Raw genomic sequence first — 229292 nt, 5'->3', positions numbered from 1 at the left:
TGATCGCTTTGGACAGCATGGCGATGCCGGTATAGGAAGCGACCACGTAAAAGTCATCGTTGTACTTCTTCTTGAAGCCTTCGATGACGTCCGAGCCCTTGAAGCCCTTGTTGTTGGCGTTGTAGTAGCCAACGTACTTGACGTGCTCGGCGCCGGCCGCGCCCATCGCCGTGGGTACGCCGGTGGTGCCGGCATAGTACGTGTAATAGTTGGTGGTCAGGCCGGCGTCCTTGCCCGCCTTGATCAGCAGCGCCAGGTCGCTGCCCCAGTTGCCGGTGATTACGGTATCGGCGCCCGAGGCCTTGATCTTGGCCGCGTACGGCGCGAAGTCCTTCACCTGTGCCAGCGGGTGCAGGTCTTCACCCACGATCTGGATATCCGGGCGCTTGCGCTTCAGATAGTCCTTGGCGGCCTTGGCCACCTGGTGCCCGAACGAATAGTTCTGGTTGATCAGGTAGACCTTCTTGACGTTGGGATCCTTGGCCAGGAAGCTCGTCAGCGCCTCCATCTTCATGTCGGAGTTGGCGTCGAGCCGGAAATGCCAGTAGTTGCACTTGGCATTGGTCATGTCCGGGTCCACCGCGGCGTAGTTCAGGTAGACGATTTCCTTGCCCGGGTTGCGCTCGTTATGCTTGGCCACCGCATCCTGCAGTGCCAGGCCGACCGACGAGCCGTTGCCCTGCACCACGTAGCGGATGCCCTGGTCGACCGCCTGCTTCAGGATGGTCAGGCTTTCCTGCGGCGAGAGCTTGTTGTCGAAGCCCACCACCTCGAACTTGTGCGCGCCGGCCCAGCCCTTCTGGTTGGCGATGTCGGCGACATACTGCCAGCTCTTGAGCTGGTTCTGCCCAACGGGAGCCATCAGCCCCGATAGCGGATCGATGAAGGCGATCTTCACCGTATCCGCGAGTGCGGACCCCGAAACCAGCGCAGAACCCAGTGCGGCGAACACGGCCACACCGGCCACCAGCGGACGCATTTTGGTCATACCTGTCTCCTTCACTCTTGTCGTTGGCTTGTCGTTGAATGCGGCAGTCAGGGCGCGCGCCTCCAGTCACGCGCCCGGCCCGCCCCGAACACGCCGTGCCGCAAGCAGGCACGGCGCACCGGTTGGCCTGGCCTGCCGGCCTCAGGCGGTCGGCAGCTTGTAGTCCTTGAACTGTTCGCGCAGCTTGAGCTTCTGCATCTTGCCGGTGGCGGTCAGCGGGATCTCGGTGACAAAGGCCACGTCGTCCGGGATCCACCACTTGGCGACCTTGCCCTCGAAGAACTTCAGCAGTTCCTCGCGGCTGACCTCGGCGCCGGGCTTCTTCACCACCACCAGCAGCGGGCGCTCGTCCCACTTGGGGTGGTAGGCCGAGATGCAGGCCGCCATATGCACCGCGGGATGCGCGGCGGCGACGTTCTCGATATCGATCGACGAAATCCACTCGCCGCCGGACTTGATAACGTCCTTGCTGCGGTCGGTGATCTGCATGAAGCCATCGGGGTCGATGGTGGCGACGTCGCCGGTCGGGAACCAGCCGTCGACCAGCGGATTGGCGTCGTTGCGGAAGTAGCGCTCGATGATCCACGGCCCGCGCACCATCAGATCGCCGAAGGCCTTGCCGTCCCACGGCAGTTCCTTGCCCTCGCCGTCGACGATCTTCATGTCGACGCCGAAGATCACGCGGCCCTGCTTCTCCTGGATCTTGTGGCGGTCGGCGTCGGACAGCTCGGCATGCCTGGCCAGCAGCTTGCACGACGTGCCCAGCGGCGACATCTCGGTCATGCCCCAGGCGTGGATCACCTCGACGTCCAGCGCCTCGAGCGCGCGGATCATCGCCAGCGGCGCGGCCGAGCCGCCGATCACGGTGCGGCGGAAGGTGGAGAACTTCAGGTTGTTCGACTGCACATATTGCAGCAGGCCGAGCCAGACGGTCGGCACGCCGGCGGAGAAGGTCACCTTCTCCTGCTCGAACAGTTCATAGAGCGAGGCACCGTCCAGCTTGGCGCCTGGCAGCACCAGCTTGGCGCCAACCAGCGGCACCGAGTATGGCAGGCCCCAGGCATTGACGTGGAACATCGGCACCACGGGCAGGATCACGTCGCTGGCGGAGCAGCCCAGCGCGTCGGGCATGGCCGACGCATACGAGTGCAGCACCGTCGAGCGGTGCGAGTACAGCGCGCCCTTGGGGTTGCCGGTGGTGCCCGAGGTGTAGCACAGGCTCGATGCCATGTTCTCTTCGAACTGTGGCCATTCGTAGTTGCCGTCCTGCGCCTCGATCAGTTCCTCGTAGCAAAGTAGCGGCACCTTGGACTCGGCCGGCATATGCGCGCGGTCGGTCATCGCCACCCAGCCCTTGACGTTGGGGCAATGCGGCGCCACGCCTTCCACCAGCGGCAGGAAGGTCAGGTCGAAGAAGATATAGCCGTCTTCCGCGTGGTTGACGATATAGGCGATCTGTTCAGGGAACAGGCGCGGGTTGACGGTATGGCAGACGGCGCCCATGCCGGACACGCCGTAATAGATCTCGAGGTGGCGGTAGCCATTCCAGGCCAGCGTGCCGACGCGCTCGCCCTGCTTCACGCCCAGCGCACCGAGCGCCTGCGCCAGCTTGCGCGCGCGCAGTTCGCAGTCACGGTACGTGTAGCGATGCAGGTCGCCCTCCGTGCGCCGCGAAACGATCTCGGTGCTCCCGTAATAACGGGCGGCGTGTTTGATCATGGAGGAAATGAGCAGCGGAGCGCTCATCATTTGACCCATCAATGCCATGTACCTGTCTCCTGAAAGTCTGGTTTCCGCCGGAAAACGAACAACCGTACTATTTTTTGGCGATTGTTCCCATGCATCGAATCAGCGTCAACGTGATTCTGTTGTGCACTGCCGTACTGTCGTGGTCATCGGGGCCGCAATTCTGCGAATGTCCATGCACCGGATTTATGTGCGCACTAAAGGAGGGGAAATAACCGTGCGGTGCGTGGCGGTCTCGTCAGTCGAGAACCATTGAGGACGTACAATACTGCGTGGCATGTTGCACCTCAACATGTCGTTTTCCCTAGCCACAATCGCATTTCCGTGCCCTCAGGCATGCGGCGCTGCACTGCCCTGCAAGCGGCCTGCAGCACCGCTTCCGGGTCAGGAGATGCACACCGCCCCCTTGCGCCCAAGCGCCCTACGCGATGCCAGACACGCCCCAGTCCTTCGCTTCACAATCCTCGCGCGCCACGGCGTCCGTTCCGCTGTCCATCCCCTTCAGTACCTCGCCTGGCTTTGCTGCCATCGGCGAGAAATTCTTCACGCGGCTGCCCCCCACGCCTCTGCCCGCGCCCTACCTGGTCAGCGTGGCACCGGCGGCGGCTGCATTGCTCGGCTGGGATGCGGGCATCGGCAATGAGCAGGGATTTGTCGAGACCTTTGTCGGCAACCAGGTGCCGGAGTGGGCCGACCCCATCGCCACGGTCTATTCCGGCCACCAGTTCGGCGTCTGGGCCGGCCAGCTCGGCGACGGCCGCGCGATCCGGCTGGCGCAGGCCGAGACCGGTACCGGCCCGTGGGAGATCCAGGTCAAGGGCGCCGGGCTGACGCCGTACTCGCGCATGGCCGATGGCCGCGCGGTGCTGCGCTCTTCGATCCGTGAGTACCTGTGCTCGGAGGCGATGGCCGCGTTGGGCGTGCCGACCACGCGTGCGTTATCCATCGTCGGCTCGGACGCGCCGGTGCGCCGCGAAACCATCGAGACCTCCGCGGTGGTGACACGGCTGTCGCCGACCTTTATCCGCTTCGGGCACTTCGAGCATTTCGCCGCGCACGATGACGTGGCCGCGCTGCGCCAGCTCGCGGACTTTGTCATCGACAACTTCATGCCGGCCTGTCGCGAGGATGCCCAGCCCTACCAGGCGTTGCTGCGCGAGGTCTCGCTGCGCACCGCCGACCTGATCGCGCACTGGCAAGCGGTGGGCTTCTGCCATGGCGTGATGAACACCGACAATATGTCGATCCTGGGCCTGACCATCGACTACGGCCCGTTCGGCTTCCTCGACGCGTTCGACGCCAACCATATCTGCAACCACTCCGACACGCAGGGCCGCTACGCCTACAGCCAGCAGCCGCAGGTAGCGTTCTGGAACCTGCATTGCCTGGCGCAGGCGCTGCTGCCGCTGTGGCTTCCGCCCGAAGAATCCGACAAGGAAGGCGCGCGCGAAGCCGCGGTGGAAGCCGCGCGCGCCGCCCTCGACCCGTTCCGCGACCGCTACGCCGCCGCCTTCTTCCGCCACTACCGCGCCAAGCTGGGGCTGCGCCCGCCCGCCGGCGGCGATGACAAAGCTGATGAGCCGCTGCTGACTGCCCTGTTCCAGCTGCTGCATGCGCAACGCGTGGACTACACGCTGTTCTGGCGCAAGCTGTGCGGCATCTCGTCGACCGATGCCTCGCGCGACGCGCCGGTGCGCGACCTGTTCCTGGATCGCGCCGCCTTCGACACGTGGGTGGCCGACTACCGCGCACGCCTGCGCGCCGAGCAATCGCACGACGCCGCCCGCGAACTGGAAATGCTGGCAGTCAACCCCAAATACGTGCTGCGCAACCACTTGGCCGAGACCGCGATCCGGCGCGCCCGCGAGAAGGACTTCAGCGAAGTCGACCGCCTGCTGGCCGTGCTGTCGCGCCCGTTCGACGAACAGCCTGAAGCGGAACATTACGCAGCGCTGCCGCCGGACTGGGCGTCGGGGCTGGAAGTCAGCTGCTCATCGTGATCCCCGCGCCTGCACGCAAGCGCCAGCCGGTGTAAGGTTCGCGCAAAGCACGTAAAAATCCGAGGAAGACCCGACCATGACCACCACCAAGACCGACGCCGAGTGGCGTGAACAACTCTCCGACATCGAGTACCGCGTCACTCGCGAGGCGGCCACCGAGCGCCCCTTCACCGGCCGCTACTGGGACCACTGGGACCGCGGCATCTACAAGTGCGTCGGCTGCGGCACGGCGCTGTTCGAGTCCGCCACCAAGTTCGATGCCGGCTGCGGCTGGCCCAGCTATTTCCGTCCGATCAACGGCGAGGTCATTGCCGAGCATACCGACCACAGCCACGGCATGGTCCGGATCGAAGTACGGTGCAAGGAATGCGGCAGCCACCTGGGCCACGTGTTCGAGGATGGCCCCGCGCCGACCGGCCTGCGCTATTGCATCAACTCGGCTGCGCTAAAATTCGACGATCGCGACCCGGCGCAGCGTGAGGCGGATGATGCCCATGGCGCCGGCAGCGGCAACGATCCCCAGCGCGATCCGCAGCGCTGAATAACCTGGTACCGCATGAAATTCCTGTTCGACCTGTTCCCGGTCATCCTGTTTTTTGTTGCCTTCAAGCTGGCAGACATCTACACCGCCACCGCCGTGGCCATCGCTGCGACGGTGGTGCAGATCGGCTGGGTCTGGTTCCGCCACCGCAAGGTGGAGCCGATGCAGTGGGTCAGCCTGCTGATCATCGCCGTCTTCGGCGGCGCCACGCTGGTGCTGCACAACGAGACCTTCATCAAGTGGAAGCCGACTGTGCTGTACTGGATGTTCGCCGCGGCCCTGATGGGTTCGGTGATCGGCTGGCGCAAGAACCTGATCCGCGCCATGATGGAAAAGCAGGTGACCCTGCCCGATTCGGTCTGGGCGCGGCTGAATGCCGCCTGGGCGGGCTTCTTTGCCGCCATGGGCGTGCTCAACCTGTATGTGGCGTACGAGTTCTCGACCGACGTCTGGGTCAATTTCAAGCTGTTCGGCAGCATGGGGCTGATGCTGGTGTTTATCGTCGCGCAAAGCGTCTGGCTGTCGCGTCACATGCCCGAAAACAGCAAGGACTGAGGTCCTGTCCCCCAATACCGAAATCGAAGGAACTATTGATGGCAGCCGATCCCGCCACCATCGAGGCGATGCTGCGTGATGCGCTCGCCCCCAGCCACCTCACCGTGCGCGATGACAGTGCCCTGCACGCCGGACACGCCGGCGCCGCATCCGGCGGCGGACATTACGACGTGACAATCGTCAGCGAGCGCTTTGCAGGTCACAACCGGGTTGCGCGACACCGCATGGTGTATGATGCGCTGCGCGGTCTGTTCCCCGCGCAGATCCACGCACTGGCCGTGACTGCGTTCACCGACCAAGAGTACCAATCGCGCGCTCAATCACGCGCATCTTCCAGCAACTCTCAGACCTGATTCCATGAAGACCACCGTCCTCTCGTTCAGCCTGGCGGCTGTGCTTGCTGCCGGCAGCCTGCCGGCCATCGCCCAGAATGCCGCCGTCGTGAATGGCAAGGCCATTTCGTCGGCTAAGCTGGACAAGTTGATCGCCGGCACCGGCCAGCCCGACAATCCGGAGCTGCGCTCGCGGGCCCGCAACATGCTGATCGACCGCGAACTGCTTGTGCAAGAAGCCAACAAGCGCGGCCTGACCCAGCGCGACGACGTGCAGGAGCAACTGGAACAGGCCCGCCTGAACGTGCTGGCCGGCGCGGTGTTCGAAGACTACGTGAAGACCCACGGCGCCAGCGACGCCGAGCTGCGCAAGCAGTACGACAAGATCAAGTCGCAGTTCGGCAACGGCAAGGAATACCACGCCCGCCATATCCTGGTGGAGAAGGAAGCCGACGCCAAGGCCATCATCGCCAAGATCAAGGGCGGCGCCAAGTTCGATGACCAGGCCAAGGCCGCGTCCAAGGACCCGGGCTCGGCGGCCAACGGCGGCGACCTGGACTGGGCCAACAGCAGCAGCTACGTGCCGGAGTTCTCGGCGGCCATGACCGGCCTGAAGAAGGGCCAGATGACCGAGACGCCGGTCAAGACCCAGTTCGGCTGGCACATCATCGAGCTGGTGGACGTGCGCGAAGCCAAGATCCCGTCGTTCGAAGAGGTCAAGCCGCAACTGACCCAGATGCTGATGGGCGACCAGAACTGGCAGCGCGAGCAATTCCAGACCATGATGAAGTCGCTGAAGGATAAGGCCAAGATTCAGTAAGCACGGACCGGTCGCCCCCCGCCGGTCTGCAATATTGAAGGATGCAGCGCGTGGAGACGATCGCCGGATACTGGCAACTGTGGCATCTTTCGTCCCGGGGCATGTGCTATTGCGCACTGGCCTGGGCGTCCCTGGACGGCGCCGCCCCTGGCTGGCGCCGGCTCCATCCCCACCTCCCCCTGCGTGACCGCTACGCACCCGAGAAGATCCTGCACGCCGTCGTGGCGTACAAGGAAGCTCGCGGCGAGATCAGGCCGTCCCCCGGTTTTGAAGCAGGGCGGATGCTGACTTATGCGTATGCATCGTGGAGTTCGCGCTTGCTGCCGCCGATTCCGGGCTGAATCGATTCACTGGCGGCGATCGTAACGCCACCCCGCCTCGTCGAGCTGACTGACGCTGTCGACGACCAGCCTGACCAGGGCGTCCAGCATCTTCTCGAATACCGTGATGGCACTGTCGATGGCACCGGCGGTGAACATCGCCTAGTGCAACAGCAAGTACAGCAGCACGGTGGCCAACAGCGCCACCAGGCCGTTGGGCCAGGCGACCAGCCACTGGTTCAGCTCAAGGGCAAGTCCCAGCATCATGCCGAGCAGCGCCGAGGCAACGCCCGCCCAGTTGAATGCGGGCTGGGCGTTCAGTTCGCGAACTTCATAGCAGCCCTTCTGCTTGATGTAGAAGTCCGCCAGCAGCGGGCCGGCCAGCGGTGGCGCCATGATGCCGAGGTAGTTGATGAACTGCGAAAAGAACATCTGGTAGAAGCCCAGCGACCCGAGCACGGTGCCAACAAGGCCGGCAACAAGGACGAGCTTCTTCTTGCTGACCGCGAATCCGCGGGACTGCAGCACCGGACCCGTGTAGAGCGCATTGCAATAGAGCTCGGCATCGTTGGTGGTCCATAGCGACAAGGTCCAGGTCACCGCGCCCGCCAGTGCCAGCAGGAAGCTCTTCTCCAGCATCCACGACACATAGTTGTATTCGCCGACGGTGACGGTGCCGATATAGCCGACGATGTTGAGCAAGGGGTTGGTCAACAGGAAGCAGGCGGCCGAGCCCAGCCAGACCGCACGTGCGCTCCGGTTGAAGCGGAACAGGTCGACACCCATGATGGCGCCCGCGATCCAGTTCCCCACCAGCATGGTGACGGCCGAGGATAACGGCAGGCCGCTCTTTTGCGCGGAGGCCGCGATAAAGCTGCCCAGCCCGCCGCCCTCGTCGAGCATGCCGATGCCGACCAGCACCGCGATCAGCATGATGACGGGCGCCACCGGCACCGCCAGGCGCTCCAGCCCTTTCATGCCTGACGGGTGCCGGGGACGACTGCGCCTTCTGATTCATGACTGGACCTCCGAATCGACCGTTCCTTGTTCGAGCGAGCGGGATGCAAGGGGATTCAGCCGATGCGCGGCGCGTTCCTGGAGCGCGAATATGCCGGCACAGCCCTGCATCCGATCGTGAGTCAGCGCGAGAATATCAGCGCGCAAACGGCCGAAACTGGGGAAGATTCCAAGATCCGAAGCGAAATGGCCGCCGCCATCAGGGCATTGGCGGCATGCATCGTCGAAAAACTAAAAAGCCACCGGCGCTGCCGGTGGCTCAGGGTGCTGACAAAGCTCTGCTGCGGTATGAAGGACCAACTGGGTACTCCCTCTTCCGTTGCGGGAGAGGGTTGGGGAGAGGGCCGGTGTATCGACGAAGTGCCGTGTGTCGGTATGCCACCGCCTGCCCTCTCCCCCGCCCCTCTCCCGCAAGCGGCAGAGGGGAGCAAACCGGCGGAATTTGACAAGCTGCGGGCTTAGCAGCTGTTGCTTACCCCACCCACTTCCGCGCATTGCGGAACATCCGCATCCACGGGCTGCCACCATCCGCAACCTGCTTCCACGCATCCGGTGCCCAGCTCATGGTCGCGGCACGGAACACGCGTTCCGGGTGCGGCATCAGCACGGTGAAGCGGCCGTCGAAGGTCGTCACCGAGGTGATACCTTCCGGCGAACCATTCGGGTTGAGCGGATAGGCCTGCGTAACCGCGCCGTAGTTGTCGACGAAACGCAGCGCGACCTTGGCCTCGCCGATATTGCCCTGCTGCGAGAAGTCGGCAAACCCTTCGCCGTGCGCGACCACGATGGGGATGCGGCTGCCTTCCATGCCGGCGAAGAAGATCGACGGCGACGACTGCACTTCCACGGTGACGTAGCGCGCCTCGTACTGCTCCGACTGGTTGCGGGTGAACTGCGGCCACGCACCCGCGCCCGGGATGATCGGGGCCAGGTTGCTCATCATCTGGCAGCCATTGCACACGCCCAGCGCAAAGGTGTCCTGGCGGTTGAAGAACGCCGCGAACTGCTCGGCCATCTGCGCGTTGAACAGGATGGTCTTGGCCCAGCCCTCGCCCGCACCCAGCACGTCGCCGTAGCTGAAGCCGCCGCAGGCAACAAAGCCGCTGAAGTCAGCCAGGTTGGCGCGGCCGGCGATCAGGTCGCTCATATGCACGTCGTGCGTATCGAAGCCCGCGCGATCCATGCTGTACGCCATCTCGATCTGCGAGTTGACGCCCTGCTCGCGCAGGATCGCCACCCGCGGACGGGCGCCGGTGGCGACGCTGGGGCCAACATAGGGCGCGGCGATATCCTCGGCCGGATCGAACGTCAGCACCGGGCTGATGCCGGGGTCGGCGGCGTCGAGCAGGCGGTCGTATTCGCTGTCGGCGCAGGCCGGGTTGTCGCGCAGGCGCGCGATGCGCCAGCTGACTTCGCTCCAGTTGCGCTGCAGGTCGGTGCGCGAAGCGCCGAATACCTTCTTGGCGTCGCGGTAGATCTCGACCTGGTCGGTCGCATTGGGCTTGCCGACCACGTGGCTGCACGCCGACAGGCCGGCCTCACGCAGCACCGCGAAGACCGCGTCGCGGTCCTGCATGCGCACTTGCACCACCGCGCCCAGTTCTTCCGCGAACAGCGCGCGCAGGGTCTGGTCGTTGCGGCGCTCGGCGATCTGCTGCGCCCAGTTCTTGGCGTCGCCGTAGTCCTGCTCCTGCTGCGGGTCCAGCGCCAGCATGTCGACGTTGAGCGAAACGCCGCAGTGGCCGGCAAAGGCCATCTCGGCCAGCGTGGCCAGGAAGCCGCCGTCGGAACGGTCGTGGTAGGCCAGCACCTTGCCTTCGCGGTTCAGGCGCTGGATCACGTTGAAGAAGTTCTTCAGGTCTTCGGCGTTGTCGACATCCGGGGCGCTGTCGCCCACCTGCTGCATGACCTGCGCCAGGATGCTGCCGGCCATGCGGTTCTTGCCACGGCCCAAATCGACGGCGATCAGCACCGTGTCACCGGCGTCGGTGCGCAGTTGCGGCGTCAGCGTGCGGTTGACGTCGTCCACCGCGGCAAAGGCCGAGATGATCAGCGACACCGGCGCGACCACTTCCTTGTTGACGCCGTCGTCCTGCCACTTGGTGCGCATCGACAGCGAATCCTTGCCGACCGGGATGCTGATGCCCAGCGCCGGGCACAACTCCATGCCGACGGCGTGCACGGTGTCATACAGTTTGGCGTCCTCACCTTCCACGCCGCAGGCGGCCATCCAGTTGGCCGACAGCTTGACCTTGCCCAGGTCCTTGACCGGTGCCGCCGCCAGGTTGGTCAGCGCCTCGCCGATCGCCATGCGGCCGGAGGCCGGGGCATCGATCACGGCCAGCGGCGTGCGTTCGCCCATGGTCATCGCCTCACCGGCGTTGCCCTTGTAGTCGAGCGTGGTCACGGCAACGTCGGCCACCGGCACCTGCCACGGGCCGACCATCTGGTCGCGCGCGTTCATGCCGCCGACGGTACGGTCGCCAATCGAAATCAGGAACGACTTGTTCGCCACGGTCGGGTGGCGCAGCACGTCGCGCACCGCCTGCTCCAGGCTGATGCCGGTCACGTCCACGGCCGGCAGTGCCTGCTCCACGCGCTTGACGTCACGGTGCATGCGCGGCGGCTTGCCCAGCAGCACGTCCATCGGCATGTTGACGGCGTAGTGCTCCTTGAGCGCCGCGTCGACGCTGGCGTCGACCAGCTGCAGCTGCTTTTCTTCGGTGGCGATGCCGACCACCGCGAACGGCGAGCGCTCGCGCTGGCACATGGCCTGGAACTGCGGGAAGCTGTCCGCCGCGATCGCCAGAACGTACCGCTCCTGCGACTCGTTGCACCAGATCTCGGCCGGCGACAGGCCGGACTCTTCCAGGTGCACCTGACGCAGGTCGAAGCGCGCGCCGCGGTCGGCGCCGTCCACCAGTTCCGGGAAGGCGTTGGAGATGCCGCCGGCGCCGACGTCGTGGATCGATAGGATCGGGTTGGCGTCGCCGAGCTGCCAGCACGCGTTGATCACTTCCTGCGCGCGGCGTTCCATCTCGGGGTTGCCGCGCTGGACCGAATCGAAGTCCAGGTCGGCGGTGTTGGTGCCGGTCGCCATCGAGCTGGCGGCGCCGCCGCCCATGCCGATGCGCATGCCCGGGCCGCCGAGCTGGATCAGCAGCGTGCCGGCCGGCAGCGGGTTCTTGTGCGTGTGCGAGGCGTCGATATTGCCGATGCCGCCCGCGATCATGATCGGCTTGTGGTAGCCGCGCACGGTGCCGCCCACGTTCTGCTCGTAGACGCGGAAGTAGCCACCCAGGCTGGCGCGGCCGAACTCGTTGTTGAAGGCGGCACCGCCGAGCGGGCCGTCGATCATGATCTGCAGCGGCGAGGCGATGCGGTCCGGCTTGCCGGTCACGCCGGGCTTGTCGTCGGGGTTGCGGTGTGCCACCGGCTGGGCGGCGTCGCGGTCGTTTTCCCAGGACTCGACGGCCTCGGGCAGCATCAGGTTGGACACCGTGAAGCCGGTCAGGCCGGCCTTGGGCTTGGCGCCGCGGCCGGTCGCGCCCTCGTCGCGGATTTCACCGCCGGCGCCGGTCGAGGCACCCGGGAACGGCGAGATCGCGGTCGGGTGGTTGTGCGTCTCCACCTTCATCAGCGTGTGGGTCAGCGCCTCGTGGCGGCCGTACTTGTGGTCGCCGCCGCGCGGGAACCAACGCTCGGCCACATCGCCTTCCATCACCGCCGAGTTGTCCGAGTAGGCCACGATCGAGCCCTGCGGATTGAGCTGGTGCGTATTGCGGATCATCGCGAACAGCGACTTGTCCTGCTGCACGCCGTCGATGGTCCAGGTGGCGTTGAAGATCTTGTGGCGGCAGTGCTCGCTGTTGGCCTGCGCGAACATCATTAGCTCGACATCAGTCGGGTTGCGCTCCAGCCTGGCGTAGGCGTCGACCAGGTAGTCGATCTCGTCCTCCGATAGCGCCAGGCCCATCTCGACGTTGGCCGCGGCCAGCGCGCTGCGGCCGCCGGAGATATCGATAAAGCGCAGCGGCTTGGCCGGCAGTTCCTGGAACAGGCCGGCGGCATCCTCGCGGGTGGCGACCACGGTCTCGGTCATGCGGTCGAACAGGTGCGCGGCGACGGCGGCGCGGGTGTCCGCGTCCAGCGTCTTGCGCCCGCGCAGCAGGCCCTTCTTGCAGATGACCGTGATCTCGATGCCGCGCTCGATGCGGTGGATATGCGTGAGACCGCAGTTATGGGCGATGTCGGTGGCCTTGCTGGCCCACGGCGAGATCGTGCCGAAGCGCGGGATCACCACGAAACGGTCGCCCTCGGCCTGCTCGGCGAACGGTGCGCCGTAGGTCAGCAGCGCCGCCACGCGCGACTGGTCGTCGGCCGACAGCGGCGTCTGCGCGTCAACAAAGTGCAGGAACTGGCCGTGCACCGACTCGATATCGGCGTCGATTTGCCGGAGAGCGGTGAGCAGGCGTTGCTGACGGAAGGCGGAAAGCGCCAAAGCGCCGGAGAAGCACGAGAAATGCGCCATGATCGTAGCGGTCAGGGAGGCGTGGAGGTAAAGCCTGGTAGGGGCTGCAGCTTGACCGGCACCGCTGCATGGGGTGCCGGCTGGCGGGAAACCGCTATTGTACCTTGCCGGGCCCCGGATTTTGCACTGCGACAACATCGCAGCGCCGTGTTACGGCAATTCGTGATAATGCCTATGCGTCACATCCGGCCAATTATGGCTCAGAGTGACGTGGCCGAGCGGGCGGCCTGCTCATACAGCCCGGTCAGCACCCGCAGCAGGCGGGCCAGTTCGCCGATCTCGACGTTCTCGTCGCTGCCCTCGGTGAAATTGCTGGTCAGGCATTGCTCGCGGATCTCGCGGTAGCGCGAGCACGCCTCGGTGCCGGCCGGCGTGGTCGAGTAAGTCGCTTCCTTGCCAACCCGCTCCCCGGCCACCAGCCCCAGCCCCTGCAGCTTCTTCAGCGCATAGGTCACCAGGTGGGTGTCCTCCACATTCAGCACGAAACAGATATCGGCCAGCCGCTTGGGCCGGCCGCGGTGGTTGACGTGGTGCAGCACCAGCACGTCCAGGAAGGTCAGGTCGCGAACCCCGGCGGCGCCCATGCAGCGCACCACCCAGCGGCTATAGGCGTTGTAGGCGGTATTCAGTCCGAACTCGAACTCGGACAGTTCGGGGCTGCGCACCGACACCAGGTGGGACGACGACACGATATTGGTGCCGGCCGCGCGCGACAGCGCGGGCGCCGGTTTTGCCGCCGGCTGGTCGGGCACTGAATCGGTCACAGCATCCGCCACGGCGGCGGCGTGGCCGGTCTCGACTGGCTTGCGTGCCATGCGGAAGACTCCTTTCGATGGGATGGCGCGGGCGCTAGCGGGTGCTAGGTATAAGCCCCGAGCACGACCCGGCAATTTTAGCTTGACAGTTTATTGGCGAATTATGAGCATGAACACCTAATAAATACAGGTAAAGCATGAGGAGGAACGCCGGGCACGGCTTGCCCGGCGCATGCGCATCCCCGCCCTCCCCGTGCACCCCGTGCCGGCAGGCACCGTCCGCAACGGCGCTGCCGCCCCGCCCTCTCACCAGTTCTTGCGCCCATGCCAGAGATGCTCCCCGACCTCGACACCCTGAACACCCGCCTGCGCGAGGGCGCCACCAGCCGTGCGCAGATCATCGAGCAGGCGGCTGCGGCGGCGGCCGGCCCGGCCGCGGAAGCCGTGTTCCTGCACAGCACCTTCGAGGCCGCGGCGCAGGTCGCGCGCGCCGCCGATGCCGCCAGCCGCGCCGGCAAGCCGCTGCACCCGCTGGCGGGCCTGCCGGTCTCGGTGAAGGATTTGTACGACATCGCCGGCGAGGTCACCCGCGCGGCATCGGTGGCGCGCCAGGACGCCCAACCCGCCGCGGCGGACGCCACCGTGGTCGCGCGGCTGCGCCAGGCGGGCGCGGCCATCGTCGGGCGCACCAATATGACCGAGTTCGCGTTCTCGGGCGTCGGCATCAATCCCCACTTCGGCACGCCGGTCAACCCGGCCGGCGCCGACGGGGTGGCGCGCATTCCCGGCGGCTCGTCGTCCGGCGCCGCGGTATCGGTGGCGCTGGGCCTGGCCGTCGCCGCGCTCGGCAGCGACACCGGCGGCTCGATCCGCATCCCCGCCGCGCTGTGCGGTATCACCGGCTTCAAGCCGACCGCGCGGCGCGTGCCGCTGACCGGCGCCTTCCCGCTGTCCTATACGCTCGACACCGCCTGCGCGATGGCGCGCACGGTCGGCGACTGCGTCGCCGTCGACAGCGTGATCGCGGACAGCGCCGTGATACCGCGTGTCACCAGCCCCACCGCCATGCGGCTGGCGATCCCGCGCCAGTACTTGCTGGACGACCTCGACCCGGTGGTCGCGCGCGCCTTCGACCGTGCGCTGGGCCGCCTGTCGGCAGCCGGCGTGCAACTCGAGCACGTCGACCTGCCGGAACTCGGCGAACTGGCCGGCCTGAACGCGCAAGGCGGCTTCAGCTCGGCCGAGGCCTACGCCATCCACCGCCGTATGCTGGCCACCCGGCGCGAGCTGTACGACCCGCGCGTGGCCTCGCGCATCGACCGCGGGGCCAATATCAGCGCCGCCGACTATATCGACCTGGGCCGCGCCCGACTCGACTGGATCGCCCGCATGGAGGCACGCCTGGCCCGCTTCGATGCCGTGGTCTGCCCGACCGTGCCGATGGTGGCGCCAGAGATCGCGCCGCTGCGCACCGATGATGCGCAGTTCTTCCGCGTCAATGCCCTGCTGTTGCGCAACACCTCGGCATTCAATTTCTTCGACGGCTGCTCGATCTCGCTGCCCTGCCACGCGCCGGACGAGCTGCCGGTGGGGCTGATGCTGTCGCACGGCCCGATGCGCGATGCCGACCTGCTGGGCACGGCCCTTGCGTTGGAGCGCATCGTGCAACCGTCACAGCGCGACGACTGAGCCGAGCCTGTCGCTCAGCAATCCGCGCCGTTGATCTTGCGCTGCCTGCAGTCGGACCTGCAGGCGGCACCAGGTAGTACGCAACAAGCTGTACAACCGCGCCCCCGCGCGCACACCAGGAGAGATCGAGATGCGAGTCAAGGCAATCGTTGCGGCCGGCCTGGCGTTGGCCGCCATGACGGTACAGGCGGATACCAAGTGGGACCTGCCGACCGGTTACCCGGTCAGCAACCTGCACACCGAGAACCTGCATCAGATGGCCAGCGACGTGGACAAGGCCACCGGCGGCAAGCTCAAGATCGTGCTGCATCCCAACGGGTCGCTGCTCAAGGCCAACGAGATCAAGCGCGGCGTGCAGACCGGCCAGGTGCAGATGGGCGAGATCCTGATGTCCCTGCTGGCCAACGAGAACCCGGTGTTCGGCGTCGATGCGGTGCCGTTCCTGGCCACCAGCTATACCGATGCCTACAAGCTGTGGCAGGCGTCGCGCCCGGTCACCGAGAAGGTGCTCGACAAGCAGGGCCTGAAGCTGCTGTACGCGGTGGCCTGGCCGCCGCAGGGCATCTACGCCAGCAAGCCGATCAATTCGGCCGCGGACATGAAGGGCCTGAAATGGCGCGCCTACAACCCGGCCACCTCGCGCATCGCCGAACTGGTGAGCGCGCAGCCGGTGACCATCCAGGCCGCCGACCTGGCGCAGGCGCTGGCCACGGGCACGGTCAACTCCTTCATGTCGTCGGGCGCGACCGGGGTCGACACCAAGGTCTGGGAAAGCGTGAAGTACTTCTACACCGTCGACGCATGGCTGCCCAAGAACATGCTGGTGGTCAGCAAGAAGGCCTTTGCGGCGCTGGACAAGCCGACCCAGGATGCGCTGCTCAAGGCCGTGGCCGACGCCGAAAAGCGCGGCTGGCAGGTGTCGGAGCAGAAGACCAAGGAGTACCTGGCCACCCTGTCGCGCAACGGCATGACGGTGCAGCCGCCTTCGCCGCAGCTCAAGGCGGACATGCAGAAGGTAGGCAAGGTCATGGTGGATGACTGGGCCAAGGGCGCGGGCGAGGATGGCAAGGCCATTCTGGACGCGTACCGGAAGTAAGGCCGCTGCCGCGAGCGTTGCTCATGTACAAGGCAATCGTCATTTCCGCGCAGGCGGGAATGACGTTGTTTCACGCATCCTGCCTCTCCTACCGCCCCCCATCATGCCAACTCCCCCCCTCCCCAAGCGCTGGCTTGACCGCCTGCTCGACCTCTTCGCCACGCTCGCCGCGCTGTGCATCCTCACCGTCTGCGTGATCATGGTGCTGATGTCGCTGTCGCGCGAAACCGCGGTGACGTTCAAGGGCGGCGACGATTTCGTGGCCTGGCTGTGCGCCGCCTCGGCCTTCCTGATCCTTGGCCAGACCTTCCAGCACGGCGGCATCGTGCGTGTGGAGATGCTGCTGGAAGCGGTCGGCCCGCGCCGGCGCTGGGCACTGGAGGTGCTGTCGCTCTCCGTGTGCCTGATGTTCGCCGCCTATGCGGCCTGGGCGCTGGGCAACTTCGCCTGGCAGAGCTGGGAGATCGGCGACGTCTCGCAGGGCCAGATCGTGATTCCACTGTGGATTCCGCAGAGTTTCGCGGTGCTGGGCTGCATCGGCTTCCTGCTGGCGGTTGCCGACGAATGGCTGCGCGTGGTGCGCCGGCATAAGCCGCGCTACCAGCTGGCGCAGGAAGCCAAGCTCGCCGCCGGCGATTTCGGGGAGACGATCTGATGAGCACGGTATTGGTTGCGCTGGTCCTGCTGGTGGTGCTGATCGTCTTCCTCGCCATCGGCACATGGATCCCGGTGGCCATCGCGGTCACCTCCTGGGTCGGCCTGGTGGTGTTCTCCGACCGCGAGGCGCTGGTGAGCCTGGCCAATGCGTGGTGGTCGTCGAGCGCCTCGTACACGCTGGCATCGCTGCCGCTCTTTGTCTGGATGGGCGAGATCCTGTTCCGCACCAAGCTGAGCGAGCAGATGTTCAGCGGCCTCTCGCCGTGGCTGAACTGGCTGCCCGGGCGGCTGATGCACGTCAACATCCTGGGCTGCGGCATCTTCGGCTCGGTGTCGGGGTCGTCGGCGGCCACCTGCGCGACGATTGCGAAGTCGGCGCTGCCGGAACTCACGCGCCGGGGCTACGACGAGCGCGTCACGCTGGGCTCGCTGTCCTGCGCGGGCACGCTGGGCATCCTGATCCCGCCGTCGATCACGATGGTGGTGTACGCGGTCTCGGCGGATGTGTCGATCATCCGCGTATTCCTGGCAGGCTTTATTCCGGGGCTGCTGCTGATGGCGCTGTTCTCGGGCTATATCGTGGTCTGGGCGCTGGCCAACCCGGACAAGACCCCGGCATCCGACCACTTCGGCTGGCGCGCGCGGCTGGCGTCGGTGCGGCAGCTGCTGCCGTGCATCGTGCTGATCGCCTTTATCGCCTGGGTCATGGTCACCGGCTACGCCACTGCCACCGAGGCCGCCGCCTACGGCGTGGTGGCGTCGCTGGGGCTGGCCTGGGCGGGCGGCTCGCTCACGCGCGCGGCGTTCTGGGAAAGCCTGATGTCGGCCACGCGGCTGACCGCGATGATCATGTTCGTGCTGGGCGCGACCTCGTTCCTGTCGGTGACCATGAGCTTTACCGGCATTCCGCGCGCGCTGGCGGAATGGGTGGCGGCGCTGCATCTGTCGCCGTGGGCGCTGATCGCGGTGCTGACGGTGATCTACATCGTGCTCGGCACCGCGCTGGACGGCATCTCGATGATCGCGCTGACCACGGCGACGGTGCTGCCGATGGTGCAGGCGGCCGGCTTCGACCTGGTCTGGTTCGGCATCTTTATCGTGCTGCTGGTGGAGATCGCCGAGGTGACGCCACCGGTGGGCTTCAACCTGTTCGTGTTGCAGAGCATGACCGGCAAGGACAGCAACTACATTGCCCGGGTATCGCTGCCCTTTTTCATGATGATGGTGGTGGCCATCGCCATCATCACGATCTGGCCGACGGTGGTCACGTGGCTGCCGGACATTGTCATGCAGCAGGAAGTCAAATAGCATAGGGCGGGCCGCCCGGCCCGCAGTCCGTCCGACTGTGGCCGCGGCGGCAACGTGGAGGCAACCCGCCAGATGCATGTGATCGTCATCGGTGCCGGCGCGATCGGCATGTGTTCCGCCTGGTACCTGCGGCAGGCCGGCTTCGACGTGACCGTGCTCGAACGGCGCGCTGCGCCCGCGCAGGAGTCCAGCTTCGGCAATGCCGGCATGATCGCGCCCGGGTATGTCACGCCATGGGCCGCGCCGGGCATGCCCGGCAAGGTCCTGCGCACGCTCTTCGCCCGCGAGGCGCCGGTAGTGTTCCGCCCTTCCGCCGACCCAGCCATGTGGCGCTGGATCGCGCGCTGGCTGCGCGAATGCAAGCTGGAGCGCTACCGCGCCAACAAGCTGCGCATGCAGCGCCTGGCCTTCTACAGCCGCGACTGCCTGCACCGGCTGCGCAGCGAACTGGAGATCGACTACGAGCAGTTGCAGGGCTACCTGCAGCTGTTCCGCACCGCGCGCGACCTGGACCTGGCCGCGCCCGCCGTGGCGCTGCTGCGCGAGAACAATGTCCCGCACCAGCTGGTGAGCGCGCAGGCATGCCGCCGGATCGAACCGGGCCTGGCCGCCGATACGCCGCTGGCCGGCGGGCTGCACCTGCCGGAGGACGAGTCGGGCAATTGCCCGATGTTCGTGCGCGCGCTGCACCGGCATGCCGAGACTGCCGGCGTTTCCTTCCGCTTCGACACGCAGGTGACGCGCATCCGCCCCGACAGGGACGGCAAGCTGCAGGTCGAGCTGTCGCAAGAGAGCAAGAACGGTGCTGCACCGGTGCTGAGCGCCGAGCGCGTACTGGTCGCCGCCGGCGCCGACAGCACCGCGCTGCTGGGTCCGCTGGGCCTGCGCGTGCCGTTGTATCCGGTCAAGGGCTACTCCGTCACGTTCATGATCCGCGACGAACTGCAGGCGCCGCTGGGCGCGCTGATGGACGAGTCGTACAAGATCGCGATCACGCGCATGGGCAACCGCATGCGCGTGGCGGGCACGGCCGAGCTGGGCTCGCGCAAGCTGGACTTGCGGCCCGCCGCACTGCGCACGCTGATCAAGGTGGCGCGCGACTGGTTCCCGGTGGCCGGCAACTACCAGGAAGCCACGCAATGGGCCGGCGCGCGGCCGATGCTGCCGGATGGTCCGCCGCTGATCGGGCCCACCTCCGTGCCCGGACTTTTCCTTAACCTGGGCCATGGCTCGACGGGCTGGGCGATGAGCTGCGGATCGGGCAAGATTGCGGCTGACCAGATCGCCGCCAGCGCCACTGCCTGCGACGGCCCAGACATCGACATGGAAGGCCTGCTGCCGGATCGCTACGGGCTCGGGCCTGCCAGATAGCCACCCATGAGCCTCCCTGACTCCTCCAATGCCTCGCCGCTAGCCAATGGCGACGGCTGGTTTGCGCTTGACGCCGCGTCACCCTCGCCCGTTCCCCTCTACGACGTCGCCGCCATCCGCCGCATCGAGCAAGCCGCACTGGCGCAGCTGCCCGCCTTCACGCTGATGTCGCGCGCCGGCGCCACGGCCGCCCGCTGGCTGGCACACCACGCGTCGGCCGGCTCGCTGCTGTTCGTGGCCGGCCCCGGCAACAACGGCGGCGATGCGCTGGTGGCTGCCACGCAGTTGCACGGCGCAGGCCGCGCGGTGCAGGTGTGGCTGGCCGCCGAGCCGGACCGCCTGCCCGCCGATGCCGCGATCGCCTGGCAACAAGTCCGCGCCGCCGGCGTACCGGTGCGCGTGGTGGCGACCATGGACACCTCGCAGGACGTTGACTGGCCCGCGGACACGGCCGCGATTGTTGACGGCCTACTCGGCATCGGCCTGAACCGGCCGGCCGGCGGCGCCATGGCGTGGTGGATCGGGCAGATCAACCGCAGCGCGCTGCCGGTGTTCGCGCTCGATATCCCGAGCGGCCTGTTCGCCGACACCGGCGCCGGCGTGCCCGCCATCCGCGCGCAACGCACGTTGAGCTTTATCGCCGCCAAGCCCGGCCTGCTGACACTGGAAGGACGCGACTGCGCCGGCGCGGTGGATATTGCACCGATCGGGCTCGACTACCCGCCGGCCGAGGCGCCGGACGCCATGGTCAACGGCCCGGCCCTGTTCGATGCCGCGCTGCCGCGGCGCCACCATGCCAGCAACAAGGGCACACATGGCTCGCTGGCCATCATCGGCGGCAACCTTGGCATGACCGGTGCGCCGCTGCTGGGCGCCAGGGCCGCGCAGTACCTGGGTGCGGGCAAGGTGCATATCGGCTTCCTGGCGCAGCCCGCGCCGCTCGTCGACTCGCAGCACCCGGAGCTGATGCTGCATCCGGTGGACGGATTGCCGCTGTCCTCGATATCTGCGCTGGTGATCGGCCCGGGCATGGGCACGGACGCCCACGCGCACCGGCAATTCGCGCGCCTGCTGCAAGGCGCGCCAGTGCCGCTGGTGCTCGATGCCGATGCGCTGAACCTGCTGGCCGCCGATCCGGCGCTGGCGGGCGCGCTCGCCGCCGCCGGCGCACCGTGCGTGATGACGCCGCACCCGCTGGAGGCCGCACGCCTGATGGGCGCCCCCGTTGCCGAGGTCCAGCGCGACCGGCCCGCTGCTGCCGCCGCGCTGGCTACGCAGTGGCAGGCCGTGGTCGTACTGAAGGGATCGGGCACGGTGATCGCGGCGCCGAACGGCGGCGTCTGCACGCTGAACCCGACCGGCAATGCGGCGCTTGCCAGCGCCGGCACCGGCGACGTGCTGGCCGGCATGCTGGGCGCGCTGCTGGCACAGGGCATGCCGCCGCTGGCCGCCGCGCAGGCGGCGGTATGGATCCACGGCCGTGCCGCCGACGAGCTGGTTGCGCAAGGCATTGGCCCAGCAGGCGTCACGGCAAGCGAGCTGTATGCGCCGGCGCGATCGGTCTTTAACCGCTTGCTGGCCGGGACCGGCGCATGACGCGCGGCGCGCTGCTGCTGCGTGATCCCGCCGACCGCCGCAACCTGCTTACCGGCATCGCGCTGCTGGTAATCGGCCAATGGGTCCTTAGCCTGCTCGATGCCACCAGCAAGACGCTGACGCAGCAGGGGCTGCCGCTGGTGGGGGTGGCGTGGGTGCGCTATGTCGGCCATGTGGTCGCGATCTTCCTGCTGCTCGGCCCGGCCGGCTGGCGCCGCCAGTGGCGTCCGGCGAAACCGGGCCTGCAATGGCTGCGCGGCGGGCTGATGCTGGTATCGACGCTGGTGTTCTTCAGCGTACTGATGCTGATGCCGCTGGCGCAGGCCACCGCGCTGAACTTCTGCGCGCCGCTGTTCGTGGTGGCGCTGTCGCCGTGGCTGCTCGGTGAGCGCCCAGGTCGCCATGCGCGCTGGATGCGCTGGACCGGCGTGGTGGTTGGCTTTGCCGGCATGCTGGTGGTGGTGCGTCCCGGTGGCCAGCTGAGCCCGCTCGGCGTCGGCCTTGGGCTGGTATCGGCGCTGGTGTTCGCGCTGTTGCAGATGCTGACGCGGCGCATCGCAGCCTATGACGCGCCCATGACCACGCTGATCCAGAGCGGCGTAACCGGCGCCTGCCTGACCACGCTGATCGTGCCGTTCTTCTGGTTCAGCGCCTGGCCTACGCCGCTGCAATGTGCGCTGCTGGTGTCGGCGGGGATCACGGGGTCACTCGGGCACTATTTCGTCATCCGTGCCTTTCAGTACGCGGATGCGTCGTTTCTGAGCCCTTTCCTGTATCTGCAGATCGTGTCGGCCATGGTGATCGGCTACCTGGCCTTCGGCCAGTTGCCGGACTGGACCACCGCAGGTGGCATCGGCATCATCTGCCTGGGTGGCTTGTGCGTGGCGGGCGGCGAACCGGTGCTGCGCGCTGTTGCGAGCCGGCTCGCTGGCCGGCGACGTCAGACAATGTCCGATACTTAGCGGGCACGCATGCTGCTATGTTGCAAGTGATAACGAGTTGCCTACGCCGAGGGGTAAAAGTGCCCCGGCGCAGGCGATATACTTGCGAGTCTGCGCCGCCGCGTGCACTCGCGCCCCTGCAACTTCCTAGTCCCGCATGCCTACCGACCTTCACGCCTGGAACGCCCTGCTGCGGCACCATGACACCCTTCGCGACGCTCAGATGCGCGAGTGGTTCGACGGCGAGGGCGCGCAACGCGTCGCGCAATTCTCGCTGGAAGCCGCCGGGCTTTATCTCGACTATTCGAAGAACCGCATTACGCCCGAGACCATGCGGCTGCTGACGCAGCTCGCAGCGGAAGCGGGCGTGCCGGGTCGCCGTGACGCGATGTTCGCCGGCGAACACATCAACACCACCGAGGACCGCGCAGCGCTGCACGTAGCCCTGCGCGCCACCGCCGGCGCCGGCTACAAGGTCGACGGCGTGCCGGTCATGCCGGCGATCCAGGAGGTGCTGGTGCGCATGCGCGATTTTTCCGAGCGTGTGCGCAGCGGCGCCTGGAAAGGCGCCACCGGCCAGCGCATCACCGATGTCATCAATATCGGCATCGGCGGCTCCGACCTGGGCCCACGCATGGTGTGCCGCGCGCTGTCGCACCTGTCCGATGCGGACGGCCAGGCCGGCCCGCGCATGCACTTCGTCTCCAATGTGGACGGCACCGACCTCGCCGAGACGCTGGTGCGGCTCGATCCGCAGCAGACGCTGGTAATCGTCTGCTCCAAGACCTTCACCACGCTGGAGACCATGGCCAATGCGCGCAGTGCGCGCGCCTGGTTCGTCGCCAACGGCGTGGCCGAAGGCGACCTGGCCAAGCACTTCGTCGCGGTCTCGACCAATGTCGACGCAGTGCGCGAGTTCGGCATCGACCCGGCCAATATGTTCGAGTTCTGGGACTGGATCGGCGGGCGCTTCTCGCTGTGGTCCTCGGTCGGCCTGTCGATCACGCTGGCGGTGGGCTTCGATGCCTTTGCCGACCTGCTGGCGGGCGGGCGCGCGATGGACGAGCACTTCCGCACCGCGCCGCTGGAGCGCAACATGCCGGTGATCCTCGGCATGCTGGGCATCTGGTACCGCAATTTCTGGCATCTGCCGACCAGTTGCATGGCGCCCTACTCCACCTCGCTGGAACTGTTTCCCGCGTTCCTGCAGCAGCTGGAGATGGAGAGCAACGGCAAGTCGGTGCAGCTCGGCGGGCAGCGCGTGCGCACCCATACCTCGCCGGTGGTCTGGGGCACGGCCGGCACCAACGGCCAGCATGCCTACTTCCAGCAGATCCACCAGGGCTCGCAGGTGGTGCCGGTGGATTTCGTCGCGCCGCTGGTGCCGCCGCGCCGGCTGCCGGGCCATCATGCCAAGCTGCTGGCCAACTGCTTCGCGCAGGCCGAGGCGCTGATGCGCGGGCGCAGCGCCGATGAGCTGCGCGCCGCCGGCCTGACCGACGAAGTGCGCATCGCGCATATGGTGTTCGACGGCAACCGGCCCAGCAATATGCTGCTGATGGAAGACCTGACGCCACACGTGCTGGGCGCGCTGATCGCGCTGTACGAGCACCGCACCTTCGTGCAGGGCGTGGTCTGGAACATCAATTCGTTCGACCAGTGGGGCGTGGAACTGGGCAAGATCCTGGCGCGCCCAATCGAGGCCGAGCTGACCGGCGACAGCACCGGCCAGCACGATGCGTCGACCTCGGCGCTGATCGACCGCGCCCGCGCCGTGCTGAAGGCCGGCGCGGCGTGCTGAGGTTTCAGACTTCCGCGCCCATCCATTCGTCGCTGGCCACGCGGCCGGCGTCGATGGTCAGGATACGGGCGCAGCGCGCCGCCACCGAGCGGTCGTGCGTGACCAGCACCAGCGTGGAGCCGGCATCGCGGTTGAGCTCGAACATCAGCGCGATCACCGCTTCGCCGGTGGCGGTATCGAGGCTGCCGGTCGGCTCGTCGGCAAATAGGATATCCGGGCGCGCCACGAACGCCCGCGCCAGCGCCACGCGCTGCTGCTCGCCGCCCGACAGCGTGCGCGGGTAGTGCTCGAGCCGCGCGCCCAGGCCCACGCGCTGCAGCATGTCCACCGCGCGCTCGCGTACCTGCGACGTTTCGCCGCGCAGCTCCAGCGGCAGCATCACGTTTTCCAGCGCGGTCAGATGGGCTACCAGCTGGAACGACTGGAACACGAAGCCGACATGGCGACCGCGCAGCGCCGCGCGCTGATCTTCATCGAGCGCATACAGGTCCTGGCCCTGCAAGTGCACGGTGCCGGTGCTGGGCAGGTCCAGCCCTGCGAGCAGCCCGAGCAGCGTCGACTTGCCCGATCCGGAGGCCCCCACGATGGCGAGCGTTTCGCCCGGCGTGACGGAAAAGGACACGTCGTGCAAAATCGTCAGCGAACCCGTCGTGTCGGCAACGGTCTTTCCGAGAGACTCGACGGCGAGAATGGAAGAGGACATGGATAAAGGGATCCGAGGCAATTGGCGCAGGCTGCTGCTGGCAGGCTGCATGGCACTGACGATGTCGGGGGCGGCCCAGGCCGCTGCGCCGGCATTGCTGGTGCTGGGCGACAGCCTGTCCGCCGAGTACGGCATCACGCGCGGCACCGGCTGGGTCACGCTCCTGCAGGACCGGCTGCGGCAGGAGCGCTTCGATTATAGCGTCGTCAATGCCAGCATCAGCGGCGAGACCACCGTCGGCGGCAAGACGCGGCTGCCCGAGCTGCTGTCGCGGCATCGCCCGGCGATCGTGGTGGTGGAGCTCGGCGCCAACGACGCATTGCGCGGGTTGCCGCTGCCAACCACTGAAGCCAACCTGCGCAATATCGTTACCACCGCACAGAAGGCCGGCGCCGGCGTGCTGCTGATCGGCATGCGCATCCCGCCCAACTATGGCCAGGATTACACGGAGAAGTTCGTCTCGCTGTACCCGAAGCTGGCCAGCGAGTACAAGGTGCGGCTGGTGCCGTTCTTCCTCGACAAGGTCATCACCCGGCAGGACTGGTTCCAGCAGGACCGCATCCACCCGACCGCGGCCGCACAGCCGGCGCTGCTTGAGACGGTGTGGCCGCAGCTCAAGCCGATGCTCAAGCGCAGCAAATAGCTTCCAGACAGCCGAAGCGAAGCCAACGGTTTTGGGTGCCCCAAAGCCGCCCGAACTAGCCTAAGCAAGGTGCTCTCCCTCGCCCCTCAGGGGGAGAGGGTTGGGGAGAGGGGTGGGCTAGCAAGGAGCCACATCAAGCCGGGCCAACGGTGTTAACCCACCGCCCTCAGCCTTTGACATTCCTGCCCTCTCCCCCGGCCCCTCTCCCGCAAGCGGGAGAGGGGAGCAAACCGCCGCAAGCAGTTTGCCTGTACGCAGCGTATAGGCTTACTCCGCGCCCTGCGCCTGCGAGCTACCAACCGGCGTCAGCAGCTTCACCTTCGAGCGCGCCTTCAGGCTTTCATAGAACGCCTGCAGGTCGGTCTGGCCGGCCAGCTGCGACAACTGCTGCGCTTCGGCCTGGCGTTGCGCCGGGTTGGCCTGAGTCGGCTGGCTGACCTTGCTGATGCGGTAGATCGCATAGCCCTCGCCACCCAGGTCGACACCCACCACCGCCGGCAGCTTGGTCGTATCGGCACGCATCACCGCTTCCACGGCCTTGGGCGGAACGCCTTCGGCCTTGGCGCGCGAGACGGTCTGCACCGCACCGAAACCGGCGGCGCTGTCGGCTTTCTTCAGCGCCTCGAGCCGCGCTTCGCCTTCCTTGTGTGCCTGCTCGGCAGCCTGCTGGGCGATATAGCCTTCGCGCACCTTGGCCTCGACTTCTTCGAACTTGCGCACGGTCGCCGGACGGTATTCGACGATGCGCGCGGCCACCAGCGTATTGGGCGCGACCTGGACCGCCTCGGTGTTGCGTTTGTTCTTGATCGCGTCGTCGCTGAACAGCGCCTTGAGCACCTTTTCGTTGTTGAGCGGGTTCTGCGCGCCCAGCGCCGGGTTGGGCTGGCGCGTCACGTTGTCAGCAGTCTGGACGGTCAGCTTGAACTTGTCGGCGGCCGTCTTCAGGCTGTCGGCCTGTTCGTAGACGGTGTTGCCGAACGCGTCGGCTTGCTCGGCAAACTTCTTGTCGGCGAACTGCTTGCGCAGCTCCGCTTCCAGTTCCGGGCGCACCGCATCGAGCGGCTTGGTTTCCGACGGCTTGATGCCGGTCAGCTTGATGATGTGGAAGCCGTAGTCGGTTTCCACCACGTCGCTGATCTGGCCGTCCTTGAGCGCGTACATGGCGTCCTCGAACGGCTTGACCAGCGCGCCGTGGCCCATGAAGCCCAGGTCGCCGCCCTTATCGGCCGAGCCCGGATCCTGCGACTGCTTCTTGGCCACGTCGGCAAAGGTCTCGGGATGCTTGCGCAGCTCTTCCAGCAGCTTGGTGACCTTGTCCTTCGCGGCCTGGCGCTCGGCAGCGGGCGCGTCCTTCGGTGCCACGATCAGGATATGGCTGGCGCGGCGCTGCTCATCGGTGCGGAAGCGCGCGATATTGCTTTCGTAGTACGACTTGAGCTCTTCCGGCGTGACCGTCTGCGCTGCGGCCAGCGCCTCGCCCGACAGCACCAGGTATTCCACCTTGGCCTGCTCCGGCACCGAGAATTCAGCCTTGTGGCTGTCGTAGTAAGCCTTCAGCGCGGCCGCGTCGGGCTGCACCTTGGCGGTGTAGCTGGCCGGCTTGAACAGCAGCATCTGCACGTCGCGCTGCTGGTCGCGCACGGCGATCAGGCGGTCCAGCAGCGACTTGGGCACGAAGGCAGTGGCGGCGATCGACGCGCCCAGTTGCTGCGTGGCCAGCTCGAAGCGCATGCGGGCATCGAACTGCTCAGGCGTCATGCCCTGCGACTGCAGCAGCTGCAGGTAGGCCTTGTCGTCGACCTTGCCGTCCGCCTTGCGCGGCAGCTGCGCGATCGCCGGCAGGCTGTTGATTTCCTCGTACAGCTTGGCGTCGGACACGGTCAGGTGTTCGCGCGACACTTGATTGGCCATCACGCGCTGCAGGATCAGCTGGTCCAGCACGGCCTTGCGCGCTTCCGGGCCCTCGAACTGGCGCGGGTCATAGCTGGCGCCCAGGATCTGGCGTGCGCGCTCGCTCTGGTCGCGTACCACGTTGTCGACTTCCTGCACGCTGATGGCGCGGCCCTCGACCTTGGCGGCGTCATGCGAGCTGTCCATGAAGCGCGAGTAGCTCTCCACGCCGAAGAACACGAACGACGGGAAAACAAGCACCAGCAGCAGCAAAAGCATCAGGCGCCGGTTGTTGCGTACGAAATCAAGCATGCGGATTCGGGTAGTGGATTGGCACGAAAGACAAACTCCGCGATTCTAGCAGGAGCCGGTGGGCGCGCGCCCTTTGTGCAGGGCGGCAAACATGGCGGGCAAATGAAAACGCCCGCTGACGCGGGCGCTTTCTAAAACTGGCGGAGTGGACGGGACTCGAACCCGCGACCCCCGGCGTGACAGGCCGGTATTCTAACCGACTGAACTACCACTCCTTTGTCGGCGCTTCCTGCCAGCGTGCTGCCGCGCCTTGCGATGGGGAGCGGTGGTGGGTGCTGAGGGGCTCGAACCCCCGACCTACGCCTTGTAAGGGCGCCGCTCTACCAGCTGAGCTAAGCACCCGCTCGACCATCGCAGGCTGGCTGCCTGCAGGTTGCTTGTCGCTTCGCACCTCGCGGCAGATGCCGTGGTTTGCGTTGCGAGGGCGCAAGTGTAATACAGGTGATTTCGGTTTGCCAAGACCTGCGCATGCAAAAAAAACGCCGCGGGGCATCGCTGCCCTGCGGCGTTTCCTTCATGCGGCTAAGCCGAGGTCAGTGATGCAGACGCTCGACCTTGGCCGTAGCCTTGTCCGCCACCTCGGCGGGCTTGGCATCTTCATCCGGCAACGCCTCGGGCTTGCGCTCGAGCGCCAGTTCCAGCACCTTGTCGATCCAGCGGACCGGCACGATCTCGATGGCGTTCTTCACGTTGTCGGGGATCTCGGCCAGGTCCTTGACGTTTTCCTCCGGGATCAGCACCAGCTTGATGCCGCCCCGGTGGGCCGCCAGCAGCTTTTCCTTCAGGCCGCCGATCGGCAGCACCTCGCCGCGCAGCGTGATCTCGCCGGTCATGGCGACATCCGCGCGCACCGGGATGCCGGTCAGCACCGACACCAGCGCCGTGGTCATGGCACCGCCTGCCGACGGACCGTCCTTGGGCGTGGCGCCCTCGGGCACGTGGATGTGGATGTCGCGCTTCTCGAACATCTCATCCGTGATGCCCAGGCGGCGTGCCCGCGAACGCACCACCGAACGTGCGGCCTCGACCGACTCCTTCATCACATCGCCCAGCGAACCGGTGCGCGTGATGTTGCCCTTGCCCGGCATGATCGCGGCTTCGATGGTCAGCAGGTCGCCGCCCACCTCGGTCCACGCCAGACCGGTCACCTGGCCCACCTGGTTTTCCTTGCCGGCCAGGCCGAAGTCGTACTTGCGCACGCCCAGGAATTTGTCCAGGTTCTCGGAATCGACCTTGATCGTGCCCGACTCCTTCTTCAGCAGCAGCAGCTTGACCACCTTGCGGGCGATCTTGGACACCTCGCGTTCCAGCGAACGTACACCCGCTTCACGCGTGTAGTAGCGGATGATGTCGCGGATCGCGCTTTCGGCAACCTCGATCTCGCCTGCCTTCAGACCGTTGTTCTTGATCTGCTTGGGCAGCAGGTAGCGCTGCGCGATATTGACCTTCTCGTCCTCGGTGTAACCCGACAGGCGGATCACTTCCATACGGTCGAGCAGCGGCGGCGGGATGTTGAGCGAATTCGACGTCGCCACGAACATCACGTCGGACAGGTCGAAGTCCACTTCGATGTAGTGGTCCTGGAACGTGTGGTTCTGTTCCGGGTCCAGCACCTCGAGCAGCGCCGACGACGGATCGCCGCGGAAATCCATGCCCATCTTGTCGATCTCGTCGAGCAGGAAGAGCGGATTGCGCACGCCGACCTTGGACAGGCTCTGCAGGATCTTGCCCGGCATCGAGCCGATGTAGGTCCTGCGGTGGCCGCGGATCTCGGCCTCGTCACGCACGCCACCCAGCGCCATGCGCACGAACTTGCGGTTCGTCGCGCGCGCCACCGACTGGCCGAGCGAGGTCTTGCCCACGCCGGGAGGCCCGACCAGGCACAGGATCGGCGCCTTCACCTTGTCCACGCGCTGTTGCACCGCGAGGTACTCGAGAATGCGTTCCTTGACCTTCTCCAGGCCGTAGTGGTCTTCATCCAGCACGCGCTCGGCATTGGCCAGGTCGTTGTTGACCTTGCTCTTCTTGCGCCACGGCAGGTTCACCAGCGTGTCGATGTAGTTGCGCACGACGGTGGCCTCGGCCGACATCGGCGACATCAGCTTGAGCTTCTTGAATTCGGCGTCGGCCTTCTTCTTGGCTTCCTTCGGCATGCGCGCAGCCTTGATGCGCTTGTCGAGCTCTTCCAGGTCCGCGCCTTCTTCGCCCTCGCCCAGTTCCTTCTGGATGGCCTTGACCTGCTCGTTCAGGTAGTACTCGCGCTGGCTCTTCTCCATCTGGCGCTTGACGCGGCCACGGATGCGCTTTTCGACCTGAAGGATGTCGATCTCGCCCTCGAGCTGCGACAGCAGGCTTTCCAGGCGCTCGGTCACATTGACCATTTCCAGGATCTTCTGCTTCTGCTCGAGCTTGATCGGCAGGTGCGCGGCGATGGTATCCGCCAGGCGGCCTGCCTCGTCGATGCCCGACAGCGAGGTCAGGATCTCCGGCGGGATCTTCTTGTTGAGCTTCACGTACTGGTCGAACTGCGACACGATCGCGCGGCGCAGGGCCTCGGTCTCGGCGCTTTCGCCAGGTGCGGGCGGCACGGGCACGGCTTCGCACATGAAGTGCGATTCGTCCTCGCTCACCTCGCGGATGTTTGCGCGCTGCGTACCCTCGACCAGCACCTTCACGGTACCGTCGGGCAGCTTCAGCATTTGCAGGATATTGGCGATGCAGCCGACCTCGTACAGGTCGTCGGCGGTCGGCTCGTCCTTGGCCGCCGTCTTCTGGGCCACGAGCATGATGCTCTTGCCCGCCTCCATCGCAGTCTCAAGCGCCTTGATGGACTTCGGGCGTCCCACGAACAGCGGGATCACCATGTGCGGAAACACCACCACGTCGCGCAGCGGCAACAGTGGCAGGCGAATCGGCTCGGCCGGGAGGAGTTGTGTTCCGGACATCATTTTCCCCAAGTCAGTCTATTAAGGCGTAAATTGGGCCGCCCGAATCGATTACAAGATACGTGCCAATCGATTCGCCAAGGCAGGCAGATGCCGCTCCCTGCACTTGCAGACCCCTCTGAAACAGCATACCCGCGTTTCCTCCTTCTCGTCGGTCGAATAAAGAAAAAAAAGCCGCTCGCTTCTACGCGAACGGCCTTTCCGCCTTGCTGCCGGTGTGGTCCTGACCACTTCACCACGCTGGCAGCCTCGCGTCAGTTGGACCCTGCCACTTTGGGCTGCTGCTCCTCGTACATCAGCAGCGGCGGTGCATCTCCGTTGATCGTATTTTCATCGATCACCACCTTCTGCACGCCCTTGTAATTAGGCAGGTCGTACATGACGTCCATCAGCGATTGTTCGAGAATCGAACGCAGGCCGCGGGCACCGGTCTTGCGGCGGATCGCCTTGCGGGCGATAGCCGACAGCGCGCCGGGACGGATTTCCAGCTCGACCCCTTCCATCGCCAGCAGCTTCTGGTACTGCTTGACCAGCGCGTTCTTGGGCTCGACCAGGATCTGCACCAGCGCGGTCTCGTCCAGCTTGGACAGCGTGGCGACCACCGGCAGGCGGCCGATCAGCTCAGGGATCAGGCCGAACTTGATCAGGTCTTCCGGCTCGGTCTGGGGCAGGACTTCGCTGACATCGCGCTCTTCCTTGCTCTTGACCTGCGCGGCAAAGCCGATGCCGGTCTTGTCCGAGCGCTGCATGATGACCTTTTCCAGGCCGTCGAAGGCGCCGCCGCAGATGAACAGGATGTTGGTCGTGTCGACCTGCAGGAAGTCCTGGTTCGGGTGCTTGCGGCCACCTTGCGGCGGGACCGAAGCCATGGTGCCTTCGATCAGCTTCAGCAGCGCCTGCTGCACGCCCTCGCCCGATACGTCACGGGTGATCGACGGGTTGTCGGACTTGCGCGAGATCTTGTCGATCTCGTCGATGTACACAATGCCGCGCTGCGCCTTCTCAACCTCGTAGTTGCAGTTCTGCAGCAGCTTCTGGATGATGTTCTCGACGTCCTCGCCCACGTAGCCGGCTTCAGTCAGCGTGGTCGCGTCAGCGATCACGAACGGCACGTTGAGCAGGCGCGCCAGCGTCTGCGCGAGCAGCGTCTTGCCCGAGCCGGTCGGCCCGATCAGCAGAATGTTGCTCTTGGACAGCTCGACATCGTCTTTCTTGCCGAGGTGCTTGAGGCGCTTGTAGTGGTTGTAGACCGCAACGGCCAGAATCTTCTTGGCCTGCTCCTGGCCGATCACATACTGGTCCAGGCTTTCGCGAATCTCGTGGGGTGTGGGGAGGTCGGAGCGCGCGGCCGCGGCGGCGTCTTTCTCGGATGCCGTGGCCTCGTCGCGAATGATCTCGTTGCACAGGTCGATGCATTCGTCGCAAATGAACACCGACGGGCCCGCGATCAGCTTCTTCACCTCATGCTGACTCTTGCCGCAGAAGGAGCAGTAGAGGAGCTTTTCGCTGGATGAACCTTTTTTGTCCGCCATAGGAATCAGTCACTTTTGCAGTGCGCACACCGCGGGGCGACAGGCTCCTCCGGCGATACGCTTCAAACGGATCATACGCCAAAACAATTGGCACCACCGGCGGTTCCCCCCGGCTGTGGGGCAAAAGCAAAAAACGAGGCACGAGGCCTCGTTCCGGTGTAGCCTTCGCCATTTGGGGCAATGCCGCAACGCCCGGCCGGCCGTACGAAACGGCTTGCCCGGCACGCCAGCGCGGCCGCCGCTGCGGGTTGCGCCCCGGCGGCCCGCTGCATCAATCAGCCGCGACGGGCGATGACCTTGTCGACCAGGCCGTAATCCACCGCCTGGTCGCCGCTCATGAAGTTGTCGCGATCGGTATCGCGGGCAATCTTCTCGACCGGCTGGCCCGTCACTTCCGACAGGATGGTGTTGAGCCGCTCGCGCAGGTACAGGATCTCGCGGGCCTGGATCTCGATATCCGAGGCCTGGCCGCGCGCACCGCCCAACGGCTGGTGGATCATGATGCGCGAATTGGGCAGCGCGAAACGCTTGCCTTTCGCGCCAGCCGCCAGCAGGAAGGCGCCCATGCTCGCCGCCATGCCCATGCACAGCGTGGACACGTCGGGCTTGATGAACTGCATGGTGTCGTAGATCGCCAGCCCCGCCGATACGGAACCGCCCGGCGAGTTGATGTAAAGCGACACGTCCTTGTCGGGGTTCTCGCTCTCGAGGAACAGCAGCTGGGCCACCACCAGGTTGGCGGTCTGGTCGTTGACCTCGCCCACCATGAACACCACGCGCTCCTTCAGCAGGCGCGAATAGATGTCATAGGCGCGCTCGCCCCGGCCGGACTGCTCGACGACCATCGGCACCAGCCCCAGGCCCTGGGTATCCAGTGCCGAAGCCTGCGTGGTGGCGAGACGGTCAAGCAAATCATTGCGGGTCATGCAGGTTCTCCATGGATTCGTCGAATGACAGGCCCGATTGTAAAACTCGGTGGAACCGGCCCACCCCCGCGCCGCAGCGCGGGATGGCGGGTCATCTCCGGCCTCAGGCTTGTTGCTGGTTGCCTTCGGCGGTGAGTTCCTCGAAGGACACCTTCTTGTCGGTGACCTTGGCCTTGTCGCACACGAAATTTACCACGTTGTTTTCGAGCACGTAGGCTTCCATTTCGGCCAGGCGCTGCTGGTCGCCGTAGTACCAGCGCATGACTTCCTTCGGGTCTTCGTAGCTCTTGGCGAAGTCCTCGATCTCAGCCTTGATCTGGTCAGCCTTGGCTTCCAGGCCGTTGGCCTTGACGATCTCGGCCAGGATCAGGCCCAGCTTGACGCGGCGCTCGGCCTGCTGCGCGAACATTTCAGCGGGGATCGGCATGTCCTTGGCGTTCGGCATGCCACGCTGTTCCAGGTCGCGGCGGGCCATCTCGACCAGGCGCTCCTGGTCCTGCTCGATCAGGGCCTTGGGCACGTCCAGCTCGCTGGCCTTCAGCAGCGCTTCCATGACCTGGTCCTTCAGCATGGAATGCGTACGGCGCTTCACTTCGCGCTCGAGGTTTTCGCGGATGTCGGCGCGCATCTTCTCGACGCTGCCGTCGGCGATGCCCAGCGACTTGGCAAAGGCTTCGTTGACTTCCGGCAGGTGGGCCCACTCGATCTTCTTCAGGGTCACCGTGAACTCGGCGGTCTTGCCCGCCACTTCCTTGCCGTGATAGTCGGCCGGGAAGGCCAGCGGGAAGGTCTTGCTTTCGCCGACCTTCAGGCCCAGCGCGGCCTGCTCGAACTCGGGCAGCATGCGGCCTTCGCCCAGCACGAACGGGAAGTCCTCGGCCTTGCCGCCGGCGAACTCTTCACCTTCGATCTTGCCGACGAAGTCCAGCGTCACGCGGTCGCCGTTCTGGGCGGCGACGTCGGCACCGCCGTCGCCATGCTCGCCGGCTTCGCCGCGGGTGTGGTAGTGCACGCGCTGCTTGCGCAGGATGTCGATAGTCTTGTCGACTTCGGCATCGGTGATTTCAGTGGTGGTGCGGGTCACCTCGGCAGCAGCCAGGTCGCCGATGGTCACTTCCGGGTACACCTCGAACATGGCGTCGAACGCGACTTCGTCCTCGCCCACGCCTTCGGTCTTGACCTCGAACTTGGGCTGGCCGGCAACCTTGACGTCCTGCTCCTTGGTGATGTCGAAGAACTTGCGCGCGGCCTTGTCGAAGCGCACCTCGAACTCGACCTGCTGGCCGTACTGCTTCTCGACCATCTTCATCGGCACCTTGCCCGGACGGAAGCCCGACATCTTCACGGTCTTCGACAGGCGAACCAGGCGCTCCTGCTTTTCCTTTTCCACTTCGGCCTTGGGGATGGCCAGGGTCACCTTGCGGTCCAGCTTGCCGAGGTTCTCAATCACGTTCGACATGGTCGTAGATCCAATCCAGAAATGTAGTTGTGTTCGTAGGTGCTACTGCTTGCGCGCATACCGGCCGGCGTTGCGGCACTGGCGATTCGCCCAGGCCATGCCACCGGCGTACGGAAAGCTCCGCGCAAACGGAAAACAAACATTATCGCACGGTTTTCGTTCGCTTCCGGCAGTTTTTACCCGAAACGGGCATGGAACTGCACTGCCGGACGGCTTGCCACTATCCCGCCTGCCCGTGCCGCAGGGCACGCAGGAGCAGGCGTGCCGGATCCACGGCATCGGCCAGGTCGGACTCCAGCGGCAGCGGCTCGCCCTCGATCTGGCTGGCCAGCAGTTCGCCACCCAGCGCGGACCAGGTGAGGCCGCGCGACCCATAGGCAAGGGCCGCGTACAGCCCCGGCATGCGCGGCAGGTCGCGCAGGTGCGCGCCGCGCAGCGACGCGGCGTGTGCCAGCGCGGCAGCCTCGTCGGGCACCGGGCCGATCAGCGGCAGCCGGTTGTGCGATACCGTACGCACGCCCACATAGCCGGTGAGCGTTGCGGGATCGATGCCGGCCACCACGTCCGCCTGCCGCGGCAGCAGCCCGGCCAGCCGCGCCAGGTTGGCGGCGTGGACTTCCGGGCGCTCCACCAGCGGGCCTTCGTCGGCATCGTAGCTGGAGCCGACGCGGCCGGTACCGTCGGCCGCACGCGGCAGCAGGTAGCCAGCGCCGGTTACCACGCAGTCCGGCCAGGCGCCGATTGCATCGACCTGCGCCGGCGGCAGTGTGGTGAGCTGGCCGCGCACGCGGCGTATGGTCCAATGCTGCCTGGGCAGCAGTTGCTGCGCTTCGTATGCACTGGCCAGCACAAGCACGGGTGCCGACGCCAGCACGGTGCCGTCAGCGTCCATCGCCTGCCATTGCTCGCCGACGCGTGCAATCGACGCCACCCTGCAGCCATACTTGGCCGTGACCGCATCACCTGCTCGCGCCAGCTGCGCGGCGCAGATGTCCGGGGGCGCCACCCAGCCGCCGCCCGGGAACCACAGGCCGCCGCGCGGCACGCCCGCCCGGTGCGACGCGGCGGCCTCTTTGGCGCCCATCCAGCGCACGAACGACTCCGGCAGGCCCATCGCCGCCAGCGCGGCGCGCTGTGCCTCGCCCTCGGCTTCATCCTCGCCGATCTGCAGCACGCCGCAGCCATGCCAGCCGACCGGGTGCCCGGCCTCGGCCAGCGCCGCCCAGGCGCGCAGCGCGTATTGGTTGCCGGCGCGGGAGAGCCGCGACAGCAGGCCGTCGTCCGCGGACAGGTGCGCATGCATGGCCGCGGCGCGATGCGCCGAGGTCTGGCGCGCCGGCCCGCCGTGGGCATCGAACAAGGTCACGTGCCAGCCGCGTGCGGCCAGCCGCTCGGTCACGGCACAGCCGGCAAGCCCCGCGCCAATCACGATGGCATGCCGCTGCGGCCATTGGCCCGCCAGCGGCGGCGCGTGGCGGCGCGACTTCCATCGCGGACGGAACTGCGCCACCGTCATGTCGCGCTTGCCGCCGAAGCCCGGTGCCTTGCTGACCTCGAAACCCACTTCCCTGAGCCCGCGCCGCACGAATCCGGCCGCCGTGTACGTGGCCAGCGATGCGCCGGGCCGCGCCAGCCGTGCCAGGCCGCGAAACACTGCCGGTGACCACATGTCGGCATTGCGCGCGGGCGAGAAGCCGTCCGGGTAGAAGGCATCGGCCCCTGCCACCAGCCGCGGCAGCATCTGCTCCGCGTCGCCCAGCGCCAGCGTCAGCACCATCCGCCCGTCGTCGAAGGCCAGCCGGTGCAGGCCCGGCAGCGCCAACGGCCACTGCGCCTGCAACGCCTGCGCCAGCGGCTGCAGCCCGTCGAGGCCGGCATGCAGCTGCGCCAGCCCCTCGCGGGTAAACGGGTGTTTTTCGATCGACACGAAATGCAGCGTGCCGCAGCGCTGCGGATCGTCGCGCCAGGCCTGCCAGGTCGCCAGGAAATTCAGCCCCTGGCCGAAGCCGCTCTCGACGATGACGAACTGGCGCTTGCCTGCCCACGCCTGCGGCAGCGCATTGCCGCCGAGGAAGACATGGGCGGCCTGCGCCAGCCCGCCTTCGGTGCTGTGGTAGACGTCGTCGTAGCGGGGGGAATACGGGGTGCCTTCGGCGGAGAGGATGGGCTCGGCGGGCTCGAGTGCGCGCGGCATGGAATACAGAAGCAAAATGTCCGGGCGGATTCGCCGGGACGTGGAGGGGGCAACTCGCGGCGGATGGTAGCATAGCGGCCTTCCCGCAGACCGCACCGCCCTGCGCCCTGATTTTGCGCTGTAATGGCGCCCCGCTCCACCATGCTCAGCTACCGTCACGCCTTCCATGCCGGCAACCATGCCGATGTCCTCAAACACGCCGTCGTAGTGCAGCTGCTGGAGCACCTGGCGCAGAAGGACAAGGCGTTCTGGTACATCGACACCCACGCCGGCGCCGGACTCTACACGCTGGACCATGCCTATGCGCAAAAGAAAGCCGAGTTCGAAACCGGCATTTCACGCCTGTGGCAGGCCGAGGCCAGCGGCACCGCGCTGCCGCCGATGCTGGGCGAATACCTCGACCAGGTCCGCGCGCTGAACCCCGACGGCAACCTGCGCCACTACCCTGGCTCACCCTGGCTGGCCTGGCAGATGCTGCGCGACCAGGACCGCCTGCGGCTGTTCGAGCTGCACAGCACCGAAATCCAGGTGCTGCGCGACAACTTCCGCGGCGCCGGCCGCCGCGTGATGCTGTATGACGGCGATGGCTTCGGCGGCATCAAGGCGATCCTGCCGCCGCCGCCGCGGCGCGCGCTGGTGCTGGTCGATCCTTCCTACGAAGACAAGCAGGACTACGCCCGCACGGTCCAGACCGTGCGCGACGGGCTAGAGCGCTTTGCCACCGGCGTCTACGCGGTCTGGTACCCGCAGGTGCAGCGGCGCGAATCGCTGCAGCTGCCGGTGCAGCTGAAGAGCCTGCCGCTCAAGAGCTGGCTGCATGTAGCGCTGACCGTCAGGCATCCGGTCGAGGGCGGCCTCGGCCTGCACGGCAGCGGCATGTTTATCGTCAACCCGCCGTGGCGCCTGAAGGAATCGCTGCAGCAGGCCATGCCGGTGCTGGTCGACCTGCTCGGCCAGGACGGCGGCGCGACGTTCACGCTGGAAGCCGGGGAGAGCTGAGGCGACCCTTGCCTACCGCGCCAGCGGTCCGCGCCGCGCCCGGCTGCGCGCGAGCCAGTCCAGCGCGCACCCGGCAGCCACGCCGACGCTGTCGGCCAGCAGGTCCACCCAGTCCGCCTCGCGGTAGGCGGTCAGCCCCTGCAGCAACTCGATCAGCCCGCCGTAGGCCACCAGTGCCAGCAGCACGGCCGGGCCATGGCCGGCATAGGCGCGCCGTCCCAGCACCGCCAGCACCACGAACGCCAGCAGATGGTTGGTCTTGTCCCAGCCCGTGGTTGGCAGGTGCTGCGTTGGCGGCATCAGCGAGAGCACCAGCACGGCCGTCGCGCACGCCCAGAAGAGCAGGCGCCAGCGGAAAGCGGTCAGGTTCGGGACAGGGAGCGAAGGCATGGGCATGGGATGGGCACGGCGGCGCCATTGGTGAGCCCTCAATATAATCGCCGGCGTGCCTTCCCGGCAGGGCTGGATTCCCGGGGCGCCTTGCGCTACAATCCGCAGCCTCGTTGCGCTGCAGGCATGGGTCGACACGACACCGGGCGCCGGCAGCGGCGGACAGAAGAAAGGCGGGCAGTTCCAGCCGCCTTTTTTGCTTTCCTGTCCGGCGCGCGCCAACGAGCATCGCGGCCGCCCGCCCGGGCTGCGCCGCAAGGACCGCGAGGGTGGCGAAATTGGTAGACGCACCAGGTTTAGGTCCTGACGCCAGCAATGGTGTAGGGGTTCGAGTCCCCTCCCTCGCACCACCCTCCCTTCCTGTGGCGGGCTGACCACATCCCCCGTATCGCCATCGACCTCCCCTTCAGGGCGGCGCTTGTGCCGGCCCTTCCCAAGCCAAAGCGGCCCAATCCTTTCGCGCCGTTTGCGCCCGCGCTATCATTGCAACCGCATATATCGCTATTCGATATCTTCGTATATTGGTGCAATATCCAGTCATCGTGGTGCAGCCATCCCGGCGTTGGTGCCGCATCTGGCCATGACCTCACCCCTGACTGCCGTCGATTTCCGCCGAAACCATGCCGTCCAAGCCCGGCCAACTGCCCTCGCCCGCCCCCGACCGCGATAACCCGCTGTTCAACCAGTCGCTGGAAAAAGGCCTCGAAGTCCTGCGCGCCTTCAGCGGCGTCCATCGCACGCTGACGCTGGCGGAACTGGCCGCGCTCACCGGCATGAACAAGAGTTCGGCGCAGCGTACGGTCCATACGCTGGAGGCGCTGGGCTATGTCGACAAGCATCCGCAGACGCGCCGCTTCCGGCTGACGCCGCAGGTGATGGAGATCGGCTACAACTACCTGGCGGCCGACGCGCTGATCCCGGTGGCGAGTCCCTACCTGTCCCAGCTCGCCGCGGCCGGCGGCGAGACCGCCAACCTGACCGAGCCGGTCGGGCTGGACATGGTCTACGTGGCGCAGCTGATGACCGCCAAGCACATGCCGGTGCTGACGCCGGTGGGCATGCGCATCCCGATGTATTGCACCAGCTCCGGCCGCGCCTACCTGAGTACGCTGCCAGACGAGCAGGTGATGACGATGCTGGCGCAGTCGGCGCGCGCGGCGCGCACCCCCGCCACGCTGACCGACGTGGACGCCATCTTCGAGCGGGTCGCGGCCTGCCGCCGGCTGGGCTATGCCTGCAACGAAGAGGAACTTTTTATCGGCGACATGGGCCTGGCCGCGCCGGTCGTCAACAGCCAGGGCGTGGCCGTCGGCGCCGTCCACGTGTCGCCGCCGGCGAGCCGCTGGACCATGGCCGAGGCCCAGAAAAAGCTGGCGCCGCTGGTGGTGGAATGCGCGTGGGCAATCTCGCGCTCCATTGCCCACTGAGGCCAGCCGAAGCGCAGGCGGCCCGCGCCGGGAGGAGTGGTAGAACACCCTAGTGTCAGCGGCTTTCGCGGACCGCTCCTGCGATCTATTCTGAAGATGGTGCGGCACTACGTGCTTGCGCATGCTGCGCCAGTCCTCACCTCAGCCCCGCGGAGGGCATATGAAATTTCCTGCTTTGCTGTTGGCAGCCACGATGACCGCTGGCTGGTCGTCGTTCGCACAAGCTGCCGGATGCCAGTACGACATGCAGTGCAAAGGGGAGCGGATCTGCCAGCAAGGGCAGTGCGTTTTTCCCGACGCCGAAGAAACAGGGGAAGCCGGCGGGCCATCCCCGATGCCGACGACCAAGCGAATGACGCCGGCGCCTCCGCCGCCGCGCGGATGCTGCACGGTGGCAGGAAAGCTGAAGCTCTCGCCGGCGGCGGCGTCCGACACCAGCCTGGTGATCGGCGACAACTGCCAGGGCATGACGACTTCCGGCAAGCCGGTGCCAGGCACGATCTGCAACTAGGCGCAGTGGGCTGGCCGCGCCGGCCGCCGCCGCGTACGGCCGGCGTGCTAGCGCGCGTGCGCGAGCATGGCCTGCAGCAGCACGTTGGCGCCGGCCTCGACGTGCTCGGGCAGCGCATCCTCCAGTTCGTTGTGGCTGATGCCGTCCTTGCACGGCACGAAGATCATGCCGGTCGGCGCGCGCCGGGCGACGTAGACCGCGTCGTGGCCGGCGCCACTGACCACGTCCATATGCGGCAGGCCGAGCGCCGCCGCCGCCCGCCGCACGCTGCCCACGCATTCCGGCGCGAATGCGCACGGCTCGAACTTGACCACCTGGCGGATCCCGACCTCCACGCCGCCGGCCGCGGCGATGCCTTCGAACGCGGCATGCATGGCCGCGTGCATGCGGTCCAACCCGTCCTGCGACAGGTTGCGGAAATCGACCGAAAACTCTACCCGGCCCGGAATCACGTTGCGCGAATTTGGCGAGACCTGAAGGTAGCCCACGGTGCCGCGCCCGTGCGGCGCCTCGTCGTGCGCGATCCGGTTGACCGCGTCGACCATGCGCGCCGCGGCCAGCATCGCGTCGTGGCGCAGCGCCAGCGGCGTCGGGCCGGCGTGCGCATCCATGCCAGTCACGGTCACGTCGTACCACTGCTGCCCCAGCGCGCCTGAAACCACGCCGATCGGCAGGCCGGCGGCTTCCAGCACCGGCCCCTGCTCGATATGCGCCTCGAAGTAGGCCGCGAACATGCCGCCAGGCACCTCGCCCGCCGGCTGCGTGCCACGGTAGCCGATCGCTTCCAGCGCGCTGCCCACGCTCACGCCATCGAGATCCGTCTGCGCACGCGCGAAGGCTGCATCGAACTCGCCCGCGAACACGCCCGAGCCCATCATCACCGGCGTGAAGCGCGTGCCCTCCTCGTTGGTCCAGAACGCGACCTCCAGCGGCGCGCGGGTGGCGATGCCCAGGTCGTTGAGCGTGCGCATGACCTCGAGCCCGGCCAGCACGCCGAAGTTGCCGTCGAACTTGCCACCCGAAGGCTGCGTGTCGATATGGCTGCCGGTGGCGACGGCGCTTGCGTTCGGGTCGGTACCGGCGCGGCGCGCGAACACATTGCCGATCTCGTCGACGCGCACCTCGAGTCCTGCCTCGCGGCACCACTGCACGACCAGATCGCGCCCCTTTCGATCGGCTTCGGTCAGCGCGATGCGGCACACGCCGCCCCTGGGCGTGGCGCCGATGGCGGCGAGATCCATCAGCGATTGCCACAGGCGGGCGCCATTGATGCGGGGAAGGTGTAGCAGGTCCATGTCGGCTCGCTTGGGTCGGTTGGGTAGGTTGGGTCGGCTGGAGATGGGCACCTCGTTCAGCAAGAAGCAGACCACCGGTCCCCGCTTCGATCCACACATCCGCTGCCATCGCAGTGGCACATGACTTGCTTTGCAGACATCCGTCCCTTCAAGCCAACCCAGGAGCAAGCCTGTGCACCACGATCAGTCCCCTCTCGCGAATGCTCTCAAGTCCGGTCTCAAGTCCGCCGCCGTCATCAGTACGGCTGCGCTGTCGCTGCTGGCCCTGCCCGGCGCCGCGCACGCCGACAAGGTGCTGCGCATCGGCATGACCGCGGCCGACATCCCGCGCACGCTCGGCCAGCCTGACCAGGGCTTCGAGGGCAACCGCTTCTCCGGCATCCCGATGTACGACAGCCTCACGCAGTGGGACCTGTCCAAGGGCAACGGGCCCAGCCTGCTGATCCCCGGCCTGGCCACCGAGTGGAAGGTCGACGCCGCCGACAAGACCAGGTGGGTGTTCAAGCTGCGCCCCGGCGTCAAGTTCCACGACGGCACGCCGTTCAACGCCGATGCCGTGGTGTGGAACGTCGGCAAGGTGCTGGACAAGAGCGCGAAGCAGTTCGATCCCAGCCAGGTCGGCGTGACCGCCTCGCGCATGCCGACGCTGCGCACCACGAAGAAGATCGACGACCTCACGGTCGAGCTGGTCACCTCCGAGCCGGATTCCTTCCTGCCCTACAACCTGACCAACCTGTTCATGGCCTCGCCCACGCAGTGGGAGAAGAAATTCGCCGCGGTGCCGGCCTCGGTCACCGATCCGGTCGAGCGCGCCAAGCAGGCGTGGGTGGCGTTTGCCGCCGATGCGGCCGGCACGGGTCCGTTCAGGATGAGCCGCTTCGTGCCGCGCGAGCGCCTGGAAGTGGTGCGCAATGCGCAATACTGGGATGCCAAGCGCGTGCCGAAGATCGACAAGGTCGTGATGGTGCCGATGCCCGAGGCCAACGCCCGCACCGCCGCGCTGCTGTCGGGCCAGGTCGACTGGATCGAGGCGCCGGCGCCCGACGCCATCGCCCAGATCAAGAGCCGCGGCTTCCAGGTCTACGCCAATGCGCAGCCGCATATGTGGCCGTGGCAGCTGTCGTTCACGCCCGGCTCGCCCTGGCTGGACAAGCGCGTGCGTCAGGCCGCCAACCTCTGCGTCAACCGCAGCGGCCTGAAGACGCTGCTGGGCGGGTACATGGCCGAGGCCAAGGGCATCGTCGAGGCCGGCAACCCGTGGTGGGGCAATCCAAAGTTCGATATCAAGTACGACCCGGCCGCCGCGAAGAAGCTGATGCAGGAGGCCGGCTACTCCGCCGCCAGGCCGGTCAAGGTCAAGGTGCAGGTGTCGGCGTCGGGCTCCGGGCAGATGCAGCCGCTGCCGATGAACGAGTACGTGCAGCAGAATCTGAAGGAGTGCTTTATCGACGTCGACTTCGACGTGGTCGAGTGGAACACGCTCTTCACCAACTGGCGCGTCGGCGCCAAGGACGCCAGCGCGCACGGCGCCAACGCCATCAATGTCAGCTTCGCGGCGATGGACCCGTTCTTTGCGATGGTGCGCTTCGTCAGCACCAAGACCCAGCCGCCGGTTTCCAACAACTGGGGCTACTTCGGCAATGCCGAGTTCGACAAGCTGATCGAGAGCGCACGCATGTCCTTTGACGAGAAATCGCGCGACGCCGCGCTGGCCAGGCTGCACGCCCGCATCGTCGAGGAGTCGCCGTTCGTGCTGATCGCGCATGACGTCGGCCCGCGCGCGATCTCGAAGAAGGTCAAGGGCGTGGTCCAGCCGCAAAGCTGGTTTATCGATATCGCGACGATGTCGATGGACTGAGCGCGCAACACCCTACGGACGCCGCGCGGCTGCCCTGTGCCGCCGCGCGGGCCGGCAATCCCGCCATGTCTGACCCGGCGTGCCACGCGTTGCGCGCGCACGCCGCAACTTGCCGGACCTTCCCATGCAATACTTGTTCCGCCGCATCCTGTATGCCATCCCGATCCTGCTCGGGGTGGCGCTGCTGTGCTTCTCGCTGGTCCATATCGCCCCGGGCGATCCGCTGGTGTCGGTGCTGCCGCCCGATGCCTCGGAGGAACTGCGGCGCCAGCTCACCGCGCTCTACGGCTTCGACAAGCCTTTCCTGGAGCAATTCGTACACTGGCTCGGCCGCGCGCTGCAGGGCGACCTGGGCACCTCCATCGCCACCAGCCGGCCGGTCATGGCAGAGGTTGGCGCCGCCGTGGTCAATTCGCTGCGGCTCGCGACCGTCGCCACGCTGATCGGCTTCAGCTTCGGCTGCCTGTTCGGCTTTGTCGCCGGTTACCTGCGCGATTCGGTGGCCGACCGCACCGCGTCGCTGCTGTCGGTGCTGGGCGTCAGCATCCCGCACTACTGGCTCGGCATGGTGCTGGTGATCGCCTTCTCGGTGGTGCTGGGCTGGCTGCCGGCGACCGGCGCCGGTCCGGGCGGCTCGGGCGACTGGGCGTGGGACTGGGAGCATATGCAATACATGCTGCTGCCGGCGGTAACCATGTCGGTGATCCCGATGGGCATCGTCGCGCGCACGGTGCGCGCGCTGGTGGCGGAAATCCTCGCCAACGAGTTCATCGTCGGCCTGCGTGCGCGCGGCCTGTCTGACCTGGCCGTATTCCGCCACGTGGTGAAGAACGTGGCGCCAACCGCGCTGTCGGTGATGGGCCTGCAGCTCGGCTACCTGCTGGGCGGTTCGATCCTGATCGAGACCGTGTTCTCCTGGCCCGGCACCGGCTTCCTGCTCAACGCCGCCATTTTCCAGCGCGACTTCCCGCTGCTGCAAGGCACCATCCTCGTGCTGGCGGTGTTCTTCGTGCTGCTCAACCTGCTGGTCGACGCGCTGCAGACGCTGTTCGACCCGCGTATCCAGCGCAGCTAGCGCAAAGGAGCCGCCATGGAAATGACGCTCGACGACTCGCCCGCCGCGGCCGCGGTGCAGCGCTCGCCCGGCTACTGGGCCACGGTGGGCCGGCGCCTGCTGCGCAACAGGCTCGCCATGCTGGCCGCGCTGGTGCTGCTGGCGCTGGTGCTGATGGCGCTGTTCGCGCCGGTACTGATGCCGGCCGACCCCTATGCCTCGTCCATCCTCAAGCGACTGAAGCCAATCGGCACCGAGCACTTTCCGCTGGGCACCGACGAGCTGGGCCGCGACATGCTGTCGCGACTGATGCTGGGCGCGCGGCTGTCGCTGTTCATGGGCATTACGCCGGTGCTGCTGGCCTTTGTCATCGGCAGCGCGCTGGGTATCGTTGCCGGCTATGCCGGCGGCTGGACCAATACCGTGATCATGCGGCTTACCGACATCCTGTACGCGTTCCCGTCGGTGCTGCTGGCGATCGCGCTGTCGGGCACGCTGGGCGCCGGCGTGGGCAACGCGCTGCTGTCGCTGACCATCGTCTTTATCCCGCAGATCGTGCGCGTGGCGGAAAGCGTCACGACCCAGGTGCGCAACCGCGAGTTCGTCGATGCGGCGCGGGCCTCGGGCGCGTCGTCGCTGACCATCGTACGCGCGCATGTGCTGAACAATGTGCTGGGCCCGATCTTTGTCTATGCCACCGGCCTGATCTCGGTGTCGATGATCCTGGCCTCTGGCCTGTCCTTCCTCGGCCTGGGCGTCAAGCCGCCGGAGCCGGAATGGGGCCTGATGCTTAACACGCTGCGCACGGCGATCTACACCCAGCCATGGGTTGCCGCCCTGCCCGGCGCGATGATCTTCCTGACTTCGGTCTCGTTCAACCTGCTGGCCGACGGCATCCGCTCGGCCATGGAAATCAAGGACTGAACCATGACAGCACTGATGCAGGCCCCTCCTCCCCTGGCTGGCCGCGACGTCGGCGGCCCGGCCCAGCCGCTGGTGATCGCCAGCAATCTGGTCAAGCACTTTCCCATCAGGTCCGGCGTGCCGGGGCTGCGCAAGCGCGCCGCGTCGGTACGTGCCGTCGACGGTGTCAGCTTTGACGTGCTCAAGGGCGAGACCCTTGGCGTGGTCGGCGAGTCCGGCTGCGGCAAGTCCACCACCGCGCGGTTGCTGATGCAGCTGACCGGGCAGGACAGCGGCGAGCTGATCTTCGACGCGCTCGGCGTCGGCTCCGCCCAGCTGCCGCTGAAGCAGTTCCGCAGCCAGGTGCAGATGGTGTTCCAGGACAGCTATTCGTCGCTGAACCCGCGCCTGACCATCGAGGAATCGATTGCCTTCACCCCGCGCGTGCATGGCGTTCCGGCGCGCGAGGCCACCGAGCGCGCGCGCTACCTGCTGCAGCGCGTCGGGCTGGAGCCGGCGCGCTTTGCCGGGCGCTATCCGCACGAACTCTCGGGCGGACAGCGCCAGCGCGTCAATATCGCCCGCGCGCTGGCGCTGCGCCCGCGGCTGGTGATCCTGGATGAGGCGGTGTCGGCGCTCGACAAGTCGGTGGAAGCGCAGGTGCTGAACCTGCTGCTCGACCTGAAGGCGGAGTTCGACCTGACTTATGTCTTTATCAGCCACGACCTCAATGTGATCCGCTACCTGTGCGACCGGGTGATGGTGATGTACCTGGGCAAGGTGGTGGAGATCGGCGCTACCGAGACCATCTACCGCCACCCGGCGCATCCATACACGCGCGCGTTGCTGGCTTCCATGCCGTCGATGGACCCGGATCGCCGCACCGAGGTGGCGCCGCTGGCGGGCGACCCGCCCAACCCGATCAACCCGCCGTCCGGCTGCAGCTTCCATCCGCGCTGCGCCATGGCGCAGGACGTCTGCGCACGGCGCGAGCCGCAGCTGACCGACGTGGTCGCCGGACATCCGGTGTCCTGCCTGCTGGCCACCGCGCCCTGAGGAGCCCTCATGTCCGCAACCCCGCAAAACACCCCGCCCGGCGCGCCGATGATCTCGGTCCGGGACCTGCGTGTCGCCTTCTCCGGCGGCGACAAGACCATCCGTGCCGTCAACGGCGTCTCGCTCGACGTCGGCGCCGGCGAGGCGGTGGCCCTGATCGGCGAATCCGGCTCGGGCAAGAGCGTCACGCTGCGCGCGCTGATGCGCCTGCACCCACCGCGCCGCACCCGCATGGAAGGCCAGGTCCGTGTCGACGGCGCCGATGTCATGTCGCTCGACAAGCAAGCACTGGCGCGCCTGCGCGGCGGTACGGTGGCGATGGTGTTCCAGGAACCGCTGCTGGCGCTGGACCCCGTCTACACCGTCGGGCAGCAGATCGTCGAGTGCATCCGCACCCACGACAAGGTCTCAGCCGCCGAGGCGCGCCAACGCGCGCTGAAGGCGCTCGAGTCCGTGCGCATTCCCAGCGCGGAACGGCGCCTGGCCGCCTATCCGCACGAGATGTCGGGCGGCATGCGCCAGCGCGCGATGATCGCGCTGGCGCTGTCTGCGCGCCCGAAAATCCTGCTGGCCGACGAGCCCACCACCGCGCTTGACGCCACCGTGCAGATCCAGGTGCTGATCCTGCTGCGCGAGCTGCAGCGCGAGCTGGGCCTGTCCATCGTCTTCGTCACCCACGACATCGGCGCGGCGGTGGAGATCGCCGACCGTGTCGCGGTGATGTACGGCGGGCGCATCGTCGAGGAAGGCCCGATCCGCACGATCATGCGCGAGGCACGCCACCCGTACACCATCGCGCTGCTGCAAAGCCGCCAGCATGGCATGGCGCGCGGCCAGCGGCTGCAGACCATCGGCGGCGCCCCGCCCGACCTTGCCGCGCTGCCGCCGGGCTGCACCTTCGCGCCGCGCTGCCCGCATGCGCGCCCGGCATGCCTGGCCGAGGTGCCGCAGCCGTCGGCCGTCGGCGCCGGCCACCGCGTGACTTGCGTGCTGGCCGCCGAACCGGCAGTCGCCACGGCGGCATAAGCGTACTGAACACCAACGCTCCCAGGATTCATCCATGACGCTCGCCACCCATCCCGCCCGTGCCTTCATGCCCTACCCGGACGCCGCCGTCCCACACGCCGCCGGCGGCCCGCTGCAGGGTCTGACCTTCGCCGTCAAGGACCTGTTCGACGTCGCCGGCTACCCGACCGGCGGCGGCAACCCGCACGTGCTGGCGCGCTCAGGCATCAAGACCGCCACCGCGCCCGCAGTGCAGCGGCTGCTGGACGCCGGCGCCACCTTCGTCGGCAAGACCCACACCGACGAGCTCGCCTTCTCGATGAACGGCCAGAACGCCCACTACGGCCGCCCGGTCAACGGCGCGGCACCGGATCGCATCACCGGCGGCTCGTCGTCGGGCTCGGCCGCGGCCGTGTCCAACGGGCTGTGCGACTTTGCGCTGGGCTCCGACACCGGTGGCTCGGTGCGCGCGCCGGCCAGCCACTGCGGCCTGTTCGGCATCCGGCCCACGCACGGGCGCATTTCGCTGGAGCGCTGCCTGCCGCTGTCGGAGAGCCTGGATACCTGCGGCTTCTTCGCGCGCGACATCGGCACCTTTGCGCGCGTGGCCGACGTGATGTTCGGCGCCGACCCGGCACCGCTGCCAACCGCGCCGCGCTTGCTGATTGCGACCGACCTCTTCACCCAGCCGACGCCCGAGGCGCGCGAGGCACTGGTGCCGGCCATCGCCAGGATCGAGGCCGCGCTCGGCAAGGCGTCGCCGGTGACGGTAGCCGACCGGCCGCTGTCCGAGCTGTGGTGGGCGTTCCGCTACGTGCAAGGATGGGAGGCGTGGCAGAGCGACGGCGCGCTGATCGAGCAATATGGACTGGAGCTTGGCGCCGACGTCGCGGCGCGCTTCGCCTACTCCAAAGCCGTCACGCGCACGCAATTGGAAGAAGCCAGCGCCGTGCGGCGCGACTTCACCGCGCACCTGGGCCGGCTGCTGGGCCAGGACGGCGTGCTGGTACTGCCGACCATGCCTGATATCGCCCCGCTGCGCGCCGAGCCGATCAAGTCGCTGGAGACCTACCGCAACCTCGCCGCCCACACGCTGTGCCTGACGCCGCTGACCGGCTTCCCGCAACTGAGCCTGCCGCTTGCGGGCCGCGACGGCGCCCCGCTGGGCATCTCGCTGCTCGGGCCCGCCGGCAGCGACCGCAGCCTGGTCGCGCTGGCCGAGGCTATCATGGCGAAACAGGCGTGAGTCAAACAAGGACGGAATATGGCCCGCATCCGCATCACCGCTGGCGGCTACAACTTTGTCGCCGAGACCAACCCCGACGCCCCGAAGACCGTCGAAGCCTTCCTCAAACTGCTGCCCTACCGCGAAAAACTGATCCACGTGCGCTGGAGCGGCGAAGGCTGCTGGATCCCTTTGGGCGAATTCCGCCTCGGCGTGGATTTCGAGAACCACACCAGCCACCCGTCCGTGGGCGATATCCTGTTCTACCCGGGCGGCTACAGCGAGACCGAGATCATCCTGGCCTACGGCAGCTGCTGCTTCGCCAGCAAGATGGGGCAACTGGCCGGCAACCATTTCCTGACCCTCGTCGAGGGCAAGGAAAACCTGCGGGCGCTGGGGACCAAGGTGTTGTGGGAAGGCGCGCAGGATATCGAATTCGCGCTCGCGTGACGCTGACGTCTCGCCGCGGCGGATAAGCCGCAAAGCCACGCCCACCCGCTTCAGGGGGGCTGCCGCTGGCCCGTGCCGCCAGCCGGTGGGGCGCTCCTACAATGCCCTCAACGCATCGGCGCGCCCCCGCCGCGCCGGCTGCCCCTGAGGAACCCAGCATGCCCCACGCCGGCGCGCCCCGCGGCGACGTCCCCCGAAGGCGCGCCAGACCGAAGCCCGCCGCCAGCGCTGCGTGGTGATCCAGGGTCCCGCCGGCTGCGCCAAGACAAGCACGCTGGTGGCGTGGCGCGGGCAGTCGTTGCTGTCGCAGCCACAGGCCGCCGTCACCGACTTCGTGCGAGAGACGCTCGCCGCCTGACACCGCCACGCCACCACTCGCCGGTAACTGTGTTCAAGGCCTGAAGGCAAGCCCGCATGCACGCCGACGATCTCTATGCGCCGTGGCGCGGACTGAGGTTCAGCCCGCCAGCGCGCTCGGCCCGTTCTCCGGCCGCTTGATTCGGAACCACGCCGCATACAGCGCCGGCAGGAACAGCAGCGTCAGCACCGTGGCAATGATCAGGCCGCCCATGATCGCCACCGCCATCGGCCCCCAGAACATCGAGCGCGACAGCGGGATCATCGCCAGCACCGCCGCCGCGGCAGTCAGAATGATCGGGCGGAAGCGGCGCACCGCGGCTTCGACGATGGCGGTCCAGGGCGGCACGCCGGCGCTGATGTCCTGCTCGATCTGGTCGACCAGGATCACCGAGTTGCGGATGATCATGCCCAGCAGCGCGGTGATGCCCAGCTGCGCCACAAACCCCATCGGCGCGCGCAGCAGCAACAGCGTGGCGGCTGCGCCGATCAGCCCCAGCGGGCCGGTCAGGAACACCATGGTCGCGCGCGAGAAGCTGTGCAACTGCAGCATCAGCAGCGTGAAGATGATGAAGATGCACAGCGGTAGCTGCGCCGCGATCGAGGCGCCGGCCTTGCCGCTTTCTTCTTCCGCACCGGCCACGGTGATGCGGTAGCCCGCCGGCAGCTGGGCGCGCAGCTTGTCGAGCTGCGGGTTGATCTGCGCGGTCACGGTCGGGCCCTGGATGCCGTCGACCACGTCGGCCTGCACGGTGACGCCGAAGTCGCGGTTCTCGCGCCAGACCACGCCCGGCTCGGAGCGCAGCGCCACGCGCGCCACCTGCATCAGCGGCACCATGCGGCCGTTATTGGTCGGCACCAGCATGTTGTTCAGGTCCGAGATCGCATCGCGCTCGTTGCGCGGGGTGCGCATCATGATGTCGATCAGCTTGTCGCCGTCGCGGTACTGGCCCACCGGCACACCGGTCAGCACGGTCTGCGTGACGCGCGCGATCGCGTTGGTGGTGACGCCGAGCGCGCGCGCCTTGTCCTGGTCAATCTCCAGGCGCAGCATCTTGACGCTCTCGTTCCAGTTGTCGTTGACGCCGACGGTATTGGGATTGGCGCGCATCACCGCCTTGACCTGGTCGGCCAGATGGCGTACTGCAGCGGCCTCCGGCCCGATCACGCGGAACTGCACCGGATAGGCCACCGGCGGCCCGTTGGGCAGCAGCTTGACGCGACCGCGCAGGTACGGGAACTCGGTGTCGAACAGCTTGATGATGCGGCGGCGCAAGGCGTCGCGCACTTCGGTGCTGACCGGCATCACGATCACCTGCGCCACGTTGCTCTGCGGGAAGATCTGGTCCAGCGGCAGGTAGAAGCGCGGCGCGCCGGTGCCGACGAAGGTGGTCAGGCTCTCGACCTCGCGGTCCTTGCGCATCAGCGTTTCAAAACGCTTGGCCTCGGCCTCCATCTGGGCAAAGCTGGTGCCTTCGGGCATCCACATCTCCACCATCAGCTCGGGCCGGCTGGAATCCGGGAAGAACTGCTTCTCGACGAACTTGAAGGCATAGATGCCGAGCGCGAAGGCCACCAGCGTGATCGCGATCACCAGCTTGCGCCAGGTCACGCACCAGTCCACCAGCCGGCGGAAGCGTGCGTAGAACGGTGTGTCGAACACCTCATGGTGCTCGCCCGCGCCCGGGCCGCGGGTCTTGAGCAGCAGGTAGCCGAGGTAAGGCGTGAAATACACCGCCGCCAGCCACGACAGCACCAGCGCCAGCGCTGTCACCGCAAAGATCGCGAAGGTGTACTCGCCCACGGTCGAGCGCGCCAGCCCCACCGGCAGGAAGCCGGCCGCGGTGATCAGCGTGCCGGTCAGCATCGGCATCGCGGTCGAGGTGTAGGCGAAGGTGGCCGCCTCCATCTTGGAGAAGCCCTCTTCCAGCTTGCGCACCATCATCTCGACCGCGATGATGGCGTCGTCCACCAGCAGCCCCAGCGCCACGATCAGCGCCCCGAGCGATATCTTGTGCAGCCCGATGCCGAAGATATTCATGAACAGGAAGGTCACCGCCAGCACCAGCGGGATGGTCAGCGCCACCACCAGGCCCGGGCGCACGTCCAGCCGCAGCGGCTTGGTGTGCAGGCCCAGCGAGACGAAGCTGACCGCCAGCACGATCACCACCGCCTCGATCAGCACGTGCACGAACTCGCCCACCGAACGCTTGACGGCTTCAGGCTGATCCTGCACCTGGTCCATCTCGATGCCCACCGGCAGCTGGCCGCGCATCCGGTCGAAGGCGGCGCGAAGGTCCTTGCCGAGCTGGATGATGTCGCCGCCCTTCTGCATCGAGATGCCGAGACCGATCACGGCCTTGCCGTTGAAGCGCATGCGCGTCTGGGTTGGATCGACATAGCCGCGATAGACGTGCGCGATGTCGCCCAGGCGGATATTGGCGATGCCATTGGGCCCGCGCAGCACCAGGTTCTCCAGGTCCTGCACGCTGGCGAACTGGCCGGACACGCGCACCTGCAGGTTGTCGGTCGGCGCGACCAGCACGCCGCTGCCGGTCAGGTTGTTCTGCTGCGAGATCTGCTCGGCGATGGCGTTGATATCGAGCCCCAGTTGGGCGAAGCGCGCCTGGTTGAACTCGATATAGACCTTCTCGTCCTGCAGGCCGATCAGCGATACCTTGGCCACCGCCGGCACGCGCAGCAACTCCTGGCGCACCAGGTCGGCGTACTCGCGCAGTTCCTTGTAGTTGAAGCCGTCGGCCGAGAGCGCGTAGATGGTGCCGTACACATCGCCGAACTCATCGTTGAAGAACGGCCCGCGCACGCCGGCGGGGAGCGTCTGCTGGATATCGCCGATCTTCTTGCGCACGGTGTACCAGACCTGCGCGGTCTCCCTGGCCGGCGAGGTGTCCTTGAGCTGGAAGATCACCGTGGTCTCGCCCGGCTTGGAGAAGCTGCGGATCTTGTCCGCGTAAGGCACTTCCTGCAGCTGGCGCTCGATCTTGTCGGTGACCTGCACGGCGATCTGCTCGGCGGTGGCGCCGGGCCAGAAGGCCTGCACCACCATCACGCGGAAGGTAAAGGGCGGGTCCTCGTCCTGCCCGAGCTGGAAGAACGCCAGCATGCCGCCCAGCAGTAGCACCACCAGCAGGTAACGGGTCAGCGGCTGGTGCTCGAGCGCCCAGCGCGACAAATTGAAGCGCAAATGATCCATGCGGCCTCAACCCTGGTTCGGGCTGGCGGCCAGCGCGGAAGCCGGCGCGGATGCCGGCGCCACGGTCTGAAGCGGGCGCACCTTCTGGCCCGGGCGCAGCAGGTGGACCCCGGCGGTGACGATGGTCTGGCCGGGCGCCAGCCCCTGGCGCACCTCGACCTCGTTGCCGATGGCCTCGCCCAGCGTCACCGGCACCGGCTTGACCGTGCCGGCGGCGGCGTCAAAGACCCACACCTGGTTGCGGCCCTGCTCCTGCAGCAGTGCGGTCAGCGGCACGCGGATAGCCGGGGTGGCCCCGTTGCGCACGAAGGTCACCACGGCCGTCATGCCGAGCTTCAGGTCGGCGGGCGGGTTGGGAATGGTCACGCGGGTGGCGTAGGTGCGGGTAACGGGGTCCGCAGCGGCGGCGATCTCGCGCACGCGGCCCGGCAGCGAGCGCTGCGGCTCGGCCCAGGTATGGATGGTCACGTCGGTGATGCCGCGCAGCTGGTCGACCTGGTCTTCGGGCAGGCCGATGGCGACTTCCTTCTCCGCGGTCTGCGCCACACGCACCACCGGCTGGCCGGGGGTGACCACCTGGCCGACCTCGGCATCGATCGCCGTGACCACGCCGTCCGCGTCGGCATTCAGCACCGCATAGGCGGTCTGGTTGGACTGGCTGCGCAGTCCGGCTTCGGCCTGCCGAAGCCGCGATTCGGCGGCCTCATAGGTGGCTTTGCGCCGGTTCTGCTCGGCGGCGCTGATAAAGCCCTTGGCAAACAGGTCGTTGTAGCGTTTCAGGTCGGCGGCGGCCAGGTCGCGGTCGGTCCGGGCGGCTTCATACTGGGCGCGCGAACCGGCCTCGGCCAGCGACAGGTCGGTCGGGTCCAGGCGCGCCAGCGGCTGACCCTTGCGCACCGCCGCCCCCACGTCGACCAGCCGCGCCGCGATCTTGCCGCCGACGCGGAAGCCCAGGCGCGACTCCACGCGCGGGCGCACGTCCCCGGAGAACTCGAAGGCGGTCTTGCCGCCGTGCTGGCTGAGCTGCATCAGGCGCACCGGGCGCACTTCCGGCGCGGGTTCGGGCTTCTTGCCGCAGCCGGCCAGCGCCAGCACGGACGCGACCGCAAACAGGGCGAACATCCGGCCGGCCGGGCCCGGGATTCTTGGAACGGCAGGAGTATCTGCGGCCGCAACTTCCGGCACTCGGCAAAGCACTGGCATCGATAGGCAACAAGTCGGATGGAACAGCTGGCGAGGCGAGACAGGCCAGTATCAACGAATCCGCGCGCCGGAACATGCCAGGGAGGCGGGAGGGCCACGGGGCCGGCGCGGACAATAAATAACTGGCCGGTCAGTAATATAGCGATCCCCGCGGGGGTGCGTCAAACGGCAGGCGACGAAATGGCTGGAATGAAGCCTCAGTTGTCGTTGCCCGCTGAGGAGCTGTGGTTAAATGCAGCGATGCTACAATCCGGCGCGCCGCTGGCGCTGGCCTGCCGCCTGGCATCGACCGACGCATGGCCGGGAACTGCGGCTCCGCCGCCGGCCCCCCGCCTGGCGCATCGGAGTGGCCGCTGCTGCCCTGGCGCGCGGCCCCGCATGCGCCGCCCGGCGCCGTAGCCATCCCCTGCTTCCCCACATCTTCGGACCGAGAACGGCGTGACGCCCGATCAGTATTGCCAAGAGAAAGTCGCCCAGAGCGGCTCGAGTTTCTATTACAGCTTCCTGTTCCTGCCGGCCGAACGCCGCCGCGCCATCACCGCGCTGTACGCCTGGTGCCGCGAGGTCGACGACGTGGTCGACGACAGCCACGACCCGGGCCTGGCCCACCAGCAGCTGGACTGGTGGCGCGGCGAGGTGCGCCGCCTGTTCGAGGGCGAGCCCACCCACCCGGCGACCCAGGCGCTGCAACCGCACGTGCACAGCGCCGGCCTGCCCCATGCCGAGATGTCCGAGGTGCTGGACGGCATGGAAATGGACCTGACCCAGACCCGCTACCTGGATGAAGCCGGCCTGAACCACTACTGCCATTGCGTGGCAGGGGTGGTCGGCACGCTCAGCGCGCGGCTTTTCGGCTATACCGATCCGAAGACGCTGGTCTTTGCCGAGAAGCTCGGGCAGTCGCTGCAACTGGTCAATATCCTGCGCGACGTGGGCGAAGACGCCCGCCGCGGCCGTATCTACCTGCCGGTCAATACGCTGCAGCAGTTCCAGGTGCCGGCCTCCGAGATCCTCAAGGGCCAGCATTCCGAGCGCTTCGTCGCGCTGATGCAGTACCACGCCGGCCGCGCCCGCGCGCTGTACCGCGAGGCCCTGGCGCTGCTGCCGAAGCAGGATCGCCGCGCCCAGCGCGCCGGCCTGCTGATGGGCGCGATCTACCACGCGCTGCTCGACGAACTCGAGGCCAGCCAGTTCCAGGTGCTGAACCAGCGCATCGCGCTGACGCCAATGCGCAAGTTGTGGATCGCGTGGAAGACGTGGATCCGCAACAGCTGACGCGGTTGCCCCCGGGCGCGACAGGAGGCGCTGGAGCAAGCGCCTTCGTTGTTCCCTCTTGCCTATCCAACCGATTCAACCGATTCACCCGGCCGTTCCGAGCCTTACCGCCATGACCCAGACCCCCGCTTCCCTCGGCCAGACCATCCTCTCCCAGGCCGACCAGCTCGCCCGCTTCTCCGACATGGAAGGCGGACTGACCTGCGCCTACCTGACCCCGGCCCACCGCGCCGCGCAGTCCCGGCTGGCGCAGTGGATGGAAGCGGCCGGCATGCAGGTACGCATCGACGCTATCGGCAATGTGATCGGCCGCTATGCCGCTGACCCCGCCGTGGGCGATGCGCGCGTGCTGATGACCGGCTCGCATTTCGATACCGTGCGCAATGGCGGGCGCTATGACGGGCGCCTGGGCATACTGTTGCCGATCGCGGTAGCCGGCGCGCTCAATCAAGCCGGCATCCGCCTGCCCTACCACTTCGAGGTGGTTGGCTTCGCCGAGGAGGAAGGGCTGCGCTTCAAGACCAGCTTCCTGGCCAGCAGTGTGCTGGCGGGCCGCTTCGATCCGGCGCTGCTGGAGCGCCAGGACGCGGACGGCATCACGCTGCGCGAGGCGCTGGCGGCGTCCGGACTGCCCGGCGCGGGCGAGTTGGAGGCGCTGCGTGCAGCGGCGGTCGATCCCGCCACGCTGCTGGGTTTTGTGGAAGTGCATATCGAACAAGGCCCGGTGCTGCTGCACCACGGCCTGCCGCTGGGCGTGGTCACGCAGATCGCCGGCAGCAGCCGCTTCCAGGTCAAGGTGGAAGGACTGGCCAGCCACGCCGGCACCACGCCGATGGGCATGCGCAAGGATGCTGCCGCGGGTGCGGCGGAGATGATCCTGCTGGTCGAGCGGCGCTGCTCGGCGGCCCCCTCGCTGGTGGGCACGGTCGGCCAGCTCCAGGTGCCCGACGGCTCGAGCAACGTGATCCCGGCCGCCTGCACCTTCTCGATGGATATCCGCGCGGGCGAGGACGGCATCCGCGAAGCCGCGATTGCCGATATCGTGGCCGGCATCAACCAGATCGCGCAGCGGCGCGGCCTGACCGCGCAGGTGGAACGCGTGCCGCCGGTCAACAACGCCCCGTGCGCACGCTGGCTGATGGACCAGTTCGGCGCCGTGCTGAAGAAGCGCGGGCTGCAGGCCTTCGAGCTGCCCTCCGGCGCGGGCCATGACGCGATGATGATGCAGCGCATCACGGACATCGCCATGCTGTTCGTGCGCTGCGGCAACGGCGGCATCAGCCACAACCCGCTGGAGACGATCACGGCCGAGGATGCGCAGCTGGCGGCGGAGGTGTTCGTGGACTTCCTGCGGCACTTCCAGCCGCGCGGCTGAAAGCCCGGGCGGCGTTCAGCCACCCTGGTAAATATCGCGCCCGAAGTCGTAGAGGTTCTTGCGCAGCTTGCGCCGTTCGTCCGGCGACAGCCGCGAGCCGGTCCGTTCCTCCCGGCGGCGCTCGGCGTCGCGCTGCTCGGCGCGATAGCGTTCGGCGCGGGAACGCGCTTCGCGCTGGCTGTTGCCCGGGTCGCTGGCCTGGGCCGACGGATGGGACGGATGGCGCTTTAGCAGGTTGGCCATCCCGGCCGATTGGGCATGCACCGCCCCAGCGGCGACAAGCGCCAGCGCGGCCGCCGCCAGCGCAAGGCATGCGCCGGCGATACCATGCTGCGGATGCCCGTGCCGGGTTCGGTTCACTTTCATTGATAATGGCGGTCTTGGCTTCCGGAAAAGCAGTCGTCGGGACTGCCCTGAAGCCGGGGATTCAGTACCCCGCTCCTTACCCCGTCCGGCGCGCGACCCTCTGCAAGGGTCGCGCCAGCGCAGGCCTGGCAGCCTTGTCATTGCAGTGGATCATGCGGTGCAAATGCGCGGCAATCTACCGCGCATGGTGCGCAAAAAGACGGATTGCGCAGTGTAATCGCACGATTGATGCACACTGGCATACTGCGGGGTAAAGTATGTAACGTTTTGTTAAGCCATTTTGAGCGAAAGCGATAGTCGCTAAGATACCGCCATGGAAAATACCAGCCACAAGATTCTTGTCGTCGACGATGACCCGCGTCTGCGCGATTTGCTGCGCCGCTATCTGGGCGAACAGGGTTTTACCGTGCTGGTGGCGGAAAACGCCACCGCGATGAACAAGCTCTGGCTGCGCGAGCGTTTCGACCTGCTGGTGCTGGACCTGATGATGCCGGGCGAAGACGGCCTGTCGATCTGCCGCCGGCTGCGCGGGGCCAATGACCAGACCCCGATCATCATGCTCACCGCCAAGGGCGAGGACGTGGACCGTATCGTCGGCCTGGAGATGGGCGCCGACGACTACCTGCCCAAGCCCTTCAACCCGCGCGAGCTGATTGCGCGCATCCACGCGGTACTGCGCCGCAAGGGCCCGGCCGAAGTGCCCGGCGCCCCGTCGGAAACGCCGGAGACTTTCGCCTTCGGCGACTTCGTGCTGAACCTGGCCACGCGCACGCTGACCAAGAACGACGAGGAAATCACGCTGACCACCGGCGAATTCTCGGTGCTGAAGGTATTCGCCCGCCATCCGCGCCAGCCGCTGTCGCGCGAGAAGCTGATGGAAATGGCGCGCGGCCGTGAATATGAAGTGTTCGACCGCAGCCTGGACGTGCAGATCTCGCGCCTGCGCAAGCTGATCGAGCCGGACCCGAGCAACCCGCGTTTTATCCAGACGGTCTGGGGCCTTGGCTACGTCTTCATCCCCGATGGCGTGAAATAACCGATTACGGCCGCTGTTCCTATCGTGGCGACCGTTATCGGTAGAACCGCAACGCGGTTCTTTGGTTCGCTGTTCTGGCGAACCTTCATGCTTATCGCCCTGTTGCTGGCGATTTCGCTGGGCATCTGGTTCCAGAGCTACCGGCTGTTCGAACGCGCCCCGCGCGCCCAGCAGATCGCCATGCAGGTGGTCAGCGTGGTCAAGCTGACGCGGGCCGCTCTGCTCTACTCGGACCCCGCGCGGCGCCGCTTCCTGCTGCTCGACCTGGTGCAGAACGAAGGCATCAAGGTCTATCCGCGCGAGAAGGACGACGACTTCGCCGCCCCCACCGCCAACCCCTTCCTGACCACGCTGGTGCAGCAGGAGATCCGCGGCCGGCTGGGCGAGGACACGGTGCTGGCCACCACCGTCAACGACATCCCCGGCGTGTGGGTCAGCTTCGAGATCGAGGGCGACGACTACTGGGTCGCGATCAGCCCCGAGCGCTTCGAGCGCGTGCCCGGCATCCAGTGGCTGTGGTGGAGTATCGCCGCGCTGCTGCTGTCGATCATCGGCGCGGCCTTTATTACCGCGCGCGTCAACTACCCGCTCAAGCGCCTGGCCAACGCCGCGCGCGCCATCGGCGCCGGCGGCGACCCGCCCCCCTGCCCGAGCGCGGCGCCAGCGAAGTGGCGCTGGCCAATCACAGCTTCAACCAGATGGTGCGCGACCTGCGCCAGCTCGACGACGACCGCGTGGTGATGCTGGCCGGCATCTCGCACGACCTGCGCACGCCGCTGACGCGGCTGCGCCTGGAAACCGAGATGTCGCCAATGGACACCGTCACGCGCGATGCCATGATTGCCGACATCGAGCAGATGGACGCGATCATCGGCCAGTTCCTCAACTACGCGCGGCCGCCGCTGGAGACCGTCGAGCCGGTGGACCTGTCGGCGCTGGTCCACGATGCCGTGGGCGTCTACGCCGCGCACGACGATGTGCGCGTGCATGTGCGCGCCAACGAGCCGGTGATGGCCGTGGCCAACCGCATGGAAGTGCAGCGCATTCTCGACAACCTGGTCGAGAACGCGCGCCGCTATGCCAAGGACGAACAGAGCGGCATGGCCGTGGTGGAGATCTCCACGCGCGTGGACGACAAGGAGGCGGTGCTGACCGTGGCCGACCACGGCAACGGCGTGCCCGACGGCCAGCTGTCGCTGCTGACGCGGCCGTTCTACCGGCTCGACAGCTCGCGCAGCGAGGCCAAGGGCGCGGGGCTGGGCATGTCCATTGTCAACCGCATCATGCAGCGCAATGGCGGGCGGCTGGTGCTGGCCAACCGTGCTTTGCCGGCGACGGGCCTGGTGGTCAGCGCCTGCTTCCGGCGCGCGTGACCTGCGGCGCCGCCGCGGTGGATGCGGCGGCGCATTGACAGGTTTTCTACAGGCGTTGATAGGCTTCTGAAAGGCATTTGACAGGGTGATGACAGGCTGGCGGCGCACACTGGCGCCCGTCAGCCTGCCCGCGGCATGCTCCCTTTGCATGGCGTCTTCACACAGCGTGGCTGGCTGACTTCTCCGAACAATCATGCCGCCGGGCCCCACCGGCGGCGCACGCGAGACAGCCATGTCAGATACCTCCGGTTCGCAGCACGGGTTCCGCACCGTGTTCCGCGTCGTCAGCGGCAATTTCCTCGAAATGTATGACTTCATGGTGTACGGCTTCTACGCCGCCGCCATCGCCAGGACGTTCTTCCCGAGCGGCAGCGAGTTTGCCTCGCTGATGCTGTCGCTCGCCACCTTTGGCGCGGGCTTCCTGATGCGGCCGCTGGGCGCGATCGTGTTGGGCGCGTATATCGACCGCCACGGCCGCCGCAAGGGCCTGATTATGACGCTGGTGCTGATGGCGCTGGGCACGCTGCTGATTGCCTGCGTGCCGGGCTATGCCACCATCGGCGTGGCCGCGCCGCTGCTGGTGCTGGCCGGGCGCCTGCTGCAGGGCTTCTCGGCGGGCGTGGAACTGGGCGGCGTGTCGGTCTACCTGTCCGAGATCGCCAAGCCCGGCCGCAAGGGATTCTACGTGGCGTGGCAGTCCGGCAGCCAGCAGGTCGCGGTGATCTTCGCCGGGCTGCTCGGCGTGATCCTGCATGCGACGCTGGCGCCGGCGCAGATGGATGAATGGGGCTGGCGCATCCCGTTCCTGGTCGGCTGCCTGATCGTGCCGTTCCTGTTCCTGATTCGCCGTTCGCTGGAAGAGACCGAGGCCTTCAAGACGCGCAAGCATCGTCCCGAGATCGGCGAGATCTACCGCTCGATGCTGGAGAACTGGCGCATCATCGTGGCAGGCTGCATGATGGTGGTGATGACCACGGTGTCGTTCTACATGATCACCGCGTACACGCCGACCTTCGGCAAGACCGTGCTGAAGCTGGACGATGTCGACAACCTCATCGTCACCATGTGCGTGGGCCTGTCCAACTTCATCTGGCTGCCGCTGATGGGCGCGCTGTCGGACCGCATCGGGCGCAAGCCGCTGCTGGTGCTCTTCACGGTGGCGACGCTGCTGACCGCGTATCCGGCGGTGTCGTGGCTGGTGGCCGCGCCGTCGTTCTCGCGCCTGCTGATGGTGGAGCTGTGGCTGTCGTTCCTGTACGGCAGCTACAACGGCGCGATGGTGGTGGCGCTGACCGAGATCATGCCGCCCGCGGTGCGCACCGCCGGCTTTTCGCTGGCGTACAGCCTGGCCACCGCGCTGTTCGGCGGCTTCACGCCGGCGATTTCCACCTACCTGATCCATGCCACCGGCAACAAGGCCGCGCCGGGGCTGTGGCTGATGTTCGCCGCGATGTGCGGGCTGGTCGCCACGCTGGTGATCTTCCGCGCGCGCCGTGCCGGGCCTGTGATGCATCCGGCGTGAATGCGCTGGGTTGAAGTCTCGGCAATCGTCACCAAGTTGCCATGTGCGGGCCCATCGCGCATGGCATACTTGCCCTTCCGCATCGACGCCAGCCGTCCGATGCCGCGCGGCTGCTCATGCCGGGCTTTGCTCCCATGCGTCACATGCTTTGCCTATCGGGCTGTTTGAGAATATCAATTAGCCCGGTGCCGGATGATGACGCATAATCACGTTTTGTCGCGGTGCACTGCAGCAAAAATGTAGTACCGGTCCCACGCCGGCAGTGCAGCAGCATCGCTCTCATTGCAACCGTATCAGGAGAAGTCTATGAAGACCGTTGGTGACAAGCTCGAAGCCTTCCACGTCGTCGGTGTCAAGCCGGGTTTCAACAATCACGAAGAGAACGGCCAGTCGGCTTTTGAAGACATCACCGAAAAGTCGTTCGAAGGCAAGTGGAAGGTCATCTACTTCTACCCGAAGGACTTCACCTTCGTGTGCCCGACCGAAATCGTGGCCTTCGCCAAGCTGAACGGCGACTTCGCCGACCGCGACGCGATCGTGCTGGGCGGCTCGACCGACAACGAATTCGTGAAGCTGGCATGGCGTCGCGAACACAAGGACCTGAACAAGCTGGACCAGTGGCAATTCGCCGACGTGACCGGCTCGCTGATCGACCAGCTGGGCGTGCGTGACCAGGCTGCCGGCGTTGCCCTGCGAGCGACCTTCATCGTCGACCCGGACAACGTGATCCAGCACGTCTCGGTGAACAACCTGAACGTGGGCCGCAACCCGGACGAAGTCCTGCGTATCCTGGACGGCCTGCAAACGGACGAGCTGTGCCCGTGCAACCGTGCCGTTGGTGGCGCCACGCTGTAATTTTTGCAGTTCTTCGCCAGACACCGTGGCGATCCGCGGAGGGCCCCGCCCTCCGCTTCAAAACCCGCCTGTTGCGGGTTTTTTGAGCCCCGATCGATAGGAGAATTAAATGGAATTCCTCAGCACGATTAAGAATTGCATCCCCGATTTCGCCAAGGACATCCGCCTGAACGTGGACGGCACCATCGCGCGCTCTTCGCTGGAAGGCAACGATGCGGTGGGCGTGGCGCTGGCGGCAGCATTCGCGGCGCAGAGCAAGGTGCTGGTGGATGCCATCCGCAATGCCGGCGTGCTCTCGCCCGAGGAAACCAACGCTGCGCTGACCGCGGCCGCGCTGATGGGCATGAACAACACCTGGTACCCGTACGTCGAAATGGCCGACGATCCGGACCTGGCGACCCAGCCGGCCGGCCTGCGCATGAACGCCTACGCCACCCACGGCGGCGTCGACAAGCGACGTTTCGAGATGTACGCGCTGGCCGCCTCGATCGTGGGCAAGTGCCATTTCTGCGTGAAATCGCACTACCAGCTGCTGAAGAACGAACAGGGCATGACCGCACAGCAGCTGCGCGACGTGGGCCGCATCGCCGCGGTGATCGTGGCGGCTGCCAACGTGATCGCTGCGCAGTGAGCTTAAGCTGGCATTAAGCAGTTCCACGCAGTCTCCAGCGCGCCCCCGCGCCCCCTGGGCCGCCCTTCCCGCGGCCCCGTAGCACAGCAGCCGGCAGCTTCCCAGTGGAAATTGCCGGCTGTTCCCATCCCGCAACCCATCCCGCAACCAGCAGCGCCACAACGCTGCACTTGCGCGGCGATCAGCCTACAATCCAAGGCAGGATACGCACTCCAAGCCTGCCATGACCCTGCCTTCCCCGACTTCCCCGCGCTTCCATTACCGCCTGGCTGCGGTGCACGACTGGGGCGATATCGCCGCGGTCACCCAACAGGCCTATGGCCAGTACGAGCTGGACATCATGGAAGACTGCCGCGCATCGTTCCAGCGCGGCATGCAGGCGGTGCTGGCGACCAGCAACCCGGATATGGAGTGGTGGGTGGCGGAGACCGATCACGGCATCATGGGCGCCGTGCTGTTCTGCCATCCTGGGGCCACGCTGCCGGCGCTGGACGGCAGCACCATCACGCTGACCCAGCCCGAAGCGCGGCTGCTGTCGGTCAGCCCGCAGGCGCGCGGCATGGGGCTGGGGCGCACGCTGATGCAGATCTGCATCCAGCGCGCGCGCGATATCGGCTCGCCCACGCTGCTGGTGCGCACCATGCCGGAAATGGCCTCGGCCAACCGGCTGTGCCTGCAGATGGGCTTTACCAAGCGAACCGAGGCCGGCGCGCGCACCGGCGCCATGGCCCGCCTAATCGACTACACCTACGCCATCACGCCGGAAAGCGCGCCGGCGCCAGACAGCGCACCGCGGCCCTAAGCAAGCCGCAAGCCGCGAGCGGCAGCGCCGCTCAGTCCTGCACGCCGGTCACCGACGCACGCCAGATCAGTACCGTGGCCTGCGCCACGATGCCTTCCTGGCGGCCCTCGAAGCCGAGTTTCTCGTTGGTCTTGGCCTTGACGTTGCAGCGCACCGGCGCCAGGCCCAGATCTTCAGCCAGGTTGGCCACCATCGCGCCGATATGCGGCGCCAGCTTGGGCGCCTGCGCGATGACCGTGGCATCGACATTGCCGATTTCATAGCCCGCCGCGCGCACGCGGCGCGCCGCCTCGCGCAGCAACACGCGGCTGTCGGCGCCGGCGAACTGCGCGTCGGTGTCGGGAAAATGGCGGCCGATATCGCCCAGCGCGGCCGCGCCGAAGAGCGCGTCAGTGACCGCGTGCAGCAGCGCATCGGCATCGGAATGGCCTAGCAGCCCGCGGTCGTGCGGGATCTCCACGCCGCCCAGGATCAGCTTGCGGCCGGGCACCAGCGCGTGGACGTCATAGCCCTGTCCCACCCGGATATCGAAAGGCATCATGCGATTACGCTCCCTTACGCATTGTGTGCGGCCAGGGCGCGGCGCCCTTGCCATCATCGCCCAGCAGCACTTCGGCCAGTGCGAAGTCCTCCGGGTAAGTCACCTTGAAATTGCGCAGCGAGCCGTTGACCAGCCGCGGATGCAGCCCCAGGCGCTCGATCGCGCTGGCTTCGTCGGTCACCACCGCGCCGGCCGCCAGCGCGTCCTGCAGCGCCTGGCGCAGCACGCCCAGGCGGAACATCTGCGGGGTCTGCGCCTGCCACAGCCCTTCGCGCGACACGGTGGTACCGATGCGGGCATCGCCCTGCGCGCGCTTGAGCGTATCGGGCACCGGCACCGCCAGGATGCCGCCGATGGCCGCATCCGGATCGTCATCGCCGTCGCTTTCCACCGCGCGCACCAGCGCGTGGATCATCGCCGGGGTCAGGCCCGGGCGCGCCGCGTCGTGGACCAGCACCCAGTCGGAGTCGGTCGCGCCGAGCTGGGCCAGGTGATGCAGGCCCGCCAGCACCGAGGCATGGCGCGTATCGCCGCCGACAAAGGCGGTATCGAAGCGCAGCCCGGCAAAGGCGGCAGCGCCGAAGCGCGATTCCAGCGGCATGTCGTCGGGCGCCAGCACCAGCGCGGTGGCATTGATGGCGTCGCACGCCGAGAATGCCGCCAGCGCGTACCAGATCATCGGCCGGCCGGCCACGGTCTGGTATTGCTTGGGGACGGCGCCGCCGGCGCGGCTGCCGGTACCGGCACAGGGAATCAGGGCAAAGCGGCGAGCGGACACGGCATCGGCATGGAGTGAAAGAGGCGCGGGCGCCTGCTGGCCAATGCGGCCAGCGGGGCAACCGGTGCGCATTCTATAATACGGCCCTTGCCCGTCGCCATGCCGCGCCAACTTGCCGCGGCGCGTGCAACGGGTGGCGCCCCCGCGCATGCTGTACCCTTGCCATACCCTGTCACGACCCCCGCCCGCAATGCCGGCGGGGTTTCGTCGTTTTGAATGCACGCTGCCGACATGCCTGACGCCACGCCCACCTTACCCTTCGTCAACCTGCCGCTGGTCAAGCCCGGCCTGCGCCACAGCGTCGCCGGCCTGCGCGGCTCGGCCGATGCGCTGGCGCTGGCCGCCTACGCGCGGCAGCACCGCGAGCGCGTGCCGATGCTGGCGGTGGTGTGCTCCCACGCCGTCGACGCCCAGCGCCTGGCCGAGGAAATCCCCTGGTTTGCGCCGGAACTGCGCGTGCGCCTGCTACCCGACTGGGAAACCCTGCCGTACGACAGCTTCTCGCCGCACCAGGACCTGGTGTCCGAGCGCCTGGCCACGCTGCACGACATCCAGACCGGGCAATGCGACGTGATGCTGGTGCCGGCCACCACCGCGCTGTACCGGCTCGCCCCGCCCGCGTTCCTGGCGGCCTACACCTTCTTCTTCAAGCAGGGCGAGCGACTCGACGAAGCGGCGCTCAAGGCCCAGTTCACGCTGGCCGGCTACGAGCACGTCAGCGCGGTGATGCGTCCCGGCGAATACAGCGTGCGCGGCGGCCTGATCGACCTGTACCCGATGGGCTCGGCGCTGCCGTACCGGATCGACCTGTTCGGCGACGAGGTCGAGACCATCCGCGCCTTCGATCCCGACACGCAGCGCAGCCTCTACCCGGTCAAGGAAGTGCGCCTGCTGCCGGGCCGGGAATTCCCGCTCGACGAAGCCGCGCGCACCGCCTTCCGCGGCCGCTGGCGCGAGGTGTTCGAGGGCGACCCGACCAAGTCGCCGATCTACAAGGACATCGGCAATGGCGTGCCGTCGGCCGGCATCGAGTACTACCTGCCGCTGTTCTTCGAGCAGAGTGCGACGGTGTTCGACTACCTGCCCACTGACACGCAACTCGCCTTTGCCGGCAATGTCGACGAGGCCGTGCGCCGTTTCTGGGCCGACACCACGCAGCGCTACAACTTCATGCGGCACGACCGCGAGCGCCCGCTGCTGCCGCCGGCGGACCTGTTCCTGTCCGAGGAACAGTTCTTCGTCGCCGCCAAGCCGATGGCGCGGGTGGTGCTGCAGCCAGAGCCCGCGGCGGACCAGCCGGCTTTCTCCGCCCTGCTGCCCGATGTCTCGGTCAACCGGCGCGCCGACGACCCGCTGGTCAACCTCGAAGCCCTGCTGCTCGACAAGCAGACGCGCGTGCTGATGTGCGCGGATTCCGCCGGCCGGCGCGAAACCCTGCTGCAGCTCTTTGCCGAAAGCGGCCTGCGCCCGCTGCCGGTGGACGACTTTGCTGCGTTCCTCGCAGGCGAAGCGCATTTCTCGATCGCGGTGGCGCCGCTGCAAAGCGGCTTCGCGCTGCCGCAGGGACAGCTCGCCTTTGTCACCGAGGCCGAGCTGTACGCCGGCACCGCGCGCCGCGCCGGCCGCCGCAAGCAGGAACAAGCCACCGCCGTCGACTCGATGGTGCGCGACCTGGCCGAGCTGAAGATCGGCGACCCGGTGGTGCACAGCGAGCATGGCATCGGCCGCTACCAGGGCCTGGTCACGCTGGACATGGGCCAGGGCGACGAGGAATTCCTGCATCTGGATTACGACAAGGGCAGCAAGCTGTACGTGCCGGTGCACCAGCTGCACGTGATCTCGCGCTACTCCGGCGCCGACCCGGATACCGCGCCGCTGCACCACCTGGGCTCGGGCCAGTGGGACAAGGCCAAGCGCAAGGCCGCGCAGCAGATCCGCGACACCGCCGCCGAGCTGCTGAACCTGTACGCGCGCCGCGCCGCGCGCGAAGGCTTTGCCTTCCCGCTCTCGCCCAAGGACTACGAGACCTTTGCCGAGAGCTTCGGCTTCGAGGAAACGCCGGACCAGGCCGCCGCCATCGCCGCGGTGATCGCCGACATGACCTCGGGCAAGCCGATGGACCGGCTCGTGTGCGGCGACGTCGGCTTCGGCAAGACCGAGGTGGCGCTGCGCGCCGCCTTTGTCGCGGTGCTGGGCGGCAAGCAGGTGGCGATGCTGGCGCCGACGACGCTGCTGGCCGAGCAGCATTTCCAGACGCTGTCGGACCGCTTTGCCGAATGGCCGGTGCGCATCGTCGAGTTGTCGCGCTTCAAGACCAAGAAGGAAATCGACGCCGCCATCAAGCAGATCAACGAAGGCACCGTCGACATCGTCATCGGCACACACAAGATATTGTCCGACCAGGTCAAGTTCCAGCGCCTGGGGCTGGTCATCATCGACGAAGAACACCGCTTCGGCGTGCGCCAGAAGGAAGCGCTGAAGTCGCTGCGCGCCGAGGTCGACGTGCTGACGCTGACCGCCACGCCGATTCCGCGCACGCTGGGCATGGCGCTGGAAGGCCTGCGCGACTTCTCGGTGATCGCCACCGCGCCGCAGAAGCGCCTGGCGATCAAGACCTTCGTGCGGCGCGAGGAAGACGGCGTGATCCGCGAGGCCATCCTGCGCGAGCTCAAGCGCGGCGGCCAGGTCTACTTCCTGCACAACGAGGTCGAGACCATCGAGAACAAGCGCGCCAAGCTGACCGAACTGGTGCCGGAGGCGCGCATTGCAGTCGCGCACGGCCAGATGCACGAGCGCGAGCTGGAACGCGTGATGCGCGACTTCGTCTCGCGCCGCGACAACATCCTGCTGTGCACCACCATCATCGAGACCGGCATCGACGTGCCGACCGCCAACACCATCCTAATCCACCGCTCCGACAAGTTCGGGCTGGCCCAACTGCACCAGCTGCGCGGCCGGGTCGGGCGCTCGCACCACCAGGCCTATGCCTACCTGCTGGTGCATGACGTCGACGGCCTGACCAAGCAGGCGCAGCGCCGGCTTGAAGCGATCCAGCAGATGGAAGAGCTGGGCTCGGGCTTCTACCTGGCCATGCACGACCTGGAGATCCGTGGCGCCGGCGAAGTGCTGGGCGACAAGCAGTCGGGCGAGATCCATGAGATCGGCTTCCAGCTCTACACCGACATGCTCAACACCGCGGTCAAGGCGCTGAAGGCCGGCAAGGAGCCCGACCTGATGGCACCGCTGGCGGCCACCACCGAGATCAACCTCGGCACGCCGGCGCTGCTGCCCAACGACTACTGCGCCGACGTGCACGAGCGGCTGTCGCTGTACAAGCGACTGGCCAACTGCGAGACCGCCGAGCGCGTGGACGATATCCAGGAAGAGCTGATCGACCGCTTCGGCCGCCTGCCGGCACAGGCGCAGGCGCTGGTGGAAACGCACCGCTTGCGCATCGCCGCGGCGCCGCTGGGCGTGCGCAAGATCGATGCGAGCGAGGCCACCATCAGCGTGCAGTTCGTGCCGAATCCGCCGGTGGATGCGATGCGCATCATCGACCTGGTGCAGAAGAACCGCCATATCAAGCTGGCCGGGCAGGACAAGCTGCGCATCGAGGCCAAGATGCCGGACGTGGCGGTGCGCGCGCAGACGATCAAGCATACGTTGCGGCAACTCGCGTAAGGATGGCGGCGGGCGCATGGACTCTGCGCCCGCCCGGGTGTAGCATCAAATCCTTAACAGGTTAGTGATAGCGCCCCCATGCACGCTCAAGCCGCCCCCGCCCGCCAGACCGCCTCCGAACCCAAGCGCGGCAGCGCGCTCGAATGGACCCAGCGGCTGGTCGCGTATGACACCACCAGCCGCCATTCCAACCTGGGCCTGATCGAGTCCGTGCGCGATCATTTCCTGGCTAAAGGGCTGAAGCCGCATCTGAGCTACAACCCGCAGCAGGACAAGGCCAACCTGTTCGTCACCGTGCCCGCCGCCAACGGCGATACCAACGGCGGCATCGTGCTGTCGGGCCACACCGACGTGGTGCCGGTCGACGGGCAGGACTGGACCACCGACCCGTTCAAGGCGGTGATCCGCGACGGCAAGCTGTATGGCCGCGGCACCTGCGACATGAAGGGTTTTATCGGTACCAGCCTGTCGCTGCTGCCCGCCATCCTCGACGCGAACCTGCGCGAGCCGGTGCACTACGCGCTTTCCTTCGACGAAGAGATCGGCTGCATGGGCGCGCCCTATTTGCTGGCCGAGCTGCGCGACCGCGGCGTGACGCCCGGTGGCTGCATCGTCGGCGAGCCGACCAGCATGCGCGTGATCGTCGCGCACAAGGGCATCAACGCCTATCGCTGCTGTGTCAAAGGCCAGGCCGCGCACTCGTCGCTGACGCCGCGTGGCGTCAATGCAATCGAATATGCCGCGCGCCTGATCTGCTTCATCCGCGATATCGCCGATGAATTCAAGGCCAACGGTCCGTACGACCAGGCCTTCGACGTGCCCTACACCACCGCGCAGACCGGCACCATCCAGGGCGGCATCGCGCTGAACACCATCCCGGCGCTGTGCGAGTTCGTGTTCGAGTTCCGCAACCTGCCTGGAGTGGATCCGGAAGCGATCTACGCGCGCGTCCATGCGTATGCCAATGACGTGCTGCTGCCGAAGATGCGCGCCGAGCATGCCGATGCCGACCTGACGCTGAGCAAGATCGCCGCCGCGCCGTCGCTGGACGTGGCCGAGCAGGCTGCGATCACGCAGCTGGTGCGGGCGCTGACGGCTGATCGTGATACCAACAAGGTGGCCTATGGCACCGAAGCCGGGCTGTTCCAGCGCGCCGGCATTCCGGCCGTGGTATGCGGCCCCGGCGATATCCAGCAGGCGCACAAGCCTGACGAGTTCGTCGCGCTCGAGCAGCTCGCGGAGTGCGAGGCCTTCCTGCACAAGGTGGTCGACAGCCTGCGCGTGAGCTGACGGAATTCATTGACCCCGCGTTGCTCCCCTCTCCCGCTTGCGGGAGAGGGGCCGGGGGAGAGGGCAGGCGCCGGCAGAACTGCATACGCTAAGCATGACCTGCTGCCCGTCATCCTCCATGGCATCGCCAACGCGCCGTGGCATCTTCAGACGCCTGCCCTCCCCATAAATGGGAGAGGGGCGCAAGCAGACAGCTTTTTACGGCACGCTGCATCTGCGTGCCACCACCCCCGCCAGCATCAGACCAACAACAACGAAGGAGATCCTGCATGGCTGTCCGTTCCACCACCCGCTTTGCCCTCGCCGGCCTGGCGCTCGCCACCGGCCTGCTCTGCAACACCGCGCAGGCCCAGGCGCAAGCCGCCCCCGCCGGCGCCGACGCCCTGCACGCCCAGATCGAAACCCGCGCCAAGGCCGTCGAAGCCCAGCTGATCGCCTGGCGCCGCGATATCCACCAGCACCCGGAACTCGGCAACTACGAGACCCGCACCGCCAAACTGGTGGCCGACCACCTGCGCAAGCTCGGCATGGAAGTGAAGACGGGCGTGGCCAAGACCGGCGTGGTGGGCGTGCTCAAGGGCGGCAAGCCGGGCCCGGTGGTGGCGCTGCGCGCCGACATGGATGCGCTGCCGGTCAAGGAACGCGTGGACGTACCGTTCGCGTCCAAGGCCAAGGGCCAGTACCTGGGCAAGGAAGTGGACGTGATGCACGCGTGCGGCCATGACACGCACGTGGCGATTCTCATGGCGACCGCCGAAGTGCTGGCCGGCATGAAGGACCAGTTGCCGGGCACGGTGAAATTTATCTTCCAGCCCGCCGAGGAAAGCCCGGCCGACTTCGAGCCCAACGGGTCCAACACGTGGGGCGCCAAGCAGATGGTGTCCGAAGGCGTGCTGGACAACCCGAAGGTCGACGCCATCTTCGGGCTGCACGTCACCAGCGGCATCGAATCCGGCAAGCTCGGCTGGCGCAGCGGCGCCTCGATGGCCGCGGCCGACCAGTTCTGGATCGACGTCAAGGGCCGCCAGACGCATGGCGCGCGGCCGTGGGGCGGGATCGACCCGATCGTGGTCGCGTCGCAGATCGTGATGGGCCTGCAGACCATCCAGAGCCGCCAGGTCAATGCCATGCTGGAGCCGTCGGTGATCACCGTGGGCACCATCCACGGTGGCAACCGCATGAACATCGTGCCGGAGAAGGTCGAGATGATGGGCACGGTGCGCACCTATGACGAAGGCATGAAGAAGGACATCCATGCCCGCATGAAGCGCACCACCGAGGCCATCGCCAGCAGCGCCGGCGCCGAGGCCAACTTCCGCGTGGTCGAGCTCTACAACGCCACCATTAACCAGCCGGCGCTGACCGACAAGATGGCGCCAACGCTGCAGCGCGTGGCCGGCGACGGCAACTGGATGATCACACCCAAGGCCACCGCCTCCGAGGACTTCTCGTTCTACCAGGAAAAGGTGCCGGGGCTGTTCTTCAACCTCGGCGTGACGCCCAAGGGGCAGGATGTGAACAAGGCGCCGTCCAACCACTCGCCAGAGTTCTATGTGGACGAGCCGGCGCTGATCAACGGCGTGCGCGCGCTGTCCAACCTGACGGTGGACTACATGGTGATGGCGCAGCGCTGAGCGGCTCGCCCGGCGCGGGCCGGCGGGGCTACAATAGCAATTTTGCCGCGTTGCAGCCCCCGCCTTGCCGCCATGCGGCGAGCGCCCGATCCTCTTCCGTCATGCCCCTGATCCTCCAGAGCACCGCCCCGCTATCCGCCGCCGACCTCGACACCGCCCGCACGCTGGCCCGCGCCTCCGAACTGGTGCCGCGCAGCGACACCGTGGCCGCCGCCGAGGACTGCGGGCCGCTGACGCCGGCGCTGCGCGATGCGCTGGATGACTTCTTCGGCCCGCGCGCGATCGACTGGGCAGTGGTGCCGGCCGGGCGCCGCCTGTCGGACTTCCGCCTGGTGGCGATGGACATGGACTCGACGCTGATCACGATCGAGTGCATCGACGAGATCGCCGACTTCTGCGGGCTCAAGGCCGAGGTCTCGGCCATCACCGAAGCCGCCATGCGCGGCGAGATCACCGACTTCAACGAAAGCCTGCGCCGGCGCGTGGCGCTGCTCAAGGGCCTCGACGCCAGCGTGCTGGACCGGGTCTATGAAGAACGCCTGCGCCTGTCCCCGGGCGCCGAACGCATGCTGCAGACCGTGCAGGCGCTGGGCCTGCGCACGCTGCTGGTGTCCGGCGGCTTCGTGCATTTCACCGAGCAGCTCAAGGCGCGGCTGAAGCTGGACGTCACCCGCGCCAATACGCTGGAAATCGTCGACGGCAAGCTGACCGGCAACGTGGTCGGCGAGATCGTCAATGCGGACGTCAAGGCCCGCACCGTGCAGGAAGTCTGCGCGCAGATCGGCGCCACGCCGGACCAGGCCATCGTCATGGGCGACGGCTCCAACGACCTAAAGATGATGGCGGTTGCCGGGCTGTCGGTGGCCTTCCGCGCCAAGCCGGTGGTGCGAGCACAGGCCAGCGTTGCCTTCAACCACGTTGGACTGGACGGTCTGCTGGCACTGTTCCCGCACTGATCCGTCGGGCAAGGTTCGCCCTGCGGGGCGAGCCGCCACGCCGCCGCCGGAGCGCAACCGGCACGGTCAGCCATTCGCAACATCGGGTGCCCCCTCCGATGTGACGAATACCTTTGTTTCCGCCAGCCCGCCGCCACATTCCGCTTGCGCATACAAATGCGAATCATTACCATTACTGTTTTGATTCGCGCACATCCCCCTCATGCAAGTTCTGGCCGTCCTCCTCGGACAGGCAGCGGCGGCGTGCCTCTACCTGGCCGCGCCCAACCAGGTCCTGATGCCGTCCGGCACAGTCGCGCAGCCGCGCGTATTGGGCTGGCTCGGCCTGGTACTGGTGATCCTGAGCACCTGGCTGTGGAGCATCACTGACGGCTGGCCCGTCGCCATTGCCGCCACGCTGGCGACGGTGCCGTGCGCCCTGTCGGCATGGCCCTTCGTCGGCATCTATGTCGAGCGCAGGCGCCAGGCGGCGCGGAGGCAACGGGCATGAGCGCGGACCCGACCACGATGGGCACCAAATGGCTGGCCGGCACGCTGCTGGGCCTGCCGCTGGCGGTGGCGCTGTGCACGCTGGCGATCCTGTGGCTGCCGGGCGGCTGGGAAACCGGCCTGGTGGCGGCCGTGGTGGCCTGCCTGCCGGTGTGGGTCGCCATCATCAGCTGCAGCCTGCTGTTACGCTCCAGCACCTCCGCGTGGCTGTGGCTGGGCGGCGCCAACCTGCTCTGCTTCGGCGCGCTGTGGGCGCTGCGCCTGGCCGGCATGGCGCCGGCGGCGCTGAAGGTCGCGCAGGGCCTGCCCACCACCTGAGGTCGCCGTCATGAAAACTGCAACCCTGCGCCTGTACCAGACGCTCCATACCTGGGTCGGCCTGATGGCCGGCTGGGCCCTGTTTATCGCCTTCTTTGTCGGGGCGGTCACCGTGTTCCACCATGAGCTGCACGTGTGGCAGTCGCCGTCGCGGCTCAAGGGCAATACGCCAGTCGAGGCGAAGGCCGACCCGGCCGCCGTCGACCGCTTCATGCAGAAGCTGGTGACGATCCATCCGGAGGCCGCCGCCAGCGCCTACGTGATCATGCCGTCCGAGGGCGAGCCCAATACCTCGGCCTACTGGCAGGACAAGGCCGGCGAGTGGCGGATGACCACCGACGCGCGCCTAGCCGGCGACACCGCGATGCAGCGCGACACCTCGCGCGACCAGGTGATCGGCGAGCTGTCGGCCTTCCTGAACAGCCTGCACTACTCGCTCGGCATCCCGGTGGGCGGCATCTACTTCATGGGCGGGATCTCGGTGCTGTACGGGCTGGCGCTGGTGTCGGGCGTGCTGCTGCACCTGCCGCGCCTGAAGAAGGACCTGTTCGCGGTGCGCCCGGGGCGCAACCTGAAGCGCTTCTGGATGGACACGCACAATGTGCTGGGCCTGTTCAGCCTGCCCTTCCACCTTATCTTTGCCATCACAGGCGCGCTGTTCTGCCTGTCGCTGGTGCTGATGATGGTGTTCAACACGCTGACCTTCGGCGGCCGCCTGTTCGAGGTGGTGCCGCGCGCCACCACCGCGGTGCCGGAAGTCACGGCGGCCGGTCGCGCGGTGCCGACCATGCCGACCGAGGCGCTGGTGAAGATCGCCCGCGAGCACGGCGGCGAGCGCTTCACCCCCGAGTCGTTCCGCTTCCAGCGCTACGGCGACGCCAACGCCGTGGTCGAGGTGCGCGGCACCAGCACGCAGGCGCTGGGCAATCTGGGCTCGATCGGTATCCATGCTGCCAGCGGCGAACCCAATGCCGGCCAGCTGACCGCCAACCAGACCGCGGGCGCACGCGATGGCAACCACGGGCTGTACAGCGCGCTCTATGCACTGCATTTCGGCACCTTCGGCGAACTGCCGGTGCGGTTGGTCTACCTGCTGGCCGGGTTGGCCGGCGCGTTTCTGTTCTATTCGGGCAACCTGCTGTGGATCGAGTCGCGACGCAAGCTGCGCCAGGCCGAGCAGCCGCGCGTGCACCGCCTGCTGGCGCAGGCCACGGTAGGCGTCTGCATCGGCTGCTGCATCGGCGTGGCGCTGTGCTTCCCGGCGGCGCTGCTGTGGCCCGGGCGCGCGGTCAGCTACACGTACTTCACGGTGTTCGCCCTTGCCTGCGCGTGGGCGCTGCTGCGCCCGCCGGTGCGCGCCGCGGTCGAGCTGCTCTACGTAGCCGCGCTGGCCTCGCTGACGGTGCCGCTGTCGAATGCGATCCTGACCGGCGACCATCTGCTGCATTCGATCCCGAGCGGGCACTGGATCATCGCCGGCTTCGATCTCGGCGGGAGCGCGCTGGCGGCGGGATTTGTCGCGCTGGCACGGGCCACGCAGCGCCGGGCGCGCAGCGGCCCCGCGGAGTCGGTGTGGGCGCTGCCGCGCGCGGCACAGGCCACTCAGGCCGCCAAGGCGATGCCGAGGGCTGACACGCCCTGAGCGCACCAGCACCGCAATGCAAAACGGACGCCGCGGCGTCCGTTTTGTCTTTGGGGCGGCGGCAAGCCGGTCGCTGCCCTACACTACCTGAGCCCCACCACAGAGAGCCCGACTGCCATGGAACCGACCTTCCACCAGTTTTCCGAACTATTCGCCCAACTCGGCCTGCCGTCCGATGAGGCCAGCATCCGCAGCTTCATCGGCACGCACGCGCCGCTGCCCGACGATGTCGAGCTGGCCGAAGCGCCCTTCTGGACGCCCGCGCAGGCCGCGCTGCTGGAAGATGAGCTGCTCGACGACGCTGACTGGGCCGAAGTGGTCGACCAGCTTAACCTGGCGCTGCGGCAACCGACCTAGCTGGCAAGCTGCGTTTCCATCGCCTGGCGCAGGTCGGCGATCAGGTCGCGCGTGTCTTCCAGGCCGATATAGAGCCGCACCAGTTCGCCGGTGTCCTGCCAGCCGGCCGGCGGCCACGTGCCCGCGGGGCGCATGGTCGGCACGTGGTATGGCACCGCCAGGCTGTGGGCGCCGCCCCAGGACCAGCCGATCGCGAACAGCTGCAGCGCCTCGACAAAGGCATCCACCTGCTTGCGCGAGTAGCGTGCGCGCAGGATGATCGCGAATAGGCCGCTGGCGCCGGTGAAATCGCGCCGCCAGTGTGCATGGCCGGGGCACTCTGGCAGCGCGGGATGCAGTACGCGCGCCACCTCCGGCCGCTGGCACAGCCACTCGGCCACCTCGCGCGCGGCGCGATCATGGGCGGCGAGGCGCACCGGCATGCTCGGCAGCCCGCGCAGCACCAGGTGGCAGTCGTCGGCGGACACGCCCCACCCCATCAGCATGCGGGTGCGCCTGAGGCGATCATGCAGCGCGTCGTCGCACGTCAACACCGCGCCCATCAGCACGTCGCTGCCGCCGGACTGGTATTTAGTCAGCGCCTGCACCGAGATATCGATGCCCTTGTCGAACGGACGGAAATAGACGCCGCCAGACCAGGTATTGTCGATTGCGGTCAGCACGCCGCGCGCCCTGGCTGCAGCCACGATGGCAACGGTATCGGGCACTTCCATCGTCACCGAACCCGGCGACTCCAGCCAGATCAGGCGCGTGTTAGGGCGGATCAGCGCGGCGACGGCGGCAGCGTCCATCGGGTCGTAGTAGCGCACGCTCACGCCGAACTCGCGCGCCAGCCACTCGCCATGGTCGCGGTTGGGACCATAGACGTTATGTGGCACCAGCACATCGTCGCCGCTCTTGAGCAGCGCAAAGTACACCAGCGAGATCGCCGCCAGCCCGGATGGCTGCAGCAGCGTGTGGCGCGCGCCTTCGAGCAGCGCCAGGTGCTGGCACAGCGCCTCGCTGGTCGGGGTGGCGTGCAGGCCGTAGCGCCAGTACGTGGTGGCGCCGTCGCCCTGCGCGCGCAGCTCGGCCAGGTTGCGGAACACCACGGTCGAGCCGCGATGCGTGGCGGGAGAGAATGAGGCAAAGCCGGACGCGATCTCCAGCTCGGGCTGGACTGCGACGGTCTGCAGGTAATGGGGGCGGGACGCGGGCTTGTCGGATGGCGAATCGGACACGGCGGATTCCTTGCTGGTGCTTTCCGGCCGCGGCGCAATACCGCCAGGGCTTCGCGCGGGCCGGTCAGCAATGAGACGGGATGAGCCTTCGAGCTTACCAGCAAATGCCGGCCGCGCCACCGGCAATCGTGGCGACCCGCACCGCAAGCAGGGTTACCAGCCGGAAATCGAGGACTTCGGCGGCGGCGGCGCGTAGGTGACGCCGCTGTTGGGCGTCATGTCGAACGGGGGAATCACCAGCACGCCCAGCGGCCGGATAAAGAACGGCAGCACGATGGCCGGGTTGAAGGCATCGGTCCAGGTGCCGCGCACGACGCCGCTGGCGTCGATATTGCCCTCCCAGTTGCCCGACACGCGCGTGCCGTTGTCGGATTCTTCCATCAGGAAGGCACCGTTTTCCCACTCGCCGGCCAGCAGGCGGACACCAGCGCCGCGGCCGGTGTATTCACCGCGCACGCTGTCACGCTCGTCGGGCTTGGGGCCCAGGCGCAGCCGTACCGGCTGGTCGCCGACCTTGCCGACGTAGACCGGCAGCGATGAATATTCCGGACGGGGCGCCAACGGTTTGGGCGCCCCGGTGGACAATGAAGCGCCGCGCCGGGCTTCGCCATCGCGGATGGCCTGGTTGATGCCCAGGCCTTCCCCGCCGGCGGATGCAGTCCCAACGGGACCGGTCGACAACTCGTTGGCAGGCGCGGCCTGCGCCGCACCCGCCAGGGCGAGCACGGCAGCCAGGCCGAGCGTGCGCAAGTTCTTTGTCAGCAAAGCCAGGCGCAAGGCAAACCTCAGATCCGTTCGAAGATGGCGGCAATGCCCTGCCCGCCGCCGATGCACATCGTCACCAGCGCGTAGCGGCCCTGCACGCGTTGCAGCTCATGCAGCGCCTTCACCGTGATCAGCGCACCGGTGGCGCCGATCGGGTGCCCCAGCGAGATGCCCGAGCCGTTCGGGTTGACCTTGGCCGGATCCAGGCCAAGCGCCTTGGTCACCGCGCAGGCCTGCGCGGCAAAGGCCTCATTGGCTTCGATCACGTCCAGGTCCGACACCTGCAGGCCGGCACGCTCCAGCGCGATCTTCGTCGCCGGCACCGGGCCGATGCCCATGGTCTTGGGGTCGACGCCGGCATGGCCGTACGACACCAGGCGCGCCAGCGGCTTCAGGCCGCGGCGCTCGGCTTCGGCGCGCTCCATCATCACCACCGCGGCGGCGGCGTCGTTCAGGCCCGAGGCATTGCCGGCCGTGACCGTGCCGTTCTCCTTGACGAATACCGGACGGAGCTTGGTCATGTCGTCCATGGTGACGTCATGGCGTACGTGCTCGTCGGTGTCGAAGGTGACATCGCCCTTGCGGCCCTTGGTCACCACCGGGACGATCTGGTCCTTGAAGTAGCCGGCCTTGATCGCGGCCGAGGCGCGGCGGTGCGATTCCAGCGCGGCCTCGTCCTGCTGCGCGCGCGAGATGTCGTATTCCTTGGCGACGTTCTCGGCGGTCACGCCCATGTGGATGCGGTGGAAGGGATCGTGCAGCGCGCCCAGCATCATGTCGACCAGGCCGGCATCGCCCATGCGGGCGCCCCAGCGGGCTGCTGGCGCCAGGTACGGCGCGCGGCTCATGCTCTCGGCGCCGCCGCCGATGGCCACGTCGGTATCGCCCAGCAGGATCGACTGCGCGGCGCTGATGATGGCCTGCAGGCCCGAGCCGCACAGGCGGTTCACGGTCAGCGCCGGCGCGTTGGTCGACACCCCGCCGTTGACGGCCGCAACGCGGCCCAGGTACATGTCGCGGGGTTCGGTCTGGATCACGTTGCCGAACACCACGTGGCCGACGTCATCGCCCGACACCTGCGCGCGGGCCAGCGCCTCGCGCACGACCAGCGCGCCCATCTCCGCCGGCGCCACGTCCTTCAGGCTGCCGCCAAAGGTCCCGATCGCGGTACGGACACCGCTCACCACTACGACTTCACGCGTCATGACTGTCTCCAGGGGGTTATGTTGCGCCGCACAGTATAGCGGGACAGCGGAGGAATCGAACGACCGTACTTTTACCTAATCGGCTGCCTGTTTCAGACTTCGCCCCACAGGTCATGGCCGTCGGCCCCGGTGATCTTCACGTCGACAAATTCGCCGGCGCGGTATCGCCGCGAGGTGCGCTCCGGCGGCGCGATATAGACCAGGCCGTCGATCTCAGGTGCGTCAGCCGACGAGCGGCCGATGCCGCCGTCCTGGTTGACCTCGTCCACCAGCACGCGCAGGGTCTGGCCGACCTTGCGCTGCAGGCGGCGTGTCGACACTTCCTCGGCCACTTCCATGAAGCGCGCCCGGCGTTCCTCGCGCACCTCGTCGGGCAGCGCGCCCGGCAGGTCGTTGGCGGTGGCGCCCTCAACCGGAGAGTAGGCAAAGCAGCCGACGCGATCCAGCTCGGCCTCGGCAATAAAGTCGAGCAGCGTTTGGAACTCGGCCTCGGTCTCGCCCGGGAAGCCGGCGATAAAGGTGCTGCGGATGGTCAGCTCCGGGCAGATCTCGCGCCAGGCGCGGATCCGGTCCATGGTCTTCTCGGCATTGGCCGGGCGCTTCATGCGCTTGAGCACGTCCGGGTGTGCATGTTGCAGCGGCACGTCCAGGTAGGGCAGCACGTGGCCCTGCGACATCAGCGGGATGATCTCGTCGACGTGCGGGTACGGGTACACGTAGTGCAGGCGCACCCAGGCGCCGTACTGCGCCGCCAGTTCGCCCAGGGCCGCCACCAGTTCGGTCATGCGGGTCTTGAGCGGGCGGCCGTTCCAGAAGCCGGTGCGGTACTTGACGTCTACGCCGTAAGCGCTGGTGTCCTGCGAGATCACCAGTAGCTCCTTGACGCCGGCCTTGAACAGGTTCTCGGCCTCAAGCATGACCTCCGCCACCGGGCGCGACACCAGGTCGCCGCGCATCGACGGGATGATGCAGAACGAGCAGCGGTGGTTGCAGCCCTCGGAGATCTTCAGGTAGGCATAGTGCTTGGGCGTGAGCTTGATGCCGGCCGCGGGGACCAGGTCGGTAAACGGGTCGTGCGGCTTGGGCAGGTGCGTGTGCACCGCCTGCATCACCTCGCCCAGCGCGTGAGGGCCGGTCACGGCCAGCACCTTCGGGTGCACCGAAGACACGATGTCGTGACCCGCGGCATCCTTCTTGGCGCCCAGGCAACCGGTCACAATGACCTTGCCGTTCTCGGTCAGCGCCTCGCCGATGGCGTCCAGGCTCTCCTGCACAGCCTCGTCGATAAAGCCGCAGGTGTTGACCACGACCAGGTCGGCGCCGTCATAGGTGCCGCTGATGGCGTAACCCTCGGCGCGCAGCTGGGTGATGATCTGCTCGGAGTCAACCAGGGCCTTGGGGCAGCCAAGCGAAACGAATCCCACACGCGGACTATGGTCTTTCTGGGTCGTTGATTCTGAAGGGTTTTTCACAGTGCAATCCGAATGTGGGGCAAGCGGGCGGGACATGGCCGCCAGGATTTAAGCCAATCGGACATTTTAACCGCTCGCCATGATTTCTCGGCGCCTGACTCCACACATGGGGAGGCAGACGGCGACAACGCCGCATCATCCCCGCGCGGAAGCGGCGCCTGGCAGGCTTTCGAGTACACCCTGGATCTCGCGCGAGTCATGCATGCGCCGGATGGCCGCATGCAGCTCGGCGGCCTGCGGCCATGTCCGTTTGAGGTAGCTGAGCCACAATTTGACGCGCCCGTGCTCGTGGCAGGAGGCGATACGGGCATGGAGCTTCTTCAGGTAAGCGGCGATCTGGTGCAGCACGAGCCGCCACTCGTCCGCGGACGGCGTGCTGTCCATCAGTCCGCGGATGCGCAGTGCCAGGAAGGGATCCGACACAGCGCCCCGCCCGATCATCACGTCGGCACAGCCGCTGACGGCCAGACAGCGCTCCCAGTCGGCGACGGTCCAGACTTCCCCGTTGGCAATGACCGGTACCTCGACGGCAGCCGCAATGCGCGCGATCCACTCCCAGTGGGCCGGCGGCCGGTAGCCATGATCGCGCGTCCGGGCATGCACCACGATCGAGGCCGCGCCGCCCTCCGCCAGCGCGGAGGCACAGTCGAGCGCCAGCGACGTATCGGAGACGCCCAGCCGCATTTTTGCCGTCACGGCGATGTGTGCCGGCACCGCCGCGCGCACGGCCGCAACGATCCGGTTCAGCACTTCAGGGTTCGCCAGCAGCATGGCGCCGCCGCCGTGTCGGTTGACGACCTTTGCGGGACAGCCGAAGTTCAGGTCGATGCCGTGCGGCGACAGGGTCGCGGCATAGGCCGCATTGCGCGCCAGCCATTCCGGATCGCTGCCGAGCAACTGGATCACCATCGGCGTACCACTACGCGTATAGCCGCCGTCAAGAATTTCAGGGGTATCCCGCTCGTAGACACGCGCGGGAAGCAGCGAGCCCGTCACGCGGACGAATTCGGACACGCATCCGTCGTATCCGCCGGTGTCGGTCAGTACGTCGCGCAGGACATAGTCGGCAAGCCCCTCCATGGGGGCGAGGAATAGCCGGCTCATACTCAGGACTGCGCCAGGCAGCGTGCGTCGGCTTCGCGGGCGGGCAACGGGAAGTGACGGTGGATTCTGGAGGGCATCGGGATTCGCGCTTTGCAGGCGAGTCCGCTAGATGAGCCGCCAGTTCAGGAGGGCAGCATTTTACCTGCTTTGGGGCGTTGCGCCCCTGGTCGTACCGAGAAGTACAGCAAAGCACGCAGCAAAACCGGCGGGCCGGCCGGCCCGCCACTAACAACTCTTACTTCTTGTCCGGCTGGTTGAACGGGAAGGTCCCGAACATATTCTTTGCCTGGCTCTGCATCTGCTCCTGCATCTGCACGAACAGGTTCTTGCTCTGCTCGATGTAGTTGCTCATCATGCCCTGCATCATCGGGCCCTGCATGTTCATGAACTGCGACCACATGTCGGGGCTGAAGGCTTCGCCGGAGTACAGGCCCTTGGAGTTCTCGGCCAGCTTGTTCTGGATGTCGATGAAGGCCTGGATATTCTTTTCCAGGTAGGTGCCCATCATGCCCTGCATGGCATGGCCGTAGAAACGGATGATCTGCGACAGCATGGCGCTGGAGAACATCGGCACGCCGCCGGTCTCTTCTTCCAGGATGATCTGCAGCAATATGCTGCGGGTCAGTTCGTCCCCAGACTTGGCGTCGACGACCTTGAACTCCTCGGAGTCCATAACCAGCTGCTTGACGTCGGCCAGGGTGATATAGGTGCTGGTCTGGGTATCGTAGAGCCTGCGGTTGGGATACTTCTTGATCAGTCGCTCTGCGCCTTTTTTGGTCGTGGCCATCGGTGCTTTGTCCTTGTGTCGTCTGTTTGCGCGCTGCTGCACCGCATGGGGTGCAGTGCGCAAATCGGTACCGCCTGCGCCATCTGCTTATTGTCGTGCCGGCCTTTTTGCGGACTTTTTGTGGCCTGTTCGCGCATGGCTGCGCGTTGCGGCTCAAAACCTCGCCCCCGCGAGTGCTGCGCTGCACGACTATGGTGCTGGCTACGCCGCTGCCCTGATTCTATGCCCAACAAAGCACTAAGAAAAGCGACCGGGGTTAAGGAAAACCCGGTGAATCCGCGCAAGAACGGGCGAAAACCGCCCATGCGGAAACAATTCGCGGGCCATGGCGGCCCGCGATTCCGGCGGCGGAACGAAGCGTCCGCCGCCTTGTGCGCCGCGCTGGCTGCACCGCAAAACGGGGGCGCCGGTGCGCGGTGCCGGACTTGCCGGCAGGTCAGCCCATGTGCAGGCCGCCGTTGAGCGAGAAGTCGGCGCCGGTCGAGAAACCGGACTCGTCCGACGACAGCCAGGCGCAGATCGAAGCGATCTCTTCCGGCTCACCCAGGCGCTTGACCGGGATCGTGCCGACGATCTTGTCGAGCACGTCCTGGCGGATCGCCTTGACCATGTCGGTGGCGATATAGCCGGGCGACACGGTGTTGACGGTCACGCCCTTGGTTGCCACTTCCTGCGCCAGCGCCATGGTGAAGCCGTGCAGGCCGGCCTTGGCGGTGGAGTAGTTGGTCTGGCCGAACTGGCCCTTCTGCCCGTTCACCGACGAGATGTTGACAATGCGGCCCCAGCCGCGGTCAGCCATGCCGTCGATCACCTGCTTGGTGACGTTGAACAGCGAGGTCAGGTTGGTGTCGATCACCGCGTCCCAGTCGGCGCGGGTCATCTTGCGGAACACCACGTCGCGGGTGATGCCGGCATTATTGATCAGCACGTCGACCTCGCCGACCTCGGCCTTGACCTTGTCGAATGCCGTCTTGGTCGAGTCCCAGTCAGCCACGTTGCCTTCCGAGGCAACGAAGTCGAAGCCGAGCGCCTTTTGCTGCTCCAGCCACTTTTCACGGCGCGGCGAGTTGGGGCCGCAGCCGGCCACCACACGAAAGCCATCCTTGGCCAGCCGCTGGCAGATGGCGGTTCCGATACCACCCATGCCGCCGGTCACATACGCAATGCGCTGAGTCATGTCCACTCCTTGATTGGCTCTTCGTTATCGTCGCCGGGTCCGCGCCAACCGCGCGCGGGCCCGGAAAACCCCTTCCTTAGTTGCGCTCGACCGCCAGCGCCACGCCCATGCCGCCGCCGATGCACAGCGAGGCCAGGCCCTTCTTCGCGTCACGACGCTTCATCTCGTGCAGCAGCGTCACCAGGATACGGCAGCCCGACGCGCCGATCGGGTGGCCAATGGCAATGGCGCCGCCGTTCACGTTGACCTTGGAGGTATCCCAGCCCATCTGCTGGTGCACCGCCAGCGCCTGCGCGGCGAAGGCCTCGTTGATTTCCATCAGGTCCAGCTCCTGCGGCGTCCAGCCGGCGCGCGACAGGGCGCGCTTGGAAGCCGGCACCGGGCCCATGCCCATCACCTTGGGATCGACACCGGCGTTGGCGTAGCTCTTGATCGTCGCCAGCGGGGTCAGGCCCAGTTCCTTGGCCTTGGCAGCCGACATCACCACTACCGCGGCGGCGCCGTCGTTCAGGCCCGAGGCGTTGGCGGCGGTCACGGTGCCGGCCTTGTCGAAGGCGGGCCTGAGGCCGGACATGCTGTCCAGCGTGGCGCCCTGGCGCACGAACTCGTCGGTCTTGAAGGCCACCGGGTCGCCCTTGCGCTGCGGGATCAGCACCGGGACGATCTCTTCGTCGAACTTGCCGGCCTTCTGCGCGGCTTCGGCCTTGTTTTGCGAGCCGACCGCAAATTCATCCTGCGCCTCGCGCGTGATGCCGTATTCCTTGGCCACGTTCTCGGCGGTGATGCCCATGTGGTACTGGTTGTACACGTCCCACAGGCCGTCGACGATCATGGTGTCGACCAGCTTGGTGTCGCCCATGCGGAAGCCGTCGCGCGAGCCCGGCAGCACGTGCGGTGCCGCGCTCATGTTCTCCTGGCCACCGGCCACCACGATTTCGGCTTCGCCGGACATGATCGCGTTGGCGGCCAGCATCACGGCCTTCAGGCCCGAGCCACACACCTTGTTGATGGTCATGGCCGGTACCATCGCCGGCAGGCCGGCCTTGATCGAGGCCTGGCGCGCGGGGTTCTGGCCCGAGCCGGCGGTCAGCACCTGGCCCATGATGACTTCGCTGACCTGGTCGGGCTTGATGCCGGCGCGCTCCAGCGCGGCCTTGATGACGATGGCACCCAGTTCGGGCGCCGGGATCTTGGCCAGCGAGCCGCCAAATTTACCAACCGCGGTACGAGCCGCGGAAACGATGACTACGTCAGTCATGTCAAGTCCTCTCGATGGAAAATGGGGGAACCTGCAATCGTGCCGGCCGCGCCAGGGCGCACGCCGGCGATCGCGCAAGCCTCATGCCTTGGCTTTGACGTAACGCCCAGGCGCGGGTTCGATGGCGGGATAGCGCGCATTGCCAAACTCGGCAGGCGCCGCGCGCTTCGCGCCGGCATGGCCACCAAGCCATGCCATCCAGTCCGGCCACCAGCTGCCGTGATGCTCGGTGGCGCCGGCCAGCCACTGTTGCGGCGACTCCGGCAGCGCATCGTTGGTCCAGTGGCTGCGCTTGTTCTTGGCCGGCGGGTTGATCACGCCGGCGATATGCCCGGACGCGCCCAGCACGAAGCGCAGCTTGTTGTTCAGCAGCGCGGTCGAGGCATAAGCGGCGGTCCACGGCACGATATGGTCCTCGCGCGAACCGTAGACATAGGTCGGTACGTCGATGCTGCCCAGGTCGACGGGGGCGTCGCACACGGTCAGCTTGCCCGGCACCTTGAGCTCGTTCTGCAGGTAGGTGTGGCGCAGGTACCAGCAGTACCACGGCCCCGGCAGGTTGGTGGCGTCGCCGTTCCAGAACAGCAGGTCGAACGGCACCGGCGTGTTGCCCTTCAGGTAGTTGTCGACCACGTAGTTCCACACCAGGTCGTTGGGGCGCAGGAACGAGAACGTGTTGGCCAGCTCGATGCCGCGCAGCATCGAGCACGGCGCACCGGCGCCGCCGCCGATCGTGGCTTCGCGCAGCTGCACGTGGGCCTCGTCGACAAAGACGTCGAGGATGCCGGTATCGGCAAAGTCCAGCAGCGTGGTCAGCAGCGTCAGGCTGGCCGCCGGCTTCTGGCCGCGCGCGGCCATCACCGCCAGCGCGGTGGAGATGATGGTGCCGCCCACGCAGAAGCCGAGCACATTGACCTTGTCCTGGCCGCTGATGTCCTGCGCGACTTCAATGCCGCGGATCGCCGCGTGCTCGATGTAGTCGTCCCAGGTAGTCCCGGCCATGCTGGCGTCGGGGTTGCGCCACGACACCAGGAACACGGTATGCCCCTGCTCCACCGCATGCCGCACCAGCGAGCTTTCCGGCTGCAGGTCGAGGATGTAGTACTTGTTGATGCACGGCGGAACCAACAGCAGCGGCCGCGCATGGACCTTGTCGGTCAGCGGCTTGTACTGCAGCAGCTGGAAGTACTCGTTCTCATACACCACCGCGCCTTCGGTCACCGCGACATTGCGGCCGACCTCGAACGCGGTCTCGTCGGTCTGCGAGATCTTGCCGCGCGTCAGGTCTTCCAGCATGTTGCGCACGCCGGCGCGCAGCGATTCGCCGCCGGATTCGATCAGCAGGCGCTGCGCCTCGGGATTGGTGACCAGGAAGTTCGCCGGCGACATCGCATCGACCCACTGCGAGATCGCGAAGCGGATGCGCTGGCGCGTCTTGGCGTCGGCCTCGACGGCGTCGGCCAGCTCGGTCATGGCGCGCGCGTTGAGCAGGTAGAACGCCGCCGCGAAGCGGTATGGCACGCTGTTGCGCCACGCATCACCGGCAAAGCGCCGGTCGTGCAGCGGCCCCGCGGCTTCGGGCTTGCCCTCGGCCATGGCCTGCCACAGGACCGTGAAGTCCTTCATGTAGCGCTTCTGGATATCGGCCAGCTGCGCTGGCTCGATCTTGACGCCCGCCAGCGCGTCCAGGCCAGGAATGCCCGGAGCGGCCGCGTAGCCGTTGCCTTCAGTGCCCTGCCACTGGCGGGACCATTCCAGCCACGTGGCTGGATCGAATGGCCCCGGCGTGAACTTGAACGGTTGGGACTTGCCTTCCTGAGTGGAAGCTGCCGCACCTTTGCCGGTCGCCATGATGTAATTGTCTCTCTGCCGTCACTGTATGAACCGGCTCCGGGCTTCGCCCTGGCCGGCACTTTTGCATAGGGTGATGCTATCCGGATGGACCCGGCTTCGCCTTCCCCCGAACGGGGCTGGCTGCCGGCACATCGGCCCTGGAACCTGCGGAAGACGCCTGCCGCACACAATGACATCAAATGCGGTCGCGCTTTCCGCCCATCCCGATAGCGGCTCCCTTTTTGCCGACTGCCGCGGGCGCTCTAGCTGGGAGCACCATGCGGTATGCTTGCCGGCAAAAACCTGGGAATCATCAGCGATTCCGAAACATTTGAAGCCATTGTTGCCTTGCAACGTACGCAATGTCAATGCGGGAATCCGCCCCGCACCGAATGCGCTCGCCGACCTACCGGACGGTATGCCGCGCGCACATCTGCCAGGGCCGTCGAGCATAAGCGAGAAGGATGAAATTCTGATGTACATCGTGGCCATTGGCTGGCTCTACGTGGCGCTGATGATGGCGATCACCGAGCACAACGTGGTGGCGGGAATTGCCACCTTCCTGATGTATGGCATGGCGCCGGTGGCGCTGGTGCTCTACATCATGGGCACGCCGGGCCGGCGGCGGCGCAAGGCCGCTGCCGAGCGCGCGCAGGCCGCGGCAGGTGCAGCGGCCGAGGCCAGCGACTCCACGCCGCCACAAGCGGACGGCGCGGCCAAGGGCAAGGACGACTGAGAAAGGGCCCGGATCAGTCCGCGAGCCAGACCAGGCTCGCCATGCGGCCGGTCACGCCGTCGCGGCGGTACGAGTAGAAGCGTTCCGCATCGGCCACGGTGCAGGCGTCGCCGCCGTAGACGTCGGCACAGCCGGCACGCGCCAGCCGCGTGCGTGCGAGCGCATAGATGTCGGCCAGATATTTGCCGGGCGCTCCGGCGCGGAAAGCAGCCGCCACTGCGGCCTGTTCATTGGGGCGCGCCTGCGCGAGGAAGGCATCGCGCACTTCAGCCCCGACCTCGAAGGCATCCGGGCCGATAGCTGGCCCGAGCCAGGCCAGCCAGCGCGTATCACCGCTTCCTGCAGCGGCCTGCATGCGCGCCAGCGTGGCCTCGATCACGCCGTGGCACAGGCCGCGCCAGCCCGCGTGCGCGGCACCCACTACGATCCCCTGCGCATCGCACAGGAGCACGGGCAGGCAGTCCGCCGTCATCACGGCGCAGACGTGCCCCGGCGCTACCGCCAGGCTGGCATCGGCCTGCGGCACAGGATCGTCCGGCCCCGCGACATGGTCGACCGTCGCCACCGCGCAGCCATGGACCTGCTCGAGCCATTGGGGCATGGTCGGCAGTTGCGCGGCCAGCCGTTCGCGATTGCGGGCCACGTCGGCCGGATCGTCGCCGACATGGGTGCCGAGGTTGAGGCCGCCCGGAGCACCGCCGGCAAGGCCGTACGGCCCCTTGCTGACGCCGCCCTGGCGCGTGGTCGACAGCGCGCGCACGCGCGCCGGCGCGGGCCAGTCAGGAACCCGCCAGGCGGGATCAGGCGCGCTCATCGTCTTCGTCGTCACTGTCGTCATCCTCGCCGGCGCCACCGCCAGCATATTCCCAGTGGGCCTCGCCGCCTTCCCATACCTCGTCCCAGGCTTCGTCCTCATCCTCCGCCTGCGCGCTTTCAAAGTCCAACGCGTCGATCAGCGCCTGCAGGTCGTCGGGCGGCTGCGCCGTCCACGACATGTGCCGGCCGGTGGCCGGATGCACCAGGCCGAGCTTGTACGCATGCAACGCCTGGCGCTCGTAGGGCACCGGCAGCGGCACGCGGATCGCCGGGCGCTGGCCGCGCTGCGTGGCGCGGAAGTAGACCGGGTCACCCACCAGCGGATGGCCGATCGATTCGAAGTGCACGCGGATCTGGTGCGTGCGCCCGGTCTCGAGCTTGCACATCACCATCGACACGAAACCGCGCCCCAGCGGCACCGTGGCCAGCGTGCGGAAATGCGTGCGCGAGGGCTTGCCGCTGGCGGTATGCACGATCGCCATCCGCGTGCGCTCGCGTGGGTCGCGCCCGATCGGCGCGTCGATGGTGCCTTCGTCATAGGTGCGGCCCCACACCAGCGCGATATACGTGCGCTTGACCGTGCGCGCCTGCAGCTGGCGCACCAGGTCGGTCTGCGCGGTCAGCGAGCGCGCCACCACCATCAGGCCGGAAGTCTCCTTGTCGAGCCGGTGCACGATGCCCGCGCGCGGCAGCGCCGTGGCGGCGGGGTCGCGGTGCAGCAGCCCGTTGAGCACGGTGCCGCTCCAGTTGCCGGCGGCGGGATGCACCACCAGCCCGGCGGGCTTGTTGATCACCAGCAGCGTGTCGTCTTCATAGACCACGTCCAGCGGCACGTCTTCGGGCGCAAAGGCCGACGATTCCGGCGCGGCCTGCGGCCGCACCTCGATGCGGTTGCCCATCTGCACCGCATCGCGCGGCCGGCGCACCTGGCCGTCGACGCGCACGGCGCCGCTTTCGATCCACTGCTGCAGGCGGCTGCGCGAAAACTCGCTGAAGTGACGCGCCAGCAATTTATCGAGCCGCTCGCCATGCGCGGCACTGTCCACCTCCAGCGACAGGGTCACGCCCGCTTCGGCGCCAGGCGCGGCACCCGCCGGCGCGCCTTCGGAGAGGTCTTCGAATTCCTCGGAATCGGCCAGGGACGCGGCGGCGCGCACCCTTTCCGGGGGGAGTCCTCCCACGCCATCTGCCGGGTCGGCTTGGGGCTGGGGGCTTGGGCTATAATGCTTGACGCTATTTTTCTTCATCCGGGATACGATTGCCCATGCAATTGCAGAGCATGAAACGCGCGCGCTGGCGCACGACAATTGGAGCGGTTCTGCTCGCAGGCGGCTGCGTCATGCTGTCAGCATGCGGCCTGCTAGCTGACCAGCCCGACGAAACCGCTGGCTGGTCGGCCAACAAATTATATTCGGAAGCCAAGGACGCACTGGATGGCGGCGACTACACGCGCGCCGTCAAGCTGTATGAAAAGCTCGAGGGCCGCTATCCGTTCGGCCGCTACGCGCAGCAGGCACAGATTGATACCGCCTACGCCAACTACAAGGACGGCGAGACCGCGGCGGCGTTGGCAGCCATCGACCGCTTTATCCAGCTGCACCCGAACCACCCCAATATCGATTACGCCTACTACCTGAAGGGCCTGATCAACTTCAACGACAACCTGGGCTGGCTGGGCCGCTTCTCCGGCCAGGACCTGAGTGAGCGCGACCCCAAGGCCGCGCGTGCCGCCTACGACGCGTTCAACACGCTGATCACGAAATACCCGGACAGCAAGTACACGCCTGACGCCACGCTGCGCATGCAGTACATCGTCAACTCGCTGGCCCAGCACGAGGTTCATGCCGCGCGTTACTACTACAAGCGCGGTGCCTACCTGGCTGCGGTCAACCGCGCCCAGCAGTCGCTCAAGGAATACGACGGTGCACCGGCCAACGAAGAAGCGCTGTACATCATGATCCGCTCGTATGACGCGATGGGCATGAAAGACCTGCGCGACGATACCGCCCGCGTGATGGAGCACAATTTCCCCAACAGCGACTTCATCAAGTATGGCGAGCGCCGCAAGGACAAGTCCTGGTGGGAAGTCTTCTGAGGCTTGCCGGCCAGTGGCCATGAAAAAACGGGACGTGTCGCAAGACCGTCCCGTTTTTGTTTGTGACTCGCCCTCAGGACGCCAAAGCCGTCATTCCTCTGGCGCGTCCTCGCCGCCGGTTTCAGTCTCGGCACCGGCCCGGGCCGTCTCCGCCCCGCGCAACGATTCCAGGAAACGCACCACCGTCGCCGCTTCGCGCGTGCGCGTGAACGGCGGCAGGCTCTGCCAGATCTGGCGGCCATAAGGCTTTTCCACCAGCCGCGTATCGAAGATAGCCAGTACGCCGCGATCGGACTCGGAGCGGATCAGCCGCCCCGCGCCCTGCTTGAGCGTGATCACCGCGTGCGGCAGCTGGTGCACGGCGAACGGGCTCAGGCCCTTCTTCTGCAGCACTTCCATGCGCGCGGCCAGCACCGGGTCGTCAGGCGGCGCGAACGGCAGCTTGTCGATGATCACCAGCGACAATGCCTCGCCGCGCACGTCCACGCCCTCCCAGAAGCTCTGGCTGCCGACCAGCACGGCATTGCCCAGCTCGCGGAAGCGATCCAGCAGTTCAGTGCGGCTGGCCTGGCCCTGCACCAGCAGCGGCAGGTTCAGGCCGCGCTCGGCAAAGGCGTCGTAGAGCAAGTCCGACGCGCGCTGCACCGCGCGCAGCGTCGTGCACAGCAGGAAGGTGCGCCCGCCGGCGGCCTCGATCAGCGGCAGCGCGGCCTGCACCACTGCATCGGTGAACTGCGGCGATTGCGGCGGCGGCATGTCGCGCGGCACGTACAGCAGGCCCTGCTTCGCATAGTCGAAGGGGCTGGGCAGCGTCAGCGAGCGGTCCTTGTCGAGCCCGAGCTGCGCGGCGTAGTGGGTGAAATTGCCCTTCACCGACAGCGTGGCCGAGGTAAAGACCCATGCGCGCGGCTGGCCGTCGCGCTGGCGCGTGAAGATCGGCGCGATCGACAGCGGCGTGCGGTGCAGCTGCACGGTATGCGAGAACACCTCGACCCAGCGCACCGTCTCGGGTCCGGCGGGGACCGCAGGGACTGCCGCGGCCTCACCCTCCCCCTCGGCCGCTTGCGGTGCCGGGGCGGCCGCGGCTTCGCTGCGCCACGCAGCGAGTTTGTTGGCCAGTTCCAGCGCACGGCGGTGGCATTGCTGCAGCGACTCGGCGCGCTCGGCCTGGCTCTCCAGCATCTCGACGAAGTCTGACAGCGCCTCGTCCAGCGCATCCAGCGTTTCGTTGAAGGGCTCGGCGATGCGGCGGTCGGCCTCGATCTGGCCCAGCGCCAGGCGTGCATTGTCCTTGTTGAAGGCAAGGCGCAGGTCGCGTGCGGCGCGTTCCAGCGGCGCGCCAAGCTGTACCCAATCCACCGCATCGCGCGCATGCGACAGGCCCTCGGCCACGGTATCGCGCGCAAGCTCGAGCAGCTGGCTGGTCGACAGCGTCTCGCCGAAGAACAGCGTGGCGGTCTCGGGCAGCTGGTGGGCTTCATCGAAGATCACGGTGTTGGCCGCCGGCAGCAGTTCCGCCATGCCGGTATCGCGCAGCACCACGTCGGCAAAGAACAGGTGGTGGTTGACCACCACCACGTCGGCCTGCTGCGCTTCCTTGCGCGCGCGCATCACGAAGCAGTCCTTGTAAAACGGGCATTCCGAGCCCAGGCAGTTGTCGCGCGTGGACGTCACCATCTGCCAGACCGGCGCGTTCTCCGGCACCGACGCCAGCTCGGCCTTGTCGCCGGTCGAGGTTTCCTTGACGAAGCGGCCGATATCCCGCAGCCACGCCGCATCCTGGCGCGACGCCAGGCGTCCGTTGGCCTGCGCGCGTTCCAGGTGGTAGTGGCAGACGTAGTTGGCGCGGCCCTTGAGCAGCGCCACCGACACCGGCACATTCAGCGCATGGCGCACCGTGGGGATGTCGCGCAGGAACAGCTGGTCCTGCAGGTTCTTGGTGCCGGTGGAGAGGATCACCTTGCCGCCCCACAGCATTGCCGGCACCAGGTAGGCGTAGGTCTTGCCGGTGCCGGTGCCGGCCTCGACGATCACGGTGTCGTTCTCCGCGATCGCGCCGGCGACGGCCTCGGCCATCTTGTGCTGCGAGGCGCGCGGGCGGTAGCCGGGGATGGCCTGCGCCAGCGTGCCGGTGTCGGCAAAGATGGTGGCAAGCTCGGCGCCGCGGCTGGCAGTGGCATCGGCGGGCGCGGCGTGTGCGGGCGCCTCCGCGCCGGTCACTTCGGCGGCATCGGACAGCTCAGGGGAATCGGGAAGGTCGGACAAGGCTTGGGGGGAATTATGTAGGCCGCCGGACCAGGCCGGCGGCGGTCGGTACGGCGAGCGCGGCGCGCTCAGGCCGGCACGTCGGGTTCGAGCTGCAGCTGCAGCAGCGTGATGGCGTCCTTCAGCTTGAGCCGGCGCTTCTTCAGCCGGCGCAGCTGCAGTTCGTCATGGACTGCGTCGCTGGCCAGCCGGTCGATCAGGAAGTCTAGGTCGCGGTGCTCGATCTGCAATTCCATGATGCGCCGCTCGAGGGTGTTCAGGTTGCTGTCCATATGCGCCTCCGGTGCGCCGTCACGTACCGCCGCCTCAGAAGCCGAACGGGCGCGGTGCCGACGCCGGGCTCTGCTGCTCCTTCGCCTTGGCGCGACGCTCTTCCAGCTCCTTCTGGCGCTGTTCCAGCTCGCGCTGCTTGGCCTCGTACGCCTTGACGTTCTCCTGGCGCTGCTGGGCCTGCTCGGCGCCCTTCTGCTGCGCCTCTTTCATGCGGGCGTCGAAGTCGGACTGCTTTTGCTGGTATGCCTGCGCATTGGCGGCACGCTGCGGCGCTTCGCCCTGGCGTTGCGCATCGCGCAGTTGCTGCTCCTGCTGCTTCTTATCGAAGGCCTGGCGGCTGGACTGCTCGCTGGCGGCGCGCTTCGGCTGGCTGGCCTCGAACTCGGCACGGCGCAGCGCCTGTTCCCGGTCGCGCTCGGCGGCGCGGTGCGCGCGCTCGGCCTCGCCCACTTCCAGCTCGCGCGTGCGCAGCACGTGCAGCTCCCCACGCTGGATTTCCTTGGCCTGGTCGATGCAGCGGGTGACGAAGAACTTGCTGTAGCACTCGCGCTCGGCGGCGGCAAAGCGGTAGTTGGTCCAGGCGCGTGAATCGCCGATGGCCTTGCGTTCGGCGGCGAAGTCGCGGGCGCCGGCGGCGGCGGGCGCAGCGGCCGGGGTCGAGGCCTGCGCAAGCGCCCCGCTTGCCGGCATCAGCGCGGCGCAGGCGGCCACGACCAGCGCGGGCAAGGCGATACGGCCGGCACGGGACGGGAAGGTTCGGGCGAGTGTGGGCATGGCCAGGATGGCCGCCTCGGAGGCGGCCGGCGATGTGGCCTTGGCGGCGGCCGGACGGGGCTTGACGATCATGACGGGATTCTAACATCCGGGCCACGTGCCGGCCTGCCTCCGCGGCCACCTCGGGCCACTGCGCGGGGACATTGCGGGGCACATCGGCGTGCGGGCCGCGCGCGCTCCGGCGCGGATCGCACGTGCGGGCGACGCCGCGCGGCGTCGTCCGCCGCACCTGCATGCCGCACCCTCATGCTGCACCCGCGTCATGAGCCCCCGCGCGCTTGTGGCAAAATGCCCCGCTTTCGACTGACTGCGTTTCCCACCGCGTTCCCGATGTCCAACCTGCCCGCATCCGTCTCGCAAAAGATCGTGTCGCTCATCGCGGCCGAGCTGTCCGTCCAGCCCCGCCAGGTCGCGGCAGCCGTGGCGCTGCTCGACGAAGGCGCCACCGTCCCCTTCATCGCCCGCTACCGCAAGGAAGTGACCGGCAACCTGGATGACACGCAACTGCGCAACCTGGAAGAGCGCCTGCTCTACCTGCGCGACATGGAAGACCGCCGCGCGGCCATCCTGGCGTCGATCCAGGAGCAAGGCAAGCTCACGCCCGAACTGCAGGCCGCCATCGAGGCCGCCGAAACCAAGCAGGCGCTGGAAGACCTCTACCTGCCCTACAAGCCCAAGCGCCGCACCCGCGCCCAGATCGCGCGCGAATGCGGGCTGGAGCCGCTGGCGCAGGCCCTGCTGGCCGACCCCACGCTCGACCCGCAGGCCGAGGCCGCCAAGTACGTCAACGGTAACCCCACCGCCGACGGCGGCGTGCCCGACGTCAAGGCCGCGCTGGACGGCGCGCGCGACATCCTGTCCGAGCAGTTCGGCGAGACCGCCGAGCTGCTGGGCAAGCTGCGCGAGCACCTGTGGAACAACGGCGTGGTGTCTTCCACCGTGATGGAGGGCAAGGAAAGCGCCGAGGAAGAGAAGTTCCGCGATTACTACGCCTACAGCGAAACCATCCGCACCGTGCCCTCGCACCGCGCGCTGGCGCTGTTCCGTGGCCGCAACGCGGGCGTGCTGATGATCAAGCTGGGCCTGGGCGAAGAACAGGACGCGATGGTGCCGCACCCGTGCGAAGGCATGATCGCGCGCCACGTCGGCATCCAGAACCTGGGCCGCCCGGCCGACAAGTGGCTGGGCGACGTGTGCCGCTGGTGCTGGCGCGTCAAGGTGCAGCCGCACCTGGAAACCGAACTGCTGACGCAGCTGCGCGAAACCGCTGAAGGCGAAGCCATCAAGGTGTTCGGCCGCAACCTGCATGAACTGCTGCTGGCCGCGCCGGCTGGTCCCAAGTCGGTGATGGGCGTCGACCCCGGCATCCGCACCGGCTGCAAGATCGCGGTGGTGGACAGCACCGGCAAGCTGCTGGACACCGCCACCATCTACCCGCACGAGCCGCGCCGCGACTGGAACGGCTCGCTCGCCACGCTGGCACGGCTGGCCAAGCAGCACAACGTGGCGCTGGTGTCGATCGGCAACGGCACCGCCAGCCGCGAGACCGACAAGCTGGTGCAGGACCTGATGAAACAGATGCCCGAGCTCAAGCTGACCAAGATCGTGGTCAGCGAGGCCGGCGCCTCGGTCTACTCCGCCTCGGAGCTGGCCGCCAAGGAATTCCCGGACCTGGACGTGTCGCTGCGCGGCGCCGTGTCGATCGCGCGCCGCCTGCAGGATCCGCTGGCCGAGCTGGTCAAGATCGATCCCAAGTCGATCGGCGTGGGCCAGTACCAGCATGACGTCAACCAGCGCGAACTGGCGCGCGCGCTCGACGCCGTGGTCGAGGACTGCGTGAACGCGGTGGGCGTGGACGTCAACACCGCCTCGGCGCCGCTGCTGGCGCGCGTGTCGGGCCTGAACTCGGTGCTGGCGCGCAATATCGTCGAATTCCGCGACGCCAACGGCGCCTTCCCCAACCGCGACACGCTGAAGAAGGTGCCGCGCCTGGGCGACAAGACCTTCGAGCAGGCCGCCGGCTTCCTGCGCATCAACGACGGCGACAACCCGCTGGACCGCTCCTCGGTGCACCCGGAAGCCTATCCGGTGGTGCAGCGCATCCTGGAGCACATCAAGAAGGGCCTGCGCGACGTGATGGGCAACCGCGACGCGCTGCGCGGCCTGTCGCCGGAGAAGTTCACCGATGAGTCGTTCGGCCTGCCGACCGTGCGCGACATCCTGTCCGAACTGGAAAAGCCGGGCCGCGACCCGCGTCCCGAGTTCAAGACCGCGACCTTCCAGGAAGGCGTGGAGGACGTGAAGGACCTGCAGCCCGGCATGGTGCTGGAAGGCGTGGTCACCAACGTCGCGGCGTTCGGTGCGTTTGTCGATATCGGCGTGCACCAGGACGGGCTGGTCCATATCTCGGCGCTGTCGAACAAGTTCGTCAAGGACGCGCACGAGGTGGTCAAGGCCGGCCAGATCGTCAAGGTCAAGGTGATGGAGGTCGACGTCAAGCGCAACCGTATCGGCCTGTCGATGCGGCTGGACGACGAGCCGGGCCAGGCCACGGCACGTGCCGGCGGCGAGCGTGGCGATCGTGGTGGCCAACGCAATAGTGGCAAGGGCCTGAATGGCGGCCGCCGCGAGCCGGAGCCGGCGGGCGCGATGGCCGCGGCCTTCGCCAAGCTCAAGCGCTAAGCCTCAGGAGCATGGCAAGACGCCCCGCACGGGATGTACCGTGCGGGGCGTTCTTGTTTGTCAGCCGCTGCGCACAATCCGCACCGCCAGTCCCTTACCCGCCCCATCGGACCAGTTGGAAAACGCGATCTCCAGCCCATGCAGCCGCGCCACGCGCTGCGCGATGGAAATGCCAAGGCCGTGCCCCTGCTCGCGCTGCCCGGTGCTGCAGCGAAAAAAACGATCGCCCAGCCGAGCCAGCACGTCTGGTGCCACGCCCGGCCCCTGGTCGCGCACGGTGATGCCATCCGGCTGGAAGTCGATCGTCACCAGCGCGTCAGGCGGGCTGTAGCGGATGGCGTTGTCGAGCAGGTTGCGCAGCATCAGCGACAGCAGGTTGGTATCGCCCGCGACCGGCAGCGGCGCCTGGCCTTGCGCGGGCCACTCCAGTTCCACGTCGACCTGTTTCTGCCGCGCCAGCCCGAGGCAGTCGGACAGCGCCTGCTGCGCGACCGGCACCCAGTTCACCGGCTGGCGCGACGGCAGGCCGGAAGCATCTTCCAGCCGGCTCAGCGTCAGTAACTGCGACACCAGCCGCCCGATCCGGTCGATGCCCGTGGCCACATTGGCGCGCGCCTGGGCGCGCTCGGCCTCGTCGGGCGAACGCTCGGCGATCTCCCATTGCGCCTTGAGCGCGGCCAGCGGCGTGCGCATCTCATGGGCCGCGTCGGCGGTCAGTCGCCGTTCGTGCTCGATCGAGTCCGATACGCGCGCCAGCAGCCGGTTGGTCGCATGGACCAGCGGCACCAGTTCGCCAGGCACGGCCTCCAGGCTGAGCGGCCGGCGGTCGTCGGGCGTGCGGCCTTCGATATCCGCCGACAACGCCCGCATCGGCGCCAATGCGCGCCGCATGAACCAGATCAGCAGCCCGATCAGCACCGGCAGGCCGGCGGCCCATGGCAGCACCTGCGCGGCGATATAGGACAGGATCAGCTCATTGCGCTCGCCGAGCTGCTGGCCGACGCACACGCGCCAGCCGGTATCGGGGTCGTCGAGGTAGTACAGCCGCCACGGCTCCTTGTTGATGGTGATATCGGTGAAGCCCTTCACGCCGGGGGCGCGCGGCAGCAGGTCACCCTCGGGATCAAGATGCAGCGGCTTGCCGTCCGGCAGCCAGGCGGCGATGGCGAGATCGCCCAGGCCGGCATCGCCCTGATCGCCCTCCACCAGCTGGGGCAGCCTGGTGCGCGACGGCGCGGCGGCGACATCGACCAGCGGCACCACCGAATGCATCTGCAGCGCCATGCGCACCATGTCGGTGTCATAGAGCTCGTTGATCTCGTGCCGGGCGCGCACATAGGTCATGCCGATGGTCAGCAGCCACACCACCGGCGCGGCGATCAGGACCGCAAGGATCAGGCGGCGCTGCAGCGTCATACGCAATCCTCCGCCGCGCCCAGCGTGTAGCCGGCGCCGCGGAAGGTGCGCACGATCTTGGGGTGGATCTTGCGGCGCAGATGGTGGATATGGACTTCCAACGCATTGCTTTCCACGCCGCCCTGCCAGTCATAGAGCTTGTCGCGCAGGATGTCGCGCGTCAGCAGCCGATTCGGGTGCGCCAGCAGCAGTTCGAGCAGCATGGCTTCGCGGCTGGTGAGTTCCACCGGCTTGCCCTGCCAGTACGCCTGGCGCGCGGCTGGATGGAATTCCAGTGCGCCGTGTTTCCACACCGGCGACGACAACCCCGCTGCGCGCCGGGTCACGGCGCGCAGGCGCGCGGCCAGTTCATCGAGCTCGATCGGCTTGACCAGGTAGTCGTCGGCGCCGGCGTCGAGCCCGCCGATGCGGCTTTCGATGGCATCGCGCGCGGTCAGCACGATCACGGGGATGCGGCAGCCACGCGCGCGCCAGCGTGCCAGCAGCGCCATGCCGTCCTCGCCGGGCAGGCCGAGGTCCAGCACCACGGCGTCGTAGTGGACGACGTCGAGCGCGTGGTCGGCTTCGGTGCCGGTGGCAAACCAGTCGACCGCATAGTCCAGTAGCTGCAGGCCGCGCCGCAGCCCGTCGCCCAGCATGGAGTCGTCTTCAACGATAAGGATTCTCATTCTTCCGGGTGATTGCCGGTGGGATCGGTGTTACGTGCCGGTCACGCGATCGCGCACTGCGTGGTGCGGGCCACGTATCGCGCCACCATTGTGCGCGACCCCGCTTAATGTGCCATTAAGGTTGGCAGCTTATTCTCAGGCTCGCACTGTCAGGCTCCTGCCTTGTTCAACGCCGCGCATGCCCACGGCGTGGACAAAGTCACGCCGGAGCCCTCCCGCCGGACGCCGACGCCTGGCCCACCCCTAGCCAGCACCCGCCCTTGCCGTCACACCCGCCTCCGGCCCACGCCGTTCCCCGGCATCGTTCCGATCGTCACGCCGCCGAGCCTGCGCTTGTCACCGCCCGGCCGGCCTTGCCATGGCCCGGCACCCGGGTGGCGGGCGTCCCCACGCTGGCAGTGGCGCTGGTCGTGCTGGTGTTCGCGCTGGCCTGGTTCGGCACGCTGGGCGTGCGCCACCTGCTCGGTCCCGACGAGGGCCGCTACGCCGAGATCGCCCGCGAGATGCTGAACACCGGCGACTGGGTCACCATCCGCTATAACGGCCTGAAGTACTTCGAGAAGCCGCCATTGCACATGTGGGTGACGGCAATCTCGTACGCGCTGTTCGGCATTGGCGAGTGGCAGGCGCGGCTGTGCGTGGCGCTGGCCGGCATCGCCGGGCTGGGCGCGTCGATGCTGGCCGCGGCACGCTGGTTCGGCGCGCGCGCCGGGCTGCTGACGGGGCTGGTGCTGGCCAGCGCGCCGATGTGGAACGTCGCCGCGCACTTCAATACGCTGGACATGACGCTGTCCGGCATCATGGCCTGCGTGCTGGCGAGCATGCTGCTGGCCCAGCATCCGTCAGCGACGCCAGCCACGCGCCGCAACTGGATGCTGGCGTGCTGGGCGGCGATGGGCCTGGCCTTGCTGACCAAGGGACTGGTGGGCCTCGTGCTGCCCGGCCTGGTGCTGGTGGTGTACACCTGCGTGACGCGCGACCTGGCGCTCTGGCGGCGCCTGCATGCGCCAGCCGGCATCGCGGTAATGCTGCTGGTGGCGGTGCCGTGGTACTGGCTGGTGGCACGGCACAACCCGGAATTCCTGCGCTTTTTCTTCATCCACGAGCACTGGCAGCGCTATACCTCGACCGTGCATGCCCGCAAGGGGGCGCTGTGGTACTTCGTGCCGCTGGTGCTGGGTGGCTTCCTGCCGTGGCTGGGGCTGCTGCCCGGCATGGTGCGCGCGGTCAGGCAGCGTGCCGGTACCGCCCGCGCAGGCGGCGCGCGGCCGTTCCAGCCCGCGCTGATGGCGGCGCTGTGGGCGGTGTCGATCTTCGTGTTCTTCAGCTTGTCCGGATCGAAGCTGCCGGGCTATATCCTGCCGGTGTTCCCGGCGCTGGGAATCCTGGCGGGCGTAGCGCTGGCGCGGACCGGCGCGCGTGCCTGGATCCTCCAGCTGCGCGCGATGCTGGTCGTGGGCGCGATCGGGCTGCTGGCGAGCCCTTACGTGGCCACACTCGATTCCAACAACACGCCCAATGCGCTGTACCGCGCCTATGCCGTGTGGGCCGCGCTGGCGTTCGTTCTGGTGCTGGCCAGCGCCGCGGCGGGGCTGTGGCTGCTGCGGCGGCGCGGGCGCATGGCCAGTATCACAGCGTATGCGCTGGGCATGCTGCTGGCCTTCTCCATCGCCCTGCTCGGCCACGAAACCATCGGGCGCTCGGCGTCAGGCATCGACATGGTGGCGCCGATCGCGCGCGTGCTGCGCCCCGGCATGCCGCTCTATGGCGTCGGCATGCTGGACCATACGCTGCCGTTCTACCTGCACCATCCGCTTACCATGGTCGCGCAGGCCGACGAACTGTCGTTCGGCACCGAGCAGGAGCCGCAGAAATGGCTGCCGACCGTCGATGCTTTTGTCGATGCCTGGCAGCACGGCCCGCGCGCCATCGCGCTGCTGCCTCCGCAGACCTTTGCTGAACTGAGCACGCGCGTGCCAATGCACGTGGTCGCGCGCGACTGGCGCCGCGTGGCGGTCGCCAACTTCCCCGTCGCCGGCGAGCGCTAGTCGCGCCGGCGCATTCTGTTTCCCCCATGCCATCGTCAAACGCAATGCAAGGCAAGAAAGTACTGATCCTCGGCGTCAACGGCTTTATCGGCCACCACCTGACGCGCCGCATCCTGGAAACCACGCCGTGGGAGGTCTATGGGATGGACATGTCGACGGACCGCCTGGGCGACCTTGTCGAGCACCCGCGCATGCACTTCTTCGAGGGTGACATCACCATCAACAAGGAGTGGATCGAGTACAACATCCGCAAGTGCGACGTGGTGCTGCCGCTGGTGGCCATCGCCACGCCGGCCACCTACGTGCGCCAGCCGCTGCGCGTGTTCGAGCTGGACTTCGAGGCCAACCTGCCGATCGTGCGCGCCGCGGTCAAGTACGGCAAGCACCTGGTGTTCCCGTCGACCTCCGAGGTCTACGGCATGTGCAGCGACGACGAGTTCGATCCCGAGGCCTCGCCGCTGGTCTACGGCCCGATCAACAAGCCGCGCTGGATCTACGCCTGCTCCAAGCAGCTGATGGACCGCGTGATCCACGCCTACGGCATGGAGCAAGGGCTGAACTACACGCTGTTCCGCCCGTTCAACTGGATCGGCGCCGGGCTCGATTCGATCTTCGAATCGAAGGAAGGCTCGTCGCGCGTGGTGACGCAGTTCCTCGGCCATATCGTGCGCGGCGAGCCGATCAAGCTGGTCGACGGCGGCGCGCAGAAGCGGGCCTTTGCCGATATCTCGGACGGCATCAGCGCGCTGATGCGCATCATCGAGAACCCCAACGGCATCGCCACCGGCAAGATCTTCAACATCGGCAACCCGGCGAATATCCACTCGGTGCGCGAGCTGGCCGAGATGATGCTGAAGATGGCGGCGGACTATCCGGAGTACGCGGAGGAAGCGCGCAAGACGCAGATCGTCGAGACCTCGTCGGGCGACTTCTACGGCAAGGGCTACCAGGACGTGCAGCACCGCGTGCCGAAGATCGACAACACCATCGAGGAGCTGGGCTGGGAGCCCAGGATCAGCATGGAGGCGGCGCTGCGCCGCATTTTCGAGGCGTACCGCGGGCACGTGACCGATGCGCGTACGCTGGTGAACCAGGCTTAGCCGCGCGGCGCGGGGACAGCAAGACGGCGGCGCATTGCGCCGCCGTCTTGCCTGATGCGCGCTTAGCCGACCGAGACTTCGATCCGCCGCGGCCGCGCTTCTTCGCGGCGCGGGATCGTCAACTTCAGCACGCCATCCTGCAGGTTGGCCTCGATGCGCGACGCATCCAGGTCAGGGCTCAGTGTGAACGTGCGCGCATAGCGCGGCTGCCGCACCTCGACATGCTGCACGCGCAGGCTCGGCGGTGTCGGCACCTCGGCCTCGCCCTCGATGCGCAGGCTGCCGTCGTGGACGTTGACCTCGAGCTTGTCACGCGGCACGCCGGGCAGGTCGGCCCACAGTGTGACGCCGCTGGCGGTCTCGAAAATATCGACCGCGGGCACCAGCGTCATGGCTTGCGTGTCCTCGCGGCGTTGCGCAATGGCGTTCTGGTCGCGCTGGACAACTTGGTTCGATTCGTTCATGGCTTCCTCCTCGCGTCAGCTGACGGTGATGGCACGCGGGCGCGACGCTTCGCGCTTGCCCACGCTGATCGACAGGCAGCCGTTGACGTAGCGCGCCTGCACCTTGTCCGGGTCGGCCGCCTGCGGCAACTCGATCACGCGGCGGAAGCTGCCGGCGAAGCGCTCCTGCGCATAGGGTCGCGCCTCGGCATCGCCTTCGGGCCGGACCGGGGCACGCTCGCCGCTGATGGTCAGCAACCCTTTGTCGATCGATAGGTCGAACTGGTCCGCCTTCAGGCCGGGCGCAAACACCACGATCTCGATCGAGTCGTCAGTGGTGCCCAGGTTGAGCGGGGGATACGCGCCGAAACGCCCGGAGCGCAAGCTGGAAGGAAATCCGCCGAACAGGTTCGCCATCTGCCGTTGCATCCGGTCGAATTCACTGAACGGGTCGGCCCCGAAAAAGAAGTCACTCATGGTTTGATCCTCCTTCTATGCAGCGGGGAAGCGCAGGGCCCTCATGTGCTGCTCCGGGTCTCCTGCCATGCCCCTGCAAACCAACAGAAACACGCAGCGCGCGTTGCCGCGACGACTGGGCAACCCATAGTTAGTGCCGGGCCGCAAGGATTTCAAGAGGTCGGATAGCGGACGAACGGACGCCGGAAGGCGGCGGCCGCGTCACAGCGACCAGCCAGGAACTCACGCGCCGGCGCGGTCGAAACCGGCCTTGCGCGCCAGCACGATGGCCTGGGAGCGGTTCTCCACTTCCAGCTTGGCGAAGATGCTGGTGATGTGGTTGCGCACGGTCTTCTCGCACAGGTCGAGATGGGCGGCGATCTGGGCGTTGTCGCGGCCCTGCGCGATCAGTTCGACGATATCGCGCTCGCGCCGCGTCAGCGAGGTAAAGGCGGGATCGCGCACCGGTTCGGCAGCCGGCAGGAAGGCGCGCACCTCGTCCAGCCAGCGGCGCCACGCGGGCTCGGTCTCGAGCAGCAGGTGGTTGCCGCTTTCCAGCGGCACGAAGCGCGCACCGGGGATCGCGCTGGCGATCAGGCGCCCTTCGTCGAAGGGCACGCGCGCGTCGCGCACCGCGTGCAGCACCAGCGTCGGGCACGACACCTTCGGCAACAGTGCCACCACGTCGATCTCGTTGAACACGCGCATAAAGCGCGAGGCATTCATCGGCGAAGTCGAGACCCGTTCCAGCTCGTTGAACCACGCATGCTGCTCGGCGGTGCCGCCGGGGATGAACTGCGTGGTGAAGAACTGGCGGAAGGCGGGGTTCTCCTGGCCCCAGCCGAGTTCGGCGAGCTTGTTCATCAGCTCGGCCTCCTCGCGCAGGCTCGGGCTGAGATTGTCGCGCTTGAGTCGCCCGCGCGCATAGCCGCCGTGCAGCACCAGGTGGCTGACGCGCTCCGGATGCGCGACCGCATAGGCCACCGCGATCGATGCGCCCTGCGAGATACCCAGCAGCGGGAAATGCTCGACCCCGGTGGCGTCGACGATGGTTTCCAGGTCGCGCAGCCAGGCGTCGAAGGAGAGGTCTTCGATGTCACGGTCGGACAGCCCGCAGCCGCGTTCGTCATAGCGGATCAGCATATGCCTGGCCGACAGCGCCGTGATCATATGGCTCCACACCGGGCTGCCCACATCGAACTCGAGGTGGCTCATCCAGTTGGCCGCCTTGACCAGCGGCGCGCCACAGCCCGTGATGGCATAAGCAAGGCGAACGCCATCCCGGCTGGTGCACAGGCGGATTTGCTGCTTGAACATCGGCATGTCGGGTCGCGCGGTGCTGGGACGGCCTGCCTGCGCAGGCGCGCCGCGTGACTTCCCTAGCTTAGCAAAGGATTTGCGGTGCAACTGTGCCGTTGCGGATTGGCGCCCGCGCGGCATGGCGCCGGGCCGGTTGCCTGACGGCAGGGTTGCGTCATATCGGGGCATGCGCGAGTCATGGCGCACATTCCCCGGCGCCTGGACAACGAAGCGGCCCGGACAAACCGCCCCGTTGCCCTGCCCGGCTCAGGACAGGCATTCCCCGCTGTCGCGCGCATCGCTGCGCGCGCCGTCGGTGGAGCCATCGCGCGCGTTGATGCGGGTCCCCTCCGTAAACGGATCGAACTGGCCCATGCGGGCGCCATCGGTGTAAGGATCAGGCTTGCGCATGCCGTCCCGGTACGGATCAAAGCCACGGACCGCGCACACGGACATGCCCTGACGCGCGACCACGGGCAGCATGGTGGCCTCGGTGGCCGGACTGCGCGCGCCATCGGTAAAGGCGTCGCGCTGGCCGTTGTGTCCCGGCGCGCCAACGATCAGTGCATCAGCATAGGCACCGGCGTGGGCGGTCTGGCTGAGCCCGGCGGCGAGTGCGGCAGCGGCAAGCAGGGTCTTGGCAAAATTCTTATGCATTGCTATCTCCAACAGGGGTGTCGGCGGCATTGCCGCGACGGCACTCCTCGTGCAGGCGATCAGCTACGGAACGGCACGGGCCGCACGGGATCGCCTCTGCCGTGCAAGCCGTTGCCTGGCGCGGGCCGGCTGCCATCCCATCGTGGCAGCGGCGTCGCGCCGGACTCCTGGATCAGTTGGGTGCGGATGCGGGGAAAGGAGCGCTCTGCGTCAGTGCAGCCATCCGAGCATCGCGAACAGCGGCGCCAGCGACGGCAGCAGCCGCGCCGGACTGCGCTGGAGTGCCGCCAGGCACGCCGACACTTCGTCGGCGGCCAGCCGCACCGCGGCGTGCCAGGCAGCGGCATCCGGTACCTGGCGTCCGCGCAGGGAGCGCGCCAGCGACAACGCGCGTCCCAGCTCGCGCGCCGGCGCGCCGTGATCGTGATTCAGCTCACGCAGTGAGGCGAGGCACGATTCCCAGTTCGCATGTGAATGACAGAAGACGTAGAGCAGCAGGAGCGCCGGCAGCAGCATCGCCGCGCCGGTGCGTGCCATGCGGTGACGCAGCACCCATCGCAGCCACCGTGGAAGCGCGCGTCGCAGCGGCAGCATGCGACGGACATCGTCGGCATACCGGCTGGACTGGCGAGACCACTGCTGCAACGGGCGCATGGCACGGGCTCCTTCTGGAAGGGACCGCCGCGAAGGCGGCCAGTGACAAGGTGAGGATTGCATTGTCTGGCGCGGGACGGTACGCGCGCATGAGGCCGGTGTCCCGGGTCCGCCTGCGCGGCGGGAAACTTCCCGGGACAAGCGCCCCGATGCCGGATGCGCGGGTGGCGCATGGCATGCGCGGGGCGGTGTGGCGGTTCAGGAAAGCTCCTGCCGGGCGCCGGCCTTGCGGGCCGGGAAGCGCTGCCACGCGCGCCGCGCGCCGTTGCGCCAGTCTGGCAGGCCCCGCACCGCTGCGCCCGGGACCGCTGTCCCGGCGTGCATGCGGCTACAGCGAGCCGCAACGGCCGTTCCGGGACACCGGCCTCATGCGCGGGCGCGGGCGCACTGCAAAGATTGGCGCACCGTCTCCCGAGGGACGGACAACACTGCACAGGAGTCTCCATGCAATCCGCTGCCCAAACTGCCACCCAAGGCACCGCCCAAGCCACTGCCACCTTCCGGATCGACACGCAACGCTATGCGCGCTGCATCGCCGCGTCCCGCCGCATCCGCTGGGATATCGACCGCGACGTGATCCGCGGCCGCACCTTCAACCTCACCCAGAAGTTCCTGCCCGACGGCCTGTCGCTGGTAGACGAGCTGCGCTTCCTGACTGCCGACGAGCAGCGCTTCCTTAGCCAGGTGCAGGGCCGCACCTACGCCAATATGTTCGGGCTGGTGGAGCGCTTCGTCAGCGCCAAGGTACTGGAACTGAGCCGCGACCACTGGTTCGGCGACCAGACCGCGCTGGAGGCGCTGGTGCGCTTCACCGACGAAGAACTCAAGCACCAGGAACTGTTCCGCCGCATCGAGCAGCTGGCGGCCACGGACATGCCGGCCGGCTACCAGTTCGGCGCCGTCCCAAACGAAGTCGCGGCCTTTGTGCTGAGCAAGCGCAACTGGGCCGTGCTGGCGATGACCTGCCAGCTCGAGCTGTTCTCGCAGGCGCACTACCGCGCCAGCATCGGCACGGCACCCGGACTGTCCGAGCTGTACAAGGATGTGTTCCTGTACCACTGGCGCGAGGAATCGCAGCACGCCATCATGGACGAGCTGGAATGGCTGCGCGAGGATGCGCGCATCGACGCCGCCGAGCGCGATGCCGCGATCGACGACATGACCGCGCTGGTCACCGCCATGGACGAGATCGTGCAGGCGCAGGCCAGCGCCGATGCGGCCTACTTCGTGCAGGTGACCGGCCGCCACGAGCATGCCGCGCAGATCGCCGAGACGGTGCTGAAGGCGTACCGCTGGACCTATATCGTCACCGGCGCGCTCGAGCCGCGCTTCGGCAAGCTGCTCACCGACATGGTCACCGAGACGCAGATGGCGCGGATCCAGGCGGCGATGGCGCCGCTGATGTACGCGATGCCGGCCAGCGGCCACTCGCCTGCCATGGCGGCATAAACGCAGGAGCGTGGCGCAAAACAACCCCCCGGGGGTCGCCTGGCGGCGAACACCCGGGGGCAAGTGAGCAGCCCCTTGTAAACTGCTTATAGGTGTGCAATTATTATCACCCATGAGCATACTTGCTAAAGTTACGATGAAGGAGGCGTGCGCGATGCTGGGCATCCACCCTGGCACGCTTCGCCGATGGGAGCTCGACGGGAAGATCTCCGCCGATCGGACTCCGGGTGGTCATCGTCGCTATAATTTGACCGCTCTAATGGAGTTGGCCGGCAAGAAGGTCGAGGAAGCAGAGCGCGGGCGTACTACGCTCGCCTATGCGCGCGTTTCCAGCCACGACCAGAAGGCCGATCTGGAGCGTCAGTGCCAGGTGCTGGAGTCGTTCTGCGCTGCGAAGGGATGGCCCTTCGAACTCATCCGGGATCTCGGCTCCGGCATGAACTATGAGAAGAAGGGCCTCAAGCAACTGCTCAAACGTATCTGTGCCGGAGGCGTTGATCGGCTTGTCATCACACACAAGGACCGGCTCTTGCGATTTGGTGCAGAGCTCGTTTTTGCTCTGTGCGAGCAATTCGGAACGGAAGTCGTCATCATCAATGCCAAAGGCGATTCGACGTATGAGGAGGATCTTGCCTGCGACGTGCTTGAGATCATTACCGTCTTTTCGGCGCACCTCTATGGCAGCCGTTCCCACAAGAATCGTCACGCCATGAAAGCCCTGAAAGAGGCTGCAGATGCCATTCAAGAGGGCTGATCCCAGCACTATCCAGTTCGCGAGGAAGGTCCGTCTGGTGGTGGACGCTGATGCTGCGGGCAAGCTCGACGGGCAATCCAAAATCTGCAACTGGCTATGGAATCGACTCAAGGACGAAGTCGAGACGCGCATGGCGGAGTTGTCCATCGTCGGCGGCTATGGCTATCTTGATGAGGCGCGAACCAAGAAGCTCCTGTCGGAGGTCTATTCCGAGATCGGGCTTCGCAACCTCGTGCCGCCGCTCAAGGAGCGTCATCCGTTCTTGCGCTGCGTGTTTTCTTCACCGCTGAAGAATGTCGCGCTGCGCATGGCCAAGGCCATTGCCTCGCATCGAAAGTCGAAGAATGGACAGCGCTGCGGCCCAGACGTGGGCTGGGTCAAGTACAAGGCATGGGCCAAGCACTGGATGAGCCTGGAATACGACGAGCCAGGCAAAGGCTGGAATGTTTCCCAGTTCGGTTGGCTCATCCTATCGTTCGGCGCGAACGCGCAAGGACAGCGGCTGTCGCTGCGCCTGAAGATGGAGAAGACACCCAAGGAGATCGCGAGCGCTCGCACTTGCCGGATCGTCCGCGAGGGCCGCGACCGCTATTTCGCTGTGTTCACGTTCAAGGGGCAGAAGAAGGCCAGGCAACGCGGCACGCGCGTGGTCTACATCGATCCGAACCTGAAGAACTTTGGCTACGCTCTGGATACTGAGGGGCGCGCCTTCGAATTGTCCAATCTTGAGAAGTTGAAGGAGTCGGAGCACATTCTCGATCGGCTAACGAGTCTGCGTGACCGCTGCATAGCAAAGTCGCTGTGGGTAGATACCGTCCACGGCGATGGCACAGTGTCGACGCATTGGCGTCCCAGTCGCCGCTGGAAGCGTTTGGACGACGCTGTGGAGCGAATGCAAACCAAAGTGCGAGAACAGAAAAAGCACTTCATGTATTCGCTGGCGAACCAGCTCTGCAGGCACTACGACGTGATTGGGATCGGCAACTACGTGCCGGAGAACACCAACCACGGCAAGGGCCGCAAATACAACCGCGCGGTAAGAAACAGAACGATGCACGGTGCATTCAAGGACATTGTCTCGTGGGTCGCGACGCGCTCCAGAAAGCATGCGCTGGTGCTGGATGAAACCGGCACCACGCGAACGTGCCATGCGTGTGGTCACGTTGTCGAGGGCGGGATAGCGCCCGCAATTCGGGAGTGGGATTGCCCGGGCTGCGGCACCTGCCACCTGCGCGACGAGAATGCCTGTCAAAACGGTCTGCGGCGGCTGCTGACGCAAGTCGGCGGCGCTGTGGACTGCTCCCATCTGCCCTGCTCGGGCCCCGTTCAGATTATCGGGCGGTGTGATTGGCGATTCCATCCGCAAGGATGGACGGGAGTCCCGAGAGGGGGCGCCAATGTGAATTCAATGCGCCTGCCGGAGTACCGGCAGCGAATGCGCGCGTTACCGCGCGCTCGGGTTGGTGACCGCGCGTCCAAATCTGCAAAGACGTCGCCATCAGCGATGCGTACGCTTGCTTAGATTTGGAAGAGCGGTCTGTGTCGATGGCTGCGGGCGCCCGGCCCGCGCGCTCAGATCTCGACCTTGGTGCCCAGTTCCACGACCCGGTTGGCCGGGATCTGGAAGAAATCCGACGGCTTGGCGCCGTTCTGATGCATCCAGGCAAACAGGCTCTCGCGCCACATCGACATGCCCGGCAGCTTGGACGGGATCACCGATTCGCGCGCGATAAAGAACGACGTTTCCATCAGCTCGAAGTGCATGTTGAGCTTGCGGTCGGCCAGGTCCAGCACCTTCTGCACATCCGGCGTTTCCTTGAAACCGTACTCTGACTTCAGGATATAGACGCCGCCGCCCAGGTCCTTGCAGCTCAGGCGATGGTCGTCGTCCACGTACGGCACGTCGCGCGTGATGAAGTTCAGGAACACCACGCGCTCGTGCAGCACGCGGTTGTGCTTCAGGTTATGCAGCAGCGACACCGGCACGGAATCGGTATTGCCGGTCAGGAACACCGCGGTGCCCTCGACGCGATGCGGCGGGTGCGCCAGCAGGCCGGCGATAAAGGGCTCCAGCGGGATGCCATCTTCCAGGCTGCGCGCGCGCAGCAGCTTGCGGCCGCTGTACCAGGTCATCAGCAGGAAGAACGCGGAGGCGCCCAACAGCAGCGGGAACCAGCCGCCTTCGGCGACCTTGAGCAGGTTGGCCGAAAAGAACGCCATGTCCACCACGATGAAGGCGGTGCTGAGCACTGCCACCAGCGCCGGGTTCCACTTCCACACATTGCGCATGCACACCGCCGCCAGGAAGGTGGTGATGACCATGGTGGTCGTCACGGCAATACCGTAGGCCGCGGCCAGGTTCTCCGACTTCTTGAACGAGATCACCACGCCGAACACCAGCACCAGCAGCAGCCAGTTGACCACCGGCAGATAGATCTGGCCGATCTCGGCGGCCGAGGTGTAACGCACGCGCATGCGCGGCACAAAGCCGAGCTGGATCGCCTGGCTGGTCAGCGAGAACGCGCCGGAGATCACCGCCTGCGAGGCGATCACGGTGGCGCAGGTGGCCAGCAGCACCATCGGCAGCTGCAGCAGCTCGGGCACCATCAGGAAGAACGGGTTTTCGGCGCCGGCGGGGTTGTTCAGCAGCATCGCGCCCTGGCCGAAGTAGTTCAGCATCAGGCACGGCATCACCAGCACGAACCAGCCGATACGGATCGGGCGCGCGCCGAAATGGCCCATATCGACATACAGCGCCTCGGCCCCGGTCAGCACCAGGAACACCGAGCCCAGCACGATAAAGGCCTGCAGTGCATGCTCAAGGAGGAAGTGGATCCCGTAGTAAGGATTGACCGCCTTCAGGATCTCGGGCGCCTGGACCAGGTTGAAGATGCCCAGCGCCCCCAGCGCCAGAAACCACGCCGTCATGATCGGCCCGAACAGCTTGCCCACCGCGGCGGTGCCGTGGCGCTGAATCAGGAACAGCCCGGCCAGGATCACCAGCGTGATCGGTATCACGAATTGCGAAAGCTGCGGCGCGGCGATCTCCAGCCCCTCCACTGCGGACAGCACGGAGATAGCCGGCGTGATCACGGCATCGCCATAGAACATGCAGGCGCCGAAGATGCCGAGCATCATCAGCACCTTGGCCTTGCCCGAGCGTGGCGCCACGGTGCGCAACACCAGCGCCATCAGCGCCAGCACGCCGCCTTCGCCGTCGTTGTCGGCCCGCATCACGAACACCACGTACTTGATCGAGACCACGATGGTCATGGCCCAGAACAGCATCGAGATGACGCCCAGCACGGCGTCGGGGCTGAACGCTATGCCGTGTTCCTTGCTGAAACACTCCTTCAGGGCATACAGCGGGCTGGTGCCGATATCGCCGAAGACGACGCCGACCGCTCCGAGCACCAGGGCGCGGGTACTGGGGCTTTCGACGAAATAATGGCTGGTGGTGGTGGCTTGGCTCATGAAGTTGGGTCTGCTCGACCGGCTCGCCGGCAGTTTTGTTGGCTCTGGCGCGGCCCGTGGCCCCGTCGCGTGAAGATAGGGGCCAGGAGCGGGCCGCCGCGTCCGTTTTCCGGTTCTCTTTGGCGGTTCTATTGCATTGCACAAACGGGCGCAATTCTAGAGGAACTGGCCGCTATCGACCACTGCGGAAGAATGGGATGCCGCTTTCGTGACCCCGCAAGGATGGGAGGGAAGCGGCGGATGGTCAAGCCCTTGCAGCGCGAAACTGCGTGTGCTTACGTCCGCAAGTGGCGTTGCGGCATCGCAACAAAAGCGCCCCCTCAGGCGCTTTTGTTAGTCAGACGCCCAGATATCGGTCCAGCGCCTCGGGCTTGCCGGCAAGGTCCGCCGCCGGGCCGGCCAGCACCACGCGACCCTTCTCCAGCACTACCGCACGGTCGGCATGCGCCAGCACTGAGCGGAAGTTGCGGTCGACCACCACCGTGGCGATGCCGGTGCCGCGCACGGTGGCGATGACTTCCCAGATCTCGCGCACGATGCGCGGGGCCAGCCCTTCGGTGGCTTCGTCCAGCACCAGGCAGTCCGGGTTGGTCATCAGCGCCCGGCCGATGGAGAGCATCTGCTGCTCGCCGCCCGAGAGTTGCTGGCCGCCATGGGTCAGCCGCTCCTTCAGGCGCGGGAACAGGTCCAGCACGCGCGCCTCGTCCCAGTCGTTGCGGCCGTTGCAGCCCTTGCGTGCGGCCATCAGCAGGTTTTCGCGCACCGACAGGCTCGGGAAGATGCCGCGGCCTTCCGGCACGTAGGCCACGCCCAGGCGCGCCACCTCGTACGGCTGGGCGCGCGAGACGTCGCGGCCGGCCACGGCAATCTGGCCCTGGCGCTGGCGCACGTGGCCCAGCAGCGTGCGCAACAGCGTGCTCTTGCCCATGCCGTTGCGGCCCAGCAGCCCCACCGTCTCGCCCACGCCGACGGTGAAGTCGATGCCGCGCAGCACATGGCTGGAGCCGTACCAGGCGTGGATGCCTGTAGCTTCGATCATGGGAGTACTCATGCGGCGGCCTCGTCTTCTTCACCCAGGTAGGCAAGCTGCACTTCGCGGTTGGCCCGGATCGCCTCCGGGCTTCCGGTGGCGATCACTGCGCCGTTGACCATCACGGTGATGCGGTCGGCGACCGAGAACACCGCGTCCATATCGTGTTCGACCAGAAGGATGGCGTGCCCCTCGCGCAGGCCGCGCAGCAGCGCCAGCATCCGTGCCGACTCTTCTGCGCCCATGCCGGCCAGCGGCTCATCGAGCAGCAGCGCGACCGGCTGTGTGGCGAGGCACATCGCCACCTCCAACTGGCGCTTCTGGCCGTGCGCCAGGTCGCTGGCGATACGGTCGGCCAGCGGCGCCAGGCCGGCGCGCTCCATGGCCTCGTCGGCCAGCGCGGCGCTGGTGCGGCAGCCCTGCGCGCTTTCCCACAGCCGCCAGGCCCGCTGCGCGCGCGACTGCGCAGCCAGCCGGCAGTTCTCGCGCACGGTCAGCGGCAGGAAGATATTGTTGCGCTGGTAGCTGCGCCCCACCCCATGCCGCGCCAGCCGCGGCTGCGACCAGCCGGTCACGTCCTCGCCCTTCAGGTGCAGGCGGCCGGACGACGGCGGCAGCTCGCCGGACAGCATGTTGATTAGCGTGGACTTGCCCGCGCCATTGGTGCCGATCACGGCGTGGATTTCGTGCAGCGCCAGCGACAGGTCGACGTTCGCCACGGCGGTCAGGCCGCCGAAGCGCCGCGTCAACTGCTGCGCCTGCAGGATCGGGATGCCCGGTGTAGTCATGCGGCCTCCGTGTTGCTGCGGCGATGGCCGTCGGCACCGCCCTTGCCTGCCGCCTCATCGGGCTCGGTCCCCTGATCGCCATTGCGCCGCCCGCGGCGGCCGTGACGCAGCACCGCCGGCAGGCTGACCAGCCCGCGCGGCAGCAATGCCACCGCGACGATGATGAAGCCGCCCATCAGCAGTTGCCAGTGCTTGGTCAGCGTGCTGAACCACTCGGCCAGCAGCACGAACGAGAACGCGCCCAGCACCGCCCCGGCCAGGCTGCCCACGCCGCCCAGGATCACCATCAACATGGCGTTGCCGGACTGGTGCCACGACGCGATCTCCGGATTGACGAAGCCGAACTGGATCGCATACAGGAAGCCCGCCAGCCCGGCCAGCAGCCCGCCCGCGACAAAGGCGCCGAGCTGGTAGCGGTAGGTGGCGTAGCCGGCCGCACGCATGCGCTGCTCGTTGTGGCGGATGCCGACCAGAGCGTGCCCGAAGCGCGAGCGCAGCACCAGCGCCAGCACCGCCACCGTCGCCAGCAGCCCCAGCCACACCAGCCAGTAGAAATGGGTGGGATCGTTGACCGTCAGCAGGCGCTCGCCCGGCACCGGGAATTCCGGCCGGAAGTAGATATAGGTGCCGTCGCTGCCGCCGGCGACCTTGGTGTCATGGAAGACGAAGTACACCATCTGCGCGAAGGCCAGCGTCACCATGATGAAATACACGCCGCGGGTGCGCAGCACCAACGCGCCCACCACCAGCGCCAGCGCGGCCGATGCCGCCAGCGCGCCGGCCAGCAGCACCCAGCCGTTGCCGGGGCCGGACTCCGGCGCCAGCATCGCGGTGGCGTAGGCGGCCATGGCGAAGTACGCTGCATGTCCCAGGCTGACCAGCCCGGTATAGCCGATCAGCAACTGCAGCGACAGCGCGAAGATCGCCATGATCATCACCTTGCTGAGCAGCTCGATATAGAACTTGTGGCTGTCCGCAGTGAGCAGCAGCGGCATCACCGCGAGCACGGCGAAGGCTGCCAGCCAGCCCAGCGCGGTGGCGAGCGTGGCACGCTGTTTGGGCCGGCGCGCCGGCAATGTCGTCGGATTCATTTCACCCAGCCTTGAACAGCCCCTGTGGCTTCCACAGCAGGATCACCGCCATCAGCAGGTAGATCAGCACGCCGGCCGCCTCCTGCCAGAACACCTTGCCGAAGGTATCGACAAAACCCAGCAGCAGCGACGCCACCAGCGCGCCCTTGACCGAGCCGATACCGCCAATCACCACCACCACGAAGCACACGATCAGCACCTGCGAGCCCATGCCCGGATAGACCGACGACACCGGCGCCGCGATCATGCCCGCCAGCACCGCCAGCGCCACGCCCAGCGCGAACACGAAGCGGTACAGCACCGTGATGTTGATGCCCAGCGACTGCACCATCTCGCGGTTGGTGGCACCGGCGCGGATCATCATGCCCAGCCGGGTGCGGCGGATCACGTAGTACATCGCCACGGCTACCAGCAGGCACACGGCGGAGATAAAGAGCCGGTACACCGGGTAGGTCATGTCGTTGCCGATCGGCAGGGCGCCGTCGAGCAACGCCGGCACCTGCACGCCGTGCACATCGTCGCCGACCAGGATGCTGCGCAGCTCCTCGAACACAAGGATCAGGCCATAGGTCATCAGGACCTGCTGCAGGTGGTCGCGCTCGTACAGGTAGCTGAAGAAGGCCCACTCCAGCACGTAGCCGAACGCCACCGCCAGCACGATGCCGAGCGGGATGGCGATAAACAGGTTGCCGGTCAGCCCGGCGAGCGTGAAGGCCAGGTACGCGCCGAGCATGTAGAAGCTGCCGTGCGCGAGGTTGATCACGCCCATGATGCCGAAGATCAGCGTCAGGCCGCTGGCGACCAGGAACAGCAGCAGGCCGTACTGGACGCTGTTCAGGCATTGGATTAGGAAGGAGACGATGTCCATGCGGCGCGGAAGTTCAGCAGGTTACGGACGGAGCCGACGGTTTTGGGTGCTCCAGCAGCTTCCGAGCTAGCCTGAGCAAGGTGTTCTCCCTCTCCCCTCATGGGGAGAGGGTTGGGGTGAGGAGTGGTCTAGCTAGGAGCCACATCAAGCGAAGCCAACGGTTTTGTCCAGCACCGTGGCTCCGGAAAGCGCCCGCCCTCACCCCCACCCCTCCCGCAAGCGGGAGAGGGGCTGCAAGCGTCGTCGTACGCGTGCGGCATCGGAGGCGCCCACAACTTACAACCTGCACCCACGCGCCGGATCCGCCAGAGCCTTCACCGCCACCGAACTCACCTTGTTCTCACGCCCGTCCACCTTGCGTAGGTAGAAATCCTGCACCGGGTTATGCGCCTTGGACAGCGTAAAGGCCCCGCGCGGGCTGTCGATCCTTGCCGCGCCCATCGCCTTGTACAAGTCAGCCTTGCGCGTCATATCGCCCTTGACCGCAGTGGCACCAGCAGCCAGCAGCTGCGCCGCGTCATACCCCTGCACCGCATACACATCGGGCTGCAGCTTGTAGGCCTTGGCGTAGTCCAGGCGGAAGTTCTTGTCGCGCGGGTTGGTCAGCCCGTCGGCATAGTGAAGCGTGGTTTCCAGCCCCTGCGCGGCGGTGCCCTGCGCTTCCAGCGTGCCGTCTGTGAGGAAGCCCGAGCCATACAGCGGGATCTTGTCCTTGAGCCCGGCCGCGGCCCAGTCCTTGACGAACTTGACCGCACCGCCACCGGCAAAGAACACGAACACGGCATCGGGCTTGAGCGACGCCACCTCGGTAATCAGCGCCTGGAACTCGACGTTGGGGAACGGCAGGCTCAGTTCCTTCACCACCTTGCCGCCCTTGGCCTCGAACGCTTCCTTGAAGCCCTTCACCGACTGCTCGCCGGCAGCGTACTTCCAGGTCAGCGTGACCACCTTCTTCAGGCCGCGCTCGCCCAGCACCTGGCCCATCGCATAGCCCGGCTGCCAGTTGGAGAACGAGGTGCGGAAGATGTTCGGGCCGCACAGCGGACCGGTGGCTTCATCCACGCCGGCATTGGGAATGATCAGCAGCGTGTTGTTTTCCTTGGCCACCTTGACGATGCCCATCTGCACGCCCGAGTGCACCGTGCCGACCACCACGTCGACCTGGTCGCGCTTGACCAGCTTGGTGGCGTTTTCCGGGGCCTTGGCGGGGTCGGATTCATCGTCGACCTTGAAGTACTCGACGTCGCGCCCGCCGAGCTTGCCGCCCTGCTGCGTCACGTACATGCGGAAGCCGTTCTCGATGGCCGTGCCCAGCGCCGCGTAGGTGCCGGTGTACGGCAGCATGAAGCCGACCTTGATCTTGCCGCCTGGCGCGGCTGGGGCGGTCTGCGCTTGCGCGGCGGCCATGGCAAACACGGTGGCGACGGCAAGGCAGGCAGGCGCGAGCCTGCGCGAGGTGAAGCGACGCATGATGTCTCCTGGTGGTCAAGCCGGCGGCTCGCTGGACCGTTGCCGGTCCCCCTGCCCTTGCCGTGACCCGCGCCGGCGCATGCAAATCGGTGCCATGCAAGCCGGGGACCCTGCGCAACGGGCGGGAAGCCCAATTATTTTAAGTATGAAGTATATGCGTTTATATGCCGAACCGCGGCCTGCGTCAACGGTTCAGGCTGGTCGCGGTGTGGCGAATGGCCGCATCGCGCGAGTTTAAGCAACGTGGTTTGTGGGGCATATCGATGGATACCCTCGATTTGTTCCATGGTGCCGTACTCGTCTTCCTCGCCCTGCACGGCCAGCACCGGGCACTGCAAACCGGACAGGAGCGGGCGCAGGTCCCAGCGGCGGAAGTCGTGGTCGAGCCAGATATCGTTCCAGCCCCAGAAGGCGGATTCCACATCGTCGTGATGGCGCGCCAGGCGCTGGCGCAGGTCGGTATCGAGGTAGGTCTGGCGTGTGGCCGCGATGCTGCTGACCGACAGGTCTTCCACCACGATATGCGGTGCCAGTACGGTGATGCCGTCGACCGCCTGCGGGAAGCTCGCGGCGTAGATCAGCGCGATCGAGCCCCCGTCGCTATGGCCCAGCAGCCAGGGCATGCCATGCACGCGGCCCGGGCCGATATCGAGCGCATCGAACAGCGCGGGCAACGCCTCACGCGCCTGTCGGTGCATGAAATCGGTGCGCCACTTCTCGTCGTGCGGGCGTGGCGTGGAACGGCCGTAGCCGTAGCGTGAGAACACCAGGCCGCGGTAATCGCCGGCCTCGCAGAAATCACGCGGGAAATCGCGCCACATGCTGACCGAGCCGAGGCCTTCATGCAGGAACACCACCAGCGGGCGCTCCGTGCGTTCGGGCCGCAGCCACTGGTATTCGATCCGGATACGGCGGTTGTCAAAAGGGATTTCCACCAGACTGCTTTGCGTGGGCACTTTGTTCTGTTGCATTGGTTCAGGAGGCGGTCACTGCAGGGGCTGCCGCGCGGCGTCTTCACGCTGGCGCAGCCGGAAGCGCTGGATCTTGCCGGTCGCGGTCTTGGGCAGCTCGGGCACGCATTCGATCTGGCGCGGGTACTTGTACGGCGCCAAGCGCGACTTGATAAAGGCCTGCAGCTCGGCCGCCATGCCGTCGTGCCATCGCTGGCCGGGGCGCAGCACCACGAAGGCCTTGGGCTTGACCAGCTGGTCGGCATCGGTGACGCCGATTACCGCCGCCTCGAGCACGGCCGGGTGCTGGGCCAATGCGGCCTCGACCTCGAACGGCGATACGTAGATGCCGCCGACCTTGAGCATGTCGTCACTGCGGCCGGCGTAGGTGTAGTAGCCGTCGGCATCGCGCAGGTACTTGTCGCCGCTGCGGGTCCATTCACCGACAAAGGTGTCGCGGGTCTTGTCGCGGTTGCACCAGTACATCAGCGCCGCGCTCGGGCCCTTGATATAGAGGTCGCCGATCTCGCCCGGCGCGCACGGTTCACCATGCTCGTCGAGCAGCTTCAGTTCATAGCCCGGCACCGGCTTGCCGGTGGTGCCGTAGCGCACCTCACCGGGCCGGTTCGACAGGAAGATATGCAGCATCTCGGTCGAGCCGATGCCGTCCAGGATGTCGCAGCCGAAATGCGCCAGGAAACGTTCGCCGATATCGCGCGGCAGCGCTTCGCCGGCGGAAGTGCAGACGCGCAGCGCCACGTCCGTGCGCGGCGGCAGTTCGGGCGCGGCCAGCATGCCGGCGAACAGCGTCGGCACGCCGCAGAAAACCGTGGGCCGCTGTTCGCGCAGCCGCCTGAACACAGCCGCCGGCGTGGGCCGCTCGGCCATCAGCACGGTAGTGGCGCCGACCGACATCGGGAAGGTCAGCGCATTGCCCAGGCCGTAGGCAAAGAACAGCTTGGCGGCCGAGAACACCACGTCGTCCTCGCGGATGCCGAGCACCTGGCGCGCGTACAGGTCGGCGGTATGGAACAGGTTGCCGTGGGTATGCACGGTGCCCTTCGGCCTGCCGGTGGAGCCGGACGAATAGAGCCAGAACGCCATGTCGTCCGGGCCGGTGCGCACCGCCTGCGCGGGCGAGCGCGTGCGCGCCAGCATCGCGCCGATGCTGCACGATGGCGGCGATTCGCCATGCGGGGCGGCCTGGATCACCATCGGCGACAGGCCGCTCTTGTCGATCGCGGCCTTCATCACCGGCAGCAGCGGTTCGGACACCACGACCGCGCGCGCGCCGCTGTGGCCAAGCATGTAGGCGTAATCGTCCGCGGTCAGCAGCGTATTGACCGCCACCGGTACCACGCCGGCCAGCAGGCAGCCGAGGAACACGGTGGGGAAATCGACGGTATCGAGCGCGCACAGCAGCAGCCGCTCTTCCTGGCGGAAGCCCGCGTCGCGCAGCGCGCCGGCAAAGCGGCGGGCGCGGGCATCGAGTTCGGCGTAGGTGAGCGAAGTGGTGTCGTCAATATAGGCGGTCTTGCCGCCCCGCCCCGCCTGGAGATTGCGCGACAGCAGGTCTTCGGCGGCGTTGTAGTGCGGTGGCAGCGCCGTGACGGCGCCAGATGCAGGGGGAACGGCCAACGACACGGGCGATGCGGCCGACGGCGCGCCGGCGGCAGTATTGAGGGGCGTCATGTCTCCACTCCTTGGTGTCGCGCGCCGCGGGCCGGTCGGCTGCGGCGGCGTCAGGCCAGTCGCTGTTCTTGCGGTGTCCGCCATTTTGCGTGCCGGCATCCGCTTGTCGATGCATTTTATTTCATATCAACTATTATGCAAGCGAGGGGATGCACTATAGGACAGGCGCGGTGACAGGCGACCGCCTGACCCGCCACTTGGAGCGCCCGGCCTGCTCGTATAATGCGCCCTTGCTTTTTGCCGACCACCAACCTGGCCGGCCAACCCGACACTGCCACCATGCGCCGCGACCCCGACCCGCTGCCCCAGACCGAAGCCGACGCCGACGCCCGCCCCGCCCGGGACACGTCCGCCCCGGCCGCCAACGGCGAGCGCGACCCCTACCTGACGCTGCTGGGCGAGCGCATCCGCTCGCTGCGTGCCTCGCGCGGCATGTCGCGCAAGGACCTGGCGCGCGGCGCGGGGGTTTCCGAGCGCTACCTGGCCAACCTGGAGACCGGCACCGGCAATGCCTCGGTGTTGCTGCTGCGGCAGGTGGCGCGCGCACTGGACGTGCCGCTGCCGGTAGTGCTGGCGGAAGTGGACGGACTGAACGGCCAGCAGGCCACCGAGTTCGCGCAGATGGTGCAGTGGCTGGCGCAGTTGCCGGCGGGCGACCTCGCCCGCGTGCGCGAAGCCTGCCGCCACGCGCTGGCTCCGGAAGAATCCGGCGACGCGCGCCACCGCCGCGTCGCGCTGATCGGCCTGCGCGGCGCAGGCAAGTCGACGCTGGGCCGCGCGCTGGCGGCAGCCAAGGACGTGCCTTTCGTCGAACTGAACACCGTGATCGAGCAGGAAGCCGGCGCGAGCCTGTCCGAGATCCACTCGCTGTACGGCCAGGCCGCCTACCGCCGCTACGAGATGCGCGCGCTGGAACGCGTGCTGCGCGAGCACGACCGCATGGTGCTGGCCACCCCCGGCAGCCTGGTCTCGGAACCCGCCACCTTCAACCTGCTGCTGGCGCAGTGCTACACCATCTGGGTGCGGACCACCCCGGAAGAGCATATGGCGCGTGTGGTCGCCCAAGGCGATATGCGGCCGATGGAAGGCAACCGCGAGGCCATGAACGACCTGCGCCGCATCCTGCAGGCGCGCACGCCGCTCTATGCCCGCGCCGATATCTCGATCGACACCAGCGGCCAGGACGCCGCCACCTCGCTGCAACAGCTGCGCGCACAACTGCAGGCCGCCGGCGCCTGAACCCCTTCCTCCGCCCTACGGACCTGCGCAACGCCGACAAAGGCATTGCGCAGGGCGTCTCGCTGCACTATATTTCATCAAAAGCCGCAAGGCACTATAGTGCATCAAGGAGACAGCCATGTCCGCGCCGGCAACCGCCCCACTGCAGCCTGACGCTCAGGCAGAAGCAACCGCCCCTGTCACATTCGAGCGCCATCCCGATCAATACCGCCATTGGAAACTGAGCTTCGACGGCCCGGTCGCCACGCTGGCGATGGATGTCGATGAGGAAGGCGGACTGCGCCCCGGCTACTCGCTGAAGCTCAATTCCTACGACCTCGGCGTCGATATCGAACTGCACGATGCGCTGCAGCGCATCCGCTTCGAGCATCCCGAAGTCCGCACCGTGGTGCTCACCAGCGCACGCGATCGCATTTTCTGCTCGGGCGCCAATATCTTCATGCTGGGCCAGTCGTCGCACGCGTGGAAGGTCAACTTCTGCAAATTCACCAATGAAACGCGCAATGCCATCGAGGATGCCAGCCGGCACTCCGGCCTGAAATTCATCGCGGCCTGCAACGGCACCACCGCCGGCGGCGGCTACGAGCTGGCGCTGGCGTGCGACGAGATCGTATTGGTAGACGACCGCTCCTCCGCGGTGAGCCTGCCCGAAGTGCCGCTGCTGGGCGTGCTGCCCGGCACCGGCGGCCTGACCCGCGTGACCGACAAGCGCCATGTCCGGCGCGACCATGCCGATATCTTCTGCACCACCACCGAAGGCGTGCGCGGCCAGCGCGCGAAGGACTGGAAGCTGGTCGACGAAGTGGTCAAGCCGGCGCGCTTTACCGAGCACATCGCCGAGCGCGCCACGGCGCTGGCCGCCACCAGCGATCGGCCCCAGGGCCACCACGGCATCACGCTGACACCGCTGTCGCGCACCATCGAGCCCGACGGCTACCGCTACGAGACCGTGCGCGTGCATGTCGACCCCGCCGCGCGCAAGGCCACGATTACCGTGTTCGGCCCGGACAAGCACCAGCCCGCCGACCTTGCCGGCGTGGTCGCGGCCGGCGCGCAATGGTGGCCGCTGAAGATGGCGCGCGAGCTCGACGACGCCATCCTGACGCTGCGCACCAACCACCTTGACATCGGCATCTGGGTGCTCAAGACCGACGGCGACCCGGCCCAGGTGCTGGCCGCCGATGCGCTGCTGGAAGCGCATGCCGGCCACTGGTTCGTGCGCGAAACCATCGGCATGCTGCGCCGCACGCTGGCGCGGCTCGATGTGTCGTCGCGCAGCCTGATCGCGCTGATCGAGCAGGATTCCTGCTTTGCCGGCACGCTGCTGGATCTGGCGCTGACGGCCGACCGCAGCTACATGCTGCACTTGCCCGACGCGCCCGACGACGCGCCGCGCATCTTCGTGTCGCCGGTCAACTTCGGCCGCTACCCGATGCCCAACGGCCAAACCCGGCTGTCGGCGCGCTTCTACGGCGACGAAGCGGCGCTCACCGCGGTGCGCGACCACATCGGCGCGCCACTCGACGCGCTCAGCGCCGACTCGCTCGGGCTGATCACCGCCGCGCCGGACGATATCGACTGGGAAGACGAGATCCGCATCGCCCTGGAAGAACGCGCCAGCCTGTCGCCGGACGCACTGACCGGGATGGAAGCCAACCTGCGCTTCGGCGGCGCGGAGACCATGGAAACGCGCATCTTCGGCCGCCTGACCGCGTGGCAGAACTGGATCTTCCAGCGCCCCAATGCCGTCGGCGAGAACGGTGCGCTGAAGGTCTTCGGCACCGGCAACAAGGCGCGCTTCGACTGGGACCGCGTGTAGACACGCGCACCCACGCCAGATAACAAAGGAGACACCCCGTGAGCATCGACTACAGCCAGAAGATCCCCAACAACGTCAACCTGTCCGACGACCGCGCGCTGCAGCGTGCCCTGGAGCACTGGCAGCCGGCCTTCCTCGACTGGTGGCGCGACATGGGGCCGGAAGGCTCTCACAACTTTGACGTGTACCTGCGCACGGCGGTGTCGGTCGATCCATCGGGCTGGGCGCATTTCGAGCACGTCAAGATGCCGGACTACCGCTGGGGCATCTTCCTGCAGCCGGCCGACCCGGAGCGCAGGATCCATTTCGGCGAGCACAAGGGCGAAGCCGCCTGGCAGGACGTGCCGGGCGAGCACCGCGCCAACCTGCGCCGCATCATCGTGACGCAGGGCGACACCGAGCCAGCCTCGGTCGAGCAGCAACGCCACCTGGGCCTGACCGCGCCCAGCCTGTACGACCTGCGCAACCTGTTCCAGGTCAACGTGGAAGAAGGCCGCCACCTGTGGGCAATGGTGTACCTGCTGCACCGCTACTTCGGCCGCGACGGCCGCGAGGAAGCCGAGGCGCTGCTGGATCGGCGCTCGGGCGACCAGGACAACCCGCGCATCCTCGGCGCCTTCAACGAACGCACGCCGGACTGGCTGTCGTTCTTCATGTTCACCTACTTCACCGACCGCGACGGCAAGTACCAGCTATGCGCGCTGGCCGAGTCCGGCTTCGATCCGCTGGCGCGCACCACGCGCTTCATGCTGACCGAGGAGGCGCACCATATGTTCGTCGGTGAATCGGGCGTATCGCGCGTGATCCAGCGCACCTGCGAGGTGATGCGCGAGCGCGGCATCGAGGACCCGGCCCAGGTGCGCGCCGCCGGCGTGATCGACCTGGAAACCATCCAGCGCTACCTGAACTTCCACTACAGCGTGACCATCGACCTGTTCGGCGCCGACCAGTCATCCAACGCGGCCACCTTCTACAGCGCGGGCCTGAAGGGCCGCTTCGAGGAAGGCAAGCGCGCCGACGATCACGTGCTCAAGAGCGATGTCTACCGCGTGCTGGAAGTGCGCGACGGCCACCTCGGCGAGCGCGAGGTGCCGATGCTCAACGCGCTCAACGAAGTGCTGCGCGACGACTACATCAAGGACAGCCTGGGCGGCGTGGCGCGCTGGAACAAGGTGATCGAGAAAGCAGGCGTCGCGTTCCGCCTGACCGTGCCGCACAAGGCCTTCAACCGCAAGATCGGCACGCTCGCCAATGTGCACGTGTCGCCCGATGGCGAACTAATTTCCGAAGCCGAATGGAAGGCCAACGAGTTCAAGTGGCTCGCCACCGACGAGGACCGCGCCTTTGTCGCCAGCCTGATGGGCCGCGTGGTCGAACCCGGCAAGTACGCCAACTGGATCGCGCCGCCGGCAGTGGGCATCAACCGCCAGCCGATGGATTTCGAATACGTGCGTTTCAACTGAGCCCAAGAACAAGAAGGAGACACCGGAGACACGCCATGGGCGCCCCCGACATCATCAAGCAGCACCTGATCGACCCGGAAATCTGCATCCGCTGCAATACCTGCGAAGACACTTGCCCGCTCGACGCGATCACCCACGACGACCGCAACTATGTGGTCAAGGCGGACGTGTGCAACGGCTGCAATGCGTGCCTGTCGCCCTGCCCGACCGGCGCCATCGACAACTGGCGCACCATGCTGCGCGGCGAGGCTTATTCGATCGAGGCGCAACTGCTGTGGGACGAACTGCCGGCGGAGGTGCCGTTGCCGGACCTGGGTGACGCGACCGAGGCAACGGCCGATACCGCGCCGGCCACCGGTACGGGCACGACGACGGACGCCACAATCCAGTCCGTGGAAACCAGCAGCCATACCTCGCCACGCGCGCCCTGGTCAGCCGCCCATCCCTACATCAACCTGCATGGCGTACGCGCGCCGGTCACGGCGACCGTGGCCGGCAACTACCGACTGACGGCGGAGGACGCGTCCAGCGATGTCCACCATATCGTGCTGGACTTCGGCACCCACTTTTTCCCGATCCTTGAAGGCCAGTCCATTGGCATCGTGCCGCCTGGCACCGACGCGTCGGGCAAGCCGCACTACATCCGCCTGTACTCGGTCGCGAGCCCGCGTGACGGCGAGCGGCCGGGTTATAACAACCTCGCACTGACCGTGAAACGGGTCGACCAGGACCACGACGGCAACCCGGTGCAGGGCGTCGCCTCCAACTACCTGTGCGACCTGGCCAAGGGCGATACGGTGCAGGTGGTCGGCCCGTTCGGCGCCACCTTCCTGATGCCCAACCACGCCGAGGCCAGCGTGATGATGATCTGCACCGGCACCGGCTCGGCGCCGATGCGCGCCATGACCGAGCGCATGCGCCGCAACATGGCGCACTTCGGCGGGCGGCGGATGCTGTTCTTCGGCGCGCGCAACGCCAACGAACTGCCCTACTTCGGTCCGCTGCTGAAGCTGCCGAAGGATTTCCTCGACATCCACTTTGCCTTCTCGCGCGATCCCGCCACGCCGCGCCGCTATGTGCAGGACGCGATCCGCGAAGCCGCCGGCAGCGTGGCCACGCTGCTCGCCGATCCCAACGGCCACGTCTATATCTGCGGCCTGAAAGGGATGGAGGAAGGCGTGCTGGCGGCGTTTGAAACGGTTTGCGCCAGCGCCGGTCTTAGCTGGACAGGGCTGGAAACCGCGATGAAGGCCCAAGGCCGGCTGCATATCGAGACGTACTAGCGCCTGCCCCACATTTTGCTGATTTTTTCAGCAAACACTTCCCTTCTGAAATGCATGGCCTATAATATTTCTGAAGAAACAGGAGCAAAGGCGATGCAATCTAGGCGGATTCCGGAAACCGATCCCGCCGGTGGCCCCGACCCCGGCACCACGCTGACCAAGGCGGTAATGCGCGCCGCCGGCTTCCTCGGCATCAGCCAGGCCGTGGTGGCGAGCGTGCTGGGCATCAGCACGGCCTCAGTTTCGCGCATGGCATCGGGCGGCTATGTGCTCGATGCGCACCGCAAGGAATGGGAATTCGGCGTACTGTTCGTGCGCCTGTTCCGCTCGCTGGACGCGATCCTCGGCCACGGCGACCAGGCCCGGCTATGGCTGACCCATGAAAACCTGGCGCTGGGCGGCAAGCCCCTTGAAATGATCCGTACGACGGAAGGTCTGGTTCGTGTCGTTCACTACCTGGACGCCACCCGCGGTCGCATCTGAGCGCAGGCAGTTCGCGCTCACGCTGTGGCGGGCGGTGGAAGCCCAGCACGTAGTCTCCACCATGCCGCTGGTCGACAGCCTCGAAGAACAGGCTGTGCTGGAAGCCGTGCTCGATGCCGGCAAGCCGGCCGTGCCGATCGAGGCGCGCCACCTGCACTACCTGCTGTTCACCCCGTTCCGCTATCCGCCCTCGCCCTGGGGCTCGCGCTTTCGCGCCGGCCAGGATCCGGGCGTGTTCTATGGCGCCAACGAAATCCGCACTGCCTGCGCCGAGCTCGGCTACTGGCGCTGGCGCTTCCTCAACGACAGCCCCGCGCTGCCGGGCATCGACGCCCGCGCGCAGACGCTGTTCGAAGTCCGCGTCAATACCGACGGCGTGGCACTGGACGCGCCGCCTTTCGACCGCGATCGCGACGCCTGGACCGATCCCGACAACCACGAACCCTGCCAGGTCTTCGGCCGCGTCGCGCGCGAGGCCGGCCTCGGCATGATCCGCTACACTTCCGTGCGCGACCCGCAGCACGGCCCCTGCGGCGCGGTGCTGACGCCGCGCGCCTTCTCTCACCCGGCCCCGCTGGCCACCACGACGTGGATGCTGACGGTGCGCCGCGACCGCGTGATCTGGCAGCGCGACGACCTGCAGCAACGAGACAGCTTCGAGTTCGAAGCCACGCTGTGGCAGCGCACAAGCGAAAGCGCCAACAACGGCTGAACCTCGGCCCCGTGCCGGCGATCTAAGCGTTATGGCAGGCGGAAGTGCGCACCGCCTCAAGGTATTTTTAAACAGGTGTTGCATTGCGCAACCGGATGCCATATAATCTTTTCTTCGACGGACGCGGGGTGGAGCAGTCTGGCAGCTCGTCGGGCTCATAACCCGAAGGTCGCAGGTTCAAATCCTGCCCCCGCAACCAACCGCATGATAATGCGGTTGATCACTGCAAACGCATCCGATCCGTCATACAGACAAACCCGCCATCGGCGGGTTTTTTTGTTTTGGGTACCGGCTTGTGCGCACCCCCAACCGACGGCCCCCCCAACCGGCCGCATCACAGCCCGGCCCCCTCTGCGAGGGTGATACACTTTCGCCATTCCTCCCGGACGCCCCTCATGAAATTCTGCTCGAACTGTGGTCATGCGGTCGTGTTGCGCGTACCTGACGGCGACAACCGCCCGCGCAGCGTTTGCGACAACTGCGGCACCATCCACTATGTCAATCCCCGCAACGTTGTCGGCACGATTCCGGTGTGGGAAGACAAGGTCCTGCTGTGCAAACGCGCGATCGAGCCGCGCTACGGCTTCTGGACCCTGCCGGCGGGCTTCATGGAGATCGGCGAAACCACGGCCCAGGCCGCTTCGCGCGAGACGCTGGAAGAAGCCGGTGCGCGCGTGCAGGTAGGGGAACTGTTCTCCATCCTGAACGTGCCGCACGTGCACCAAGTGCATCTTTTCTATCTGGCCACGCTGGACGACCTGGATATCGCCCCGGGCGAGGAAAGCCTGGAGGTCAAGCTGGTGGAAGAGGCCGATGTGCCGTGGGATGAACTGGCCTTCCCCACTGTGATCCACACCCTGCGCTGCTTCTTTGCCGACCGCGCCGCCGGCCGGCTGCAGGAAGGCAGCTTCCGGCTGCACAGCCTGGATATCGACAAGCCCATGCGCCCGCTGACCAGCCGGGCCACGGTCACGCCCTGAGCGGCGGGCCGGAAAACCCTCCACCGCCCACCCTCGCCCTCCATCGGCACGGCCCGCATGATCGCCTGGCTGGACCCGCAGGACCCTTTTCCGCCGGTGGAGCGTGCGCTCGGACCGGACTCCGAAGCCCCCGGCCTGCTGGCCGCGAGCCGCGACCTGTCGCCCCAGCGGCTGCTGCTAGCGTACCGCCAGGGCATCTTCCCGTGGTATTCGAGCGGCCAGCCGGTGCTGTGGTGGAGCACCGACCCGCGCATGGTGCTGGCGCCGCCGGCGCTGCGCGTCTCGGCCACGCTGCGCAAGACGCTGCGGCGCGTGCTGCGCGACCCTGACTGGGAAATCCGCGTCGACGACGACTTCCTGGCGGTGATGCGCGCCTGTGCCACCACGCCGCGCGACGGCCAGGACGGCACCTGGATCACCGACGAGATCGTGGCGGCGTACGGCACGCTGCACCGCAACGGCATGGCGCACGCGGTCGAGAGCTGGTACCGCGGCGAGCGCGTGGGCGGCCTGTATGGCGTGGCAATGGGGCGGATGTTCTTCGGCGAATCGATGTTCGCGCACCGCACCGATGCCTCCAAGATCGCGCTGGCGGCGCTGTGCGCGTTCCTCGGCAACCACGGCGTGGCGATGATAGACTGCCAGCAGGAAACCGATCACCTGGCCTCGCTGGGTGCGCGCCCCATCCCGCGCGCCGAGTTCGTGGCACATGTGCGGGCGGCGACGGCGCTGCCGGCGATCAACCCGTGGCGGTTCGACAAATCGGTGCTGGAGCGCTGGGCCGGGACGCCAGCGGCGCCGGCCGGCTGAATCCTGGCACTGGACGCCACTGCTGACTGACCGTCCGTCCACCCGCACCGTCCCGCCCGGAGCCCCCTGAGTCATGAGCAAGCTGAAGGAACTACCGCTCTCCGCGCTGCAGTTCTACGCCACGGCGCCCTACGCTTGCAGCTATCTCGAAGGCCGCATGGCGCGCTCGCAGGTCGCCACGCCCGCGCACCTGATCAATGCCGACGTCTATTCGCGCCTGGTGCGCGCCGGCTTCCGTCGCAGCGGCATCTTCACTTACCGCCCCTACTGCGACGACTGCCACGCCTGCACGCCGTGCCGCGTGGTGGTCGACCAGTTCGCGCCCGACCGCTCGCAACGCCGCGCCTGGCGCCGGCATGAGCACTTGCAGGCGCTGGTGGCGCCGCTGACCTACGTCGAAGAGCACTATTCGCTGTACCTGCTGTACCAGTCGATGCGCCACGCCGGCGGCGGCATGGACCAGGACAGCCGCGACCAGTACGAGCAGTTCCTGCTGCAAAGCCGCGTCAACTCCCGCCTGGTCGAGTTCCGCGAGCCGCCGGGATCGCCCGAGGCCGGGCGCCTGCGCATGGTCAGCATGATCGACGTGCTCGACGACGGGCTGTCGTCGGTCTACACCTTCTACGACCCGCTCGAGCGCAACGCCAGCTACGGCACGTACAACATCCTGTGGCAGATCCGCCAGACCCGCGAACTGGGCCTGCCGCACCTGTACCTGGGCTACTGGATCGCCGACAGCCGCAAGATGGCGTACAAGGCGCGCTTCCACCCGCTGCAGGTGCTGACCGGCAACCTCTGGCATGCGTTCGAAGACGTCGCCAGCCCGGTGCCGCCGGCTACGCAGGAATAATGGGGCCTGCAAGCGGGACCAGCAGGCCGGGCCGTCCGGGCAAGCGCCCTGCCGCTACAATGCGGGCCTGGTATCGACTTCTGCGCCGCCCCGCCGGCCGCCTCCCCACGTGCTCAACGCGCTCTACCCCCTGTTTCGCCCAGCCCTGTTCTCGATGGATGCCGAGGACGCCCACCATTTCACGCTGAACAACCTGATCCGCGCCCACCGCATGGGCCTGGCCGGCTGCATCGGCAACAAGATTGCCGACGATCCGCGCACGGTGATGGGGGTGCGCTTCCCCAACCCGGTCGGGCTGGCCGCGGGGCTGGACAAGGACGGCGCCTATATCGACGGGCTGGCCGCTTTTGGCTTTGGCTTTATCGAGGTCGGCACGGTCACGCCGCGCGCGCAGCCGGGCAACCCGCGCCCGCGCATGTTCCGCCTCCCGCAGGCGGATGCGTTGATCAACCGCATGGGTTTCAACAACGGTGGCGTCGATGCCTTTGTCGCCAACGTGAAGGCCTCGCGCTGGAAGGCCGAGGGCGGCGTGCTGGGCCTGAATATCGGCAAAAACGCCGATACGCCGATCGAGCGCGCCAACGACGATTACCTGTACTGCCTGGAGCGCGTCTACCCGCACGCCAGCTACGTGACGGTCAATATCTCGTCGCCCAACACCAAGAACCTGCGCCAGCTGCAGGGCGCCAGCGAACTTGACAGCCTGCTGTCGACGCTGAAGAACGCGCAGCAGCGCCTGGCCGACCAGCACAAGCGCTATGTGCCACTGGCGCTGAAGATCGCGCCGGATCTCGATGCCGACCAGATCGGCAATATCGGCGATGCACTGGTGCGCCACAAGATCGACGGCGTGATCGCCACCAATACGACGATCTCGCGCGACGCGGTCAAGGGCTTGCCGCATGCGGAGGAAGCCGGCGGCCTGTCCGGGCGCCCGGTGTTCGAGCCGTCGACGCGGGTGGTGCGCGCGCTGCGCAGCGTGGTCGGCGATGCGGTGCCGATCATCGGCGTGGGCGGCATCTTCAGCGGCGCCGATGCACGCGCCAAGATCGACGCTGGCGCGAAGCTGGTGCAGGTCTACAGCGGTATGATCTACCGCGGCCCGGCGCTGGTGCGCGAGTGCGCCGCGGCGCTGCGCAGCTGAGTTTTTCCCCTAACCGACCACCCTACCCGCCATGGAAACCATCCGACTCGGTCGCAGCGACCTGCAGGTCTCGCGCATCTGCCTCGGCACCATGACCTTCGGCGAGCAGAACACCGAAGCCGAGGGTCACAGCCAGCTCGACTACGCCTTCTCGCGCGGCGTCAACTTTATCGACACCGCCGAGATGTACCCGGTCAGGCCGCGCGCCGAAACCTACGGCCAGACCGAGCGCATCGTCGGCACCTGGCTCAGGCGCCAGCCGCGCGACCGCGTGGTGCTGGCGACCAAGGTGGCCGGCCCGGGCCGCATGCCGTGGATCCGCAACGGCGACGACCTGACCCCGGCCGGCATCCGCGTGGCGGTGGACGAATCGCTGCGCCGCCTGCAGACCGACTATATCGACCTGTACCAGATCCACTGGCCGGCGCGGAATGCGCCGATCTTCGGGCAGCTCAGCTTCGATCCGCAGAAGGAGCGCGAGTGCACCTCGATCCAGGCGCAGCTCGAAGTGATGGGCGAACTGGTGCAAGCCGGCAAGATCCGCTACTTCGGCGTCTCGAATGAAACCCCGTGGGGCGTGGCCGAGTTCGTGCGCCTGGCCGAGCAACATGGCCTGCCGCGCATCGCCACCGTCCAGAACCCATACAACCTGGTCAACCGCAGCTTCGAACAGGGGCTGGATGAGGCCTGCTTCCGCACCGACGTCAGCCTGCTGGCCTACAGCCCGCTGGCGTTCGGGCAGCTCACCGGCAAGTACCTGTCGGGCGATGCCGCCAGCCCGGTCTTCAATGCCGAAGCCAAGGGCCGCCTGTCGCGCTTTGGCGCGGACTGGAGCCCGCGCTACATGCGCCCGGAGACCATGGCAGCCTCGGCGCGCTATGTCGAGCTGGCGAAAACTAACGGCCTGTCCCCCGTCATGCTGGCGCTGGCCTGGTGCTACTCGCGCTGGTTCGCCGCCAGCACGATCATCGGCGCCACCACCCTGGCCCAACTCGAGGAAAACCTCGACGCCAAGGACGCGCAACTGCATGAAGATGTCGTCGCCGCAATCGGGGTAATCCACAAGCAGATCACGAATCCCGCGCAATAATATGCGCCTGGATGGCCGATAGCGGGCGTCTGACAGCATCGGATGCCCCACTTTGGCATGATGACTACGCATTTCGTGCGCGAGAAGTGGTATCCTCGCAGGCTTATCGCTGTCGCATCCGATGCGCCCGCGCACGCTCCCTCCTGCCGCAGGAAGCCGTCAGCGCACGCCCCGGACCGGCACCGTCCGCCTGCGCGCGGGCGCGCGCCAGGACGGCGGACCGAACCATCCGCGGCCGCATCCTATCCAGAACCGAGCTTTCGGGGGAGAACAGAGAATGAAGTCCATCAAGGGTCTCGCAGCAACCAAGTCGATCCTGGGCGGCGCCGTGGCGCTGGCCCTGCTGTACGGCGGCGCCGTGCAGGCCCAGACCGTCAAGGTGCTGTCGATCGTCGACCATCCCGCACTGGACGCCATCCGTGACGGCGTGCGCGCGGAACTGAAGGCCGCCGGCTATGACGCCGACAAGAGCCTGAAGTGGGAATACCAGAGCGCGCAGGGCAACACCGGCACCGCCGCGCAGATCGCCCGCAAGTTCGTCGGCGACAACCCCACCGCGATCGTTGCCATCGCCACCCCGTCGGCCCAGGCCGTGGTCGCCGCCACCAAGAGCGTGCCGGTGGTGTACTCGGGCGTGACCGATCCGGTCGCCGCGCAGCTGGTCAAGAGCTGGGCCCCGTCGGGCACCAACGTGACCGGCGTGTCGGACAAGCTGCCGTTGGACAAGCAGGTCGCCCTGATCAAGCGTGTGGTGCCCAAGGCCAAGACCGTCGGCATGGTCTACAACCCGGGTGAAGCCAACTCGGTGGTGGTGGTCAAGGAACTGAAGGAACTGCTGACCAAGGAAGGCCTGACCCTGAAGGAAGCCGCCGCGCCGCGCACCGTGGACATCGGCCCGGCCGCCAAGAGCCTGATCGGCAAGGTCGACGTGATCTACACCAACACCGACAACAACGTGGTGTCGGCGTATGAGGCCCTGGTCAAGGTCGCCAACGAATCGAAGATCCCGCTGGTCGCTGCCGACACCGACAGCGTCAAGCGTGGCGCCGTGGCCGCGCTGGGCGTGAACTACGGTGACCTGGGCCACCAGACCGGCAAGGTCGTGGTGCGCATCCTGAAGGGCGAAAAGCCGGGCGCGATCGCCTCGCAGACCAGCGACAACCTGGAGCTGTTCGTGAACACGGGTGCCGCCGCCAAGCAAGGCGTCGCGCTGTCGCCCGAGCTGATCAAGGAAGCCAAGACCGTCATCAAGTAAGCACTGCCAAGCACAGCCCTCCTGCCGTCGCATGACGGCGGGTGCTCCGCCGGGCCCTACCCGGGCTGGCGGGACAGAACAGGGCGAGGCGGCCGGCGACCCTACACGGGCGTGCCGGCCCACCCGCCCCGAAGCCGGTGCCAGGGTAGCCGCCGGTCCCCCGCAACAGGATTCCCCCATGTCCCTTTTTTCCCTTCTGGGCGCCCTGGAGATCGGCCTGATCTTCAGCCTGGTGGCGCTCGGGGTGCTGATTTCCTTCCGCATCCTCAACTTCCCCGACCTGACCGTTGACGGCAGCTTCCCGCTCGGCGGCGCCGTGGCCGCGACGCTGATCGCCGCCGGCCAGGACCCGTTCCTCGCCACCGCGGTGGCGATCGCCGCCGGCGCACTGGCCGGCTTCATCACCGGCTGGCTCAACGTGCGCCTCAAGATCATGGACCTGCTTGCCAGTATCCTGATGATGATCGCGCTGTACTCGGTCAACCTGCGCATCATGGGCCGCCCCAACGTGCCGCTGATCACCGAGCCGACCCTGTTCACCATCCTGCAGCCGGAGTGGCTGCCTGACTACGTGCTGCGCCCGCTGGTGCTGTTCGTGGTAGTGGTGATCGCCAAGCTCGGCCTGGACTGGTTCTTCAGCTCGCAGCTCGGCCTGGCGATGCGCGCCACCGGCGCCAACCCGCGCATGGCCCGTGCCCAGGGCATCCCCACCGGCCGCGCCACGCTGGCCGGCATGGCGCTGTCCAACGCGCTGGTGGCACTGGCCGGCGCGCTGTTCGCGCAGACCCAGGGCGGGTCGGACATCTCGATGGGCATCGGCACCATCGTGATCGGCCTGGCCGCGGTGATCATCGGCGAAACCGTGCTGCCGGCACGCCGCCTGATCTGGACCACGCTGGCCGTGGTGCTGGGCGCCATCCTCTACCGCTTCTTTATCGCGCTGGCGCTGAACAGCGACTTCATCGGCCTGAAGGCGCAGGACCTGAACCTGGTCACCGCCGCGCTAGTGACGATCGCGCTGGTGCTGCCGGCCACGCGCAAGAAGCTGTTTGCCCGCAAGAACGGAGGTGCCTGAGATGCTGCGCGCACAAGACCTGAAGCTCACCTTCAACCCGGGCACCCCGATCGAGACCCGCGCGCTGCGCGGCCTCAGCCTGGAGATCCCGAGCGGCCAGTTCGTGGCCGTGATCGGCTCCAACGGCGCCGGCAAGTCGACCTTCCTGAATGCGATCAGCGGCGACCAGATGGTCGACTCGGGCCGCATTACCATCGATGACACCGACGTCACCCGCCAGCAGGCGTGGGACCGCGCCCACCTGGTGGCGCGCGTGTTCCAGGATCCGATGGCCGGCACCTGCGAGGCGCTGACCATCGAGGAAAACATGGCGCTGGCGATGGCGCGCGGCACCCGGCGCGGCTTCCGCGCGGCGTTGAACCGCGGCTCACGCGAGTTGTTCCGCGAGAAGCTGCGGCTGCTGAACCTGGGGCTGGAGAACCGGCTGACGGACCGCATCGGCCTGCTGTCGGGTGGCCAGCGCCAGGCGGTGAGCCTGCTGATGGCGTCGCTGCAGCCGTCGCGCATTCTGCTGCTGGACGAGCACACCGCCGCGCTGGACCCGAAGACTGCCGCCTTCGTGCTGGAGCTGACCGCGCGCATCGTCGAGGAAAGCAAGCTGACCACGATGATGGTGACGCACAGCATGCGTCAGGCGTTGGACTATGGGCAGCGCACGGTGATGCTGCACCAGGGGCAGGTGGTGCTGGACGTATCGGGCGCGAAGCGCAAGGGGCTGGATGTGCCGGATCTGCTGAAGATGTTTGAGCAGACGCGGCATGAGCAGTTGGATGATGATGCGTTGTTGCTGGGGTGACCCAGCGTAGAAATGGGGAGCTTCGGCTCCCCATATTTGTTTTCAAGCCTCGACAGCGCTTAAGTGCTCCCGCTGTTTGCTGCCCTCTCCCGCTTGCGGGAGAGGGCAGCAAACCAGCAGCGTGCGACAGCTCAGTCGATCGTGATATGCCGCTGCCGGATGACGCCCGCCCACCGCGTGCTTTCCTTCTGGATCGTAGCCGCTAGCTGCTGCGGCGTGCCGCCCGCCGCCTCCATCCCCAGCGTGGCCAGCTTTTCCTTCAGCGTCGCATCAGCCAGCACCGCATCAACATGCTGGCTGAGCTTGCGCACGATCTCCGCGGGCGTCCCCGCCGGAGCCATCAGCGCATACCACGACACCGCCTCGAACTTCGGAAAACCCTGTTCGGCGACGGTCGGCACATCAGGCAGCACCGCCGAGCGCTTCGCGCTGGCCACACCCAGCGGGCGCAGCTTGCCGGCCTTGATATAGGGCAGCGCCGCCGACATCTGTGCGAACATCATCGTCACCTGGCCGCCGACCAGATCGGTCATGGCCGGACTGACGCCCTTGTACGGCACGTGGTTCAGCTTGATACGGGCGTCGAGCTGCAGCAGTTCGCCGGCCAGGTGCGCCTGGCTGCCGGCGCCGGGCGAGGCGAAGCTCAGCTCGCCCGGCTTCTGCCCGGCCAGCTTGACCAGATCCGCCAGCGATTTGACCGGCGTGGCCGCATTGACCACCAGCACGTTCTCGGCGGTGGCCAGCATCGACACCGGCGCCAGGTCGGCCGGCTTGTACGGCAGGTTCGGCATCAGCGTGGGGTTCACCGCGATATTGCCGACCGGCACGAGCGCCAGCGTATAGCCGTCGGGCGCGGCCTTGGCCACCATGTCGACGCCGATAGTGCCGGCGGCGCCGGCCTTGTTCTCGACCAGCACGCTCTGGCCGGTGGCCTTGGCAATGCCCTCGCCGACCGCGCGGCCGAGCACGTCCGCGGGCCCGCCGGCGGCGAACGGCACCACGAGGCGGATCGGCTTGGCGGGATACGCAGGCGGCTGGGCCAGCGCAGGCGCGGCAGCGAGCCACGGCGCACAGACTGCGATGCAGGCGAGCAGGCAGCGCGTGGCCATGCGTCGAAGGACAGGCGTTACGGCGGGCTTCACGGCAGCTTCTACATCAGGTTTCACAGCGGTCTTCATGACGGTTTTCCCTAATTGGCAGTGATCAGGCTTGGCTCCCCCACCGCGCCGGCAGTCTAGTAATCGTGCGTGGCCGTGTCCGGTCCGGTATCGGTCAGCGCAAACCCAGCCTGGTCCGCTTCGCGTGCGAGCGCAGGCAGAACGGCATAGTCGGCCGGCAGCACCGGCGCAAAGCGCGCCAGCCCCAGCATGGCCAGCAGCGCGGTCCCCGTTGCGCCCTCATGCAGCGTCAGCAGCGCGGCGCGCACATACGCGCACTCGTGCGGGTCGGCCTGCGCGGAGGCCACCAGTGGCGGGATCGGCGCGGCGGGGGTCACGTCCAGCGTTTTCAGTTGGCCTGCCAGTCCGGGTTCAAAGCGGCGCAGCAGGTCCAGCACATAGCTGTCGACCACACCCACCTCGGCATCCCCGCCGATGACCGCGTCGATGACCTCGCGCGGGGTCGGCGTGGGCGCAGCGGCAGGCCGGTACAGCGCACGGGTACCGGCCGGCGCCAGCCGCATCAGGTGATGGCGCGGCGCGTTGTAGCCCGAGTTGGACTCAGGCAGCATGCATGCCAGCCGCCCGCCGAAGGTCTGCGCCAGCGTCTGCACCGGCGCATCCGCACGCACGATGAATTCGCTGAAGTAGACCGGGCGCCCGCCGTAGCGCGCCAGCGCCGGCACGGGCGCGGCCAGCAATTGCGGCGGCACCGGCGCGCTGGCATAGGGATACCCGCACATGAACACGCAGCCGCAGTCCGACCGCGCCCACAGCGCGTTGACCGGCGCCGGCGCGGCATGCTCGACATACGGCAGGGCCACGCCGGCGCGGTCGGCCACGTGCGCCAGCAGCGCGCGCCAGGCCTGCTCCACCGGCGCGTTGACCGAGTACATGCGTGCGTTGGCAATCATGCGTAGACCAGCTTCTGGCCCAGCCCGCGCTGCTCGGCCTTCTTCAGGATGGCGTGGCCAAGCGCGATATCGCTCAGCGACAGGCCGCGATGCCAGAACAGGTTGGTCTCATCGTCGCTCTGACGGCCCGGCTTGCGGCCGGCGGCGATCTCGCCGAGCTCGGCATAGAGCGTCTGTTCCGACAGCTTGCCCGCTTCCACATGCGCACGCAGCGAACCGAACATGCCGCCCTTGCACTGGCCCCAGTCGTCGACCACCATCTTGGTCATGATGTCGGTCAGCGACAACTCGACCGCGCTCATGGTGCCGTAGGGCACGACGAAGGCGCCCGGCTTGATCCATTCGGTCTTGAGCATCGGCGTCGGGCGTTCCAGGCGCGAGGCCTCGACCACGATGTCGGCGCCGCGCACGCACGATTCCCAGTCTTCGGTGATGACGATCTTCTTGCCGAGATCGCGCTCCAGCCGCGCGGCAAAGGCATTGCGGCTTTCCGGGCGGCGCGAGTGCACGCGGATCTCGTCGAAGTCGAACAGGCTGTCGAGCAGGCGCACGTTCCAGTACGAGGTGCCGCGCGCGCCGATATGGCCCAGCACCTTGCTGTTGCGGCGCGCCAGGTGCTTGGCCCCGAGCGCGGTGAGCGCGCCGGTGCGGGCATCGGTGATGAAGGTGGCGTCGACCATCGCCACCGGAATCCCGGTGCGCGGATCGAACAAGTTGAGCATGGCCATCTCCGACGGCAGGCCGAGCTTGTAGTTGTCGACGAAGTCGCCGACGATCTTCACCCCGGCCAGCCCCAGCGGCGCCACGTAGCCGCGCAGCACGTTGAAGTGGCCGTTGAAGGCCGGGTCAGGAATCAGGTGCACGCGCGGCTCGATCACGGTCTGGCCGTTGCCCTGCGCTACCAGTGCCTGCTCGACCGCGTCCAGGATTTCGGCGTCGGTCAGTTCCAGCCGGGCGATGTCCTTGCCGTTGATATAGGTGAGATGGATGTCGCTCATACGGTCTCCTGTCTTCCAGATTGAATACCTGCACGCCGGGGGTGCGTAATGCACCGCATCTCGGCCACGCTTGCCCTTTCACCGTGCCTCGCGCTGCAGGTGTATTCCACCTCGGTGCGGCGCCTGGCCCAGGTCACATAGCGTGTGTCGATGGAGTCCAGTGTAGGTATGGCGCCATTGACTGTCATATGCTTATATGTCCTCCAACCTTAACATCAGGTTAATCCCATGAAAATGAACCTGCGCCAGATCGAGGTGTTCCGCGCGGTGATGCTGACCGGCTCGATCAGCGGTGCGTCCAAGTTGCTCTATGTGTCACAGCCGGCCATCAGCCGGCTGATGTCGCACACCGAACAACGCCTCGGCCTCGAGCTGTTTCGCCGTACCAAGGGGCGGCTCTACCCCACGCCGGAAGCGCGGCGCCTGCTGGGTGAGGTGAACGTGGTCTATGAAGGGATCGAGCGCGTCAACGAGATTGCCGAGGACCTTGCCGCCAACCGCACCGGCAGCCTGCGCATCACGTGCAGCCCCAACCTCGGCCAGACCGTGCTGCCGCGCGCCATCGCCAGTTTCCGCGCCGCGCACCCGGCGGTGCGCGTGGTGGTGCGTACGCAGATTCCGGGCAATATGCTGCGCGCGCTGCTATCGGGGCAAGTGGACCTGGCGGTGTCGAACATGCCGCTGGTGCACCCCAACCTCGAGGCGCGCCTGCTGGTGAAAAACGAGATCGTGGCGCTGGTGCCGTTGGGGCATCCCCTGGCCGCGCGAAAGTGGGTGCGCCCGGCCGACCTGATCGGCGAGGACCTGATCGGCTACGGACAGGACGTACCGTTTGGCTTGCTGGTGCACGAGATGTTCGGCAACGAGGGCGACCAGCCCGACATGCGGGTGCAGGTGGAACAGGCCCACGTGGCGCGCGCGCTGGCGCAGGCCGGCGCCGGCATCGCCCTGGTCGACGCCATGACGGTGTTCGGCGGGGACTGGCCCAATATCGTGGCGGTGCCCGTGCGCACCAACGTCAATGCCTCGGTACAGATTTTCCATGTGCAGACGGAACCGCTGTCGCGGTTGTCGCTGGAATTCGTGGATACGTTGACGGGGATGATGAAGCGCTAAGGTGCAGCGCTGAAGGCCTCAGACCGTCGCTGCCTTGTCCAGCCAGCGCGACAGCTGATCCGTCACCGCCGAGCTCGAGAACGAACAGCTGTCCTGCGCAAACACGGCGGACATCTCCAGCCGCCGCAGCAATTCTTCCATCGCCTGCCCGTAGACCGGCGGCAGCGACAGCCCGATGCCGGCTTCGCGCCATGCGCGTACCAGATCGCCCGCGGGCATCGATCCACCCAAGTGCTGGTCCAGTGCGGCACGCATGCGCGCCAGTGCTTCCTGATTGGCTGCGCTCATGAACGCGCCCTCCTTTCCTTGTAGAGTTCGCGGAACGTGCGGCCTGAAGGCGCCGGCATGTCGCGGGTTGCGGTCCAGCCCTTGCCGGCCATCGGCAGGCTGGCGATCAGCTTGTTGCGGCCGCCCATGCGGCCCAGCAGCCAGGCGCCGATGCGGGTCGCAAAGGCATACAGCTCGGGGCGCCTGGCCACGTAGCCCCAGGCCTGCAGCGCGAACCGCTCCTGCCACGGGCGCAGCCCTCGCTCCATCTGCTTCTCGCGCAGCTTGCGCAGCAGGTCGGACAGCGGGATCGAAGCCGGGCATACGCGATTGCACTCGCCGCACATCGTTGCCGCCTGCGGCAGGTCCACGGCATTGGCAAGGCCCACGTAACTCGGCGTCAGCACGCTGCCCATCGGACCGGGATAAACCCAGCCATAAGCATGGCCACCGATCTTTTGATAGACCGGGCAGTGGTTCATGCACGCCCCGCAGCGGATGCAGCGCAACATTTCCTGGAAGTCGCCGCCGATCAGCCCGGTGCGGCCGCCATCGACCAGCACGAAATACATATGCTCCGGGCCGTCGCGCTCGCCTTCGGCGCGCGGGCCGGTCAGCAGCGAGAAGTAGTTGGAGATTGCCTGGCCGGTCGCCGAGCGCGGCAGCAGCCGCATCACCGTGGCCAGGTCTTCCAGCGTGGGCAACACCTTCTCGATCCCGGTCACGGCCACGTGCACGCGCGGCATCACCGTGCACATGCCCTCGTTGCCCTCGTTGGTGACAACCGCCACCGAGCCGGTCTCGGCGATGATGAAGTTGCCGCCGGTGACGCCCATGTCGGCGCTCAGGAACTCGGGGCGCAGCACTTCGCGCGCCTCGCGCGTCATCTCCGGGATCTCGGTCAGGCGCGGCTTGTGGTGGACGCGGGCAAACAGGTCGGCGATCTCATCCTTGTCCTTGTGCACCACGGGCGCAATGATGTGCGACGGCGGTTCCGAGTCGTTGATCTGCAGGATGTACTCGCCGAGATCGGTCTCGATGCTCTGCACGCCCATCTCGCCCAGCACCTCGTTCAGGCGCATCTCCTCGGTCACCATCGACTTGCTCTTGATGACCTTCTTCACGCCGTGCTTCTGCGCGATCTCGGCGACCAGGCGCGCGGCGTCCGCGGTGGTTTCGGCGAACAGCACCGTGGCGCCGCGCTTGGTTGCGTTTTCTTCGAAGGTGGCCAGCCAGACGTCGAGGTTTTCCAGCGCGCGGTTGCGCCGTTCCTTCAGCGCCTCGCGCGTGGCATCGAAGTCGATATCGCGGATCGCATCGGCGCGCGCGGTGACGAACTTGGTCGAGAGCTTCTTCAGGTTCTGCTGCAGGCGCTGGTCAGCCAGCTTCTGGCCGGCGCGTGCCTTGAATTCCATGCTGTGGACTTGCATCGTGGCGTCTTCCGGAGGTCAGGGCTGATTGTCAGGCATCACCCGCAAGGACCTGGGCGATATGCAGCACGCGCGTGCGGCTGTCGCCGGTGCGGCGCAGGCGGCCTTCGATATTGAGGATGCAACCCAGGTCGCCCAGCACCACCGCCTCGGCACCGCTGGCCTTGATATTGGCGCACTTCTCGTCGACGATCGCCGTCGAGATATCGCCGTACTTGACCGAGAAGGTGCCGCCAAAACCACAGCAGGCCTCGCAGTCCTTCATCTCGGTGAGCTGCACGCCGGGCAGGCGCGCCAGCAGTTCACGCGGCTGCTGCTTGACGCCGAGCTCGCGCAGGCCGGAGCAGGAGTCGTGGTAGGTGACGTGGCCGGCGAATGAGGACGGCAGCACTTCGATCTTCGCCACGTTGACCAGGAATTCGGTCAGCTCGAACACGCGCTCGCGCAGGCGCTCGTAGCGGCCGTTCAGCTCAGGGTCGTCGCCCAGCAGGTCGGCGTAGTGGTGGCGGATCATGCCGCCGCAGCTGCCGGACGGCACCACGATGTAGTCGAACATCTCGAACTCGCGCAGGAATTTCTCCGCCAGGTTGCGCGACACGCGGCGCTCGCCCGAGTTGTAGGCCGGCTGGCCGCAGCAGGTCTGCGCCTCGGGCACCATGACCTCGTAGCCGGCGGCTTCCAGCAGCTTGAGCACCGAAAAGCCGATTTCCGGACGCATCAGGTCCACCAGGCAGGTGGCGAACAGACCGACTCGCATTGTTTGCTTCTCCAGACCCCGAAACCCCGCAATTATGCGCGCTTGGCGCCGCGCGTGGCGCACAAACGGTTCAGCAAAAACGTGAATCCGGTGCAATGAACAGCACTTTACGCGGCGACCTCACGGCCCGTTTCTTACCGTAATGTCATTTCACCTATTGAAATTTTCACGATGCGAGATAGAATCAGGCAGACGCTCAAGATTGCCGCATCGCAACATTCCTCCCATTTCCACCTATGTCCGACGCAGACAAGTCACCCGGCAAGACGTCCATCCAGGTCATCGAGCGCATGATGACCCTGCTGGACGCCCTCGCGCAGCACGCCGATCCGGTCAGCCTGAAGGAGCTTTCACTAGCCACGGGGCTGCATCCTTCCACCGCCCACCGCATCCTGAACGACATGGTGGCCTGCCGTTTCGTGGACCGCTCCGATCCGGGCAGCTACCGGCTCGGCATGCGCCTGCTGGAACTGGGCAATCTGGTCAAGGCACGCCTGTCCGTGCGTGACGCGGCGCTGGCGCCGATGCGCGCGCTGCACCGTGTCACCGGCCAGACCGTCAACCTGTCGGTGCGCCAGGGCGACGAGATCGTCTATATCGAGCGCGCCTACAGCGAGCGCTCGGGCATGCAGGTGGTGCGCGCCATCGGCGGCCGCGCCCCGCTGCACCTGACTTCGGTCGGCAAGCTGTTCCTGGCGGCTGACGAGAGTGCACGCGTGCGCAACTACGCCACCCGCACCGGGCTGGCCGGCCACACCCGCACCTCGATCACCGACCTGACCAAGCTGGAGCGCGAACTGAACTGGGTCCGCGCCAACGGCTACGCGCGCGACAACGAAGAGCTGGAACTGGGCGTGCGCTGCATCGCCGCCGGCATCTATGACGATTCGCGCCGGCTGGTGGCCGGGCTGTCGCTGTCGGCGCCGGCCGACCGGCTGCAGGACAGCTGGCTGCAGAACCTGAAGGACACCGCGCTGCAGATCTCGCGCGGCATGGGCTACGTATCCGAAGCCGCCGCCTGAGCACGGCAAGCGGGAACGACGCGCGGGCGGCCGGCCACGGCAGTCCGCGCGTTTTGCTTTGGTGGCCGCGCTACGAATCACCCTCTGGTTTACCCTTAGTTTTCAGATAACCAGCAAACCTTATAATTGGCACCCATGCGAACCCGTGCCATTACCCTTACCGAACAGGTCACCCGCCAGCTGCGCGCCGACATCGAGAGCGGCGCCTACCCGGTCGGCACCCGCTTGCCTACCGGCCGCCAGCTCGCCGAGCAGTACGGCGTCAGCGCCGCTGTGATCCGCGAAGTCACCGAACACCTGCGCTCGCAGGGTTTTGTGGAAACGCGCCAGGGCGTCGGCTGCACGGTGCGCTCGCGCACCGGCGCCGCGGGCTTCCAATTGCCGCGCGAGCCGGATATCGATGCCGCCGAGCTGGCCGACCTGTACGACCTGCGCATCGACCTGGAAGGCGCCGCCGCCGCATTGGCCGCGGTGCGCCGCACCGACCAGGACGTGGACACGCTGAGTGCGCTGCTGCAGCGCCTGCATGCCCATCTCTATGACCCACAGCCCGCCGCCGATATCGACGCGGCCTTCCATATCGGCATCGCTGCCGCCACGCACAACCCCTACTACCGCCAGCTGCTGCAGTACCTGAACCTGCAGCTGCACCAGGCCGTCGCCACCGCGCGCGCCAATACGCTGCGCCAGGCCGGACTGGCCGAAAGCGTGCATGCCGAGCATGAAGCCATCGTCGACGCCATTCGCCGCGGCGATGCCACCGCAGCGCGCGCGGCCGCAGTCACGCACCTGCAATGCGCCGCCCGCCGGCTGGGACTGACATTGCGCCCGCGTGCCGCCGATACGCCGGGTGCGACTGCCGCAACGGATCCCGCCCGCCCTTCCCTTTCTTAAGACGACACCGCCATCATGCAAACCAGCCAATTCGCGCAACGGCTCACCGAGGCCCTCGGCGCCGACACCGTCCTGACCAACCCCGACGACATCGCTCCGTGGCTGTCGGACTGGCGCGGCATCTACCGCGGCCAGGCCCAGGCCGTGGTACGGCCGCGCACGGTGGATGAGGTGTCGCGCGCCCTCGCGTTGTGCCAACAGGCGGCGGTGCCGGTGGTGCCGCGCGGCGGCAACACCGGCCTGTGCGGCGGCGCCACGCCCGATGCGCAGGCGCAGAACGTGGTGCTGAGCCTGGACCGCATGAACGCGGTGCGCTCGCTCGATACTATCGCCAACACCATGGTCGCCGAGGCCGGCTGCATCCTCGGCAACCTGCGCCGCGCCGCGGAAGACGCCAACCGCCTGCTGCCGCTGTCGCTGGCGGCGGAAGACTCCTGCCAGATCGGCGGCAACCTGGCGACCAATGCCGGCGGCGTGAACGTGGTGCGCTATGGCATGGCGCGCGAGCTGGTGCTCGGCGTGGAAGCGGTGCTGCCCAACGGTGAGGTGTTCCATGGCCTGCGCACGCTGCGCAAGGACAACACCGGCTACGACCTGAAGCAGTTGCTGATCGGATCGGAAGGCACGCTGGGCGTGATCACCGCGGCCGTGCTGCGGCTGTTCCCGCGCACCGACACGCGCAGCGTGGTGCTGGCGGCGGTGGCCTCGCCGGCGCAGTCGCTGGAACTCTATGAACTGCTGTTCGAGCAATGCGGCGCGCGCCTGCAGGCTTTCGAGTTCTTTACCGGCGATTGCCTGGACCTGGTGCTCACGCACGCGGAAGGCGTGCAGGAACCGTTCGCGCAGCGCTACCCCGCCTACGTGCTGGTGGAATTGGCCGATACCACCGATGCGGACGCGCTCAACGCGCTGCTCGAACGCGTGATCGGCGAAGCGCTGGAACGCGAACTGTGCCTCGATGCCGCAGTGTCCGCCTCGCTGGCGCAACTGCAGGCGCTGTGGAAACTGCGCGAGGAGATATCAGAAGCGCAACGCGCCGACGGCTCGCACCTGAAGCACGACGTGTCGCTGCCGATCGAGCAGATCCCGGCGTTCATGACCTCGATGGCAACCCGGCTGCGCGCGCTGGATCCGGCCATCCGGCCGTTTATCTTCGGACACTTCGGCGACGGCAACCTGCACTACAACCTGTCGCGCCCGGCCGGTGCACCGAAGGACTGGGCGGCCACGCAAGGCGATGCGGTGACCGACGCGGTGCTGGACGAAGTGATGCGCTATGGCGGCAGTATCAGCGCCGAGCACGGAATCGGCCAGCTCAAGCGCCACGCCTTCCTCGCGGTCAAGGACCCGCTGGAACTGAGGCTGATGCGCGAGATCAAGGCCGTGTTCGATCCGGCCGGGATCATGAACCCCGGCAAGCTGCTCTGACAGAGCGGGATCGCAAAAAAAAAAGAAAAACGCGCCGCAGGACGGCGCGTCTTTTTCCGGTCAGGCAATCCGAATCAGGTGCCGCGCGCTTGCTGCGAAGCCAGGATCGCCTGCGCCCCGATCGGCCCCTGCGTCAGGTTGGGCGACGACGGGAAACCATGCGGCTGCGGTGACGACGGCGATGGCGAGTGTTCCAGCCAGTCCTTGACGCGGTTGGCATCGGCAAAACGCGACAGCTTGCCAGCCGAATCCAGGAACACCATCACCACGTTGCGGCCCTGGACCTTGGCCTGCATCACCAGGCACTGGCCAGCCTCGGAGATAAAGCCAGTCTTCTGCAGGCCGATCTCCCAGTTGCCGCCGCGCACCAGGCGGTTGGTGCTGACGTAGTGCTGGGTGCGGCCCAGCACGTTGACTTCATGCTCGGGCTGGGTCGAGAACTCGCGGATGGTCGGGTTGCGGTAGGCGGCGTTGACCATGCGCACCAGGTCCATCGCGCTCGACACGTTGCTGCTCGACAGGCCGCTGGAATCGACAAAGTGGCTGTCGTTCATGCCCAGCTCGCGCGCCTTGCGGTTCATCGCCTGCACGAACGCAGGCAGGCCGCCCGGATAGTTGCGGCCCAGCGCCGACGCGGCGCGGTTCTCGGACGACATCAGCGCCAGCAGCAGCAGTTCCTGGCGCGTGAGCTGCGTGCCGAAGCGCAGGCGCGAGCTGCTGTGCTTCTCGTTGTCGCGGTCTTCCTCGCTGATGGTCAGCACCTCGTCCATCGGCAGGCGCGCGTCCATCACCACCAGTGCCGTCATCAACTTGGTGATCGAGGCGATCGGCAGCACCGCGCTGGCGTTCTTCTGGAACAGCACCTCATTGGAGCCCTGGTCCATCACCAGCGCCACGCTGGAACGCAGCGCGAGCGCGTCGGCGGTATCGCGCAGCCCCATGGCTTCGCCCAGCGAGGGCTTGGCCGGCGTAAAGGCGGCACGGACCGGCGCGGCGCGATGCGAGGCCACCACCTGGCGCTTGCCGTTCTTCAGCACGATAACCTTGCGCGGGGAGCTGGCTTCACGCGCGGCTACCTTGGTGTTGCGTGACTTTGCCGAAACCGTCTTCGAAGCGCTCTTTTTCTCGACGTCAGCCGATTTAGCCTGCTTTTTAGACGTTTTTTGGGTGCTTGCGGACTTTGTGGCCGCTTCGGCCACGGGCGCCGCGACCATCGACACCGACACCAGGACCGCGGCGGCGACGGCGGACAGGGGCGTGGAGCCGAAGAATCTGGAAAAAATGGAATCAGACCGGAACATGATTCGTTCAGCGCATAAGAATGGCGCTAGTGTAGGAAATAAAGAAATTGTTAGCAAGATTAAAGACTTACAGACGCTCCTTAAAGTTCGATTTGCAAACATTTCCACGATGTGGAAAAAGTTGACGTCTCATCACGTCCAACCCTGTTCGAAAACGAACTGTCTTTGGGCTCACCTCAAATCACCTGCCACTCCCCAAGGCAACGACCCTGCCGATACGGGGACCTCGTGTGGTATATCGGCACCAATCGTTACACATTGATACAAATCTCACTATGAGAGGAAACGCGCAAAGCCGCTGACCGGTTCACGTTCGGTGGTCAGCCGGTTCTCCAGCGCTTCCGGATCCGCAAAACCCAGCGACATGCCGCATACCACCATCTCTTCCGGTGGCAGCCGCAGGTGGCTGGCAATGATCTTGTGAAACTGCGTGAACGCCGCCTGCGGGCAGGTATCGAGCCCGCGCGCCCTGGCGGCGACCATAATGCTTTGCAGGAACATGCCGTAGTCCAGCCAGCTGCCCTGCTCCATGATGCGGTCGATGGTGAAGATCATCCCCACCGGCGCATCGAAGAAACGGAAGTTGCGCGCGTGCTGTTCGTGCATGCGCGCCTTGTCCTCGCGGCTGATCTCCAGCAGGCCGTACAGGTCCCAGCCCACCTTGCGCCGCCGCGCCAGGTAGGGATCGGCCCACTCGCGCGGGTAGTACGGATACTCCTCCATGTACTTGCTGTCGCGCTCGGGGTCCTCATAGGCGGCCAGCACGTCGGCGCACAGCTTGACCTTGGCCTCGCCCGACAGCACATAGACGCGCCACGGCTGCGCGTTGGTGCCAGACGGCGCACGGCTGGCCACGGCCAGGATTTCTTCCACGGTCTCACGCGGCACGGGCGTATCGAGAAAGGCCCGCACCGAACGCCGCGTGAGGATCGCGCGATCCACGCAGTCCACGGCATCCTGCGAACCAAATTGCATCTCGAGGGACATCTTGTTTATCTCCTGTTGCCCCGTCCTCACCCCCGCGCGCCGGCCACCGCCAGCGGCAGCAGCGCCTCGCGCAGCGGCGCCGGCAGCGGTACCGGCCGGCGCGTGGCGCGATCGACATAGACGTGGATGAAATGCCCTTGCGCGGCGGCAAGCTCGTTGTCGCCGCTGAAGAGGCCTACCTCGTAGCGCACGCTGGACGTACCCAGCCTGGCCACGCGCAGGCCCGCTACCACGGTCTCCGGGAAGCTGAGCGACGAGAAGTAGTTGCACTGCGTCTCGATCACCAGCCCGATGGTGCTGCCCGCTTCGATGTCGAGCACGCCCTGCCGGATCAGGTAGGAATTCACCACGGTGTCAAAGTAACTGTAGTAGACAACGTTGTTAATGTGGCCATAGACATCGTTATCCATCCAACGCGTGGTGATGGGCTGGTAGTACGGATAGGCACTGCGCGACTCGGCTTGCGGTTTCATGGGACGTGAACGGAACAGGACGGATCGGAAGGCTCGGCAGGACAGCGCTGAAACAGCCACATACGCGATACGAACGCGCGGGGGCTAGCGGCGGATGACGAGCGCCACGCCAAGCGCCGCCAGCACCATGCCGGCAGCGGCCAGCGGCGGGAAGCGCTCGCCGAAGAGCAGCCAGGCCATCACCGCGGTGGTGGGCGGCGTCAGGTACATCAGGCTCGACACCTTGGTGGCCGCGCCCTGCCGGATCAGCAGGAACAGCAGCGAGATCGCGCCGATCGACAGCGCCACCACCGACCAGGCCAGCGCGCCCAGCATCGCGGCCGTCCACTGAACCTCGCGGGTCTCGAACAGGAACATGAACGGCAGGCACGCCAGCGCGGCCGAGGCGAACTGGATCACCGAGCCCATGCGCAGGTCGAACACCGGGCAGAAGTGCTTCTGGTAGACCGTGCCCACCGTGATGCTGAGTAGGGCCGCGCCGGCCAGCGCCAGGCTTGCCGGCGTCAGCCCGCTGGTACCGAGCTTGTTGGCCACCACCAGCGCCACGCCGGCAATACCCAGCAGCAGGCCCAGCCACTGGCGCGCGCCGATGCGTTCGCCCATGCGCCTGGCGATCAGCGCGGTCAGGATCGGCTGCATGCCGACCAGCAGCGCCGACACCCCGGCTGACATGCCGAGCTTGATCGCCGCCCATACGCCGCCGAGGTAGCCAGCCTGCAGCAGCAGGCCTGCCACGGCGATATGGCCGACCATGCGCCAGTCGGTCCGCCGCTCCGGGGTTGCCGATGCCGCCGTTGGCGGATTCTGCAACTGCGGCAACGGCACGCGCGCCAGCAGCACGAACGGCACCATCAGCACCAGCACGCCGGCAAAGCGCAGGAACAGGAAGGTCATCGGCTCGGCATAGGGCATGCCGTACTTGGCGACGATAAAGCCGGTGCTCCAGATCAGCACGAACAGCCACGGCATCGCCGCGAGCCAGAGCGTGGACCGAGGAGTGGCCGCCGCGGTGCGTCCTTGCTCCACCACGCCGCTCATGACGCCACCGCCAGCTGCGCTTGCCGGGCATTGCGCGCGTGAAACTGCGCAGCCAGGCGCACGGTCTGCGCGTGCACGGCGACAGTGTCCTCGATCTGGTTGCCATAGCCGCCTGCCATCGCCACCGCGACCGGCAGCCGGCGCGCGAAGGCGGTATCGAACACCAGGCGGTCGCGCTGTGCCAGGCCGGCCATGGTCAGCTTGAGCCGTCCGAGGCGATCGCCTTCATGCGGGTCGGCGCCGGCCAGGTAGATCAGCAGGTCGGGATTGAAACGGCTGAACAGCGTGTCGAGCGCTGCCTGCAGCGCTTGCGCGTAGGTGTCGTCGTCGCAACCGTCCGGCAGGCCGACGTCCAGGTCGCTGGCCTCCTTGCGGAACGGGTAGTTCTTCTCGCCGTGCAGCGACAGCGTGAAGACCGACGGATCGCCTTGCAGGATCGACGCGGTGCCGTTGCCCTGGTGCACGTCCAGATCGACCACCGCCACGCGACGCACGTCGCCATCGCGCTGTAGTACGCGCGCGGCGATGGCGGCGTCGTTGAACACGCAGAAGCCGCCACCTTTGTCGGAATAGGCGTGGTGGGTGCCGCCCGCCAGGTTCACCGCGACGCCTTCGTGCAGCGCGGCCCGGCAGGCCGCGATGGTGGCGCCCGCGGAGCGTCGCGAGCGCTCGACCATCGCCTCGGACCACGGAAAGCCGATCTCGCGCTGGCGCGCCGCGTCGAGCGTGCCTGCCGAAGCCGCCTGCACATACTCTGGCGTATGTGCCAGCAGTAAGGCGTCATCGCCTGCGCGCGGCGCCTCCGCCAGACGCAATCGAGGCACCTGCGCCGACACTATGTCGCGTAGCATGCTGTACTTGCGCATGGGGAAGCGGTGCCCGGGTGGCAATGGCAGCACAAAGTGGTCGGCGTAGAAAGCAAGCATGGGTATGCCCTGGGCGGTTCTGTTCACGTCTTGTCGGTATCGCGGCGGCGGCCAGCCGTACGGGCGAAGGCAAGCCGCGATGGTAGCACCCCCGCCTCGCCCTCGCCGGCAGGCGCCTCCGATGGCGCCGGCGTCACACTGAGGGGCATTTAAGCAGAACTTTATTGTGCAATGCACCAAATTCACTTGACATTAAAAACGGTACCCCTAGAATGGGAATTGTTGCGGCGCACCAAACCTAACGGATGCGTCCTGACCCACCCACACGCCTGGGCTGGCCGACACGGGAAACAACACCGTCACGGCCCTGACATCTAGGCGGCTTAATTTTGCTTGACCTTGAAGTTCACCACTGGAGACCAGCAATGATCCTTACCCCGGAACAAGTCGCGGCAGCGCAAAAGGCTAACCTCGAAACGCTGTTCGGCCTGACCACCAAGGCGTTCGAAGGCGTCGAAAAGCTCGTCGAGCTGAACCTGCAGGTCGTCAAGACCTCGTTCGCCGAGAACGTCGACAACGCCAAGAAGGCCCTGTCGGCCAAGGACGCACAAGAACTGCTGGCCATCCAGGCCGCAGCCGTGCAGCCGGTCGCCGAAAAGACCCTGGCCTACACCCGTCACCTGTACGAAATCGCTTCGGAAACCCAGAGCGAATTCGCCAAGGTGGCCGAGGCCCAACTGGCCGAAGGCTCGAAGAACGTCCAGGCTCTGGTCGAAAACTTCGCCAAGAACGCCCCGGCCGGTTCGGAATCGACCGTGGCCATCGTGAAGTCGGCGATCTCCGCCGCCAACAACGCCTACGAGTCGGTGCAGAAGGCGACCAAGCAAGCGGTCGAAATCGCTGAGACCAACTTCCAGGCTGCGGCGACGGCTGCCACCAAGGCTGCCCAGCAAGCCAGCGCCACGGCCCGCACGGCCACGGCTCCGGTGAAGAAGACCACTGCTGCCTGATAGCTGCAAGGGTTGAAGATGGACCGGCTCCGGCCGGTCCGTTGGCAAAGCACATCGGATTGCGGTCAAGAATGACGGTGTGTTTTGCCAACGATGAAGGTGGTGTCCCGACTGAGTGAACCGGCGCTGCCTTTTCTGCCGATGTCTCCTCGGTACCGCGGTTTCCTTGTCCAAAGGTATCGTTAAGCCCGACCTCTTTAGGTCGGGTTTTTTTTGGATTCTGGTTTGGGAGGATGTGCTTTTGGCCTGCGGCATGCAGTTTGGTCGATGCTCGACGGCATGCATGCCGCAGCATGCCGCAGCGCAAAAGCACATCCCCATCCCGCCCTCCGGCCGAAGCCAATTTTTTGCCCTGACGGCCGCCACGTGGCCGCGCAGCTCGGATCCGAGCACGGCCCGAAAACGACCCTGAACCGCCCCGTCCTGCCAGCCCGCCCGTATTCGTGGTCGGACGAACGCGTCGGCGGTTAATTGCACAATCAGCCAAAAAGAAGCCCACCATCGAGGTGGGCTTCCTGCTACGGTTCCAAACCGTTAACGCTTCCGCGGCGGCGGCACGTCAGTACACGTACCTTCGTAAATCTCGGCCGCCATGCCAATCGACTCGCCCAACGTCGGATGCGGGTGAATCGTCTTGCCAATATCCACCGCATCCGCGCCCATCTCAACGGCCAGGCAGACTTCGCTGATCAGGTCGCCCGCATGCGTGCCAACGATACCGCCACCGATCACGCGATGGGTTTCCTCATCGAAGATCAGCTTGGTAAAGCCCTCGTCCCGACCGTTGGCGATGGCGCGGCCCGAAGCGGCCCAGGGGAACACGCTCTTGCTGTACTTGATGCCCTGCGCCTTGCACTCGTCCTCGGTCAGGCCGGCCCAGGCCACTTCCGGATCGGTGAAGGCCACCGACGGGATCTGCTTCGCGTCGAAGTATGCCTTCTCGCCGTGCGCGGCTTCGGCTGCAACGTGGGCTTCGTGCACCGCCTTGTGCGCCAGCATCGGCTGGCCGACGATGTCGCCGATCGCGAAGATATGCGGCACGTTGGTGCGCATCTGCTTGTCGACATTGATAAAGCCACGGTCGGTCACAGCCACACCCGCTTTCTCGGCGCTGATGCGCTTGCCGTTGGGCGCGCGGCCCACCGACACCAGCACCAGGTCGTAGCGCACTGGCTCAGCCGGGGCCTGCTCGCCTTCAAACCTGACGTAGATGCCATCCGGCTTGGCTTCCACGCCGACCGTCTTGGTCTTCAGCATGACCTTGCCGAAGCGGTCCTTGTTCTTCTTTTCCCAGACCTTGACCAGGTCGCGGTCGGCACCGGTCATCAGGCCGTCGAGCATTTCCACGACATCGATTTCGGCACCCAGCGTGCTGTACACCGTGGCCATTTCGAGGCCGATAATGCCGCCGCCGATGACCAGCATCTTGTTGGGGACCTCGGGCAGTTCCAGCGCGCCGGTCGAGTCGACGATGCGCGGGTCTTCCGGGATAAAGGGCAGCTTCACCGCCTGGCTGCCGGCGGCGATGATGGCCTTCTCGAAGCGGATCACGGTCTTCTTGCCGGTGCTGCGCTTGCCCTCGCCTTCGGTCAGCTCGACCTCGAGATGATGCGGGTCGAGGAAGTTGCCGATGCCGCGCACCACCTGCACCTTGCGTGCCTTGGCCATGCCGGCCAGGCCGCCGGTCAGCTTGCCGACCACCTGGTTCTTGTAGTGGCGCAGGCCGTCCAGGTCGATCTTGGCTTCGCCGAACAGGATGCCGTGGGCGGCCAGCGCCTTGGCTTCGTCGATCACCGCGGCGTTGTGCAGCAGTGCCTTGGACGGGATGCAGCCGACGTTCAGGCAGACGCCGCCGAGCGTGCTGTAGCGCTCCACCAGCACCGTATTGATGCCCAGGTCGGCGGCGCGGAAGGCGGCCGAGTAGCCGCCGGGGCCGGCGCCCAGTACCAGCATCTCGCACTGGATGTCGGCGCCGCCGCCGTGGGTGGCTGCCGTGGGTGCCGGGGCCGGGGCCGCTGCGGCCGCTGCGGCCGGTGCGGGCGCCTGCGCCGGAGCCGGGGCTTGCGCCGGCGCCGGTGCGGCCGCGGCCTGCTGGGCTTCGACGGTGCAGATCACCGCGCCCTGGCCGACCTTGTCGCCCACCTTGACCTTGACCTCCACCACCTTGCCGGTGGCCGACGACGGCACGTCCATGCTCGCCTTGTCGGACTCCAGCACGATCAGGGACTGTTCCATCTCGACCGTATCGCCGGCCTTGACCAGTACCTCGATCACTTCCACCGCGTCGAAATCGCCGATATCCGGCACCTTGACTTCGATCACACTCATGCTTTGCTCCTCAATGCGCGCCAGCCATCTGGCTTCAGGGCGCGCCGTCGTTGTTGGTTGCCGGGTTGTCTTCTGCCGCGTGGTCTGCCGCCGCCTCGTCTTCCGGCGCCGTCTCTGCCGCATCCTCGGCTGCTGCTGCCGTGGTGCCGCCCTCGTGCAACCGCACGGTGTGGACCTCGATCGGCCCGGCCGAACTCTTGTCGAACTCCACGCCCGCATCGACGCCGATGCGCGCGATCTCGCCCGCATCCAGGTCCGGCCGGTCATACACCGCATGCATCGCGCCCAGCGCGTAGTTGCGGCCCGAGCCGATGCCCCAGAAGCGGTCGAACGAAAACACCTCGCGGTACGAGTAGACGCCGAAGATGCCGGCCGGATTGGCAATCAGGCAGACGATCTGCGACGACTCGTACGGATCGTCATCGTCTTCCTTGGTGTTGACGAAGTAATCCGACTTCAGCTTGTCGTGCACCTTCAGGAAGGTGCGGAACACGTCGTCGCGCGAGCCCAGCCGGCACTCCTCGCCCAGGCCCGCCAGCAGCGTGCGCATGACCGGGAAGTGCGCGGTGGTCCCGGCCAGCGCGATAAAGCCATCGCCCACCGGGAATACCTTCTGGTTGCGCTCGTAGGCGCGCGACAGGCGCGTATCGCCGAAGGTGACCAGCGCGTCCGCCGCGATCGCCACCTCGGCGCCCTTCCGTACGACAACACAAGTAGTCATGGCTCGCTCCTCCTATTCGACTCAGGCGCCAGCCTTTTCGCGCACCGGCAAAGCCGGTGTGCGTTGCGGCTGCTTCAAAATGAAGCGAAGCGGTTCTGGCTAGGCGCGCGGCCGCAGACAGTACAAGTGGTACGGCAAGGCCGCGCAACGACGCCAGAATCATTTTTAAGCAGCCGCTTTACAGCAGGATGCGGCGGAAGTCGGCCAGCAGTTGCGCGAAGTACGTGTTGAAGCGCGCCGCCTCGGCACCGTCGATGACGCGGTGGTCCCACGACAGCGACAGCGGCAGCGTCAGGCGCGGGGCAAATTGCTTGCCGTCCCACACCGGCTTCTGGAACGACTTGCACACGCCCATGATCGCGACTTCCGGCGCATTGATGATCGGCGTGAAATACGTGCCGCCGATGCCGCCCAGCGACGAGATCGAGAAGCAGCCGCCCTGCATCTGGTCGGGCTTGAGCTTGCCGTCGCGCGCCAGCTTGGCCAGCTCGCCCATTTCCTGGCTGATCTCGAACACGCCCTTCTTGTCGGCGTCCTTGATCACCGGGACGACCAGGCCGTTCGGGGTGTCAGCGGCGAAGCCGATGTTGAAGTACTTCTTCAGCACCAGGTTGTCGCCGTCCAGCGAAGCGTTGAAGTTCGGGAACTTCTTCAGCGCCGCCACGGTGGCCTTGATCATGAACGCGAGCATCGTTACCTTGATGCCGGCCTTCTCGTTTTCCTTGTTCAGCTGGACGCGGAAGGCTTCCAGATCGGTGATGTCCGCTTCGTCATGGTTGGTGACGTGCGGAATCATGACCCAGTTGCGGTGCAGGTTGGCACCCGAGATCTTCTTGATGCGCGACAGGGCCTTGCTTTCCACCTCGCCGAAGCGGGTGAAATCGACCTTCGGCCACGGCAGCAGGCCAAGCTCGCCACCACCGCCGCCAGCCGCGGCAGCCTGGGCCGGCGCGGCGGCCTGGCCGGTCATCACGCCCTTGACGTACTGCTGCACGTCTTCCTGGGTGATGCGGCCTTTGGGACCGGTGCCCGGCACGCGCGTCACGTCGACGCCCAGTTCGCGCGCGAACTTGCGCACCGAGGGGCTGGCGTGGGCGGCCTTGCCGGTGACGCCAGCCTGTGCCGGCGCGGCAGCCGGGGCTGCGGCAGGCGCCGGGGCAGCGGCGAGGGCCGCAGCCGGTGCCGGTGCAGCGGCGGCCGCGGGGGCCGGTGCAGCGGCGGCCGGTGCCGGAGCGGCAGCCGCGGCGGCGCCTTCCAGGATCAGCAGCAGCGTGCCTTCGGACACGTTGTCGCCGACCTTGACCTTGACTTCCTTGACCACGCCGCCCTGCGGCGAGGGCACGTCCATGGTGGCCTTGTCGGATTCCAACGTCACCACCGCGTCTTCGGCGCTGATGGTGTCGCCCGCCTTGACGTGGACTTCGATGACCGGCACGGCGTCGTAATCGCCGATATCGGGCACCTTCACTTCGATGGTGCCGCCACCGCCGGCGGGCGCTGCGGCCGGGGCCGGAGCCGGTGCGGGGGCTGCGGCGGCAGGCGCCGGGGCCGGCGCTGCTGCGGCCGGGGCCGGAGCGGCAGCCGGCGCTGCGGCGCCCTGGCCGGCCGGCTCCAGCATCACCAGCACCGAGCCTTCGGACACGTTGTCGCCCACCTTGATGCGGACATCCTTGACCACGCCGCCCTGCGGCGAGGGCACGTCCATGGTGGCCTTGTCCGACTCCAGCGTCACCAGCGCGTCTTCCGCGTCGATGCTGTCTCCGGGTTTCACATGCACTTCAATGACGGGAACGGCGTCATAGTCGCCGATATCCGGCACCTTGATTTCAATCGCTTGACTCATTCAGTGTCTCCTGGGCAGGCCGGCGCGCGCGACGTCCGCAAGCGGCGAGATTACCTTCGCCGCCCGCTTCTGTCACGCCGCCGTGCCGCAAGGCGCCGTCCGGCACTGGGCCGGGGCGCCCGCGGCACGGCGTCGCCGTACTGCGGGGGTTGGTGCAGGCTGCCGGGTCAGACCGACATCGGGTTAGGCTTGCTCGGGTCGAGGTTGTACTTCTTGATGGCCTCGGCCACCTTGTCGCGGCCGATCGCGCCTTCGTCGGCCAGCGCCTTGAGCGCGGCCAGCGTGACCCAGTGGCGGTCCACTTCAAAGAAGTGGCGCAGCTTCTCGCGGGTGTCCGAGCGGCCGAAGCCGTCGGTGCCCAGCACCACGTAGCGGCGCGGCACGAACGGACGGATCTGTTCGGCAAAGGCGCGCACGTAGTCGGTCGAGGCGATCACCGGACCGCGGGCCGACTTCAGCTTCTGCGCGACGAACGACTCGCGCGGGGTCTCGGTCGGGTGCAGCAGGTTGTAGCGCTCGGTGGCCTGGCCTTCGCGGGCCAGCTCGGTGAAGCTCGGGCAGCCCCACAGGTCCGACTCGACGCCCCAGTCCTTCTTCAGCAGTTCGGCGGCGGCGATCACTTCGCGGAAGATCGTGCCCGAGCCCAGCAGCTGCACGCGCGGCGCGTTGCTGTTCTCGACGCCCTTGCGGAACTGGTACATGCCCTTGACGATGTCCTGCTCTACGCCAGCCGGCATTTCCGGATGCTCGTAGTTCTCGTTCATCACCGTCAGGTAGTAGTAGATGTCTTCCTGTTCGGCGTACATGCGGCGCAGGCCGTCCTGCATGATCACCGCCAGTTCGTACTGGAAAGTCGGGTCGTACGAGATGCAGTTCGGAATCGCGGCGTGGAACACGTGTGAGTGGCCGTCTTCGTGCTGCAGGCCTTCACCGTTCAGCGTGGTGCGGCCGGCGGTGCCGCCCAGCAGGAAGCCGCGCGAGCGCATGTCGGCAGCGGCCCAGCACAGGTCGCCGATACGCTGGATGCCGAACATCGAGTAGTAGATGTAGAACGGGATCATCTGCACGCCGTGTGTCGAGTACGACGTGGCGGCGGCGATCCAGTCGCACATGGCGCCGGCTTCGTTGATGCCTTCCTGCAGCACCTGGCCTGTCTGCGATTCCTTGTAGAACATCAGCTGGTCATGGTCTTCCGGCACGTACTTCTGGCCTTCCTGGTTCCAGATGCCGACCTGGCGGAACAGGCCTTCCATGCCGAAGGTGCGCGACTCGTCCGGCACGATGGGCACCACGTGTTTGCCGATCTGCTTGTCTTTCAGCAGGGTGTTCAGGATACGCACGAAGGCCATGGTGGTGGACACTTCGCGGCCCTCGCCGGTGGCCTTCAGCAGCGCCTCGAACGCGGCCAGCTGCGGGACCGGCAGGGCTTCGGCCTTCTGGCGGCGGGCCGGCAGGTAGCCGCCCAGGTTCAGGCGAGCCTGGCGCATGTACTCCAGTTCCTTCGAACCTTCCGGGAAGGTGATGTACGGCACCTCTTCCAGCTGGTCGTCGGCAACGGGGATATTGAACTGGTCGCGGAACTTGCGGATCGCGTCCACCGGCATCTTCTTCTGCTGGTGGGCCACGTTCATGGCCTGGCCGGCGTCGCCCATGCCATAGCCCTTGATGGTCTTGGCCAGGATCAGCGTGGGCTGGCCCTTGTGCTCGCTGGCGGCCTTGTAGGCGGCGTAGATCTTGTGCGGATCGTGGCCGCCGCGGTTCAGGCGCCAGATGTCGTCGTCGGACCAGTCGGCCACCATCGCCTTCAGCTCAGGCGTGTTGAAGAAGTGCTCGCGGACATAGGCGCCGTCCTTGGCCTTCATCGTCTGGTACTCGCCGTCGACGCATTCCATCATGCGCTTCATCAGCAGGCCCTTGGTGTCGCGCGCCAGCAGCGAATCCCACTTGCTGCCCCACACCACCTTGATCACGTTCCAGCCGGCACCGCGGAACTCGGATTCCAGCTCCTGGATGATCTTGCCGTTGCCGCGCACCGGGCCGTCCAGGCGCTGCAGGTTGCAGTTGATGACAAAGACCAGGTTGTCGAGTTTTTCGCGGCCGGCCATGCCGATCGCGCCCAGCGATTCCGGCTCGTCGGTCTCGCCGTCACCCAGGAAGGCCCAGACCTTGCGATCGCCGGCCTTGGCCAGGCCGCGGCTGTCCAGGTACTTCATGAAGCGGGCCTGGTAGATGGCCATGATCGGGCCCAGGCCCATCGACACGGTCGGGAACTGCCAGAAGTCCGGCATCAGCCACGGGTGCGGGTAGGACGAGATGCCCTTGCCGTCGACTTCCTGGCGGAAGTTGTCGAGCTGGTCCTGGGTCAGGCGGCCCAGCAGGAAGGCGCGCGAGTACACGCCCGGAGCCGAGTGGCCCTGCACGAAGACCAGGTCGCCACCGCTCTGTTCGGACGGGGCGCGCCAGAAGTGGTTGTAGCCGACGTCATACAGGGTCGCAGCAGAAGCAAACGAGGAGATATGGCCGCCGACGTTGGTGTGCTTGTTGGCGCGCAGCACCATCGCCATGGCGTTCCAGCGGGTGTACGAGCGGATGCGGTGCTCGACGTCCTGGTCGCCGGGGATGCGGGCCTGCTGGTCGACCGGGATCGTGTTGATGTACTGCGTTTCGGCGTGGAACGGCTGGGTCACGCCGTTCACGCGTGCGTATTCGATCTGCTTGTCGATCAGGAACGCGGCGCGCGCGGGGCCTTCAGCGGCGAGGACGCCCTGCAGGGCGTCAAGCCATTCATGCGTTTCCTGGGGATCGGCGTCGTTGGCGCTGGACGCGCCGAGAATCTGCTCTGGTACGGCGGACATGACTGTCTCCTGGGTGAATTCGTTGAATTCGTTGAATTCGGTCTGCCGCGCCCGCGCTTTTGGCCTCGGGCAGGGCTCTACGGTGTGACTCTCACTCTTGCGGATCCGGCGCTGCCGCGCCCTGCATCGGAGCCACCGCCGGGGAACCTGTTCCGGTTCCTCCGCGCGGCAGGCGCATGGCTACCGCCCGCATTCTTGGGTCGAACCGATTCTATGGAAGCCTAAATTGCAACACAAGTGAAATTTTCAAATTGCGATATCGTTTTTTATAATGTGAAATTATGCGGCAGCGCACCAACAATCACCTTCCGATGGCGTATTCCCGTCCCGCAAGGCGGCTGACGCCGGCAGGCAAAACCTGGGATGCATTGGCGCTTTCCCCAAGCGACGCACCGCAATAATCTCGGTACACTGGCCGGTCAGCCGTCAATCCCTCCCATGCCGTTTTTCGCCTCGTCTCTCGACCGATTTCTTTCCCGCCTGCGTGCAGCCATGCTATCTCCCGATGCGTCGGGCTCAGCCAAGGCGGCTGGTGGCGATGGCGGACACGCCCCTCCCCCGGCGGCCGGGCTAGGTCCGATCGAGGGACTGGGACCCGAGGACGGCGCGCCGGTCGCCGCCCCGCGCGGATTGTGGTGGCTGCGTTGGCGCAACCTGGTGGCCACCAGCTGGTTCATGTTTATCCCGCTGGTCGCGATCGTGCTGTTCACGGTGGCGATGGGCGTGATCCTGTGGTCGTTGCACGAGACCGAGCGCCAGCAGCAACGCGACGCGCTCTACCGCGACGCCGCCTGGGCGCAGCAGCGCGTGCGCCTGTCCCTGTTGAGCAACCAGGACCAGCTCTCCTCGCTGGCGCGCGACATTGCCGCCGCCCAGCTCGAGCAAGGCGCGTACCGCACCGCCGCGCAGGAAATCCTGCGCGAGAACCCCGAAATCGTCTTTATCAACTGGCTCGACGCCACCAAGCGTGGCCGCTGGTCACTGCCATCGACGTCCGAGTTTGCCGTGCGCCTGCGCGAGAACCAGGACCAGCCGCTCGAGCCGGAAGTGCTCGACACCTTCGACGCCGCCCGCGAAACCCAGCGCGTGGTCTACTCGCGCCCGCTGGTCAACGACCGCGGCGACAGCTTCATGCTGGTACAGGTGCCGATCGTGCGCGACAACGAGTTCCTCGGCACGCTCGGCGCGCTCTACTCGATCAACGGCATCCTGACGCACCTGCTGCCGCCGGAACTGACCGAGCGCTACCGCTTCTCGCTGATCGACAAGAACAACCAGACCCGCGCCAGCACCTCGCTGCGGCCGGTGCCGGGCAATGCGCTGTCGTACGAGGTGCTGCTTGACCCGCCGGGCCACTCGCTGTCGCTGCGCGCCGACGCCTACCCGCCGCCGTCCAACCTGCCCAACAACATGCTGCTGTGGCTGGTGGTGGGCCTGTCCTGCTTCCTGCTGTGGAGCCTGTGGAGCATGTGGCGCCACACCAGCCGGCGCTCCGAAGCGCAGCGCGCGCTGCTCGCCGAGACCTCGTTCCGGCGCGCGATGGAAAACTCGATGCTGATCGGCCTGCGCGCGCTCGACCTGAACGGCCGCATCACCTACGTCAACCCGGCCTTCTGCCGCATGACCGGCTGGCAGGAGAACGACCTGGTCGGGCGCCTGCCGCCCTTCCCCTACTGGCCGCCCAACGACCAGCAGGAGATGCAGAAGCAGATCGACCTGACGCTGCAGGGCAAGTCGCCCGCGGGCGGCTACGAGATGCGCGTGATGCGCCGCGACGGCAGCAGCTTCTATGCGCGCATGTACGTGTCGCCGCTGGTGGACAGCCGCGGCCGCCATACCGGCTGGATGAGCTCGATGACGGACATCACCGAGCCCAAACGAGCCCGCGAGGAACTGGCCGCGGCGCATGACCGCTTCACCACGGTGCTGGAGAGCCTGGACGCAGCCGTCTCCGTGCTGGCCACCGACAAGGCCGAGCTGCTGTTCGCCAACCGCTACTACCGGCAGCTGTTCGGCTGGGAGGCCGAGGGCCACGTCAAGCTGGCCGGCGACGAGCTCGACAAGGACCAGGTCTCGAGCGACAACACCGACTATGTCGACGCCTACGCCGGCCTGCCCGCTTCCGAGCTGATGCCGTACGCCTCGGACGCGCGCGAAGTGTTCGTGCCCGACATGCAGAAGTGGTTCGAAGTGCGCCGCCGCTATATCCAATGGGTCGACGGCCACCTGGCGCAGATGCAGATCGCCACCGACATCACGGTGCGCAAGGCCGCCGAGGAAATGGCGCGCCAGCACGAAGAGCGCCTGCAGTTCACCAGCCGCCTGACCACCATGGGCGAGATGGCCTCGTCGCTGGCGCACGAGCTGAACCAGCCGCTGGCGGCAATCAACAACTACTGCATGGGCGCGGTGGCGCGGTTGCATTCGGGCCGCAGCACGCCGGAAGACCTGATCCCGGTGCTGGAAAAGACGTCGGCCCAGGCGGTGCGCGCCGGCACCATCATCAGCCGCATCCGCGGCTTCGTGAAGCGCAGCCAGCCGCAGCGGCGCGAGGCCTCGCTGCACGACATCGTCGCCGACGCCGTGGGCCTGGCCGACCTGGAGGCCACGCGCCGCCGCGTCACCATCCTGACCCGCCTGCCGCCGCCGCCGATGACGGTCTATGTGGATCCGGTGCTGATCGAGCAGGTGCTGGTGAACCTGCTCAAGAACGCGGTGGAAGCCATGTCGGGCCTGCCGGCGCTGCGTGCCGGCGGCGTGGTGCGCCTGCACGCGCGGATGGAGCCGGGCGAGATCGGCGACAACGTCCATATCGAGGTGATCGACCAGGGCCCGGGCGTGGACGAGGCCACCAAGGAACGGCTGTTCGAACCCTTCTTCAGCACCAAGTCCGACGGTATGGGCATGGGGCTGAACATCTGCCGCTCGATCATCGAGTCGCACCAGGGCCGCCTGTGGGTGGAGAACAATATCGACGGCATCGGTTGTACATTTAAGATCATGCTGCCGCTGCAGCCGGTGATGGCCGAGCACTGACAGAAGCAAGCGCCCCCGCCCCGCAAGTCCCTGCCCCCCAGAATCCGGAGCACGCCGGCCACGCCATTCCCCACGTCCGCGGGGGGCCTGTCTCGCCACAGAGGGCCGTGGCCGGTTACACTTCGCAGCAATGAATTGTTGTCCCGAGGAGACTACATGACCGCAACGCCTAACCCCACGCCCCACCGCGGCGAGACCGTGTTCATCGTCGACGACGATGAAGCCATGCGCGACTCGCTGACCTGGCTGCTGGAGGGCAATGGCTACCAGGTGCGCAGCTTCACCAGCGCCGAGCAGTTCCTCGCCGCCTACGACGCCAGCCAGGTGTCGTGCCTGATCCTCGACGTGCGCATGCCCGGCATGAGCGGCCCCGAGTTGCAGGAACGCATGCTGGCCGAGCAGATCGACATCCCCATCGTCTTTATCACCGGCCACGGCGACGTGCCGATGGCGGTGTCGACGATGAAGCGCGGCGCGATCGACTTTATCGAGAAGCCGTTCGACGAGTCGGAGCTGCGCGCGCTGGTCGAGCGCATGCTGCAGAAGGCCCGCACCGACCACTCCGCCGCGCGCGAGCAGCGTGCCGCCAAGGACCTGCTGGGCAAGCTGACCACGCGCGAGCAGCAGGTGCTGGAGCGCATCGTAGCCGGCCGCCTGAACAAGCAGATCGCCGACGACCTGGGCATTTCCATCAAGACGGTGGAGGCGCACCGCGCCAACATCATGGAAAAGCTCAACGTCAACACGGTCGCCGACCTGCTGCGCCTGGCGCTGTCGCGCAACAGCTGACCGGGCTGGCGCCTGGCGGCGCCATGCCCGTCACTTCCCGGCGCGGCACGCGGCCGCGCCGGCTGCCCTCCCCGCGCCGCCCGGCGCAACCATCCCCGCCTTCAGCGCTTCAGGTATTCCTCGTCCCGGAACGTGACAACCCATTGTGGCCGGTAGACCACAAAGATCGCCACCAACATGCCGGTCAGGAAGGCCTCGCCAAAGGCCAGGATCACCATCGCGGCCAGCGTGTCGGCCACGGTAAAGGGCAGCGCCGGCGCCATCAGGTGGCGCCAGGCCGCCTGCGCCGCACTGCCGCCGAGCGCGGCCAGCCCGGCGGTGAAATAGCCGTGCCCGAGGATAAAAACGAAGGGATGCCGCGGCAGAAACCGGCGCATCAACGCCTGCAGCGCGGCCGAGATCAGCGCCGGCACCAGCGCCAGCCAGACGTAGCGCACCCATAGCGAGGCCAAGTCGAACTGCGACCAGCCATGGCCCGCCAGGTATTCCAGCCCCAACAGCGACACCACATCCACCACGAACAGCGACAGCAGCGCCAGCGGCAAGCCGAATAACGTCACCATCAGCGTGGCGCCGAGCAGCTGGATCACCAGCCCGCCCACCAGCGTGGCGCGCACCATCCACAGCAGCGCGACCAGCAGCATCGCGCCCAGCCAGGCATTCTGCAGCGCATTGCGCCGCAGCAGCTGCCAGGGCCGGCGCGTCAGCGCCCACAGCAGCCCGGCCAGGGACAGGAACACCAGCAAGGGATCGGACAGCAGGGACGGGAGCGCGGTGTGCATGCGGCCGATGCTACCAGCCCCGATCCACGCGACCCCTGTATCCGGTCAAGCTCCGTGCGGCAGCCCCTACGCAACCTTTATAATTCGCCTTTAGCCCTTGCCCGCCCCCAGCGGCGGCATCTCCACCTCCGGCCACAAACCCGCCATTCCTCCATGTCTGCCCAACTGATCGACGGCAACGCCCTTGCCAAACAAATCCGCTCCGAAGCCGCCCGGCGCGCCGCCACCCTGACCGAACGCGGCCACCGCCCCGGCCTGGCCGTGATCCTGGTCGGCGAAGACCCGGCCAGCCAGGTCTACGTGCGCAACAAGGTCAAGGCTTGCCAGGACAATGGCTTCCACTCCTCGCTCGACCGCTACCCCGCTGACCTCTCGGAGGCGGAATTGCTGGCCCGCATCGACGCGCTCAACAACGATCCGAACATCCACGGCATCCTGGTGCAGCTGCCGCTGCCCAAGCACATTGACAGCCACAAGGTGCTGGAAGCGATCGCCCCGGAAAAGGACGTCGACGGCTTCCACGTCGCCAACGCCGGCGCGCTGATGACCGGCGCGCCGCTGTTCCGCCCGTGCACACCCTACGGCTGCATGAAGATGCTGGAATCGATCCAGTTCCCGCTGCGCGGCGCCCGCGCCGTGGTGGTCGGTGCCTCGAACATCGTCGGCAAGCCGATGGCGATGCTGCTGCTGCAGGCCGGCGCCACCGTGACCATCTGCAACAGCAAGACGCGCGATATCGGCGCCCACACGCGTGAAGCCGACGTGGTGGTCGCCGCGGTCGGCCGGCGCAACCTGATCACCGCCGACATGGTCAAGCCCGGCGCGGTCGTGATCGACGTGGGCATGAACCGCGACGACAACGGCAAGCTGTGCGGCGACGTCGATTTTGCCGGCGTGCGCGAGGTGGCCGGCTACATCACGCCGGTGCCGGGCGGCGTCGGCCCAATGACCATCACCATGCTGCTGGTCAACACGCTGGAAGCCGCGGAGCGCGCCGCGGGCTGAAACCTGGACGCGTTCGGCGTACAGTACGATACGTCACACCAGGCCACACGGGGCGCTGGAAAACCCGGCGCCCCGGCCCCATCTGCAGAGCATTGCCTCTGAAGCAGTGCCCCACCGAGGCCAGCCCAACCGAGAACACGCCATGGACCAAGCTGCCAACGCCAATCAGGCTCAGAACCCGCTGCTGGACTTTTCCGACCTGCCCCGCTTTGCCGAGATCCGGCCCGAGCACATCAGCCCGGCGCTGGACGTGCTGCTCGAGCGCGCGCAGCAGGCCGTCGCCCGCGCCGAGGATCCCGCCATGCCCGCCGACTGGGCCAACGCCGTGCAGGCGCTGGAAGCGGCCACCGAGCCGCTGGGCCGTGCCTGGGGCGTGGTCAGCCACCTGAGCGCCGTCGCCGATACGCCCGAGCTGCGCAAGGCACACGCCGACAACCTGCCGCGTATGACCGAGTTCTGGTCGTCGCTCGGCCAGAGCCTGGCGCTGTACGACAAGTACAAGGCGCTGGCCGCCAGCACGGAGTTCGCCGGCATGAGCGCGGCGCGCCACCAGCTGATCGAGAACGAGCTGCGCGGCTTCCGGCTGGGCGGCGCCGAACTCCCCGAGGACCAGAAGCCGCGCTTCGCCGAGATCCAGGAACAGCAGGCGCAGCTGTCCAAGGCCTTCTCCGACCACGTGCTGGACGCCACCAACACCTACGCGCTCTATGTCGAGGACGAAGCGCGCCTCGCCGGCCTGCCCGACGACGCGAAGGAAGCCGCCCACCACGCCGCAGAGAAGGAAGGCAAGGCCGGCTGGAAGTTCACGCTGCATTTCCCGTCCTACTTCCCGGTGCTGCAGTACGCGGAGGACCGCGCGTTGCGCCAGACCCTGTACGAGGCCAACGTCACGCGCGCCTCGGAACTCGCCGCGCAGTACGGCCAGGGCCAGGCCGACTGGGACAACACCGCCAATATGCGCGACCAGCTCGCGCTGCGCCGTGAAGAAGCGCAGATGCTGGGCTACCAGTGCTATGGCGAAGTCTCGCTGGTGCCGAAGATGGCCGATTCGCCCGCCGAGGTGCTGAAGTTCCTCGACGAACTCGCGGTCAAGGCGCGTCCCTACGCCGAGAAGGACTGGGCCGAGCTGAAGGCCTTCGCCGCCGCCGAGCTGGGCCTGGCCGAGCTGGCGCCGTGGGACGTGGCCTATGCCTCGGAAAAACTGCGCCAGCAGCGCTATGCGTTCTCCGAGCACGAGGTCAAACAGTACTTCCCGGAACCCAAGGTGCTGGAAGGCCTGTTCGGCGTGGTGCAGAAGCTGTTCTCGGTGCGCATCGAGCCCGAGCAGGCGCAGACCTGGCACAAGGACGTGCGCTTCTTCCGCGTGACCACGCCCGACGGCACGCTGCTGGCCCAGTTCTATATCGACCTGTACGCGCGCGAAGGCAAGCGCGGCGGCGCCTGGATGGACGATGCCCGCGGCCGCAAGGTGCTGGAGCACGGCGCCGTGCAGACGCCGGTGGCCTACCTGACCTGCAACTTCTCCGCGCCGGTCGGCAACAAGCCGGCGCTGTTCACGCACGACGAGGTCATCACGCTGTTCCATGAGTTCGGCCACGGCCTGCACCATATGCTGACGCAGGTGGGCGAGCTGGGCGTGTCGGGCATCAACGGCGTGGAATGGGATGCGGTGGAGCTGCCGTCGCAGTTCATGGAGAACTTCTGCTGGGAGTATGAAGTGCTGACCGGCATGACGCAGCAGGTCGATACCGGCGAGCCGCTGCCGCGCGTGCTGTTCGACCGCATGCTGGCCGCCAAGAACTTCCAGAACGGCATGATGACGCTGCGCCAGATCGTATTCTCGTCGTTCGACATGCACCTGCATACGGACTTCGATCCGGCCGGCGAGGCCTCGGTGCTCGACCTGTCGCGCCAGATCAATGACCGCGTGCACGTGGTGCCGCAGCATCCGCTGTCGCGCTGGCCGAACACCTTCAGCCATATCTTTGCCGGCGGCTACGCCGCGGGCTACTACAGCTACAAGTGGGCCGAGGTGCTGTCCGCCGACGTCTACGCAGCCTTCGAAGAAGCGGCGCAACTGTCGGGCAGCGTGCTCGACAGCGAGACCGGCGCGCGCTACCAGCGCGAGATCCTGTCGGTGGGCGGCAGCCGCCCGGCGATGGAGTCCTTCGTCGCCTTCCGCGGCCGCGCGCCGCAGATCGACGCGCTGCTGCGCCACGGCGGGATGACGGCATGAGCGCAGTGGTTCTGCCAACCAACGGCCCCCTCCGTATTGCCAGCTGGAACGTCAACTCGCTCAAGGTGCGCCTGCCGCAGGTGCTGCAATGGCTGGCCGAGCAGGACCAGGCCGGCGCGCCGATCGACGCGCTGTGCCTGCAGGAACTGAAGCTGCCGGACGACAAGTACCCGCTGGCCGAGCTGGAGAACGCGGGCTTCCACAGCATCTACACCGGGCAGAAGACGTATAACGGCGTGGCCATCCTGGCCCGCGACGTCAGCATGCCCGGCCCGATCGACGTGGTGCGCAACATCCCCGGCTTCGAGGATGCGCAACAACGCGTGATCGCCGCCACCTATGGTGACCTGCGCCTGGTCTGCGCGTACTTCCCGAATGGGCAATCGCCCGAGTCGGAGAAGTTCGTCTACAAGCTGAAATGGCTGGAGGCGATGACCGCGTGGCTGCGCGAGGAGATGGTCCGCCATCCGCGCCTGGCGCTGCTGGGCGACTTCAATATCGCGCCCGAAGACCGCGACGTGCACGACCCGGCGAAGTGGGAAGGCCAGAACCTGGTCTCGCCGCCGGAGCGTGCCGCCTTTGCCGCGCTGGTGGAACTGGGCCTGGCCGATGCCTTCCGCAAGTTCGAGCAGCCCGAGAAGGCCTTCTCGTGGTGGGATTACCGCATGCTCGCGTTCCGGCGCAATGCCGGACTGCGCATCGACCACATCCTGCTGTCGCCGGCGCTGACCGAGCACTGCACGGCGTGCGTGATCGACCGCGTGCCACGCACCTGGGAACAGCCCTCGGACCACACACCGGTGGTCGCGACGCTGCACTGCGGCTGAACGCCGCCACGGCGTCCGGCGACGGCCGGCGCTGAGCCTTTCCATTGCGCCCCATGCCAGCGTCCCATCCCGGATCCATCCTGACCCGCCTGTTCCCGTGGAGCCGGCGCGTCGACCCCACCACGCTGCGCGCCGACCTGGTCGCCGGCCTGCTTGGCGCCGTGCTGGTGCTGCCGCAGGGCGTGGCCTTTGCCACGCTGGCCGGCCTGCCGCCGCAGTACGGCATCTACAGCGCGGTAGTGCCGTGCATCGTGGCGGCGCTGTTCGGCTCGAGCTGGCACGTGATGTCGGGGCCGACCAATGCCAATTCGCTGGCGCTGTTTGCGATGCTGAGCCCGCTGGCGTTTGCCGGCAGTCCGGCCTATATCGGGCTGGCGCTGGCGGTCACCGTGTTGGTGGGCGTGATGCAGCTTGCAGTGGGCACGCTGCGGCTCGGCTCGCTGGCCAACTTTATCTCGCCATCGGTGCTGCTCGGCTTCACCTGCGGCGCCGCGACGCTGATCGGCTTGTATGCGCTGAAGGACCTGTTCGGGCTGGAGGTACCGACCGGCACCAGCGCCTTCGGGGCCGTGCGCCACCTGTTCGAGAACGTCGATACGATCAACTGGGCCGCGGTCACCGTCGGCGCCATCACACTGATAGTGACGCTGGTGTGCAAGCGGCTGTGGCGCAAGCTGCCGTTCATGCTGCTGGGGCTGCTGGCCGGCTATGGCGTGGCGCTGCTGCTGAACCAGGCCGGCGCGGCCGGCCAGCATGTCAAAGTGGTCGGGCCGATCCCGTCGGCGCTGCCGCACTTCAACGTGCCTGACGTGGACTGGCGCAAGCTGCCCGACCTGCTGGGCATCGCCTCGGCGCTGACCATCGTCGCGCTGGGCCAGTCGATCTCGATCGCCAAGGCGGTGGCGCTGCGCTCCGGCCAGCATATCGACGCCAACCGCGAGTTCATCGGCCAGGGACTGTCGAATATCGCCGGCGGTTTTTTCTCCGGCTATATCTCGTGCGGCTCGCTCAACCGTTCGGTGCCTAACTTCGAGGCCGGTGCGCGCACGCCGCTGGCAAGCGTGTTCTCGGCGCTGTGGCTGCTGGCGCTGGTGGCAATTAGCGCCCCGCTGCTGGCGCAGATCCCGATGGCCGCGATCGGGGCGATGCTGCTGCTGGTGGCGTGGGGCCTGCTCGATATCGCGCGCCTGCGCCGCATCTTCACGCTGAGCCGCACGGAGTTCGCGATCGCCATCGGCACCTTCGCCGCCACATTGGTGATCCGGCTGGAAATGGCGGTGCTGCTCGGCACCGTGCTGTCGCTGGTGGCCTACCTGTACCGCACCTCGCGGCCGGCGGTGCGCAGCCTGGTGCCCGATGCCGACGATCCCGACCGCCGCTTCACGCCGCTGGACGAACTGCGCCGCCCGCAGCCGGAATGCCCGCAGCTGAAGCTGCTGCGCATGGAAGGCGCGATCTATTTCGGCGCCGTGCAATACGTGACCGATCGCCTGCACTGGCTGCGCACCGTCAATGCCGGCCAGACCCACCTGCTGGCGATGACCAAGAGCATGAACTTCATCGACCTGGCCGGCGCCGAGATGTGGGAAAGCGAACTGGCCGAGCGCCGCGCGCTGGGCGGTGACCTGTATTTCCACCGTCCGCGCACGCAGGTGCTGCAGACGTGGGAGCAGACCGGCTTCAGCGACAAGCTCGGGCCTGGCCATATTTTCCCGACCAAGCGGCAGGCGCTGCACACGATCATCGGCAAGCTGTCGCCGGAGATCTGCGCGCAATGCCACGCAAGGATCTTCGAGGAATGCGCATCACGGCCTGGGGCCGGCGCCCTTGCCACGCAGGCCGAACCCGCGGCACCAGGCACAGGCGCGCCGGCGCGCTAGCGCAGCGTGCACGCGCCAGCGACCAGCGAGCAGTGGCTGAAAGATCTGAAAAAAAGACTTAAAAAAGATTGAAGGGGAAGCTGGGGATTGCCTGCGCCGGCACTGCCGGCTGGGGCACGCAAGACCGGACGGCCCTACGCTGAGGTACTTGGCAACGAAGCTGACAGCGGATGGGCGCCCACGGCATGCCAACGGCTGGCCGGGGCATCCATCCTCATCAGATCGGCGCCACGTGGGCGCGCTTGACGACGATTGGCTGGGGCGCGCCCTGCTCGATCAGCACCACGGCGGCGCGTTCGATGGTTTCGCGGCCGGCACGGAATGCCTCTTCCAGCGACAGCACCTGATCGGCGCTAAAGCCTTCCCACAGTGCTTCACGTGTCACCACGCAAGTCACCTTCTCGCCATTCACGATCGCCTGAAAGAGCAAGCCTTCATTGTTGATGTCGTAGCGCTCTTGCTCTTGGAATTTGATTTCCATCGGTGCAGCCCTCCATATGCAAGTGGAGAAGAATCCTAACATGGCTCTGGCGAATCGTACCGGTACACCTTGTGCGAATGCGCTCAAACCGAAGACCTCTGGCGCTGGCGTTCGGTTCCATGCACGTGACGAAACGCCGCTTTCGCGGCAGTTGGCATGCTCTGCAGAGACTCGCACCAAACATTTGACAGCGCCAGAAATCCTGATACAATCTCGTTTTTCGTTGGGGCGTTAGCTCAGTTGGTAGAGCAGCGGACTCTTAATCCGTAGGTCGAGTGTTCGAGTCACTCACGCCCCACCAGCGAATACAGAAAGGCCGGAAGCAGCGATGCTTCCGGCCTTTTGCTTTCTCTTTTCTTATTCGCGATTTTTCACCGCAGCTGTCATGCGCTTGCCGCACGCATCGCCTAACGGCGCCAGGGCATGCCGGCGCCGTCACCCCTGCAATCAGGCACCGATACTGGCACGCTCGAAAAGCGTGCGCGCCAGCGCGCGGTGACGTGTCAGCACGTTCGGCAGATCGGCGGTCAGCAGCGCGCCGTCGCGCACCACTTCACGCCCGTTGATCACGCTGGCCGCGACATTGGCCGGCGTGCAGAACACCAGCGCCGCCACCGGATCGTGGCCACCGCCGGCAAACCCGACCGCGGACATATCGAAGGCAACGAAGTCCGCCGACATGCCCGGCGCCAGCGCGCCGATATCGTCGCGGTTGAGCACGCGCGCACCGCCCAGCGTGGCGATTTCCAGCGCCTCGCGCGCGCTCATCGCCGCCGGGCCGTAGCCGACCCGCTGCAGCAGCAGCGCCTGGCGCGCCTCGCCCAGCATATGCGCGCCGTCGTTCGACGCACTGCCATCGACGCCCAGCCCGACCGGCACGCCCGCATCGCGCATCGCGCGCACCGGGGCAATGCCGGACGCCAGCCGCATGTTCGAGCACGGGCAATGCGCCACACCCGTGCCGGTGCGGGCGAATAGTGCGATGCCCTCCTCGTCCAACTTGACGCAGTGCGCATGCCACACGTCGTGGCCGACCCAGCCCAGGTCCTCGGCATACTGTGCCGGCGTCATGCCGAACTTCTCGCGCGAGTAGGCGATGTCGTTGTCGTTCTCGGCCAGGTGGGTGTGCAGCGATACGCCGTAGTGCCGAGCCAGATTGGCGGACTCGCGCATCAGGTCGCGCGAGACCGAGAACGGCGAGCACGGCGCCAGCACGATGCGCAGCATCGCGTGACGGGCGCTGTCGTGGTACTGCTCCACCAACCGCTGGCTGTCGCGCAGGATGGCGGCCTCCTCCTCCACCACCACGTCGGGCGGCAGGCCGCCCTTGCTGCGGCCCACGCTCATCGAGCCGCGTGCGGCGTGGAAGCGCATGCCCATCTCCTGCGCGGCGGCGATGGAGTCGTCCAGGCGCGCACCGTTGGGATAGAGGTAAAGGTGATCGCTGGTGGTAGTGCAGCCCGACAGCATCAGCTCGGCCATCGCGGTCCTGGTCGATACCGCGATCATCTCCGGCGTCAGGTGCGACCACAGCATGTACAGGTTGGTCAGCCACGAGAACAGCTCGGCATCCTGCGCCGCGGGCACCGCGCGCGTCAGGCTCTGGTACATGTGGTGGTGCGTGTTGACCAGGCCCGGCGTGACCACGCGGCCGCGCATGTCGAGCACCTGCGCGCTGCCGTCGTCGACCATGCGGCGGTACTGCGGCGGCAACTCCGAGGTCGGGCCGATCCACTGCACGGCCGGGCCTTCCGCGACCAGCGCGCCATCGCGGATTTCGCGGCGCTGCGCGTCCATCGTGACCAGCACGTCGGCGTTCAGGGCAATCAGGGTCATGGCGGCATTCCTTCTGCGTTCGGGTGGAGAGGATGGCCGGCAGTCTACGGTGCCGCGATGCCAATCCCTAAGCGCAGAATTCCGACCACCCTGTCCACAAAAAGTGGACAGCGCTGCCTGGTACCGGCAGCTAGCGCGCCTGCGCGAACAGCGCCGCCAGCGCCTCGCCGATACGCTCGGCCATCAGTTGCGCCGCCGCGCTGAGCGAACCCCTGGCGCGGGCCACCAGCGTCAGCGTCTGGCCTTGCAGGTGGCGGTCGCGCAGCGGCACGTACACCAGCGCCTGGCGTGCGCGCTCCTCCATCACGTCGAGCGGATTCAGCAGTGCGATGCCGGTGCCGAGCATTACCAGTTGCCGGATCAGCACGGTCGAAGTGGACTCGGCCACCGGCGACACCTCGATCGCATTGCGGGCAAAGGCGTCGTCCAGGATCGCGCGGATCGACAGCGACGGCGCCGGCAGGATCAGCGGGTAACCCACGCATTCGCTCAGCAGCGCCGACGGCTGCGCGGCCAGTGCATGGCCAGGCGGCACTACCGCGCCGATCTGCCAGTCGCTGGTGGCCAACGCCCGGAAGGCCGGCAGCTCGGGCAGGTCGTAGCCCAGGCCGAGGTCGGCGTCGCCCTGCTCCACCGCGGCGACGATGTCCGCCACCGGCAGGTCGCTGACACGCACCACGATGCCCGGATAGCGCAGGCGGAAGTCATGCACCAGCGACGGCATCAGCGAGCCCGCCAGGCCTGCTGTCACTGCCACGGTGACGTCGCCGCGGCGCGCGCCCTTGAAGTCCTCGATGCGCTCGCGCAGCGCGTCGTGCTCGCGCAGCGTCTGGCGCACGTGCGCCAGCACCATCTCGCCCAGCGGCGTCAGCCGCAGCCGCTTGTTGATGCGCTCGAATAGCGGCGCGCCCAGTTCGGCCTCCAGATCGAGGATCTGCCGGTTGACCGCGGTCGGCACCACGTGCAGGTGCTCGGCCGCCTTGCGGATCGAACCGCGGCGAACGACCTCGTCGAGATAGCGCAGGACTCTGGCGTGCATGGTTCAGCAGGCTGGTGGATCGGACGACACCGCGTGCGACGCGAGTGACGGCGTGCGCATTGTAGCGACCCCGAAAACCGGCTCGCAAAAAAATCGCGCCTAACTATTGCGTCTTATTCGGTACCTTGCTACAATCTTTTTCTTCGTTGGGGCGTTAGCTCAGTTGGTAGAGCAGCGGACTCTTAATCCGTAGGTCGAGTGTTCGAGTCACTCACGCCCCACCAGCGAATTCATAAAAAGCCGGAAGCTTGCTTCCGGCTTTTTTCGTTGCCGCCTCACCTCTTGCCCGCCCTCCCGCGCTGATGGCACGCCCACCGCTTTCTTGATACGCGGGTTCTCACCAATTCCTTTGCGCGCTCTTTCCCGGTTGAATCGCTACCGCGCCCATTGTGGAACATAGTTCCGTATCGCGGAACTTGCGCAAGGCGCAGGCCGCTGCCGCACCCCGGCACGGCCCGGTCATGTCAGCGCGGGAACGCCTGACGGCGCGGGGCGCTTGCGAAACATCGCCCAAGAAAACGCCTGCAGCCCGCCTGGCAAACAATCAGTGAAAGAAGAACGGAGGCATTCCTTGAAAGCAGTCATTCACGCAGGCGCCGCCGCCTGCCTCGCCGCCCTTGGCCTGGCCCACGCCGGCCTTGCCCAGGCACAGTCCTACCCCAACAAGCCGATCCGCCTGATCGTTCCGTTCGCAGCCGGCGGCACCACCGATATCGTCGCGCGCGCAGTCTCCGAAAGCCTCGGCCGCGAACTCGGCCAGCCGGTGGTGGTGGAAAATCGTGGCGGCGGCGGCGGCGCGATCGGCGCCGACGCCCTGGCCAAGTCGGCACCGGACGGCTACACGCTGGGCATCGCCACGGTCAGCACGATGGCGACCAACCCCGCCACCAACCCGAAAAACCCGTACGACCCGCTCAAGGATTTCGCGCCGATCACCAACCTGGTCAACGTGCCCAACGTGCTGACGGTCAACCCGAAGGTGCCGGCCAAAACCCTGAAGGAATTCGTCGCGCTGTTGAAGTCCAACCCCGGCAAGTACAGCTACGCGTCGGCCGGCAAGGGCAGCATCTCGCACCTGGACGGCGAGCTGTTCAAGGACATCACCAAGACCGACATGGTCCATATCCCGTACCGCGGATCGGGCCCGGCGCTGAACGACACGCTGGCCGGCCAGGTCAACGCGCAGTTCGACAACCTGCCCTCGTCGATGCCGCATATCCAGGCCGGCAAGCTGCGCGCGCTGGCGGTGGCGGCCCCCAAGCGGGTCGAAGGCCTGCCTGACGTGCCGACCTTCGCCGAAGCCGGCATGAAGGACATGAACAACATGGCCTGGTACGGCCTGGTGGCACCGGCCGGCACGCCGGCGGCAATCGTCACGCGCGTGCACGACGCCGCGGTCAAGGCCCTGCAGGACCCGAACGCCAAGCGCCGGCTGGCTGACAGCGGCGCCTACACCGACGGCAATACCTCGGCGCAGTTTGCCGCGCAGATCAAGCGTGAACTGGACTTGCGCAAGAAAATCGCGCACGACCAGAACATCACGCTGGAATAAGCGGGCTGCAAAACCGTCCTGAGAGGGGTCACAAACCGGCTGCCATCGGCAGCCGGTTTTTTTGTCACCTGCCGCCGCATATGACGAGGCAAGCACTGCTGCGGAGTGGTTTGCACGAAATCGGTATGGACTTGACCGCGCGCAGTACACCGCCCCCGCAGATGGTCTTCAATACAATTAGAAGAAACTTTCACTTTGCGGACAAGCGCCTACTCGGTACATTAGCCGGGTGCTCTGCCACTGCGCCGGGTCCATTCCGGCAATCACTCCGCTCCAACTCCGGTTTCGCGCAGGCGCTGTGCGACCGTCAATCGCGAGGAAAAACATGCTGAAGAAGACTGTTCCGACCCTGATCGTTGCTGCACTGGCCGCGCTTGGCGCGACCCAGGTCTATGCGCAAAAGAACTACACCGAAGGCGGCGATATCCACAGTGGCAGCCACACCAAGAAGGCCGGCCCGAATCAGGGCGCGGCCAAGTCCGGCAAGTTCGACCCGTACACCGACGGTGCCAAGAAGTCGACCAAGTCGGACCTGACCAGCTCGGGCAAGAAGTTCGATCCGAACACGGACGGCGCCAAGGCCGGCAAGTTCGATACGTACACCGACGGTGCCAAGGCCGGCAAGCCGGACCCGTACACCGACGGCGCCAAGGCTCCCGCCAGCCAGGGCGACAAGGCGCAGTAAGGCTGCCCCGCCGCCGCAAGGCGGCTCAACGCAAACAGCCCGCAGAGATGCGGGCTGTTTTGCTTTGTACCGGGGTGCACCCGCCGTTCAGGCCGCCAGCGCCTGCGCCGGCCGTGCCGGCCGCATGGTGCCGCGATCGCGGAAGCCGACATGCCAGGACAGCGCCTCTTTCAGCAGGTGCGGAGTCTGGCCGCCGTGCGCGCTGGCGCGCCGGAAGTAGTCGCCCAGCAGGTCGCGGTATTGCGGGTCGGCGCAGTTGGCGATGATGGCACGCGCGCGCTCGCGCGGCGCCAGGCCGCGCAGGTCGGCCAGGCCGTGCTCGGTGACGATGATGTCAACGTCGTGCTCGGTGTGGTCCACGTGCGCCACCATCGGCACGATGCTGGAGACATCGCCGCCCTTGGCCACCGATTTGGTCACGAACACCGACAGGTGCGCATTGCGCGCAAAGTCGCCGGAGCCGCCAATGCCGTTCATCATGTGCGTGCCACCCACATGCGTGGAGTTGACGTTGCCGTAGATATCGCACTCCAGCGCCGTGTTGATGGTGATCAGCCCCAGCCGGCGCAGGATCTCCGGATGGTTGCTGATCTCCTGCGGGCGCAGCAACAGACGCGAGCGGTAGCGGTCGAGATTGTCCAGGAAGCGCCGGTACACCTCGCGCGTCAGCGTCACCGAAGACGCCGAGGCGAACGACAGCCGCCCCGCATCGAGCAGCTCGATGGTGCTGTCCTGCAGCACCTCGGAATACATTTTCAGGTCGCGGAACGGCGAATCCACCAGGCCGTGCAGCACCGCATTGGCAATGGTGCCGATGCCCGCCTGCAGCGGCTGCAGCGCCGGCGACAGCTTGCCCGCGCGGACCTCGTGCAGCAGGAAGTCGTTGAGATGTCCGGCGATGCTGCGCGTGTCGGCATCCGGCGGCAGCGCGTTGGACGGGCTGTCGTCCTTGGCGGTGATGACGATGGCCGCGATCCGCTCCGGATCGATGGGGATATACGGCAGGCCGATGCGCTGCTCGGGGGCGATCAGCGGGATTGGCTGGCGATACGGGCGCTGCACCGGGAAGTAGATATCGTGCAGGCCCTCCAGCTCCAGCGGCATGTTCAGGTTGATCTCGACGATCACCTTGCGCGCCAGCATGGCGAAACTGGCCGAATTGCCCACCGAGGTGCTGGGGATGATGCCGCCCTGCTCGGTGATCGCCACGGCTTCCACCACCGCCACGTCCACCGGCGCGATCTGGCCCGAGCGCAGCTGCTCCACGGTTTCGGACAGATGCTGGTCGATGAACATCACTTCGCCGGCGTTGATCTTGCGGCGCAGCGTGGCGTCGGACTGGAACGGCAGGCGGCGCGCGATCACGTCCGCCTCGGCCAGTACCCGGTCGATGTCGTTGCCCAGCGACGCGCCGGTCATCAGGGTGATGCGCAGCGGCTCGGTCGCCGCGCGCCGCGCCAGCGCGAACGGGACTTCCTTGCAGTCGCCCGCGCGCGTGAATCCGCTCATGCCTACCGTCATGCCGTCGCGGATCAGCGCGGCGGCTTCGTCGGCCGAGACTACTTTGTCATGCAGCCTGGGCAGGCGAATGCGTTCCTTGTACATCTTTATCTCCGGTCTGACGGCGCGGGCCCGTGCCGCGCGCCCCGATTGCCTGATGGCTTGTTGGCGGGGTCTCCGGAAGGCAGTGTATCCAGCCGCCCTCATTCCGGCTGTGATTTAAAGTCATGAACGGCAGTCGCTATTTTCATAGCAAGCAAAACTTAACAATGCGTCTTTCGCGTCACTATGTCCCTGTGCGATCGTGGGGAATCCGGAATTGTCACAAACATTGCAATCGATTCTGTTAGTGTCTTGCCCATCGGTCGACCGCGCCCGCCAGAGAGGCATCGGCGTCCGTGCCGCCCGGGCCGGCCATGCTCCGGCCCAGAGCATCGCAGTGGCGGCAAACTACAACAGGAGACGCCATTCATGCAGCCAAGACCACTCGAACCCAACGAGCCGGTTGTCCTTGCCCTGGTCGATGCCGTGACCGCCTGGCAGGAAGCGTTAGAACAGACCCTCTCCGCCTCTGGCCTGAATTACGCCAAGTGGCTGTTGTTGCGTGCCATCCGGCAAGGCGCCTTCGTGCGCGGATCCCCCTTGCCGGGCACGATGCGCGTCGATGTCGCGCAATCCGAGCAGATGCTGCAAGACCTGGAGCGCGACGGCTGGATCGAGTATGCCGATGCCCTGCACCCGCATATTGCCGACGCCGCTGCGAGCCGGCTGGAGCGCACCGGGCAGGCCCTGAGCGCGCTGCATAGCGTGTCGGTGGCGCCGTTCAGCTCGCAGGAGCGCGTGGCGCTGGGCAGTTTGCTCGAACGGATGAAGATCACGCTGAGCGACCACACCACACGCCAGATCCGCGTGGGCACCGAAGCCGCCCGCCATGAAAAACCTGCTGCAGCGCCGGCGGCCACCTGCACCGGCCTGCCCCCGGTCGCGCATCGCCCCGCCTCCACGCCTACACTCGCCCGCGCGCGGCTCTGACGCGATAGCTTTCATGCGAGCGCCCTGACGCGTTCGGCAAGCCGGTCCCGCCAGGCTGCGGCGGGACCGGCTCCCCTCCTCCCGTCGATTCTTCTCTCGCCCCGCCCCTCGCTACTTTGTCGCGCCGGGTGCCCCGTTTTTTCCTAAAGTATGAGCATGCCCCGGCACATGCCGTGACCGCCCCCGGACAGGACTGCGGCCCGGCGTCGCCCATCGACACCGCGAGGAGAGATCATGCCGCAGGAGAACGAAGACAAAGTCGCGCACCTGCTGGACGAACTGGCCAACTTCGCCCGCGAACGGCTGCCGGCGGCGACATTCGCCGTGGTTGAGCCTCTCCTGCGGCACTACTACGACCAGACTGACGCCGAGGACCTGCTCCGGCGCGAAGTCGACGACCTCTACGGCGCCGTGATGGCGCACTGGCATACCGCGCAGAAATTCGTCCCCGGCAGCGCCCGCATCCGCGTCTACAACCCCAACCTGGAAGAGCACGGCTGGCACTCCGACCACACCGTGGTCGAGATCGTCAACGACGACATGCCCTTCCTGGTCGATTCCGTGACGATGGAGATCAACCGCCAGGGCCTGGCGCTGCATTCGGCGATCCACCCGGTGTTCCGGGTCTGGCGCGATGCGCGCGGTGGCATCGAGCGCATCGCCCCGGGCGGCGCCGGCGAGGCCGGCGACAACTCGCGCCTGGTGTCCTTTATCCACTTCGAGATCGACCGCAGCGGCGAGGCAGCGCGGCTGGAGGCTTTGCGCAGCGGCATCGCCCTGGTGCTGGGCGACGTGCGCGCCGCAGTGGAAGACTGGCCCAGCATGTGCGACATCACCCAGGCCACCATCAGCGCCCTGGCCCAGGCGCCGGACGCGGCCTCACCGGAAAGCGCTGAAGCGCGCGCCTTCCTCGACTGGATGATGGACGACCATTTCACCTTTCTCGGCCAGCGCGACTACCAGTTGGTGTCGCAGGACGGGCGCTATTTCCTGCGCGGCGTGCCCGGCTCCGGCGCGGGCATCCTGCGCGAGAGCCTGCGCGAACCCGATGCCGACGACCTGACGCCGTTGCCCGCCGCGGCCACCGCCATCGTCGAAGGTGCCTCGCCGATCTTCGTGACCAAGGCCAATTCGCGCGCCACGGTGCACCGGCCCGGCTATCTGGACTATGTCGGCGTCAAGCTGCTGGATCCGCAGGGCCAGCTCTTTGGCGAGCGGCGTTACGTCGGCCTGTACACCTCGACCGCCTACACGGCGCCCATCGCGGAGATTCCGTTGGTGCGGCGCAAGTGCGCCAACATCCTGGCGCGCGCCGGTTTCCTGGCCAAGGGGCACCTGTACAAGTCGCTGGTGACCATCCTCGAGCAATACCCGCGCGACGAGCTGTTCCAGGCCACCGAGGACGAGTTGTTCGACATCACCATCGGCATCCTGCGGCTGCAGGAACACCAGCGCACGCGGCTGTTCGTGCGGCGCGACCGTTTCGACCGCTTTGTCTCGTGCCTGGTGTTCGTGCCGCGCGACAAATACAACACCGACCTGCGCCAGAAGATCCAGAAGCTGCTGACCGCGGCCTTCCACGGCACCAGCTGTGAATTCACGCCGCTGCTGTCGGAGTCGCCGCTGGCGCGCATCCAGCTGACCGTGCGCGGCGAGCCCGGCAGCATGCCGCACGTCGATACGGGCGAACTGGAAGAGCGCATCGTCCACGCCAGCCGCCGCTGGCAGGACGACTTGGCCGAGGCCCTGCACGAAAGCCACGGCGAAGAGCAAGGCAACCGGCTGCTACGGCGCTATGGCGGTTCGTTCCCGGCCGGCTACCGCGAGGACTACCCGGCGCGCACCGCGGTGCGCGATATCGAGCTGATGGAGCACGCGCTGCAGGCTAATGGCGCCGGCAGGGGCATGGCGATGAACCTGTACCGCCCGATCGAGGCCGCACCGGGTGCATTCCGTTTCAAGGTCTACCGCGCGGGCGAGCCGATCGCGCTGTCGCTGAGCCTGCCCATGCTCGAGCACCTGGGCGTGCGCGTCGATGAAGAGCGCCCCTACCTGATCGAGCCCGACAGCGGCATGCCGGTGTGGGTACACGACTTCGGGCTGGAAATCGCCGACGGTGGCAGCGAAGCGGACTTCGACATTGCACGCATCAAGGCGTTGTTCGAGGACGCCTTTGCCCGCGCCTGGCATGGCGAGATCGAGAACGACGACCTCAACCGGCTGGTGCTGCGCGCCGAGCTGGCCGCACGCGACGTCACCATCCTGCGTGCATATGCGCGCTACCTGCGGCAGGTGGGCTCGACCTTCAGCAACGCCTATATCGAGCGCGCGCTGACCTGCAACGCGTCGCTTGCCGGCATGCTGGTGGGGCTGTTCGTCGCGCGCTTCGACACCTTCAGCCAGGTAGCCACCGACACTGCCCGCCAGGCGCGCTGCGACAAGCTGCTGGCCGATATCGAAGCCGCGCTCGACAAGGTGCCCAACCTGGACGAAGACCGCATCCTGCGGCTCTTCCTGGGCGTGATCAACGCCACCGTGCGCACCAACTATTTCCACCGCGGTGAAGGAGGCCAGCCGCGCCCGTACGTGTCGTTCAAGTTCAACCCGGCGCTGGTCCCCGGCCTGCCGGAGCCGCGGCCGATGTTCGAGATCTGGGTCTACTCGCCGCGCGTGGAAGGCGTGCACCTGCGCGGCGGACGCGTGGCGCGCGGCGGGCTGCGCTGGTCAGACCGGCGCGAGGACTTCCGCACCGAAGTGCTGGGGCTGATGAAGGCGCAGATGGTCAAAAACACCGTGATCGTGCCGGTCGGCTCCAAGGGCGGTTTCGTGGTCAAGCTCCCGCCGCCGCCCACGGAGCGCGACGCCTTCCTGCAGGAAGGCATCGCCTGCTACCAGACCTTCCTGCGCGGGCTGCTGGACCTGACCGACAACCTGGTCGGCGGACAAGTGGTGCCGCCGCCCGAAGTGGTGCGCCACGACGACAACGACCCTTACCTGGTGGTGGCCGCCGACAAGGGCACGGCGACATTCTCGGACTTTGCCAACGCGATCTCGGCCGAGTATGGCTTCTGGCTGAGCGATGCCTTCGCCTCCGGCGGCTCGGTCGGCTATGACCACAAGAAGATGGGGATCACCGCGCGCGGCGCGTGGGAATCGGTCAAGCGGCATTTCCGTGAGATGGGCGTCGATATCCAGACCACCGACTTCACCGTGGCCGGCATCGGCGATATGTCGGGCGACGTGTTCGGCAACGGCATGCTGTTGTCGCCGCATATCCGGCTGCTGGCGGCCTTCGACCACCGGCATATCTTTCTCGATCCCGACCCGGACACGGCCAAGACCCTGCAGGAACGCACGCGGCTGTTCAGCCTGCCCCGCTCCAGCTGGGCCGACTACGACACCACGCTGATCTCCGCCGGCGGCGGCGTCTTTCCGCGCACCGCCAAGACCATCCCGCTGTCGCCGCAGGTGCAGGCGGTGCTCGGCGTCACGGCCAGCGCGCTGTCGCCGGCCGAGCTGATCCACGCCATCCTGATGGCGCCGGTGGACCTGCTCTACAACGGCGGCATCGGCACCTACGTCAAGTCCAGCCAGGAAACGCACCTGCAGGCCGGCGACCGCACCAATGACGCGGTGCGCGTGAACGGCAGCGAGCTGCGCTGCAAGGTGGTCGGCGAAGGCGGCAACCTGGGCTTCACGCAGCTGGGCCGCATCGAGTACGCGCGCAAGGGCGGGCGCATCAATACCGATGCGATCGACAACTCGGCCGGCGTGGACTGCTCCGACCACGAGGTCAATATCAAGATCCTGCTCGGGCTGGTGGTGTCCGACGGCGAGATGACCGAGAAACAGCGCAACAAGCTGCTGGCCGAGATGACCGATGAAGTCGGACTGCTGGTGCTGCAGGACAACTACTACCAGACCCAGGCGCTGTCGGTCGCGGGGCGCGGCAGCGCCGCGCTGCTCGACGGCGAGGCGCGCCTGGTGCGCTGGCTGGAGCGCGCCGGGCGGCTCAACCGCGCGCTGGAATTCTTGCCCTCGGACGAAGAGATCGCCGAGCGCAAGCTGGCCGGCGAAGGGCTGACCTCGCCCGAGCGCGCGGTGCTGCTCGCCTACAGCAAGATGTGGCTGTACGACGAGCTGCTGGCGTCCGACGTGCCAGAAGACACGCTGGTCGCCGGCCTGCTGGCCGACTACTTCCCGGTGCCGCTGCGCCAGCGCTACAGCGATGCGATGCAACGCCATCCGCTGCGGCGCGAGATCCTGTCCACGCACCTGACCAATCTGCTGGTCAACCGCATCGGCGCCACCTTTGTGCACCGGATCATGGAAGAAACCGATGCGCGCCCCGCCGATATCGTGCGCGCCTGCCTGATTGCGCGCGATGTGTTCGGCCTGACCGCGCTGTGGCAGGAGATCGACGCGCTCGACGACCGCGTGCCCGATGCCGAGCAGGCGCGTATGTTCAACGCCGTGGCGTTGCTGCTCGAGCGTGCCTGCCTGTGGTTCATCCGTTATCTGCGTGCGGGCGGCAAGGCTGGCGAGGACCTGGCGCGCTTTGCCCAGGCCGCGCAGTGGCTGGTGCCACAGCTGCCGCGGCTGCTGCCTCCCGCGGATGCGGCGGCGCTGGCGGAGCGCGCCAAGGCGTTTATCGATGTCGGGGTCGGCGAGGCGCTGGCGATCCGCGTGGCCGGCAGCGAGACTTCCGCCGCGGCGCTCGATATCGCGGAAGTGGCAGCCGCGTGCGATCGCAGCCTGGACCTGGTGGCGGGTGTCTATTTCGCGCTGGACAGCCACCTGAGCTTCAGCTGGCTGCGCGAGCGCGCGCTGGCGCTGGCCTCGGACACACACTGGGACCTGCTCGCGCGCACCACCACGCTGGAAGACCTGGGCCGGCTCAAGCGCGCCTTGACGAGCAGCGTGCTGTCGCAGGCGGGCGAGCTGGGCACGCCCGAAGCCATGATCGATGCGTGGCGGGGCAGCCGCCACGGCGCGCTCGAACGCTTCACGCGCATGCTGGCCGACCAGCGCGCCTCGGGGGCCGCGGGGTTGTCGATGCTGTCGGTCGCGGTGCGCGAGATCGGCATGCTGGAACGCGCCTAGCGCGGCACGCCGGGCGCGGGGCTAATCGCCCGCGTCGGTGTCCGCGCCGGTGTCCGAATCCGTGTCTGTATCGCTGTCCGCGTCGGCGTCGATATCTTCATCGGCAAGGCGCGGACGCAGCTCCAGCCCGAGCAGGATCAGCAGCGCGAAGGCATCGGACAGCAGGTGCTTCTGCCGGGGCAGCAGGCTGGCGTACGGCATGTCGTAGATCGACTGGTGCGCGGCGCGCTGGCCCTTGAGCCCGCGGTCGCGCGCGATATCCGACAGCAGCGCGGCAAACCCGGAAAGGTCCTGCGCTGCCAGCGCCGAATTCAATACCTTGGCGATCACTTCCGGCGAAGCGTTCGCCCAGCCCATGCGTTCAGCATTGGAAGCAGAGTCTTGGGGAAGGTCGGCAAAGTCCATTTTGTGTTTAACGGTCCCGCCTGAGCGAGCTTAAGGCGGCTATCGTGTGAATTTGACCCCACAGGCGTGGGGTGGCACGGTTAGCCGCCGGTCGAGGCTAGCGCGGCGCCGGCTTTGCGGACACCTGGCGGTAGACCGTGCTGCCGTCGCGCGCCGTGCGCGCCTCGACGTGGTTGCGTGCTCCGCATTGCGGGCAGCGGAATACCGGGCCCTGCCCTTCATTGCGGATCTGCACTTCATCCGGCTCCCAGCGCGCGCCGCAAGCCTGGTTCCCACAAACAAACATGAATACTCCTTTTAACAAGCGCCCGAGCGTCTGAGCCCGGGCGCGATCCGGGCGCGGCCGTCCCGCCGATTTGCGGGGCGGCCACGCCAGCTCAGCCGCGATTATCAGGCCAGTCGTCCGGGCGCGTCCCCATGCGCCACATATTTGGCGGCTCGCCCAGCGCCGTACTCTGGTACATCCATGCGCCACAGCCGGTGCAGCGCCAGCGACTGTCGACCTTGCAGCGGTTGCTCCTTGCCGCGAAGCCCGACGCCGCCAGGTTCTCGTGCGGCGGCACGCTTGACGGTTCGCCCACCAGCTGGTGACACAGGTCACAGGCGTGCATCGGCGACTCCTGTCAGGGCGATGGTCGCCGCGAGCGGTGGCCCACTAGCCATTGCGCTGCACCCATTGCCGGGCCCACTCGATCGCGGCCGCGCGCGCCTTGTCAGGCGTCGCGTGCGTGGCCGGCGGCCCGCCGCCCTCCAGCACCACGGCGCCCGCTTCCCAGATATCGCATACGGCCTTGAAACGCTCCGGCCCCAGCGCGTGGCAGAACACATGGATCACGAAGCCGCGATACTCGGCCACGTCGGTCGCGGCATCGGTCAGCGCGCGATCCGAGGTGGAATCGGACGGCACCACTGGCGCATCCGGCGGCATCCGCGCCTGCGCCACGGCCGTGCGCACGAGCATCGCACAGGCACCGCCCACCGCCGCACCCAGCACAATACCGAGCCCAAACCAGCAAGCCCTGCTTCCGCACTCCGCCATGGCATCTCCCGTAGCGACACTGCCGGCCCTGCTGACGCGACAAGAGTGTCGGCCCGGCATCGATTTCAGGTTATACCAAGACGGGCCCACTCCGCTTGCGCGCCACCTCCGGAACCGGCGCGCGCCGACGCTGCTGGCTGGGGACGCGTGCACGAAATTGAGAATCGTGGGGGATGACCGAACCGCAGGCGGCGACTATACTGTACATCCATACAGTATCGGAATGACGCCTCCCCATGCCCTTGTACCCGTCCGATTCCATCCTGCTCGAGACCTATTACTTTGGCGACGACGCCGAATCCGTACGCCTGCCCTGCGACGGCGTCCGCGTGGACGCTGGCGCCATCATCGTCCACGGCATCGCGCCACAGCAGCTGCAGGCGCTGCGCTGGACTCCGGACTTCCTGTCCTTCGAGGCGCACGGCACGCGCCATCGCTACCCGGTCAGCCGCCCGGCGCTGGTTGGCCCCGGTCAGGCACGCTTTACCCTGCTTTAAGCTATCGGGCCCGCATCGATGATGCGCAACCACCATTGCCGACATGCCAGATCCCAGTCCCGCAGCCACGCAACTGATCCGCTCGCTCGACCTGAAGCCGCACCCTGAAGGCGGCTACTACCGCGAAACCTATCGCAGCCAGCAGCGCCTCGTCGACGAAGACGGGCGCACCCGCGAGGCCTCCACCGCGATCTACTACATGCTGTGCGGCAGCGACTATTCCGCCTGGCATCGCATCCGTTCCGATGAGCTTTGGCACTTCCACGCGGGCTCGCCGGTTGACGTGCACGTGATCGCGGCCGGCGGCATCGTCACGCACCGGCTGGGCGATCCGTTGCGGCATGTCGGCGCGGCCTTTCAGGCGATGGTGCCGGCCGGCCACTGGTTTGCAGCACAGCGCGTGGACCTGGGCGATGGCGCCGACTTTGCACTGGTCGGCTGCACCGTTGCGCCCGCGTTCCAGTTCAGCGAATTCGAGCTGGCCGACCGCGACACACTTGCCGGCCTCGCCGGCGGCCACGACGCGTTGCTGCGGCGGCTTGCGCGCCAGCGGCCCTGAAAAAAAAAGCCCGCCGTTGCGGGGTGCGGGCGGGCCGATGAGTACTGTGGCGCCAGTCTACGTCAAGCCGCCACGGTGCCAGGATCGAAGAACCGGGATATCCCCCCGCTTTTTCTGACGACAGTTCGCGCAGCAGCGCTATACTGTATATCCATACAGTATCCGACCTGTGCGCCCCATGTCACCCGAACCCGCCAACTGCCCTGTCTGCGGCGCCGCCGCCGAGCGCCTGCGTGCCGCGCCGCGCGGCTACCGCTACACCTGCCCGAGCTGCGGCACGTTCCACATCAGTAGCCGCGCCCTTGGCTGCCGCCCCGGCATCCCCGCCTCCGCACGTGAAGACATCCGCCGCCTGCGCGCCTACGGCCACCTGCCCTACGTCGACCTGACGCGGGACGGCCTCAGCGTCAGCCCGGGCCGGAGCTAAGCCATGGGCAACAGCAAGCTCGCAGCCCGCTGCCATGAGCCGCCGGACGCATCGGACAGCTATCCGGTGGCCGGCGCCAACGGCATCCTCGCGCGTATCGAGGGCCACTACATTGCCGCGGCGTTGCGCACGCTCGGCTCGGCCACGCGCGACGGCCCCAGCCATCGCGAGGTGCTGGTCGAAGCCGGCCATGCGGGCACCGTGCGGCTCTTTATCGAAAAGAAACGGGCACGCCACGGCAGGTACACGCACTACTTCTGGTCGGCCTACCGTGCGGAGCCCGAGCAGGCTCCCTAGGCGCTGTCGACCAGGCACCACATCCCTGTCGGACGGCGCCCGATACCGGTCGCGCGGCACGGCGCGGAGACTGGCTGCATCTGCCACAAAGGAGATGCATCATGCCGGGCAAGAATATCCACGTAGTACCCGTCGAGAACGGCTGGGCCATTGAATCCGAAGGTGGCGCCGGCGGGCGCCAGCTGTACGTGTCGCAGGAAGACGCAATCGCCGCCGGCACGGAGAGAGCGAAACAGCAGCAGGTGGAACTGCTGGTGCACGGCCGCGACGGCCAGATCCGGATGCGCAACAGCTTCGGCAACGATCCGCGCGATATCAAGGGCTGACGCGGGCGAAAAATATGCGGTGACAGGCGGACTTGCGAGATACGCCTGCGGCTACGGCGTGTCCGGCGTGCTGTCGCCGAAATGCAGTGCTTCGACACGCGACCGCGTCGCATAGTACGCAAGAATCAGCGACGCGGTCAGCGCCAGTCCGGCCACCGCCAAGGCGATGCAGGTGGTTCCGACCATTCCATTGCCCTTGTCTGACATTCCGGCCTCCGGTCTTTGCGACGGGACACCGTTGTCCCGTCATCGCGTGACGGTTACTGCAGCACTAACTATAGGTGCAACGGCGCAACCTATAACCGCGTGATGCCGCAGCATTCGATTCGCGTAAGCACCACCCCTCAATGCCTTGGCGAAGCGGACCGCTGGGCAGCGATGCGCCCGACGATCGTCGTGATTTCAGCGGACCAGCGCAGGTAGCCAGCTCCGTTAAGTTGGACGCCGTCAACGGTGTAGGCGGACGCGAGCCGCCCGCCAGGCGACAAGGCCGGATTCAGATCGACAAACTCGCACCCATCCTGCGTGCCACAGTAGTGCCGCAACCTGGCATTCAGACGCCCCACCGAATCATTCAGGTCATCCCGCCCACGCAGCATCACAAACAGCGTCGACTGCACAACCACACGGGAGCCGCTGCGCAAGATGCCCCCGATAACGGACCGATACGTGTCGAAGGTCTCATCGACGCTTCGATGGCGGCGCCGCAGGTCGTTGATGCCGGCCATGACGAACACCGCGGCAGGCCGCACGACAGAACCGGCTCGCATGCCCAGGGTCGTGTCGCCGCCTATGCCGCGATTGGCGATGGTGGCATCGGGCAACAGCGCAGACCACTCGCCGAACGCTGTCATGCTGTCGCCAAGCATCACGATGTCCCTGTGCGAAGTCAGCGCGCTGAACAGCGGCGGCAACCGACACGCGCAAAGCCACTGCGAGCGTTTTCACCAGTAACGGCCAGACGGTCGAGTATGTATTTCGAGCCAGCGCCGGCGACTGCCGGCACCTCGTTATCGTCTTCTCAGGATTCAATGCGCCCAATGGCTATCACTTCATGGCCGGTCCCTGTCCGATGTCGAGGCCAATATCCTCTGGATCAAGGACAGCTTCGAGGGCCACTACAGCTATTACCTGTGCAAGGCGATGCAATTCGACATCGAGCTTTGCGTGATCGCCCTGATCGACGCCATCAGGGCGAAGCTGGCGCTGGCCCGGGAGCAATGCACCCTGCTGGGGGTATCGGAGGGAGGCAGCGCAGCGCTCTATTTCGGATGTAAATACGGCTTCCCGAACATCGTCACGATCGTCCCGCAATTTCTCCTCGGCACCTATGTATCGAAGCGCAAGCCGACGGGTCGTTTCATGCTGGGGGCCAGCATGCCGCAACCGCATATCGCCGCCCTGGACCGTTTGCTGCCTGGCATCATCGCGGCAGACAACCAGGTGGCCAGGAACGTCTATCTGTTCAGCTCGCCGGCGGACTACCAATATGAAGAAGAGATCAAGCCGCACCTCCACCTGCTGCTGAAATACGGCAACTTCAATCTGATCCTTTCGAACTCCACGCTGGTCCGCGGACATGGCGAGGTGGCGGCCTATAACACGCCAATGCTGTTGGGCATCCTGAATGCGCTCAGCCGTGGCGCAACGCCGAGGTTCACGTTCGACCCGCCGCAGCCCGAACCGGCGAGCCAGGCGGCACGGCACCTGCAGCGCCTTCGCGCGCGCAAGGCGATTGCCGCGCAACTGCGGGGGGCGCGGATCGCCGAGGGCCGGATCAGGGTTGCAGGGCACGCGCTGGCGTTGGGCTACGGCTGCGGCGAAGCCGATCCACCGACACGCACGCTGGTGCTCAAGCGCGGCGCCAGCGAGTATCGCGTTCCGGTGGCGAGCCGCCTTGACCGTACTCTGCCCCGGCGCTCCTTCGATGCCTGTTTTTGCGACTACTCCACCGCCGGATTCGATACCGAAGACGGCATCGAGACTGCGGCCCTGCAGCCTGGTCGATACACGCTGCACATCAACCTGAGCAGCCGTGATGGCCAACTGCATCACACCACCCCACCCCACTGGTCGCCGCCAAGCCCTTTGAGCAGTGCAGTCCCGATGGCGATCGGGAAATTGTCATATCGGCGGACCACACCGGAGCGGCCGTTATCGTCCGGGATATCGTCGGCAGGCGTTACGGCGAGTCCGTCTTCAGCGTGACCAATCGCTGGCTGAGAGGGCGCCTGCTACACGTCGAAGGCGTCTACTTTCGCCGCGGCTTCGAGTGGCCGACCACAAAGACGCCCACTACTACCTCGTGCTGCGCGGCAAGGCGGGGATCTTCTCGTTCAGGCTGGGGAAATCCTTCAGGCACAAGGCGATTCGCGAGCATGTCACCGACAACGATTTCATCCGCTATGACGAAGCCTACTTCGCGACCCCGGGCTATCGCGGCATCGATATCAGCAGCCTGCCCGCTGGTGACTACGAAGCCTTCATCTCGCTGAGCCAGGGCAGTCTGCTCACGTCCGAGCACGCCCCGACTTCCGGATCTCGCTGTAAACCCAATCATCCCAATAACGCACGATCGCACCATGATTGCAACTGAAGTGACAGAAGGCCAACACGAGGGTTACACGGTGTTTGGCTCGCCGAAATCCGCCAGGAACTTTGCCGTTGTCCTGAAGGGCAAGAACAACGTTATCGAGCTGACTGGCCATCCCACGATCTATCACCTGAAGGTTGAGTTTATCGGCGACAACAACGTCCTGCGCATCGGCGCCAACAGCCGGATCAAGGGTGTCATGACGATCGGCGAAGGCTCGCGACTAACGTTCGGTGCGAGCGTGTCCATCACGCGCGTCGGACACTTTGTCGCTCGGGAAGGGGCTCACATCACAGTCGGCGACCGCTGCCTGATCTCCAACTTCACCGTGATGTCCAGCGACGCCCATTCGATCTTCGACCGATCCACCGGCGAACGCCTGAATCGCGCCCGCGATGTTGTCATTGGCGACACCGTGTGGCTCGCCGCGAATGTCGCCATCTACAAGGGCGCGCGAATCGGAAGCGGCTCGGTGATCGGCGCGCATTCCATCGTCAGGGGCACCATCCCTGCCAATGTGGTGGCGGCAGGGTCGCCGGCGCAGGTCTTGAGCGAGAACATTTTCTGGGACCGGCGGCAGTTGCCAGATGGGGCGCACCTCTTGCCTGGCCTCGGCAAAAGGGCTCCATGAATACTTTGCCAAAGGCCTTTGCACTATGCCAAAGACATGGGAAGTTCGCCATAAGGGCCGCGGGAGCAGGCGCGCTTTGTCTCGTCACTGTGCTGATGTTGACGGAGATCTGGAATGCGTGGATGGAGCCAGCAGAGTATCCATTCGGCGCACAAGGACCCGCTGCGGCATTGTGGGCATATCGGTCGCAAGCCAACTATCTCTTGTCTTGCTTCATGCTTTGCGCAAGTTGTCTGCTCGCCATCTGGGCCTTGCTCGCGAAGCGCCGGAGTATCTGGCTGCGCGTCGTGTGCGCCGTGCCCATACTCATCGTCTGGGCATTGATGGCCCTCGACGGGTCTCGACTGGACCTCTGATATTCGTCGATAAGGCTCAAGCGGCCGGCGCCCTGCCACCCAGTCAGTTCAAGCGGTAAGAAGATGTGGGATCGGGCACCGCGGGCTCGTCCGCCGCCGCCGTCGCGCAAACACGACATATGCGGAAACCGGGGATGTTGCAGCGCGGCAGGACTGGGATGATGAGCAAGGGCGGACCTGCACCCGCCGTGCTACCACTTCCAGCCCTCGTGCTCCCCGGCACAGGGCTTTTTCTTTCCCGCGAGGGGGCCGCCCGCTGGCGTCCCGATTCATCGCTCCTGGCACGGACCAGGTGTGCAGGTCACGGTGGACCCTGGCGGCACAATGACCGTACGACCGCTTGACGGTGGCGGCTCGGTGACGGTGCGGTTGACTGAAATGCAGCTGGCCAACCCCAACAGAGGAAACAACGCCAGTGAGCGCACGAAGAGTCTTAAGCTTGCCATGTCGATCTCCCGGTCAGGTAGGGCGGCTATCGGTGCGGGTGCTCCGAACGCAGCTTTTACCGTTGTGAAAGTATAGGTAATGACCGACGCGACCCGCGCTGCTACCACTCCCGAGGGACCACTTAGAACTCGAGTTCTCTCAGCGTCCTGGTGGCCAGGTATGTTGCAGCCTCCTTCGCCTCCTCCCTCGTTGGGAAATCCTCCACGGTTTGGTGTAGGACTTCTGCATCGGGACCTTCTTCTAGCCGGCGGATATACACAAAGCCCCTGAACAGTCCAGAGTCGGTCTCCCTCACCTCTATCCGGGCCATATGGGTGTCCGTCGCAAAAAGCTCATCTTCCATGGCAGCCTCCACGTCCAATGTCTCAGGATCGTAGCATGACCAAAGGACACCCTAACGCTTCAGCTGCACCGTGGTGTGCGCCGATCTGGGCGAGCTAGTCCGCTAACGGAAAGCCGAATACGTCCTGCTCCAGGTCACGCTCGAACGCGGCTGTCCACGAAATGCCCCCACCGGCCAGGTAGCTCTGCATTGCGCTTCCGCTCACGCGCGCAACGGTAACCTTTCTGGAAGTTTGGCCAGGGCCGCCGCGGGGAATAATGCCCTCGTCCACAGTCACCTCGAAGTCCTCGCGCACGAACCCGTGCCTGGCGCATGCGGCCTCGAAGGCTGCTTGCTCACCAGCCGGAAGTTCATGGAACAGCTTCTGAACCATTATTTCCTCCTCAGCTCCCGCGGGATCCTAGCATGACGAAACGCACCCCAGCAGGCCAAGTGGCTGCGTGCCAAGCTCTCCTTCTACGCGCCTAAGATGCAAGAGGCGGAGACGCGAACTCCTGCTGGAGCAGCCGCGCCATATTGGATGTCATCCAAACAGAAGGGCACAGACACTATCCAGTAGGAAAATAAAAAACCCGCTTGGCCTTAACACCAAGCGGGTTTCTGTCTGGTCGGGGCGAGAGGATTTGAACCTCCGACCACCTGCACCCCATGCAGGTACGCTACCAGGCTGCGCTACGCCCCGAAAGAAAAAGATTATATCAGAAGCATTTCCGGTATGACTAGCACCTGACGTCAAATTATCCGTGCTTCGCAATCTCGCGCAGTTGCGCGAGCAGGTGCTGCACTTCGACCAGCTCATTGCGCAGGCCAGCGATGTCGACTGCCAGGGCCACCGCGCTTTCTTCGCTGCCTTCCGTTGCTTCCGCCGCTGCCGCAGGGGCGCTGTGATGGCGCCCTTCGTCGAGCCGGTTGCGCGCACCGTTGATGGTGAAGCCCTGCTCATACAGCAGTTCGCGGATGCGGCGGATCAGCAGGACTTCATGGTGCTGGTAATAGCGACGGTTGCCGCGGCGCTTGACCGGCTTGAGCTGCGTGAACTCCTGCTCCCAATAGCGCAGCACGTGCGGCTTGACGGCGCACAATTCGCTCACCTCACCGATGGTGAAGTAGCGCTTGGCCGGTATCGGCGGCAACGCGATGCGTTCGCTGGATTTGTCCGACATGAAGTGTGTAGACGAGCGTCAGGCCATGCCGGCCATGAGGTTGGCGCGCAGGATCTGCGCGCCCAGAAGAATACCGATGCCGGGCTGTGGACGCAATCCGCCGTTTGGGTGACGGGTCAGCCGGCGATACCCAGTCCTGCGCGCTCTTCCACCAGGCCCTTGAGCTTCTGGCTGGCGTGGAAGGTCACCACGCGGCGCGCGGTGATGGGGATGACTTCGCCGGTCTTGGGATTGCGGCCGGGCCGCTGCGGCTTGTCGCGCAACTGGAAGTTGCCGAAGCCGGACAGCTTGACGCTGTCGCCCTGCTCCAGCGCTTCGCGGATGACGTCGAAGAAGGCTTCGACCATGTCCTTCGATTCGCGCTTGTTCAGGCCAACCTGGTCGAACAGCATCTCGGCGAGCTCGGCCTTGGTCAGCGTGGGAACTTCGGTCGCGCGGTTGTCCGGCGTCGCGTCGTCAAGGGAGGAAGGCTGCCGGTCGCTCATCTCACCCAGTGCTGCAGCGGTCATGGAATTCGCGTCTCGATCATTCATGTCGATCGCTCAAGTGTGTGTCTGGCGATCCGCCCGGGGCCAGGCCCGGGCGCCCTTGTTTATCGTGTGTCCGCCGGTTCAGCCGCGCAGCCGGGCCTGGAAGGCCTCTGTCAGCGCGTCGACCATGCAGCGCACAGCGCTGTCGACGGTTTCGTCCTGGAGGGTCGACCCAGTATCTTGCAAGGTCACCCGGAACGCAAGGCTTTTCTCGTCTGCGCCGATGGCGGTGGAAGCGCCCTTGGGACGGAACTCGTCGAACAGCACCAGCCCCTGGCAGTAGCGGCCGTAGCCCTGCTTTTCCAGCGCCGCGCGCATGGCGTCGAGCATGTCCTGCACACGTACCGATTGCTTCACCACCACGGCCAGGTCGCGCACCGCGGCCGGGAACTTGGAGATCTCGGTGTACACCGGCAGGCCGGCATCGCGCAGCGCGTCGAGTTGCAGTTCGAACAGCACCGGCGCGTGCGCCAGCTCATACTCCTGCAGCCAGCGCGGATGCAGCTCGCCGACCACGCCGACCAGCTGGCCGTCGACCAGCACGCGCGCGGCGCGGCCCGGGTGCAGCGCGGGGTGCGACACCGGCTCGAAGCGCGGCACGCGCGGATGGAACAGCATCTCGACGTCGCCCTTGACGTCGAAGAAGTCGACGTTGCGCGTCGGGATGCCCCACTGCTCCTCGAAGGCCGGGCCATAGGCGATGCCTGCGGCCATCATCGGCTGGTCATAACCGGCGACGGTCAGGCCGCCGTCCTTCACTTCCTGGTTGCGATGGAACACGCGGCCCACTTCGAACAGGCGCACGCGCGCGGCCTTGCGGTTCAGGTTGTAGCGCACCTTGTCGACCAGGCCGCCGATCAGCGTCGAACGCATCACCGAGAGCTGGCTGGCGATCGGATTCAGCAGGCGGATCGGGTTGTCATTGGCGGCGAAGTCGCGCTCCCACTTCTCTTCGACGAAGGCGAAGTTGATCACTTCCTGGTAGTCGCGCGCGGCCACGGCGTGACGCACCACGTGGGTGGAGCGGCGTGCCTCGTTGGTCGGGCGCATCTCGCTTTCGGCCACCGGCGGACGCGCAGGAATGCGCTCGAAGCCGTAGATGCGGGCCACTTCCTCGATCAGGTCTTCCTCGATCTCGATGTCGAAGCGGTAGCTCGGCGGCGTGACTTCGAACACCTCGCCCTCGGCGCCCTGCGAACGCGTGAACGGCAGTTGCAGGCGCTGGAACACATCGGCGATGGCGGCCGGCGACAGCTCGATGCCGAGCACGCGCTCGGCACGCGCCACGCGCAGACTGACCGGCTTGCGCACCGGCAGGTTGACCACGTGGTCGTCCACCGGGCCGGCCTGGCCGCCGCAGACCTCGAGGATCAGTGCGGTGATGCGTTCGATATGCTCGACCGTGGTGGCATAGTCCACGCCACGCTCGAAGCGATGCGCGGCATCGGTCGAGAAGTTGTAGCGGCGCGCGCGGCCCTGGATCGAAGCGGGCCACCAGAATGCGGCCTCGAGGTAGATATCGGTGGTGTCCAGCGTCACGGCGGTGCTGTCGCCGCCCATGATGCCGGCCAGGCTCTCGATCTCCTTGTCATCGGCGATCACGCCGACCTGCTCGTCGACCTCGATGGTGTTGCCGTTGAGCAGCTTGATCTGCTCGCCCTTGCGGCCCCAACGCACGTCCAGGCCGCCGTGGATCTTGTGCAGGTCGAACACGTGCGACGGACGGCCCAACTCCAGCATCACGTAGTTGGAGATGTCCACCAGCGCCGAGATGCTGCGCTGGCCCGAGCGCTCCAGGCGCTGCACCATCCATGCCGGCGTGGCGGCACGCGCATTGACGCCGCGGATCACGCGGCCCGAGAAGCGTCCGCACAGGTCAGGCGCCGACACCTTGACCGGCAGCTTGTCCTGGATCGTCACCGCCACCGGCTTCATCTCGGGCAGCGTCAGCGCGGCACCGGTCAGCGCCGACACTTCGCGCGCCACGCCGTGGATCGACAGGCAGTCGGCCTTGTTCGGTGTCAGCTTGATGACAAAGACCTGGTCATCCAGGTCGAGATACTGGCGGATGTTCTGGCCGACCGGCGCGTCTTCCGGGAGCACCAGCAGGCCGCCGTGTTCTTCCGACAGCTTCAGCTCGCGTGCCGAGCACAGCATGCCGTAGCTGTCCACGCCGCGCAGCTTGCCGACCTTGATCTCGAACGGCTGGCCGCCGTCCTCGGACGGAGGCAGCACCGCGCCCACCAGTGCGCATGGCACCTTGATGCCAGGCTTGACGTTGGGCGCGCCGCAGACGATCTGCAGGGTCTCGCCGGTGCCGGCATCGACCTGGCACACGTTGAGGCGGTCGGCGTTGGGATGGCGCTCGGTCGACAGCACGTGCGCAACTACCACCTTGTCGAACGGCGGCGCGACCGAACCCACCTCTTCCACTTCCAGGCCGGCCATGGTCAGCGTGTGCGACAGCGCGTCAGTGGAGATCTTTTCAGGGTTGGCGAAGGTGCGAAGCCAGGATTCCGAGAATTGCATGGCGCTTCTGATCCGGTAAGTATTCTGTGTAGTCGTTGACGAGGGGACGGCGGCGCGTCAGGCGAACTGGCGCAGGAAGCGCACGTCGCCCTCGAAGAACAGGCGCAGGTCGTTGATGCCATAGCGCAGCATGGTCAGGCGCTCCAGGCCGGAGCCGAACGCGAAACCGATATAGCGCTCGGGATCGAGGCCCATATTGCGCAGCACGTTCGGATGCACCTGGCCCGAACCGGAAATCTCCAGCCACTTGCCGCTGCCGAAGGCCATGTCGATCTCGGCCGACGGCTCGGTGAACGGGAAGTACGACGGGCGGAAGCGCACCTGGATATCGTCGCGCTCGAAGAACTTGCGCAGGAAGTCGGCGTACACGCCCTTCAGGTCGGCAAAGCTGATGTCCTCGCCGATCCACAGGCCTTCGACCTGGTTGAACATCGGCGAGTGGGTGGCGTCGCTGTCCACACGGTACGTACGGCCCGGGCAGATCACCTTGATCGGCGGCATTGGCTTGCCGGCGTACTTCTCGACATGCATCCTGGCGTAGCGCACCTGCATCGGGCTGGTGTGCGTGCGCAGCAGCAACAGCTTGTCTTCGCTGTCGCGGCCATCGACGTAGAACGTGTCCTGCATCGAACGCGCCGGGTGGTTGTCCGGGTTGTTCAGCGCGGTGAAGTTCATCCAATCGGTTTCGATCTCAGGGCCGTCGGCCACGTCGAAGCCGATCGAGCCGAAGATCTGCTCGACGCGCTCCCAGGTGCGCATCACCGGATGCAGGCTGCCACGGCTGACCGCGCGGCCCGGCAGCGTGACGTCGATGGCCTCGGCTGCCAGGCGCGCATTCATCAGTGCGTCGGCCAGCGCCTGGCGGCGCGCCTGCAGCGCGGCTTCGACTTGCTGCTTGACCTGGTTGATGCGCGCGCCTTCCGTCTTGCGGGTTTCCGGGTCGAGCTTGCCGAGGCCCTTGAGCAGTTCGGTCAGCGCGCCGGTCTTGCCCAGGAAGCGGGCCTTTTCGTTTTCCAGCGTGGCGTTGTCGTTGGCAGCAGCGAAGGCGGCCTGGGCGTCGGCGACAATTTGATCCAGATCCTGAGACATGGCGGCGGTCGGTCGTGGGACTTTTTAGCGTCGGGCGGAACGCGCCGGCCGACGTGGGTTGGCACTACGTGCGGTGTTCGTTTCGAATGCGGTCTCGGCCAGTGCCGCCGCGGCCCGCGTGGCCACGGCAACCAAAACGGCATTCGAAATAAAAACGGGGCTCGGTGAGGAGCCCCGTTTCAGCGGACCTTGCGGTCAGCGGCCGACCTTGCGGTCGGTGCTTGCCCGGCAGCGCTTACGCGCTACCGCGGCCGGCATCAGGCAACGGTGGCTTTCACCTGGTTGACGATGGCGGCAAAGGCAGGCTTGTCGTGAATAGCCATGTCCGACAGCACCTTGCGGTCCAGTTCAATCGAGGCCTTCTTCAGACCGTTCATGAACACGCTGTAGGTCATGCCATGCTCACGCGTCGCGGCATTGATACGCGCAATCCACAGAGCGCGGAACACGCGCTTCTTGTTGCGGCGATCGCGGTATGCGTACTGGCCAGCACGCATGACCGCCTGCTTGGCGATGCGGTAGACATTATTGCGACGGCCGCGGTAACCCTTGGCAGCGTCGATGACTTTCTTGTGACGGGCCCGTGCAGTGACCCCACGCTTTACTCGAGGCATGTAATTCTCCTTTCGTTATCGTCAGGGGTTATGCGTAAGGCATCATCGCGCGCACCGACTTCAGGTTCGTCTCATGGACGTCCTGAGTACCGCGCAGTTGACGCTTGTTCTTGGTGGTCTTCTTGGTCAGGATGTGACGCTTGAAGGCCTGGCCACGCTTGAACGAACCGTTCGGACGGGCAGTAAAGCGCTTGGAGGCGCTTTTCTTCGTCTTCATCTTCGGCATGAAAAACTCCAGCTCATATGACATGCATGCAGGTGGACGGCTCACGCCGACGCTTGCAAGACCCGCATCCACTTGTTGTTGCACGACGACCCTTGCGGGCCGCGCGCGACTTCCGCACGAAGCAACGCCGGGATGCCTGGCATCCCGGCCGCTGCACCGCACAGGAATTACTTCTTCTTCTTGGGGGCGAGCACCATCACCATCTGGCGCCCTTCCATCTTCGGCATCTGCTCGACCTGGCCGATTTCTTCCAGGTCCGCCTTCAGGCGTTCGAGCATGCGCGCGCCAATTTCCTGGTGCGCCATCTCGCGACCACGGAACCGCAGCGTGATCTTGGTCTTGTCGCCATCTTCCAGGAAGCGCTTCAGGTTGCGCAGCTTGACGTTGTAGTCGCCGTCATCCGTACCGGGCCGGAACTTGACTTCCTTGACCTGGATGATTTTCTGCTTCAGCTTCGCCTCGTGGGCGCGCTTGGCTTCCTCGTACTTGAACTTCCCGTAATCCATGATCCGGGCGACGGGCGGAACCGCGTTCGGCGCGATCTCCACCAGGTCCAAGTCCTTATCCTCAGCCAGCCGGAGCGCGTCCATGAACTTGACGATGCCGAGCTGCTCGTTATCAACCCCTACCAGGCGCAGCTCAGGCGCGCTGATTTCCCGGTTGATGCGATGACCTTTGTCCGTAGCGATGTTGCGTTACCTCAAGAAGACAAAAAAACAAGCCGTGCTCACCACCCATCAGGCTTTGCTGGCGACGTCGTGTTGCAGACGCTCAACAAACGCGGAGACGGGCATCACACCCAGATCCACGTTGCCACGGGCACGCACGGCCACTTGATTGGCATCCCGCTCCTTGTCGCCCACCACTAGCAGGTAGGGAACCTTCTGAAGCGAATGCTCGCGGATTTTATACGTAATTTTCTCGTTACGCAAATCTGCCTTGGCCCTAAACCCTTGTTTTTGCAGCGATTGCACGACGTTTTCAGCATATTCCGCCTGTGAATCGGCAATATTCATGACCACGACCTGATCCGGGGCAAGCCACGCTGGCAGCGCACCGGCATGGTTTTCCAGCAGGATGCCCAGGAAGCGCTCGAACGAGCCCAGAATCGCGCGATGCAGCATCACCGGGCGCTTGCGCGAATTGTCCTCGGAGACGTATTCGGCACCCAGGCGTTCCGGCAGCACCAGGTCGAGCTGCAGCGTGCCGCACTGCCACGAGCGGCCGATCGCGTCCTTGATGTGGTACTCGACCTTGGGGCCGTAGAAAGCGCCCTCGCCCGGCAACTCTTCCCAGTCCACGCCGCAGGCACGCAGCGCCAGGCGCAGGCCCTCTTCGGCGTGGTCCCAGACCTCGTCGGAGCCGGCGCGCTGCGCGGGGCGCAGCGACAGCTTGACCGCCACGTCCTTGAAGCCGAAATCGTCGTAGACCCCGAACGCCAGTTCGTTGAAGGCCTTGGCCTCGGCCACGATCTGCTCTTCCGTGCAGAAAATATGCGCATCGTCCTGCACAAAACCGCGCACGCGCATCAGGCCGTGCAGCGCGCCCGAGGGCTCGTTGCGATGGCAGGCGCCGAACTCGGCCAGGCGCAGCGGCAGGTCGCGGTATGAACGCAGGCCGTGGTTGAAGATCTGCACATGGCCCGGGCAGTTCATCGGCTTGATCGCGTAGTCGTGCTTCTCCGACTCCGTGACGAACATGTTCTCTTTGTAGTTCTGCCAGTGGCCGGACTTTTCCCAGAGCGAACGCTCCATCACCTGCGGCGTGCGCACCTCCTGGTAGCCGGCGTCGCCCAGGCGAACGCGCATGTACTGCTCGACGGCCTGCCACACCTGCCAGCCCTTCGGGTGCCAGAACACCATGCCGGGCGCCTCTTCCTGCAGGTGGAACAGGTCGAGCAACTTGCCCAGCTTGCGGTGGTCGCGCTTCTCGGCCTCTTCCAGCATGTGCAGGTAGGCTTCCTGGTCTTCCTTCTTGGCCCAGGCCGTGCCGTAGATGCGCTGGAGCATCTCGTTGTTGGCGTCGCCGCGCCAGTAGGCGCCAGCCACCTTCATCAGCTTGAAGACCTTGAGCTTGCCCGTGGACGGCACGTGCGGGCCGCGGCACAGGTCGACGAAATTGCCTTCCCGGTACAGGCCGATTTCCTGGTCAGCCGGGATCGAGGCGATGATCTCGGCCTTATACTTCTCGCCCATCGACTCGAACAGCGCCACGGCTTCGTCGCGATTCCACACTTCGCGCACGACCTTCTCGTCCTTGCGGGCGAGCTCCGTCATCTTCTTCTCGATGGCGGCCAGATCTTCGGGCGTGAAGGGACGCTTGTAGGCGAAGTCGTAGTAGAAGCCGTTTTCGATCACCGGGCCGATCGTCACCTGCGCGTCCGGATACAGCTCCTTGACCGCGTAGGCCAGCAAGTGCGCCGTGGAGTGGCGGATCACGTCGACGCCGTCGGCGTCCTTGTCCGTGACGATGGCCAGCCCCACATCACCGTCGATTTTGAAGCTCGTATCGACCAGCTTGCCATCGACCTTGCCGGCAAGCGCGGCCTTGGCCAGGCCGGACCCGATGCTCTGCGCCACTTCGGCAACCGTCACCGGGCCGGGAAACTCGCGGCGGGACCCATCCGGCAGCGTGATTGCGATCATTTCGACTCTCCAGGACTCCGCCGGCGGCGACTTGCGTTTCGCTTGGGCGGATCAAACTGCATCTTGTGGCACCGGCCCGCGTGCTGATTTGTTTGCGCGCGATCCGGCGATTGTTCTTTGCGGCCTTGCCTCGCGTTGCGCGAAAGCCGGCAGCTTATCAGGGAGCTGACAGGCGACAGACGAAAAAAAACGCGGCCAAGGCCGCGTTTCTCTTTGTCAAACCCGATCCAACCGGGTCGAAGGCGCACCTCGACTACTGTCGCTTGCCAGCGGTAGTAGTTCGCGGTGTCATAACCATGATGCCCTTCCGTTCCGTATGGGGTTGAATCGGACTTGCTGCACTTCTTTTTACTGCTTACTGCAATTCGTTGGTAGGCTCGATTGGACTCGAACCAACGACCCCCACCATGTCAAGGTGGTGCTCTAACCAGCTGAGCTACGAGCCTAGCGAAGCAGCAAGTATAGCATCACTTTCTTTTTGCCTGCAACACCCCCTGCACATCCTCGATCAACTGAAGCGCGCGCTGCAGTTGCGTAGCCTCGGACACTTCGGCGGTGAACTGCATGCGCGCCACGCCCTTGCTGGAGAGCGTCTTCACGCCGGTCACGTTGATCTTCTCGCGCGACAGCACTTCCGAGATATCGCGCAGCAGCCCCTGCCGGTCGATGGCCTCGACATGGATGTCGACCGGATACACCGCGGCGTGGCTCTTCTTGCCCCACTCGGTCTGGATCACCCGCTCCGGCGCGCGCGCCGACAGCTGCTGGAAGGTATGGCAGTTGCGCCGATGGATCGACACGCCGCGCCCGCGCGTGACGAAGCCGACAATGTCATCTGGCGGCGCCGGCTTGCAGCAGCGCGACATCTGCGTCATCAGCGAATCCACGCCCACCACCAGCACGCCGCTCTTGGCGCCGCGCGCCACGCTGGTGGCGCGGCTCTTCTTGGTGACGGCGTCTTCCTCGCTGAGCGGCGCCTGCACTTCCCCTTCCGGGTGGCGCAGCGCGTGCTCGACGTGGCGCAGGCTGAACTCGTCCTTGGCCACCGCGGCGAACAGATCGTCCGGCGTCTTGAAGCCCAGCCGCGTAGCCAGGTCTTCCAGCTTGACCGCGGTCTTGCCTTCGCGCTGCAGCGTCTTATCGATCAGCGCGCGGCCCTGCGCGATGGTTTCCTGCGAATCGAGCGCGTTGAACCAGGCCCGCACCTTGGCCCGCGCGCGGCTGCTGGCGAGGTAGCCGAGCTCGGCATTGAGCCAGTCGCGCGACGGCCCGCCCTGCTTGACCGCGATGATCTCGACGGTCTGGCCGTTCTTCAGGGTCGTGTTCAGCGGCACCATGGTGCCGTCCACGCGCGCGCCGCGGCAACGGTGGCCCAGGTCGCTGTGCAGGTAGTAGGCAAAGTCCAGCGGCGTCGCGCCCTGCGGCAGCGCCACCACGCGCGCCTGCGGCGTCAGCACGTAGATATGGTCGTCGATCGCGGCGTGCTTGATCTGCTCCCACTCGTCGTGCGCCACGCTGTGGTCGGCGTCGTCCTTCCAGGCCAGCAGCTGGCGCAGCCAGGCGATCTTCTCGTCATAGCGCTCGCTGGCGGAGAACTGCCCGGCGTAGCCGCGGTTGCCCGCCTCCTTGTAGCGCCAGTGCGCCGCCACGCCGTATTCGGCGAAGTGGTGCATCTCGTGCGTGCGGATCTGCACCTCGAAGGCGCGGCCATCATCGCCGATCACCACCGTGTGCAGCGACTTGTAGCCGTTGGCCTTGGGCCGCGAGATGTAGTCGTCGAACTCGCGCGGGATCGGCTGCCAGATATGGTGGACGATACCCAGCACCGTGTAGCAGTCCTTGATATCGTCGACGATCACGCGGAAGGCGCGCACATCGTACAGATCGGCAAAATCCAGCTCCTTGCCGCGCATCTTCTTCCAGATGCTGTAGATGTGCTTGGGCCGCCCGCTCACCTCGGCGCGGATGCCGGCGGTGGCCAGCTCGGACTGCAGCCGCGCGATGGCGCTGGCGATATAGCCCTCGCGCTCGATGCGCTTTTCGTCCAGCAGCTTGGCGATGCGCTTGTAGGTATCGGGCTGCTCGAAGCGGAACGCCAGATCCTCCAGCTCCCACTTCATCTGCCAGATGCCGAGGCGGTTGGCCAGCGGCGCGTAGATGTCGAGCGTTTCGCGCGCCACGCCGGGCTGGGGCGCCTGCTTGGTCTCGGCCATCCAGCGCAGCGTCTGCAGCCGCGAGGCCAGGCGCACCAGCACCACGCGGATGTCCTGCGCAAACGCCAGCAGCATCTTGCGCAGCGCCTCGACTTGCTCGTGGCGTGCCTGCGCCTCGTTCTTGGACTGCGTGGCCGGCTCGGCATCGGATCGGCTGCCCGCAATGGCGCCGATGCGCAGCAGTTGCCGTACGCCGTTGACCAGCCGCGCGACTTCGTCGCCGAAGCGCGGCGCGATATCGGCCTCGGTATCGGGCACGAATGCCGCCAGCCCGAACAGGCAGGCAGCGGCGCGCGCGGCATCGTCGACGCGCAGGCCGTCGAGGATGCGCAGCATGCCTTGCGCATGCGACAGCACGCTCTCTCCGGTGGGCAGCGCTACCTCGGCGCCGTGCTCGCGCACATAAGCCAGCGCGCGTTCGACCAGCTCGGCATCCGGGATGCCCGCGACCCGCGCGGTCAGGTCGGTGGACGTCACCATGTCACTACGCCTGCATCAGTTGAGCGCAGCGGTCACCACCACTTCGATCAGGTACTCGGGATTGGCCAGGCGGGCTTCGACGGTGGCGCGCGGGGGCGTATTGCCCTGGGGCACCCAGGCGTCCCAGACCTCGTTCATCTCGCCGATCAGGTCGACGTTGGTGAGGAAGATCTGGCATGACAGGATGCGGGTCTTGTCGCTGCCGGCCTCGGCCAGCAGGCGGTCGATATGGCCGAGCACCTCGCGCGTCTGGCCGCGGATATCGGCCTTGGGCTCGACCTCGGGCACCTGCCCGGCCAGGTAGACCACGCCGTTGTAGACCGCGTATTCGGACAACCGCTTGCCCACGTGGGCGCGCTTCAGTTCTTGGTTACTCATGACAATGCGTTAAGGGGTAAAAAAATAGTCCGCTGCACGATACGCTCAAGCGCCCCCGACAAAGAACTGGCGGGCGATGGCGATCTGCGTCGGATCGACAAAGGTCGGCGCATGGCCCACGTCGGGCACTTCCACCGAACTCACATGCTTGCCGCGTGCCACCATCTCGGCCACGGTCTCGCGCAGCAGCAGGTCCGACTGCGCCCCGCGCACCACCAGCACCGGCCCTTCGATGGCCTCGAAGCCGCGCCACAGCGCGGCCTCACCCAGAGCAAGGAGCTCCGGGGTGGACTTGCGAAACGGCGTGGCAAGCTGCGGATCGTAATGCAAGCCCCATTCCAGGCCTTCGGCGCCCTGCACCGGCTTCAGGATGGCAGCGTTCAGTTCGCGCCACTGCTCGGGCGTATGGCGACCGAACGAGGCGCTGATGGTCTGAAGGTAGGCCAGCCCTTCCTCGAAGGTCTTGAAGCGCACCGGCAGGCCCAGGTAAGCGCCAATCCGCTCCACCGCCGAGGGCGCCAGCTTCGGGCCCACGTCGTTGAGCAGCAGCTTGCGCACCGGCGACTTCGGCAGCCCGGCCAGCCCCATGCCGATCAGGCCACCCATCGAGGTGCCGAACCAGTCCACCTGCTCCACGTTGAGCCGCGCGATCAGCGTAACCATGTCGGATACGTACTGCGGCACCACGTAGCCGTTGGGATCGGCCAGCCATTCCGAGCGTCCGCGGCCCGCCACATCGGGGCAGACCACGCGGTAGTCGCCGCACAGCGCACTGGCGACGCTGTCGAAGTCGCGGCCGGTGCGGGTCAGCCCGTGTACGCACATCAGCACGCGCGGGTTGGCGGGGTCGCCCCACTCGTGGTAGGCCATGCGGTGCAGGCCCGCCGGGCTGATGCACTGGACAAAACCGAGGCGCGGACTGGCAGACATCTGGACTCCCTGACAAACCGGACCGCTCACCGCGAAAAAGCGGCGCCGCCGGAGGTTGAGCAAAGCTGGATTGTACGCCGCAGCGAGTACAATGCCACAGCGCAGTGTCTGCACCACCGCACACGCTGCCGCGCACCGCCACGGCGCGGTCCGCCCTCACTGTGGCACCCCTACCGTGGCATCCCATTCTCTCTCGACGGAGGCTTACATGCTCAACGGCAAGACCGCACTGGTGACTGGCTCGACCAGCGGCATCGGGCTCGGCATCGCGAAGGCGCTGGCGGCCCAGGGCGCCAACATCATCGTCAACGGCTTTGGTGACGCGGACGCCGCAAAGAACGAGATCGCGCAGGCCGGCCACGGCATCCGGGTCGGCTACCACGCTGCGGACATGAGCAAGGCGGCCGAGATCGAGGACATGATGCACTACGCCGAGTCCGACTTCGGCGGCGCCGATATCCTGGTCAACAACGCCGGCATCCAGCATGTGGCCTGCATCGAGGAGTTCCCGCCCGAGCGCTGGGACGCGATCATCGCCATCAACCTGACCTCGGCCTTCCACACCACCCGCCTGGTGCTGCCCGGCATGAAGCAGAAGAACTGGGGCCGCATCATCAACGTCGCTTCCACGCACGGGCTGGTGGCCTCGGCGAACAAGTCGGCCTACGTGGCGGCCAAGCACGGCATCGTCGGCTTTACCAAGGTCACCGCGCTGGAAACCGCGCAGACCGGCGTGACCGCCAACGCGATCTGCCCGGGCTGGGTGCTGACGCCGCTGGTGCAGAAGCAGGTGGAAGCGCGCGCGCAGAAGGAAGGCATCCCGGTCGAGCAGGCCAAGCGCGAGCTGGTGCTGGAGAAGCAGCCCTCGGGCCAGTTCGTCACGCCCGATGAGCTGGGTGCGCTGGCCGTGTTCCTGTCGTCCGAAGCGGCACGTCAGGTGCGCGGTGCGATCTGGAACATGGACGGCGGCTGGGTGGCGCAGTAAGGAGCGGCGGATGCAACGACGACGCTTCCTCGGCACCCTCGGTGCGCTGGCGCTCGGCACGCTCGCCGTGGGCGTGCTGGGGCCCGTGGCCGATGCGTTCGCCCAGGCCAAGCCCCTGGCCATCGACGTCTACAAAAGCCCGCTGTGCGGCTGCTGCGAAGACTGGGTCAAGCACCTGCGCACCAATGGTTTCACCGTGACCGTGCATGACGTCGAGGATACCGGCGTCTACCGCAAGCGCTTCGGCATGCCGGAGCGTTTCGGCTCGTGCCATACCGGGTATATCGGCGGCTATGCGATCGAGGGGCACGTGCCTGCGGCGGATATCCGCAAGCTGCTGGCGGCAAAGCCCAAGGCGGTCGGGCTGGCGGTGCCGGGCATGCCGGTGGGCTCGCCGGGCATGGAACAGGGCCCGCACAAGGACCCGTTCGACGTGCTGCTAGTCAAGGCTGACGGCGCCGCCTCGGTGTTTGCCAGCTACAACAAGCCGGCCGCCTGACGGCCTGCCTTGCCGGGTGCGCCACGGCGCATCCGGCCATCACTGCGCGCCGGCAAGGCTCGCCAGCGCCGCTTCCACTTCCCGCCATACCGTCTCGGTTTCGCCCTCGGTGCATTCGCCGTGCTGGCGCTTGACCGCGCCCAGCCGGTTCAGCACCAGGTGCTGGTCCGGCACCACGCCCACACCGGCCAGGCAGGCCTGAACGCAAGCCAGCGGACAGCCGTCCAGCGCCAGGATCGGCCGCCCGGATTGCGCCACGCGCGTCAGCGCCGGTACGCCGCCGCCCACGCCGCTGATACAGGACATTTCCGCACGCCCGCTGCGGTCGAGCCGCACCGCGCAGGCATTGGCCAGTTGCGCCACGCTGGAGCAGCCGGAGCAGGCGTACACCAGTGGCAGGGATCGGTTCGGGGAAGCCGGCATCGCGCACGTTCCGTAAGGTTTCATCCATGGCCGGGCCACGCCCTGCCGAAATCGGCCAGCATAGTGAGCGCAGCGGCGCCGCGGTATTCGTCGGAAGAGCTATCATCGCCACCCGTCCGGCATAGTCCGGGCGGGCAGGTGCCGGGATCCGCCCACCAAAGAAAAAACCCCTGCGACGCATCGCGCCACAGGGGTCTGGCAGGCTACAGTCGGTACGTCGCTCAGAGCAGCGGCGCGCCCGTCTTGGCCTGGATTTCCTCCCGGGTGACACCCGGAGCGGTTTCCACCAGCTTCAGACCCTCATCAGTCACGTCGATCACACCCAGGTCGGTGATGATGCGGTTGACCACGCCCACGCCGGTCAGCGGCAGGTTGCACTGCTTCAGGATCTTGATGTCCTCGGTGCCGTCCTTCTTCTTGGCGGTGTGTTCCATCAGCACCACCACGCGGCCGACGCCGGCCACCAGGTCCATCGCGCCGCCCATGCCCTTGACCATCTTGCCCGGGATCATCCAGTTGGCCAGGTCGCCCTGCTCGCTGACCTGCATCGCGCCCAGGATGGCCAGGTCGATGTGGCCGCCGCGAATCATCGCGAAGGAATCCGCCGACGAGAAGATCGACGAGCCCGGCAGCGTCGTCACGGTCTGCTTGCCGGCATTGATCATGTCGGCGTCGACTTCATCCTCGGTCGGGAACGGGCCGATGCCCAGCAGGCCATTTTCCGACTGCAGCCACACTTCCATGCCTTGCGGCACCCAGTTGGCCACCAACGTCGGCAAGCCGATGCCCAGGTTGACGTAGAAACCGTCCTGCAGCTCGGTCGCGGCGCGCGCGGCCATTTCGTCACGTGTCCATGCCATGATCGGTCTCCTTAGCTGGCCGCGCGCACGGTGCGCTGCTCGATGCGTTTCTCGGGATTGGTGTTCAGCACCAGGCGCTTCACGAAGATGCCGGCCAGGTGGATTTCGTCCGGGTCCAGCTCGCCGGTCTCGACGATATGCTCGACCTCGGCAATGGTGACCTTGCCCGCCATCGCGCACATCGGGTTGAAGTTGCGCGCGGTGCGGCGGAACACCAGGTTGCCGGCCTTGTCGGCCTTGTACGCCTTGACCAGCGCCACGTCGGCGGTCAGCGAACGCTCCATCACGTACTTCTCGCCGTCGAATTCGCGGATTTCCTTGCCTTCGGCGACGATGGTGCCCACGCCCGTCTTGGTGAAGAAGGCCGGAATGCCCGAGCCGCCGGCGCGCAGCTTCTCGGCCAGCGTGCCCTGCGGGGTGAATTCGAGCTCGAGTTCGCCCGCCAGGTACTGGCGCTCGAACTCCTTGTTCTCGCCCACGTAGGACGAGATCATCTTCCTGATCTGGCGTGTGGCCAGCAGCTGGCCAAGGCCGAAGCCGTCGACGCCGGCGTTGTTGGAGATGCAGGTGAGCTGCTTGACGCCGCTGTCGCGCAGCGCGGCAATCAGCGCCTCGGGGATGCCGCACAGGCCGAAACCGCCAACGGCGATTGTCTGGCCGTCGCGGACGACGCCTGCAAGCGCTTCTGCGGCGCTGGCGTAGACCTTGTTCATGTTCGCTCCTTCCACGGTAGTTCCTCGGGGGTCCGCTGTCGTTCTTCCTGCCGCAGGGTGTGCGGCGGGCGACGCAGGGAAATTGTAACGGTACAATCGGCGGCGGGCGCCGACTGTCGTCCGACCGACAGCATACGCAAGCGCCGCCGGCTACGCCATTACGTAAAAATACATAAGCAGATGCCCGCTATCGACTACCAGACCGCTTTCCAGCTCGCCCCCGTGGGCCTGGTGCTGTCACGCGAGCGCGTGATCGAAGACTGCAACGAGGAGGTCTGCCGCATTTTTGGCACCACGCGCGAGGCGCTGCTGGGCCAGTCGTTCCAGGTGCTCTACCCCACCGCCGACGAATTCGAGCGCACCGGCGCGCGCATCGTGCCGATCATGAACAAGCGCGGCATGTATTCGGACGAGCGCATCATGAAGCGCGCCGGCGGCGAGCTGTTCTGGTGCCACGTCACCGGCCGCGCCCTGGACCGCGCGCAACCGCTGGGCGCCGGGATCTGGACCTTCGAGGACCTGTCGCAGAAGCGCCAGGTGACGGCCGAGCTGACGGCGCGCGAACGCGAGATCGCGGCGCAGCTGGTGGAGGGGAAGACCAGCAAGCAGATCGGCAAGCTGCTGGCGATCAGCCCGCGCACGGTGGATATCTACCGGGCGCGGCTGATGAAGAAGTATGGGGCCAGCACTTCGGTCGACCTGGTGCAGCGACTGGTCCACCACTGAACCCCACTGCGGGCGTCAGCCCTCGATGATCGCGCGAATCTCCGGCGGCACCGGCACCGACTTCTCCAGGGCGTAATCACACCACACCACCTTGGCGCCACCCTCGGCCCACACCACATCGGGCAGGTCGGTGCGGCGGATCTCCATGCGAGTCTCGAAGCTGGTGCGACCGAGCTGCCCGGCATACACACGGCATTCGATATCGCCCGGATACCGCAGCTGCCGCAGGAAGGTCATATGCGCGTTGATGATCACCGGGCCCTGCCCGTGCGCATCCTTGCCGCCACGGCCGAGCGATGCAAACCACTCGATGCGCGCCTGCTCCAGGTACTGGAAATAGACGGTGTTGTTGACATGGCCCATGGCATCCATGTCGCCCCACCGGATGGGCATCAGAACCGTGTAGACGTGCTTCATTCACAGCCTCCGTGCGGACTGGCCCACCGATGCCAGCAGGCCAGCTCCGTTACGCCATGGCTCAGCGCTTGGCGATCGCGCCTTCAGCCTTGGTCACCAGGTCGGTGCCGATCTGCTTTTTCCACTTGTCGTAGACCTTGGCGGTCGCCTTGCGGAAGGCGTCATGCTCGGCCGGGCTCAGGTGCGTGACCTTGACGCCGTGCGTTTCCATGTCCTTCCATGCCGGCGCGCCCGGTTCGACCAGGCCCTTGCGGGCCAGCGCGATTTCCTGCTTGCCGGCGTCGATGGCGGCCTGCCTGACGATCTCGCGGTCGGCCGGGGTCCAGCTTTCCCAGATCTGCTTGTTGACCACAAAGATCAGCGGGTCAGCCACGTAGCCCCACGTCGTGACGAACTTCTGGCCGACCGTGTACAGCTTGGCGGCAGCGAACACCGACTGCGGGTTCTCCTGGCCGTCGACTGCGCCCGAGGCCATCGCCGGCTGCGCGTCGGCCCAGCTCATCTGGGTCGGGTTGGCGCCCAGCGCGTTGAAGGTCTCGATGTACAGCGGCGAGCCCACCACGCGCAGCTTCAGGCCCTTGAGGTCTTCCGGCTTGCGGATCTCGCGCTTGGAGTTCGATACCTCGCGGAAGCCGTTCTCGCCCCAGGCCAGCGGCACCACGCCGGCTTTCTCCAGCGTGGTGAAGATCGACTTGCCGACTTCGCCCTGCGTCAGCGCGTCAAGCGCCTTGTAGTCGGGCATCAGGAACGGCAGCGAGAACAGGTTCAGTTCCCTGACCTGCGGCGACCAGTTGATGGTCGAGCCCACCGCCATGTCGATCACGCCCTGGCGAATCGCCGAGAACTCGCGGGTCTGGTCGCCGGCCACCAGCGAGGTGCCCGGGTACAGCTTGATATTGATGCGACCGTTGGTGCGCTGCTTGACCAGGTCGGCCCAGATCTCGCCGCCCTTGCCCCACGGGAAGGCCGGGCCGAGCACCAGCGACATCTTGTACTCGGACTTGTAGGTCTGGGCCATCGCGCCGGCGGGGGCGAAGGCGGAAGCGGCAATGGCGGCTGCCGTTGCGAGCATCAGGGCACGACGTTTCATCTCATCTCCTCTCGGGAATCGTCAATTCTTGTTGTTGAATGCAAAAGATCAATAGCCGAGGTATTCCGGCAGCCACGTCGCCAGCGGCGGATAGGCCAGCACCATCAGCATGGCGATAAACATCGCCAGCAGCATCCAGATCACCCAGGGCACGGTCTCTTCCATGCGCACGCGGGCGATCCGGCACGACACCATCAGGTTCACGGCCAGCGGCGGCGTGAACTGGCCCAGCGCCACCTTCAGCGTCAGCACCACGCCGAACCATACCGGGTTCCAGTGGAAGGCATTGGAGATCGGCAGCAGCAGCGGCACGAAGATCAGGAAGATCGAGATGCCGTCCAGGAACATGCCCACCGTCATCAGCAGCAGCACGATCAGCGCCAGCACGCCATACTCGCCGAGCCCGGAATTGGCGATGGCATGCGCCAACGGATCGATCACACCCAGCGTCGACAGCGCATAGGCGAAGATGCCGGCCAGCGCCACCACCAGCAGGATCACCGCCGAGGTCTCGGCCGCCTCCTGGAAGATGGTGAACAGGTCGCGCATGCCGATGCTGCGATACACCACCATGCCGACGAAGAGGCCATAGACCACCGCCACCACGGCGGCTTCGGTCGGCGTGAACCAGCCGGCGCGCATGCCGCCCAGGATCAGGAACGGCGCCACCAGGCCCCATGCGGCTTCGCGCAGGCTCTTCCAGAACGGCGGACGCGGCAGCGCGGCTTCGGCGGCGCCCATGTTGTGCTTGCGCGCCAGCCACACCGCCGGCACGATCAGCGCGATGCCGGCCAGCACGCCGGGGATCATGCCGGCGGCGAACAGCGCCGGCACCGAGGCGCCGGGCACCAGCACGCTGTAGATAATGAACGCCACCGACGGCGGGATCAGGATGTCGGTCGCGGCCGCCGCGCCGACCACCGCGGCGCTGTACGAGCCGGGATAGCCCGCGCGCGACATCGCCGCGATCATCACGCCGCCCACCGCGGCCGCGTTGGCCGGGCCGGAGCCTGAGATGCCGCCAAGGAACATCGCCACCAGGATCGCCACCAGCGGCAGCATGCCCGGGCCGCGGCCGACCACGGCGATGGCAAAGGTCACCAGCCGCTGCGCCACGCCGGAGCGATCGAAGATCGAACCGACCAGCACGAACATCGGGATCGCCAGCAGCGGGTACTTGGCCAGCCCCGCGTAGAAGTTCTGCGGCACGGCCAGCAGGCCGAACATCTGGGTATCGAGATTGGACAGGCCGATCGCGACCAGGCCGCCCAGGCCCAGCGACACGCCGATGGGCACGCCCAGCAGCATCAGGCCGATAAAGACGACGAACAAGGTGATGGCGACGAACGTCATTGCGCCTTCTCCGTCGTGGCGGCCTTGCCTTCATGCAGCGCCTTGAGCGCGTGCACGTTGCGCACCATCAGCCCCAGCGCGCGCAGCGAGATGCCAGCCGACAGCACCGGCAGCCAGATCGAGTACCACCAACTGGGCACGCCGATGCCGGGCGAGGTCTCGCCAAAGGCGTATTCATCCCAGGCGATGCGCGCACCCAGCACCGCCAGCGCGATAAACATCACGGCCACGCCCAGCGCCGACAGGATCGCAAGGCGTCGCTGCCGGGCCGCGCTGCCGCGTTCGAAGAAGAATTCGATGCGGATATTGCGGTCGCGCGCCACCGCGGCACTGCCGGCAACCAGCGCCAGCACGATCATCAGGAAGACCGAGAACTCCTCGGTCCAGGCAAACGACTCGTCGGTGAAATAGCGGACCACCACGTTGGCGAAGGTGATGCCGACCAGCAGCACCATCACGATCACGCCAATCCAGTCCTCGAGGCGGGGCGAAACCCGGAATTCAGCGTCCTGCGCTTCGTCGACAGCCTGCGGGACCACCGCGGAATCGACGACGTGTTGCGGCACGGCATTGCGCCGTGCCTCGTCTTGTTGCTCCATCTCCCCCGGCCTCCGGTCCGGGCCGCTCGGGCCTGGCGGCCGCTGCGGCGTTTTTTGCTTGTATGTAAAGACTTAATCTGCAGACATGGCGGATTATGCCAAGACTGGCGTGCTAGGCACACGAATTTTCTGAGCGGCGACGCTGGCTGGCGACGACGCGGCCGCAAGGCGGGGAACGCCCAAGGGGACCGGATAAGCCCTGGGCAAGCAGTCGGGCACCCCCGCGCGCTTGTGGCGCGCAGCCGGGTGCAGGGGGTGGTGACGCCCCCTCGACAGGCATTACGCCCGTCAGGCCGTCAGACCATGCCGTCGTCGGCGGTGATGACGGCGCCGTTGATGAACTGTGACTGGTCGGACGCCAGCAGCAGCAACAGGCCGTCCAGGTCCTCCGGGCGTCCCAGCCGCTTGCGCGGCAGCATCTGGATCAGCTTCTGGCCAGCGTCCGAGTCCCAGTGATGGTGGTTGATCTCGGTATCGATATAGCCCGGGCAGATCGCGTTGGTATTGATGCCATGGCGCGCCCATTCCAGCGCCATGGCCTTGGTCATGTGCACCACGGCCGCCTTGCTCATGCAATACACGCCGATCTGCGACAGCACCTTCAGCCCCGCCACCGACGCGACATTGACGATGCGCGCCTGCGGCAGCGGGCTGCCGTTCTTCTCGGCGCCCTTGGCGCGCGCGATCATGCGCTTGGCCACTTCCTGGGCGACGAAGAAGGCGCCGCGGGTATTGGTATCGAAGACGAAATCGAAGTCGTCGGCGGTGACGTCGGTCAGCTTCTGCGTGGTCGACACGCCCGAATTATTGACCAGGATATCGATGGAGCCCGCTTCTGTTTCCGCATGCGCAACAGCGGCGCGGATGCTGTCCGGGTCGGTGACGTCCAGGCGTACCACGTGGGCGCTGCCGCCCTCGGCCTCGATGGCCGCGCGCAGTTCCTTGAGCCGCTCGGTGCGGCGCGACGCCAGCACCACCTTGGCGCCCGCGGCGGCCAGCACGGTGGCAAAACGCGAGCCGAGCCCGCTCGAGGCGCCGGTGACCAGCGCTACCTTGCCTTCCAGATTGATCGACAAACCCATAGTGACCTCTTGTGCGGGAGCCCCTCCCGCCAAATCAGGAGCAGAAGGCAGCATACCAAAAAAAGAACGACCGTTCCAAAAAAATCCTTGCCTGTGGGTGGCGAGTCCCGGACAATGCCGGAGATTCTAAGAACTTGGCCAGCAAAGGGAAAGAGGGAAAACCAGCGAATCCGGCGCCTTCGGGCATCAAATCGCTGCCAACTTCCCCTCCCCGCGCAGTTTGCGCCGGCCGGCACGAGTTCTGTGCAGAACGATCACCGCATTTCCCACAATTGCAAGCAAGCTGCGAAGAAATAGAGGGTTAGAGACAATGGATCAGCAACAACTCCTGGAGCAGTTCGGACCGCGTGAAGCCATGGAATACGACGTGGTCATCGTCGGCGGCGGCCCCGCCGGCCTGGCCACGGCCATCCGCCTGAAGCAACTCGCGCAGGAGAAAGGCGCCGACGTCAACGTGTGCGTGCTGGAAAAGGGCTCCGAGCCCGGCGCCCACATCCTGTCGGGCGCCATCATGGATCCGCGCGCCCTCAACGAACTGATCCCGAACTGGAACGAACTGGGCGCACCGCTGAACCAGGCCGTGACCGAGGACAAGTTCCTGTTCCTGAACGAGGCCGGCTCCAAGGGCACGCCCCCGGCGCTGCTGCCGGAGTGCTTCCACAACGAAGGCAACTACATCATCAGCCTGTCGAACTTCGTGCGCTGGCTGGGCCAGCAGGCCGAAGCGGCGGGCGTGGAAATCTTCCCGGGCTTCCCGGCCGCCGAGGTGCTCTACAACGAGGACGGCTCGGTCAAGGGCGTGGCCACCGGCAACATGGGCATCAACAAGGAAGGCGAGCCCACCGAGAACTTCCAGCTCGGCATGGAACTGCATGCCAAGTACACGATCTTCGCCGAAGGCTCGCGCGGCCACCTGGGCAAGCAGCTGATCGAGAAATTCAAGCTCGACGCCGGCAAGGATCCGCAGAGCTACGGCATCGGGCTGAAGGAACTGTGGGAAATCGACCCGGCCAAGCACAAGCCCGGCCTGGTGGTGCACACCGCCGGCTGGCCGCTCGACCCCGCCACCTATGGCGGCTCGTTCCTGTACCACATGGAAGACAACAAGGTCGCGGTCGGCTTTGTGGTCGGCCTGGACTACACCAACCCGTGGCTGTCGCCGTTCGAGGAATTCCAGCGCTTCAAGACGCATCCGGAAATCCGTCAGTACTTCGAAGGCGGCAAGCGCCTGAGCTACGGCGCCCGTGCGATCACCGCCGGCGGCCTGCTGTCGCTGCCCAAGACCGTGTTCCCGGGCGGCGCCCTGGTCGGCTGCGACGCCGGCTACCTGAACGCCTCGCGCATCAAGGGCAGCCACGCCGCGATCAAGACCGGCATGCTGGCCGCCGAGGCTGTCTATGACGCGCTGCAGGGCGGCCGCCAGCACGACGAGCTGACCGCCTACCCGGCCGCGTTCGAGCAGAGCTGGTTGTACAAGGAACTGCTGCAGGCCAAGAATTTCAAGCAGTGGTTCAAGAAGGGCCGCACCACCGCCACGCTGATGACCGGCATCGAGCAATGGCTGCTGCCCAAGCTGGGCATCCGCAACCCGCCGTGGACCATCCACCGCGTGAAGCCGGACCATGTCTACCTGAAGCCGGCGGCCGAGTGCGAGAAGATCGTCTACCCGAAGCCGGACGGCAAGCTGACCTTCGACCGCCTGAGCTCGGTGTTTATCAGCAACACCAACCACGAAGAGAACCAGCCGGCCCACCTGACGCTGAAGGACGCCAGCGTGCCGGTGAACATCAACTGGGACAAGTACGCCGGCCCCGAGTCGCGCTACTGCCCGGCAGGTGTGTATGAGTTCGTGCAGGACGAAACGTCGGGCAAGGAACGGCTGCAGATCAATGCGCAGAACTGCGTGCACTGCAAGACCTGCGATATCAAGGATCCGACGCAGAACATCGTGTGGGTGACGCCGGAAGGTGGTGGCGGGCCGAACTACGTGGGGATGTAACACCACCACGTCAGGCGAAGCCAACGGTTTCTGGATGCACCAAAGCCGCCCGAACTAGCCTAAGCGGTGTTCTCCCTCTCCCCTCAGGGGGAGAGGGGCGCAAACCAGCGGCGAGCGAAGCGCAATCGCTACCGCGTCTGCCGCCGCGCCGCCATCGCCTTGTCCACCGCCGCAGCCTGCAGCGCCTCGCTGGGGTTGCTGAACGCCTGCTTCCGCAACGCTTCGAGCTGCTGCCGGCGATCCTGCTCCGACAAACCCGGAAACGATTCGATCTGCGCGCGGCGAGCCGCGTAGTCGTCGTAGCGTTGTTGCCACGCCTGCTCGGCCTGTGCCTGCTGCTGGTAGCGCTGCGCAACTTCCGGCCCATAAACCTGCGCCAGCGCCGCGCCAATATCCTGCGCGCTCCGACCCGCTGCCTGCATGCCGGCGATGGTGTCGCCAATCGCCTGCGGACGGGCACTGGCTTCGCGCGTGGCGCGTAAGGGTTCGGGCAGCGCAGCGTCGAGCGCGGCCAGGCGCCGTTGCCGCTCCGCCTCGTCGAGCCCCGGCTGTGCCGCAATTTCCAGCCGTGCCAGCATGGCACCGTCGTATGCCTGCTCGTCACCAAACCAGATCGTCGCCACCTCCGGCAGCAGACGGTGCCGTGCCGCGTTGCGCGTGGCCTGCAGCGCCCGCAGTTGACCGACTTGCGTGGCATTCAGCGTGCCCTCGCCTGCATCCGCCAGCGGCTTGTTCGCCGCCTGCGGTTGTATCTCGGCAAGATAGGCCACATAGCGCTGCCAGAGCTGCCACGCCTGCCCCGCAGCCGGCTGCGGCACCCGGCGGCGGATATCGTCGTACACCAACTGGTCGAGCGCCCCGGCACCGCCGGCATCAAGGCGGGCGCTGAGGAAGTAGTCGAAGTACGTGCGCAATGCACGCGTCAACCGCAGGTTGCCGTGCGCATCGGTTTCCGGTCCGGCGGGCACGTCGACGCCCGCAAGCGATGGCAATGCGGAGACGCTGCCCCCCAGCCCTGTGTCAGCCAGCGTTACCGACCGATTTGCAGCGGCGACGGATGCCGCGCGTTGCGGCACGGCATCCGGACCGGACGGCATCGTCATCCAGTACACCGCAACCGCCGCGACGCCCGCCGGCAACAACGCCAGCCAGAGCCACGGCGCGCGTTCAGAGCTGGTCATTGCGCAGCCGGTTGGCGTGGCTGAGGATCACCGTGCGCGGGTCCACGTCCTGGTACAGGCCGGCCATCTGGTTCACCTCGTCGAGGTGGTTCCAGTAATAGCCGGTGGCCAGCACCCGGCCCCACTTGCTGCTGCAGACCGACACCAGCCCGTCATTCGGCCCGGCGCCCTTCAGGTCCATGATCCCGGCCAGGGTCGACATCATCACCGTGGTCGGATCCAGCAGGTTGGAGCGCAGCAGGCTGAAGGGGCCGCCCTGCCCGGTCCAGGAATACGCGGACTGCGTATGGGTGACGAGATTGCCCGCGGCATCGCGCGCCTGCCGCTGCTCGAAGGTAGCGCCGGGCGTGTCGCAGTCCGGCCCGAGTGCCGACTTCGTGCCCGGCACCAGCGTGGCATTCAGCCGCGCGTTCTGCTCGGCGGCGCCCTTCGTGGTCAGGATCCTCAGCGAAGCCAGTGCATCCTGGTCCAGCGCCTGCCCGTTGCTGATGCCGTTGAACCAGCCGACCGCATCGAACACCCCCTGGATCAGGCCGACCAGCACCGGTCCCGCGATCGCAATGCTGTTGACACCGTTGATCAGGTCCAGCACCGTGTCGGCCACCGGGCTGCCGCGGTGCGGGCTGCCGATGGTGGTCACCGAAGCGATATCCTGCGGCGACATCGCCGCCAGCGTGCGCGAGGTCGGGCCGCCCTGGCTGTGGCCGATCAGGTTGACCTTGTCGGCGCCGGTTTCGAGCTTGATCGCGCGCACATACGCCTGCAGTGCCAGCGCGCGCTCTTCGTCGCTGTTGAACGAGGGCACCGTGGCCACATAGACGCGCGCGCCGTGGGCACGCAGTATTTCGGGGATACCGTACCAGTAGTCGAGCACGCCGCCCATTTTCGCGGCGCCGGTGAGCCCGTGGACCAGCACGATCGGGTAGCGCGTCTTTGCGTAGTCTGCGCTCTCGGCAGTGGCGGGCCCCGACCAGGCCATCGTGGCCGCGGCAGCCAGTGCCGCTATGGTCCCTAGGATCCTGCCGGCCGCCTGCTTCCTTGCCGCATGCGTGCTGCGCCCGCACGCGTGGCCCGGGTCACGGTGTCCGCTGTGCTCCATCTTGTCTCCTCGGTGGTGGGTCTTTTTTTGTTGAAAGCAGTAAAGACCGCGCACCGCGTGAAGACAATCAAAACATTAGCGGAATTCCTCCAAACGGCCGCTACAGGGCTGCAGGCTACAAAAGCATGCACGTGTTCGACAGCAGCTGCTCGTAGATATAGCACTGCAGCAGTGTCATCTCGCGTTCGGCGAGCACGTCGAAGGCTACGCCGAAGGCCGGAAAATCGGCGTCTTCGCCGGGACCCTCTGGCGCCACGCGCACCCAGCCATCGACGGTCACTTCGCTGTCGAATGACGCGGTCCGCATCTTGAAGCGCAGCCGCACGCGGCTGCCCGGCGCAGGCGACGGCGCGGTGGTATGCACCAGCGCGCCGCCGGTGCTGAGGTCGGACAGCAGCGCCAGCCGCGCCGTACCCGACTCGACAGCATCCTCGTCCTCCGGCTCGGTCAGGTAGGCCGCCAGGCGCGTGGGCACGCGTGCGGCCTTGCGCACCGGCGTCGCATGTTGCTGCGCCGGCGCCGACAGCACCAGGTAGCGGAACGGGCTGCGGCAGACCGCGGTGATGGTCGAGGTGAAGCTGTGGATGGCCTGCCCGGAGAAGCCGCGCAGCAGCACATTGTCGCCCGCCTGCAGCGGCAGGTCGCGGCCGCCGAGCTGGGGCCAGGTTACGAACAGGCCTTGCTCGATAAAGCCGATCAGGCGGCTGGCCGCGGCGCGCGCGGTCTCGCCTTCATGCTTGATATGCAGCAGCGTGCCGACCTGCAGGCCGAGCGGGCCGGCCGTGGGACGCACGCAGTCGTCCGGGTTGTCGCCGTCGTCCTCGCGGCAGACCACGCCGTGCCGGAACACCAGCGCCAGGTCGCGCGCGTCGGGAATGACGCTGCCGCCGCCGAGCACCAGGTTGCCGTCGCCGTCGAGCAGCGACCAGGGCAGCGGGTGTCCGACAGGAAGATCGTTGGGAGTGAGCTGAATCATGGCTGTTTGCAGAGGGGCCCGGTGGGTCGTCCCCGTGGCAATGGCAAACCCACGGCGGAGCTGCCGGGCAGTATCCGCCACCTGTATTCGATCACTATCGGCGCCGTCGCGTGGAAATTAAGCGCTTGCCGATGGCGGAGAACCGTATGTGTAGCATTCGCTCCGTGCGCCAGGCTTGACGCCCGGCAAGTTCGGGACCAGAATCGCATAAAAGCTGTCTGACAGCCTGACATATTGCCCCCATGACAACCCTGCCCCGCCCGCCCTCGCTGGCCAGCCGCATCGCCCAGTCCCTGCACGACGACATCCTCGCCGGCCGTTACGTCGCCGGCGCGCGCCTGCCTGCCGAAGCCAGCCTGGCCGACACCTTCGGCGTCAGCCGGCCGATCGTGCGCGAGGCCATCGCGCAGTTGAAGGCCGACGGCGTGCTGGTCACACGCAAGGGCTCGGGCGCCTATGTGTCCGAGACGCCAGGCGGCCAGGCCTGGCGCGTGGCCAGCGCGCCGGACGGCGGCCCGACGCTGGCGCAACTGTTCGAACTGCGCCGCGTGGTGGAAACCGCCTGCGCGGAAATGGCGGCGCAGCGGCGCACCGAGGCCGACGTCGATGCCATCCGCGCCGCGCTGGCGGCGATGCGGGCGCAGGCCAACGGCCAGGGCGACATGGCCAGTGCCGCGGCGGCCGACATGGCCTTCCACCATGCCATCGCCGAGGCCGCGCACAACCCCTGCTTTACCGGCCTGACCGATTTCGTCAGCCAGCAGATGCTGGCCGCGCGCCAGCGCGCGTGGGAGAACACCGCGCGACTGGTTGCCAGCACCGGCGCCCCGCGCGCCGCCGACAGCGAACATGCGGCGCTGGCCGAAGCGATTGCCGCCGGCAACGCCGCTGCAGCGCGCGAGGCCGCGCAACAGCACCTGTCCGCCGCGGCCGCCCGCCTGGGCCTGCCCGGCTGACCCCCAAATACAGAGACACTCAACCAAGGAACGAGCATGGAAAAGGTGGATTGCGTCGTCATCGGCGCCGGCGTGGTGGGACTGGCGGTGGCGCGCGCGCTCGCGCTGCAGGGCCGCGAAGTGATCATCCTGGAGGCCGAGAACGCCTTCGGCACCATCACTAGCGCGCGCAACAGCGAAGTGATCCACGCCGGCATCTACTATCCCGCCGGCTCGCTGAAGGCGCAGCTGTGCGTGCGCGGCAAGGCCATGTTGTACGACTACTGCGCCACGCACCATGTCGCCCACCAGCGCTGTGGCAAGCTGATCGTCGCCACCAGCCAAGCGCAGGTGGCCACGCTGGAAGGCATCCGTACCAAGGCCGCGGCCAACGGCGTCGATGACCTGCGCCTGCTCAGCCAGGCCGAAGCGCAGGCGCTGGAGCCGCAACTGCAATGCCACGCCGCGCTGCTGTCGCCCTCGACCGGCATCATCGACAGCCACGGCCTGATGACCGCGCTGCTGGGCGATGCCGAGAACGCCGGCGCGATGCTGGCGGTGCAGTCACCGGTGCTGGGCGGCGCGGTGACGCAGGAAGGTATCCGCCTCGAAGTCGGCAACGAGGATGGCAGCGCGACCACGCTGCTGGCGCGGACCGTGGTGAACTCGGCCGGCCTGACCGCGCCGGAACTGGCGCGCCGCCTCGACGGCATGCCGGAGGCGCACATCCCGCCGCAGTACTACGCCAAGGGCTGCTATTTCACGCTGGTCGGCCGCGCGCCGTTCTCACGGCTGATCTACCCGGTGCCCGAGGCGGCCGGGCTGGGCGTGCACCTGACGCTCGACATGGGCGGCCAGGCGCGCTTCGGCCCCAATGTGCGCTGGATCGACGAGATCGAATACAGCGTGGACCCGGCCGATGCCGATGGTTTCTATGACGAGGTGCGCCGCTACTGGCCGGGGCTGGCCGACGGCGCGCTGCAGCCGGGCTATGCCGGCATCCGCCCCAAGATCAGCGGCCCGCACGAAGTGGCGGCGGACTTCCGTATCGATGGCCCGGCGGTGCATGGCGTGCCGGGACTGGTTCACCTGTTCGGGATCGAATCACCGGGACTGACCTCGTCGCTGGCAATCGCCGAGCGGGTCGGCGCGGCGCTGTCCTGAACCGCGCCGGTGCCTATGCCTTCGCCGCGAAAGCTCATCGCGGCGCAGAAGGCGCCGGCCGCCGCGGCGATCGCAGCCAGCCCGAAGGTATGCTCCGGCGCCAGCGCGTTCCAGGTCCAGCCCATCGCCAGCCCGCCCAGCGTGCCGCCGACGCCGTAGGAAATGCCCGTGTACAGCGCCTGCCCGCGCCCCTGCAACGGCCCGGAGAACCACGTCTGCAGCCGCTTCAGGCTGGCGCTGTGGTGCGCCGCGAAGGTGGCGGCGTGCAGCACCTGCACCAGCGCCATCAGCCATGCGAACTGCGCAAAGTAGCCGGTCAGCCCGAAGCGCAGCGCCGCCAGCACGAAGGTGCCCGCCAGGATGGTGCGCAGCGCATAGCGCGCGAACAGCAGGCCCTGGTAGTAGAAGAACACGATCTCGGCCACCACGCCGACGGTCCACATCACGCCGATGGCGAACTTGCTGTAGCCGAGCTTCTCCAGCCACAGCGAATAAAATACGTAGAGCGCGGCGTGCGCGAACATCATCAGGAAGGCTGACGCCAGGAACCACGCCACGTCCGGGCGGCGCAGCAGCGGCAACGCGGGCGGCGCCGGCACGCGCGGCCCCTCGTCCGTGGCATCGCGCATGGTCAGCACCACGCCGACCAGGATCGCCAGCAAGGCGCTCGCCACCCACGGGAAGGCGCGCATGCCGACCGCTTCGAACAGCGCCCCGCCCGCCAGCACCGCACCGATAAAGCCGGCCGAGCCGAACATGCGGATGCGGCCGTAGCTGTGGTCGAAGGCGCCGTAGCGGCGCAGGGTGGAAATGGTCAGCGCATCACCCAGCGGCGACATCGCGCTGGTCAGCAGGCTCAGCGTCAGCATCATCGCCATCATGCCGCCGTAGCTGCCGACGCCGGGCAGCATCAGGAAGGCCAGCAATGAGGTGAACGCGCTGACGCGCAGGATGCGCACGCGCGTGTGCATCACGTCGGACAGCCAGCCCCACAGGTAGGGGCCGACGATGCGGCTGACCTGGAAGCTCGCCATCAGCACGCCGATCTGCACGGGATCGAAGCCGCGCCCGGCGAAATACAGGCTCACGTACGGCGAGATAACGCCGACGTAGCCGTAGTAGCCAAGGTAGAAGAGCCCGAAGCGGGCGTAGTCAGGGCGTCCGGCGCCGGAGGCGCCGCCGCCCGCGGATGGCGCCGTCAAGTCAGCGCGACTGGCCGGCCTGCGCCGGAATCTGCGGCGTATCGACCTTTACGTCGCCGCACTGCGCGCGGTGGCGCAGCGCGTGGTCCATCAGCACCAGCGCCAGCATGGCCTCGGCGATGGGCGTGGCGCGGATGCCCACGCAGGGATCGTGGCGGCCGAAAGTCTCGACCGTGGCGGCATTGCCGGCCTTGTCGATCGACTCGCGCGGGGTGCGGATCGAGGAAGTCGGCTTGATCGCCAGCGACACGGTAATGTCCTGGCCGGTCGAGATGCCGCCCAGCACGCCGCCGGAATTGTTGGTGCGGAAACCCTCGGCGGTCAGCTCGTCGCCATGCACGCTGCCGCGCTGGGCCACGCTGTCGAAGCCGGCGCCGATCTCCACGCCCTTGACCGCGTTGATGCCCATCATCGCGTGGGCGATGTCGGCGTCGAGCCTGTCGAACAGCGGCTCGCCCAGGCCGACCGGCACATTGCTGGCCACCACCTCGATGCGCGCGCCGACCGAATCGCCGTCGCGGCGCAGCGCGTCCATATAGGTTTCCAGCTCGGGGATGATGTCCGCATTGGGCGCGAAGAACGGGTTCTCCGGCACGTGCGACCAGTCAGTGAACGGCACCGCGATCTCGCCCAGCTGCGACATGTAGCCCCGGATCTCGATGCCATACTTTTCGCGCAGCCACTTCTTGGCCACCGCCGCCGCGGCCACCACCGGCGCGGTCAGGCGCGCCGACGAGCGGCCGCCGCCGCGATGGTCGCGGATACCGTACTTCTGCCAGTAGGTGTAGTCGGCGTGGCCCGGGCGGAAGGTCTCGACGATATTGCCGTAGTCCTTGCTGCGCTGGTCGGTATTGCGGATCAGCAGGCAGATCGGGGTGCCGGTGGTCTTGCCCTCGAACACCCCCGACAGGATCTCGACCTGGTCGGCTTCCTGGCGCTGCGTGACGTGGCGCGAGGTGCCGGGCTTGCGGCGGTCCAGGTCGCCCTGGATGTCGGCCTCGGTCAGCGCCATGCCCGGCGGGCAGCCATCCACCACCGCGCCGATGGCAGGCCCGTGCGATTCGCCGAAGGTGGTGACAGTGAAGAGCAGGCCAAGGGTGTTGCCGGACATGATGGAAACCGCACAGGAATTGGGGACGGCCTCCATTGTAAGGCCAATGCCCGCCCTCGGGCGGCCCGCAGGGCTCAGGCCGCTGCGGTTTCCGGCGCGAAGTCGGGGTAGAACTCCGCCCGCATCCGGTCCATATAGGCCACCAGGTTGGCATGCCCCTCCGCCGCGGTACGGATCGGGGTGTCGAATACGGGGCACAGCAGGCTGGCGGCGAAGGCGAACAGCGTGGCGTCGGCCCCGCACGGCTTGTCGCCCATCAGATAGCGCTTGTCGCCCAGGATATCGGCAATCGAGGTCACGCCCTTGCTGGCCAGCGCCACCAGTTCTTCCTCGCTGTGCCGGCCCAGGCCCTGCCCCCACAGCGTCTTGCGCACCTTGTAGCGCACCAGCCGCTCGGCCAGCCCGCGCACCGGTGCCGGCACGCCGCGAAAGAACAGTGCCGGGCCCTTGTCGAAATTGTGCTGGTCGAGCCAGCGCACGCGTGCCACCGCCCAGTACAGGTGGTCTTCCATCAATTTCTCGGCAGCCCAGGCGATACCGCGTTCGGCCGGACTCAGGCCGGCATCGAAGTCAATGTGGTAGGTCTTCTCGATATGCCAGCGGATCATGGTGGAATCCGCCACGATTCGCCCCATGTCGTCCAGGTACGGCAGCTTGCCCTTGGGCGCGTGGCGCAGGCTGCCGCGGCGGGCCTGGTACGGCAGGCCGGCGAGCTTGAGCAGCATCTCGGCCTTGGTGACGAAGGGGCTGGCGTCGGGCAGCCCGAAGGCGGGGCCGAAGGTATAGAGGGTGATCATCGAGGGCTCAGGTTCCGCATTCCATCAACTAGCGCCAGTCGCCGCGCAGCGTCTGCACCATCTGCTGCAGCCCTTCGGGCGTAGCCGCCTCCGGCGACACCGGCTCGCCCACCACCAGCTCCAGCCGGTTCAGGATGCCGCGCCGGAACGGCCGCGACATCGCCGGCGCACCCTTGCGCGAGAAGTAGCTGCCCCACAGCCCGCGCAGCGCCATCGGCACCACCGGCACCGGGGTGCGCCGGATGATCTGCTGCACGCCTTGCTTGAACGGGTTGATCTCGCCGGTGGCGGTGATCTTCCCTTCCGGGAAGATGCAGACCAGGTCGCCGCCCTGCAGCGCATCGGCCACGCTGTCATAGGCGCGCTTGAGCATCTCAGGGTCTTCATGCGCGGGCGCGATCGGGATCGCCTTGGCGTGCCGGAAGAACCACGACAGCAGCGGCACCTTGAAGATGCGGTAATCCATCACGAAGCGCACCGGGCGCGGGCTGCACGCCATCAGCACCACCGCGTCGGCAAAGCTGACATGGTTGCAGACCAGCACGGCCGGTCCGTCCGCGGGGATCCGCTCGGCATTGATGCGGCGCAGGCGATAGATGGTATGGACCAGGATCCAGGCGATAAAGCGCAGCAGGAACTCCGGCACCAGCGAGTAGATATAGACCGCCACCACGGCATTGAGCAGCCCCACCACCAGGAACAGCTGCGGAATGCTGTAGCCCGCCAGCGCCATCGCCACGCCCAGCAGCGACGCCGCGATCATGAAGAAGCTGTTCAGGATATTGTTGGCCGCGATGATGCGCGCGCGGTGCGTGGGCGCGCTGCGGCTCTGGATCAGCGCATACAGCGGCACGCTGTAGAAGCCGCCGAACATGGCCAGCAGGAACAGGTCGGCCAGCACGCGCCAGTGGCGCGGCTCGGCCAGGAAGCCGCCGATGCCGCTGAGCGTGGCCGCGGCCTGCCCCTGGCTGGCAAAGTACAGGTCGACCGCGAACACCGTCATGCCGATCGAGCCGAACGGCACCAGCCCGATCTCGACATGGCGCCCGGACAGCCGCTCGCACAGCAGCGAACCGATGCCGATGCCCACCGAGAATACCGCCAGCAACAGCGTCACCACGTTCTGGTCGCCGCCCAGCACATCCTTGGCGTAGCTGAAGAACGAGGTGAGGAAGGTGGCGCCGAGGAACCACAGCCACGAGATGCCGAGCAGGCTCAGGAACACGGTGCGGTTGCCGCGCGCCAGCATCAGGTTGCGCCAGGTCTCCGAGAACGGGTTCCAGTTGATGCGCAGGTCGGGCTGCGGCGCCGGTGAGACCGGGACCCGTCTCGACACTACCCGCCCCGCCACCGCGATCGCCACGCATAGCGCGCCGACGTACATCGGCCCCACGATCGCGCCGCCCTGCTGCAGCCCGGCCAGCTCGCCGCCAACCAGCGTGCCCAGCAGGATCGCGACGAAGGTGCCCATCTCCACCAGCCCGTTGCCGCCGACCAGCTCGCTCTCATCCAGGTGCTGTGGCAGGTAGGCGAACTTGACCGGCCCGAACAGCGTGGAATGCAGCCCCATCAGGAAGGTGCCGGCATACAGCAGCGGCGCGCTGTGCCAGGCAAAGCCGGCCAGGCCCAGCACCATGATGGCAATCTCCAGCGACTTGACCAGCCGGATCAGGCGCGACTTTTCCAGCTTGTCGGCGATCTGCCCGCTGGTGGCCGAGAACAGCACGAACGGCGCGATAAAGATCGCCGAGATCAGGAACGCGGCGCTGCGCGCGTCCACGCCCTCGAACAGCGCCGTGTGGTAGGTCACCAGCGAGGTGAAGGCGACCTTGAAGACGTTGTCGTTCATCGCCCCGAGGAACTGGGTCCAGAAGAACGGGGCAAAGCGGCGCTCGCCGAGCAGTCGGAACTGGCTGTGTTGGCTCATGGATGGGGGCCGTCCGGTCCGGAGGCCGGTGCGGAAATGGAAATTCCGGCAGTGTGCCGGAGCCGGGGTCCGGCCGCCATCATGCCACCGCCGCGCGGCCGCGCGGCGTCAGTCGAAAGAAATTTCGAAGGAAGCTTCAGTCTGGACCGTCCGGCGCACCGGACGGCGCCGCGGCATTACTCGGCGCGCTCTTCCGGCCAGTCGCGGATATAGGCCTTGAGCATCTTGTTCTCGAAGCTCTGGTCCTCGACCACGGCCTTGGCGACGTCGTAGAAGGAGATCACGCCCATCAGCGTGCGGTTGTCGAGCACCGGCATATAGCGAGTGTGACGCGCCAGCATCATGCGGCGCACCTCGTTGACGTCCGTTTCCATGGTGCAGGTCACCGGCGCATCGTCCATCACCTTGCGGATGCTGGTGGTGCCGACGCTGCCATTGTTCCTGGCCAGCGTCTCGATGAGCTCGCGGAAGGTCAGCATGCCGACCAGGTCGCCGTATTCCATCACCACCAGCGAGCCGATATCGTGCTCGGCCATGGTGTGGACGGCGACCAGCAAGGAGGTGTCAGGCGTCACGGTGAAGAGCGTATTGCCCTTGATCTGGAGGATGTCGCTGACTTTCATGTTGGTCTCCGCTGCCTGTACGTAAGATATCGCTCCGACGACGTGGGCGATTCCGGTCACTTCGTTATCTGTCTCTGGGTGTGCGGGCAGAGATGCCCGCGAGTTCCCCCCGTTGGCCGATCCTAGCCCAAACCGGCCCGCAAAGTAAAGCAGGAGGCCGGTTTGCGGGCGGCGCGCCACCGTGGGCGGGCGCACGATGCTACGATGCTGGCCGGAGACAACTCAAGGCCGACCGATCATGTCCGGAACCCGATTCGACACGCTGGCCCTGCACGCCGGCGCCGCGCCCGACCCCGCCACCGGGGCCCGCGCCACCCCGATCCACCTGACCACCTCCTTCGTGTTCCGCGACAGCGAACACGCCGCGTCGCTGTTCAATATGGAGCGCGCGGGCCACGTCTACTCGCGCATCTCCAACCCGACCGTGGCCGTGCTGGAGGAGCGCATCGCCGCGCTGGAAAACGGCGCCGGCGCGATCGCCACCGCTTCCGGACAGGCCGCGCTGCACCTGGCGGTGGCCACGCTGATGGGCGCCGGCTCGCACGTGGTGGCGTCGTCGGCGCTGTACGGCGGCTCGCACAACCTGCTGCACTACACGCTGCGCCGCTTCGGCATCGAGACCACCTTCGTCAAGGCGCGCGACATCGACGCCTGGCGCGCCGCGATCCGCCCCAATACCCGGCTGCTGTTCGGCGAGACGCTGGGCAACCCGGGGCTGGACGTGCTGGATATCCCCACGCTGGCACAGCTCGGCCAGGACAATGGCATCCCGCTGCTGGTCGATTCCACCTTCACCACGCCCTACCTGCTGCGTCCGTTCGATCTCGGCGCCGGCCTGCTCTACCATTCGGCCACCAAGTTCCTGGGCGGCCACGGCACCACCATCGGCGGCGTGCTGGTCGAAGGCGGCACCTTCGACTTCGAGGCCTCGGGCCGCTTCCCGGAGTTGTCCGAGCCGTACGAGGGCTTCCACAACATGGTGTTTACCGAGGAAAGCACGGTGGCGCCCTTCCTGCTGCGCGCGCGCCGCGAGGGCCTGCGCGACTTCGGCGCCTGCATGAACCCGATGGCCGCCTGGCAGCTGCTGCAGGGCGTGGAAACGCTGCCGCTGCGCATGAGTCGCCATGTCGACAACACCCGCAAGGTGGTGCAGTTCCTGGCATCGCATCCGATGGTGGAATCGGTGTCCTACCCCGAACTGGAATCGCACCCCGACTACGAACTGGCCAAGCGCCTGCTGCCGCGCGGCTGCGGCGCGGTGTTCAGCTTCAACCTCAAGGGCAACCGCGTCGCCGGCCAGCGCTTTATCGAGAACATGTCGCTGTTCTCGCACCTGGCCAACGTGGGCGACGCGCGTTCGCTGGTGATCCACCCGGCCTCGACCACGCACTTCCGCATGGACGCGGCGGCACTGCAATCGGCCGGCATCACCGAGGGCACGATCCGGCTGTCGGTGGGGCTGGAGGACCCAGACGACCTGGTCGACGACCTCAAGCGCGGCCTGAAAGCCGCCGAGAAAGCCATGAGCGGCAAGGGAGGCGTCTGATGGAACTGAACGTTGCAAGCCAGCCTGCCTACGCTTACACCGGCGGCAAACCCTTCGATCCCGCCCTGCCCTGCGCCGTGTTCGTGCACGGCGCGCAGAACGACCACAGCGTGTGGGCGCTGCAGACGCGCTGGTTCGCCAACCACGGCTTCTCGGTGCTGGCGGTGGACCTGCCCGGCCACAACCGCAGCAAGGGCGCGCCGCTGGCCACGGTCGAGGCCATGGCCGACTGGGTCATGGCGCTGGTCGCCGCCGCCGGCGTCAAGGCGCCGGCCTTCGTGTTCGGCCACAGCATGGGCTCGCTGATCGCGCTGGAATGCGCGGCGCGCCATCCGCAAGCGGTGCGCGGCATTGGCCTGCTGGCCACCGCCTACCCGATGAAGGTTTCGGATGCACTGCTCGACGCCTCGCTCAACCGCGAGGACGAAGCCATTGCCATGGTCAACACCTGGTCGCATTCGAGCCTGGCCAACAAGCCCTCGTCGCCCGGCCCGGGCGCATGGATGCAGGGCGGCAGCCAGCGGCTGATGGAGCGCGTGGCGCGCAACAACCCGCAGGCGCATGTGTTCCACAACGATTTCTCGGCGTGCAACGCCTACGCCCATGGTGAAGAGGCAGCGGCCGCGGTGGCCTGCCCGGCGCTGTTCATCACCGGCAGCAAGGACATGATGACCTCGCCCAAGGCGGCGCTGGCGCTGGCCGGCAAGATGGCGAAGGCCAGCCTGGTGTCGGTGCCGTGCGGCCACGCGATGATGGGCGAGCGCCCCGACGAGGTGCTGGACGCGCTGGCGGCCTTCGCGCGCAAGCTGGTCGCAGCGGGCTGATGCCGCCCGGATGGCTCGCCACGCCAGCGGCCATCCCCCGGGCACAGAAGGTCTACACTGCACAAAACAAGACCCGCCGGAGACAGCCATGACCCACGCCCGCGCGCGCGAGTTCGAGAACTTCGCGGCCTTCTATCCCTACTACCTGGGCGAGCACCAGAACCGCACCTGCCGGCGGCTGCATTTCGTCGGCTCGACGGTGGCGCTGCTGTGCCTGGTGGCGCTGGTGGTCACCGGCAATGCCTGGTGGCTGCTGGGGGCGGCGGTGGCGGGTTATGCCTTTGCCTGGGTCGGGCACTTCGGCTTCGAGAAAAACCGGCCGGCCACATTCCGGCATCCGGTCTACAGCCTGATGGGCGACTGGATGATGTACGCCGATATCTGGCGCGGCAAAATCCCGTTCTGAAGGGCCACGCGGGCAGCCGGGCGTCAGACCTGACCGTGCCACCCCGGCGGCACCACCTCCAGCGTGCGCCGCTGCGCCGCGGCACCGGTCTCCTCAGTACCATGCCCTGGTCCGTCGGCCGGCGGCTGGCCAAAGACAGCCTCCAGCGTTTGGTCGAGCTGCGGATTGTCCAGGATCGACTTGAGCCCGTCGGCCCCGCGCAGGTGCTGCGCCAGTGCCGTGCGCGGCAGTCGCGGCAGGTTCAGCACCAGCCGGTCGTGCAGCATGCGCAGCGTCACCTGCGCGGGATCGCATAGCAGCGCCCAGTGGGCCTGCCCGCGCTCCTGCTGCAGCCGCCCGATCAGGTGCATGGCCTTGAGCTTGCCCAGCAGGCCCGCCAGGTAATCGGCCTCGACCCGCAGCGTGCGGCTCAGGTCCAGCTCGCCCACGCTGCGCGGCACCTCGTCGCGGGCGCGGTAGAGCAGCAGCAGCACGCCCAGCGCGTCAAAGAACTCGCTACCGGCAAAGGTGCGGCGCCGCCAGTAGCCTTGCCGGATCACCGGCAGGTTGGCCGCGATGGTGGCCCCCAGCAGCGTCACCAGCCAACTCAGGTAGATCCACAGCAGGAAGATCGGCAGGGCCGCAAAGGTGCCGTAGACCGCGGTATAGGCCGGGATATGCGTGATGAAGTAGCCGAAGCCGCGCTTGGCGAATTCGAACGCGATCGCCGCCACCACGCCGGCGACGAGGGCGTCGCGCCACTCCACGTAGGCGTTGGGCACCGCCGTGTACAGGAAGGCGAAGGCCAGCGCCGACAGCACCACCGGCGTGGCACTGACCAGCAGCCCGACGCCGAGCGGCATGGTGCCGACATAGCCAGCCGAGATCGAGATCAGGTAAGAGCTGATCGACAGGCTCGCGCCGATCAGCACCGGCCCGAAGGTCAGCACCGCCCAGAACACCAGCACGCGCTGCGCCAGCGGTCGGCGCTGCTTGACGCGCCAGATCGCATTGAGCGCGTCTTCCACCGTCAGCATGGTCAGCACCGACGTGACCATCAGGCCGCCCAGGCCCATCGCGGTCAGCCCGCGCGCGCTCTTGGCGAACATGCCGATGTAGCGCTGGATCGATTCGCTGACGTTGCCGGGGATCAGGTTCTGGAACAGGAACGCCTCGATGGCGTTGCGGAAATCGCGGAAAACGGGGAACGCGGCCAGCAGCGCAAAGGCCACCGTCAGCACCGGCACCACGGCCAGCACGGTGGTAAACGTCAGGCTCGCCGACACCTGCGGCAGCCGGTCTTCGCCGGCACGGCGCAGTGCGTAGCGCGCCAGGGCGCGCACCTTCTGCAGGTTCCATTCCCTGCGCAGGCGGGCAACGCGGGGTCCAATCATGCGGCAGCAACTCCTTGTCGATCTAGCGGTAAACAGGACAGATGCCCCAGCTGGACGGGCGGGCAGGCGGGCGAGCGCGGGGGCGCATCTATAATACGCGCATTGTTTCCGGCACTTCGGACACCTGTCCGACCGCCATCCCGATGCCTTTCCGGCGCCATACTCTCCACCGCCGGCCATCCCGCTCCATGACCGACATCCTCGTCCTGTACTACAGCCGCCACGGCAGCACCCGCAAGCTTGCCGAACTGATCGCCACCGGCATCGACAGCGTCCCCGGCGCCCAGGCCAGGCTGCGCACCGTGCCGCCCGTGTCCACCGTGTGCGAGGCCACCGCGCCCGACATCCCGGCCGACGGCCCGCCCTATGCCGAGCTGCGCGACCTGGAGGAGTGCGCCGGCCTGGCGCTGGGCAGCCCCACCCGCTTCGGCAATATGGCCGCGCCGATGAAGTACTTCCTCGACGGCACCGTGGCGCAATGGCTGTCGGGCACGCTGACGGGCAAGCCTGCCTGCGTGTTCACCGCCACCGGCAGCCTGCACGGCGGGCAGGAGACCACGCTGCTGTCGATGATGCTGCCGCTGCTGCACCACGGCATGCTGATCATGGGCCTGCCCTATGGCGAGAAGGGCCTGATGACCACCGCCTCGGGCGGCACGCCCTACGGCCCCAGCCACCATGCCCATGCCGACAACCGCGGCCCGGTGACGGAAGACGAATCGGCGCTGGCGCTCGCCATGGGCCGGCGCCTGGCGCGCGTCGCGCTACGGCTGGACGGAGCCGGCGCATGAGTGCGGCCACCGACAGCCCGACCACCGACAGCGACCAGGCGCTGCACAGCCCCTGGCTGTACCGTCTCAGCGTGGGCAGCCTGCTTGCGCTGATGCTGCTGTGCATCGCCTGGGAATGGTTCCTCGCGCCGCTGCGCCCCGGCGGCTCGTGGCTGATCATCAAGTTCCTGCCGCTGCTGCTGCCGCTGCGCGGCGTGCTCTCGCGCAACCGCTACACCATGCAGTGGTCGTCGATGCTGATCCTGCTGTTCTTCACCGAAGGCATCGTGCGCGCCACCAGCGACCGCGCGCCCTCTTCCACGCTGGCATGGGTGGAGGTGGCGCTGACGCTGGTGTTCTTTGTCAGCACCATCCTGTACCTGCGGCCGTACAAGCGGCGCGCCCGCGCGGCCACGAAGGCCGCCGCGCGCAAGCCCTGATACCCGAACCCGAAGCCATGACCGCGACCCAAGACTCCTTCCTCGCCCTGTGCCGCGCCGCACTGGGTTCCCAGCACGTCCTGACCGACGCCGCCGACAAGGCGCCCTACCTGACCGACTGGCGCAAGCGCTATACCGGCGAGGCGCTGGCGGTGCTGCGCCCTGGCACCACCGAGGAAGTTGCGGAAGCCGTCCATGCCTGCCATGCGCACAAGATCGCGGTGGTGCCGCAAGGCGGCAATACCGGCCTGTGCGGCGGCGCCACACCGGTGGCCGGGCAGGATTCGGTGGTGATCTCGCTGCAGCGGCTGAACCGCATCCGCCAGGTCGACCCGCTCAACAACACCATCACCGTGGAGGCCGGCGTGGTGCTGCAGCACCTGCAGGACGTGGCACGCGAGCATGGCCGGCTGTTCCCGCTGAGCCTCGCGGCCGAAGGCAGCTGCACCATCGGCGGCAACCTGTCGACCAACGCCGGCGGCACCGCGGTGCTGCGCTACGGCAATACCCGCGAGCTGTGCCTGGGGCTGGAAGTGGTGACACCGTCTGGCGAAACCTGGCACGGCCTGCGCGGCCTGCGCAAGGACAACACCGGCTACGACCTGCGCGACCTGTTTATCGGCGCAGAAGGCACGCTCGGCATCATTACCGCGGCGGTGATGAAGCTGTTCCCGCTGCCGCGCGCCTCGGTCACCGCGCTGGCTGCGGTGCAGAGCCCGCGCGCCGCGCTGGCGCTGCTGGCGATCGCGCAGTCGCACGCGGGTGCGATGCTGACCGGCTTCGAACTGATGTCGGCGCTCAGCATGACGCTGGTGACGCGGCACTACCCGCAACTGCGCTACCCCTTCGCCGACATCCACCCGCAGCTGGTGCTGATGGAGCTGTCCGACAGCGAAAGCGAAGACCACGCGCGCGGCATCTTCGAAACGCTGATGACGTCCGCGTTCGAGGCGGGCGTGGTGGCAGACACCGTGGTCGCGGAATCGGTGCAGCAGTCGCGCGACTTCTGGAACCTGCGCGAGCATATCCCGCTGGCGCAGGTGGAAGACGGCAAGAACATCAAGCACGATATCGCCGTGCCGGTGTCGCGCGTGGCGGACTTTATTGAGACCACCGACGCGCTGCTGCAGAACGCCTTCCCCGGCGCCCGCATGGTGACCTTCGGCCATCTCGGCGACGGCAACCTGCACTACAACGTGTCGCCGCCGGAAGGCGTCGACCATGACGCCTTCCTGGCCAACCAGGAGCAGGTCAACCGCATCGTCCACGACAGCGTGCGCTCGCACAACGGCTCGATCTCGGCCGAGCATGGCCTGGGCCAGCTCAAGCGCGAGGAGATCCGCCACTACAAGAGCGAGGTCGAGCTGCGCATGATGCGCGCGATCAAGGAAGCGCTGGACCCGCTCGGGAGGATGAATCCCGGCAAGGTGATCTGAGCGCGCGCCCTGTCATCGCGGCCGCGCCAGTTCGTCCCGGATATACGCGGCCAAGCTTTCCAGCATCTGGTCGAGGTGGCTGCGCAGCCCCGCGTAGCCGTGATGCGGCGTGAATCTCGCCTCGTCCAGGTACAAGGCGCGGTTGATCTCGATCTGCAGGCTGTGCCGCCCGCGCGCCGGATCGGCATACGCCGTGATCAGTTCCGCGCCCTTGTACGGCCAGTTGACGCCGACCCGGTAGCCGAACCCGCGCAGGCACTGCCCCACCAGTTCGACGAAGGCCGCCGAGCAGGTCGAACTGTCGCGGTTGCTGACGACGAAGTCCGGGCGCTCGGCGCCGTTGTCGATGTTCATGGCATTGCCGCGCGACTTCATCGAATGGCAGTCGATGTGCCACACCGCGCCAAAGCGCGCGTGATGCGTCGCCAGCAGGCCGGCGAGCGCGGCGTGGTACGGATCGTAGTAGGTCTTCAGCAAGTGCTCGGCCATGGCGGGCGACAGCGGCGCCGCACGATATCGCCCGGCTT

205 protein-coding genes, 8 tRNA genes and 1 pseudogene (2 of these 214 only partly in view) are annotated in these 229292 nt (G+C 66.8%); 103 read left to right on the top strand and 111 right to left on the bottom strand.

Features of this window, described 5'->3' with window-relative positions:
• Both K307_RS33085 and K307_RS33080 read right to left on the bottom strand, forming a co-directional pair.
• A protein-coding gene (locus tag K307_RS33085) for a branched-chain amino acid ABC transporter substrate-binding protein (RefSeq protein ID WP_042885189.1) crosses the window boundary here: on the bottom strand, window positions 1–988 show its 5' portion. The gene continues 263 nt to the left of window position 1, outside the view; 988 of the gene's 1251 nt are visible here — the first part of the coding sequence; its start codon is at window positions 986–988; its stop codon lies off the left edge, out of view.
• 141 nt (window positions 989–1129) lie between these two features.
• The gene (locus tag K307_RS33080) at window positions 1130–2755 is read right to left on the bottom strand and encodes a 3-(methylthio)propionyl-CoA ligase (protein WP_042885187.1); all 1626 of its coding nucleotides are present in this window, start codon (window positions 2753–2755) and stop codon (window positions 1130–1132) included.
• Window positions 2756–3162: 407 nt separating this feature from the next.
• Between K307_RS33080 and K307_RS33075 the strand changes: the two genes are divergently transcribed.
• From K307_RS33075 to K307_RS33050, 6 genes are all read left to right on the top strand, one after another.
• Window positions 3163–4734: a protein adenylyltransferase SelO gene (locus K307_RS33075; RefSeq protein ID WP_042885186.1), complete on the top strand. Its 1572-nt coding sequence runs from the start codon at window positions 3163–3165 to the stop codon at window positions 4732–4734.
• Window positions 4735–4810: 76 nt separating this feature from the next.
• Complete coding sequence (msrB, locus tag K307_RS33070; RefSeq protein WP_042885183.1) at window positions 4811–5275, top strand: peptide-methionine (R)-S-oxide reductase MsrB; 465 nt, start codon at window positions 4811–4813, stop codon at window positions 5273–5275.
• Window positions 5276–5290: 15 nt separating this feature from the next.
• The gene (locus K307_RS33065) at window positions 5291–5830 is read left to right on the top strand and encodes a septation protein A (protein WP_042885182.1); all 540 of its coding nucleotides are present in this window, start codon (window positions 5291–5293) and stop codon (window positions 5828–5830) included.
• Between the two features lie 38 nt (window positions 5831–5868).
• Complete coding sequence (locus K307_RS33060) at window positions 5869–6183, top strand: BolA family protein (protein WP_042885180.1); 315 nt, start codon at window positions 5869–5871, stop codon at window positions 6181–6183.
• A 4-nt stretch (window positions 6184–6187) separates the two neighbouring features.
• The gene (locus K307_RS33055) at window positions 6188–6982 is read left to right on the top strand and encodes a peptidylprolyl isomerase (RefSeq protein WP_042885179.1); all 795 of its coding nucleotides are present in this window, start codon (window positions 6188–6190) and stop codon (window positions 6980–6982) included.
• Window positions 6983–7023: 41 nt separating this feature from the next.
• The gene (locus K307_RS33050; protein WP_042885178.1) at window positions 7024–7323 is read left to right on the top strand and encodes a hypothetical protein; all 300 of its coding nucleotides are present in this window, start codon (window positions 7024–7026) and stop codon (window positions 7321–7323) included.
• A 6-nt stretch (window positions 7324–7329) separates the two neighbouring features.
• Here the strand turns inward: K307_RS33050 and K307_RS50445 are convergent, their stop codons facing one another.
• The 4 genes from K307_RS50445 to K307_RS33030 all read right to left on the bottom strand — a co-directional run bounded on the left by K307_RS50445 (window position 7330) and on the right by K307_RS33030 (window position 13665).
• A complete protein-coding gene (locus K307_RS50445) occupies window positions 7330–7461 on the bottom strand; it encodes a hypothetical protein (RefSeq protein WP_268989233.1) in 132 nt (43 codons plus the stop codon).
• A gap of 3 nt (window positions 7462–7464) precedes the next feature.
• Window positions 7465–8280, bottom strand: a complete 816-nt coding sequence (locus K307_RS46700) for a cytosine permease (protein ID WP_080745292.1) — start codon at window positions 8278–8280, stop codon at window positions 7465–7467.
• Window positions 8281–8791: 511 nt separating this feature from the next.
• Complete coding sequence (gene purL, locus K307_RS33035; protein ID WP_042885176.1) at window positions 8792–12850, bottom strand: phosphoribosylformylglycinamidine synthase; 4059 nt, start codon at window positions 12848–12850, stop codon at window positions 8792–8794.
• Between the two features lie 200 nt (window positions 12851–13050).
• On the bottom strand, window positions 13051–13665 hold the full coding sequence (locus K307_RS33030; RefSeq protein WP_042885175.1) for a winged helix DNA-binding protein: 615 nt from the start codon (window positions 13663–13665) through the stop codon (window positions 13051–13053).
• Between the two features lie 264 nt (window positions 13666–13929).
• Between K307_RS33030 and K307_RS33025 the strand changes: the two genes are divergently transcribed.
• From K307_RS33025 to pgi, 8 genes are all read left to right on the top strand, one after another.
• Entirely contained in the window at window positions 13930–15294 is a 1365-nt protein-coding gene (locus tag K307_RS33025; RefSeq protein ID WP_042885174.1) for an amidase, read from the top strand.
• 130 nt (window positions 15295–15424) lie between these two features.
• Complete coding sequence (locus K307_RS33020; protein WP_042885173.1) at window positions 15425–16390, top strand: TRAP transporter substrate-binding protein; 966 nt, start codon at window positions 15425–15427, stop codon at window positions 16388–16390.
• Between the two features lie 103 nt (window positions 16391–16493).
• The gene (locus K307_RS33015; protein WP_042885172.1) at window positions 16494–17045 is read left to right on the top strand and encodes a TRAP transporter small permease subunit; all 552 of its coding nucleotides are present in this window, start codon (window positions 16494–16496) and stop codon (window positions 17043–17045) included.
• Window positions 17045–18355 (top strand): TRAP transporter large permease, encoded by a 1311-nt coding sequence (locus K307_RS33010; protein WP_042885171.1) that lies wholly within the window; start codon window positions 17045–17047, stop codon window positions 18353–18355. Before K307_RS33015 ends, K307_RS33010 begins: the two co-directional genes overlap by 1 nt.
• A 72-nt stretch (window positions 18356–18427) precedes the next feature.
• A complete protein-coding gene (locus K307_RS33005) occupies window positions 18428–19726 on the top strand; it encodes a D-amino acid dehydrogenase (RefSeq protein WP_042885170.1) in 1299 nt (432 codons plus the stop codon).
• Between the two features lie 6 nt (window positions 19727–19732).
• Complete coding sequence (locus K307_RS33000; RefSeq protein WP_042885169.1) at window positions 19733–21322, top strand: bifunctional ADP-dependent NAD(P)H-hydrate dehydratase/NAD(P)H-hydrate epimerase; 1590 nt, start codon at window positions 19733–19735, stop codon at window positions 21320–21322.
• Entirely contained in the window at window positions 21319–22284 is a 966-nt protein-coding gene (locus tag K307_RS32995) for a DMT family transporter (protein ID WP_042885168.1), read from the top strand. The genes K307_RS33000 and K307_RS32995 overlap by 4 nt, the downstream gene beginning before the upstream one ends.
• A 136-nt stretch (window positions 22285–22420) precedes the next feature.
• The gene (gene pgi, locus K307_RS32990; protein WP_042885166.1) at window positions 22421–24064 is read left to right on the top strand and encodes a glucose-6-phosphate isomerase; all 1644 of its coding nucleotides are present in this window, start codon (window positions 22421–22423) and stop codon (window positions 24062–24064) included.
• A gap of 4 nt (window positions 24065–24068) precedes the next feature.
• Here the strand turns inward: pgi and K307_RS32985 are convergent, their stop codons facing one another.
• On the bottom strand, window positions 24069–24767 hold the full coding sequence (locus K307_RS32985) for an ABC transporter ATP-binding protein (protein ID WP_042885164.1): 699 nt from the start codon (window positions 24765–24767) through the stop codon (window positions 24069–24071).
• On the opposite strand from K307_RS32985, the gene K307_RS32980 reads away from it, so the two are divergent.
• On the top strand, window positions 24766–25410 hold the full coding sequence (locus K307_RS32980) for an arylesterase (RefSeq protein WP_042885162.1): 645 nt from the start codon (window positions 24766–24768) through the stop codon (window positions 25408–25410). The two genes, K307_RS32985 and K307_RS32980, sit on opposite strands and share 2 nt — an antisense overlap.
• A 267-nt stretch (window positions 25411–25677) precedes the next feature.
• On the opposite strand, the gene K307_RS32975 is transcribed toward K307_RS32980, so the two are convergent.
• From K307_RS32975 to mnmC, 8 genes are all read right to left on the bottom strand, one after another.
• The gene (locus K307_RS32975; protein WP_042885161.1) at window positions 25678–27612 is read right to left on the bottom strand and encodes a SurA N-terminal domain-containing protein; all 1935 of its coding nucleotides are present in this window, start codon (window positions 27610–27612) and stop codon (window positions 25678–25680) included.
• Between the two features lie 138 nt (window positions 27613–27750).
• Window positions 27751–27827, bottom strand: a tRNA-Asp gene (locus K307_RS32970).
• A 51-nt stretch (window positions 27828–27878) separates the two neighbouring features.
• A tRNA-Val gene (locus K307_RS32965) sits at window positions 27879–27954 on the bottom strand.
• A gap of 191 nt (window positions 27955–28145) precedes the next feature.
• Window positions 28146–30557, bottom strand: a complete 2412-nt coding sequence (gene lon / locus K307_RS32960) for an endopeptidase La (protein WP_042885160.1) — start codon at window positions 30555–30557, stop codon at window positions 28146–28148.
• Window positions 30558–30811: 254 nt separating this feature from the next.
• Entirely contained in the window at window positions 30812–32089 is a 1278-nt protein-coding gene (gene clpX, locus K307_RS32955) for an ATP-dependent Clp protease ATP-binding subunit ClpX (RefSeq protein WP_042885159.1), read from the bottom strand.
• A 275-nt stretch (window positions 32090–32364) separates the two neighbouring features.
• Window positions 32365–33015 carry an ATP-dependent Clp endopeptidase proteolytic subunit ClpP gene (clpP, locus tag K307_RS32950; RefSeq protein WP_022534552.1) on the bottom strand — a complete coding sequence of 217 codons (651 nt, stop codon included), beginning with the start codon at window positions 33013–33015 and terminating at the stop codon, window positions 32365–32367.
• Between the two features lie 103 nt (window positions 33016–33118).
• Entirely contained in the window at window positions 33119–34474 is a 1356-nt protein-coding gene (tig, locus tag K307_RS32945; protein WP_042885158.1) for a trigger factor, read from the bottom strand.
• Window positions 34475–34694: 220 nt separating this feature from the next.
• A complete protein-coding gene (mnmC, locus tag K307_RS32940; protein WP_042885157.1) occupies window positions 34695–36668 on the bottom strand; it encodes a bifunctional tRNA (5-methylaminomethyl-2-thiouridine)(34)-methyltransferase MnmD/FAD-dependent 5-carboxymethylaminomethyl-2-thiouridine(34) oxidoreductase MnmC in 1974 nt (657 codons plus the stop codon).
• A 141-nt stretch (window positions 36669–36809) separates the two neighbouring features.
• On the opposite strand from mnmC, the gene K307_RS32935 reads away from it, so the two are divergent.
• Complete coding sequence (locus K307_RS32935; protein WP_042887692.1) at window positions 36810–37667, top strand: 23S rRNA (adenine(2030)-N(6))-methyltransferase RlmJ; 858 nt, start codon at window positions 36810–36812, stop codon at window positions 37665–37667.
• A 12-nt stretch (window positions 37668–37679) separates the two neighbouring features.
• Here K307_RS32935 and K307_RS32930 read toward each other — a convergent pair whose 3' ends face one another.
• Complete coding sequence (locus K307_RS32930; protein WP_042887690.1) at window positions 37680–38057, bottom strand: VanZ family protein; 378 nt, start codon at window positions 38055–38057, stop codon at window positions 37680–37682.
• A 263-nt stretch (window positions 38058–38320) separates the two neighbouring features.
• Between K307_RS32930 and K307_RS32925 the strand changes: the two genes are divergently transcribed.
• From K307_RS32925 to K307_RS32915, 3 genes are all read left to right on the top strand, one after another.
• Window positions 38321–38407 (top strand) — tRNA-Leu (locus K307_RS32925).
• Between the two features lie 270 nt (window positions 38408–38677).
• Complete coding sequence (locus K307_RS32920; protein ID WP_051975264.1) at window positions 38678–39484, top strand: IclR family transcriptional regulator; 807 nt, start codon at window positions 38678–38680, stop codon at window positions 39482–39484.
• 160 nt (window positions 39485–39644) lie between these two features.
• Complete coding sequence (locus tag K307_RS32915; RefSeq protein ID WP_042885155.1) at window positions 39645–39995, top strand: hypothetical protein; 351 nt, start codon at window positions 39645–39647, stop codon at window positions 39993–39995.
• Between the two features lie 47 nt (window positions 39996–40042).
• Here K307_RS32915 and K307_RS32910 read toward each other — a convergent pair whose 3' ends face one another.
• Window positions 40043–41290 (bottom strand): Zn-dependent hydrolase, encoded by a 1248-nt coding sequence (locus K307_RS32910; protein ID WP_042885153.1) that lies wholly within the window; start codon window positions 41288–41290, stop codon window positions 40043–40045.
• A gap of 172 nt (window positions 41291–41462) precedes the next feature.
• Between K307_RS32910 and K307_RS32905 the strand changes: the two genes are divergently transcribed.
• The 8 genes from K307_RS32905 to K307_RS50440 all read left to right on the top strand — a co-directional run bounded on the left by K307_RS32905 (window position 41463) and on the right by K307_RS50440 (window position 49199).
• Window positions 41463–43148, top strand: a complete 1686-nt coding sequence (locus K307_RS32905; RefSeq protein WP_042885152.1) for an ABC transporter substrate-binding protein — start codon at window positions 41463–41465, stop codon at window positions 43146–43148.
• A 124-nt stretch (window positions 43149–43272) separates the two neighbouring features.
• A complete protein-coding gene (locus K307_RS32900) occupies window positions 43273–44223 on the top strand; it encodes an ABC transporter permease (RefSeq protein WP_042885151.1) in 951 nt (316 codons plus the stop codon).
• Between the two features lie 15 nt (window positions 44224–44238).
• Window positions 44239–45126: an ABC transporter permease gene (locus tag K307_RS32895; RefSeq protein ID WP_042885150.1), complete on the top strand. Its 888-nt coding sequence runs from the start codon at window positions 44239–44241 to the stop codon at window positions 45124–45126.
• Window positions 45127–45129: 3 nt separating this feature from the next.
• A complete protein-coding gene (locus K307_RS32890) occupies window positions 45130–46161 on the top strand; it encodes an ABC transporter ATP-binding protein (protein ID WP_051975263.1) in 1032 nt (343 codons plus the stop codon).
• A gap of 9 nt (window positions 46162–46170) precedes the next feature.
• A complete protein-coding gene (locus K307_RS32885; protein ID WP_042885149.1) occupies window positions 46171–47187 on the top strand; it encodes an ABC transporter ATP-binding protein in 1017 nt (338 codons plus the stop codon).
• Between the two features lie 34 nt (window positions 47188–47221).
• Entirely contained in the window at window positions 47222–48412 is a 1191-nt protein-coding gene (locus tag K307_RS32880) for an amidase (protein ID WP_042885146.1), read from the top strand.
• Window positions 48413–48430: 18 nt separating this feature from the next.
• On the top strand, window positions 48431–48841 hold the full coding sequence (locus K307_RS32875) for a DUF3830 family protein (RefSeq protein ID WP_042885144.1): 411 nt from the start codon (window positions 48431–48433) through the stop codon (window positions 48839–48841).
• A 235-nt stretch (window positions 48842–49076) separates the two neighbouring features.
• A complete protein-coding gene (locus K307_RS50440) occupies window positions 49077–49199 on the top strand; it encodes a hypothetical protein (protein ID WP_268989232.1) in 123 nt (40 codons plus the stop codon).
• A gap of 99 nt (window positions 49200–49298) precedes the next feature.
• Here K307_RS50440 and K307_RS32870 read toward each other — a convergent pair whose 3' ends face one another.
• On the bottom strand, window positions 49299–52412 hold the full coding sequence (locus K307_RS32870) for an efflux RND transporter permease subunit (protein ID WP_042885143.1): 3114 nt from the start codon (window positions 52410–52412) through the stop codon (window positions 49299–49301).
• A gap of 6 nt (window positions 52413–52418) precedes the next feature.
• Window positions 52419–53615 (bottom strand): efflux RND transporter periplasmic adaptor subunit, encoded by a 1197-nt coding sequence (locus tag K307_RS32865; RefSeq protein ID WP_042885142.1) that lies wholly within the window; start codon window positions 53613–53615, stop codon window positions 52419–52421.
• Between the two features lie 438 nt (window positions 53616–54053).
• On the opposite strand from K307_RS32865, the gene hpnD reads away from it, so the two are divergent.
• Window positions 54054–54890: a presqualene diphosphate synthase HpnD gene (hpnD, locus tag K307_RS32860; protein ID WP_042885141.1), complete on the top strand. Its 837-nt coding sequence runs from the start codon at window positions 54054–54056 to the stop codon at window positions 54888–54890.
• Window positions 54891–55002: 112 nt separating this feature from the next.
• Window positions 55003–56265: a Zn-dependent hydrolase gene (locus K307_RS32855; protein WP_042885140.1), complete on the top strand. Its 1263-nt coding sequence runs from the start codon at window positions 55003–55005 to the stop codon at window positions 56263–56265.
• Between the two features lie 15 nt (window positions 56266–56280).
• Here the strand turns inward: K307_RS32855 and K307_RS32850 are convergent, their stop codons facing one another.
• A complete protein-coding gene (locus K307_RS32850; protein WP_042885139.1) occupies window positions 56281–56631 on the bottom strand; it encodes a hypothetical protein in 351 nt (116 codons plus the stop codon).
• Between the two features lie 313 nt (window positions 56632–56944).
• On the opposite strand from K307_RS32850, the gene ompR reads away from it, so the two are divergent.
• The 6 genes and pseudogenes from ompR (at window position 56945) to K307_RS32820 (ending at window position 62850) form a co-directional block, all read left to right on the top strand.
• Window positions 56945–57667 (top strand): two-component system response regulator OmpR, encoded by a 723-nt coding sequence (ompR, locus tag K307_RS32845; protein WP_010810107.1) that lies wholly within the window; start codon window positions 56945–56947, stop codon window positions 57665–57667.
• Window positions 57668–57691: 24 nt separating this feature from the next.
• Window positions 57692–59040: pseudogene (locus tag K307_RS32840) on the top strand (ATP-binding protein).
• A 232-nt stretch (window positions 59041–59272) separates the two neighbouring features.
• Window positions 59273–60562 carry an MFS transporter gene (locus tag K307_RS32835; protein WP_042887684.1) on the top strand — a complete coding sequence of 430 codons (1290 nt, stop codon included), beginning with the start codon at window positions 59273–59275 and terminating at the stop codon, window positions 60560–60562.
• A 306-nt stretch (window positions 60563–60868) separates the two neighbouring features.
• A complete protein-coding gene (locus K307_RS32830; protein WP_042885138.1) occupies window positions 60869–61417 on the top strand; it encodes a peroxiredoxin in 549 nt (182 codons plus the stop codon).
• A 109-nt stretch (window positions 61418–61526) separates the two neighbouring features.
• Window positions 61527–62048, top strand: a complete 522-nt coding sequence (locus tag K307_RS32825; RefSeq protein ID WP_042885137.1) for a carboxymuconolactone decarboxylase family protein — start codon at window positions 61527–61529, stop codon at window positions 62046–62048.
• Window positions 62049–62271: 223 nt separating this feature from the next.
• A complete protein-coding gene (locus K307_RS32820) occupies window positions 62272–62850 on the top strand; it encodes a GNAT family N-acetyltransferase (protein ID WP_042885136.1) in 579 nt (192 codons plus the stop codon).
• Window positions 62851–62881: 31 nt separating this feature from the next.
• Here K307_RS32820 and ispF read toward each other — a convergent pair whose 3' ends face one another.
• Window positions 62882–63391, bottom strand: coding sequence for a 2-C-methyl-D-erythritol 2,4-cyclodiphosphate synthase (ispF, locus tag K307_RS32815; protein ID WP_042885135.1), 510 nt, complete (start codon window positions 63389–63391; stop codon window positions 62882–62884).
• A 4-nt stretch (window positions 63392–63395) separates the two neighbouring features.
• On the bottom strand, window positions 63396–64241 hold the full coding sequence (gene ispD / locus K307_RS32810; protein WP_155301311.1) for a 2-C-methyl-D-erythritol 4-phosphate cytidylyltransferase: 846 nt from the start codon (window positions 64239–64241) through the stop codon (window positions 63396–63398).
• Window positions 64242–64400: 159 nt separating this feature from the next.
• On the opposite strand from ispD, the gene mfd reads away from it, so the two are divergent.
• The 8 genes from mfd to K307_RS32770 all read left to right on the top strand — a co-directional run bounded on the left by mfd (window position 64401) and on the right by K307_RS32770 (window position 74536).
• Window positions 64401–67850, top strand: coding sequence for a transcription-repair coupling factor (gene mfd, locus K307_RS32805; protein WP_042887678.1), 3450 nt, complete (start codon window positions 64401–64403; stop codon window positions 67848–67850).
• Between the two features lie 78 nt (window positions 67851–67928).
• Window positions 67929–69140, top strand: coding sequence for an acetylornithine deacetylase (gene argE, locus K307_RS32800; protein WP_042885134.1), 1212 nt, complete (start codon window positions 67929–67931; stop codon window positions 69138–69140).
• Window positions 69141–69409: 269 nt separating this feature from the next.
• The gene (locus tag K307_RS32795; protein WP_042885132.1) at window positions 69410–70774 is read left to right on the top strand and encodes an amidohydrolase; all 1365 of its coding nucleotides are present in this window, start codon (window positions 69410–69412) and stop codon (window positions 70772–70774) included.
• 101 nt (window positions 70775–70875) lie between these two features.
• Window positions 70876–71730, top strand: a complete 855-nt coding sequence (gene serB, locus K307_RS32790; RefSeq protein ID WP_042885130.1) for a phosphoserine phosphatase SerB — start codon at window positions 70876–70878, stop codon at window positions 71728–71730.
• 202 nt (window positions 71731–71932) lie between these two features.
• Window positions 71933–72220, top strand: coding sequence for a hypothetical protein (locus K307_RS32785; protein WP_042885128.1), 288 nt, complete (start codon window positions 71933–71935; stop codon window positions 72218–72220).
• Entirely contained in the window at window positions 72217–72537 is a 321-nt protein-coding gene (locus tag K307_RS32780) for a hypothetical protein (RefSeq protein ID WP_042885126.1), read from the top strand. Before K307_RS32785 ends, K307_RS32780 begins: the two co-directional genes overlap by 4 nt.
• Window positions 72538–72547: 10 nt before the next feature.
• Window positions 72548–74179 (top strand): PepSY-associated TM helix domain-containing protein, encoded by a 1632-nt coding sequence (locus tag K307_RS32775; RefSeq protein WP_042885124.1) that lies wholly within the window; start codon window positions 72548–72550, stop codon window positions 74177–74179.
• Window positions 74180–74296: 117 nt separating this feature from the next.
• Entirely contained in the window at window positions 74297–74536 is a 240-nt protein-coding gene (locus K307_RS32770) for a DUF2789 domain-containing protein (RefSeq protein ID WP_042885122.1), read from the top strand.
• On the opposite strand, the gene K307_RS32765 is transcribed toward K307_RS32770, so the two are convergent.
• The 9 genes from K307_RS32765 to phaC form a co-directional block, all read right to left on the bottom strand.
• Entirely contained in the window at window positions 74533–75756 is a 1224-nt protein-coding gene (locus K307_RS32765) for a cystathionine beta-lyase (protein ID WP_042885121.1), read from the bottom strand. The genes K307_RS32770 and K307_RS32765 overlap by 4 nt on opposite strands.
• A 153-nt stretch (window positions 75757–75909) precedes the next feature.
• Window positions 75910–76533 (bottom strand): hypothetical protein, encoded by a 624-nt coding sequence (locus tag K307_RS32760; RefSeq protein ID WP_042885120.1) that lies wholly within the window; start codon window positions 76531–76533, stop codon window positions 75910–75912.
• An 8-nt stretch (window positions 76534–76541) separates the two neighbouring features.
• Window positions 76542–77726 (bottom strand): beta-ketothiolase BktB, encoded by a 1185-nt coding sequence (gene bktB, locus K307_RS32755; protein WP_042885119.1) that lies wholly within the window; start codon window positions 77724–77726, stop codon window positions 76542–76544.
• Between the two features lie 92 nt (window positions 77727–77818).
• Entirely contained in the window at window positions 77819–79198 is a 1380-nt protein-coding gene (gene rimO, locus K307_RS32750; protein ID WP_042885118.1) for a 30S ribosomal protein S12 methylthiotransferase RimO, read from the bottom strand.
• A 135-nt stretch (window positions 79199–79333) separates the two neighbouring features.
• The gene (locus tag K307_RS32745) at window positions 79334–80302 is read right to left on the bottom strand and encodes a tRNA dihydrouridine synthase (protein WP_080745291.1); all 969 of its coding nucleotides are present in this window, start codon (window positions 80300–80302) and stop codon (window positions 79334–79336) included.
• A 235-nt stretch (window positions 80303–80537) separates the two neighbouring features.
• The gene (gene phaR, locus K307_RS32740; protein WP_022534503.1) at window positions 80538–81089 is read right to left on the bottom strand and encodes a polyhydroxyalkanoate synthesis repressor PhaR; all 552 of its coding nucleotides are present in this window, start codon (window positions 81087–81089) and stop codon (window positions 80538–80540) included.
• A gap of 436 nt (window positions 81090–81525) precedes the next feature.
• Window positions 81526–82266 (bottom strand): 3-ketoacyl-ACP reductase, encoded by a 741-nt coding sequence (locus K307_RS32735; protein WP_042885115.1) that lies wholly within the window; start codon window positions 82264–82266, stop codon window positions 81526–81528.
• Between the two features lie 76 nt (window positions 82267–82342).
• A complete protein-coding gene (locus K307_RS32730) occupies window positions 82343–83524 on the bottom strand; it encodes an acetyl-CoA C-acetyltransferase (protein WP_042885114.1) in 1182 nt (393 codons plus the stop codon).
• Window positions 83525–83605: 81 nt separating this feature from the next.
• The gene (phaC, locus tag K307_RS32725) at window positions 83606–85375 is read right to left on the bottom strand and encodes a class I poly(R)-hydroxyalkanoic acid synthase (RefSeq protein ID WP_042885113.1); all 1770 of its coding nucleotides are present in this window, start codon (window positions 85373–85375) and stop codon (window positions 83606–83608) included.
• Between the two features lie 457 nt (window positions 85376–85832).
• On the opposite strand from phaC, the gene K307_RS32720 reads away from it, so the two are divergent.
• On the top strand, window positions 85833–86093 hold the full coding sequence (locus K307_RS32720) for a hypothetical protein (RefSeq protein WP_042885112.1): 261 nt from the start codon (window positions 85833–85835) through the stop codon (window positions 86091–86093).
• A gap of 13 nt (window positions 86094–86106) precedes the next feature.
• Here the strand turns inward: K307_RS32720 and pgeF are convergent, their stop codons facing one another.
• Entirely contained in the window at window positions 86107–86907 is an 801-nt protein-coding gene (gene pgeF / locus K307_RS32715; RefSeq protein WP_042885111.1) for a peptidoglycan editing factor PgeF, read from the bottom strand.
• Window positions 86894–88156, bottom strand: coding sequence for an RluA family pseudouridine synthase (locus tag K307_RS32710; RefSeq protein ID WP_042885110.1), 1263 nt, complete (start codon window positions 88154–88156; stop codon window positions 86894–86896). Before K307_RS32710 ends, pgeF begins: the two co-directional genes overlap by 14 nt.
• Before the next feature lie 17 nt (window positions 88157–88173).
• On the opposite strand from K307_RS32710, the gene K307_RS32705 reads away from it, so the two are divergent.
• A complete protein-coding gene (locus K307_RS32705) occupies window positions 88174–89004 on the top strand; it encodes an outer membrane protein assembly factor BamD (protein WP_042885109.1) in 831 nt (276 codons plus the stop codon).
• Window positions 89005–89094: 90 nt separating this feature from the next.
• On the opposite strand, the gene K307_RS32700 is transcribed toward K307_RS32705, so the two are convergent.
• The 3 genes from K307_RS32700 to K307_RS32690 all read right to left on the bottom strand — a co-directional run bounded on the left by K307_RS32700 (window position 89095) and on the right by K307_RS32690 (window position 92388).
• A complete protein-coding gene (locus K307_RS32700) occupies window positions 89095–91269 on the bottom strand; it encodes an ATP-dependent DNA helicase (protein ID WP_042885108.1) in 2175 nt (724 codons plus the stop codon).
• Between the two features lie 68 nt (window positions 91270–91337).
• On the bottom strand, window positions 91338–91541 hold the full coding sequence (locus K307_RS32695; protein ID WP_013956445.1) for a DUF465 domain-containing protein: 204 nt from the start codon (window positions 91539–91541) through the stop codon (window positions 91338–91340).
• A gap of 34 nt (window positions 91542–91575) precedes the next feature.
• Entirely contained in the window at window positions 91576–92388 is an 813-nt protein-coding gene (locus K307_RS32690; RefSeq protein WP_042885105.1) for a hypothetical protein, read from the bottom strand.
• Window positions 92389–92646: 258 nt separating this feature from the next.
• Between K307_RS32690 and K307_RS32685 the strand changes: the two genes are divergently transcribed.
• Window positions 92647–94998, top strand: coding sequence for a Tex family protein (locus tag K307_RS32685; RefSeq protein WP_042887675.1), 2352 nt, complete (start codon window positions 92647–92649; stop codon window positions 94996–94998).
• 60 nt (window positions 94999–95058) lie between these two features.
• Here K307_RS32685 and K307_RS32680 read toward each other — a convergent pair whose 3' ends face one another.
• On the bottom strand, window positions 95059–96414 hold the full coding sequence (locus K307_RS32680; protein ID WP_042885102.1) for an ATP-binding protein: 1356 nt from the start codon (window positions 96412–96414) through the stop codon (window positions 95059–95061).
• Window positions 96411–97082: a response regulator gene (locus K307_RS32675; protein ID WP_042885100.1), complete on the bottom strand. Its 672-nt coding sequence runs from the start codon at window positions 97080–97082 to the stop codon at window positions 96411–96413. Before K307_RS32675 ends, K307_RS32680 begins: the two co-directional genes overlap by 4 nt.
• A 353-nt stretch (window positions 97083–97435) precedes the next feature.
• On the opposite strand from K307_RS32675, the gene K307_RS32670 reads away from it, so the two are divergent.
• Window positions 97436–99130: an ArnT family glycosyltransferase gene (locus tag K307_RS32670; RefSeq protein ID WP_230626378.1), complete on the top strand. Its 1695-nt coding sequence runs from the start codon at window positions 97436–97438 to the stop codon at window positions 99128–99130.
• 44 nt (window positions 99131–99174) lie between these two features.
• On the top strand, window positions 99175–100230 hold the full coding sequence (locus tag K307_RS32665; RefSeq protein WP_051975261.1) for a bifunctional UDP-4-keto-pentose/UDP-xylose synthase: 1056 nt from the start codon (window positions 99175–99177) through the stop codon (window positions 100228–100230).
• A 62-nt stretch (window positions 100231–100292) separates the two neighbouring features.
• On the opposite strand, the gene K307_RS32660 is transcribed toward K307_RS32665, so the two are convergent.
• From K307_RS32660 to K307_RS32640, 5 genes are all read right to left on the bottom strand, one after another.
• Entirely contained in the window at window positions 100293–100694 is a 402-nt protein-coding gene (locus K307_RS32660) for an Hsp20/alpha crystallin family protein (RefSeq protein WP_042885096.1), read from the bottom strand.
• A 15-nt stretch (window positions 100695–100709) separates the two neighbouring features.
• Window positions 100710–101150, bottom strand: a complete 441-nt coding sequence (locus K307_RS32655) for an Hsp20/alpha crystallin family protein (RefSeq protein ID WP_042885094.1) — start codon at window positions 101148–101150, stop codon at window positions 100710–100712.
• Between the two features lie 222 nt (window positions 101151–101372).
• On the bottom strand, window positions 101373–102452 hold the full coding sequence (locus K307_RS32650) for an alpha/beta fold hydrolase (RefSeq protein ID WP_042885092.1): 1080 nt from the start codon (window positions 102450–102452) through the stop codon (window positions 101373–101375).
• A gap of 243 nt (window positions 102453–102695) precedes the next feature.
• The gene (locus K307_RS32645) at window positions 102696–103085 is read right to left on the bottom strand and encodes a hypothetical protein (protein WP_042885090.1); all 390 of its coding nucleotides are present in this window, start codon (window positions 103083–103085) and stop codon (window positions 102696–102698) included.
• A 210-nt stretch (window positions 103086–103295) separates the two neighbouring features.
• Window positions 103296–103739: a hypothetical protein gene (locus tag K307_RS32640; RefSeq protein ID WP_042885089.1), complete on the bottom strand. Its 444-nt coding sequence runs from the start codon at window positions 103737–103739 to the stop codon at window positions 103296–103298.
• A gap of 444 nt (window positions 103740–104183) precedes the next feature.
• On the opposite strand from K307_RS32640, the gene K307_RS32635 reads away from it, so the two are divergent.
• From K307_RS32635 to K307_RS32625, 3 genes are all read left to right on the top strand, one after another.
• Window positions 104184–105188: a hypothetical protein gene (locus tag K307_RS32635; RefSeq protein WP_051975260.1), complete on the top strand. Its 1005-nt coding sequence runs from the start codon at window positions 104184–104186 to the stop codon at window positions 105186–105188.
• Window positions 105189–105300: 112 nt separating this feature from the next.
• Window positions 105301–105942 (top strand): IS607 family transposase, encoded by a 642-nt coding sequence (locus K307_RS32630; RefSeq protein WP_042885088.1) that lies wholly within the window; start codon window positions 105301–105303, stop codon window positions 105940–105942.
• A complete protein-coding gene (locus tag K307_RS32625; RefSeq protein WP_051975259.1) occupies window positions 105923–107464 on the top strand; it encodes an RNA-guided endonuclease InsQ/TnpB family protein in 1542 nt (513 codons plus the stop codon). Before K307_RS32630 ends, K307_RS32625 begins: the two co-directional genes overlap by 20 nt.
• A 50-nt stretch (window positions 107465–107514) precedes the next feature.
• On the opposite strand, the gene K307_RS32620 is transcribed toward K307_RS32625, so the two are convergent.
• From K307_RS32620 to K307_RS32585, 8 genes are all read right to left on the bottom strand, one after another.
• On the bottom strand, window positions 107515–109416 hold the full coding sequence (locus K307_RS32620) for a potassium transporter Kup (RefSeq protein WP_042885087.1): 1902 nt from the start codon (window positions 109414–109416) through the stop codon (window positions 107515–107517).
• Between the two features lie 337 nt (window positions 109417–109753).
• Entirely contained in the window at window positions 109754–110455 is a 702-nt protein-coding gene (locus K307_RS32615; protein WP_230626205.1) for an ABC transporter ATP-binding protein, read from the bottom strand.
• An 8-nt stretch (window positions 110456–110463) separates the two neighbouring features.
• Window positions 110464–111234: an ABC transporter ATP-binding protein gene (locus K307_RS32610; RefSeq protein ID WP_022534483.1), complete on the bottom strand. Its 771-nt coding sequence runs from the start codon at window positions 111232–111234 to the stop codon at window positions 110464–110466.
• Window positions 111231–112325, bottom strand: a complete 1095-nt coding sequence (locus K307_RS32605; protein ID WP_042885085.1) for a branched-chain amino acid ABC transporter permease — start codon at window positions 112323–112325, stop codon at window positions 111231–111233. The genes K307_RS32610 and K307_RS32605 overlap by 4 nt, the downstream gene beginning before the upstream one ends.
• 1 nt (window position 112326) lies before the next feature.
• Window positions 112327–113193 (bottom strand): branched-chain amino acid ABC transporter permease, encoded by an 867-nt coding sequence (locus K307_RS32600; RefSeq protein ID WP_042885084.1) that lies wholly within the window; start codon window positions 113191–113193, stop codon window positions 112327–112329.
• 276 nt (window positions 113194–113469) lie between these two features.
• Window positions 113470–114663, bottom strand: coding sequence for an ABC transporter substrate-binding protein (locus tag K307_RS32595; RefSeq protein WP_042885083.1), 1194 nt, complete (start codon window positions 114661–114663; stop codon window positions 113470–113472).
• A gap of 134 nt (window positions 114664–114797) precedes the next feature.
• Window positions 114798–115634, bottom strand: a complete 837-nt coding sequence (locus K307_RS32590) for an alpha/beta fold hydrolase (RefSeq protein ID WP_042885082.1) — start codon at window positions 115632–115634, stop codon at window positions 114798–114800.
• A 15-nt stretch (window positions 115635–115649) separates the two neighbouring features.
• Window positions 115650–117305 carry a benzoate-CoA ligase family protein gene (locus tag K307_RS32585; RefSeq protein ID WP_042885080.1) on the bottom strand — a complete coding sequence of 552 codons (1656 nt, stop codon included), beginning with the start codon at window positions 117303–117305 and terminating at the stop codon, window positions 115650–115652.
• A gap of 279 nt (window positions 117306–117584) precedes the next feature.
• Between K307_RS32585 and K307_RS32580 the strand changes: the two genes are divergently transcribed.
• The 15 genes from K307_RS32580 (at window position 117585) to K307_RS32510 (ending at window position 132304) form a co-directional block, all read left to right on the top strand.
• Window positions 117585–118544 (top strand): helix-turn-helix transcriptional regulator, encoded by a 960-nt coding sequence (locus K307_RS32580; protein WP_042887667.1) that lies wholly within the window; start codon window positions 117585–117587, stop codon window positions 118542–118544.
• A 118-nt stretch (window positions 118545–118662) separates the two neighbouring features.
• Window positions 118663–120363, top strand: coding sequence for a 2,3-epoxybenzoyl-CoA dihydrolase (boxC, locus tag K307_RS32575; RefSeq protein WP_051975258.1), 1701 nt, complete (start codon window positions 118663–118665; stop codon window positions 120361–120363).
• A gap of 38 nt (window positions 120364–120401) precedes the next feature.
• A complete protein-coding gene (boxB, locus tag K307_RS32570) occupies window positions 120402–121826 on the top strand; it encodes a benzoyl-CoA 2,3-epoxidase subunit BoxB (protein ID WP_042885079.1) in 1425 nt (474 codons plus the stop codon).
• Window positions 121827–121861: 35 nt separating this feature from the next.
• Window positions 121862–123109 carry a benzoyl-CoA 2,3-epoxidase subunit BoxA gene (boxA, locus tag K307_RS32565; RefSeq protein WP_042885078.1) on the top strand — a complete coding sequence of 416 codons (1248 nt, stop codon included), beginning with the start codon at window positions 121862–121864 and terminating at the stop codon, window positions 123107–123109.
• 93 nt (window positions 123110–123202) lie between these two features.
• Entirely contained in the window at window positions 123203–123592 is a 390-nt protein-coding gene (locus tag K307_RS32560) for an MbcA/ParS/Xre antitoxin family protein (protein ID WP_042885077.1), read from the top strand.
• The gene (locus tag K307_RS32555; RefSeq protein ID WP_080745290.1) at window positions 123552–124304 is read left to right on the top strand and encodes an RES family NAD+ phosphorylase; all 753 of its coding nucleotides are present in this window, start codon (window positions 123552–123554) and stop codon (window positions 124302–124304) included. The genes K307_RS32560 and K307_RS32555 overlap by 41 nt, the downstream gene beginning before the upstream one ends.
• Before the next feature lie 122 nt (window positions 124305–124426).
• A tRNA-Met gene (locus tag K307_RS32550) sits at window positions 124427–124503 on the top strand.
• 196 nt (window positions 124504–124699) lie between these two features.
• Entirely contained in the window at window positions 124700–125284 is a 585-nt protein-coding gene (locus K307_RS32545) for an NUDIX hydrolase (protein ID WP_042885075.1), read from the top strand.
• 57 nt (window positions 125285–125341) lie between these two features.
• Entirely contained in the window at window positions 125342–126094 is a 753-nt protein-coding gene (aat, locus tag K307_RS32540; RefSeq protein WP_042885074.1) for a leucyl/phenylalanyl-tRNA--protein transferase, read from the top strand.
• Window positions 126095–126167: 73 nt separating this feature from the next.
• Window positions 126168–126944, top strand: coding sequence for an arginyltransferase (locus tag K307_RS32535; RefSeq protein ID WP_042885073.1), 777 nt, complete (start codon window positions 126168–126170; stop codon window positions 126942–126944).
• A 109-nt stretch (window positions 126945–127053) separates the two neighbouring features.
• Window positions 127054–128088, top strand: coding sequence for a quinone-dependent dihydroorotate dehydrogenase (locus K307_RS32530; RefSeq protein WP_042885072.1), 1035 nt, complete (start codon window positions 127054–127056; stop codon window positions 128086–128088).
• A gap of 31 nt (window positions 128089–128119) precedes the next feature.
• Window positions 128120–129178 (top strand): aldo/keto reductase, encoded by a 1059-nt coding sequence (locus K307_RS32525; RefSeq protein ID WP_042885071.1) that lies wholly within the window; start codon window positions 128120–128122, stop codon window positions 129176–129178.
• Window positions 129179–129455: 277 nt separating this feature from the next.
• Window positions 129456–130433, top strand: a complete 978-nt coding sequence (locus K307_RS32520; RefSeq protein WP_042885070.1) for an ABC transporter substrate-binding protein — start codon at window positions 129456–129458, stop codon at window positions 130431–130433.
• Window positions 130434–130611: 178 nt separating this feature from the next.
• Window positions 130612–131508, top strand: a complete 897-nt coding sequence (locus K307_RS32515) for an ABC transporter permease (protein ID WP_042885069.1) — start codon at window positions 130612–130614, stop codon at window positions 131506–131508.
• 1 nt (window position 131509) lies between these two features.
• The gene (locus tag K307_RS32510) at window positions 131510–132304 is read left to right on the top strand and encodes an ABC transporter ATP-binding protein (protein ID WP_042885068.1); all 795 of its coding nucleotides are present in this window, start codon (window positions 131510–131512) and stop codon (window positions 132302–132304) included.
• Between the two features lie 131 nt (window positions 132305–132435).
• Here K307_RS32510 and K307_RS32505 read toward each other — a convergent pair whose 3' ends face one another.
• The 3 genes from K307_RS32505 to K307_RS32495 all read right to left on the bottom strand — a co-directional run bounded on the left by K307_RS32505 (window position 132436) and on the right by K307_RS32495 (window position 135373).
• Window positions 132436–133413, bottom strand: a complete 978-nt coding sequence (locus K307_RS32505; protein ID WP_042885066.1) for a tripartite tricarboxylate transporter substrate-binding protein — start codon at window positions 133411–133413, stop codon at window positions 132436–132438.
• 125 nt (window positions 133414–133538) lie between these two features.
• Window positions 133539–134375 carry a phosphate/phosphite/phosphonate ABC transporter substrate-binding protein gene (locus K307_RS32500; protein WP_042885065.1) on the bottom strand — a complete coding sequence of 279 codons (837 nt, stop codon included), beginning with the start codon at window positions 134373–134375 and terminating at the stop codon, window positions 133539–133541.
• Entirely contained in the window at window positions 134372–135373 is a 1002-nt protein-coding gene (locus K307_RS32495) for an ornithine cyclodeaminase family protein (RefSeq protein ID WP_042885063.1), read from the bottom strand. The genes K307_RS32500 and K307_RS32495 overlap by 4 nt, the downstream gene beginning before the upstream one ends.
• A gap of 228 nt (window positions 135374–135601) precedes the next feature.
• Between K307_RS32495 and K307_RS32490 the strand changes: the two genes are divergently transcribed.
• Window positions 135602–136489 (top strand): LysR substrate-binding domain-containing protein, encoded by an 888-nt coding sequence (locus tag K307_RS32490; RefSeq protein WP_042885061.1) that lies wholly within the window; start codon window positions 135602–135604, stop codon window positions 136487–136489.
• An 18-nt stretch (window positions 136490–136507) separates the two neighbouring features.
• On the opposite strand, the gene K307_RS32485 is transcribed toward K307_RS32490, so the two are convergent.
• The 3 genes from K307_RS32485 to K307_RS32475 are packed head-to-tail and all read right to left on the bottom strand — an operon-like array spanning window position 136508 to window position 138943.
• Window positions 136508–136777, bottom strand: a complete 270-nt coding sequence (locus K307_RS32485; RefSeq protein WP_042885059.1) for a hypothetical protein — start codon at window positions 136775–136777, stop codon at window positions 136508–136510.
• Window positions 136774–138186, bottom strand: a complete 1413-nt coding sequence (locus tag K307_RS32480) for a LutB/LldF family L-lactate oxidation iron-sulfur protein (RefSeq protein ID WP_042885057.1) — start codon at window positions 138184–138186, stop codon at window positions 136774–136776. Before K307_RS32480 ends, K307_RS32485 begins: the two co-directional genes overlap by 4 nt.
• A gap of 31 nt (window positions 138187–138217) precedes the next feature.
• The gene (locus K307_RS32475; protein ID WP_042885056.1) at window positions 138218–138943 is read right to left on the bottom strand and encodes a (Fe-S)-binding protein; all 726 of its coding nucleotides are present in this window, start codon (window positions 138941–138943) and stop codon (window positions 138218–138220) included.
• A gap of 236 nt (window positions 138944–139179) precedes the next feature.
• On the opposite strand from K307_RS32475, the gene K307_RS32470 reads away from it, so the two are divergent.
• From K307_RS32470 to K307_RS32460, 3 genes are all read left to right on the top strand, one after another.
• A complete protein-coding gene (locus tag K307_RS32470) occupies window positions 139180–139965 on the top strand; it encodes an IclR family transcriptional regulator (protein WP_022534455.1) in 786 nt (261 codons plus the stop codon).
• 135 nt (window positions 139966–140100) lie between these two features.
• On the top strand, window positions 140101–140859 hold the full coding sequence (locus K307_RS32465; protein ID WP_042885054.1) for a FadR/GntR family transcriptional regulator: 759 nt from the start codon (window positions 140101–140103) through the stop codon (window positions 140857–140859).
• 15 nt (window positions 140860–140874) lie between these two features.
• Window positions 140875–142287 carry an FAD-binding oxidoreductase gene (locus tag K307_RS32460; protein ID WP_042885052.1) on the top strand — a complete coding sequence of 471 codons (1413 nt, stop codon included), beginning with the start codon at window positions 140875–140877 and terminating at the stop codon, window positions 142285–142287.
• Between the two features lie 74 nt (window positions 142288–142361).
• On the opposite strand, the gene pbpG is transcribed toward K307_RS32460, so the two are convergent.
• The 5 genes from pbpG to K307_RS32435 all read right to left on the bottom strand — a co-directional run bounded on the left by pbpG (window position 142362) and on the right by K307_RS32435 (window position 147012).
• Window positions 142362–143588, bottom strand: a complete 1227-nt coding sequence (gene pbpG / locus K307_RS32455) for a D-alanyl-D-alanine endopeptidase (RefSeq protein ID WP_155301310.1) — start codon at window positions 143586–143588, stop codon at window positions 142362–142364.
• 273 nt (window positions 143589–143861) lie between these two features.
• Entirely contained in the window at window positions 143862–144575 is a 714-nt protein-coding gene (locus K307_RS32450) for a nitroreductase (protein ID WP_051975256.1), read from the bottom strand.
• Window positions 144576–144601: 26 nt separating this feature from the next.
• The gene (locus K307_RS32445; RefSeq protein ID WP_042885050.1) at window positions 144602–145048 is read right to left on the bottom strand and encodes an acyl-CoA thioesterase; all 447 of its coding nucleotides are present in this window, start codon (window positions 145046–145048) and stop codon (window positions 144602–144604) included.
• 84 nt (window positions 145049–145132) lie between these two features.
• Window positions 145133–146086, bottom strand: a complete 954-nt coding sequence (locus tag K307_RS32440) for a DMT family transporter (RefSeq protein ID WP_080745289.1) — start codon at window positions 146084–146086, stop codon at window positions 145133–145135.
• Window positions 146083–147012, bottom strand: coding sequence for a histone deacetylase (locus tag K307_RS32435; RefSeq protein ID WP_042885048.1), 930 nt, complete (start codon window positions 147010–147012; stop codon window positions 146083–146085). Before K307_RS32435 ends, K307_RS32440 begins: the two co-directional genes overlap by 4 nt.
• Before the next feature lie 365 nt (window positions 147013–147377).
• Between K307_RS32435 and phaP1 the strand changes: the two genes are divergently transcribed.
• Entirely contained in the window at window positions 147378–147962 is a 585-nt protein-coding gene (gene phaP1, locus K307_RS32430) for a TIGR01841 family phasin PhaP1 (RefSeq protein ID WP_042885047.1), read from the top strand.
• A gap of 534 nt (window positions 147963–148496) precedes the next feature.
• Here the strand turns inward: phaP1 and lpdA are convergent.
• The 4 genes from lpdA to aceE form a co-directional block, all read right to left on the bottom strand.
• Window positions 148497–150290 carry a dihydrolipoyl dehydrogenase gene (lpdA, locus tag K307_RS32425; RefSeq protein WP_042885045.1) on the bottom strand — a complete coding sequence of 598 codons (1794 nt, stop codon included), beginning with the start codon at window positions 150288–150290 and terminating at the stop codon, window positions 148497–148499.
• A 34-nt stretch (window positions 150291–150324) separates the two neighbouring features.
• On the bottom strand, window positions 150325–151011 hold the full coding sequence (locus K307_RS32420) for an MFS transporter (protein ID WP_042885043.1): 687 nt from the start codon (window positions 151009–151011) through the stop codon (window positions 150325–150327).
• Between the two features lie 178 nt (window positions 151012–151189).
• Window positions 151190–152854 carry a dihydrolipoyllysine-residue acetyltransferase gene (gene aceF, locus K307_RS32415; RefSeq protein ID WP_042885041.1) on the bottom strand — a complete coding sequence of 555 codons (1665 nt, stop codon included), beginning with the start codon at window positions 152852–152854 and terminating at the stop codon, window positions 151190–151192.
• 167 nt (window positions 152855–153021) lie between these two features.
• On the bottom strand, window positions 153022–155709 hold the full coding sequence (gene aceE, locus K307_RS32410; RefSeq protein ID WP_042885039.1) for a pyruvate dehydrogenase (acetyl-transferring), homodimeric type: 2688 nt from the start codon (window positions 155707–155709) through the stop codon (window positions 153022–153024).
• Window positions 155710–156201: 492 nt separating this feature from the next.
• Between aceE and K307_RS32405 the strand changes: the two genes are divergently transcribed.
• Complete coding sequence (locus tag K307_RS32405) at window positions 156202–158745, top strand: PAS domain S-box protein (protein ID WP_419187190.1); 2544 nt, start codon at window positions 156202–156204, stop codon at window positions 158743–158745.
• Between the two features lie 156 nt (window positions 158746–158901).
• Window positions 158902–159534 (top strand): response regulator transcription factor, encoded by a 633-nt coding sequence (locus K307_RS32400; RefSeq protein WP_022534439.1) that lies wholly within the window; start codon window positions 158902–158904, stop codon window positions 159532–159534.
• Window positions 159535–159635: 101 nt separating this feature from the next.
• Here K307_RS32400 and K307_RS32395 read toward each other — a convergent pair whose 3' ends face one another.
• On the bottom strand, window positions 159636–160316 hold the full coding sequence (locus K307_RS32395) for a hypothetical protein (RefSeq protein WP_042885036.1): 681 nt from the start codon (window positions 160314–160316) through the stop codon (window positions 159636–159638).
• Window positions 160317–160469: 153 nt separating this feature from the next.
• Between K307_RS32395 and folD the strand changes: the two genes are divergently transcribed.
• From folD to K307_RS32375, 4 genes are all read left to right on the top strand, one after another.
• Window positions 160470–161321 (top strand): bifunctional methylenetetrahydrofolate dehydrogenase/methenyltetrahydrofolate cyclohydrolase FolD, encoded by an 852-nt coding sequence (gene folD, locus K307_RS32390; RefSeq protein ID WP_042885035.1) that lies wholly within the window; start codon window positions 160470–160472, stop codon window positions 161319–161321.
• A gap of 142 nt (window positions 161322–161463) precedes the next feature.
• Entirely contained in the window at window positions 161464–163557 is a 2094-nt protein-coding gene (locus K307_RS32385; RefSeq protein WP_042885034.1) for a M3 family metallopeptidase, read from the top strand.
• Window positions 163554–164384, top strand: coding sequence for an exodeoxyribonuclease III (gene xth, locus K307_RS32380; protein WP_042885033.1), 831 nt, complete (start codon window positions 163554–163556; stop codon window positions 164382–164384). Before K307_RS32385 ends, xth begins: the two co-directional genes overlap by 4 nt.
• Window positions 164385–164437: 53 nt before the next feature.
• A complete protein-coding gene (locus K307_RS32375) occupies window positions 164438–166264 on the top strand; it encodes a SulP family inorganic anion transporter (RefSeq protein ID WP_042885031.1) in 1827 nt (608 codons plus the stop codon).
• Window positions 166265–166481: 217 nt separating this feature from the next.
• Here the strand turns inward: K307_RS32375 and K307_RS32370 are convergent, their stop codons facing one another.
• Entirely contained in the window at window positions 166482–166745 is a 264-nt protein-coding gene (locus K307_RS32370) for a DUF1488 domain-containing protein (RefSeq protein ID WP_022534433.1), read from the bottom strand.
• Window positions 166746–166970: 225 nt separating this feature from the next.
• On the opposite strand from K307_RS32370, the gene K307_RS32365 reads away from it, so the two are divergent.
• Window positions 166971–167046, top strand: a tRNA-Lys gene (locus K307_RS32365).
• 146 nt (window positions 167047–167192) lie between these two features.
• On the opposite strand, the gene K307_RS32360 is transcribed toward K307_RS32365, so the two are convergent.
• Entirely contained in the window at window positions 167193–168581 is a 1389-nt protein-coding gene (locus K307_RS32360) for an 8-oxoguanine deaminase (protein WP_042885029.1), read from the bottom strand.
• 130 nt (window positions 168582–168711) lie between these two features.
• A complete protein-coding gene (locus K307_RS32355) occupies window positions 168712–169620 on the bottom strand; it encodes a LysR family transcriptional regulator (protein WP_042885028.1) in 909 nt (302 codons plus the stop codon).
• Between the two features lie 148 nt (window positions 169621–169768).
• On the opposite strand from K307_RS32355, the gene K307_RS32350 reads away from it, so the two are divergent.
• The 3 genes from K307_RS32350 to K307_RS32340 all read left to right on the top strand — a co-directional run bounded on the left by K307_RS32350 (window position 169769) and on the right by K307_RS32340 (window position 171857).
• Window positions 169769–169844, top strand: a tRNA-Lys gene (locus K307_RS32350).
• Window positions 169845–170191: 347 nt separating this feature from the next.
• Window positions 170192–171172 (top strand): tripartite tricarboxylate transporter substrate binding protein BugE, encoded by a 981-nt coding sequence (locus K307_RS32345; protein ID WP_042885026.1) that lies wholly within the window; start codon window positions 170192–170194, stop codon window positions 171170–171172.
• Window positions 171173–171497: 325 nt separating this feature from the next.
• Window positions 171498–171857, top strand: a complete 360-nt coding sequence (locus K307_RS32340; protein WP_042885024.1) for a hypothetical protein — start codon at window positions 171498–171500, stop codon at window positions 171855–171857.
• 87 nt (window positions 171858–171944) lie between these two features.
• Here the strand turns inward: K307_RS32340 and K307_RS32335 are convergent, their stop codons facing one another.
• A complete protein-coding gene (locus K307_RS32335; RefSeq protein WP_042885023.1) occupies window positions 171945–173462 on the bottom strand; it encodes an acetyl-CoA hydrolase/transferase family protein in 1518 nt (505 codons plus the stop codon).
• A 366-nt stretch (window positions 173463–173828) separates the two neighbouring features.
• Between K307_RS32335 and K307_RS32330 the strand changes: the two genes are divergently transcribed.
• Both K307_RS32330 and K307_RS32325 read left to right on the top strand, forming a co-directional pair.
• Window positions 173829–174389, top strand: coding sequence for a hypothetical protein (locus tag K307_RS32330; protein WP_042885022.1), 561 nt, complete (start codon window positions 173829–173831; stop codon window positions 174387–174389).
• 234 nt (window positions 174390–174623) lie between these two features.
• Window positions 174624–179492: an NAD-glutamate dehydrogenase gene (locus K307_RS32325; RefSeq protein WP_042885021.1), complete on the top strand. Its 4869-nt coding sequence runs from the start codon at window positions 174624–174626 to the stop codon at window positions 179490–179492.
• 21 nt (window positions 179493–179513) lie between these two features.
• Here the strand turns inward: K307_RS32325 and K307_RS32320 are convergent, their stop codons facing one another.
• From K307_RS32320 to K307_RS32305, 4 genes are all read right to left on the bottom strand, one after another.
• Window positions 179514–179897: a hypothetical protein gene (locus tag K307_RS32320; protein ID WP_042885019.1), complete on the bottom strand. Its 384-nt coding sequence runs from the start codon at window positions 179895–179897 to the stop codon at window positions 179514–179516.
• Window positions 179898–179994: 97 nt separating this feature from the next.
• Window positions 179995–180183: a hypothetical protein gene (locus tag K307_RS32315; RefSeq protein ID WP_042885017.1), complete on the bottom strand. Its 189-nt coding sequence runs from the start codon at window positions 180181–180183 to the stop codon at window positions 179995–179997.
• Window positions 180184–180274: 91 nt separating this feature from the next.
• Entirely contained in the window at window positions 180275–180508 is a 234-nt protein-coding gene (locus tag K307_RS32310; protein WP_042885016.1) for a hypothetical protein, read from the bottom strand.
• A 44-nt stretch (window positions 180509–180552) separates the two neighbouring features.
• Window positions 180553–180936: a hypothetical protein gene (locus K307_RS32305; RefSeq protein WP_042885015.1), complete on the bottom strand. Its 384-nt coding sequence runs from the start codon at window positions 180934–180936 to the stop codon at window positions 180553–180555.
• A gap of 236 nt (window positions 180937–181172) precedes the next feature.
• On the opposite strand from K307_RS32305, the gene K307_RS32300 reads away from it, so the two are divergent.
• The 5 genes from K307_RS32300 (at window position 181173) to K307_RS32280 (ending at window position 183042) form a co-directional block, all read left to right on the top strand.
• Window positions 181173–181433, top strand: a complete 261-nt coding sequence (locus tag K307_RS32300) for a hypothetical protein (protein WP_042885013.1) — start codon at window positions 181173–181175, stop codon at window positions 181431–181433.
• A 43-nt stretch (window positions 181434–181476) separates the two neighbouring features.
• Window positions 181477–181992: a cupin domain-containing protein gene (locus K307_RS32295; protein ID WP_042885012.1), complete on the top strand. Its 516-nt coding sequence runs from the start codon at window positions 181477–181479 to the stop codon at window positions 181990–181992.
• A gap of 178 nt (window positions 181993–182170) precedes the next feature.
• Entirely contained in the window at window positions 182171–182419 is a 249-nt protein-coding gene (locus tag K307_RS32290) for a hypothetical protein (RefSeq protein ID WP_042885011.1), read from the top strand.
• 3 nt (window positions 182420–182422) lie between these two features.
• On the top strand, window positions 182423–182716 hold the full coding sequence (locus tag K307_RS32285) for a hypothetical protein (RefSeq protein ID WP_042885010.1): 294 nt from the start codon (window positions 182423–182425) through the stop codon (window positions 182714–182716).
• A gap of 101 nt (window positions 182717–182817) precedes the next feature.
• Window positions 182818–183042, top strand: a complete 225-nt coding sequence (locus K307_RS32280) for a DUF2188 domain-containing protein (RefSeq protein WP_042885009.1) — start codon at window positions 182818–182820, stop codon at window positions 183040–183042.
• A gap of 51 nt (window positions 183043–183093) precedes the next feature.
• Here K307_RS32280 and K307_RS48120 read toward each other — a convergent pair whose 3' ends face one another.
• Both K307_RS48120 and K307_RS32275 read right to left on the bottom strand, forming a co-directional pair.
• Window positions 183094–183249, bottom strand: a complete 156-nt coding sequence (locus tag K307_RS48120; protein ID WP_155301309.1) for a hypothetical protein — start codon at window positions 183247–183249, stop codon at window positions 183094–183096.
• Between the two features lie 137 nt (window positions 183250–183386).
• On the bottom strand, window positions 183387–183911 hold the full coding sequence (locus tag K307_RS32275; RefSeq protein ID WP_155301308.1) for a GDSL-type esterase/lipase family protein: 525 nt from the start codon (window positions 183909–183911) through the stop codon (window positions 183387–183389).
• Window positions 183912–184185: 274 nt separating this feature from the next.
• On the opposite strand from K307_RS32275, the gene K307_RS44605 reads away from it, so the two are divergent.
• The 3 genes from K307_RS44605 to K307_RS32260 all read left to right on the top strand — a co-directional run bounded on the left by K307_RS44605 (window position 184186) and on the right by K307_RS32260 (window position 186266).
• Window positions 184186–185250 (top strand): hypothetical protein, encoded by a 1065-nt coding sequence (locus K307_RS44605; RefSeq protein WP_051975254.1) that lies wholly within the window; start codon window positions 184186–184188, stop codon window positions 185248–185250.
• A gap of 64 nt (window positions 185251–185314) precedes the next feature.
• Window positions 185315–185638, top strand: coding sequence for a hypothetical protein (locus tag K307_RS32265; protein ID WP_042885008.1), 324 nt, complete (start codon window positions 185315–185317; stop codon window positions 185636–185638).
• Entirely contained in the window at window positions 185625–186266 is a 642-nt protein-coding gene (locus K307_RS32260; protein ID WP_080745288.1) for an acyltransferase, read from the top strand. Before K307_RS32265 ends, K307_RS32260 begins: the two co-directional genes overlap by 14 nt.
• 924 nt (window positions 186267–187190) lie before the next feature.
• Here K307_RS32260 and K307_RS32250 read toward each other — a convergent pair.
• The 15 genes from K307_RS32250 to K307_RS32180 form a co-directional block, all read right to left on the bottom strand.
• Window positions 187191–187412, bottom strand: a complete 222-nt coding sequence (locus tag K307_RS32250) for a hypothetical protein (protein ID WP_042885006.1) — start codon at window positions 187410–187412, stop codon at window positions 187191–187193.
• Window positions 187413–187506: 94 nt separating this feature from the next.
• Entirely contained in the window at window positions 187507–187785 is a 279-nt protein-coding gene (locus K307_RS32245) for a hypothetical protein (protein WP_042885005.1), read from the bottom strand.
• A gap of 232 nt (window positions 187786–188017) precedes the next feature.
• Window positions 188018–188094, bottom strand: a tRNA-Pro gene (locus K307_RS32240).
• 55 nt (window positions 188095–188149) lie between these two features.
• Entirely contained in the window at window positions 188150–188575 is a 426-nt protein-coding gene (locus K307_RS32235) for a MerR family transcriptional regulator (RefSeq protein WP_042885004.1), read from the bottom strand.
• Between the two features lie 116 nt (window positions 188576–188691).
• Window positions 188692–189108, bottom strand: coding sequence for an integration host factor subunit alpha (locus K307_RS32230; RefSeq protein ID WP_042885003.1), 417 nt, complete (start codon window positions 189106–189108; stop codon window positions 188692–188694).
• A 78-nt stretch (window positions 189109–189186) separates the two neighbouring features.
• Complete coding sequence (gene pheT / locus K307_RS32225; protein WP_042885002.1) at window positions 189187–191634, bottom strand: phenylalanine--tRNA ligase subunit beta; 2448 nt, start codon at window positions 191632–191634, stop codon at window positions 189187–189189.
• A 57-nt stretch (window positions 191635–191691) separates the two neighbouring features.
• The gene (gene pheS / locus K307_RS32220) at window positions 191692–192723 is read right to left on the bottom strand and encodes a phenylalanine--tRNA ligase subunit alpha (RefSeq protein ID WP_042885000.1); all 1032 of its coding nucleotides are present in this window, start codon (window positions 192721–192723) and stop codon (window positions 191692–191694) included.
• A 257-nt stretch (window positions 192724–192980) separates the two neighbouring features.
• Window positions 192981–193337, bottom strand: a complete 357-nt coding sequence (gene rplT / locus K307_RS32215) for a 50S ribosomal protein L20 (protein WP_008650487.1) — start codon at window positions 193335–193337, stop codon at window positions 192981–192983.
• Window positions 193338–193365: 28 nt separating this feature from the next.
• On the bottom strand, window positions 193366–193563 hold the full coding sequence (gene rpmI, locus K307_RS32210; protein ID WP_006575466.1) for a 50S ribosomal protein L35: 198 nt from the start codon (window positions 193561–193563) through the stop codon (window positions 193366–193368).
• A gap of 167 nt (window positions 193564–193730) precedes the next feature.
• The gene (gene infC / locus K307_RS32205) at window positions 193731–194252 is read right to left on the bottom strand and encodes a translation initiation factor IF-3 (RefSeq protein WP_078195944.1); all 522 of its coding nucleotides are present in this window, start codon (window positions 194250–194252) and stop codon (window positions 193731–193733) included.
• Window positions 194253–194300: 48 nt separating this feature from the next.
• Window positions 194301–196208: a threonine--tRNA ligase gene (thrS, locus tag K307_RS32200; RefSeq protein ID WP_042884996.1), complete on the bottom strand. Its 1908-nt coding sequence runs from the start codon at window positions 196206–196208 to the stop codon at window positions 194301–194303.
• Between the two features lie 369 nt (window positions 196209–196577).
• Window positions 196578–196654: transfer RNA gene (locus K307_RS32195), tRNA-Val, on the bottom strand.
• A gap of 21 nt (window positions 196655–196675) precedes the next feature.
• The gene (locus tag K307_RS32190; protein WP_042884995.1) at window positions 196676–198901 is read right to left on the bottom strand and encodes a RelA/SpoT family protein; all 2226 of its coding nucleotides are present in this window, start codon (window positions 198899–198901) and stop codon (window positions 196676–196678) included.
• A 15-nt stretch (window positions 198902–198916) separates the two neighbouring features.
• A complete protein-coding gene (locus K307_RS32185; RefSeq protein ID WP_042884993.1) occupies window positions 198917–199279 on the bottom strand; it encodes a RidA family protein in 363 nt (120 codons plus the stop codon).
• 45 nt (window positions 199280–199324) lie between these two features.
• Entirely contained in the window at window positions 199325–200209 is an 885-nt protein-coding gene (locus K307_RS32180; RefSeq protein WP_042884992.1) for an alpha/beta fold hydrolase, read from the bottom strand.
• Window positions 200210–200417: 208 nt separating this feature from the next.
• Here K307_RS32180 and K307_RS32175 point away from each other — a divergent pair, with 208 nt between their 5' ends.
• Both K307_RS32175 and K307_RS32170 read left to right on the top strand, forming a co-directional pair.
• Window positions 200418–201194: a 3-hydroxybutyrate dehydrogenase gene (locus K307_RS32175; RefSeq protein WP_042884991.1), complete on the top strand. Its 777-nt coding sequence runs from the start codon at window positions 200418–200420 to the stop codon at window positions 201192–201194.
• A gap of 10 nt (window positions 201195–201204) precedes the next feature.
• Window positions 201205–201693, top strand: a complete 489-nt coding sequence (locus K307_RS32170; RefSeq protein ID WP_042884990.1) for a DUF411 domain-containing protein — start codon at window positions 201205–201207, stop codon at window positions 201691–201693.
• Window positions 201694–201732: 39 nt separating this feature from the next.
• Here the strand turns inward: K307_RS32170 and K307_RS32165 are convergent, their stop codons facing one another.
• From K307_RS32165 to K307_RS32155, 3 genes are all read right to left on the bottom strand, one after another.
• Entirely contained in the window at window positions 201733–202116 is a 384-nt protein-coding gene (locus K307_RS32165) for a putative zinc-binding protein (RefSeq protein ID WP_042884989.1), read from the bottom strand.
• Between the two features lie 221 nt (window positions 202117–202337).
• Window positions 202338–202976 carry a CoA transferase subunit B gene (locus K307_RS32160; protein WP_042884986.1) on the bottom strand — a complete coding sequence of 213 codons (639 nt, stop codon included), beginning with the start codon at window positions 202974–202976 and terminating at the stop codon, window positions 202338–202340.
• Between the two features lie 11 nt (window positions 202977–202987).
• Window positions 202988–203689, bottom strand: coding sequence for a CoA transferase subunit A (locus tag K307_RS32155; RefSeq protein ID WP_042884985.1), 702 nt, complete (start codon window positions 203687–203689; stop codon window positions 202988–202990).
• A 180-nt stretch (window positions 203690–203869) separates the two neighbouring features.
• Between K307_RS32155 and K307_RS32150 the strand changes: the two genes are divergently transcribed.
• On the top strand, window positions 203870–204415 hold the full coding sequence (locus K307_RS32150; protein ID WP_022534393.1) for a PAS and helix-turn-helix domain-containing protein: 546 nt from the start codon (window positions 203870–203872) through the stop codon (window positions 204413–204415).
• Between the two features lie 15 nt (window positions 204416–204430).
• Here K307_RS32150 and K307_RS32145 read toward each other — a convergent pair whose 3' ends face one another.
• From K307_RS32145 to K307_RS32125, 5 genes are all read right to left on the bottom strand, one after another.
• The gene (locus K307_RS32145; protein WP_042884984.1) at window positions 204431–204832 is read right to left on the bottom strand and encodes an acyl-CoA thioesterase; all 402 of its coding nucleotides are present in this window, start codon (window positions 204830–204832) and stop codon (window positions 204431–204433) included.
• Window positions 204833–204893: 61 nt separating this feature from the next.
• Window positions 204894–205922 carry a DctP family TRAP transporter solute-binding subunit gene (locus tag K307_RS32140; protein WP_042884983.1) on the bottom strand — a complete coding sequence of 343 codons (1029 nt, stop codon included), beginning with the start codon at window positions 205920–205922 and terminating at the stop codon, window positions 204894–204896.
• Window positions 205923–205970: 48 nt separating this feature from the next.
• A complete protein-coding gene (locus K307_RS32135; RefSeq protein ID WP_042884982.1) occupies window positions 205971–207275 on the bottom strand; it encodes a TRAP transporter large permease in 1305 nt (434 codons plus the stop codon).
• A complete protein-coding gene (locus K307_RS32130; protein ID WP_042884981.1) occupies window positions 207272–207874 on the bottom strand; it encodes a TRAP transporter small permease in 603 nt (200 codons plus the stop codon). Before K307_RS32130 ends, K307_RS32135 begins: the two co-directional genes overlap by 4 nt.
• Window positions 207875–208170: 296 nt before the next feature.
• Window positions 208171–208956 (bottom strand): SDR family oxidoreductase, encoded by a 786-nt coding sequence (locus tag K307_RS32125; protein ID WP_022534388.1) that lies wholly within the window; start codon window positions 208954–208956, stop codon window positions 208171–208173.
• A 310-nt stretch (window positions 208957–209266) separates the two neighbouring features.
• On the opposite strand from K307_RS32125, the gene K307_RS32120 reads away from it, so the two are divergent.
• Window positions 209267–210955 (top strand): electron transfer flavoprotein-ubiquinone oxidoreductase, encoded by a 1689-nt coding sequence (locus K307_RS32120; RefSeq protein ID WP_042884980.1) that lies wholly within the window; start codon window positions 209267–209269, stop codon window positions 210953–210955.
• A 128-nt stretch (window positions 210956–211083) separates the two neighbouring features.
• Here K307_RS32120 and K307_RS32115 read toward each other — a convergent pair whose 3' ends face one another.
• The 3 genes from K307_RS32115 to K307_RS32105 form a co-directional block, all read right to left on the bottom strand.
• Window positions 211084–212136, bottom strand: a complete 1053-nt coding sequence (locus tag K307_RS32115; RefSeq protein WP_080745287.1) for a lipase secretion chaperone — start codon at window positions 212134–212136, stop codon at window positions 211084–211086.
• On the bottom strand, window positions 212123–213235 hold the full coding sequence (locus K307_RS32110; protein ID WP_042884979.1) for an esterase/lipase family protein: 1113 nt from the start codon (window positions 213233–213235) through the stop codon (window positions 212123–212125). Before K307_RS32110 ends, K307_RS32115 begins: the two co-directional genes overlap by 14 nt.
• A gap of 115 nt (window positions 213236–213350) precedes the next feature.
• Window positions 213351–214211 (bottom strand): flagellar brake protein, encoded by an 861-nt coding sequence (locus tag K307_RS32105; RefSeq protein WP_042884978.1) that lies wholly within the window; start codon window positions 214209–214211, stop codon window positions 213351–213353.
• Window positions 214212–214453: 242 nt separating this feature from the next.
• Here K307_RS32105 and K307_RS32100 point away from each other — a divergent pair, with 242 nt between their 5' ends.
• Together K307_RS32100 and K307_RS32095 are read left to right on the top strand one after the other, a co-directional pair.
• Window positions 214454–215167 (top strand): FadR/GntR family transcriptional regulator, encoded by a 714-nt coding sequence (locus K307_RS32100; RefSeq protein WP_042884977.1) that lies wholly within the window; start codon window positions 214454–214456, stop codon window positions 215165–215167.
• Window positions 215168–215203: 36 nt separating this feature from the next.
• Window positions 215204–216310 (top strand): NAD(P)/FAD-dependent oxidoreductase, encoded by a 1107-nt coding sequence (locus K307_RS32095; protein WP_042884975.1) that lies wholly within the window; start codon window positions 215204–215206, stop codon window positions 216308–216310.
• Here K307_RS32095 and K307_RS32090 read toward each other — a convergent pair.
• From K307_RS32090 to K307_RS32070, 5 genes are all read right to left on the bottom strand, one after another.
• Complete coding sequence (locus K307_RS32090) at window positions 216232–217512, bottom strand: MFS transporter (protein WP_042884973.1); 1281 nt, start codon at window positions 217510–217512, stop codon at window positions 216232–216234. The genes K307_RS32095 and K307_RS32090 overlap by 79 nt on opposite strands.
• Window position 217513: 1 nt before the next feature.
• Window positions 217514–218623, bottom strand: a complete 1110-nt coding sequence (gene aroC, locus K307_RS32085) for a chorismate synthase (RefSeq protein ID WP_042884971.1) — start codon at window positions 218621–218623, stop codon at window positions 217514–217516.
• Window positions 218624–218697: 74 nt separating this feature from the next.
• Window positions 218698–219420: a glutathione S-transferase C-terminal domain-containing protein gene (locus K307_RS32080; RefSeq protein WP_042884969.1), complete on the bottom strand. Its 723-nt coding sequence runs from the start codon at window positions 219418–219420 to the stop codon at window positions 218698–218700.
• A 28-nt stretch (window positions 219421–219448) separates the two neighbouring features.
• Window positions 219449–221347, bottom strand: coding sequence for an MFS transporter (locus K307_RS32075; RefSeq protein WP_042884967.1), 1899 nt, complete (start codon window positions 221345–221347; stop codon window positions 219449–219451).
• A 176-nt stretch (window positions 221348–221523) separates the two neighbouring features.
• Complete coding sequence (locus K307_RS32070; RefSeq protein WP_042884966.1) at window positions 221524–221970, bottom strand: CBS domain-containing protein; 447 nt, start codon at window positions 221968–221970, stop codon at window positions 221524–221526.
• 238 nt (window positions 221971–222208) lie between these two features.
• Between K307_RS32070 and K307_RS32065 the strand changes: the two genes are divergently transcribed.
• From K307_RS32065 to K307_RS32055, 3 genes are all read left to right on the top strand, one after another.
• Complete coding sequence (locus K307_RS32065) at window positions 222209–223516, top strand: O-acetylhomoserine aminocarboxypropyltransferase (protein ID WP_042884965.1); 1308 nt, start codon at window positions 222209–222211, stop codon at window positions 223514–223516.
• Window positions 223516–224340, top strand: a complete 825-nt coding sequence (locus K307_RS32060) for an alpha/beta fold hydrolase (protein ID WP_042884964.1) — start codon at window positions 223516–223518, stop codon at window positions 224338–224340. Before K307_RS32065 ends, K307_RS32060 begins: the two co-directional genes overlap by 1 nt.
• 88 nt (window positions 224341–224428) lie before the next feature.
• Complete coding sequence (locus tag K307_RS32055) at window positions 224429–224746, top strand: Mpo1-like protein (protein WP_042884963.1); 318 nt, start codon at window positions 224429–224431, stop codon at window positions 224744–224746.
• A gap of 23 nt (window positions 224747–224769) precedes the next feature.
• Here the strand turns inward: K307_RS32055 and K307_RS32050 are convergent, their stop codons facing one another.
• Window positions 224770–226119, bottom strand: coding sequence for a YihY family inner membrane protein (locus K307_RS32050; protein WP_042884961.1), 1350 nt, complete (start codon window positions 226117–226119; stop codon window positions 224770–224772).
• Between the two features lie 188 nt (window positions 226120–226307).
• Here K307_RS32050 and wrbA point away from each other — a divergent pair, with 188 nt between their 5' ends.
• From wrbA to K307_RS32035, 3 genes are read left to right on the top strand one after another with little or no spacing between them, the layout of a single operon-like run.
• Window positions 226308–226910 carry an NAD(P)H:quinone oxidoreductase gene (gene wrbA / locus K307_RS32045; protein ID WP_042884960.1) on the top strand — a complete coding sequence of 201 codons (603 nt, stop codon included), beginning with the start codon at window positions 226308–226310 and terminating at the stop codon, window positions 226908–226910.
• A complete protein-coding gene (locus K307_RS32040; RefSeq protein WP_042884959.1) occupies window positions 226907–227329 on the top strand; it encodes a DUF2069 domain-containing protein in 423 nt (140 codons plus the stop codon). Before wrbA ends, K307_RS32040 begins: the two co-directional genes overlap by 4 nt.
• Before the next feature lie 17 nt (window positions 227330–227346).
• Window positions 227347–228765 (top strand): FAD-binding oxidoreductase, encoded by a 1419-nt coding sequence (locus K307_RS32035; protein ID WP_042884958.1) that lies wholly within the window; start codon window positions 227347–227349, stop codon window positions 228763–228765.
• 12 nt (window positions 228766–228777) lie between these two features.
• Here the strand turns inward: K307_RS32035 and K307_RS32030 are convergent, their stop codons facing one another.
• On the bottom strand, window positions 228778–229254 hold the full coding sequence (locus K307_RS32030; protein ID WP_051975252.1) for an N-formylglutamate amidohydrolase: 477 nt from the start codon (window positions 229252–229254) through the stop codon (window positions 228778–228780).
• Window positions 229236–229292: the end of a porin gene (locus K307_RS32025; protein WP_230626377.1), read on the bottom strand. 411 nt of this gene lie beyond the right edge of the window; the window shows 57 of its 468 coding nt (coding positions 412–468); its start codon lies beyond the right edge, outside the window; its stop codon occupies window positions 229236–229238. The genes K307_RS32030 and K307_RS32025 overlap by 19 nt, the downstream gene beginning before the upstream one ends.

The sequence above is a fragment of the Cupriavidus necator A5-1 genome, from assembly GCF_000744095.1.
GTDB classification, from domain to species: Bacteria; Pseudomonadota; Gammaproteobacteria; order Burkholderiales; family Burkholderiaceae; genus Cupriavidus; species Cupriavidus necator_A.
This window is presented reverse-complemented; position numbering and strand designations above follow the sequence as displayed.

Bases quoted from the DNA above. Each gene is read 5' to 3' on its own strand.
- K307_RS33080 (WP_042885187.1), bottom strand. From the start codon at position 2,755: ATGGCATTGATGGGTCAAATGATGAGCGCTCCGCTGCTCATTTCCTCC.
- K307_RS33075 (WP_042885186.1), top strand. From the start codon at position 3,163: ATGCCAGACACGCCCCAGTCCTTCGCTTCACAATCCTCGCGCGCCACG.
- msrB (WP_042885183.1), top strand. From the start codon at position 4,811: ATGACCACCACCAAGACCGACGCCGAGTGGCGTGAACAACTCTCCGAC.
- K307_RS33065 (WP_042885182.1), top strand. From the start codon at position 5,291: ATGAAATTCCTGTTCGACCTGTTCCCGGTCATCCTGTTTTTTGTTGCC.
- K307_RS33060 (WP_042885180.1), top strand. From the start codon at position 5,869: ATGGCAGCCGATCCCGCCACCATCGAGGCGATGCTGCGTGATGCGCTC.
- K307_RS33055 (WP_042885179.1), top strand. From the start codon at position 6,188: ATGAAGACCACCGTCCTCTCGTTCAGCCTGGCGGCTGTGCTTGCTGCC.
- K307_RS33050 (WP_042885178.1), top strand. From the start codon at position 7,024: ATGCAGCGCGTGGAGACGATCGCCGGATACTGGCAACTGTGGCATCTT.
- K307_RS50445 (WP_268989233.1), bottom strand. From the start codon at position 7,461: ATGTTCACCGCCGGTGCCATCGACAGTGCCATCACGGTATTCGAGAAG.
- K307_RS46700 (WP_080745292.1), bottom strand. From the start codon at position 8,280: ATGAAAGGGCTGGAGCGCCTGGCGGTGCCGGTGGCGCCCGTCATCATG.
- purL (WP_042885176.1), bottom strand. From the start codon at position 12,850: ATGGCGCATTTCTCGTGCTTCTCCGGCGCTTTGGCGCTTTCCGCCTTC.
- K307_RS33030 (WP_042885175.1), bottom strand. From the start codon at position 13,665: ATGGCACGCAAGCCAGTCGAGACCGGCCACGCCGCCGCCGTGGCGGAT.
- K307_RS33025 (WP_042885174.1), top strand. From the start codon at position 13,930: ATGCCAGAGATGCTCCCCGACCTCGACACCCTGAACACCCGCCTGCGC.
- K307_RS33020 (WP_042885173.1), top strand. From the start codon at position 15,425: ATGCGAGTCAAGGCAATCGTTGCGGCCGGCCTGGCGTTGGCCGCCATG.
- K307_RS33015 (WP_042885172.1), top strand. From the start codon at position 16,494: ATGCCAACTCCCCCCCTCCCCAAGCGCTGGCTTGACCGCCTGCTCGAC.
- K307_RS33010 (WP_042885171.1), top strand. From the start codon at position 17,045: ATGAGCACGGTATTGGTTGCGCTGGTCCTGCTGGTGGTGCTGATCGTC.
- K307_RS33005 (WP_042885170.1), top strand. From the start codon at position 18,428: ATGCATGTGATCGTCATCGGTGCCGGCGCGATCGGCATGTGTTCCGCC.
- K307_RS33000 (WP_042885169.1), top strand. From the start codon at position 19,733: ATGAGCCTCCCTGACTCCTCCAATGCCTCGCCGCTAGCCAATGGCGAC.
- K307_RS32995 (WP_042885168.1), top strand. From the start codon at position 21,319: ATGACGCGCGGCGCGCTGCTGCTGCGTGATCCCGCCGACCGCCGCAAC.
- pgi (WP_042885166.1), top strand. From the start codon at position 22,421: ATGCCTACCGACCTTCACGCCTGGAACGCCCTGCTGCGGCACCATGAC.
- K307_RS32980 (WP_042885162.1), top strand. From the start codon at position 24,766: ATGGATAAAGGGATCCGAGGCAATTGGCGCAGGCTGCTGCTGGCAGGC.
- K307_RS32985 (WP_042885164.1), bottom strand. From the start codon at position 24,767: ATGTCCTCTTCCATTCTCGCCGTCGAGTCTCTCGGAAAGACCGTTGCC.
- K307_RS32975 (WP_042885161.1), bottom strand. From the start codon at position 27,612: ATGCTTGATTTCGTACGCAACAACCGGCGCCTGATGCTTTTGCTGCTG.
- lon (WP_042885160.1), bottom strand. From the start codon at position 30,557: ATGTCCGGAACACAACTCCTCCCGGCCGAGCCGATTCGCCTGCCACTG.
- clpX (WP_042885159.1), bottom strand. From the start codon at position 32,089: ATGGCGGACAAAAAAGGTTCATCCAGCGAAAAGCTCCTCTACTGCTCC.
- clpP (WP_022534552.1), bottom strand. From the start codon at position 33,015: ATGACCCGCAATGATTTGCTTGACCGTCTCGCCACCACGCAGGCTTCG.
- tig (WP_042885158.1), bottom strand. From the start codon at position 34,474: ATGTCGAACGTGATTGAGAACCTCGGCAAGCTGGACCGCAAGGTGACC.
- mnmC (WP_042885157.1), bottom strand. From the start codon at position 36,668: ATGCCGCGCGCACTCGAGCCCGCCGAGCCCATCCTCTCCGCCGAAGGC.
- K307_RS32935 (WP_042887692.1), top strand. From the start codon at position 36,810: ATGCTCAGCTACCGTCACGCCTTCCATGCCGGCAACCATGCCGATGTC.
- K307_RS32930 (WP_042887690.1), bottom strand. From the start codon at position 38,057: ATGCCTTCGCTCCCTGTCCCGAACCTGACCGCTTTCCGCTGGCGCCTG.
- K307_RS32920 (WP_051975264.1), top strand. From the start codon at position 38,678: ATGCCGTCCAAGCCCGGCCAACTGCCCTCGCCCGCCCCCGACCGCGAT.
- K307_RS32915 (WP_042885155.1), top strand. From the start codon at position 39,645: ATGAAATTTCCTGCTTTGCTGTTGGCAGCCACGATGACCGCTGGCTGG.
- K307_RS32910 (WP_042885153.1), bottom strand. From the start codon at position 41,290: ATGGACCTGCTACACCTTCCCCGCATCAATGGCGCCCGCCTGTGGCAA.
- K307_RS32900 (WP_042885151.1), top strand. From the start codon at position 43,273: ATGCAATACTTGTTCCGCCGCATCCTGTATGCCATCCCGATCCTGCTC.
- K307_RS32895 (WP_042885150.1), top strand. From the start codon at position 44,239: ATGGAAATGACGCTCGACGACTCGCCCGCCGCGGCCGCGGTGCAGCGC.
- K307_RS32890 (WP_051975263.1), top strand. From the start codon at position 45,130: ATGACAGCACTGATGCAGGCCCCTCCTCCCCTGGCTGGCCGCGACGTC.
- K307_RS32885 (WP_042885149.1), top strand. From the start codon at position 46,171: ATGTCCGCAACCCCGCAAAACACCCCGCCCGGCGCGCCGATGATCTCG.
- K307_RS32880 (WP_042885146.1), top strand. From the start codon at position 47,222: ATGACGCTCGCCACCCATCCCGCCCGTGCCTTCATGCCCTACCCGGAC.
- K307_RS32875 (WP_042885144.1), top strand. From the start codon at position 48,431: ATGGCCCGCATCCGCATCACCGCTGGCGGCTACAACTTTGTCGCCGAG.
- K307_RS32870 (WP_042885143.1), bottom strand. From the start codon at position 52,412: ATGGATCATTTGCGCTTCAATTTGTCGCGCTGGGCGCTCGAGCACCAG.
- K307_RS32865 (WP_042885142.1), bottom strand. From the start codon at position 53,615: ATGCCAGTGCTTTGCCGAGTGCCGGAAGTTGCGGCCGCAGATACTCCT.
- K307_RS32855 (WP_042885140.1), top strand. From the start codon at position 55,003: ATGACCCAGACCCCCGCTTCCCTCGGCCAGACCATCCTCTCCCAGGCC.
- K307_RS32850 (WP_042885139.1), bottom strand. From the start codon at position 56,631: ATGAAAGTGAACCGAACCCGGCACGGGCATCCGCAGCATGGTATCGCC.
- ompR (WP_010810107.1), top strand. From the start codon at position 56,945: ATGGAAAATACCAGCCACAAGATTCTTGTCGTCGACGATGACCCGCGT.
- K307_RS32835 (WP_042887684.1), top strand. From the start codon at position 59,273: ATGTCAGATACCTCCGGTTCGCAGCACGGGTTCCGCACCGTGTTCCGC.
- K307_RS32830 (WP_042885138.1), top strand. From the start codon at position 60,869: ATGAAGACCGTTGGTGACAAGCTCGAAGCCTTCCACGTCGTCGGTGTC.
- K307_RS32825 (WP_042885137.1), top strand. From the start codon at position 61,527: ATGGAATTCCTCAGCACGATTAAGAATTGCATCCCCGATTTCGCCAAG.
- K307_RS32820 (WP_042885136.1), top strand. From the start codon at position 62,272: ATGACCCTGCCTTCCCCGACTTCCCCGCGCTTCCATTACCGCCTGGCT.
- ispF (WP_042885135.1), bottom strand. From the start codon at position 63,391: ATGATGCCTTTCGATATCCGGGTGGGACAGGGCTATGACGTCCACGCG.
- ispD (WP_155301311.1), bottom strand. From the start codon at position 64,241: ATGCGCACCGGTTGCCCCGCTGGCCGCATTGGCCAGCAGGCGCCCGCG.
- mfd (WP_042887678.1), top strand. From the start codon at position 64,401: ATGCCTGACGCCACGCCCACCTTACCCTTCGTCAACCTGCCGCTGGTC.
- argE (WP_042885134.1), top strand. From the start codon at position 67,929: ATGCACGCTCAAGCCGCCCCCGCCCGCCAGACCGCCTCCGAACCCAAG.
- K307_RS32795 (WP_042885132.1), top strand. From the start codon at position 69,410: ATGGCTGTCCGTTCCACCACCCGCTTTGCCCTCGCCGGCCTGGCGCTC.
- serB (WP_042885130.1), top strand. From the start codon at position 70,876: ATGCCCCTGATCCTCCAGAGCACCGCCCCGCTATCCGCCGCCGACCTC.
- K307_RS32785 (WP_042885128.1), top strand. From the start codon at position 71,933: ATGCAAGTTCTGGCCGTCCTCCTCGGACAGGCAGCGGCGGCGTGCCTC.
- K307_RS32780 (WP_042885126.1), top strand. From the start codon at position 72,217: ATGAGCGCGGACCCGACCACGATGGGCACCAAATGGCTGGCCGGCACG.
- K307_RS32775 (WP_042885124.1), top strand. From the start codon at position 72,548: ATGAAAACTGCAACCCTGCGCCTGTACCAGACGCTCCATACCTGGGTC.
- K307_RS32770 (WP_042885122.1), top strand. From the start codon at position 74,297: ATGGAACCGACCTTCCACCAGTTTTCCGAACTATTCGCCCAACTCGGC.
- bktB (WP_042885119.1), bottom strand. From the start codon at position 77,726: ATGACGCGTGAAGTCGTAGTGGTGAGCGGTGTCCGTACCGCGATCGGG.
- K307_RS32745 (WP_080745291.1), bottom strand. From the start codon at position 80,302: ATGAGCCGGCTATTCCTCGCCCCCATGGAGGGGCTTGCCGACTATGTC.
- phaR (WP_022534503.1), bottom strand. From the start codon at position 81,089: ATGGCCACGACCAAAAAAGGCGCAGAGCGACTGATCAAGAAGTATCCC.
- K307_RS32735 (WP_042885115.1), bottom strand. From the start codon at position 82,266: ATGACTCAGCGCATTGCGTATGTGACCGGCGGCATGGGTGGTATCGGA.
- K307_RS32730 (WP_042885114.1), bottom strand. From the start codon at position 83,524: ATGACTGACGTAGTCATCGTTTCCGCGGCTCGTACCGCGGTTGGTAAA.
- phaC (WP_042885113.1), bottom strand. From the start codon at position 85,375: ATGGCGACCGGCAAAGGTGCGGCAGCTTCCACTCAGGAAGGCAAGTCC.
- K307_RS32720 (WP_042885112.1), top strand. From the start codon at position 85,833: ATGTACATCGTGGCCATTGGCTGGCTCTACGTGGCGCTGATGATGGCG.
- pgeF (WP_042885111.1), bottom strand. From the start codon at position 86,907: ATGAGCGCGCCTGATCCCGCCTGGCGGGTTCCTGACTGGCCCGCGCCG.
- K307_RS32710 (WP_042885110.1), bottom strand. From the start codon at position 88,156: ATGAAGAAAAATAGCGTCAAGCATTATAGCCCAAGCCCCCAGCCCCAA.
- K307_RS32705 (WP_042885109.1), top strand. From the start codon at position 88,174: ATGCAATTGCAGAGCATGAAACGCGCGCGCTGGCGCACGACAATTGGA.
- K307_RS32695 (WP_013956445.1), bottom strand. From the start codon at position 91,541: ATGGACAGCAACCTGAACACCCTCGAGCGGCGCATCATGGAATTGCAG.
- K307_RS32690 (WP_042885105.1), bottom strand. From the start codon at position 92,388: ATGATCGTCAAGCCCCGTCCGGCCGCCGCCAAGGCCACATCGCCGGCC.
- K307_RS32685 (WP_042887675.1), top strand. From the start codon at position 92,647: ATGTCCAACCTGCCCGCATCCGTCTCGCAAAAGATCGTGTCGCTCATC.
- K307_RS32680 (WP_042885102.1), bottom strand. From the start codon at position 96,414: ATGACGCTGCAGCGCCGCCTGATCCTTGCGGTCCTGATCGCCGCGCCG.
- K307_RS32675 (WP_042885100.1), bottom strand. From the start codon at position 97,082: ATGAGAATCCTTATCGTTGAAGACGACTCCATGCTGGGCGACGGGCTG.
- K307_RS32665 (WP_051975261.1), top strand. From the start codon at position 99,175: ATGCAAGGCAAGAAAGTACTGATCCTCGGCGTCAACGGCTTTATCGGC.
- K307_RS32660 (WP_042885096.1), bottom strand. From the start codon at position 100,694: ATGAACGAATCGAACCAAGTTGTCCAGCGCGACCAGAACGCCATTGCG.
- K307_RS32655 (WP_042885094.1), bottom strand. From the start codon at position 101,150: ATGAGTGACTTCTTTTTCGGGGCCGACCCGTTCAGTGAATTCGACCGG.
- K307_RS32650 (WP_042885092.1), bottom strand. From the start codon at position 102,452: ATGCCGATGTTCAAGCAGCAAATCCGCCTGTGCACCAGCCGGGATGGC.
- K307_RS32645 (WP_042885090.1), bottom strand. From the start codon at position 103,085: ATGCATAAGAATTTTGCCAAGACCCTGCTTGCCGCTGCCGCACTCGCC.
- K307_RS32640 (WP_042885089.1), bottom strand. From the start codon at position 103,739: ATGCGCCCGTTGCAGCAGTGGTCTCGCCAGTCCAGCCGGTATGCCGAC.
- K307_RS32635 (WP_051975260.1), top strand. From the start codon at position 104,184: ATGCAATCCGCTGCCCAAACTGCCACCCAAGGCACCGCCCAAGCCACT.
- K307_RS32630 (WP_042885088.1), top strand. From the start codon at position 105,301: ATGAGCATACTTGCTAAAGTTACGATGAAGGAGGCGTGCGCGATGCTG.
- K307_RS32625 (WP_051975259.1), top strand. From the start codon at position 105,923: ATGCCATTCAAGAGGGCTGATCCCAGCACTATCCAGTTCGCGAGGAAG.
- K307_RS32620 (WP_042885087.1), bottom strand. From the start codon at position 109,416: ATGAGCCAAGCCACCACCACCAGCCATTATTTCGTCGAAAGCCCCAGT.
- K307_RS32615 (WP_230626205.1), bottom strand. From the start codon at position 110,455: ATGATCGAAGCTACAGGCATCCACGCCTGGTACGGCTCCAGCCATGTG.
- K307_RS32610 (WP_022534483.1), bottom strand. From the start codon at position 111,234: ATGACTACACCGGGCATCCCGATCCTGCAGGCGCAGCAGTTGACGCGG.
- K307_RS32605 (WP_042885085.1), bottom strand. From the start codon at position 112,325: ATGAATCCGACGACATTGCCGGCGCGCCGGCCCAAACAGCGTGCCACG.
- K307_RS32600 (WP_042885084.1), bottom strand. From the start codon at position 113,193: ATGGACATCGTCTCCTTCCTAATCCAATGCCTGAACAGCGTCCAGTAC.
- K307_RS32595 (WP_042885083.1), bottom strand. From the start codon at position 114,663: ATGCGTCGCTTCACCTCGCGCAGGCTCGCGCCTGCCTGCCTTGCCGTC.
- K307_RS32590 (WP_042885082.1), bottom strand. From the start codon at position 115,634: ATGCAACAGAACAAAGTGCCCACGCAAAGCAGTCTGGTGGAAATCCCT.
- K307_RS32585 (WP_042885080.1), bottom strand. From the start codon at position 117,305: ATGACGCCCCTCAATACTGCCGCCGGCGCGCCGTCGGCCGCATCGCCC.
- K307_RS32580 (WP_042887667.1), top strand. From the start codon at position 117,585: ATGCGCCGCGACCCCGACCCGCTGCCCCAGACCGAAGCCGACGCCGAC.
- boxC (WP_051975258.1), top strand. From the start codon at position 118,663: ATGTCCGCGCCGGCAACCGCCCCACTGCAGCCTGACGCTCAGGCAGAA.
- boxA (WP_042885078.1), top strand. From the start codon at position 121,862: ATGGGCGCCCCCGACATCATCAAGCAGCACCTGATCGACCCGGAAATC.
- K307_RS32560 (WP_042885077.1), top strand. From the start codon at position 123,203: ATGCAATCTAGGCGGATTCCGGAAACCGATCCCGCCGGTGGCCCCGAC.
- K307_RS32545 (WP_042885075.1), top strand. From the start codon at position 124,700: ATGAAATTCTGCTCGAACTGTGGTCATGCGGTCGTGTTGCGCGTACCT.
- aat (WP_042885074.1), top strand. From the start codon at position 125,342: ATGATCGCCTGGCTGGACCCGCAGGACCCTTTTCCGCCGGTGGAGCGT.
- K307_RS32535 (WP_042885073.1), top strand. From the start codon at position 126,168: ATGAGCAAGCTGAAGGAACTACCGCTCTCCGCGCTGCAGTTCTACGCC.
- K307_RS32525 (WP_042885071.1), top strand. From the start codon at position 128,120: ATGGAAACCATCCGACTCGGTCGCAGCGACCTGCAGGTCTCGCGCATC.
- K307_RS32520 (WP_042885070.1), top strand. From the start codon at position 129,456: ATGAAGTCCATCAAGGGTCTCGCAGCAACCAAGTCGATCCTGGGCGGC.
- K307_RS32515 (WP_042885069.1), top strand. From the start codon at position 130,612: ATGTCCCTTTTTTCCCTTCTGGGCGCCCTGGAGATCGGCCTGATCTTC.
- K307_RS32510 (WP_042885068.1), top strand. From the start codon at position 131,510: ATGCTGCGCGCACAAGACCTGAAGCTCACCTTCAACCCGGGCACCCCG.
- K307_RS32505 (WP_042885066.1), bottom strand. From the start codon at position 133,413: ATGGCCACGCGCTGCCTGCTCGCCTGCATCGCAGTCTGTGCGCCGTGG.
- K307_RS32500 (WP_042885065.1), bottom strand. From the start codon at position 134,375: ATGATTGCCAACGCACGCATGTACTCGGTCAACGCGCCGGTGGAGCAG.
- K307_RS32495 (WP_042885063.1), bottom strand. From the start codon at position 135,373: ATGAGCGACATCCATCTCACCTATATCAACGGCAAGGACATCGCCCGG.
- K307_RS32490 (WP_042885061.1), top strand. From the start codon at position 135,602: ATGAAAATGAACCTGCGCCAGATCGAGGTGTTCCGCGCGGTGATGCTG.
- K307_RS32485 (WP_042885059.1), bottom strand. From the start codon at position 136,777: ATGAGCGCAGCCAATCAGGAAGCACTGGCGCGCATGCGTGCCGCACTG.
- K307_RS32480 (WP_042885057.1), bottom strand. From the start codon at position 138,186: ATGCAAGTCCACAGCATGGAATTCAAGGCACGCGCCGGCCAGAAGCTG.
- K307_RS32475 (WP_042885056.1), bottom strand. From the start codon at position 138,943: ATGCGAGTCGGTCTGTTCGCCACCTGCCTGGTGGACCTGATGCGTCCG.
- K307_RS32470 (WP_022534455.1), top strand. From the start codon at position 139,180: ATGTCCGACGCAGACAAGTCACCCGGCAAGACGTCCATCCAGGTCATC.
- K307_RS32465 (WP_042885054.1), top strand. From the start codon at position 140,101: ATGCGAACCCGTGCCATTACCCTTACCGAACAGGTCACCCGCCAGCTG.
- K307_RS32460 (WP_042885052.1), top strand. From the start codon at position 140,875: ATGCAAACCAGCCAATTCGCGCAACGGCTCACCGAGGCCCTCGGCGCC.
- pbpG (WP_155301310.1), bottom strand. From the start codon at position 143,588: ATGTTCCGGTCTGATTCCATTTTTTCCAGATTCTTCGGCTCCACGCCC.
- K307_RS32450 (WP_051975256.1), bottom strand. From the start codon at position 144,575: ATGTCCCTCGAGATGCAATTTGGTTCGCAGGATGCCGTGGACTGCGTG.
- K307_RS32445 (WP_042885050.1), bottom strand. From the start codon at position 145,048: ATGAAACCGCAAGCCGAGTCGCGCAGTGCCTATCCGTACTACCAGCCC.
- K307_RS32440 (WP_080745289.1), bottom strand. From the start codon at position 146,086: ATGAGCGGCGTGGTGGAGCAAGGACGCACCGCGGCGGCCACTCCTCGG.
- K307_RS32435 (WP_042885048.1), bottom strand. From the start codon at position 147,012: ATGCTTGCTTTCTACGCCGACCACTTTGTGCTGCCATTGCCACCCGGG.
- phaP1 (WP_042885047.1), top strand. From the start codon at position 147,378: ATGATCCTTACCCCGGAACAAGTCGCGGCAGCGCAAAAGGCTAACCTC.
- lpdA (WP_042885045.1), bottom strand. From the start codon at position 150,290: ATGAGTGTGATCGAAGTCAAGGTGCCGGATATCGGCGATTTCGACGCG.
- K307_RS32420 (WP_042885043.1), bottom strand. From the start codon at position 151,011: ATGACTACTTGTGTTGTCGTACGGAAGGGCGCCGAGGTGGCGATCGCG.
- aceF (WP_042885041.1), bottom strand. From the start codon at position 152,854: ATGAGTCAAGCGATTGAAATCAAGGTGCCGGATATCGGCGACTATGAC.
- aceE (WP_042885039.1), bottom strand. From the start codon at position 155,709: ATGTCCGCCGTACCAGAGCAGATTCTCGGCGCGTCCAGCGCCAACGAC.
- K307_RS32405 (WP_419187190.1), top strand. From the start codon at position 156,202: ATGCTATCTCCCGATGCGTCGGGCTCAGCCAAGGCGGCTGGTGGCGAT.
- K307_RS32400 (WP_022534439.1), top strand. From the start codon at position 158,902: ATGACCGCAACGCCTAACCCCACGCCCCACCGCGGCGAGACCGTGTTC.
- K307_RS32395 (WP_042885036.1), bottom strand. From the start codon at position 160,316: ATGCACACCGCGCTCCCGTCCCTGCTGTCCGATCCCTTGCTGGTGTTC.
- folD (WP_042885035.1), top strand. From the start codon at position 160,470: ATGTCTGCCCAACTGATCGACGGCAACGCCCTTGCCAAACAAATCCGC.
- K307_RS32385 (WP_042885034.1), top strand. From the start codon at position 161,464: ATGGACCAAGCTGCCAACGCCAATCAGGCTCAGAACCCGCTGCTGGAC.
- xth (WP_042885033.1), top strand. From the start codon at position 163,554: ATGAGCGCAGTGGTTCTGCCAACCAACGGCCCCCTCCGTATTGCCAGC.
- K307_RS32375 (WP_042885031.1), top strand. From the start codon at position 164,438: ATGCCAGCGTCCCATCCCGGATCCATCCTGACCCGCCTGTTCCCGTGG.
- K307_RS32370 (WP_022534433.1), bottom strand. From the start codon at position 166,745: ATGGAAATCAAATTCCAAGAGCAAGAGCGCTACGACATCAACAATGAA.
- K307_RS32360 (WP_042885029.1), bottom strand. From the start codon at position 168,581: ATGACCCTGATTGCCCTGAACGCCGACGTGCTGGTCACGATGGACGCG.
- K307_RS32355 (WP_042885028.1), bottom strand. From the start codon at position 169,620: ATGCACGCCAGAGTCCTGCGCTATCTCGACGAGGTCGTTCGCCGCGGT.
- K307_RS32340 (WP_042885024.1), top strand. From the start codon at position 171,498: ATGCTGAAGAAGACTGTTCCGACCCTGATCGTTGCTGCACTGGCCGCG.
- K307_RS32335 (WP_042885023.1), bottom strand. From the start codon at position 173,462: ATGTACAAGGAACGCATTCGCCTGCCCAGGCTGCATGACAAAGTAGTC.
- K307_RS32330 (WP_042885022.1), top strand. From the start codon at position 173,829: ATGCAGCCAAGACCACTCGAACCCAACGAGCCGGTTGTCCTTGCCCTG.
- K307_RS32325 (WP_042885021.1), top strand. From the start codon at position 174,624: ATGCCGCAGGAGAACGAAGACAAAGTCGCGCACCTGCTGGACGAACTG.
- K307_RS32320 (WP_042885019.1), bottom strand. From the start codon at position 179,897: ATGGACTTTGCCGACCTTCCCCAAGACTCTGCTTCCAATGCTGAACGC.
- K307_RS32315 (WP_042885017.1), bottom strand. From the start codon at position 180,183: ATGTTTGTTTGTGGGAACCAGGCTTGCGGCGCGCGCTGGGAGCCGGAT.
- K307_RS32310 (WP_042885016.1), bottom strand. From the start codon at position 180,508: ATGCACGCCTGTGACCTGTGTCACCAGCTGGTGGGCGAACCGTCAAGC.
- K307_RS32305 (WP_042885015.1), bottom strand. From the start codon at position 180,936: ATGGCGGAGTGCGGAAGCAGGGCTTGCTGGTTTGGGCTCGGTATTGTG.
- K307_RS32300 (WP_042885013.1), top strand. From the start codon at position 181,173: ATGCCCTTGTACCCGTCCGATTCCATCCTGCTCGAGACCTATTACTTT.
- K307_RS32295 (WP_042885012.1), top strand. From the start codon at position 181,477: ATGCCAGATCCCAGTCCCGCAGCCACGCAACTGATCCGCTCGCTCGAC.
- K307_RS32290 (WP_042885011.1), top strand. From the start codon at position 182,171: ATGTCACCCGAACCCGCCAACTGCCCTGTCTGCGGCGCCGCCGCCGAG.
- K307_RS32285 (WP_042885010.1), top strand. From the start codon at position 182,423: ATGGGCAACAGCAAGCTCGCAGCCCGCTGCCATGAGCCGCCGGACGCA.
- K307_RS32280 (WP_042885009.1), top strand. From the start codon at position 182,818: ATGCCGGGCAAGAATATCCACGTAGTACCCGTCGAGAACGGCTGGGCC.
- K307_RS48120 (WP_155301309.1), bottom strand. From the start codon at position 183,249: ATGTCAGACAAGGGCAATGGAATGGTCGGAACCACCTGCATCGCCTTG.
- K307_RS32275 (WP_155301308.1), bottom strand. From the start codon at position 183,911: ATGCTTGGCGACAGCATGACAGCGTTCGGCGAGTGGTCTGCGCTGTTG.
- K307_RS44605 (WP_051975254.1), top strand. From the start codon at position 184,186: ATGCAATTCGACATCGAGCTTTGCGTGATCGCCCTGATCGACGCCATC.
- K307_RS32260 (WP_080745288.1), top strand. From the start codon at position 185,625: ATGATTGCAACTGAAGTGACAGAAGGCCAACACGAGGGTTACACGGTG.
- K307_RS32250 (WP_042885006.1), bottom strand. From the start codon at position 187,412: ATGGAAGATGAGCTTTTTGCGACGGACACCCATATGGCCCGGATAGAG.
- K307_RS32245 (WP_042885005.1), bottom strand. From the start codon at position 187,785: ATGGTTCAGAAGCTGTTCCATGAACTTCCGGCTGGTGAGCAAGCAGCC.
- K307_RS32235 (WP_042885004.1), bottom strand. From the start codon at position 188,575: ATGTCGGACAAATCCAGCGAACGCATCGCGTTGCCGCCGATACCGGCC.
- K307_RS32230 (WP_042885003.1), bottom strand. From the start codon at position 189,108: ATGAATGATCGAGACGCGAATTCCATGACCGCTGCAGCACTGGGTGAG.
- pheT (WP_042885002.1), bottom strand. From the start codon at position 191,634: ATGCAATTCTCGGAATCCTGGCTTCGCACCTTCGCCAACCCTGAAAAG.
- pheS (WP_042885000.1), bottom strand. From the start codon at position 192,723: ATGTCTCAGGATCTGGATCAAATTGTCGCCGACGCCCAGGCCGCCTTC.
- rplT (WP_008650487.1), bottom strand. From the start codon at position 193,337: ATGCCTCGAGTAAAGCGTGGGGTCACTGCACGGGCCCGTCACAAGAAA.
- rpmI (WP_006575466.1), bottom strand. From the start codon at position 193,563: ATGCCGAAGATGAAGACGAAGAAAAGCGCCTCCAAGCGCTTTACTGCC.
- thrS (WP_042884996.1), bottom strand. From the start codon at position 196,208: ATGATCGCAATCACGCTGCCGGATGGGTCCCGCCGCGAGTTTCCCGGC.
- K307_RS32190 (WP_042884995.1), bottom strand. From the start codon at position 198,901: ATGGTGACGTCCACCGACCTGACCGCGCGGGTCGCGGGCATCCCGGAT.
- K307_RS32185 (WP_042884993.1), bottom strand. From the start codon at position 199,279: ATGAGTAACCAAGAACTGAAGCGCGCCCACGTGGGCAAGCGGTTGTCC.
- K307_RS32180 (WP_042884992.1), bottom strand. From the start codon at position 200,209: ATGTCTGCCAGTCCGCGCCTCGGTTTTGTCCAGTGCATCAGCCCGGCG.
- K307_RS32175 (WP_042884991.1), top strand. From the start codon at position 200,418: ATGCTCAACGGCAAGACCGCACTGGTGACTGGCTCGACCAGCGGCATC.
- K307_RS32170 (WP_042884990.1), top strand. From the start codon at position 201,205: ATGCAACGACGACGCTTCCTCGGCACCCTCGGTGCGCTGGCGCTCGGC.
- K307_RS32165 (WP_042884989.1), bottom strand. From the start codon at position 202,116: ATGCCGGCTTCCCCGAACCGATCCCTGCCACTGGTGTACGCCTGCTCC.
- K307_RS32160 (WP_042884986.1), bottom strand. From the start codon at position 202,976: ATGGCATGGACACGTGACGAAATGGCCGCGCGCGCCGCGACCGAGCTG.
- K307_RS32155 (WP_042884985.1), bottom strand. From the start codon at position 203,689: ATGAACAAGGTCTACGCCAGCGCCGCAGAAGCGCTTGCAGGCGTCGTC.
- K307_RS32150 (WP_022534393.1), top strand. From the start codon at position 203,870: ATGCCCGCTATCGACTACCAGACCGCTTTCCAGCTCGCCCCCGTGGGC.
- K307_RS32145 (WP_042884984.1), bottom strand. From the start codon at position 204,832: ATGAAGCACGTCTACACGGTTCTGATGCCCATCCGGTGGGGCGACATG.
- K307_RS32140 (WP_042884983.1), bottom strand. From the start codon at position 205,922: ATGAAACGTCGTGCCCTGATGCTCGCAACGGCAGCCGCCATTGCCGCT.
- K307_RS32135 (WP_042884982.1), bottom strand. From the start codon at position 207,275: ATGACGTTCGTCGCCATCACCTTGTTCGTCGTCTTTATCGGCCTGATG.
- K307_RS32130 (WP_042884981.1), bottom strand. From the start codon at position 207,874: ATGGAGCAACAAGACGAGGCACGGCGCAATGCCGTGCCGCAACACGTC.
- K307_RS32125 (WP_022534388.1), bottom strand. From the start codon at position 208,956: ATGGGTTTGTCGATCAATCTGGAAGGCAAGGTAGCGCTGGTCACCGGC.
- K307_RS32120 (WP_042884980.1), top strand. From the start codon at position 209,267: ATGGATCAGCAACAACTCCTGGAGCAGTTCGGACCGCGTGAAGCCATG.
- K307_RS32115 (WP_080745287.1), bottom strand. From the start codon at position 212,136: ATGACCAGCTCTGAACGCGCGCCGTGGCTCTGGCTGGCGTTGTTGCCG.
- K307_RS32110 (WP_042884979.1), bottom strand. From the start codon at position 213,235: ATGGAGCACAGCGGACACCGTGACCCGGGCCACGCGTGCGGGCGCAGC.
- K307_RS32105 (WP_042884978.1), bottom strand. From the start codon at position 214,211: ATGATTCAGCTCACTCCCAACGATCTTCCTGTCGGACACCCGCTGCCC.
- K307_RS32100 (WP_042884977.1), top strand. From the start codon at position 214,454: ATGACAACCCTGCCCCGCCCGCCCTCGCTGGCCAGCCGCATCGCCCAG.
- K307_RS32095 (WP_042884975.1), top strand. From the start codon at position 215,204: ATGGAAAAGGTGGATTGCGTCGTCATCGGCGCCGGCGTGGTGGGACTG.
- aroC (WP_042884971.1), bottom strand. From the start codon at position 218,623: ATGTCCGGCAACACCCTTGGCCTGCTCTTCACTGTCACCACCTTCGGC.
- K307_RS32080 (WP_042884969.1), bottom strand. From the start codon at position 219,420: ATGATCACCCTCTATACCTTCGGCCCCGCCTTCGGGCTGCCCGACGCC.
- K307_RS32075 (WP_042884967.1), bottom strand. From the start codon at position 221,347: ATGAGCCAACACAGCCAGTTCCGACTGCTCGGCGAGCGCCGCTTTGCC.
- K307_RS32070 (WP_042884966.1), bottom strand. From the start codon at position 221,970: ATGAAAGTCAGCGACATCCTCCAGATCAAGGGCAATACGCTCTTCACC.
- K307_RS32065 (WP_042884965.1), top strand. From the start codon at position 222,209: ATGTCCGGAACCCGATTCGACACGCTGGCCCTGCACGCCGGCGCCGCG.
- K307_RS32060 (WP_042884964.1), top strand. From the start codon at position 223,516: ATGGAACTGAACGTTGCAAGCCAGCCTGCCTACGCTTACACCGGCGGC.
- K307_RS32055 (WP_042884963.1), top strand. From the start codon at position 224,429: ATGACCCACGCCCGCGCGCGCGAGTTCGAGAACTTCGCGGCCTTCTAT.
- K307_RS32050 (WP_042884961.1), bottom strand. From the start codon at position 226,119: ATGATTGGACCCCGCGTTGCCCGCCTGCGCAGGGAATGGAACCTGCAG.
- wrbA (WP_042884960.1), top strand. From the start codon at position 226,308: ATGACCGACATCCTCGTCCTGTACTACAGCCGCCACGGCAGCACCCGC.
- K307_RS32040 (WP_042884959.1), top strand. From the start codon at position 226,907: ATGAGTGCGGCCACCGACAGCCCGACCACCGACAGCGACCAGGCGCTG.
- K307_RS32035 (WP_042884958.1), top strand. From the start codon at position 227,347: ATGACCGCGACCCAAGACTCCTTCCTCGCCCTGTGCCGCGCCGCACTG.
- K307_RS32030 (WP_051975252.1), bottom strand. From the start codon at position 229,254: ATGGCCGAGCACTTGCTGAAGACCTACTACGATCCGTACCACGCCGCG.